General features: G+C 62.4%; 203 protein-coding genes, 1 other RNA gene, 13 pseudogenes and 1 CRISPR repeat array (1 of these 218 only partly in view). Of the genes and pseudogenes, 100 read left to right on the top strand and 117 right to left on the bottom strand.

All coding sequences use genetic code 11. The features are described from left to right. Together G3W89_RS31055 and G3W89_RS31050 are read right to left on the bottom strand one after the other, a co-directional pair. The gene (locus tag G3W89_RS31055; protein WP_146039519.1) at positions 1-705 is read right to left on the bottom strand and encodes an SHOCT domain-containing protein; all 705 of its coding nucleotides are present in this window, start codon (positions 703-705) and stop codon (positions 1-3) included. 18 nt (positions 706-723) lie between these two features. After that, positions 724-1221: a hypothetical protein gene (locus tag G3W89_RS31050; protein WP_068674398.1), complete on the bottom strand. Its 498-nt coding sequence runs from the start codon at positions 1219-1221 to the stop codon at positions 724-726. Between the two features lie 192 nt (positions 1222-1413). On the opposite strand from G3W89_RS31050, the gene G3W89_RS31045 reads away from it, so the two are divergent. The 4 genes from G3W89_RS31045 (at position 1414) to G3W89_RS31030 (ending at position 5904) form a co-directional block, all read left to right on the top strand. Further along, complete coding sequence (locus tag G3W89_RS31045) at positions 1414-1821, top strand: hypothetical protein (RefSeq protein ID WP_232076906.1); 408 nt, start codon at positions 1414-1416, stop codon at positions 1819-1821. Between the two features lie 86 nt (positions 1822-1907). After that, positions 1908-2864 (top strand): hypothetical protein, encoded by a 957-nt coding sequence (locus G3W89_RS31040; RefSeq protein ID WP_146039520.1) that lies wholly within the window; start codon positions 1908-1910, stop codon positions 2862-2864. Between the two features lie 66 nt (positions 2865-2930). After that, complete coding sequence (locus tag G3W89_RS31035) at positions 2931-5051, top strand: GYF domain-containing protein (protein WP_162570818.1); 2121 nt, start codon at positions 2931-2933, stop codon at positions 5049-5051. Positions 5052-5076: 25 nt separating this feature from the next. Further along, complete coding sequence (locus G3W89_RS31030) at positions 5077-5904, top strand: hypothetical protein (RefSeq protein WP_162570819.1); 828 nt, start codon at positions 5077-5079, stop codon at positions 5902-5904. Positions 5905-5929: 25 nt separating this feature from the next. Here the strand turns inward: G3W89_RS31030 and G3W89_RS31025 are convergent, their stop codons facing one another. The 4 genes from G3W89_RS31025 to G3W89_RS31010 all read right to left on the bottom strand — a co-directional run bounded on the left by G3W89_RS31025 (position 5930) and on the right by G3W89_RS31010 (position 13432). Further along, positions 5930-6583, bottom strand: a complete 654-nt coding sequence (locus tag G3W89_RS31025; RefSeq protein WP_162570699.1) for a hypothetical protein — start codon at positions 6581-6583, stop codon at positions 5930-5932. A gap of 334 nt (positions 6584-6917) precedes the next feature. Beyond that, positions 6918-7562, bottom strand: coding sequence for a hypothetical protein (locus G3W89_RS31020; RefSeq protein WP_068674392.1), 645 nt, complete (start codon positions 7560-7562; stop codon positions 6918-6920). Between the two features lie 39 nt (positions 7563-7601). After that, positions 7602-10808 (bottom strand): UvrD-helicase domain-containing protein, encoded by a 3207-nt coding sequence (locus tag G3W89_RS31015; RefSeq protein WP_162570820.1) that lies wholly within the window; start codon positions 10806-10808, stop codon positions 7602-7604. After that, positions 10805-13432 carry a PD-(D/E)XK nuclease family protein gene (locus G3W89_RS31010; protein ID WP_162570821.1) on the bottom strand — a complete coding sequence of 876 codons (2628 nt, stop codon included), beginning with the start codon at positions 13430-13432 and terminating at the stop codon, positions 10805-10807. Before G3W89_RS31010 ends, G3W89_RS31015 begins: the two co-directional genes overlap by 4 nt. A gap of 106 nt (positions 13433-13538) precedes the next feature. Here G3W89_RS31010 and G3W89_RS31005 point away from each other — a divergent pair, with 106 nt between their 5' ends. Continuing rightward, the gene (locus G3W89_RS31005) at positions 13539-14441 is read left to right on the top strand and encodes a helix-turn-helix transcriptional regulator (protein ID WP_232076905.1); all 903 of its coding nucleotides are present in this window, start codon (positions 13539-13541) and stop codon (positions 14439-14441) included. A 96-nt stretch (positions 14442-14537) separates the two neighbouring features. Continuing rightward, positions 14538-14690, top strand: a complete 153-nt coding sequence (locus G3W89_RS31000) for a hypothetical protein (RefSeq protein ID WP_157103372.1) — start codon at positions 14538-14540, stop codon at positions 14688-14690. A 68-nt stretch (positions 14691-14758) separates the two neighbouring features. Here G3W89_RS31000 and G3W89_RS30995 read toward each other — a convergent pair whose 3' ends face one another. Both G3W89_RS30995 and G3W89_RS30990 read right to left on the bottom strand, forming a co-directional pair. Then, complete coding sequence (locus G3W89_RS30995) at positions 14759-15292, bottom strand: hypothetical protein (protein ID WP_162570822.1); 534 nt, start codon at positions 15290-15292, stop codon at positions 14759-14761. Between the two features lie 105 nt (positions 15293-15397). Further along, positions 15398-15838 carry a hypothetical protein gene (locus tag G3W89_RS30990; RefSeq protein ID WP_162570823.1) on the bottom strand — a complete coding sequence of 147 codons (441 nt, stop codon included), beginning with the start codon at positions 15836-15838 and terminating at the stop codon, positions 15398-15400. A gap of 328 nt (positions 15839-16166) precedes the next feature. Between G3W89_RS30990 and G3W89_RS30985 the strand changes: the two genes are divergently transcribed. Together G3W89_RS30985 and G3W89_RS30980 are read left to right on the top strand one after the other, a co-directional pair. Further along, the gene (locus tag G3W89_RS30985) at positions 16167-16631 is read left to right on the top strand and encodes an MYG1 family protein (protein WP_162570824.1); all 465 of its coding nucleotides are present in this window, start codon (positions 16167-16169) and stop codon (positions 16629-16631) included. A gap of 77 nt (positions 16632-16708) precedes the next feature. Further along, complete coding sequence (locus G3W89_RS30980) at positions 16709-19621, top strand: Tn3 family transposase (RefSeq protein WP_012478196.1); 2913 nt, start codon at positions 16709-16711, stop codon at positions 19619-19621. A gap of 303 nt (positions 19622-19924) precedes the next feature. Here the strand turns inward: G3W89_RS30980 and tnpC are convergent, their stop codons facing one another. The 4 genes from tnpC to G3W89_RS30960 all read right to left on the bottom strand — a co-directional run bounded on the left by tnpC (position 19925) and on the right by G3W89_RS30960 (position 22494). Further along, entirely contained in the window at positions 19925-21442 is a 1518-nt protein-coding gene (gene tnpC / locus G3W89_RS30975; protein WP_059153614.1) for an IS66 family transposase, read from the bottom strand. Between the two features lie 145 nt (positions 21443-21587). Beyond that, on the bottom strand, positions 21588-21929 hold the full coding sequence (gene tnpB / locus G3W89_RS30970) for an IS66 family insertion sequence element accessory protein TnpB (RefSeq protein ID WP_014386445.1): 342 nt from the start codon (positions 21927-21929) through the stop codon (positions 21588-21590). Continuing rightward, complete coding sequence (tnpA, locus tag G3W89_RS30965) at positions 21926-22267, bottom strand: IS66 family insertion sequence element accessory protein TnpA (RefSeq protein ID WP_014386446.1); 342 nt, start codon at positions 22265-22267, stop codon at positions 21926-21928. The genes tnpB and tnpA overlap by 4 nt, the downstream gene beginning before the upstream one ends. Positions 22268-22350: 83 nt before the next feature. Continuing rightward, the gene (locus tag G3W89_RS30960; protein ID WP_014386447.1) at positions 22351-22494 is read right to left on the bottom strand and encodes a hypothetical protein; all 144 of its coding nucleotides are present in this window, start codon (positions 22492-22494) and stop codon (positions 22351-22353) included. Between the two features lie 308 nt (positions 22495-22802). Here G3W89_RS30960 and G3W89_RS30955 point away from each other — a divergent pair, with 308 nt between their 5' ends. From G3W89_RS30955 to G3W89_RS30900, 12 genes are all read left to right on the top strand, one after another. Next, complete coding sequence (locus G3W89_RS30955) at positions 22803-24284, top strand: glutamine synthetase family protein (protein WP_060710153.1); 1482 nt, start codon at positions 22803-22805, stop codon at positions 24282-24284. 19 nt (positions 24285-24303) lie between these two features. Further along, on the top strand, positions 24304-25068 hold the full coding sequence (locus G3W89_RS30950; protein ID WP_060710154.1) for a type 1 glutamine amidotransferase: 765 nt from the start codon (positions 24304-24306) through the stop codon (positions 25066-25068). Between the two features lie 44 nt (positions 25069-25112). After that, the gene (locus G3W89_RS30945; protein ID WP_162570825.1) at positions 25113-26459 is read left to right on the top strand and encodes an aromatic ring-hydroxylating oxygenase subunit alpha; all 1347 of its coding nucleotides are present in this window, start codon (positions 25113-25115) and stop codon (positions 26457-26459) included. Continuing rightward, positions 26456-27100, top strand: coding sequence for an aromatic-ring-hydroxylating dioxygenase subunit beta (locus G3W89_RS30940; RefSeq protein WP_014386451.1), 645 nt, complete (start codon positions 26456-26458; stop codon positions 27098-27100). Before G3W89_RS30945 ends, G3W89_RS30940 begins: the two co-directional genes overlap by 4 nt. Before the next feature lie 16 nt (positions 27101-27116). Further along, complete coding sequence (locus tag G3W89_RS30935; RefSeq protein WP_162570826.1) at positions 27117-27689, top strand: FAD-binding oxidoreductase; 573 nt, start codon at positions 27117-27119, stop codon at positions 27687-27689. Positions 27690-27733: 44 nt separating this feature from the next. Beyond that, positions 27734-29080 (top strand): aromatic ring-hydroxylating oxygenase subunit alpha, encoded by a 1347-nt coding sequence (locus G3W89_RS30930; protein WP_162570827.1) that lies wholly within the window; start codon positions 27734-27736, stop codon positions 29078-29080. Continuing rightward, complete coding sequence (locus tag G3W89_RS30925; RefSeq protein WP_014386451.1) at positions 29077-29721, top strand: aromatic-ring-hydroxylating dioxygenase subunit beta; 645 nt, start codon at positions 29077-29079, stop codon at positions 29719-29721. Before G3W89_RS30930 ends, G3W89_RS30925 begins: the two co-directional genes overlap by 4 nt. A gap of 16 nt (positions 29722-29737) precedes the next feature. Further along, positions 29738-30745 (top strand): ferredoxin--NADP reductase, encoded by a 1008-nt coding sequence (locus tag G3W89_RS30920; RefSeq protein WP_014386263.1) that lies wholly within the window; start codon positions 29738-29740, stop codon positions 30743-30745. A gap of 32 nt (positions 30746-30777) precedes the next feature. Further along, positions 30778-31695, top strand: a complete 918-nt coding sequence (locus G3W89_RS30915) for a LysR family transcriptional regulator (protein WP_015060643.1) — start codon at positions 30778-30780, stop codon at positions 31693-31695. A 151-nt stretch (positions 31696-31846) separates the two neighbouring features. Then, positions 31847-33403, top strand: coding sequence for an IS21-like element IS1600 family transposase (istA, locus tag G3W89_RS30910; RefSeq protein WP_011255179.1), 1557 nt, complete (start codon positions 31847-31849; stop codon positions 33401-33403). After that, positions 33393-34187, top strand: coding sequence for an IS21-like element IS1600 family helper ATPase IstB (istB, locus tag G3W89_RS30905; protein WP_011255145.1), 795 nt, complete (start codon positions 33393-33395; stop codon positions 34185-34187). The genes istA (G3W89_RS30910) and istB (G3W89_RS30905) overlap by 11 nt, the downstream gene beginning before the upstream one ends. A 37-nt stretch (positions 34188-34224) precedes the next feature. Next, positions 34225-34725, top strand: coding sequence for an IclR family transcriptional regulator domain-containing protein (locus G3W89_RS30900; RefSeq protein WP_060710272.1), 501 nt, complete (start codon positions 34225-34227; stop codon positions 34723-34725). Positions 34726-34853: 128 nt separating this feature from the next. Here G3W89_RS30900 and G3W89_RS30895 read toward each other — a convergent pair. The 3 genes from G3W89_RS30895 to G3W89_RS30885 form a co-directional block, all read right to left on the bottom strand. Then, a protein-coding gene (locus G3W89_RS30895; RefSeq protein WP_419186584.1) for an IS3 family transposase occupies positions 34854-35971 on the bottom strand; the annotation gives its coding sequence in 2 pieces (ribosomal slippage) (positions 34854-35719 and positions 35719-35971; 1119 coding nt in all). 111 nt (positions 35972-36082) lie between these two features. Then, positions 36083-37063, bottom strand: a complete 981-nt coding sequence (locus G3W89_RS30890) for a Bug family tripartite tricarboxylate transporter substrate binding protein (RefSeq protein ID WP_015060617.1) — start codon at positions 37061-37063, stop codon at positions 36083-36085. A 490-nt stretch (positions 37064-37553) separates the two neighbouring features. Next, positions 37554-38522 (bottom strand): LysR family transcriptional regulator, encoded by a 969-nt coding sequence (locus tag G3W89_RS30885; RefSeq protein WP_015060618.1) that lies wholly within the window; start codon positions 38520-38522, stop codon positions 37554-37556. A gap of 132 nt (positions 38523-38654) precedes the next feature. Between G3W89_RS30885 and G3W89_RS30880 the strand changes: the two genes are divergently transcribed. The 7 genes and pseudogenes from G3W89_RS30880 to G3W89_RS30850 all read left to right on the top strand — a co-directional run bounded on the left by G3W89_RS30880 (position 38655) and on the right by G3W89_RS30850 (position 43479). Continuing rightward, on the top strand, positions 38655-39401 hold the full coding sequence (locus tag G3W89_RS30880) for a dioxygenase family protein (protein ID WP_015060619.1): 747 nt from the start codon (positions 38655-38657) through the stop codon (positions 39399-39401). Between the two features lie 119 nt (positions 39402-39520). Beyond that, a pseudogene (locus tag G3W89_RS30875) lies at positions 39521-39805 on the top strand (Rieske 2Fe-2S domain-containing protein); the annotation flags it as partial. A 29-nt stretch (positions 39806-39834) separates the two neighbouring features. Further along, positions 39835-40122 carry an oxidoreductase C-terminal domain-containing protein gene (locus tag G3W89_RS30870; protein ID WP_232076904.1) on the top strand — a complete coding sequence of 96 codons (288 nt, stop codon included), beginning with the start codon at positions 39835-39837 and terminating at the stop codon, positions 40120-40122. Between the two features lie 52 nt (positions 40123-40174). Further along, the gene (locus G3W89_RS30865; protein ID WP_162570832.1) at positions 40175-40510 is read left to right on the top strand and encodes a YciI family protein; all 336 of its coding nucleotides are present in this window, start codon (positions 40175-40177) and stop codon (positions 40508-40510) included. An 11-nt stretch (positions 40511-40521) separates the two neighbouring features. After that, the gene (locus tag G3W89_RS30860; RefSeq protein WP_015060622.1) at positions 40522-41589 is read left to right on the top strand and encodes a maleylacetate reductase; all 1068 of its coding nucleotides are present in this window, start codon (positions 40522-40524) and stop codon (positions 41587-41589) included. Between the two features lie 25 nt (positions 41590-41614). Then, on the top strand, positions 41615-42760 hold the full coding sequence (locus tag G3W89_RS30855) for a muconate/chloromuconate family cycloisomerase (protein WP_162570834.1): 1146 nt from the start codon (positions 41615-41617) through the stop codon (positions 42758-42760). Beyond that, complete coding sequence (locus tag G3W89_RS30850; RefSeq protein WP_015060624.1) at positions 42757-43479, top strand: dienelactone hydrolase family protein; 723 nt, start codon at positions 42757-42759, stop codon at positions 43477-43479. Before G3W89_RS30855 ends, G3W89_RS30850 begins: the two co-directional genes overlap by 4 nt. Before the next feature lie 37 nt (positions 43480-43516). On the opposite strand, the gene G3W89_RS30845 is transcribed toward G3W89_RS30850, so the two are convergent. The 4 genes and pseudogenes from G3W89_RS30845 to G3W89_RS30830 all read right to left on the bottom strand — a co-directional run. Continuing rightward, positions 43517-44476, bottom strand: coding sequence for a Bug family tripartite tricarboxylate transporter substrate binding protein (locus tag G3W89_RS30845; protein ID WP_015060625.1), 960 nt, complete (start codon positions 44474-44476; stop codon positions 43517-43519). A 209-nt stretch (positions 44477-44685) separates the two neighbouring features. Next, positions 44686-45609, bottom strand: a complete 924-nt coding sequence (locus G3W89_RS30840) for a dihydrodipicolinate synthase family protein (RefSeq protein ID WP_015060626.1) — start codon at positions 45607-45609, stop codon at positions 44686-44688. Beyond that, a complete protein-coding gene (locus G3W89_RS30835; RefSeq protein WP_015060627.1) occupies positions 45606-46115 on the bottom strand; it encodes a MaoC family dehydratase in 510 nt (169 codons plus the stop codon). Before G3W89_RS30835 ends, G3W89_RS30840 begins: the two co-directional genes overlap by 4 nt. Further along, positions 46115-46606 (bottom strand): annotated as a pseudogene (locus G3W89_RS30830) (cyclase family protein); the annotation flags it as partial. The gene G3W89_RS30835 and the pseudogene G3W89_RS30830, both read right to left, overlap by 1 nt. A 109-nt stretch (positions 46607-46715) precedes the next feature. Here G3W89_RS30830 and istA (G3W89_RS30825) point away from each other — a divergent pair. Genes istA (G3W89_RS30825) through G3W89_RS30815 form a run of 3 tightly spaced genes read left to right on the top strand, consistent with a single transcriptional unit; the run spans position 46716 to position 50000 of the window. Beyond that, positions 46716-48272 (top strand): IS21-like element IS1600 family transposase, encoded by a 1557-nt coding sequence (istA, locus tag G3W89_RS30825; protein WP_011255179.1) that lies wholly within the window; start codon positions 46716-46718, stop codon positions 48270-48272. After that, positions 48262-49056 carry an IS21-like element IS1600 family helper ATPase IstB gene (istB, locus tag G3W89_RS30820; protein ID WP_011255145.1) on the top strand — a complete coding sequence of 265 codons (795 nt, stop codon included), beginning with the start codon at positions 48262-48264 and terminating at the stop codon, positions 49054-49056. Before istA (G3W89_RS30825) ends, istB (G3W89_RS30820) begins: the two co-directional genes overlap by 11 nt. Then, positions 49053-50000 carry a Tn3 family transposase gene (locus G3W89_RS30815; RefSeq protein WP_015060629.1) on the top strand — a complete coding sequence of 316 codons (948 nt, stop codon included), beginning with the start codon at positions 49053-49055 and terminating at the stop codon, positions 49998-50000. The genes istB (G3W89_RS30820) and G3W89_RS30815 overlap by 4 nt, the downstream gene beginning before the upstream one ends. On the opposite strand, the gene G3W89_RS30810 is transcribed toward G3W89_RS30815, so the two are convergent. Beyond that, a complete protein-coding gene (locus tag G3W89_RS30810) occupies positions 49969-52839 on the bottom strand; it encodes a Tn3-like element IS1071 family transposase (RefSeq protein WP_013397097.1) in 2871 nt (956 codons plus the stop codon). The genes G3W89_RS30815 and G3W89_RS30810 overlap by 32 nt on opposite strands. A 151-nt stretch (positions 52840-52990) precedes the next feature. Here G3W89_RS30810 and istB (G3W89_RS30805) point away from each other — a divergent pair. Next, positions 52991-53503 (top strand): annotated as a pseudogene (gene istB, locus G3W89_RS30805) (IS21-like element helper ATPase IstB); the annotation flags it as partial. A gap of 193 nt (positions 53504-53696) precedes the next feature. Here the strand turns inward: istB (G3W89_RS30805) and G3W89_RS30800 are convergent. After that, positions 53697-53981, bottom strand: a pseudogene (locus G3W89_RS30800) (phage integrase N-terminal SAM-like domain-containing protein); the annotation flags it as partial. Between the two features lie 217 nt (positions 53982-54198). Here G3W89_RS30800 and qacG2 (G3W89_RS30795) point away from each other — a divergent pair. The 6 genes and pseudogenes from qacG2 (G3W89_RS30795) to G3W89_RS30770 form a co-directional block, all read left to right on the top strand. Further along, on the top strand, positions 54199-54531 hold the full coding sequence (qacG2, locus tag G3W89_RS30795) for a quaternary ammonium compound efflux SMR transporter QacG2 (RefSeq protein WP_162572169.1): 333 nt from the start codon (positions 54199-54201) through the stop codon (positions 54529-54531). A gap of 309 nt (positions 54532-54840) precedes the next feature. After that, positions 54841-55401 carry a recombinase family protein gene (locus G3W89_RS30790; protein WP_108499742.1) on the top strand — a complete coding sequence of 187 codons (561 nt, stop codon included), beginning with the start codon at positions 54841-54843 and terminating at the stop codon, positions 55399-55401. 2 nt (positions 55402-55403) lie between these two features. Then, positions 55404-58373, top strand: a pseudogene (locus G3W89_RS30785) (Tn3 family transposase). 324 nt (positions 58374-58697) lie between these two features. Continuing rightward, a complete protein-coding gene (locus G3W89_RS30780; protein ID WP_162572161.1) occupies positions 58698-58862 on the top strand; it encodes a DUF3150 domain-containing protein in 165 nt (54 codons plus the stop codon). A 114-nt stretch (positions 58863-58976) separates the two neighbouring features. After that, on the top strand, positions 58977-61892 hold the full coding sequence (locus G3W89_RS30775; RefSeq protein ID WP_003158660.1) for a Tn3-like element IS1071 family transposase: 2916 nt from the start codon (positions 58977-58979) through the stop codon (positions 61890-61892). A gap of 123 nt (positions 61893-62015) precedes the next feature. Next, positions 62016-63137 (top strand): annotated as a pseudogene (locus G3W89_RS30770) (IS91 family transposase); the annotation flags it as partial. 851 nt (positions 63138-63988) lie between these two features. On the opposite strand, the gene G3W89_RS30765 reads toward G3W89_RS30770, so the two are convergent. The 4 genes and pseudogenes from G3W89_RS30765 to G3W89_RS30750 form a co-directional block, all read right to left on the bottom strand. Further along, the gene (locus tag G3W89_RS30765) at positions 63989-65416 is read right to left on the bottom strand and encodes an amidase (RefSeq protein WP_162572158.1); all 1428 of its coding nucleotides are present in this window, start codon (positions 65414-65416) and stop codon (positions 63989-63991) included. Between the two features lie 86 nt (positions 65417-65502). Continuing rightward, a complete protein-coding gene (locus G3W89_RS30760; RefSeq protein ID WP_162577738.1) occupies positions 65503-66534 on the bottom strand; it encodes a helix-turn-helix transcriptional regulator in 1032 nt (343 codons plus the stop codon). Positions 66535-67293: 759 nt separating this feature from the next. Continuing rightward, positions 67294-68387 (bottom strand): annotated as a pseudogene (locus tag G3W89_RS30755) (IS91 family transposase); the annotation flags it as partial. Between the two features lie 150 nt (positions 68388-68537). Further along, positions 68538-71453, bottom strand: a complete 2916-nt coding sequence (locus tag G3W89_RS30750) for a Tn3-like element IS1071 family transposase (RefSeq protein ID WP_003158660.1) — start codon at positions 71451-71453, stop codon at positions 68538-68540. Positions 71454-71604: 151 nt separating this feature from the next. Between G3W89_RS30750 and istB (G3W89_RS30745) the strand changes: the two are divergent. Continuing rightward, positions 71605-72117 (top strand): annotated as a pseudogene (gene istB, locus G3W89_RS30745) (IS21-like element helper ATPase IstB); the annotation flags it as partial. Between the two features lie 193 nt (positions 72118-72310). Here istB (G3W89_RS30745) and G3W89_RS30740 read toward each other — a convergent pair. Further along, positions 72311-72595 (bottom strand): annotated as a pseudogene (locus G3W89_RS30740) (phage integrase N-terminal SAM-like domain-containing protein); the annotation flags it as partial. Between the two features lie 217 nt (positions 72596-72812). On the opposite strand from G3W89_RS30740, the gene qacG2 (G3W89_RS30735) reads away from it, so the two are divergent. The 8 genes and pseudogenes from qacG2 (G3W89_RS30735) (at position 72813) to G3W89_RS30700 (ending at position 82993) form a co-directional block, all read left to right on the top strand. Further along, complete coding sequence (gene qacG2, locus G3W89_RS30735) at positions 72813-73145, top strand: quaternary ammonium compound efflux SMR transporter QacG2 (protein WP_162572169.1); 333 nt, start codon at positions 72813-72815, stop codon at positions 73143-73145. Positions 73146-73454: 309 nt separating this feature from the next. Continuing rightward, complete coding sequence (locus G3W89_RS30730) at positions 73455-74015, top strand: recombinase family protein (protein WP_108499742.1); 561 nt, start codon at positions 73455-73457, stop codon at positions 74013-74015. A gap of 2 nt (positions 74016-74017) precedes the next feature. Then, a pseudogene (locus G3W89_RS30725) lies at positions 74018-75385 on the top strand (DUF4158 domain-containing protein); the annotation flags it as partial. A 147-nt stretch (positions 75386-75532) separates the two neighbouring features. Beyond that, positions 75533-78445: pseudogene (locus tag G3W89_RS30720) on the top strand (Tn3-like element IS1071 family transposase). A gap of 150 nt (positions 78446-78595) precedes the next feature. Further along, positions 78596-79689 (top strand): annotated as a pseudogene (locus tag G3W89_RS30715) (IS91 family transposase); the annotation flags it as partial. A gap of 759 nt (positions 79690-80448) precedes the next feature. Further along, a complete protein-coding gene (locus tag G3W89_RS30710; RefSeq protein ID WP_162577737.1) occupies positions 80449-81009 on the top strand; it encodes a hypothetical protein in 561 nt (186 codons plus the stop codon). Between the two features lie 89 nt (positions 81010-81098). Further along, on the top strand, positions 81099-81479 hold the full coding sequence (locus G3W89_RS33775) for a LuxR C-terminal-related transcriptional regulator (RefSeq protein WP_443083220.1): 381 nt from the start codon (positions 81099-81101) through the stop codon (positions 81477-81479). Positions 81480-81565: 86 nt separating this feature from the next. Further along, entirely contained in the window at positions 81566-82993 is a 1428-nt protein-coding gene (locus G3W89_RS30700; RefSeq protein WP_162572158.1) for an amidase, read from the top strand. Positions 82994-83843: 850 nt separating this feature from the next. On the opposite strand, the pseudogene G3W89_RS30695 reads toward G3W89_RS30700, so the two are convergent. Then, positions 83844-84965, bottom strand: a pseudogene (locus G3W89_RS30695) (IS91 family transposase); the annotation flags it as partial. A 123-nt stretch (positions 84966-85088) separates the two neighbouring features. Continuing rightward, positions 85089-88004, bottom strand: coding sequence for a Tn3-like element IS1071 family transposase (locus tag G3W89_RS30690; RefSeq protein WP_003158660.1), 2916 nt, complete (start codon positions 88002-88004; stop codon positions 85089-85091). A gap of 311 nt (positions 88005-88315) precedes the next feature. Between G3W89_RS30690 and istA (G3W89_RS30685) the strand changes: the two genes are divergently transcribed. From istA (G3W89_RS30685) to G3W89_RS30675, 3 genes are all read left to right on the top strand, one after another. Continuing rightward, complete coding sequence (istA, locus tag G3W89_RS30685) at positions 88316-89839, top strand: IS21 family transposase (RefSeq protein ID WP_162571147.1); 1524 nt, start codon at positions 88316-88318, stop codon at positions 89837-89839. Then, the gene (gene istB, locus G3W89_RS30680; RefSeq protein WP_162570835.1) at positions 89832-90671 is read left to right on the top strand and encodes an IS21-like element helper ATPase IstB; all 840 of its coding nucleotides are present in this window, start codon (positions 89832-89834) and stop codon (positions 90669-90671) included. Before istA (G3W89_RS30685) ends, istB (G3W89_RS30680) begins: the two co-directional genes overlap by 8 nt. 112 nt (positions 90672-90783) lie before the next feature. Next, complete coding sequence (locus tag G3W89_RS30675) at positions 90784-91413, top strand: hypothetical protein (RefSeq protein ID WP_162570836.1); 630 nt, start codon at positions 90784-90786, stop codon at positions 91411-91413. 90 nt (positions 91414-91503) lie between these two features. Here the strand turns inward: G3W89_RS30675 and G3W89_RS30670 are convergent, their stop codons facing one another. The 3 genes from G3W89_RS30670 to G3W89_RS30660 form a co-directional block, all read right to left on the bottom strand. Beyond that, the gene (locus G3W89_RS30670) at positions 91504-91683 is read right to left on the bottom strand and encodes a hypothetical protein (RefSeq protein ID WP_162570837.1); all 180 of its coding nucleotides are present in this window, start codon (positions 91681-91683) and stop codon (positions 91504-91506) included. 177 nt (positions 91684-91860) lie between these two features. Continuing rightward, positions 91861-92130: a hypothetical protein gene (locus G3W89_RS30665; RefSeq protein WP_162570838.1), complete on the bottom strand. Its 270-nt coding sequence runs from the start codon at positions 92128-92130 to the stop codon at positions 91861-91863. A gap of 7 nt (positions 92131-92137) precedes the next feature. Next, entirely contained in the window at positions 92138-92476 is a 339-nt protein-coding gene (locus G3W89_RS30660) for a hypothetical protein (protein WP_068674326.1), read from the bottom strand. Positions 92477-92948: 472 nt separating this feature from the next. Between G3W89_RS30660 and G3W89_RS30655 the strand changes: the two genes are divergently transcribed. After that, positions 92949-95492, top strand: coding sequence for an isoleucine--tRNA ligase (locus tag G3W89_RS30655; protein WP_162570839.1), 2544 nt, complete (start codon positions 92949-92951; stop codon positions 95490-95492). A 15-nt stretch (positions 95493-95507) separates the two neighbouring features. Here G3W89_RS30655 and G3W89_RS30650 read toward each other — a convergent pair whose 3' ends face one another. Then, positions 95508-95927 carry a helix-turn-helix transcriptional regulator gene (locus G3W89_RS30650; RefSeq protein ID WP_232076903.1) on the bottom strand — a complete coding sequence of 140 codons (420 nt, stop codon included), beginning with the start codon at positions 95925-95927 and terminating at the stop codon, positions 95508-95510. A gap of 238 nt (positions 95928-96165) precedes the next feature. Next, positions 96166-96468 carry a hypothetical protein gene (locus G3W89_RS30645; RefSeq protein WP_162570841.1) on the bottom strand — a complete coding sequence of 101 codons (303 nt, stop codon included), beginning with the start codon at positions 96466-96468 and terminating at the stop codon, positions 96166-96168. A 362-nt stretch (positions 96469-96830) separates the two neighbouring features. Here G3W89_RS30645 and G3W89_RS30640 point away from each other — a divergent pair, with 362 nt between their 5' ends. The 4 genes from G3W89_RS30640 (at position 96831) to G3W89_RS30625 (ending at position 99299) form a co-directional block, all read left to right on the top strand. Next, complete coding sequence (locus G3W89_RS30640) at positions 96831-97922, top strand: hypothetical protein (RefSeq protein ID WP_162570842.1); 1092 nt, start codon at positions 96831-96833, stop codon at positions 97920-97922. Between the two features lie 101 nt (positions 97923-98023). After that, positions 98024-98446 carry a hypothetical protein gene (locus G3W89_RS30635; protein ID WP_162570843.1) on the top strand — a complete coding sequence of 141 codons (423 nt, stop codon included), beginning with the start codon at positions 98024-98026 and terminating at the stop codon, positions 98444-98446. Then, positions 98443-98769 carry a hypothetical protein gene (locus G3W89_RS30630; RefSeq protein WP_162570844.1) on the top strand — a complete coding sequence of 109 codons (327 nt, stop codon included), beginning with the start codon at positions 98443-98445 and terminating at the stop codon, positions 98767-98769. Before G3W89_RS30635 ends, G3W89_RS30630 begins: the two co-directional genes overlap by 4 nt. A 41-nt stretch (positions 98770-98810) precedes the next feature. Further along, positions 98811-99299 carry a hypothetical protein gene (locus G3W89_RS30625; protein WP_162570845.1) on the top strand — a complete coding sequence of 163 codons (489 nt, stop codon included), beginning with the start codon at positions 98811-98813 and terminating at the stop codon, positions 99297-99299. 678 nt (positions 99300-99977) lie between these two features. Here G3W89_RS30625 and G3W89_RS30620 read toward each other — a convergent pair. After that, positions 99978-100619, bottom strand: a complete 642-nt coding sequence (locus G3W89_RS30620) for a hypothetical protein (RefSeq protein ID WP_162570846.1) — start codon at positions 100617-100619, stop codon at positions 99978-99980. Between the two features lie 107 nt (positions 100620-100726). Between G3W89_RS30620 and G3W89_RS30615 the strand changes: the two genes are divergently transcribed. Together G3W89_RS30615 and G3W89_RS30610 are read left to right on the top strand one after the other, a co-directional pair. Beyond that, positions 100727-103399, top strand: a complete 2673-nt coding sequence (locus tag G3W89_RS30615) for a DUF2726 domain-containing protein (RefSeq protein WP_162570847.1) — start codon at positions 100727-100729, stop codon at positions 103397-103399. Between the two features lie 403 nt (positions 103400-103802). Continuing rightward, positions 103803-105053: an Ig-like domain-containing protein gene (locus G3W89_RS30610; protein WP_162577735.1), complete on the top strand. Its 1251-nt coding sequence runs from the start codon at positions 103803-103805 to the stop codon at positions 105051-105053. Between the two features lie 589 nt (positions 105054-105642). On the opposite strand, the gene G3W89_RS30605 is transcribed toward G3W89_RS30610, so the two are convergent. From G3W89_RS30605 to G3W89_RS30595, 3 genes are all read right to left on the bottom strand, one after another. Further along, positions 105643-106065, bottom strand: coding sequence for a hypothetical protein (locus G3W89_RS30605; protein ID WP_162577734.1), 423 nt, complete (start codon positions 106063-106065; stop codon positions 105643-105645). A 324-nt stretch (positions 106066-106389) separates the two neighbouring features. Next, positions 106390-106752 (bottom strand): hypothetical protein, encoded by a 363-nt coding sequence (locus G3W89_RS30600; protein WP_162570850.1) that lies wholly within the window; start codon positions 106750-106752, stop codon positions 106390-106392. A gap of 116 nt (positions 106753-106868) precedes the next feature. Continuing rightward, complete coding sequence (locus tag G3W89_RS30595; RefSeq protein WP_162577733.1) at positions 106869-107357, bottom strand: hypothetical protein; 489 nt, start codon at positions 107355-107357, stop codon at positions 106869-106871. 262 nt (positions 107358-107619) lie between these two features. Between G3W89_RS30595 and G3W89_RS30590 the strand changes: the two genes are divergently transcribed. Both G3W89_RS30590 and G3W89_RS30585 read left to right on the top strand, forming a co-directional pair. After that, positions 107620-108477 carry an SH3 domain-containing protein gene (locus tag G3W89_RS30590; protein WP_162570852.1) on the top strand — a complete coding sequence of 286 codons (858 nt, stop codon included), beginning with the start codon at positions 107620-107622 and terminating at the stop codon, positions 108475-108477. A gap of 142 nt (positions 108478-108619) precedes the next feature. Next, positions 108620-108862, top strand: a complete 243-nt coding sequence (locus tag G3W89_RS30585; RefSeq protein ID WP_162577732.1) for a hypothetical protein — start codon at positions 108620-108622, stop codon at positions 108860-108862. 190 nt (positions 108863-109052) lie between these two features. Here G3W89_RS30585 and G3W89_RS30580 read toward each other — a convergent pair whose 3' ends face one another. Continuing rightward, positions 109053-109208 (bottom strand): hypothetical protein, encoded by a 156-nt coding sequence (locus G3W89_RS30580; RefSeq protein WP_162570854.1) that lies wholly within the window; start codon positions 109206-109208, stop codon positions 109053-109055. A 162-nt stretch (positions 109209-109370) separates the two neighbouring features. On the opposite strand from G3W89_RS30580, the gene G3W89_RS30575 reads away from it, so the two are divergent. Further along, positions 109371-110288 carry an SLATT domain-containing protein gene (locus tag G3W89_RS30575; RefSeq protein WP_162570855.1) on the top strand — a complete coding sequence of 306 codons (918 nt, stop codon included), beginning with the start codon at positions 109371-109373 and terminating at the stop codon, positions 110286-110288. Positions 110289-110313: 25 nt separating this feature from the next. Here G3W89_RS30575 and G3W89_RS30570 read toward each other — a convergent pair whose 3' ends face one another. After that, complete coding sequence (locus G3W89_RS30570) at positions 110314-110640, bottom strand: hypothetical protein (RefSeq protein ID WP_162570856.1); 327 nt, start codon at positions 110638-110640, stop codon at positions 110314-110316. A 188-nt stretch (positions 110641-110828) separates the two neighbouring features. Between G3W89_RS30570 and G3W89_RS30565 the strand changes: the two genes are divergently transcribed. Together G3W89_RS30565 and G3W89_RS30560 are read left to right on the top strand one after the other, a co-directional pair. Continuing rightward, complete coding sequence (locus G3W89_RS30565) at positions 110829-111353, top strand: YgjV family protein (RefSeq protein WP_162570857.1); 525 nt, start codon at positions 110829-110831, stop codon at positions 111351-111353. A 120-nt stretch (positions 111354-111473) separates the two neighbouring features. After that, positions 111474-112025, top strand: coding sequence for a hypothetical protein (locus G3W89_RS30560; RefSeq protein ID WP_162577731.1), 552 nt, complete (start codon positions 111474-111476; stop codon positions 112023-112025). A 436-nt stretch (positions 112026-112461) separates the two neighbouring features. Here G3W89_RS30560 and G3W89_RS30555 read toward each other — a convergent pair whose 3' ends face one another. From G3W89_RS30555 to G3W89_RS30545, 3 genes are all read right to left on the bottom strand, one after another. Further along, positions 112462-112695 carry a hypothetical protein gene (locus G3W89_RS30555; RefSeq protein ID WP_162570859.1) on the bottom strand — a complete coding sequence of 78 codons (234 nt, stop codon included), beginning with the start codon at positions 112693-112695 and terminating at the stop codon, positions 112462-112464. A gap of 141 nt (positions 112696-112836) precedes the next feature. Beyond that, a complete protein-coding gene (locus tag G3W89_RS30550) occupies positions 112837-113442 on the bottom strand; it encodes a hypothetical protein (protein WP_162570860.1) in 606 nt (201 codons plus the stop codon). A gap of 54 nt (positions 113443-113496) precedes the next feature. Further along, positions 113497-113895, bottom strand: coding sequence for a hypothetical protein (locus G3W89_RS30545; protein WP_162570861.1), 399 nt, complete (start codon positions 113893-113895; stop codon positions 113497-113499). A 124-nt stretch (positions 113896-114019) separates the two neighbouring features. Between G3W89_RS30545 and G3W89_RS30540 the strand changes: the two genes are divergently transcribed. Further along, the gene (locus G3W89_RS30540) at positions 114020-114964 is read left to right on the top strand and encodes a hypothetical protein (protein WP_162570862.1); all 945 of its coding nucleotides are present in this window, start codon (positions 114020-114022) and stop codon (positions 114962-114964) included. Positions 114965-115136: 172 nt separating this feature from the next. Here the strand turns inward: G3W89_RS30540 and G3W89_RS30535 are convergent, their stop codons facing one another. Then, positions 115137-115691 (bottom strand): hypothetical protein, encoded by a 555-nt coding sequence (locus G3W89_RS30535; RefSeq protein ID WP_162570863.1) that lies wholly within the window; start codon positions 115689-115691, stop codon positions 115137-115139. Between the two features lie 220 nt (positions 115692-115911). Here G3W89_RS30535 and G3W89_RS30530 point away from each other — a divergent pair, with 220 nt between their 5' ends. After that, on the top strand, positions 115912-116148 hold the full coding sequence (locus tag G3W89_RS30530) for a hypothetical protein (RefSeq protein WP_162570864.1): 237 nt from the start codon (positions 115912-115914) through the stop codon (positions 116146-116148). 391 nt (positions 116149-116539) lie between these two features. Then, positions 116540-116812, top strand: a complete 273-nt coding sequence (locus G3W89_RS30525; protein ID WP_162570865.1) for a hypothetical protein — start codon at positions 116540-116542, stop codon at positions 116810-116812. 30 nt (positions 116813-116842) lie between these two features. On the opposite strand, the gene G3W89_RS30520 is transcribed toward G3W89_RS30525, so the two are convergent. From G3W89_RS30520 to G3W89_RS30485, 8 genes are all read right to left on the bottom strand, one after another. Further along, positions 116843-117820 carry a DUF2628 domain-containing protein gene (locus G3W89_RS30520; RefSeq protein WP_162570866.1) on the bottom strand — a complete coding sequence of 326 codons (978 nt, stop codon included), beginning with the start codon at positions 117818-117820 and terminating at the stop codon, positions 116843-116845. Between the two features lie 83 nt (positions 117821-117903). After that, entirely contained in the window at positions 117904-118401 is a 498-nt protein-coding gene (locus G3W89_RS30515) for a hypothetical protein (RefSeq protein ID WP_162570867.1), read from the bottom strand. A gap of 126 nt (positions 118402-118527) precedes the next feature. Further along, positions 118528-119310, bottom strand: coding sequence for a hypothetical protein (locus G3W89_RS30510; protein ID WP_162570868.1), 783 nt, complete (start codon positions 119308-119310; stop codon positions 118528-118530). A gap of 128 nt (positions 119311-119438) precedes the next feature. Then, positions 119439-119954 carry a hypothetical protein gene (locus G3W89_RS30505; RefSeq protein ID WP_162577730.1) on the bottom strand — a complete coding sequence of 172 codons (516 nt, stop codon included), beginning with the start codon at positions 119952-119954 and terminating at the stop codon, positions 119439-119441. 32 nt (positions 119955-119986) lie between these two features. After that, positions 119987-121051 carry a hypothetical protein gene (locus G3W89_RS30500; RefSeq protein WP_162570870.1) on the bottom strand — a complete coding sequence of 355 codons (1065 nt, stop codon included), beginning with the start codon at positions 121049-121051 and terminating at the stop codon, positions 119987-119989. A gap of 169 nt (positions 121052-121220) precedes the next feature. Continuing rightward, on the bottom strand, positions 121221-121502 hold the full coding sequence (locus tag G3W89_RS30495; protein WP_162570871.1) for a hypothetical protein: 282 nt from the start codon (positions 121500-121502) through the stop codon (positions 121221-121223). 585 nt (positions 121503-122087) lie between these two features. Beyond that, positions 122088-122369 (bottom strand): hypothetical protein, encoded by a 282-nt coding sequence (locus tag G3W89_RS30490; protein WP_162570872.1) that lies wholly within the window; start codon positions 122367-122369, stop codon positions 122088-122090. Positions 122370-122421: 52 nt separating this feature from the next. Then, complete coding sequence (locus tag G3W89_RS30485) at positions 122422-124650, bottom strand: RING finger family 4 domain-containing protein (RefSeq protein WP_162570873.1); 2229 nt, start codon at positions 124648-124650, stop codon at positions 122422-122424. A 217-nt stretch (positions 124651-124867) separates the two neighbouring features. Between G3W89_RS30485 and G3W89_RS30480 the strand changes: the two genes are divergently transcribed. The 6 genes from G3W89_RS30480 to G3W89_RS30455 all read left to right on the top strand — a co-directional run bounded on the left by G3W89_RS30480 (position 124868) and on the right by G3W89_RS30455 (position 129080). Then, positions 124868-125218, top strand: a complete 351-nt coding sequence (locus G3W89_RS30480; protein ID WP_162570874.1) for a DUF6283 family protein — start codon at positions 124868-124870, stop codon at positions 125216-125218. Next, positions 125215-125541, top strand: coding sequence for a hypothetical protein (locus G3W89_RS30475; RefSeq protein ID WP_162570875.1), 327 nt, complete (start codon positions 125215-125217; stop codon positions 125539-125541). Before G3W89_RS30480 ends, G3W89_RS30475 begins: the two co-directional genes overlap by 4 nt. A 17-nt stretch (positions 125542-125558) precedes the next feature. Beyond that, positions 125559-125972: a hypothetical protein gene (locus tag G3W89_RS30470; RefSeq protein ID WP_162570876.1), complete on the top strand. Its 414-nt coding sequence runs from the start codon at positions 125559-125561 to the stop codon at positions 125970-125972. Positions 125973-125975: 3 nt separating this feature from the next. Continuing rightward, positions 125976-127628: an RNA repair transcriptional activator RtcR gene (rtcR, locus tag G3W89_RS30465; RefSeq protein ID WP_162570877.1), complete on the top strand. Its 1653-nt coding sequence runs from the start codon at positions 125976-125978 to the stop codon at positions 127626-127628. A gap of 222 nt (positions 127629-127850) precedes the next feature. Continuing rightward, positions 127851-128723 carry a DUF6694 family lipoprotein gene (locus G3W89_RS30460; RefSeq protein WP_146039538.1) on the top strand — a complete coding sequence of 291 codons (873 nt, stop codon included), beginning with the start codon at positions 127851-127853 and terminating at the stop codon, positions 128721-128723. Between the two features lie 99 nt (positions 128724-128822). Beyond that, a complete protein-coding gene (locus G3W89_RS30455) occupies positions 128823-129080 on the top strand; it encodes a hypothetical protein (RefSeq protein WP_068674242.1) in 258 nt (85 codons plus the stop codon). A 370-nt stretch (positions 129081-129450) separates the two neighbouring features. Here G3W89_RS30455 and G3W89_RS30450 read toward each other — a convergent pair whose 3' ends face one another. From G3W89_RS30450 to G3W89_RS30430, 5 genes are all read right to left on the bottom strand, one after another. Further along, on the bottom strand, positions 129451-130350 hold the full coding sequence (locus tag G3W89_RS30450; protein ID WP_162570878.1) for a hypothetical protein: 900 nt from the start codon (positions 130348-130350) through the stop codon (positions 129451-129453). Between the two features lie 203 nt (positions 130351-130553). Next, positions 130554-131168 carry a hypothetical protein gene (locus tag G3W89_RS30445; RefSeq protein ID WP_162570879.1) on the bottom strand — a complete coding sequence of 205 codons (615 nt, stop codon included), beginning with the start codon at positions 131166-131168 and terminating at the stop codon, positions 130554-130556. Between the two features lie 607 nt (positions 131169-131775). Then, on the bottom strand, positions 131776-133164 hold the full coding sequence (locus tag G3W89_RS30440; protein WP_162577729.1) for an HDOD domain-containing protein: 1389 nt from the start codon (positions 133162-133164) through the stop codon (positions 131776-131778). Between the two features lie 44 nt (positions 133165-133208). Then, positions 133209-135020 carry a putative bifunctional diguanylate cyclase/phosphodiesterase gene (locus G3W89_RS33545; RefSeq protein ID WP_269475016.1) on the bottom strand — a complete coding sequence of 604 codons (1812 nt, stop codon included), beginning with the start codon at positions 135018-135020 and terminating at the stop codon, positions 133209-133211. Between the two features lie 334 nt (positions 135021-135354). Next, positions 135355-135609 carry a hypothetical protein gene (locus tag G3W89_RS30430; protein ID WP_162570881.1) on the bottom strand — a complete coding sequence of 85 codons (255 nt, stop codon included), beginning with the start codon at positions 135607-135609 and terminating at the stop codon, positions 135355-135357. Positions 135610-135788: 179 nt separating this feature from the next. Between G3W89_RS30430 and G3W89_RS30425 the strand changes: the two genes are divergently transcribed. Continuing rightward, positions 135789-136013 carry a hypothetical protein gene (locus tag G3W89_RS30425; protein WP_068674230.1) on the top strand — a complete coding sequence of 75 codons (225 nt, stop codon included), beginning with the start codon at positions 135789-135791 and terminating at the stop codon, positions 136011-136013. Between the two features lie 161 nt (positions 136014-136174). On the opposite strand, the gene G3W89_RS30420 is transcribed toward G3W89_RS30425, so the two are convergent. Beyond that, a complete protein-coding gene (locus G3W89_RS30420; protein ID WP_162570882.1) occupies positions 136175-137137 on the bottom strand; it encodes a hypothetical protein in 963 nt (320 codons plus the stop codon). 386 nt (positions 137138-137523) lie between these two features. On the opposite strand from G3W89_RS30420, the gene G3W89_RS30415 reads away from it, so the two are divergent. Both G3W89_RS30415 and G3W89_RS30410 read left to right on the top strand, forming a co-directional pair. Beyond that, positions 137524-137742, top strand: coding sequence for a hypothetical protein (locus G3W89_RS30415; protein WP_232076902.1), 219 nt, complete (start codon positions 137524-137526; stop codon positions 137740-137742). 205 nt (positions 137743-137947) lie between these two features. Further along, positions 137948-138301 (top strand): hypothetical protein, encoded by a 354-nt coding sequence (locus G3W89_RS30410; protein ID WP_068674224.1) that lies wholly within the window; start codon positions 137948-137950, stop codon positions 138299-138301. A 124-nt stretch (positions 138302-138425) separates the two neighbouring features. Here the strand turns inward: G3W89_RS30410 and G3W89_RS30405 are convergent, their stop codons facing one another. The 4 genes from G3W89_RS30405 to ssrA all read right to left on the bottom strand — a co-directional run bounded on the left by G3W89_RS30405 (position 138426) and on the right by ssrA (position 141569). Next, a complete protein-coding gene (locus tag G3W89_RS30405; RefSeq protein WP_068674222.1) occupies positions 138426-139127 on the bottom strand; it encodes a hypothetical protein in 702 nt (233 codons plus the stop codon). Between the two features lie 234 nt (positions 139128-139361). After that, positions 139362-140027, bottom strand: a complete 666-nt coding sequence (locus G3W89_RS30400) for a hypothetical protein (protein ID WP_162570883.1) — start codon at positions 140025-140027, stop codon at positions 139362-139364. 614 nt (positions 140028-140641) lie between these two features. Further along, the gene (smpB, locus tag G3W89_RS30395; protein ID WP_083944153.1) at positions 140642-141142 is read right to left on the bottom strand and encodes an SsrA-binding protein SmpB; all 501 of its coding nucleotides are present in this window, start codon (positions 141140-141142) and stop codon (positions 140642-140644) included. Positions 141143-141223: 81 nt separating this feature from the next. Beyond that, positions 141224-141569: a transfer-messenger RNA gene (gene ssrA / locus G3W89_RS30390) on the bottom strand. Between the two features lie 279 nt (positions 141570-141848). On the opposite strand from ssrA, the gene G3W89_RS30385 reads away from it, so the two are divergent. Continuing rightward, complete coding sequence (locus G3W89_RS30385) at positions 141849-142274, top strand: hypothetical protein (RefSeq protein ID WP_068674216.1); 426 nt, start codon at positions 141849-141851, stop codon at positions 142272-142274. A 78-nt stretch (positions 142275-142352) separates the two neighbouring features. Here the strand turns inward: G3W89_RS30385 and G3W89_RS30380 are convergent, their stop codons facing one another. From G3W89_RS30380 to G3W89_RS30360, 5 genes are read right to left on the bottom strand one after another with little or no spacing between them, the layout of a single operon-like run. Then, positions 142353-144059 (bottom strand): hypothetical protein, encoded by a 1707-nt coding sequence (locus G3W89_RS30380; RefSeq protein ID WP_162570884.1) that lies wholly within the window; start codon positions 144057-144059, stop codon positions 142353-142355. Continuing rightward, positions 144056-144811, bottom strand: coding sequence for a 2OG-Fe(II) oxygenase (locus G3W89_RS30375; RefSeq protein WP_083944152.1), 756 nt, complete (start codon positions 144809-144811; stop codon positions 144056-144058). The genes G3W89_RS30380 and G3W89_RS30375 overlap by 4 nt, the downstream gene beginning before the upstream one ends. Next, complete coding sequence (gene nadE, locus G3W89_RS30370) at positions 144808-145794, bottom strand: NAD(+) synthase (protein ID WP_162570885.1); 987 nt, start codon at positions 145792-145794, stop codon at positions 144808-144810. The genes G3W89_RS30375 and nadE overlap by 4 nt, the downstream gene beginning before the upstream one ends. Then, positions 145791-146432, bottom strand: coding sequence for an aspartate/glutamate racemase family protein (locus tag G3W89_RS30365; RefSeq protein WP_162487212.1), 642 nt, complete (start codon positions 146430-146432; stop codon positions 145791-145793). Before G3W89_RS30365 ends, nadE begins: the two co-directional genes overlap by 4 nt. Before the next feature lie 55 nt (positions 146433-146487). Further along, positions 146488-147660 (bottom strand): hypothetical protein, encoded by a 1173-nt coding sequence (locus G3W89_RS30360; protein WP_068674209.1) that lies wholly within the window; start codon positions 147658-147660, stop codon positions 146488-146490. 266 nt (positions 147661-147926) lie between these two features. Here G3W89_RS30360 and G3W89_RS30355 point away from each other — a divergent pair, with 266 nt between their 5' ends. Next, entirely contained in the window at positions 147927-148685 is a 759-nt protein-coding gene (locus tag G3W89_RS30355) for a Mom family adenine methylcarbamoylation protein (RefSeq protein WP_068674207.1), read from the top strand. Between the two features lie 16 nt (positions 148686-148701). Here G3W89_RS30355 and G3W89_RS30350 read toward each other — a convergent pair whose 3' ends face one another. The 4 genes from G3W89_RS30350 to G3W89_RS30335 form a co-directional block, all read right to left on the bottom strand. Further along, positions 148702-149448, bottom strand: coding sequence for a hypothetical protein (locus G3W89_RS30350; RefSeq protein ID WP_162570887.1), 747 nt, complete (start codon positions 149446-149448; stop codon positions 148702-148704). A 130-nt stretch (positions 149449-149578) separates the two neighbouring features. Continuing rightward, complete coding sequence (locus tag G3W89_RS30345; RefSeq protein WP_068674203.1) at positions 149579-149941, bottom strand: hypothetical protein; 363 nt, start codon at positions 149939-149941, stop codon at positions 149579-149581. 79 nt (positions 149942-150020) lie between these two features. Beyond that, the gene (locus tag G3W89_RS30340; RefSeq protein ID WP_068674201.1) at positions 150021-150329 is read right to left on the bottom strand and encodes a hypothetical protein; all 309 of its coding nucleotides are present in this window, start codon (positions 150327-150329) and stop codon (positions 150021-150023) included. A 392-nt stretch (positions 150330-150721) separates the two neighbouring features. Beyond that, positions 150722-151372, bottom strand: a complete 651-nt coding sequence (locus G3W89_RS30335) for a hypothetical protein (RefSeq protein ID WP_162570888.1) — start codon at positions 151370-151372, stop codon at positions 150722-150724. 198 nt (positions 151373-151570) lie between these two features. On the opposite strand from G3W89_RS30335, the gene G3W89_RS30330 reads away from it, so the two are divergent. After that, entirely contained in the window at positions 151571-152791 is a 1221-nt protein-coding gene (locus G3W89_RS30330; RefSeq protein WP_068674196.1) for a phospholipase D-like domain-containing protein, read from the top strand. An 871-nt stretch (positions 152792-153662) separates the two neighbouring features. After that, positions 153663-154868, top strand: a complete 1206-nt coding sequence (locus G3W89_RS30325; RefSeq protein WP_241520350.1) for an RNA-guided endonuclease InsQ/TnpB family protein — start codon at positions 153663-153665, stop codon at positions 154866-154868. Here G3W89_RS30325 and G3W89_RS30320 read toward each other — a convergent pair. Next, complete coding sequence (locus G3W89_RS30320) at positions 154865-155506, bottom strand: hypothetical protein (RefSeq protein WP_068674195.1); 642 nt, start codon at positions 155504-155506, stop codon at positions 154865-154867. The genes G3W89_RS30325 and G3W89_RS30320 overlap by 4 nt on opposite strands. A gap of 986 nt (positions 155507-156492) precedes the next feature. On the opposite strand from G3W89_RS30320, the gene G3W89_RS30315 reads away from it, so the two are divergent. Next, positions 156493-157863 (top strand): DUF6035 family protein, encoded by a 1371-nt coding sequence (locus G3W89_RS30315; RefSeq protein ID WP_162577728.1) that lies wholly within the window; start codon positions 156493-156495, stop codon positions 157861-157863. A gap of 404 nt (positions 157864-158267) precedes the next feature. On the opposite strand, the gene G3W89_RS30310 is transcribed toward G3W89_RS30315, so the two are convergent. From G3W89_RS30310 to G3W89_RS30295, 4 genes are all read right to left on the bottom strand, one after another. Beyond that, positions 158268-158678 carry a hypothetical protein gene (locus G3W89_RS30310; protein WP_068674188.1) on the bottom strand — a complete coding sequence of 137 codons (411 nt, stop codon included), beginning with the start codon at positions 158676-158678 and terminating at the stop codon, positions 158268-158270. Positions 158679-158769: 91 nt separating this feature from the next. Next, on the bottom strand, positions 158770-159543 hold the full coding sequence (locus G3W89_RS30305; protein WP_162570892.1) for a hypothetical protein: 774 nt from the start codon (positions 159541-159543) through the stop codon (positions 158770-158772). Between the two features lie 527 nt (positions 159544-160070). Beyond that, a complete protein-coding gene (locus G3W89_RS30300) occupies positions 160071-160958 on the bottom strand; it encodes a hypothetical protein (RefSeq protein ID WP_162577727.1) in 888 nt (295 codons plus the stop codon). A gap of 171 nt (positions 160959-161129) precedes the next feature. Next, a complete protein-coding gene (locus G3W89_RS30295) occupies positions 161130-161492 on the bottom strand; it encodes a hypothetical protein (RefSeq protein WP_162570894.1) in 363 nt (120 codons plus the stop codon). 228 nt (positions 161493-161720) lie between these two features. Between G3W89_RS30295 and G3W89_RS30290 the strand changes: the two genes are divergently transcribed. Then, positions 161721-162110, top strand: a complete 390-nt coding sequence (locus tag G3W89_RS30290; protein WP_068674180.1) for a hypothetical protein — start codon at positions 161721-161723, stop codon at positions 162108-162110. Between the two features lie 79 nt (positions 162111-162189). Here the strand turns inward: G3W89_RS30290 and G3W89_RS30285 are convergent, their stop codons facing one another. Beyond that, positions 162190-162495, bottom strand: coding sequence for a hypothetical protein (locus G3W89_RS30285; RefSeq protein WP_162570895.1), 306 nt, complete (start codon positions 162493-162495; stop codon positions 162190-162192). Between the two features lie 75 nt (positions 162496-162570). Beyond that, entirely contained in the window at positions 162571-163062 is a 492-nt protein-coding gene (locus G3W89_RS30280; protein WP_162577726.1) for a hypothetical protein, read from the bottom strand. 450 nt (positions 163063-163512) lie between these two features. Between G3W89_RS30280 and G3W89_RS30275 the strand changes: the two genes are divergently transcribed. Further along, the gene (locus G3W89_RS30275) at positions 163513-163911 is read left to right on the top strand and encodes a hypothetical protein (RefSeq protein ID WP_162577725.1); all 399 of its coding nucleotides are present in this window, start codon (positions 163513-163515) and stop codon (positions 163909-163911) included. A gap of 239 nt (positions 163912-164150) precedes the next feature. Here the strand turns inward: G3W89_RS30275 and G3W89_RS30270 are convergent, their stop codons facing one another. Both G3W89_RS30270 and G3W89_RS30265 read right to left on the bottom strand, forming a co-directional pair. Next, entirely contained in the window at positions 164151-164534 is a 384-nt protein-coding gene (locus G3W89_RS30270; RefSeq protein ID WP_162570898.1) for a hypothetical protein, read from the bottom strand. A 162-nt stretch (positions 164535-164696) separates the two neighbouring features. Next, on the bottom strand, positions 164697-164909 hold the full coding sequence (locus G3W89_RS30265) for a hypothetical protein (RefSeq protein ID WP_068674170.1): 213 nt from the start codon (positions 164907-164909) through the stop codon (positions 164697-164699). Between the two features lie 150 nt (positions 164910-165059). Here G3W89_RS30265 and G3W89_RS30260 point away from each other — a divergent pair, with 150 nt between their 5' ends. Together G3W89_RS30260 and G3W89_RS30255 are read left to right on the top strand one after the other, a co-directional pair. After that, on the top strand, positions 165060-165782 hold the full coding sequence (locus G3W89_RS30260; protein WP_232076901.1) for an alpha/beta fold hydrolase: 723 nt from the start codon (positions 165060-165062) through the stop codon (positions 165780-165782). Positions 165783-166072: 290 nt separating this feature from the next. Beyond that, positions 166073-166921, top strand: a complete 849-nt coding sequence (locus G3W89_RS30255) for a hypothetical protein (protein WP_162570899.1) — start codon at positions 166073-166075, stop codon at positions 166919-166921. A gap of 113 nt (positions 166922-167034) precedes the next feature. Here G3W89_RS30255 and G3W89_RS30250 read toward each other — a convergent pair whose 3' ends face one another. Both G3W89_RS30250 and G3W89_RS30245 read right to left on the bottom strand, forming a co-directional pair. Beyond that, positions 167035-167367: a DUF4148 domain-containing protein gene (locus G3W89_RS30250; RefSeq protein WP_162570900.1), complete on the bottom strand. Its 333-nt coding sequence runs from the start codon at positions 167365-167367 to the stop codon at positions 167035-167037. Positions 167368-167650: 283 nt separating this feature from the next. Beyond that, entirely contained in the window at positions 167651-168022 is a 372-nt protein-coding gene (locus tag G3W89_RS30245; protein ID WP_162570901.1) for a hypothetical protein, read from the bottom strand. Between the two features lie 100 nt (positions 168023-168122). Between G3W89_RS30245 and G3W89_RS30240 the strand changes: the two genes are divergently transcribed. Next, entirely contained in the window at positions 168123-168326 is a 204-nt protein-coding gene (locus tag G3W89_RS30240; protein WP_068674159.1) for a hypothetical protein, read from the top strand. A 98-nt stretch (positions 168327-168424) separates the two neighbouring features. Here the strand turns inward: G3W89_RS30240 and G3W89_RS30235 are convergent, their stop codons facing one another. The 5 genes from G3W89_RS30235 to G3W89_RS30215 all read right to left on the bottom strand — a co-directional run bounded on the left by G3W89_RS30235 (position 168425) and on the right by G3W89_RS30215 (position 172286). Continuing rightward, positions 168425-169297 (bottom strand): hypothetical protein, encoded by an 873-nt coding sequence (locus G3W89_RS30235; protein ID WP_162570902.1) that lies wholly within the window; start codon positions 169295-169297, stop codon positions 168425-168427. A gap of 205 nt (positions 169298-169502) precedes the next feature. Then, positions 169503-170117: a hypothetical protein gene (locus G3W89_RS30230; protein ID WP_068674155.1), complete on the bottom strand. Its 615-nt coding sequence runs from the start codon at positions 170115-170117 to the stop codon at positions 169503-169505. A gap of 199 nt (positions 170118-170316) precedes the next feature. Next, the gene (locus G3W89_RS30225) at positions 170317-170811 is read right to left on the bottom strand and encodes a hypothetical protein (protein ID WP_162570903.1); all 495 of its coding nucleotides are present in this window, start codon (positions 170809-170811) and stop codon (positions 170317-170319) included. A gap of 52 nt (positions 170812-170863) precedes the next feature. Next, on the bottom strand, positions 170864-171451 hold the full coding sequence (locus G3W89_RS30220) for a hypothetical protein (protein ID WP_146039547.1): 588 nt from the start codon (positions 171449-171451) through the stop codon (positions 170864-170866). Between the two features lie 190 nt (positions 171452-171641). Next, positions 171642-172286: a hypothetical protein gene (locus G3W89_RS30215; protein WP_162570904.1), complete on the bottom strand. Its 645-nt coding sequence runs from the start codon at positions 172284-172286 to the stop codon at positions 171642-171644. Positions 172287-172379: 93 nt separating this feature from the next. On the opposite strand from G3W89_RS30215, the gene G3W89_RS30210 reads away from it, so the two are divergent. Next, positions 172380-172832: a hypothetical protein gene (locus G3W89_RS30210; RefSeq protein WP_162570905.1), complete on the top strand. Its 453-nt coding sequence runs from the start codon at positions 172380-172382 to the stop codon at positions 172830-172832. A gap of 115 nt (positions 172833-172947) precedes the next feature. Beyond that, positions 172948-173811 (top strand): hypothetical protein, encoded by an 864-nt coding sequence (locus G3W89_RS30205; RefSeq protein WP_162570906.1) that lies wholly within the window; start codon positions 172948-172950, stop codon positions 173809-173811. A gap of 320 nt (positions 173812-174131) precedes the next feature. On the opposite strand, the gene G3W89_RS30200 is transcribed toward G3W89_RS30205, so the two are convergent. The 3 genes from G3W89_RS30200 to G3W89_RS30190 form a co-directional block, all read right to left on the bottom strand. Next, complete coding sequence (locus tag G3W89_RS30200) at positions 174132-175580, bottom strand: hypothetical protein (RefSeq protein WP_162570907.1); 1449 nt, start codon at positions 175578-175580, stop codon at positions 174132-174134. Positions 175581-176063: 483 nt separating this feature from the next. Further along, the gene (locus G3W89_RS30195) at positions 176064-176444 is read right to left on the bottom strand and encodes a hypothetical protein (RefSeq protein WP_162577724.1); all 381 of its coding nucleotides are present in this window, start codon (positions 176442-176444) and stop codon (positions 176064-176066) included. 8 nt (positions 176445-176452) lie between these two features. Continuing rightward, positions 176453-176878, bottom strand: coding sequence for a hypothetical protein (locus G3W89_RS30190; RefSeq protein ID WP_162570909.1), 426 nt, complete (start codon positions 176876-176878; stop codon positions 176453-176455). 421 nt (positions 176879-177299) lie between these two features. Here G3W89_RS30190 and G3W89_RS30185 point away from each other — a divergent pair, with 421 nt between their 5' ends. The 4 genes from G3W89_RS30185 (at position 177300) to G3W89_RS33770 (ending at position 180453) form a co-directional block, all read left to right on the top strand. Continuing rightward, positions 177300-177878: a hypothetical protein gene (locus G3W89_RS30185; RefSeq protein WP_162570910.1), complete on the top strand. Its 579-nt coding sequence runs from the start codon at positions 177300-177302 to the stop codon at positions 177876-177878. Between the two features lie 136 nt (positions 177879-178014). Further along, positions 178015-178932: a glycoside hydrolase family 75 protein gene (locus tag G3W89_RS30180; protein ID WP_232076900.1), complete on the top strand. Its 918-nt coding sequence runs from the start codon at positions 178015-178017 to the stop codon at positions 178930-178932. A gap of 228 nt (positions 178933-179160) precedes the next feature. Continuing rightward, a complete protein-coding gene (locus G3W89_RS30175; protein WP_162570911.1) occupies positions 179161-179847 on the top strand; it encodes a glyoxalase superfamily protein in 687 nt (228 codons plus the stop codon). A 333-nt stretch (positions 179848-180180) separates the two neighbouring features. Then, the gene (locus tag G3W89_RS33770; protein WP_443083218.1) at positions 180181-180453 is read left to right on the top strand and encodes an AbrB/MazE/SpoVT family DNA-binding domain-containing protein; all 273 of its coding nucleotides are present in this window, start codon (positions 180181-180183) and stop codon (positions 180451-180453) included. 17 nt (positions 180454-180470) lie between these two features. Here the strand turns inward: G3W89_RS33770 and G3W89_RS30165 are convergent, their stop codons facing one another. Then, entirely contained in the window at positions 180471-181220 is a 750-nt protein-coding gene (locus tag G3W89_RS30165) for an SOS response-associated peptidase family protein (protein WP_162577723.1), read from the bottom strand. Between the two features lie 90 nt (positions 181221-181310). Here G3W89_RS30165 and G3W89_RS30160 point away from each other — a divergent pair, with 90 nt between their 5' ends. Both G3W89_RS30160 and G3W89_RS30155 read left to right on the top strand, forming a co-directional pair. Beyond that, a complete protein-coding gene (locus tag G3W89_RS30160) occupies positions 181311-181946 on the top strand; it encodes a hypothetical protein (protein ID WP_162577722.1) in 636 nt (211 codons plus the stop codon). 94 nt (positions 181947-182040) lie between these two features. Then, complete coding sequence (locus tag G3W89_RS30155) at positions 182041-182760, top strand: hypothetical protein (protein ID WP_068674125.1); 720 nt, start codon at positions 182041-182043, stop codon at positions 182758-182760. 119 nt (positions 182761-182879) lie between these two features. Here the strand turns inward: G3W89_RS30155 and G3W89_RS30150 are convergent, their stop codons facing one another. The 4 genes from G3W89_RS30150 to G3W89_RS30135 all read right to left on the bottom strand — a co-directional run bounded on the left by G3W89_RS30150 (position 182880) and on the right by G3W89_RS30135 (position 185245). Then, a complete protein-coding gene (locus tag G3W89_RS30150) occupies positions 182880-183218 on the bottom strand; it encodes a helix-turn-helix domain-containing protein (RefSeq protein WP_068674123.1) in 339 nt (112 codons plus the stop codon). A gap of 138 nt (positions 183219-183356) precedes the next feature. Next, positions 183357-184034: a hypothetical protein gene (locus G3W89_RS30145; protein ID WP_068674121.1), complete on the bottom strand. Its 678-nt coding sequence runs from the start codon at positions 184032-184034 to the stop codon at positions 183357-183359. A gap of 124 nt (positions 184035-184158) precedes the next feature. Then, complete coding sequence (locus tag G3W89_RS30140) at positions 184159-184386, bottom strand: hypothetical protein (RefSeq protein ID WP_068674118.1); 228 nt, start codon at positions 184384-184386, stop codon at positions 184159-184161. Between the two features lie 202 nt (positions 184387-184588). After that, positions 184589-185245 carry a hypothetical protein gene (locus G3W89_RS30135; RefSeq protein ID WP_068674114.1) on the bottom strand — a complete coding sequence of 219 codons (657 nt, stop codon included), beginning with the start codon at positions 185243-185245 and terminating at the stop codon, positions 184589-184591. Positions 185246-185878: 633 nt separating this feature from the next. Here G3W89_RS30135 and G3W89_RS30130 point away from each other — a divergent pair. Together G3W89_RS30130 and coaD are read left to right on the top strand one after the other, a co-directional pair. Continuing rightward, positions 185879-187096 (top strand): dephospho-CoA kinase, encoded by a 1218-nt coding sequence (locus G3W89_RS30130; protein WP_068674112.1) that lies wholly within the window; start codon positions 185879-185881, stop codon positions 187094-187096. Continuing rightward, the gene (gene coaD, locus G3W89_RS30125) at positions 187093-187611 is read left to right on the top strand and encodes a pantetheine-phosphate adenylyltransferase (protein WP_068674111.1); all 519 of its coding nucleotides are present in this window, start codon (positions 187093-187095) and stop codon (positions 187609-187611) included. The genes G3W89_RS30130 and coaD overlap by 4 nt, the downstream gene beginning before the upstream one ends. A gap of 22 nt (positions 187612-187633) precedes the next feature. Here coaD and G3W89_RS30120 read toward each other — a convergent pair whose 3' ends face one another. Then, on the bottom strand, positions 187634-187840 hold the full coding sequence (locus tag G3W89_RS30120) for a hypothetical protein (protein ID WP_146039551.1): 207 nt from the start codon (positions 187838-187840) through the stop codon (positions 187634-187636). Between the two features lie 241 nt (positions 187841-188081). On the opposite strand from G3W89_RS30120, the gene G3W89_RS30115 reads away from it, so the two are divergent. Continuing rightward, positions 188082-189089, top strand: a complete 1008-nt coding sequence (locus G3W89_RS30115; RefSeq protein ID WP_068674107.1) for a hypothetical protein — start codon at positions 188082-188084, stop codon at positions 189087-189089. A 74-nt stretch (positions 189090-189163) separates the two neighbouring features. Here G3W89_RS30115 and G3W89_RS30110 read toward each other — a convergent pair whose 3' ends face one another. The 12 genes from G3W89_RS30110 to G3W89_RS30055 all read right to left on the bottom strand — a co-directional run bounded on the left by G3W89_RS30110 (position 189164) and on the right by G3W89_RS30055 (position 203797). Then, on the bottom strand, positions 189164-190225 hold the full coding sequence (locus G3W89_RS30110) for a hypothetical protein (protein WP_146039552.1): 1062 nt from the start codon (positions 190223-190225) through the stop codon (positions 189164-189166). 98 nt (positions 190226-190323) lie between these two features. Beyond that, positions 190324-191073 (bottom strand): hypothetical protein, encoded by a 750-nt coding sequence (locus tag G3W89_RS30105; protein WP_068674103.1) that lies wholly within the window; start codon positions 191071-191073, stop codon positions 190324-190326. Between the two features lie 31 nt (positions 191074-191104). Further along, a complete protein-coding gene (locus G3W89_RS30100) occupies positions 191105-191578 on the bottom strand; it encodes a DUF6884 domain-containing protein (protein ID WP_332105935.1) in 474 nt (157 codons plus the stop codon). Further along, positions 191575-192672: a DGQHR domain-containing protein DpdB gene (gene dbpB / locus G3W89_RS30095; RefSeq protein ID WP_162570915.1), complete on the bottom strand. Its 1098-nt coding sequence runs from the start codon at positions 192670-192672 to the stop codon at positions 191575-191577. Before dbpB ends, G3W89_RS30100 begins: the two co-directional genes overlap by 4 nt. Positions 192673-193223: 551 nt before the next feature. Beyond that, positions 193224-193877: a type I-E CRISPR-associated protein Cas6/Cse3/CasE gene (gene cas6e, locus G3W89_RS30090; RefSeq protein ID WP_146039555.1), complete on the bottom strand. Its 654-nt coding sequence runs from the start codon at positions 193875-193877 to the stop codon at positions 193224-193226. 5 nt (positions 193878-193882) lie between these two features. Beyond that, complete coding sequence (cas5e, locus tag G3W89_RS30085; RefSeq protein WP_083944147.1) at positions 193883-194560, bottom strand: type I-E CRISPR-associated protein Cas5/CasD; 678 nt, start codon at positions 194558-194560, stop codon at positions 193883-193885. Positions 194561-194569: 9 nt separating this feature from the next. Then, positions 194570-195739: a type I-E CRISPR-associated protein Cas7/Cse4/CasC gene (cas7e, locus tag G3W89_RS30080; RefSeq protein ID WP_068674097.1), complete on the bottom strand. Its 1170-nt coding sequence runs from the start codon at positions 195737-195739 to the stop codon at positions 194570-194572. Between the two features lie 54 nt (positions 195740-195793). Next, positions 195794-196282: a type I-E CRISPR-associated protein Cse2/CasB gene (casB, locus tag G3W89_RS30075; protein ID WP_068674095.1), complete on the bottom strand. Its 489-nt coding sequence runs from the start codon at positions 196280-196282 to the stop codon at positions 195794-195796. Further along, a complete protein-coding gene (gene casA / locus G3W89_RS30070) occupies positions 196279-197850 on the bottom strand; it encodes a type I-E CRISPR-associated protein Cse1/CasA (protein ID WP_068674093.1) in 1572 nt (523 codons plus the stop codon). Before casA ends, casB begins: the two co-directional genes overlap by 4 nt. Positions 197851-198110: 260 nt before the next feature. Continuing rightward, positions 198111-198993: direct repeats of the CRISPR family, unit length 29 nt; unit sequence CGAGCTATCCCCGCTTGCGCGGGGGAGAC. A gap of 33 nt (positions 198994-199026) precedes the next feature. Continuing rightward, entirely contained in the window at positions 199027-199389 is a 363-nt protein-coding gene (gene cas2e, locus G3W89_RS30065; protein WP_083944166.1) for a type I-E CRISPR-associated endoribonuclease Cas2e, read from the bottom strand. A gap of 223 nt (positions 199390-199612) precedes the next feature. Further along, entirely contained in the window at positions 199613-200209 is a 597-nt protein-coding gene (locus tag G3W89_RS30060; protein WP_068674089.1) for a CRISPR-associated endonuclease Cas1, read from the bottom strand. A gap of 1014 nt (positions 200210-201223) precedes the next feature. Next, the gene (locus G3W89_RS30055) at positions 201224-203797 is read right to left on the bottom strand and encodes a CRISPR-associated helicase/endonuclease Cas3 (protein WP_083944146.1); all 2574 of its coding nucleotides are present in this window, start codon (positions 203795-203797) and stop codon (positions 201224-201226) included. 155 nt (positions 203798-203952) lie between these two features. Between G3W89_RS30055 and G3W89_RS33765 the strand changes: the two genes are divergently transcribed. Then, the gene (locus G3W89_RS33765; RefSeq protein WP_083944145.1) at positions 203953-204252 is read left to right on the top strand and encodes a helix-turn-helix domain-containing protein; all 300 of its coding nucleotides are present in this window, start codon (positions 203953-203955) and stop codon (positions 204250-204252) included. 387 nt (positions 204253-204639) lie between these two features. On the opposite strand, the gene G3W89_RS30045 is transcribed toward G3W89_RS33765, so the two are convergent. Beyond that, on the bottom strand, positions 204640-207738 hold the full coding sequence (locus G3W89_RS30045; protein ID WP_162570916.1) for an error-prone DNA polymerase: 3099 nt from the start codon (positions 207736-207738) through the stop codon (positions 204640-204642). A 297-nt stretch (positions 207739-208035) separates the two neighbouring features. On the opposite strand from G3W89_RS30045, the gene G3W89_RS30040 reads away from it, so the two are divergent. The 3 genes from G3W89_RS30040 (at position 208036) to G3W89_RS30030 (ending at position 219517) form a co-directional block, all read left to right on the top strand. Further along, positions 208036-209058, top strand: a complete 1023-nt coding sequence (locus G3W89_RS30040; protein WP_068674082.1) for a helix-turn-helix domain-containing protein — start codon at positions 208036-208038, stop codon at positions 209056-209058. Positions 209059-209367: 309 nt separating this feature from the next. Beyond that, positions 209368-219015 carry a choice-of-anchor D domain-containing protein gene (locus G3W89_RS30035; RefSeq protein WP_162577721.1) on the top strand — a complete coding sequence of 3216 codons (9648 nt, stop codon included), beginning with the start codon at positions 209368-209370 and terminating at the stop codon, positions 219013-219015. A 106-nt stretch (positions 219016-219121) separates the two neighbouring features. Next, positions 219122-219517 (top strand): hypothetical protein, encoded by a 396-nt coding sequence (locus tag G3W89_RS30030; RefSeq protein WP_146039557.1) that lies wholly within the window; start codon positions 219122-219124, stop codon positions 219515-219517. A gap of 409 nt (positions 219518-219926) precedes the next feature. On the opposite strand, the gene G3W89_RS30025 is transcribed toward G3W89_RS30030, so the two are convergent. Continuing rightward, a complete protein-coding gene (locus G3W89_RS30025; RefSeq protein ID WP_068674076.1) occupies positions 219927-221291 on the bottom strand; it encodes a Y-family DNA polymerase in 1365 nt (454 codons plus the stop codon). Next, positions 221236-222078: a translesion DNA synthesis-associated protein ImuA gene (gene imuA / locus G3W89_RS30020; protein WP_083944143.1), complete on the bottom strand. Its 843-nt coding sequence runs from the start codon at positions 222076-222078 to the stop codon at positions 221236-221238. Before imuA ends, G3W89_RS30025 begins: the two co-directional genes overlap by 56 nt. Before the next feature lie 296 nt (positions 222079-222374). Here imuA and G3W89_RS30015 point away from each other — a divergent pair, with 296 nt between their 5' ends. Continuing rightward, entirely contained in the window at positions 222375-222566 is a 192-nt protein-coding gene (locus G3W89_RS30015) for a hypothetical protein (RefSeq protein ID WP_146039558.1), read from the top strand. Between the two features lie 122 nt (positions 222567-222688). Here the strand turns inward: G3W89_RS30015 and G3W89_RS30010 are convergent, their stop codons facing one another. The 7 genes from G3W89_RS30010 to G3W89_RS29980 all read right to left on the bottom strand — a co-directional run bounded on the left by G3W89_RS30010 (position 222689) and on the right by G3W89_RS29980 (position 227905). Beyond that, entirely contained in the window at positions 222689-223246 is a 558-nt protein-coding gene (locus tag G3W89_RS30010) for a nucleoside 2-deoxyribosyltransferase (RefSeq protein WP_068674072.1), read from the bottom strand. 69 nt (positions 223247-223315) lie between these two features. Beyond that, the gene (locus G3W89_RS30005; RefSeq protein ID WP_068674070.1) at positions 223316-223855 is read right to left on the bottom strand and encodes a hypothetical protein; all 540 of its coding nucleotides are present in this window, start codon (positions 223853-223855) and stop codon (positions 223316-223318) included. Positions 223856-224087: 232 nt separating this feature from the next. Continuing rightward, positions 224088-224888 carry a hypothetical protein gene (locus G3W89_RS30000; protein WP_068674068.1) on the bottom strand — a complete coding sequence of 267 codons (801 nt, stop codon included), beginning with the start codon at positions 224886-224888 and terminating at the stop codon, positions 224088-224090. 111 nt (positions 224889-224999) lie between these two features. Next, on the bottom strand, positions 225000-225722 hold the full coding sequence (locus tag G3W89_RS29995) for a hypothetical protein (protein ID WP_068674066.1): 723 nt from the start codon (positions 225720-225722) through the stop codon (positions 225000-225002). Between the two features lie 128 nt (positions 225723-225850). Beyond that, positions 225851-226225 carry a hypothetical protein gene (locus tag G3W89_RS29990; protein WP_068674064.1) on the bottom strand — a complete coding sequence of 125 codons (375 nt, stop codon included), beginning with the start codon at positions 226223-226225 and terminating at the stop codon, positions 225851-225853. Positions 226226-226731: 506 nt separating this feature from the next. Then, the gene (locus G3W89_RS29985; protein ID WP_068674062.1) at positions 226732-227208 is read right to left on the bottom strand and encodes a hypothetical protein; all 477 of its coding nucleotides are present in this window, start codon (positions 227206-227208) and stop codon (positions 226732-226734) included. Positions 227209-227425: 217 nt separating this feature from the next. Then, complete coding sequence (locus G3W89_RS29980) at positions 227426-227905, bottom strand: DUF4262 domain-containing protein (RefSeq protein ID WP_068674060.1); 480 nt, start codon at positions 227903-227905, stop codon at positions 227426-227428. A 122-nt stretch (positions 227906-228027) separates the two neighbouring features. Here G3W89_RS29980 and G3W89_RS29975 point away from each other — a divergent pair, with 122 nt between their 5' ends. Then, positions 228028-229283: the 5' portion of a replication-associated recombination protein A gene (locus G3W89_RS29975; RefSeq protein WP_068674058.1), read on the top strand. It continues 64 nt past the right edge of the window; the window shows 1256 of its 1320 coding nt (coding positions 1-1256); the start codon lies at positions 228028-228030; the stop codon falls past the right edge of the window.

The raw sequence follows: 229283 nt of genomic DNA, 5'->3' as shown, positions 1-229283 counted from the left end.
CTAGCCGAGCCGCCCCTCCTGCGCACTTGCCAGCACGCGAGCCTTTGCAAGGTCGAACTCCTCTGCCGTCAGAATGCCGTCTGCGTGCAAGTTCGCCAGTTGCTCCAAGCGCAACATCATCTTGGCGGTTGCATCGCTAGCCACCGCGTTGGCTATTGACTCGGGTTTTGGGCGCATCAGGCTCTGAAGCTCGGGGCTGCTAGATGCCGTTATGAAATCGAAAGCGGTTCTTCCAGTGCTGTCAGGATGGTCGGGCTTTGCGCCGGCTTCGAGAAGAAGCGGGATGCAAGAGAGTGCCTGTTCCGAGACGGCGTATTGGAGAAAGCCGCGCCCTGTTGGCAGTTCGTCGTATGGGTGAACTCGCCCGGCCTGCAGCGCAGTGCGAATGACCGAGGGGACGTCATGTTTCAGCGCGTCGCGAAAGTCCTCGATGGCGGATAGCTTCTCGGTACTCAATGCCGTGCCGTCACCATAGCTGACCGGCGGGATGTCCTTCGTGCCCCCGCGCCCGCCGAACACCATGAAAATGGCCCCGGTCACAGCCGCGGCGCACGCTGCGAGCAACAGGTTTTGTCGGTCCTGCATGAGGCCGATGTTGTTGACACGACTGCCGTAGCCCGTCGCTACGCTCGGGTCGAACACGAAGAGTGCATAGCCCCCGACCAAGACCGCACCAATGAACAGCAGCACTCCAAATGCCTTCATCCGGCTCTCCCGTGGTGCCTAGACCGCAGCCGACGGGATGAGCCTGGCCGCAACCGCATGCGCCTTTGTCGCCAAGAAAATCCCCACCGCCAGCTCCCCGAACCCAATCATCCCGTCGATGTGCATCCAAGGGTCCATCGTCGTGATGGGCTGCCCGTTGGCAATCACGATGGCGCACAGCGACAGGTACTTCAGCACTGCCGGCAACGCCTTGATGGCAATGACGAGCAGCCCGAGCACCACGCAGGCGACGACCAGGGCCTGCTGGCTCGGAAGCTGTAGCTTGTCTTCAAACCTCGTCTTCGGAACCAAGCGGTGCGCGACGGACATTGGAAACAGCCATAGGAGCGCGCCGGCTCCGACGTAGAGCCCGGCCACCAGATACGGCACCCACACGGCGTCCGGGTTATTCGACGCCTTCAGCGCCTGGGCGATGGCGAACGCCTGGAACGCGGAGATAGCGAGCCAGATTGCGAACAGGCGAGCGGCAAGGCCGACGATTTGCTGTGGAGTCATGAGCTGGCTTGCCGAAGTGAGGGGCGCATGTTGCGCAGACGAGTTACTGCTGGTAACATAAGGTTAGCACAAAAGTACCCACTGCCGGTGGCGAGTGCGCTCAAAAGAATGGAACGGCGGTACTCCCTACGGGAGGCGCTTCAGGAGTCGAGGGCTAAGGCACGTGCCGGGGACTACCGGTCACGCGCCGGGTTGGAGGAAATCGCGATGCAGACTTGGGCGAAGGTGCTCGATTGGATTGGTGTTGCCTGCTTCGGAGTCGGCGCGCTTGCCATGGCCCGCTACCCGCAGGCCTCTCCATGGGTCATGGTGATTCATCTGCTGCCCTTCGGCGCAGCGCTGATTGCCTTCCGGCCAGACTCCTCGCGCGTTGCCGTTGTAGGAGCGCTGGCGCTCAATGGGCTGTGGCTGGCAGGACTGGCCGCGGCTGTCGCTTTCGTCCTGTGGTCGCTTAAGGCCCGGGAGAGCCTGTTCATCGCCGTCTTCATCGCGGTGATGGCGACACCGTGCCTGCTCAACATCCTCGCGCTGATGTCATCCAAGAACCGAGCGGTAGCGGGCGAGTCGGCTGCGCACACGAGCTTCGCGGCGGCGGAATGATGTCGCGACAAGGCTCATTCTGGTGCCCGCCAGCGCGTTTTCCTCTGGCCGCATGCTGGCGACGTGAAAGTCGTGGCGCGATGTGTTTGATTGTTCCCGCCCTGGCGGCACTCGTCCTGTTGTCCAGCGCCGGCGCAGCAGTGGCCGCTTCCGAAGACATCGCTTTACGCGGCTGCTGGCGTAGTCAGCAGGTTCGAGTCACCCTGGCTGACGGAACGCACCGCGAGCAGAACGGCGACTGTGTCATTGAGTACGACGGTAGTCGGGCTCGGTCGACGTGCCACGGCAGTAACGGAAAGACGGAGACTCTGTCGAGCTATGTGCCATCCGGGCCAGGGCAGTTGCGGGTGACAACCCTCGACCCAGTAACCGGTCAGCCGAAAGGTCCAGCCTCTGAGCTGAACTATCGTATCGAAGACGAATGGCTTCTGTTTGAGCGCCAACTCCCGGCTTCTGCTCAGGCGAGCCCAACGGGAAAGCAGCCGGTTTCGTTGAAGTCGGTGTCAATCCGAGTCTCGTCAGGGACGACGAAGGGAACGGAGTGCCGGCCCCGCGGCGAAAACCCGCTGCGAGTGGGGCGCATGCCGACAAGTTCGCTGCTCTTGACACTGCCCACTGGCTGGAAGCCATGGAACGTCGACCCGGCGACCGACAAGAATCTTGGACCGGCAGTCAACTCGAACTTCTTCGTCGGTGCCTTCGTTCCTCAGAGTGCAAACTTCGGGTCCTCGGGTCCGGTTCAGTTCGTGCTCGTTCTGGACGACACGCGCTATGGGCCGATACCTGTGCGGCCAGCCCAGTTTGCCGATGTAAAGAAGCGATTCATCGGCGAAATGCCTGGGTCTCGGCTGAGTTGCGATGACCAAGACCGAGTATGCGCCAGTCTGCGAACTCCAAATGGCGCAACCACCTATACCGAGCTAGTCAATCTAAACGGGCGCGTGGCCATGGTCACTGCTGCCTCCCAGAACGATTCCATCGACACGCTGCGGAGGTACGCCGCGCGATTTGTGGAAAGACTGCGACTCGACAACCAACGTTGATGCCCCGGACGCTCTAGCGCCGAACGGGCCCTACTCACAAAAACACTGAAAGACTGAGGAGCGAATATGACCATGGAGCAGGCTGGCTCGCTGCTGCCGCTGTTGATATTCCTCGCGCTGATTGCCGGTTGCGTGTGGCTGGTACGTCGGTCGGCACGCCAAAGGGAGGCTCGCGGAGAGAGGCTCCACGGAACGAGAGGCTGGCTCGGCTTCTTTCTTGTCGCTTCATTCGTCCTTTCGCCGCTGATAGGTATTGGCACGCAATTCAGGAACTTCACCGAGGCGGAGGCGCGCAACCCCGCGCTCGTGGAGCTTCCAAGCTATGTGCAATACAAGGCTTTCTGCTGGTGCCTGATGCTGGGCATGATTGTCTGGCAGGTCTGGATGGCCAACCGGCTTCGCACGAGGTACGAGCCGGAGAGCGTGACCCACGCCAAGCTCTTTCTTGCCCTAAGTCCGTTCGTCATGTACCTCGGCGATGTGGGCGCTGCCTGGGCGTTCCTCAACGTGAACGCCGCGGGGGAGGGCGCTGCTCAAACGGTTCGCGGCTTCATTTCAAGCTTCCTCTGGTTTCTGTACTTCACGAACTCGGAGCGAGTAAAGAACACCTACTTTGGTGCCAAGCAGGCCGGGGACCTTGAGCCGCTCGAGTCTCTGCGCATGCGAGCACGTGGCCGGAAAGCGCTCGAAGACCGTCGAGACCCTGTGTTCGCCGAGGCCCCGTTGGCTGCGTTGCCGACGCCGGAGCAGACCGACACGCCCGCAGCAGACGCAGCCGAGCAGGTCTGGTGGTACGCAGAAGGCGAAAACAGGAGCGGTCCGCTGTCGGCAGTGCAGCTCGAGGAGCTTGTGCAGGCGGGCACCATCAGCATGACCACGCTGGTTTGGCGCGAAGGGCGCCTGAGCTGGAAACCCATGCAGCACATCCCGGAGCTGGCCAAGGGCCGGGCTGCGCCGGCCGCGGACGCTGAGCCTGGATTCCTCAGGCAAGCTAGGTTACGCGAACGCGCCGCCGGCGCGCCGCTGTGGACCGCAGCAATCATCTTGGCCGTGGTGCTGGTCGCGTTCGGCCTGGCCTTCCATCTGCCTGAGAGGGCGTCGCTGGCCTATGCGCTCGGAGTCGGCCTTGGCACGCTGCTGCTGCCAGTCGCGGTCGTCGTCATTTTCTCGCTCTGGAGCGACTACCCCAGCCAGCGCAAGAACCTGAAGGTCTTCGTCGGATGCTGCACGGTGCTGCTCGCAACCTCGGGCGCGACCACGCTCATGACACGCGGCTACGTGGAGCGTTGGCTCAATCGGGACCAGTTGACGGCGGAGGACCACCGTTCTCAGGCAATCAAATGTGTGCAGCTGCGCGACCTGCGATGCCAGGAAGCCAGCTGGCGCGAGTACGTACGGCTTCGACCCGACGACGCCTTCGGCGCCGCGCGCCTGGGCATGGTCCTGAACTTGCGTGACAAGCACGAGGAAGCCATCGTTCACCTCAGGAGGTCGTTGGACCTCGGGGAGGGTGCGTACGACCTCTTCGCGTTCTACGCCGACAGCCACGAGAAGCTGGGCCACACGGGCGACGCCATCGAATGGTCGTACAAGGCGCTGTCCGTGGCACCGAGCCTGGTCGACGTCAGAGGGCGCTTAGCCAGCCTCCTGCTCAAATCGAAGCGGCCCTACGAGGCGCTGTCTCTCCTGCAGGCCTACGACAACCAGTTGGAAGCAAAGGGCGTCCGGCCGTACTTCGTGGCGCAACGGATTTCCATTGAGACGGCTATCGACCAGGCCGAACCAGAGAAGACCTTGGAGCGCGCGGCGCTGCGGTTGCCGGCCTTCAGTGGTCACTTCTTCGCGCCAGTGACCCTGGGCTCGAGCAAGCCGCGGGCTTTCATGGTCGACACCGGCGCCAGCCGGACGAGCCTGAGCGACGCGATGCTGCGTGACACGAAGGTCGTCTACCGGGTGACCGAGCCGCAGGTGAAGATGCGGACAGCCGACGGCAGAGTAGTGCTGGCACGAGGCATCGTCATCGAGTCGATGAAGGTCGGGCCCTTCGAACTCAAGAACGTGCCAGCAATCGCGTGCGTCGATTGCGCCTCGCTGCTTGGCCAAGCGAGCTTGGCCCATTTCGACATGCAATCAGCGCGAGCGCAAGGGGTTGAGTTCCTGCTCCTGGCGCGGCGCGGACCTCAATAGTTGAACAAAGGAAGCGAGTCCTTCGATGGAAAACATGTTCTTTCCAAGGCTGCGCCGCCTGAGCATTGCGCTGCTCGCGGCGGTGTCGTTCGCGGCAGCCGCCCAGCAGCCAACGCCAGCTCGACTGCAGGCCGAGATTTCGCGGTGGATGCAGCGCTACGTCAGTGACGAGACTCTGCTCGAGAAGACAGTGACCAACTCGTACGGGCCGAACCTGGCGCCGCCGAAGCGCGAGGCAGTCAAGGCCATGTTGCGAAGAGTCATGCTGCACGAACGGATGGCGCCATATCTGACCAGGGTGGTGATGCCGTTCTACGGCAAGCAGCTCGGCGCGGATGAAAGCAAGAACTACGTGCTCGAGGCCGTGGTCGAACTGCAGGTGAAGGGGCTGCGCCGCCTGCCGACCGAGGTCCATGCGCAATTCCTGCGATACATCCTCGACATGGCTGCGGCCACTCAGCCTACCGTGTGCAAGGCGCTCTTCCTCGGGAAAATGGGCACCCAGCAGTCCGCCGTCTATGAGCGCCGGTACATGGCGAGCTTGCCGACAGAGAAGTTCGAGGCCGTTCTCGGTATGTACCAGGCGGCAGCGCTGGCCGAGCTTGATGGCTATCCCGACGTCAAGCCGCTCAACCCGACGCAGGCCAAGGCGGCCGAGAGCGCCTATGCCGTTGCAGTCAAGTCCCGCATCGCGCGCATGCCGCTAGGGCTGCACGCACGCGTTTCCGCGGACATTGAAGGTGGCGAACCGACTGAGGTGTGCGCGTGGTTCCGTGACACCGTTGGAGCGGCATTGGACCTGCATGAGCCTTACCTCGGGTGGTATCTCACCCGCTTCATCCAGGCCATGTGACGGAGCGAGGTGCGCGATGTCGTGTTTACGCCGGCAGTGGCTTGACGCGCCACCCACCAGGAGCGGTGAACGTGGCACCACAGCGCTGGCTCGGGCAGCTTTCTGCGTCAAGGAGCACGACGGTATCGCAATTCGGGCACGTGCCCTTGGGCTTCGCCTCGTAGGCCTCACGCTCGAGACGAAGTCGACCTTCTTCTGTCTTCAACTGCTCTACCCTCTCTCGCTCGATTCGCTCTGCAGCCAACTCGCCAGCGCGGCGGCCGGTATAGAGCGCTCTGGAGCGAACTTCATCGCCCAGAGCTTCTGTAAAAGCTTTTGCCCAGACCCCGGGCTTTCGCTGCGCTGAATCGCACTCGGCCATCGCTGCGGCGAAATCGTCATCTGTTGGCCCCACATGTGCGGGAGCGGAGGAGGACTTGGTTGATGCGTCGAACAGCGCAGCGGCATTCATGGCGCCCGACGAGGAATGCGCTGAGGTGCGGCCAGCACCAGGTGCCGGAGTCGATTCCCCTGTGGCAAGATTCTTCGAGACTGCGAGAATAATCCCTGCAATCAAGGGGCTGATGAGCAGGCATAGGAAGAACCATCCCCAACCGCTTCGGCCGCGGGTCGATGCCCAGATGCCGACCGCGATAGACAGGGGCAACGCAATCGTCAGCCAGCCTAGTAGTTGTCCCATTTCACGCTCTCCTCAGTTCCTGTTTGAATTGTTGCAGCACGAGAGTGCTCATTATCGTTCTGGCCGCACGATGCTGTTGGCAACCTAACGGCACAACGGCTTCAAGCGTGCAAAGGACGCCGCGGCTTTCGCCACATCAGAGTCGCCGTTCCCAGCCAAGAATTGGAAGCGAGATGAAGTAGTCACCGAAGCAAGCTGAGTACATGACCATCCGCGCTCTCAGAATTCTGGCCCACTCGTGGAGCATGTCGAGCTCCACGATGGCGCAAACGAAGCAGCGGCGAGGGCGAACAGCCGCTGTCGCCTCGATAAGCGCCTGCGTGGCGGACGGTCTTCAATGCGAGGCCGGGAGGCGGCGAGCACAGTCCAGGCCGCTCACTTGTGCAGGTCCATCCGCTCCGTTGAAGGCCCGCAGTACAGACTGCTTCCAAGTCTGTGCGATTCCGGCGGCGTCGTCAGGATGAGCACTGCCTCGCTGAACGGCCTGCTCGAGGTCCTCCGGCAGTTCATCTTCCGGGCCCAGTCGCTCAGCCAGCATGGCGCCGAGGGCTCCTGCGGCCTTGGGCTGCAGGCGTGTTGAAAGCAGAGCCCATTCGGCCTTGTTCGCAAACTCAGGGTCCACCAACGATGCAGTCGCGACAAGCTGCGGAGCAACCCAACTGTCAGCTTGAATTGCCCGCCACAAGTACCAGAGCGTCTTGGGCGTCGTGTGCCCGCACAGGAGCGCCACACATGCCACCAAGTGAGGCCTCCACCCACCCGCGTCGAGTACCAGGCAGATGGCTCGTTCAACTTCCTCACGGGGATAGTCGCTCATCAGGGTTCGGAGCTTGTCTGCCTCGGCGGCGGCTCCTGGCTGCATCCATAGGAACTCCAAATACCCGACCTTCAGCTCCAAGCCTTCATGCTCGTCGGCTTCAGCAAAGAACAATGTGGACGCGGCCGCATTCTCTGCGCGGTCAGATTCATCAAAGGACATGCGGCATACCTTTTCTTGTTGGCTTCGTGCTTGCGAAGGTCAAGCAACCTCAAGGCTAGGGAGAGCTCGAACGCGCAGCGCCCGAGCGGCTACCGGCAAGAAGAGCCACTGTTCGGTAACCGGCCGTCCAGTCGCGCGGACCAGCGCATCCGCGTACGAGGCGAGCTGAGGCCCGTGCTCGCGCACGAGCTCCTCATCGTGAGTCGCACCGCGCGGGTTGGACTTGTGGTCGATGAGGACCCATCCGGCTGGTGTGTCAACGAGGAAGTCGATGCGCCCGCGCAGCCGCGTGCCGTCCTCACGGTCGACCTCGATGGGCACCTCCACGTGAACCGGGCAACCGGGCCAGCGCTTGGCAATCCAGGCGAGGAAGGAGTCGACCTGGCCGACCACGGCGCCCGTGTCGACAGCGTGCGCAACATCCCAGCGCGTCAAGAGCCGCTCGACGTCCTCGCCCGAGATGCTTCCGGCCACGCCAGAGCGGGCGATACAATGGTGCAAGGCCGTTCCAAGGAGAACCATGTCGACGCTCTTCGAGATGGCAATGCGGGTGCCGACAGCCTCGACCTCACCGACGGCGAAGACGCTCGCCTCGGCGCCTTCGCCGGTGCTGGGCCGGTGCCACAGCGGACGGCTGGCAAGCGGCGCGGCAGGGCTGAACCAACTGCGGTCAGCGGCAGTGGCCGCCGGTGGCTCCGCGGCGCAGTCGGCGGCGGACCAAAGCTTGGTCTCGCGCTGCACATGACGACCGTCGGGCAGCACCATCACGCCGCTTTCACCAAAAAGTAGTTCTGAGGCGCCGACCTCGTCGACCCAGGAGCGGTCGGGCCTGGTCTTCATGGCTGAAACCAGGACGAGCGCGTCTCGAGCGCGTGTCATGCTCACATAGAGGAGGCGCTTGTTTTCCTCCAGGCCGGCTTTGGCCATCGCCTGGCCGATTTGGGAGTTCTCGGCGTTGAGCGCCGCTTGCGGAGCCTTGCGTTTGCCGAAAGTTCTCGGCCAGCAGTGGATGAAGCGGTCGCGCAAGGGCTCCTGCGGGTCGAGCTTCTCGGCATTGGTGCGCGCACGGACATCCCAGACCGCGGTGCGCGCGCCGGCGCCCAGGCCCGTCAGGATGGCAACCGGCCACTCGAGGCCTTTTGCACCGTGGTGCGTGAGCACGGCAACCGCGTCATCGGCGGCAGCGGCCCGGGCGTCCTCGCCGCCAGCCGCTTGAGTTGACAGCCACCGCAGGAGGCCGCCCACCGACGCAGGCTGCTTGGAAGAGACGCACTCGCTCTCGTAGGTCGTGGCCATCGCGAGCAGCGCTTCCACGTTGTCGACACGAACGCGCGCTTCCTGCGGTGTGCGCGACCAGGCGCTGGCCAGCATGGCCACGTGGGACTCCGCCTTGGCCAGCCGGAGGGCTTCCGCAGGCGTCAGCGAGAGCAGGGACGGGCGAAGCGTCTCCAGCCGCGCAAGCAAGGGATGCGCATTGTTGCCCGTGGCCCTCCACTCATGGGACGGCTTCTCCGCGGCAAGATGGTCCAGGCGGTCGCCAAGCCACTCCTTGGCGGGCATGCCGGCCGCGAGCGTGAGGATGAGCGCCGTCGCCACGGTGTCCGTCGGGTCCTGCAGGCGACGAAGGCACGCTGTGACCAGCAAGGCCTCGGGCGTTGACAGGAGGCCCGGGCGGCCACTCGCCGACGGGATGCTCCAGCGCGCGAGAGCTGCCGCGGCGTAATCAATCTGGTCGTTCGTGCGGCACAGCACAGCAATGTCGCCCGCCCTGATGGCGCGCAGCTCCTTCGTGCCCTTGTCGTAGACCTTCGCTCCGGAAGCAAGGAGCTCCGTGATGGCAGGGCCGAGCCCGAGATAGTCGAGCTCGCCTTTCCTGCTCTCGAAGGTCCAGTCGTAGAGCGCTGGCTGGCCGGGGATGTCGCCTCGCGTCGGCGCGAGCTTCACGGCGTCGGCTTCGAGGTCCGGCGCAAACGCAGGCACGAACACGGCGTTCGCGAGCGACACCAGCGCGGGGGTCGAGCGCCTGGAGTCGGTGAGCGGGTCGCCGATGATTCCACCCCAGCCCTGGACGGCGCCGATGACCCCCGCGATGAGCGAGGCGTCAGTGCCGCGGAATCCGTAAATGGCCTGCTTGGGGTCGCCGACCCAGACCGAGCGCCTGGCGAGCTTGGCGATTTCGACAAAGAGCGCGAGCTGCAGCGGGCTCGTGTCCTGGAACTCGTCGACGAGAACGAGGTCGAGCTCGCTCGACAAGGCCTCTCGCACGGCTTCGCTCTCGCGCAAGGCCCGCAGCAGTTCGACCTCCTGGTCAATGAAGTCAACCGCACCGAGTTCTTCCTTGGCACGTCTGAAGGTGTCCAGGGTGTCAGTGGCCAGGCTGAACACAAGGTCGAGGTAGCGCCGCACCTCCTCGTGAAACTGCGGGTGACGCTCGTGCGCCTGCGCCGCGTCGACGACCGGCTGCACGAGACCCACGAGCTTGGCGCCAATCTTGACGTTGCATGCGGCGAGCCAGTCAGGCCAGGTCCAGTTGCCCGACTTGAAGAGGCGATGCAAGCGCTCGAGCTCCTCGATGCCGTCCCGCATGACCTTGTCGACCCTGCCACCGGCGGCGTCCCGGGACTCGATGTCCTTGGCGACCGCCGTCTTGGCCGTCGCGAGTTCCTCCAGCAGCCTGGCGGCATGGTCGACGCCACCCTCGGGCGCCGGCCAGTTCTCGAGCATCCGGTCTGCGTTCGTCGCGCCCATTGCGCGAAGCGCCTCTCTGGAAATGTCGTTTTCGCGAGCGGCCTTGACCACCTTGCCGATGGTGTCGGACCACATGGCGTCCTCCATCCCCAGCCGGCGCATGAGCGTCAGCAGTTCCGTGCGACGCTCGGCGTCGAAGGTGTCGTCGAGCGCACGGGCAAGAAGTTTCTTGGTCTGGGCCTCGCTCAGCACCGTCTGGTCGGGGGAGAGACCCATCTCGAAGCAAAACCGCTCGAGCAGCTGGCCACAGACACTGTTGACGGTCCCGATGCGCGCCTGGCCGATGGCTGTGACCAGGTCCATGCGGCCATGCTCGAGCAGTCTGGTGCGCACGCGTTCGCGCAGCTCCGTGGCTGCCTTCACCGTGAAGGTCGTGGCGAGCACCGCGTGGGGGCGCACCGGTTCGTTGCCGCCAAGGAGTGCCTCCGACAGGATGCTCGTCAGGCGGTAGGTCTTGCCGCTTCCTGCGCCGGCACTGATGAACTCAACTGGATTCATTGTTCCCAGCCTCCGAGCAGGGTGAGGTGTTCACGATGGAAGGGACCGAGCGTGGTGACCGGCAAGGTGCCTTCCGGCCCTTGGAATTCGGCAATGTCCGCCTGGGCGTCGACCAGTTCGACGGTGCCCTCCGCCCACTGGGACATGCGCCACTTCCAGCTTTCCCTTGCCTGAGCCAGCATCGGGTCGACCGTGACGCCGCCCGCGGGCTTGCGCAGTTGGGCATCCGGGAAGATGCCAGGCGTGGAGATGAGCAGCGTTGCCGAGTCGAAGACAAAGTAACCCAAGGCCACGGGCAGCTGCCCGTAAACCTGGTGCGTCAGACTTGCATACAGCGCGAGCTGCAGGTGGCGGCCTTCCACAAGCGCCTCTCCATGCCGCTTGGTGCCGGACCACTTGAGGTCAAGGGTGACACTGCGCTCCTGCGGCAGGTCGACCAGCAGGTCAATCTTGCCGATGACCTCCACGTCGCCCAGCAATCCCTGGACAGGAACCTCCACCTGGACTCGAACAGCGCCGGCGCTTTGCAGGTGTGTGAGCAAGGTGAGGAGCGCCGTGCGGCAGATTCGCTTGAACCGGCTCATGCTTACGCCGGCGCCCTGCATCAGGAGCGGTGCGCCTTCTGCGAGCAGGAGCTCGTCGACCATGGCGTCGAACCAGGCGCCGGCCTGCGCGCTGGTCCAGCGCAGAACATGTTCTTGTTGGAAGAATCGCTCGACCACCCGATGCGCAAGGTTGCCAAGTAGCTTGTTCTCGTGCTCATCGTCGAGGCCACTCCCCGGTCGCAGGTGGGCCACGTCCTTCAGGACGGCGAGGGCGGGGTTGTTGAAGAGCTCGTTGAGTGCCGTGTACGACTGGTGCTTCTTGCGAGAGGCGAGGGGACGCTCGAGCTCGAGGTAGCGCCCCGCGCGCTGCAGGGGAGCATCGGTGACGCGACGGGCAATCGAGCCCAGGTGCGTGCCGTACAGGTCGTCATCGATGCGGTGCACCTTCACTTTCGGCGCCAACTGCCGGATAAGTTGCCAGATGGGGTGTTCTTCCGCACCCGGCGGCGGCAGCACCAGGACGAAGCGTTCCTTGGCAGCAAAAAGTGGGCGCAGCCACTGCGTTGCGAGCAGCTCCAGCTCACGCTTGGGGTCACGAAGCTCGACCCCCAGGCTCCTGAGTGCATCGACCTCGCTTTGCGACCAAGGAAGCGGCCGGGGAAGGGCCGGCGTCGAAGGCATCCACCAGACGACTTCACCTGCAGGCTCGAGGCATGCGGCCGCGGTGGTCGCGGATTTCAGGCAGCCGACCTGGGAGACGGCAGCGGGGTTGGTCGCGCCGGCGGGCGTGGACTGCGCCAGCAGCTGTTCGATTTGCCGCGGTACCAGGTGCTCCAGGCCCTGCTGGCGCAGCTCGGCCAGGCCCACGAGCACGGCGTCGCACTGGCGAAGTGCCGGCGCGATGGTCGCAGCTTCACCAGCTTGGTGGACGGCGCGTCGTTGCAACGCCGTGCGCACCTTCTCGACGCGGACAGCGACCTCGGTGATGGGGGCGCCGTCTGCGCGGGACCAGCGCTCCCCCTCGAGCCAGAAGGCGACCTCCTCCAGAAGTGTCTGCGCGTTTTCCTTCTCGCCGATGCTCGCCTTGGCAGCAATCCAGGCCTCTCCGCCGAGACCCGGCTGCTCGGCAATCGCACGCGCGAGCTTGCCTCTCGCAGCTCGGCTGAACGGCCCGTAGGGATGCACGAGGAACTCGACGAGGCGTCCGATATGGAGCGGCGCCCACAGCATCTCGAGCGCCAGCCCCAGCGTCTGCAGCGCGGGTCGCAGGCTGCTCGGGCTGTCGAAGCCACAGGCGGCGGCGCCCGTTGCCATCAAGGTGGCGTCCAGGGAGTCGCCCCCTTGCTCGCAAAGCACCAGGCGATTCGCCGGGTTGGCACGGCACCAAGCGCTCAGCCAGTGCTCGGCGGTCTCGCGCGACTGTGCTTGCAGGACCTGGACGGTTCCATCGTTGAGAGCAAAGGCCTCGGGGGCTTTCAGCTGGCCATTGGCCACAGATTCTGCGGCGAGGCGCTGCAGCTCACGAAGCTGCCCTTTGCCGCCAGGTTCGGCGGCTTGGGGCTCGTGCACGCCCTTCAGGTGATTGAGAACAGCGCGCCACATGGCCGGAAAGCTCGCAGAGGGGTCGGCGAGCCTGACCTGCGAAATGGGCACCGTGTTGCCTGCAGCGAGCGCAGAGGCCACTTCCACCAGGCGCTCACCCTCGCCAGGTGCGACGTGGCCGAAAGCAGCCTCCTCGACGCTCGCCAGTTCCTGGATGCGCAGCGGAGAGGAGGGCGATGCCTTTCCATCCCAGCCGCCCAGGCGCCACTCGTCGCGCCATGAGAGAAGAAGTGCTGCGGTGCCGACGTCGTCTACCTGGAGCGACCGGCTGTAGAAGCGGCTGCCGTCGTCGAACTTGCGCAGGTGACCGAGGTACGCCGCCACGCGCTGCGCCTGCGGCACCTCCGGCCGAGCCAGACCCAGGTAGGTCTCCAACAGGCCAAGAAGTCCCATGCGCCCGACGACCGGCTCCCTGAAGTACCCCCTGTCCGAGGGGCCCTGGCGCTCGTCAAGTCTCAATCCAAAGGTGACCTGCATCCGGATTCCTCACAGCACCGCGAATCGCGTACAAAAATTATACGTATAAAAAGAAGACTAAAGAACTGATTTTTCGTATCATCCAGACATGCCGCAGCAGCCGTCATTGCCCCCGGACTCCGACGAGGCGGGGGAAAAGGCGCCCGCCCGCTGGAGCCAGGGCCGTCGCCTCGAGTTCTTGGATTTCCGCCTTCGCTGGGAGGGGCGGCTCAACCGCAGCGACCTGACGAATTTCTTTGGCATCTCGGTGCCGCAGGCATCGCTCGACATCTCCAAGTACCTGGAGCTCGCTCCCAACAACGCGGTCTACGACCGGAGCTCGAAGGTCTACCTGGCCACCGACGGGTTCGAGCCGCTCTACCCCTCGAACGAACCCTCGCGATACCTGAACGAGCTCCTCGCGCGCGAAATCGGGGTGCTGCCTGCAGAGCAGAGCTTCCTGGGCTGGACGCCGCCGACGGCCGCCGTTGCCGCGCCCACGAGAAAGCTGGAGGCGAACACCGTCGTGGCCGTGCTGACCGCGATACGGCAGCGTGTCTGCTTGCGCGTGACCTACCAATCGATGTCCTCGGCCGAACCCAAAGCGCGAATCATCTCTCCGCATGCGGTCGCCTTCGACGGCTACCGGTGGCACGTCCGTGCGTTCTGCCACACACGCGGCGACTTTCGTGATTTCGTGATGGCGCGGATGCTCGGCGTGGAGGTACTCGAGGACGCCGGCACCGACGGCGCAGACGACGAGGCTTGGCACCGTCAGGTCAGCCTGGTGCTGGCGCCGAACTCACGTCTCTCGAAGGCCCATCGCAAGGTCATCGAGCTCGACTACGGGATGGTCGACGGAGAGGTCGTTCTGGAATGTCGCCAGGCACTTCTCTTCTATTCACTCAAGCGACTCGGGCTGCTGGAGGTGGATGCCTCAGAGCCGCATGTGCAGCAAATCGTGCTGAGAAACCGTGCCGCGGTGATGAAGTTCCTGCCGGCGGCGCCCGCGGAGGAGGGCGGGGCGTGATGACCACGAAAGACGGACGAATGATTGCACTCAAGTGCGTTGGTTGTGGAGCATGTCCCGAAAACTCCTGGACCTGGTGCAGCTGGCCGCCCTTTGGTGGCCCTCGTCGTTATGGCCCTCGTCGGGGGCCTCTGGTACCTGGGCGATGCGTACACCGAGAACGGGTTTAAGAACTGCCGCGCCAACGGCAGCTCCTATACCTGGTGCCAAGCCACCATCAAGTGGCAGTCGTTCAAGGCGCTGTTTTAGCGCGTTTCGTTCCAATTCAGCCGCCTCGTACATCGGGGCGGCTTTTCTTCGTGCCGGGGTGGCGACCCTTACGAGCCAAAGAGCGCCTTCGACGGCGTTTGGACCCAGGCGTGGGTCACCTCGTCGAGGAGGTAGAAACCGCTTGCCACCCCCTTGCGCCACTGGAACAGGACGATGGCCTTCGCGCGGTAGACGTCCTTCACCGCCTTCAACCGGTCAATGTCCTCCTCGGTTGGCTTCGGCGCCGAGCCGCCCTTGACCTGGATGAGCGTGATGTCGAACAGGTCCAGCGACTTCAGCTGCGGGTGAGCCGGATGGTTCGGCTTTCCACCGCTCTTGCGGATGGCAACGATGTCCACAATGCCTGCGGACTCCCGGCCCGCTGGCCCGAGAAAGTCGACAAACTTCCATCGCTTCGAGCTTCGCTGTGCCAGCGCCTTGGCCAGGGTGTTGGCCATCCGACCCGTCTTGGCCGCGGATGCTGCGGCGGCTTGCCATTTCTCCAGATGGGTCGCTGGGACCTCGACCTTCGGCGGTCCGGCCGCGGGGTCCACAGAGACTTCAGTGACTAGAGTCGTGGAATTCTTCTTGGTCGTTGGCATCTGGTCTCCTGTTTCGATGGCGAGGATGGTAGCTGTCGGCAGGAAGCTTGGTTGCGTGCCGGGCGTGGAAAAAGCCCGCAGCGTGATGCAGCGGGCTCTCGAAAATCAATCTTTCCATCCGCGCCAGCTCAGGTTCGGCACGGTCATGAAGCCCGCGACCTCTAAGGGCTGGTGGCAGTTGAACTTGGCGCCATTTTTCAGGCGTAGCTCGGGATAGAGGGAACGGAAGTACTCGACCACCGCAAGGCCTCGGGTCGTGGAGTACACGTAGCCGTTGCGCGACAGATGCAGTAGGTCGTTGAGGTCGGCGCCGATGCGGTTGGTAAAACCGCTGACACCTTTGCTGAGGCCGTAGGCGGTCGGCCGCGCGCGAGGCGCGATGCGGTCAAACCACTTGGTCTCGCATGACCTGCCGCGCTTGCGGACCAGGTATTCGCTTTCGTCAGTCTCGGTAACACCCAGCAGCAGCCATAGATGGCGCGGGGTGAGTGCTAGGCGGACGTTCCAGGGATGAGCGCCTCCGCCTCTTGGCGCTTGTTCTCCCACCGCTCGAGCATCAGGAGCTCTCGGGCCTGGGCCGCCTCCTTCCGTCGGAGTTCGATTTCTTCAGGGGTGAGTTTCTTGGGCATAGAGTTCCTTGGTAGATGACCTTCTGGGTATAGGGAAGCCCGCCAGGCTCCGTGCCTCTCTAAAGGCGCGGGGGTCAGGGATAGCAAGGAAAATCTCCGACAGAAATAGGCGCATTTCCGCCACGGCAAGCTCTTTCCGAGGACTCGGCCTGCAGGCACGGGAGAACTGGTTTTCTGAACAGATGCCCGCCTGGTATGAAGGCGGCGAGCTACACGAAGCAGGACCAACAACATCCAGGAACCCCATGAAGAAACAAAACCCTGTTATCGCGACCCATTCGGGTTCTTTCCACGCCGACGACGTGGCAGCCTGCGCTGTGCTGGCCAAGCTCTTCCCTGCGGCCACCCTCGTTCGCACCCGCAACCCTGAATTCATTCGGCGCGCGCAGTTTGCGGTCGACGTCGGCGGAATCTGGGACCCGGTGAACGGTCGCTTCGACCACCATCAGAAGGGCTTCGTTGGCGCGCGCTCCAGCGGCGTCGTCTATGCCAGCGCCGGCCTCGTCTGGGCTGCTCACGGCCAGGCCTATGTGCAGGCCGTCGCGCCCAAGCTCACGCCGCTGCAAGCCGCTCGTGTTGCCAGCTCCATCGACGACGAGTTGATGCAGCATCTGGACATGGCCGACACAGGCGCCGCGCAAGGGGGTCGATTTGTTTTCGTTGTCAAAAGTGACGGTAGGAGATCGAGCACTGGCGTAGGGGTGGTCTGATAAGCCCTTGATTTCATTGGTTTTCCTGTTCACTTTTTCAGGCGTATTGTGTCTGCCCCAATCACCGGAGACACAAGATGCAAAGCTGGCACACAACCTACCTTGGCCTGCGAGAGCTGCCAAGGGAAATCAGCACCTTCGAGCTTCAGTCGTTTTTCACGTACAGCCGTACTGAGCGCGAGCTCATCAACGCCCGCCGAAGCAACGCCCACAAGCTGGGTCTGGCACTGCACATAGGTTTCTTGCGCTTGAGCGGGCGCCTGCTGAATTCGGTGCGCATCGTTCCGACAACCCTGTGGCGCCATCTGGGTGACGAAATCGGCATCACTGCTGTTGAACTGGCATCCCTGCGAGCCCTGTATGTTCGCGGTCGAACCCTCTTTGACCATCAACAACTGGCCTGTGATGTCCTGGGGTTTCATTGGATGACGGAGCACCAACGTCGCGCCCTGGTACGCACCCTGCGCGATGAGGTGGCCCGCTGCGCCGATCGGGATCAATTGCTCGTATTCGCTCGGCGCTGGTTGTATCAAAGCAAGATCCTGATCCTGCGCGACCGTGACATCCGTGTCCTGGTCACAGCGGCGCTGGGACAACTCGAAGAAGAAACAGCCAAAACGATTGCGGCATCTGTGCTGCCCGAACAACTGGTGCGCTGGCGGGATGCCATGGCCGCATTGCGCCCGGATGGGCAAACCCAGCAGAGCTGGTTGTGGTCGGCACCGGCCAAACACTCAACCAAACAAATTGGCGAGGTGTTCGAGCGAATCGAACTGCTGTACGCCCTGAATGTCCACAAACACCTGGACGACCTGTCCGGTCTCATTGTGCGGCGCTATGCACGCCGCCTGGCTTCAAGGCCTCCCTCGGTGGGGGCCAGGATCAAAGAACCCGCTCGCACAGTGGAGGTTGGCTGCTTTTTACGGCACTGCCTGTTTACCAGCACAGACCAAGCTATCTTGATGGTTCAGCGGCGCGTTGCCGATCTTTGGCGCACGGTCGCAGCAGGTGTCACGGAGACGGTCAATTGGGCTGACCTGTACAAGACATTGCTGGCAGAGCTGGCTGGTTTGGTCGCCCAGGGTGAACTTCAAGACGCGGAGTTGCGGGCTCGAATTGTTGCCCTGCTCAGTGCCAGCCAGCAAGGCAAACCACCCAGCCGGGCCTCGGTGGTGCGTGAGCGTTTGTTTGACGCCATACGTCCCGTGCGCTCTTTGCTGGCCGAAATCACCAAGCTGCCCTGGCAGGCCAATAGCGAGCACCCGGTGACCACAGCCTTGGCCCAATTGACGAAACTGTACGCGGGCAAACTTCGCGAACTACCTGCTGATGTCAGCGCCCCTCGCTTGGGTTCGGTCTGGAGCGGCGCGATTGCGGGTGCCGACCGGGAGCGCGCGTTTCGGGCCTTGGAGGTGGCCACCCTGTTTTCATTGCGACGTGCCGTGCGCAACGGTTCGGTGTGGATTGAGCACAGCCTGAGCTTTCGTGGCCGCGCACGCCTGTTCTTCACTGATGCGCGCTGGCAGGAAGAAGCCAAACGGCACTATGCCCGACTGTCACTGCCAGCCAATGCATCCACACTTTTGAAGCCGTTGCTGGCCAAGGTACGCGCCGGCGTGGAGGCAGTGGCCGTCGCCGCGCGCAGCGGTGTGCTGCGCGTGGACGAAGAACTCCACCTTTCAGTATTGCCGGCAGAGGATGAAGATCCAGAGGTGATTAAGTTGAGGGCCAAACTTGACCTGAGGATCGGTGAGGTGCAACTCCCAGAAGTGATCCTGGCCGTTGACGCTCAGGTACGTTTCAGCTGGATCATGCTTGGCCGCGAGCCACGTTCGACAGAAGAGCTGCTGATGGTCTACGCCGGCATCATGGCCCACGGCACCAGTCTGACGGCGGCCGAATGCGCCCGTATGATTCCGCAGTTGTCTGCCACCAGCATCCGTCAGGCCATGCGTTGGGCCGGGGACGAGCGTCGCTTGAGTCAAGCCTGCCACGCGGTGCTGGAGTTCATGCAACGGCACCCCATTGCAGCGACATGGGGTCGCACGGACCTGGCGTCGTCCGACATGATGAGCATGGAAACCACCCAACGGGTGTGGCAGGCCCGACAGGATCCAAGACGCAACACGTCCTCGATTGGCATCTACTCCCATGTGCGTGACCGATGGGGGATCTTCTACGCGCAGCCTTTTGTGCTCAATGAGCGCCAGGCAGGGGTCGCCATTGAGGGTGTCGTGCGCCAAGAATCCATCGAGACCAGCCAGTTGGCGGTGGACACCCACGGCTACACCGACTTTGCCATGGCGTTGGCCCGGCTACTGGGGTTCGATCTATGCCCACGACTGAAGGAATTGAAGCAGCGTCATCTGTACGTGCCGCGTGGCACGATCATTCCACCGGAGATCGCAGCAGTTTGCGAGGCTACCGTCGATACCGCTTTGATTGAGAAGCACTGGGACACCTTGGTCCATTTGGCAGCCTCGGTGATGAGCGGCAACGCCAGCGCAGTTGCAGCGCTGGCCAGATTTGGATCGGCGGCGCGGGGAGACCCCATCTACGAAGCGGGTGTTCAGTTGGGGCGCTTGCTGCGAACTGCGTTCCTGGCCGACTACTTTGTCAAAGACGCCTTCAGGAATGAGCTGCGTCGGGTACTCAACCGGGGTGAGGCGGTCAATGCCTTGAAGCGGGCGATTTATACCGGCAGAGTGAGCCCGGCTCAGGCCAAGCGGGCCGAGGAAATGCAGGCGGTGGCTGACGCCTTGAGTCTGTTGGCCAACATCATCATGGCCTGGAACACAACCCAGATGCAGGCCGTTCTGGACCGCTGGGCCAACCGGCGTCAGGTCATCCCGGCGGAGCTCACGGGGAAAATTGCGCCGACGCGGCTGCAAGGTATCAATTTGAGGGGCGTATTCCGCTTTCCAGTGGAGCGTTATGCCAGTGAAATCCTGCCGTCACAGACCACGCCGAAAACCGGGACCGGCGGTTGAAACCGAGCACGCTTTTGCGCCCTCAAACGGCGATCAAAAAAATCAACAGGAAACCCAATGAAATCAATGGCTTGGCAGGCCACCCCTACGCCAGTGCTCGATCTCCTACCGTCACTTTTGACAACGAAAACAAATCGACCCCGTGGATCTGCACTTCAATCAGGCCGCCTTCGCGCTGCGGCACGGTCGCCAGGTTCGGCTCGATTCGCACCGGCAGCAACTGCGCCGGCGCCGCCGGCACACCGTAAGCGTTCCGCGAACGACACCCTTGCGCCGTCGATGACGGCGTGTTGAAGGATGGTTCTACGCGGCGGCGGCGAGCGCCGCGTTTGGCACGGCGATGTCGGTGGCAGGCCGCCAGTTGTGCGGCAGCAGCTGCGCGAGGTCGCGCTGCTTGAGCGTGGGCAGACGCTCGAAGACGTCCTTGAGGTAGGCCCAGGGATCGTGCCCGTTTAGTTTGGCCGACTCGATCAGGCTCATGACCACGCCAGCGCGCTCGCCGGCCTGCTGCGAGCCTACAAAAAGCCAATTCTTGCGGCCAACGCACAGCGGGCGCACCGCGTTCTCCGCCGCGTTGTTGTCGATTGGGACGTCGCCGTCGTCCAGGTAGCGCGTGAGCGCGCGCCAATTGCTCAGCGAATAATCGATCGCCTTGGCCGTCACGTCGGCATTGGCCAGCTTCTGGCGCTGCCCGGTCAGCCAGAGGTGCAGGGCCTGGACGATGGGCCTGGAGCGTTGCTGGCGCAGCAGCCACCGTGCCTGGGGTTCGAGTTCGCGCGCCTCGCGCTCGACCTCGTACAGCTTTGCGATCAGCGCCACCGCCTGGCCGGCGATCTGGCTGGCGTTGAACTCGTGCGCCTCGAACAGCTTGCGCCGCGCGTGGGCCCAGCATAGTGCGGCGCTGACGCCTTGCGCCTGAAGCCCAAAATAGCCGCTGTAATCGTCGCTGACCAGCGTGCCGCCGAAGCCTCGCAGCACGCGCCGCGGATGTTCGCCGGCGCGGCTGGCGGTGAAGTCGAACAGCACCGCGCGCTGGGCCACGAAGTTGGTCGTGCGGTAGACCCAGACGTAGGCCCGTTTGGTCTTGCCGCGCCCCGGCGCCAGCAGCGACACCGGCGTCTCGTCGGCGTGGATCACACCGTGGCTGAGGATGAAGCCCTTCAGTGCATCGGCCAGCGGTGCCAGACGCACCCCGCAGATGCCGATCCACTGGGCCATGCTCGAGCGCGGGATGTGCACGCCAGAGCGCGCGTAGATCTCTTCCTGCCGGTACAGCGGCAAGTGATCGTCGTGCTTGGCCACCACCACCTGCGCGAGCAGGCCCGGCGCGGGGATGCCTTTGTCGATGATCTGCGCGGGCATCGGCGCGGCCTGGATCGTCTGGCAGCACGTGCAGGCGTACTTGCCGCGGATATGGCGCAGCACGAAGAATTGGGCCGGCACGCAATCGAGCTGCTCGCTGACTTCTTGGCCGATGCGCTTGAAGGGCTGGCCGCACTCGCAGTGGGTCTGCTCGATCTCGTGATGGTGATCGATGCGCGGCAGGCTCGCCGGCAGCGCCTGGCGCACCGCCTGGCCTTTGGCCCGGGGTGGCGCTACCGGTGGCTTCTGGTCTTGCTGGGCGGCGCGGTCTTCCAGCGCCGTGTCGGCCAGGATCTGATCGAACAGCACCGCCTGCGTGCTCGTCTCCAGGCTCTCGCTGGAGGAGCCGAAGCGCCAGCGCTTCAGCCGCGCGATCTCGAAGTTCAGCGCCTCGATCCTGGTTTGCTTGAACTTCAGCTCGCCTTGCATGCGCCCGATCACATCGCGCAGCTCCTGCATCGAATCCAGTGCGCCCGGCGCATCGATCGTGTGGGTGTCCGGGCCTTCGAGCATGGCCGCCATCATGCCTCGCGCGCGCGTGCGCGCGAGGCATGACTTTCTCCAATAGACAAACGCGCAAATCCCGACCTCGAATCGAGCGCATTCAGACCACCGTGATCGACTGCGGCTGCGCGCTGCCCAGGCGCTGCCACGGCAGGCCCGCGACGAGCCAGTCGAACTGCTCGCGCGTGAGTTGAAGTGACCCCGTGTCCTGGCGCGGCCAGGCGAAGCTGCCCGCTTGCAGCCGCCGGGTGCACAGCCACATGCCCGCGCCGTCGTAGACCAGCACCTTGAGCCGGTCGGCGCGGCGGTTGGCAAACACGTAGGCGTGGTGGGCTTGCGCGCCCAGCGCGAAGCCGCGCACCACTTGGGCCAACAGCGTGTCGATGCCCCCGCGCAGGTCGGCCGCGCCAAGCGCCAGCCAGATGACGTCGATGCGAATCATCGGCCGAACTCCCGCAGCAGCGAAGCGAGTTCACGCGTGTGCGCCAGCGGCCAATGCAGATCGAGCCGGGTGCCTCCCACGTTCAATTCGACGCGCACCGATGTCGATGCGGCACCAGGCGCCACGCGGGCGGCCACGAAGCCGCTCGGCCTGGCGGCTGGCGAGGGCTCAGGGCTGACGCCGTCGAGCCGCGCCTGCCAGCGCCGCGCATGTGCGCACCAGCTTTGCAGCGTTCCCGCTGGCACCCCGTTGGCCTCGGCCCATACCTGCGCCTTCTGGCCAGAGGCACGATACGCCGCCACTTGCTCCAGGCACCGTTCCATCTGCTGTCGATCCATGTCCACCTCGTCTCGTTCGTTGATTGCGAAGACCCGAGGTTCGCAGCTTCAACGGTGAGATGAAAGATGGGTTCGCGGAACGCTTACAGCGCATCGACCGTGTCGCTGATGAAGTAGGCCAGGTGCCCCGCAGGCAGCCAGTCCTGCAGCGATGCGGACAGCAGCATCTCTTGTTGCGGTTCGTAGGGGCGGTAACTTATGGCCATGCAGCTTGAACGCTCACTCATGTGCGCAGGTCATCAGGGGATTCCCTGCTTCTGCCGCCCACGCTCCTAGCCTGCCGCGTGGCTCCTAGCGTTGCCGTAGGGCTCGAAGTGGCGGGGGGTGGTTGAAAAAACCATTGCATCACTCGCATTTTTGCGAATAGGTTTCGCATGTTTTCCTTTCAGGTTCTCAGGAAATCAACATAATATTAATCTGCGACAAAGATCAATTGGCAAATTTAATGCGTGCTGAACTGATCTGGTGGCAGATGGTTGGGTAATTCGTTAATTCTAAACAACCGGCATCTATGCCGGAAAACCCGAAGACAAAAATGAGCCAGAAATTCATTGATCGGCACGGCTTGTGGTCCGACGCCCAGAAGGCGGCGGCCGTTGAAGTGCTGAAGAAAATCGAGCAGGACGGCATTCAGATGATTCGCCTCTCATGGCCGGATCAATATGGTCTGCTGCGCGGGAAAATGCTGTCGGTGGCAGCCTTGCGCTCCGCATTCGGCAGCGGCTCGGAAATCACCATGGCGCCCTTTTTCTTCGACACGGCCAGCGCCTTCGTGTTCAATCCCTTTTCCTCGGATGGCGGGCTTGGCAACCCGGAGTTGGCGGGCAGCCCTAACGTGGTGATGGTGCCCGACCCCACCACCTTCCGCGTGCTGCCCTGGGCTGATCGCACGGGCTGGATGCTGGCCGATCTGTACATGCGTAGCGGTCGGCCCTTCCCGCTGAGCCCGCGTGCCCTGTTGAAGAAAGCGCTGGGGCAGTTGGCGGATCTGGGCTATGACTTCCATGGTGGCCTGGAGGTGGAGTGGTACTTGACGCGCATCGTCGACCCCTGCCTGGAGCCCGAGACGCTGGGTGGCCCCGGCACACCGGCGGCACCGCCCAAGGTGATGCCGGTCGCCAAGGGCTACTCCTATCTGCTCGAAAATCACTTGGACGAGGTCGAACCCATCATGGCCGAGGTGCGCCAGCACCTGCTGACGCTGGGCATGCCGTTGCGCAGCATCGAGGATGAATGGGGGCCCAGCCAGATGGAGACCACCTTCGACGTCATGTCCGGCCTGGACATGGCCGACACCATGGTGTTGTTCCGCAACGCAGTCAAGCAAATCTGTCGGCGGCGCGGTTACCTTGCCAGTTTCATGTGCAAACCCAAGATTGAGGGTTTCTGTGCCTCGGGCTGGCATCTGCACCAGTCGCTGGCGGCGCGCGACTCCGGCGTCAATGCCTTCGTTCCGCAGACGGGCGAGCCGCTGTCGGCGCTGGGCCGGGCCTATGTCGGTGGCCTGCTCAAACATGCCTGTGCGGCCTCCAGCTTCACCACCCCCACGGTTAACGGCTACCGACGCCGACGCCCGTTCTCTCTGGCCCCGGATCGGGTGACCTGGGCCGAGGACAACCGCGCCGCCATGGCGCGCGTGATCGCCGCCCCAGAAGACTCAGCCAGCCGTGTGGAAAACCGGGTCGGCGAGCCGGCGGCCAACCCCTACCTGTATCTGGCCTCGCAGCTCTTCTCGGGGATCGATGGCATTCGTCGCCAACTCGATCCCGGCCCTCTGCAGGAAACGCCCTATGCCGCCGACGTTCCGATCCTGCCGCGCAACCTGGCCGAGGCGCTGGACGTGCTGGAGGGCTCCAGCTTCTTCCGCGAAGCCTTCGGCGAAGAGTTCATCCACTACTGGCTGCACCTGCGGCGCAGCGAATGGGCGCGCTTCGTGGCCGCCGAAGGCGCCGACGTGGACATGGCGGGCGACCCCGTCACCGACTGGGAGCATCGCGAGTACTTCGAACTGTTCTGAACTGAACCAGGTAACGCTCATGGACACCGTGAAGAAGAAATATGCCGTGCTCTGGTGCACTGAAGTACCCGGAGACGAGATCTTGCAGGAAAAAATGATCGCCACTTTCGGTCGCGCGGGCGGGCAGTGGGACGTGCTGGAACCCGCGCGCGACGGCTTCCTGGAGCGGGCGATGGGCTACGACGGCTACGTCATCAGCGGCAGCCCAATGTCGGTAGTGGACGATGCCGATTCGCTCCTGGTGAGCAACCTGCTGGCGCTGATTCGCCGCGTTAGCGACGAGGCAGGCTCACCCCTGATCGGGCTGTGCTTTGGCTCGCAGGCCATCGCGGCGGCCCTAGGTGGACGGGTTGCCAGGAACCCGTCAGGGCGCTTCAAGCTGGGGGTCGATGCCCTGCGCTGGGACCCCGTCGCCGTTGAGCTGCTGGGCGCGGCGCTGGCGCAAGCGCCCAGCGTGCTGGTGAAAAGCCACGGCGAATGCGTGGCGGCACTGCCGCCGGGCAGCGTCCTGCTGGCGTCGTCGCAGACCATCCCCCACGAGGTGTTCTTGGTGCAGGGCCGCATCTTGGGCATCCAGGGGCACCCCGAGGTGGACCGTCAGTTCCTGAAAGACAAGTTCATGGCCTACCACCGCGCGCTGTTCGACGACGAGCAGTGGGCGCACGTAGAACAGGAAGCCAGCCAGCCTCTGTCTCCCGACGCCGTCATCGCGCTGGGCCGCCGCTTACTGGACGAAGGCGCCCTGGCTCCCGCGGCTGTGCCCACGCTTACCGAAACAACATGAACTGAAGCCGCGATTTTCAGATTCAACCGAATTGCGAGAAAACGATGAAAGTAATTCATATTGCCGCCGTTCCGGCCGGGGAATCCGCCGCCGATGAATGGGACGACCTGGTGCAGCCAGACCGTGTACACCGCCGCGTCTATACCGACCCCGCCATCTTTGCCCGCGAAATGGACCATGTGTACGCCGCCAGCTGGGTGTACTTGGCCCATGAAAGCGAGATCCCCGAGCCCAACGATTTCCGGCAGGCCTGGCTGGGCACCCGCGAGGTCATCGTGACTCGCGACGAAGAGGGGCAAATTCGCGTGTTCTCCAACCGTTGCTCGCACCGCGGCGCAACCGTCTGCCGCGAGCACCAAGGAAACGCCGCCAACTTCACCTGCCCCTACCACGGCTGGCGTTTCGACAACCGAGGTCAGTTGTTCGGCATTCCCGGCAAGAACGCCTATGGCCCGGCCTTCAAGGCGCGCGACATGCACCTTGCGCGGCCTGCGCAGGTGGCGTCGTACAAGGGCTTCATCTTCGCTACCCTGAACTCCGAGGCGCCGCCCCTGGCCGAGCACCTCGGCAATGCCACACGCTATCTGGACGCCTGGATCGAGCACAATGGGGGCGCTCAGAACATCGTCTTGGCCGGCGCTCAGCGCTTTCGCGTCGGCTGCAACTGGAAACTGGTCTGGGACAACGCGGGCGACGGCTACCACGTGCCGTTCTCGCACCAGTCGCTGCTGGTGATGACCAAGGAACGCTACGGTGGCGGCGACATGGCCTACTTCGCCGACGCCGACCGCTCCCGCATGAGCAACAACGCGCTCGACAACGGGCATACGGTGGTCGACCAGCGTCCCGAGATGCACAGCAACTCCGCCTGGCGCGAGCAGCGCCCGCAGCCGGGGCGTGAGCCCTACGAGGCCCACGTGGCCGCCACCCACAGCCGCGATCAGGCCCAACGCGTGCTCGACACCACTGTCGGGGCGGGCATGAACCTCAACATCTTTCCCAATCTGGCGCTGATCGGCAACCAGGTGCAGGTGATCCAGCCTCTGGCGGTGGGCGAAACCTCGGTAAGCTGGCATGCCACCCGGCGCAGAGACGTGGACGCAGAGGTCAACACCATGCGCCTGCGCACGCAGGAGGATTTCCCCGTCATGGGCGAGATGGACGACGCCGCCAACTTCGAAGAGTGCCAACGCGGCCTTATGAACAGCCCCGAGGACGAATGGGTGGACATGGGTCGCCACTGGGAGACCGGCAAGGATGTGCCCGGTCCCGATGGCGTGGTCAGCGGCCCGGTGACCACAGAAATTCACATGCGCAACTACTACGCTCAGTGGAAGCGGCTGATGCAAGCCCGCCCGACGCTGCAAATGAACAAGGGGAAGCTGCCATGAACGCCGCCCAGGATCTGGCCCAAGCTGCCGCCGTTCCGGCCTACCGCCACCAGCCTCCCTCGCTCTACGTGGTGCCGGCGTTCTACGACTGGCTTCTCGCCGCTTCGGACGACCTGGCCCAGGCCGCCGTGCGCACCCAGGGCGCTGACGCCGCGCAAACGCAGCAGGTGGCACAACTACTGACACTGGAAGCTCGCCTGCTCGATCAGGGCTCGATGGACAAGACCGCCTACGAGCGCTGGCTGGCGTTGTATGGCGAGGAATGCGCCTATTGGGTGCCGGCGGGCGCGCCCGCGCCCGACCCGCGCCAATACGTCACCTTGGAATTCCACGACCGGCGCCGTCTGCTCGACCGTGTGAGCCGCCTGGGCACCGGGCTGGCCTTCTCGCAGTTCCCGACTTCGCGCACGGCGCGGCACTGGGGCGGACTGGAAGTGTGGCCCAGCCCGGACCGTGGCAATGAATGGCGCGCGCGCTACAGCTTCACTCTGGCCGAGTCACGCGAGGGCCACAACCGTGTGCTCGCGGGCTGGAACGGGTTCGTGCTGCGCCAGAGCGCCCAGGGGCTAGTCATCGTGCTCAAGCAGGTCAACCTGATCGACAGCGACTGCCTGCAGGGCAACAACTCGTTCTTTTTGTGAGGGGAGGTGGCAGCGCATGAAACTGGCACATTCTCTTACCGTCACCGCTGTTTCACCGCAAGGCAGCGACGCCATCCTGCTGAGCCTGGGCGTGGACGGCGGGCAGCGGCAGCGTTTTTCCTTCCAGTCTGGCCAGTACCTGACGCTTGCCGTCCCCGTGCAAGGCGATGAACATTGGCGCTGCTATTCGATCACCAGTGCGCCCGAGGATGGGCAGGCGATCAGCGTGCTGGGCGCGGCGCTGGCGCAAGCGCCCAGCGTGCTGGTGCAAAGCCACGGCGAATGCGTGGCGGCACTGCCGCCGGGCAGCGTCCTGCTGGCGTCGTCGCAGACCATCCCCCACGAGGTGTTCTTGGTGCAGGGCCGCATCTTGGGCATCCAGGGGCACCCCGAGGTGGACCGTCAGTTCCTGAAAGACAAGTTCATGGCCTACCACCGCGCGCTGTTCGACGACGAGCAGTGGGCGCACGTAGAACAGGAAGCCAGCCAGCCTCTGTCTCCCGACGCCGTCATCGCGCTGGGCCGCCGCTTACTGGACGAAGGCGCCCTGGCTCCCGCGGCTGTGCCCACGCTTACCGAAACAACATGAACTGAAGCCGCGATTTTCAGATTCAACCGAATTGCGAGAAAACGATGAAAGTAATTCATATTGCCGCCGTTCCGGCCGGGGAATCCGCCGCCGATGAATGGGACGACCTGGTGCAGCCAGACCGTGTACACCGCCGCGTCTATACCGACCCCGCCATCTTTGCCCGCGAAATGGACCATGTGTACGCCGCCAGCTGGGTGTACTTGGCCCATGAAAGCGAGATCCCCGAGCCCAACGATTTCCGGCAGGCCTGGCTGGGCACCCGCGAGGTCATCGTGACTCGCGACGAAGAGGGGCAAATTCGCGTGTTCTCCAACCGTTGCTCGCACCGCGGCGCAACCGTCTGCCGCGAGCACCAAGGAAACGCCGCCAACTTCACCTGCCCCTACCACGGCTGGCGTTTCGACAACCGAGGTCAGTTGTTCGGCATTCCCGGCAAGAACGCCTATGGCCCGGCCTTCAAGGCGCGCGACATGCACCTTGCGCGGCCTGCGCAGGTGGCGTCGTACAAGGGCTTCATCTTCGCTACCCTGAACTCCGAGGCGCCGCCCCTGGCCGAGCACCTCGGCAATGCCACACGCTATCTGGACGCCTGGATCGAGCACAATGGGGGCGCTCAGAACATCGTCTTGGCCGGCGCTCAGCGCTTTCGCGTCGGCTGCAACTGGAAACTGGTCTGGGACAACGCGGGCGACGGCTACCACGTGCCGTTCTCGCACCAGTCGCTGCTGGTGATGACCAAGGAACGCTACGGTGGCGGCGACATGGCCTACTTCGCCGACGCCGACCGCTCCCGCATGAGCAACAACGCGCTCGACAACGGGCATACGGTGGTCGACCAGCGTCCCGAGATGCACGCCAACTCCGCCTGGCGCGAGCAGCGCCCGCAGCCGGGGCGTGAGCCCTACGAGGCCCACGTGGCCGCCACCCACAGCCGCGATCAGGCCCAACGCGTGCTCGACACCACTGTCGGGGCGGGCATGAACCTCAACATCTTTCCCAATCTGGCGCTGATCGGCAACCAGGTGCAGGTGATCCAGCCTCTGGCGGTGGGCGAAACCTCGGTAAGCTGGCATGCCACCCGGCGCAGAGACGTGGACGCAGAGGTCAACACCATGCGCCTGCGCACGCAGGAGGATTTCCCCGTCATGGGCGAGATGGACGACGCCGCCAACTTCGAAGAGTGCCAACGCGGCCTTATGAACAGCCCCGAGGACGAATGGGTGGACATGGGTCGCCACTGGGAGACCGGCAAGGATGTGCCCGGTCCCGATGGCGTGGTCAGCGGCCCGGTGACCACAGAGATTCACATGCGCAACTACTACGCTCAGTGGAAGCGGCTGATGCAAGCCCGCCCGACGCTGCAAATGAACAAGGGGAAGCTGCCATGAACGCCGCCCAGGATCTGGCCCAAGCTGCCGCCGTTCCGGCCTACCGCCACCAGCCTCCCTCGCTCTACGTGGTGCCGGCGTTCTACGACTGGCTTCTCGCCGCTTCGGACGACCTGGCCCAGGCCGCCGTGCGCACCCAGGGCGCTGACGCCGCGCAAACGCAGCAGGTGGCACAACTACTGACACTGGAAGCTCGCCTGCTCGATCAGGGCTCGATGGACAAGACCGCCTACGAGCGCTGGCTGGCGTTGTATGGCGAGGAATGCGCCTATTGGGTGCCGGCGGGCGCGCCCGCGCCCGACCCGCGCCAATACGTCACCTTGGAATTCCACGACCGGCGCCGTCTGCTCGACCGTGTGAGCCGCCTGGGCACCGGGCTGGCCTTCTCGCAGTTCCCGACTTCGCGCACGGCGCGGCACTGGGGCGGACTGGAAGTGTGGCCCAGCCCGGACCGTGGCAATGAATGGCGCGCGCGCTACAGCTTCACTCTGGCCGAGTCACGCGAGGGCCACAACCGTGTGCTCGCGGGCTGGAACGGGTTCGTGCTGCGCCAGAGCGCCCAGGGGCTAGTCATCGTGCTCAAGCAGGTCAACCTGATCGACAGCGACTGCCTGCAGGGCAACAACTCGTTCTTTTTGTGAGGGGAGGTGGCAGCGCATGAAACTGGCACATTCTCTTACCGTCACCGCTGTTTCACCGCAAGGCAGCGACGCCATCCTGCTGAGCCTGGGCGTGGACGGCGGGCAGCGGCAGCGTTTTTCCTTCCAGTCTGGCCAGTACCTGACGCTTGCCGTCCCCGTGCAAGGCGATGAACATTGGCGCTGCTATTCGATCACCAGTGCGCCCGAGGATGGGCAGGCGATCAGCGTGCTGGTGCGCCGCGTGGCGGGTGGGCGCGTCTCCAATTGGCTGTGCGACCACGCGCGAGCGGGCCAACGATTGCAGGTGCTTCCGCCCGCCGGGCGCTTCACACTGGCGCGGCATGGCCAACCAGTGCTGTTGTATGCCGGCGGCAGTGGCATTGCGCCCATCTTCGCGCTGGCGCGCCAAGCGTTGCTGCAAGGCGCGCCCCAGGTACGGCTGTTCTACGCCTGCCGCGACCGAGCCACGGCCATGCTACTGGCTGAGTTGCAGGCGCTACAGGCGGGTAGCGGGCAGCGGCTGGAGATACGCCACTGGTATGACGCCGAACAGGGCCTGCCCACGCAGGCGCTGCTGGAGGCGCAGACCCAGGGCCTTGAGGCTGCTGACGCCTACCTTTGCGGCCCCGAGGCCTTCATGCACTCCGTTCTGGCTGCGCTGGCAGCGGCTGGGATCGAGCCCAGTCGCGTCTACCGCGAGGACTTCGGCGCTGCGCTGGAGGGCGCGGTGGAAACGGGCGCCGAGGGTCCCGACGCCGAGCTGACGGTTCAGCTCAAGGGGCAGACGCATACCGTGTCGGTGCGCGGCGGGCAATTCCTGCTGGGCGCCATGCTCGACGCCGGGCTGGCCGTCCCGCACGCTTGCCGGGTTGGCGAATGCGCCTCCTGCATGTGCCGCCTGGTGGACGGCGAGGTGCTGCGGCTCGACAGCTCGGTGCTGGACGAAGACGATGCTGCAGAAGGCTGGCTGCTGGCCTGCCGCACGCGCGCCGCCAGCGCCCAGGTGCGGCTGCGCTTTTCCTGAACCTGCAAGCCCCAGAAAGCCTGAAGCCATCGATGAAAGCATGCACCATGACCCGAGACGGCACCACCACACCTCCATGGGACCTGATCCGCGCCTTCCTCGCGCTGGAGCGCCACGGGAGCTACGAAGTTGCAGCCGACATGGAAGGCATCGACGACTCCACCCTGCGCCGGCGCATCCGGGTGCTGGAGCAGCGCTTCGGTCGCACTCTGTTCGTGCGCAGCGAGGCCGGCTGGAAAGCCTCGGCCGACCTGCACGCGCTGGTCAGCGCTGCCCAGCACATGGAAGAGGCGGCGCGCAGCTTCTCTCAGAATCACCAGGAAGGCGCGGGCGTGGTGCGCATCAGCCTGATGGACGTGTTCGCCAAGCGCTTTGCGCCAGTATTCGTCGCGCTGGGGGAGAAATTTCCTCGGCTGCTGCTCAACATCACCACCGAGACGCACTTCGTCAATCTGGAGCAAGACCAGGTGGACATCGCCGTGCGGCTAGCACGGCCTGTGCGCAACAGCAATTCCCTGCGCGTACGCAAGATCGGTGCGGTGGCCGTGGGCGCTTACGCCAGCCGCGCGTACCTGGCGCGCCACGACACGAGTGCGTCAAATCCCGCGTTTGTCGACGACCACGACCTTCTGGCCATGAACTTGCAGTTCTTCCACCAGGATCACAACTTCACCTACGCCAACCTGGACTGGGCCAAGTTCGGCCTGACGGGCAAGGTGCGCGTGCAGTCGGACAGCTTCGTGCCCATGGCGCACCTGTGCGCGCTGGGCCACGGCGTGGCGCTGCTGCCCAAGTTCGTTGCCGCTGACTATCCCGAACTGGTGCCGTACCCCGAAAAGCTCTTCTTCGAAACGGAGCTGTGGCTGGTCAGCCGCTTTGACTTGCTGGCAGCTTGGCAGCGCGAATTGGCCGACAGGCTGCAGGAAGAAATGGCGACATGGCCTCAATGACCTCGCTCCCTGTCCTGACCACCAGCCCGCGCTTGGCGGCGCTGCCGGTCACTATCGCCAACGTTGGCCTCAGCTTAACCCGGTAATTTCCGTCTAAAACTGATCCACGTAACAACCCTAACCTGCTGATTTTTTCGGCAGGAGCATAGGAGTGATTGACGTGGCAACATTAAGTGTCATCAGACGCTGGGCCCTGCGCGAGCAGTTGTCCATCCGAGAGATCGCCCGGCGCACCGGCCTGTCTCGCAACACCATCAAGAAGTACCTGCGCGCGGGTGTGGCGGAGCCGCACTACCCTCGGCGCATCAGTCCGAGCCAGCTCGATCCCTACGCCGAGAAGCTCTCAGGCTGGCTCAAGAGCGAAGCGGGCAAGTCGCGCAAGCAGCGGCGCACCGTGAAGCAACTCCACGCCGACCTGTCCGCCCTGGGCTACCCAGGCTCATACGGCCGGGTAGCCGCCTTCGCCCGAGTCTGGCAGCAGCAACGTCAGGAAGCGCAGCAGACCACCGGCCGAGGCACCTTCGTGCCGCTGGCCTTCGGTCCTGGCGAAGCGTTCCAATTCGACTGGAGCGAAGACTGGGCCGTCATCGGCGGCGAGCGCACCAAGCTGCAGGTAGCCCACTTCAAGCTCAGCCACAGTCGCGCCTTCACCGTGCGGGCTTATCCGCTGCAAACCCACGAGATGCTGTTCGATGCGCACAACCATGCCTTCGCGGTGTTGGGTGGCATTCCCCGGCGCGGTATCTACGACAACATGCGCACCGCCGTGGACAAGGTGCGCCGGGGCAAGGAGCGCGACGTCAACGCCCGTTTCAGCGCCATGGTCAGCCACTACCTGTTCGAGGCCGAGTTCTGCAATCCGGCCTCGGGCTGGGAGAAAGGGCAGGTGGAGAAGAACGTGCGTGATGCGCGTCACCGGCTGTGGCAACCCGTGCCGGCGTTTCCAACCCTGGCCGAACTCAACGAGTGGCTGGAGAACCGCTGCAAGACCTTGTGGCGCGAGATCGTCCACGGCAAGCTGCCAGGCACGGTGGCCGATGTCTGGGAGCAGGAGCGGCCCACCCTGATGCCGATGCCGCGCCCCTTCGACGGCTTCGTCGAACACACCAAGCGGGTCTCGCCCACCTGCCTGGTGCACTTCGAGCGCAACCGCTACAGCGTGCCGGCCTCCTACGCCAACCGGCCGGTGAGTCTGCGGGTCTACGCCGAGCGGCTGGTGGTCGCCGCCGAAGGTCAGATCTTGTGCGAGCACACGCGCCTCATCGACCGGCGCCACGACGTCGGTGGTCGGACCGTCTACGACTGGCGTCACTACCTGGCGGTGCTGCAGCGCAAGCCCGGTGCCTTGCGCAACGGTGCTCCGTTCGCCGAACTGCCGCCAGCCTTCAAACGGCTGCAGGCCATGTTGCTGCGCCAATCGGGTGGCGACCGGGAGATGGTGGAGATCCTGGCCCTGGTTCTGCACCACGATGAACAGGCCGTGCTGGCCGCCGTGGAGCTGGCCTTGGAAGCTGGCGTGCCGACCAAGACCCATGTGCTGAACGTGCTGCATCGTTTGCTGGAAGGGGAGCCGGCGCCTGCGGCGCCGGTGACGGCACCACAGGCCCTGCGCTTGGTCAACGAACCTCAAGCCAACGTGCTGCGCTACGACCAGTTGCGCCGCCCCGCGGCTGCCCGCACAGCCCAGGAGGTGCGTCATGCGTCATGACCCTGCCAGCGGCGCCATCGTGATCATGCTGCGAGAGCTCAAGATGTATGGCATGGCCCAGGCCGTGGCCGAGCTGACCGCACAAGGGGCACCGGCGTTCGAGGCGGCACAACCCATCCTGGCCCAACTGCTCAAGGCGGAAACCGCCGAGCGCGAGGTGCGCTCCGTGGCCTACCAATTGAAGGTGGCCCGTTTCCCTGTGTACCGGGACTTGGCCGGTTTCGACTTCGCCCACAGCGAAGTCAATGAGGCGCTGGCGCGGCAGTTGCACCGTTGCGAGTTTCTGGAGGAGGCCAACAATGTGGTGTTGGTCGGGGGCCCGGGCACTGGTAAGACCCACCTGGCCACGGCGCTCGGTGTGCAGGCCATCGAGCATCATCACCGGCGAGTCCGGTTCTTCTCCACGGTCGAACTGGTCAATGCGCTGGAGGTCGAGAAGGCGCAGGGCAAGTCGGGACAGATCGCCACCCGGCTCATGTACGCCGATCTGGTGATCCTCGACGAACTGGGTTATCTGCCATTCAGCGCGTCCGGTGGGGCCTTGCTGTTCCACCTGCTGTCCAAGCTTTACGAACGCACCAGCGTCGTGATCACGACCAACCTGAGCTTCAGCGAATGGGCGTCGGTGTTCGGTGATGCGAAGATGACGACGGCGCTGTTGGACCGGCTTACGCACCACTGCCATATCCTGGAAACTGGCAACGACAGCTTCCGATTCAAGAACAGCTCGGCGCTGCCGGCACAATCCAAGAAGGAGAAAACCAAGAACTTATCCACACCGTGAGCCTTCCAGGCTTGCAAAAAGGGTGGATCAAGATTCGATGGAAATGCCGGCTCAGGGTTGCATGGAAATTAACACGTGCGGTTTGAATGTTCGCGTGGGGGATGTTGTGGAGCGTGTGCACGGTGTGACGGCGTCGCGAGGACTCGCGATGCACGAGGGGGTGCGTGCGCCGCTGTACGCAAGCTCCTCCGGCAAACTCGTATTAGCGTTTCTCGATGCGAAGGAGCTGGAGGAATACTTGGCGCGCGTCGAGTTGCGACCGATTGCAAGGCGGTCGGTGAGATCGGTGGGAGAGCTGCATCGGCAGGTGCTGAGTGTGAGGGCGGAGGGGGTGGCGTACTCGCAGGACGAGTTTACGAATGGTGTTGTCGGTTTCTCTGCACCGGTATTCAATGTCCATCTCAAAATGATCGCCTGTCTCGGCCTAGCTGTTCCGACAAGCATCTTCGAGCCCAAGAAGCTAGCGCTGACAAAATTGTTGAAAGCGACGGCGCAAGCGGTGACGGGGCGCATCTCTTCGAGCACCCGCGTTCCTTAGCCTACGTCACCGCGTGTCTCACGCTTGCATGTCGCAACGCAACTTCAGTGACCTTGCCCCCGAAAAACGTATCCCTTGCTGAGTGTTTGAATACAAGCAAGTGACGTCTCCCCCTTATCCGGTCACTTCTAAACTGGAATCGGGCGGCTTCCGGCTTGTTGATCTGACCTCTTTTTGACGAACTCACTCGGGGTCAGGTGGCCGAGAGAGCCATGCGGCCGGTGATGGTTGTAGTCATGCTGCCAAGCCTTCAACTTCTCACGCGCATCCTGCATCGTAATGAACTCGTTGACGTTCAGGAACTCGTCGCGCAAGCGACCGTTGAATGACTCGATCAGCCCATTGTCCGTGGGCTTTCCGGGTCTCGTGTAGTCGAGTTTCACGCCTCTGCGCCATGCCCATTCATCGAGCGCCTTGGAGGTGAACTCCGTGCCGTTGTCCACCGTGATCGCCTTGGGCCATCCACGCTGCAGCGCAGCCTCGTCCAGGACCTTCCCGACGCATCGACCTGTGAGCCGGAAGTCGGCCTCTAGAGACACGCTCTCGCGACTCCACTGATCGATCACCGTGAGCACACGGAATGCCCGGCCATCGAGCATCTGGTCGTGTACAAAGTCCATGCTCCAGTGCTGGTTCGGTCCTGTGGCTGGCGTCGCTCGACCGCGCTGCAGGCTGATGCGCTTGCGGCGTTTGACCTTCATGCGAAGCTGCAAGCCTTCCAGCCGGTACAGGCGATAGACGCGCTTCTTGCCGACCGACCAACCCTCGCGCTTGAGCATCACCAGCACGCGCAAATACCCGAAACGTGGACGATCCATCGCAATCTCCCGAATGCGCAGGCGCAGCGCGCTTTGATCGCGTGCCTCGCTCTTCTGATACCAAACCGACGGGCGCAGCAACGCCAGACGGCACGACCGCCGCACACTCACCTCGTAGCGCTCCTGCATCCAGGCTGCCAGCTCGCGCCGCTTGGCAGCCTTCAGAGCTTTTTTCTAACGACCTCCTGCAGGATCTGCTTGTCCAGCGTCAGGTCAGCCACGATGCGCTTCAAGCGGGCGTTCTCGTCCTCGAGCATCTTGAGCCGCTTGAGCTCGGTGACGCCCAGGTCGCCGAACTTCTTCTTCCACGTGTAGTACGTCGCTTCGGACACGCCGATCTGGCGACACACATCGATGACGGGTGTGCCCGACTCGGCCAGTCGCAGCGCGTAGGCGATCTGCTCTTCCGAAAATCTCGACCTCTTCATTGCTTCTCCTTGCACCCCTTCGGGGCTGCCGGAAAGCAACCGTACCTCTAGTTTTAAAAAGTCCGGAAATCGGGGGGAACGTCACTGGGCCTCCGTTCCGCCCGACTGGGGTCACTCGGGTCTCGCTCCGGAGAGCCTCACAGCCTCCGCCCACTTAACGCGTTCGGCGCGCATAAACGCTCCGAAATCCGATCCTTCCAACAAGCGCACCTCGTGTCCCGAATCCACCAGCGCGCTTAGCACACGCGGGGTTTGCAGTGCGCTCTTGACTGCAGAGCGGAGCTTCGTCTGGGCTTCTGCTGGCGTCGCGCGTGGGGCGACCAGCCCGTACCAAGCCGTCCCACTGATGTCGATTCCCTTCATTTCGAGCAACGTTGGAACGTCTGGTGCGACGGCAAGCCGGCTCGCGGAGGTAACCGCCAATGCCTTCAGTCGCCCCGACCGAAGGTGTGGAAGGACTGAAGCAGTGGTGAAAATTGTCATCGGGGCGTGGCCGCCGAGAACCAGCGTAATCGGGTCCTTGTCGGGCACATGTATCAGCCTGATTCCGGCGCGGGCAGCTAGTAGCTCACCAAGCAGGTGTCCCGTGCTACCGACTGTGGCTGAGGTGTATGCAAGCCCACCAGGGGCCCTGCGGGCCGCAACGACCAGATCCCCCATGGACGTGATGCCTGTAGAGGGGTTTACCGCAATCACGTTGGGCGCTTCGGCCATCAGAGAGATCGGGCTGAAGTCAGCGTCGACGTCGAAGGGGAGTTGGCGATAGAGTGCCGTGTTGATGGCGAAGTTGGGAGTCGAAGCAACAACAAGGGTGTAGCCGTCAGGCTCCGCCTTAGCAGCTACTCCCGTACCCAGATTGCCCGTAGCGCCGGGGCGGTTTTCTACGATCACGGCTTGCCCGAGTGAGGTCGCCATAGCCTCTGCGACGCGGCGCGTTATGAGGTCAGCTGATGCGCCGGCTCCAAACGGGACGATGATTTTGATGGATCGGCTCGGATAGGAGGCCTGCGCCCATGAGGCGCCGTTGGCCATGCAGGCGAAAGAAAGACCTGCGAGCACGGAACGGCGGCGCATTGAGCTGGGTGGATTCAAGACGTTCTCCAAACAACGATCCACCCGACTTTAGGCTCTCCGCAATGCGCAGGCCAATACCTTTTCAGGCACGGCGCCATACCGGAGGCCGGCACCCACGGGGACAGTCGTTCCGCCGGAACTACTGAGGTACGCAGGTCTACGTGGCGGACTGAAATCGCTCGACGGCGGCAGCTGGAACGGCAGCGGTCGAATGCATCTCGAGACGTGCAGAGCCCCACAGGTTCGAAGATCGGATGACGCCACTGGCTTCGATCCAAGCGCATCCGACCGGGGCGCGCAGCTGGACTTCACTGCGTCCGGCTGCCTTGAGATTCGGCGCTCAGAGTGGGCTCTCGTGGCGAGAGGGTCGCTCGCCCTCTAAAACAGCGACGCGACCCATGCCCTGCCACGCGTGCAGCCCTTCGGGTCCGACGCTCTAGCAGTCGGCCGGCATTGAAAATCTACATTCAATACCGGCGAATGGGGCGTTGAACATACGCCGCAGAGGTCAAATGTTGGCCTTACGACGGCCTCGACTGTCGTGACCGAGCTCGACCAATCGACTTTGCTCCTCGAACGCGTTGTTATTCAGTGCGTTCAGATTCAAGGCGCGCACCACAGCTAGAAAACCGGAGAGAAGTGGCCTCTGGTCGTTCCTTCGGTAGACGCAGCACAGGCTACTTGTGGGCTCAGGATCAGTGACTTTGAGAAAAGCAACCCGCGGTAGACGGATATTGACTGTGGATATTGGGACTAGTGCGATGCCTACTCCGCCGGATACTAGAGCGAGGCAAGCCATGGGATCTTCCGTTTCCTGAACGATGCGAGGTGTGAACCCCGCCTGATCGCAAAAGAGCATGACCTCATCGGCAAAGCTTGGACGAGACGCCGCAGGGTAGACGATCATGCACTCATCTCGCAGGGCCGACATGGGCACGACGGTGCGGTTGGCCAATGGGTGCGTCGACGGCACCGCAAGTACCACCGGCTCGCTCACCACCACCTCTGATGCGATGTCCGGTTCGTCTCGATAATAGCGGGCAAACCCGATGTCAAGCCACCCATCGCGCAGAGCTCGGATTTGCCGATCCTTCGTCATATGGGATAGACGAACTGTGACGCGGGGCTGCGCGTCACGATAAGCACCGATCAGATGAGGGATGGTACCGAAGATCACGGAGCCGTAATAGGCGACTTCGAGGTGGCCAAAGTCGCCCTTTGCAGCACGACGCGATCTTTCGACAGCGTCACTTGTTATCCGCAGAGCCTTGTTTGCACCCTCCAAAAAGACCTCCCCCGCTGCGGTCAGCTCGACGCCGGTCGTGGTTCGATCAAATAGCTGAGCACCGACCTGTTCCTCGAGCTGCTTGATGAGGCGCGACAGCGGCGGCTGAGAGATATGAAGTCTGAGCGAGGCGCGACGGAAGCTGCGCTCCTCCGCGACGGTCACAAAATAACGAAGGTGGCGTAGCTCCATACCTAATTATGACTTAGTGCTGCCCTCGCGATACCTTTCTGGTCATCGCGATGACAAAGATGGTATTGGATTGAATCGCCCCTGCCCGGTAGATTCTGCATTCGTTCACCCACTACGACAGGAGACAAGAATATGGCAAACCGGGCAGAGACAGTGATCGGCGAGATCGTCAAGGCGGTCCGCGAAGTTCTGAAGCGCCACGATGTAACCTTTGAAGAATACCGCGCTGGCGTGGGCTTCCTCATGCAGTACGCAAAAGCTCCGGAATACGAAATCCCCTTGGTGTGCGATCTCTGGTTCAACGCAACCATTACGGACAACGAGATGAACCACCGGAGGGGCTCCGTGACAAACGTGGAGGGCCCCTATTTTCTAGAGTCCATTCCAACGATCACAGATCGGATCAAGTCACGTGGGGATGGCGGCGAGGAGTTGATCATTGAGGGGAAGGTCGTTGACTTGGCGGGCAAGCCAATCGAAGGTGCCGAGCTGTTTATCTGGCACTCCGACCACGAAGGGTACTACAGCGGATATAGCGAAGAGTTTCCGCCGGATTTCTATCGCGGCAAGAAGATCATCGACTCGACCGGGGCTTTCAACATTCGTACCGTGCTGCCAGTGCCTTACATGATTCCCCACGAGGGCCCCAGCGGCAAGATGCTGGAGCTGATGGGTCGCCATCCATGGCGACCCGCGCACGTGCACTTCAAGATCCGCGCGCAGGGCTTTTTGGAGCATACAACGCAGGCCTACTTCGCGGATGAGAAGTGGGTCGACAGTGACTGCGTCGAGGCTGTGCGCCCCGCCTTGATTCACAAGCTGCAAGAACGGGGGGGCGTCAAGGTCCTCAAGAAGGATTTCGTTCTCGATCCGGTCTGAACTTTTGCGCATCACTGAATCCCGACGCGCAAGACTGGCAGCAGGCTTGCCGCGTTTGCAAAAAGCTCTGGTGACGCGATCTGGCCCTTGGCCTGATCGCCTAATTGAGGAACGTAGAGATGGATATCAAGCCCGTGACCTTCCCAACACATGATGGGACCCGTGTGCCTTTGGACGTATACCGTTCCCAAGAGGTTTACGAACTCGAACTACAACGCATCTATCGCGGGCCAACCTGGAGTTTCGTGGCCTTGGAGGCCGAGATCCCGCAGCCCGGAGATTTCAAGTCCACGTTCGTGGGCGACACGCCGGTAGTTGTAACGCGCACAAAAGAGGGAAAGCTCAGCGTCTGGGTCAACCGCTGCGCGCACCGCGGCGCGGCGGTCTGTCGCAAGGCGCGTGGAACCAAGGGATTGCGGCGGCCAGCGCGGCCTTGGGCTTTCCCGTTTGCTATGACCCGTTGCCATGGTTTTGGTCCGATCAGTTCACGGTCAACATCCAGATTTATGGTGTGCCCAAGTCGCATCACCGTGTCGCCATTCGCCGACTTCTCGCGACGCAGACGTCGCTGTATTTCTACCTTGAACAAGACCGGCTGAAGGCCGTTGTTGGGGTGAACGCACCGAGAGAGCTTGCAATGGCGCGCCGCCTCATTGAGAAGCAGACGGCGGTCATGGCCGAAGTGCTGGAGGATCCAGATCAATCGATTCCACGCGCGTGATTCCGGTCTACAAGTTATCAGCGATGCAGCCGTTTTTTAAGGAGATATCTCAATGTATGTAGCGATTTTTTTTCAAGACTTGCCGGGCACAGTTGCGAAACGCCAAGCGGTCGTGTCCGAGCACCGCAAATACATGGAAGGCCATGCAGCCAAAGTGCTGGCGGCGGGCGCGACCTTTACTGACGACGGAAAATCCGTTAGAGGTGGGAGCTACATCGTCGAGGTGAGCGACCTAGAGGAGGCTCGTCAGTTCGTAGAGAACGATCCGTTCACGCGAGCCGGGCTGCGTTCCTTCGTAACCATACAACCCTGGATCAAAGCCGTGTTCGCCGGGAAGTTCAACATACCAACCGACGACAGCCCGCTTTATGCGAATTCTGTCGCCTGAGCGAGTTGATGATGAAAGACTTTCTCTACCAGGGCATGCCAAGTCGCGTCAGATTTGGCCGAGGTACTGTCTCCGAGGTCGGCGACGAAGTCGAACGGCTGGGGTGCAAACGGATCTTGATTGTGGCAAGCGCTCCGGAACAGGCCGAACAGATCCGATCCCTCGTCGGCCCTGTTTGCGTCGGCGTCTTCGCTGGGGCCGTAATGCACACGCCCGTCGAAGTGACGGAGACCGCTCTTGCACAGGTGCGGAGCTTGCGTGTGGATGGAGTAGTGGCATTGGGCGGGGGATCGGCGATCGGGCTTTCCAAAGCTATCGCGCTTCGTACTGATCTGCCACAGCTAGTGATTCCAACCACCTATGCCGGATCCGAGATGACTCCCATTCTTGGTCAAAGCGAGCGCGGCATCAAGACTACACAGAGGACGCCCAAAGTACTGCCGGAAACAGTTATCTACGACGTAGAACTGACGTTCACACTCCCTCGAATGCTGTCTGTGTCGAGCGGCATCAACGCCATGGCTCACGCAGTAGAGGCGCTTTACGCGAGTGACGCTAACCCGATAACCGACACGTTCGCTGAACTAGGGATTGCTGCCCTATACAGAAGCCTCCCGAAACTCTGCGAGGACCTGGCTGCTCCCGAGGTGCGGACCGAGGCACTGTATGGCTCATGGTTGAGCGCCATTTGCTTGGCCTCGACGTCGATGGGTCTTCACCACAAGCTTTGCCACACGCTTGGAGGCGCTCTAAACCTACCCCACGCCGAGACTCACGCTGTAGTGCTATCGCACGCCATCGCATACAACGCTCCCAAGATTCCTGAGGCAATGGTCGTAGTGGGGCGAGCGATGGGTGGAGGAGATCCCGCTGGGCTGATCTATGACATTGCAAAGGACAGCGGCGTGCCGGTGACTTTGCGAGACCTGGGGATGAAAGAGAAGGACATCGACGTCGTAACCGCCGCAGTGATGGCTAAGCCCTACCCGAATCCCAAGCCCCTCGAGTCCCAACTCGTTAGGCGCTTGATTGCGAATGCATGGGCTGGGATCAGGCCAGATCATTCGACGTACCTGTAGTGGTTTTCGTCGACAGGAGGACAAGATGAACGCGCAAACTATCGAAACCATCGAGAGCATCGACACTCGCATAGTCGATCTGCCTCTCAAGAAGGTACACAACCATTCCAACTCGTCGCATTCGCATCAGTCGCTCCTCTTTTTGACGTTGCGCACCTCCAGCGGAGTAGTCGCGTACGGGGAAGGGGGCACGCCCGCGGGAACGCCGTTTTGGGGGGGCGAGTCTATCGAAACCATGAAGCAGGTCGTCGATCGATACTTGGCCCCCGCGCTTATAGGTGAAAATCTCTTTGGACACGAGACACTGCTCCTGCTGATGGATCGGGTGGCGTCCGCCAACTTCTTCGCCAAAGCAGCCGTCGACGTCGTACTGCACGATGCGGTGGGTCGGATCTTGGGGCTGCCAGTAAGTGCCTTTTACGGAGGACGCGTTCGGGAATCGATGCCAGTCCTCTGGGTGCTCGTTTCAGGTAACGCAGGCGTCGACATCGAGGATGCTGAGAATCAGCTTGAAAACCGCCGCCACCGAACGTTCAAGATAAAGATGGGTCTTAGCGATCCCCGATCTGAGACGGAACGGGTCGTCCAAACTGTCAAGGCGATTCACGCGATGGAAACTCGGGCAATCGTCACCGTGGATCTGAACCAGGCATGGGACTTTCCGACATGCATGCAGTATTTGCCTCGGCTGCAGGACGCGGGCGTCGCCATGGTTGAGCAGCCTTTGCCCAAGTGGCAGCTAGAAGGTCTTTCGAACCTATCGGCGAGGTTGAACATACCCATTGCAGCGGATGAGAGTCTCTGGGACTTCCGTGATGCCTTTACATGCTTCAAGGCCGGCGTCACGGGGCTATACGGCGTCAAAGTGGGTAAGGGCGGCGGGATTCGGCGCGCGTACAAAGCCGCGGCCATAGCAGAGGCCGCGGGGATTCCAATATACGGGGGAATGGCGCTGGAAAGTTCGATTGGCACGGCCGCAGCGCTTCAGTTGTTCAGTGCGCTTCCCACTCTGGCCTGGGATTGCGAGCTGGTTGGGCCGCTGCTTCTAGCTGACGACCTGGCAACGACGGCCACACAGTACAGGGAATACGAGATTGTGGTTCCTCAGGGCGTAGGGCTTGGTGTCGAGCCCGATTTGGACAAGATCATCTTTTACTCGCGAGAAAAATGAAAAACTTCAACTTCGAATTGCAAACGACTCATGGTGCCATGGGTGGCTACATTTCGTCCGACTCACGGGAGCGGAAACAGGGCATTGTTCTGCTGCCGGAGATTTTTGGGATTAACAATGCGATGAGATTGGCGGCCGACCAGTTCGCTCGTGAAGGGTTCGTCGTGCTGGCACCGGATCTTTATAGCCAGATCGAACCTGGCGTCGAATTGACGTATTCTGACTCGGACCGGGAGATTGCCATATCATTTTGGCAACGAATGGACAATCAAGTCGCGCTCGATGACGCGAGGGCAGCGGTCAATTCGCTCGCGAGCGACCCACGCTGCGATGGAAGCGTCAGCGTCGTCGGATTCTGCTTGGGAGGCAAGTACGCCCTTCAGCTTGCGGCGATCGGAGGCATCGACAGCAGCGTGTCGTTTTATCCTGTCAAAGCGCAGGACTATCAAGCGGAGCTTTCGGCCCTGAAGCGCCCGACGCAAGTCCACATCGGAGATTCGGATGCGCACATTCCTGTGGAGGTGCAGGAAATTTTGAAGCGGGCCCTAGGCACCCCTAACGCTTTGCATGAGTTCTTTATCTATGAAGGTGCCGGGCACGGCTTCTTCAACTCTGTTCGCTCATTTGGTTTCGCACCCAAAGCCGCCGAGCTGGCACTCTCGCGATCGGTCGAGTTCCTCACGCGACACCATTCCAATGGGCTCCAGAAGTCGCCGTAGCCTGCGCCTTTTTTGGAGTGGATTGTTGGCCTGGATACTAGTCGAGCTTCACGCCAAGCGATTTCACAAGTGGCAACCAACGCGCACGCTCGGCCGCCATGAAGTTGCCAAGGTCTTCGGGTGTCCCTGCCATCGGTTGTTCTCCAATCGAGTGAAATTTCTGCGCTACTTCTGGTTTGAGCAACGCATCATTCACAGCCTTGTTAATTTCCAATACAGCAGAACGCGGCGTCTGCGCCGGCGCCACGATCGCAATCCACGCGCTGGTCTCGCCATTGGCGTATCCCGATTCTTTTAGTGTGGGCACGTCCGGCAAAAGCGGAAACCGTCGGTCATCAAGAATGGCCAAGGGGCGGATTTTTCCAGCTTTGGCTTGATGCATTGAAGACGGCAGCGCGTCGAACATGACGTCAACGTTATCGCCGATCAGGCCCAAGATAGCTGGTGCGCTTCCGCTAAACGGTACGTGCGTGACCTTGTACCCCATCAGAGCCGCCACATACTCGCCGGCAAGATGGGTCACATTGCCGATTCCGGCTGAGGCCATAGACAGTTGCCGGGTCTTCATCACCGACACCAACTCCGCGACGCTGTCGACGCCAAGGCCATTACGGGTGACCAAGAGAAGCGGTGATTTTCCCAACCCAGCTACTGGCGCAAAGGACTTCGCGGGATCATATGGCATCTTGTCATAGATAGCCGCGTTCAGAACTAGTGGGCCATTGCCACCGACGAAGAATGTCTTCCCATCAGGCTTCGCGCGCGCCACTAGATCGCCAGCAATCATGCCACCGGCACCGGGCTTATTTTCAACCACGACAGGAGTGCCGAGGCTTCTTGCGACCTCATTCGCCACAATTCGTGCCATCTGGTCGCCAGCGCCCCCAGGCGGGTACGCGACGACAAAACGAATGGGGGTCGGTTGCTGCGCATGAACTTGGAGAGCGCAGATCGTCAGAATAATTGCCGAGCATGCGGCGCGGAAATACATGAACATGGGAAGATCCTTTAGACAAGCAGGAGAAAAAGTCAATTTGATTTCACATGGATCCGGCACCTTAAACAGGCACTGACTAACGTGAGTTGATCTCGGAAAAGAAAGGAATCAGAGCTTGCGCATGATGTCGATCATTGAGCGGTTTACAAGACAGGCATGCCGAGCGCTTTACGAGTCCGGAAGCGAATTCCATGGTCATACTGGTCTCCTTAGTGATTCAACATGACGGCCTTGGCCAAGGCCGCCCGGATGCCGTCGATCTCCGCTGTCGATAGCTTCATCAACGGCGGCCTCACCACGGCATGGGGAAAGCGTCCCATGAGGACTTGAGCCTCTTTCATCCGGTTGTGCTGGTCGGCCATCGGGGCGTGGTAGAAGGCCTTGTTCGGAATGTCCAGCCGCTCATTAATTTCCCGAGCACGTGGCAGGTCGCTGTCTTTCATCGCCTCGAACAGCTCGGCCTGAAGCGCGGCGACAGTGCTGCCTGCACCCGACAAGATGCCTTCGCACCCGAGCGCAAGTGATTGCAGAAGCCACGAGCTGTGGGCGGTCAGCACGTTCACCTTCCTGTGGCTATTCTGGAGCTGTCTGACCGTCTCTTCGTGCGCAACGGGGTCACCGCAGTAGTCTTTGATCGCCTTGATGCTGGGGATGGTGTCAGCCAGATTGGTGAGCGTCTGGATCGCCATCATTTGCGCGCCCGCATATTGAAAGATGATCAGTGGCAGGTCGCATGCATCGGCGATCCGCTGGTAATGCTCCATGACCATCTCAGGCCGAAGCTGGGCACCCTTGCCGAAAGCAGCCGGTGGCACCACCAAGAGCGCGTTGGCGCCGAGCTGCTGCCATTGCTTGGCATGCTGGGCTGCGACGATGCTGCTTTCCGAATAGACGCCGCCGATCACCGGCAGCGCGTTGCCTACTTCTTCCAGAGCCACCGTTAAGATCCGGGCCTGTTCCTGCTCCGTGCAAGACATGACTTCCGACGCGTGTCCGTTGACGCAGATTCCCGTGACTCCCTTGACGGAGGCGAGATCACGCAAGTGAGACCTGAACGTGGTCAGGTCCAACTCCATGTCTTGAGTGAAAGGCATCAGCGCCGCTGGAATGACGCCGCTGGCACGAAATTTCATGGGGTATCTCCTTGTTTTCCGGTTGGGTTCGAATGGGGCGGGCGGCCGGCCAGCAACCGTACCGCTGTGTACGTCATGACCGTTACCCCGCGCTGGTTCAGGACGGTGATCGCCGATGCGACTACGGCGCGGCCGGTCTTCTTGGGCTGGATCGACATGATTTCGATCTCGGCCCGGATCGTGTCGCCCACCAGCACGGGCGCGAGGATCTTCTGCGTCAACTCGAGCATGGCGAGCCCGGTCCCCTGGATCATGGTCTGCAGAATGAACCCCTCGATCAGGGTGTAGGTCAGCGCGGCCGGTACCGGCCGGCCGGCAATGGCCCCGTCCGGGTAGTTGGCTTCGATGAAGATGGCCTCCAGCATGCCCGTGACCGACACGAAATTAACGAGGTCCGCCTCGGTCACGGTACGACTGAAGGTGTCGAATCGATCGCCCACTTGGATGTCCTGCCAATGGCGGCCTTGCCCGAGGCGCACGGGCGGAGTTCGATCGGGCGTCGGCATCACGTGGTCGCGATCGGTGTGGTGGGCGAGCCGACGGCGCCGGGCAGCCGCAGGGGGGGCGCGGTCAGCAGGAACGCGGTGCGGCCCTCCTGCCCGAGGTAGTCGGCCAGATCCTTCACCCACCACAGTTCGGCCAGCGGCACGCCCAGCTTGAACAGGCAATGCTGGTGAAGGGGAAGCGAGGGCCGCCGGCCAAGCGCCTCGCGCGCGGGCAGGCCCTCGACCGCGTAGTTGTCGGCGCACAGTGCCGCGATGCCGCTGTCGGTTATCCAATTCAGCAGCCGTGTGTCCCGCCCATCGAGGACACTGCCCGTGGCGTCGAGAATTTCCTTGTCGGGCTGCCTGTTCATCGCCATAACCGCTTCCGTGAAGCCCGTGCGGAACACCACTATGTCGCCAGGCCGCACGTCGATCGCATCCTCCGCGATGACGGCCTGGAGGTCTTCATGGCTCACGTGCCGACGGTCCATGCCGAAATGCTTTTTGAGGTCAAAGTGTTGATTTCCATCCAGAACTGATCCACTTAACCCGGTAATTTCCGTCTAAAACTGATCCACGTAACAACCCTAACCTGCTGATTTTTTCGGCAGGAGCATAGGAGTGATTGACGTGGCAACATTAAGTGTCATCAGACGCTGGGCCCTGCGCGAGCAGTTGTCCATCCGAGAGATCGCCCGGCGCACCGGCCTGTCTCGCAACACCATCAAGAAGTACCTGCGCGCGGGTGTGGCGGAGCCGCACTACCCTCGGCGCATCAGTCCGAGCCAGCTCGATCCCTACGCCGAGAAGCTCTCAGGCTGGCTCAAGAGCGAAGCGGGCAAGTCGCGCAAGCAGCGGCGCACCGTGAAGCAACTCCACGCCGACCTGTCCGCCCTGGGCTACCCAGGCTCATACGGCCGGGTAGCCGCCTTCGCCCGAGTCTGGCAGCAGCAACGTCAGGAAGCGCAGCAGACCACCGGCCGAGGCACCTTCGTGCCGCTGGCCTTCGGTCCTGGCGAAGCGTTCCAATTCGACTGGAGCGAAGACTGGGCCGTCATCGGCGGCGAGCGCACCAAGCTGCAGGTAGCCCACTTCAAGCTCAGCCACAGTCGCGCCTTCACCGTGCGGGCTTATCCGCTGCAAACCCACGAGATGCTGTTCGATGCGCACAACCATGCCTTCGCGGTGTTGGGTGGCATTCCCCGGCGCGGTATCTACGACAACATGCGCACCGCCGTGGACAAGGTGCGCCGGGGCAAGGAGCGCGACGTCAACGCCCGTTTCAGCGCCATGGTCAGCCACTACCTGTTCGAGGCCGAGTTCTGCAATCCGGCCTCGGGCTGGGAGAAAGGGCAGGTGGAGAAGAACGTGCGTGATGCGCGTCACCGGCTGTGGCAACCCGTGCCGGCGTTTCCAACCCTGGCCGAACTCAACGAGTGGCTGGAGAACCGCTGCAAGACCTTGTGGCGCGAGATCGTCCACGGCAAGCTGCCAGGCACGGTGGCCGATGTCTGGGAGCAGGAGCGGCCCACCCTGATGCCGATGCCGCGCCCCTTCGACGGCTTCGTCGAACACACCAAGCGGGTCTCGCCCACCTGCCTGGTGCACTTCGAGCGCAACCGCTACAGCGTGCCGGCCTCCTACGCCAACCGGCCGGTGAGTCTGCGGGTCTACGCCGAGCGGCTGGTGGTCGCCGCCGAAGGTCAGATCTTGTGCGAGCACACGCGCCTCATCGACCGGCGCCACGACGTCGGTGGTCGGACCGTCTACGACTGGCGTCACTACCTGGCGGTGCTGCAGCGCAAGCCCGGTGCCTTGCGCAACGGTGCTCCGTTCGCCGAACTGCCGCCAGCCTTCAAACGGCTGCAGGCCATGTTGCTGCGCCAATCGGGTGGCGACCGGGAGATGGTGGAGATCCTGGCCCTGGTTCTGCACCACGATGAACAGGCCGTGCTGGCCGCCGTGGAGCTGGCCTTGGAAGCTGGCGTGCCGACCAAGACCCATGTGCTGAACGTGCTGCATCGTTTGCTGGAAGGGGAGCCGGCGCCTGCGGCGCCGGTGACGGCACCACAGGCCCTGCGCTTGGTCAACGAACCTCAAGCCAACGTGCTGCGCTACGACCAGTTGCGCCGCCCCGCGGCTGCCCGCACAGCCCAGGAGGTGCGTCATGCGTCATGACCCTGCCAGCGGCGCCATCGTGATCATGCTGCGAGAGCTCAAGATGTATGGCATGGCCCAGGCCGTGGCCGAGCTGACCGCACAAGGGGCACCGGCGTTCGAGGCGGCACAACCCATCCTGGCCCAACTGCTCAAGGCGGAAACCGCCGAGCGCGAGGTGCGCTCCGTGGCCTACCAATTGAAGGTGGCCCGTTTCCCTGTGTACCGGGACTTGGCCGGTTTCGACTTCGCCCACAGCGAAGTCAATGAGGCGCTGGCGCGGCAGTTGCACCGTTGCGAGTTTCTGGAGGAGGCCAACAATGTGGTGTTGGTCGGGGGCCCGGGCACTGGTAAGACCCACCTGGCCACGGCGCTCGGTGTGCAGGCCATCGAGCATCATCACCGGCGAGTCCGGTTCTTCTCCACGGTCGAACTGGTCAATGCGCTGGAGGTCGAGAAGGCGCAGGGCAAGTCGGGACAGATCGCCACCCGGCTCATGTACGCCGATCTGGTGATCCTCGACGAACTGGGTTATCTGCCATTCAGCGCGTCCGGTGGGGCCTTGCTGTTCCACCTGCTGTCCAAGCTTTACGAACGCACCAGCGTCGTGATCACGACCAACCTGAGCTTCAGCGAATGGGCGTCGGTGTTCGGTGATGCGAAGATGACGACGGCGCTGTTGGACCGGCTTACGCACCACTGCCATATCCTGGAAACTGGCAACGACAGCTTCCGATTCAAGAACAGCTCGGCGCTGCCGGCACAATCCAAGAAGGAGAAAACCAAGAACTTATCCACACCGTGAGCCTTCCAGGCTTGCAAAAAGGGTGGATCAAGATTCGATGGAAATGCCGGCTCAGGGTTGCATGGAAATTAACATATGGCAGCAGCCCAGGCAGGACGTTCTACACCCACATCTCTGACCAGTACGCGCCGTTCCACAACAAGGTGGTCAATGTCGGCGTGCGCGATTCCACCTACGTGCTTGACGGCCTGCTGTACCACGAGTCCGACCTGCGCATCGAGGAACATTACACGGACACGGCGGGCTTCACCGATCACGTCTTTGCCTTGATGCACCTGCTGGGCTTCCGCTTCGCACCGCGCATCCGAGACCTGGGCGACACCAAGCTCTACACCCCGAAAGGCGAAGCCGCCTATGACGCGCTGAAACCGATGATCGGCGGCACTCTCAACATCAAGCACGTCCGCGCCCATTGGGACGAAATTCTGCGCCTGGCCACCTCGATCAAGCAAGGCACGGTGACGGCCTCGCTGATGCTTAGGAAACTCGGCAGCTATCCGCGCCAAAACGGCCTGGCTGTCGCCCTGCGTGAGCTGGGGCGCATCGAGCGGACGTTGTTCATCCTGGGCTGGTTGCAAAGCGTTGAGCTGCGCCGCCGCGTCCATGCCGGGCTGAATAAAGGCGAAGCACGCAATGCACTGGCCCGCGCCGTGTTCTTCAACCGGCTGGGCGAAATCCGCGACAGCAGCTTTGAGCAGCAGCGCTACCGGGCCAGCGGCCTCAATCTGGTGACGGCGGCTGTCGTGCTGTGGAACACGGTCTACCTGGAGCGCGCAGCGCATGCGTTGCGTAGCAACGGCCATGCCGTCGATGAAACGCTATTGCAGTACCTGTCGCCGTTGGGCTGGGAACACATCAATCTGACCGGCGATTACCTCTGGCGCAGCAGCGCCAAGATCGGCGCGGGCAAGTTCAGGCCGTTGCGACCTCTGCAATCGGCTTAACGTGCTTTATTCTCCGTTTTCTGAGACGACCCCTGGTGGGCGCAATCTTCCCGATCAGTTCCGGTGGAATGACCTGGCGGCGGTTCGACCAGCGATCCAGGACCGCCTGCATCTGTGAGGTATTCCACGCCATCACGATGTTGGCCATCAGGCTCAACGCATCGGCCACAGCCTGCATTTCATCGACACGTTTGGCCTGCGCCGGGCTGATCCGGCCGGTATAAATGGCGCGCTTGAGGGCGTTAACAGCCTCGCCCCGATTGAGCACCCGGCGCAACTCGTTCCTGAAAGCGTCCTTGACAAAGTAGTCAGCCAAAAACGCCGTACGCAGCAACCGCCCCAATTGCACGCCAGCCTCATAGATTGGATCGCCCTGGGCGGCAGAACCGAACCGCGCAAGAGCTGCCACCGCACTGGCATGTCCGCTCATGACCGAGGCTGCCAGGTGCACCAGACTATCCCAATGCTTTTCGATCAAAGCGACGTCGACATTGGCTTCGCACACCGCAGCGATTTCTGCGGGCACTTTGGTGCCGCGTGGCACAAAGAGGTGGCGCTGTTTGAGTTCCTTCAACCGCGGGCAAAGATCAAAACCAAGCAAACGGGCATGTGACATGGCAAAGTCGGTGTAGCCATGGGTATCCACAGCAAGCTGGCTGGTCTCCAGCTTTTCTTGGCGGATGACACCTTCAATGGCCACGCCCGCCTGGCGCTCATTGAGCACAAAGGGCTGCGCATGGAAGATGCCCCACCGGTCTTTTACATGGGAGTAGATTCCAATGGAAGGTGTGTTGCGCCGAGGATCAAGCCGGGCTTGCCACACCCGTTTGGTGGTCTCCATGCTCATCATGTCAGAAGATGCCAAATCGGACCGCCCCCAGGTGGCGGCAATCGGGTGTCGCTGCATGAATTCCAGCACAGCCTGGCAGGCCTGGCTCAGACGCCGTTCGTCCCGCGCCCAGCGCATGGCCTGGCGAATGCTGGTGGCAGACAATTGCGGAATCATGCGCGCGCATTCGACCGCAGTCAGACTGGTGCCGTGGGCCATGATGCCGGCATAGACCATCAGCAGCTCGTCGGTAGAGCGCGGCTCACGTCCGAGCATGATCCAGCTAAAGCGCACCTGGGCGTCAACGGCCAGAATCACTTCCGGCAATTGAACCTCACCGATGCGGTGATCCAAAGCCGCGCGCAGCTTGGTCACTTCTGGGTCTTCGTCCTCTGCGGGCAATGGCGACAAATGGAGTTCATCATCCACGCGCAGTACGCCACTGCGGGCTGCAGCGGCCACCGCATCGACACCGGCAGTTACTCTGGCCAGCAAAGGCTTCAAGAAAGTGGCAGCCTTGCTGGGTAACGATAGACGGGCATAGTGTTTCTTGGACTCTGCCTGCCAACGCTCGTCCGTGAAGAACAAGCGCGCACGACCCCGAAAGCTCAGGCTGTGCTCAATCCAGACCGAGCCATTGCGCACCGCGCGGCGCAGGGCAAACAGGGTGGCCACCTCCAACGCCTGAAACGCCCGTTCCCGGTCTGGGCTGGAGATCGAAACCTGCCAGATCATTCCCAGACTTGGTGCCACCACTTCAACTGGCAGCTTTCTGGATCCTTTGAGATATAAAGCTTGCAGCTTGGCAAGGTACTCGATGGCAGGATGCTCGCCGGTGGCCTGCCAGGGCAGCTTTGCAATGGCGACGAGCAACGACCGCACGGGGCGAATTCCATCAATCAATCCCTCGCGGACCAGGGAGGCCCTGCTCGGTGGTTTGCGTTTCTGGGTTTCGGTGATCAAGGCTTCAAGACGGGCACGCAACTCAGCATCTGGCACCGCACCTTGCGCGCTCAAGGCAACAAGTTCGCCGAGCAGCGTTTTGTACATTGCGGCCCAATTGACGGTAGCGGGGACATCGGCGGCAGCCTGACGCCACAGATCGGCGATCCGGCGCTGCACCATAAGGATCAACTGGTCTGTGGTGGTGAACAGGCAATACCGAAGAAAGCATGCGACCTCCACGGTGCGCGCTGGCTCTTTGATCTTGGCTCCGGCTGAGGGCGGCCTGGAGACAAGTCGGCGCGCGTAGCGGCGCAAGATGAGATCGGGGATGTCTGCCAGGTGCTTATGAACGTCCAGCGTGTAAAGCAGGTCGATGCGCTCCAGTACCTCGCTGATTTGGCGGGTTGAGTGTTTCGCCGGTGCAGCCCATAGCCAACTCTGCTGGGTTTGTCCATCTGGGCGCAGCTCTGAAACTGAGGCTCGCCAGCGATCAAGTGTTGCTGGATCAACGCTGGCGGCGATGGCGGTGCCTGTTTCAACTTCAAGCTGGGCAAGTGCCGCCGCAATCAGTGTCCGAATTGCCCGCTCGTGCACGATCACCAGCTTGTTCTTGTACAGCCATTGACGCGCCCGCACGAGTAGCTGATCGCGGTCGGCGCAGCGCGCCACTTCGTCGCGCAGTTCACGTACCAGTGAGCGGCGCTGGTGCTCGCTCATCCACTGGAATCCAAGGACCGTGCAGGCTACTTGTTGGTGATCGAATAGCGTGCGCCCGCGTTCATACATGGCTCTCAGCGAGGCGACTTCTGGTGCTGCAATGCCAAGCTCGTTGCCAAGGTGGCGCCACAAGGCTACTGGAATTACCCGAAAGGCACCGAGCAAACGCCCACTCATGCGCAGGAAACCAATATGGAGCGCCAGACCAAGCTTGTGGGAATCACCTCGGCGTGCATTGATTGCGTCGCGCTCGGCACCATCGAAGGTGAAAAATGCCTTCATCTCGAAGTCGCTGATATCGCGGGGGAGCCCACGCATCCCCAAAAACGTTGTGTGCCAACCCTGCATCGTGAACCTCAAAAGTGGGAGGCCACCATACCCGTTTACAAAGCGAACAGGAAAGTCAATGAAATCAACGGTCTACCCAGACCACCCCCGCGCCAGTGCTAGCTTTGCGTACCGTCACTTATTGCACTGAAAACGAGGAGACCCCAGCATGGCGTTCACCGAGCAGGCGCACAACGTGGTGCTGGTGGGTGGCCCCGGCACGGGCAAGACGCATCTGGCCACGGCCATCGGCGTGGCGGGCATCACGCGCCATGGCTCACGCGTGCGGTTTTACTCCACGGTGGACCTGGTCAACGCACTGGAGCAGGAGAAGGCCCAAGGCAAGGCAGGCCGCATCGCAGCGAGCTTGCAGCGCATGGACCTGGTCATCCTTGATGAGCTGGGCTACCTGCCCTTCAGCCAGGCAGGCGGCGCCTTGCTGTTCCACCTGCTGAGCAAGCTCTACGAGCAGACCAGCGTGATGATCACCACCAACCTGGACTTCAAGGAATGGTCCAGCGTGTTCGGCGATGCCAAGATGACCACGGCACTGCTGGATCGACTCACGCACCACTGCCACATCGTCGAGACGGGCAACGAGTCCCACAGGTTCATGCACAGCACAGCCGTGGCCAAGAAACGCATCAAGGCACGCGAACAGGCCAAGAAGGCTGAGCCGTTCTGAGCGGTTCAAGGGCAAGCCGCTACGGGCTTCGCCCTGCGCGGCTTACCCTCAACGGACGACCACCGAGCTCGATCACCAAGGAGACCAAAACCGACCCAAGGCACTACACTTATCCACAGCCGACCTTCACAGGTTGGCCATTAGCCCTGGCTCAAAATTCAATCGGCACGGTGGCTCAATTTTGAATCGGCGCCAACACGTTGAGCGCCTGCCGGTGGGTGGCCGGCGCCACTTGCTTCTCGGTGGCGAGCATGGTCAGAAAACCCTCGACTTCAGCTTGCCCCATTTCGCGCGGATGTCGAAACCCACCATGGCTGCGGGCCGTCCACAACACAAATGCCTTGGCCCAGTAGACATAAGCCTTCTCGGTCTGTAGGCTGTAATGCAGGTAGCGAACCCGTTCGCGCACCTGATCGAGCAGCTTGATGGATCGGGGAGGGACCCAGTCAGGTTTGTCATTTCTGTTATACCTGTTCATGCATCCAGTATGATGCTTTACAGAATTGATTTCAAACACTTTTTTTGGGTGCCGTGCGACATTGTTTAACGACCACGGTTGTGGGTATCCGGTGTTTGGTCAGATAAACCATAAGTTAGATGCTTTGCTGTGCGCACAAATTTCGGCCAGCAACAAGACTGTTTGTTTTCTTAAATCGAACCTAAAATTTCTTCGCGGAACTCCATGGAGAAATATTTTGAAAAATTGGTTATTTCTGGCTACGGCCATTATTTCTGAGGTCATTGCAACCTCTGCGCTCAAGTCTAGTGAGGGCTTTACTAGGTTAGTACCGTCTTTTATCGTCGTAGCGGGATACGCTGCTGCTTTTTATTTCCTGTCGCTGACACTCAAATCGATTCCTGTTGGAATCGCCTACGCAGTTTGGTCGGGCCTCGGGATCGTCTTGGTCACTGCGATTGCATGGGTTTTGCATGGTCAAAAACTAGATATGTGGGGATTTGTTGGTGTCGGCTTCATTATCAGCGGCGTTGCTGTGCTCAACTTGCTATCTAAGGCAAGTGTTCACTAAAACGGTCGCATCTAACCATTCCGTCGAGAGGGACCGCCCACAAGCTGCGCTTGCGGGTTCCCTTCGCGGCTTCGCCGCTACGGCGGCCCCTCACGTCAAACGTTGAGCGACTGCTTACCCGTTTGACGGTCGGCCGCTCCTGGCCGGGAGCCGAAACCCAGAGTTGGGGCGTCAACCTGATCTATACCCTATCCTGATGTCAGGAGAAGCCACCCAGCAACGTCAGAATAGAGTTAACTTTTGTGTTTCTTGACACCTGCGGCGAAAGGTCATAGATTTCTTCCTGACACTTTCGTATTTGGAGGTATCTTGCAGGGTCAACGCATCGGCTACGTCCGGGTCAGCAGCTTCGACCAGAACCCGGAGCGGCAACTGGAGCATGTCGAAGTCGGCAGGGTGTTCACCGACAAGGCGTCGGGCAAGGACACCCAGCGGCCCGAGCTTGATTCGCTGCTGGCCTTCGTGCGCGAAGGCGACACCGTGGTGGTTCACAGCATGGATCGCTTGGCGCGCAACCTCGATGACTTGCGCCGCCTCGTACAAAAGCTGACCAAGCGCGGCGTGCGCATCGAGTTCGTCAAGGAAAGCCTGACCTTCACCGGCGAGGATTCACCGATGGCGAACCTGATGCTGTCGGTCATGGGGGCGTTCGCCGAATTCGAGCGGGCCTTGATCCGCGAGCGGCAGAGGGAAGGCATCGCGCTCGCCAGACAGCGCGGAGCCTACCGGGGCCGCAAGAAAGCGCTGTCGCCAGAACAGGTAGCCGAGCTGCGGCAGCGGGCCGCCGCCGGCGAACAAAAAGCGAAGCTGGCACGTGAATTTGGTGTCAGCCGGGAGACCCTGTATCAATACTTGAGATTGGATCAATAAATATGCCTCGTCGTTCCATACTGTCCGCCGCCGAGCGGGAAAGCCTGCTGGCGTTGCCGGACACCAAGGACGACCTAATTCGACATTACACGTTCAGCGATACCGATCTCTCCATTATCCGGCAGCGGCGCGGGCCTGCGAATCGCTTGGGCTTTGCCGTCCAGCTCTGCTACCTGCGCTTTCCCGGAATCTTCCTTGGTGTCGATCAGGCGCCGTCTTTGCCCCTACTGAAACTGGTCGCCGACCAGCTCAAGGTCGGCGTCGAAAGCTGGGACGACTACGGGCAGCGGGAGCAGACCCGGCGCGAGCACCTGGTCGAACTGCAAACGGTGTTCGGCTTCCAGCCGTTCACGATGAGCCACTACCGGCAGGCCGTGCACACGCTGACCGAGCTGGCCATGCAAACCGACAAAGGCATCGTGCTGGCCAGTGCACTGATTGAGCATCTGCGGCGGCAGTCGATCATCCTGCCCGCACTCAACGCCATTGAGCGCGCCAGTGCCGAGGCCATTACCCGCGCCAACCGGCGTATCTACGAAGCGCTGTCCGAACCATTGTCGAACGGGCACAGGCATCGCCTCGACGATTTGCTGAAACGCCGCGACAACGGCAAGACGACCTGGCTGGCCTGGCTGCGCCAGTCGCCCGCCAAACCGAACTCGCGCCACATGCTCGAACACATTGAGCGCCTCAAAGCCTGGTAGGCGCTCGATCTGCCGCCCGGCAGCGAGCGGTTGGTTCACCAGAATCGCTTGCTCAAGATCGCCCGTGAGGGCGGCCAGATGACGCCTGCCGACCTGTCCAAGTTCGAGCCGCAACGGCGCTACGCCACTCTCGTGGCGCTGGCCATCGAGGGCATGGCTACGGTCACCGACGAAATCATCGACCTGCACGACCGCATCCTGGGCAAGCTGTTCAACGCCGCCAAAAACAAACATCAGCAGCAGTTCCAGGCATCCGGCAAGGCTATCAACGCCAAGGTGCGCCTGTACGGGCGCATTGGGCAGGCGCTGATCGACGCCAAGCAGTCGGGCCGCGACCCGTTCGCTGCCATCGAGGCCGTCATGTCCTGGGATGCCTTCGCCGAGAGCGTCACTGAGGCGCAAAAGCTCGCGCAGCCCGATGACTTCGATTTCCTGCACCGTATCGGCGAGAGCTACGCCACCTTGCGCCGCTACGCGCCGGAATTCCTCGACGTGCTCAAGCTGCGAGCCGCGCCCGCCGCCAAGGACGTGCTGGACGCCATCGAGGTGCTGCGCGGCATGAACACCGACAACGCCCGCAAAGTGCCTGCCGATGCCCCGACCGACTTCATCAAGCCGCGCTGGCAGAAGCTGGTGATGACTGACGCGGGTATCGACCGGCGCTACTACGAGCTGTGCGCGCTGTCCGAGCTGAAGAACTCGCTGCGCTCGGGCGACATCTGGGTGCAGGGATCGCGCCAGTTCAAGGACTTCGAGGACTACCTGGTGCCGCCCGCGAAGTTCGCCAGCCTCAAGCAGTCCAGCGCATTGCCGCTGGCCGTGGCCACCGACTGCGACCAGTACCTGCACGACCGCCTGACGCTGCTTGAAGCGCAGCTTGCCACGGTCAACCGCATGGCAGCGGCCAACGACCTGCCGAATGCGATCATCACCGAGTCGGGCCTGAAGATCACGCCGCTGGATGCGGCGGTACCCGACACCGCGCAGGCGCTGATCGACCAGACAGCCATGATCCTGCCACACGTCAAGATCACCGAACTGCTGCTCGAAGTCGATGAGTGGACGGGCTTCACCCGCCACTTCACGCACCTGAAATCGGGCGATCTGGCCAAGGACAAAAATCTGCTGTTGACCACCATCCTGGCCGACGCGATCAACCTGGGCCTGACCAAGATGGCCGAGTCCTGCCCCGGCACGACCTACGCCAAGCTCGCCTGGCTACAAGCCTGGCATACCCGCGACGAAACCTATTCGACAGCGCTGGCCGAGTTGGTGAACGCCCAATTCCGGCATCCCTTCGCCGAACACTGGGGCGACGGCACCACGTCATCGTCGGACGGCCAGAACTTCCGAACCGGGAGCAAGGCCGAGAGTACCGGTCACATCAACCCGAAATATGGCAGCAGCCCTGGGCGAACCTTCTACACCCATATATCCGACCAGTACGCGCCGTTCCACACCAAGGTGGTCAATGTCGGCGTGCGCGACTCGACCTATGTACTTGACGGCCTGCTGTACCACGAGTCCGACCTGCGCATCGAGGAACACTACACCGACACGGCAGGCTTCACCGATCACGTCTTTGCCCTGATGCATCTCCTGGGCTTCCGCTTTGCGCCGCGCATCCGTGACCTGGGCGACACCAAGCTGTTCATCCCCAAGGGGGATACCGCCTATGACGCGCTCAAACCGATGATTAGCAGCGACAGGCTGAACATCAAGGCTATTCGTGCCCACTGGGATGAAATTCTGCGGCTGGCCACCTCGATCAAGCAGGGCACGGTGACAGCCTCGCTGATGCTTCGGAAACTCGGCAGCTATCCGCGCCAGAACGGCTTAGCCGTCGCCCTGCGCGAGCTGGGGCGCATCGAACGCACGCTGTTCATCCTGGACTGGTTGCAAAGCGTGGAGCTGCGCCGCCGCGTCCACGCCGGACTCAACAAGGGCGAAGCGCGCAACGCGCTGGCCCGCGCCGTATTCTTCAATCGGCTGGGCGAAATCCGCGACCGCAGCTTCGAGCAGCAGCGCTACCGGGCCAGCGGCCTCAACCTGGTCACGGCGGCCGTCGTGTTGTGGAACACGGTCTATTTGGAGCGCGCAGCACATGCGTTGCGTGGCAACGGGCATGCTGTCGATGACACGCTATTGCAATACCTGTCGCCGCTCGGCTGGGAGCACATCAACCTGACCGGCGATTACCTCTGGCGCAGCAGCGCAAAGATCGGCGCGGGCAAGTTCAGGCCGCTACGACCGTTGCAACCGGCTTAGCGTGCTTTATTTTCCGTTTTCTGAGATGACCCCTGATAGTGCCCCTTGGCCAGGCGGTCGATGTGAAGGGTGAGGCTCAGTGCGTGCGTTGCGGGCATGGTGGAGTAACCAGGTGGTGTGCTTGGGCGGGGTAGGGCGACGTGGCTTTATGTTGCCACAGGCCTGGTCCGGTTCGATTGCGGGGCCCGAGTCCTTCCCCTAAGATCGGCTCGTTCGGTTCTTCCGTCCGCAGGTCTTAGCGCTTGCATTTAACTGTCAACCCCAGCGGGAATTCACATTCCCGCAAGGGGTAGTGGGTTCCCGCTCCTCTTTTGGAGTACCCACATGAACGCACCCGCCGTTCTCAACATCAAACAGACGCAAGCCAACGGCATCGTCTGTGTCTCTCTGGACATCCACCTCTGGTCTGGCCGCAAGCGTCTCCGCAAGGAAAACTTGCTGGCCAAGAACCCGGAGCTGGGGTCTCCTCGTTTTCAGTGCAATAAGTGACGGTACGCAAAGCTAGCACTGGCGCGGGGGTGGTCTGGGTAGACCGTTGATTTCATTGACTTTCCTGTTCGCTTTGTAAACGGGTATGGTGGCCTCCCACTTTTGAGGTTCACGATGCAGGGTTGGCACACAACGTTTTTGGGGATGCGTGGGCTCCCCCGCGATATCAGCGACTTCGAGATGAAGGCATTTTTCACCTTCGATGGTGCCGAGCGCGACGCAATCAATGCACGCCGAGGTGATTCCCACAAGCTTGGTCTGGCGCTCCATATTGGTTTCCTGCGCATGAGTGGGCGTTTGCTCGGTGCCTTTCGGGTAATTCCAGTAGCCTTGTGGCGCCACCTTGGCAACGAGCTTGGCATTGCAGCACCAGAAGTCGCCTCGCTGAGAGCCATGTATGAACGCGGGCGCACGCTATTCGATCACCAACAAGTAGCCTGCACGGTCCTTGGATTCCAGTGGATGAGCGAGCACCAGCGCCGCTCACTGGTACGTGAACTGCGCGACGAAGTGGCGCGCTGCGCCGACCGCGATCAGCTACTCGTGCGGGCGCGTCAATGGCTGTACAAGAACAAGCTGGTGATCGTGCACGAGCGGGCAATTCGGACACTGATTGCGGCGGCACTTGCCCAGCTTGAAGTTGAAACAGGCACCGCCATCGCCGCCAGCGTTGATCCAGCAACACTTGATCGCTGGCGAGCCTCAGTTTCAGAGCTGCGCCCAGATGGACAAACCCAGCAGAGTTGGCTATGGGCTGCACCGGCGAAACACTCAACCCGCCAAATCAGCGAGGTACTGGAGCGCATCGACCTGCTTTACACGCTGGACGTTCATAAGCACCTGGCAGACATCCCCGATCTCATCTTGCGCCGCTACGCGCGCCGACTTGTCTCCAGGCCGCCCTCAGCCGGAGCCAAGATCAAAGAGCCAGCGCGCACCGTGGAGGTCGCATGCTTTCTTCGGTATTGCCTGTTCACCACCACAGACCAGTTGATCCTTATGGTGCAGCGCCGGATCGCCGATCTGTGGCGTCAGGCTGCCGCCGATGTCCCCGCTACCGTCAATTGGGCCGCAATGTACAAAACGCTGCTCGGCGAACTTGTTGCCTTGAGCGCGCAAGGTGCGGTGCCAGATGCTGAGTTGCGTGCCCGTCTTGAAGCCTTGATCACCGAAACCCAGAAACGCAAACCACCGAGCAGGGCCTCCCTGGTCCGCGAGGGATTGATTGATGGAATTCGCCCCGTGCGGTCGTTGCTCGTCGCCATTGCAAAGCTGCCCTGGCAGGCCACCGGCGAGCATCCTGCCATCGAGTACCTTGCCAAGCTGCAAGCTTTATATCTCAAAGGATCCAGAAAGCTGCCAGTTGAAGTGGTGGCACCAAGTCTGGGAATGATCTGGCAGGTTTCGATCTCCAGCCCAGACCGGGAACGGGCGTTTCAGGCGTTGGAGGTGGCCACCCTGTTTGCCCTGCGCCGCGCGGTGCGCAATGGCTCGGTCTGGATTGAGCACAGCCTGAGCTTTCGGGGTCGTGCGCGCTTGTTCTTCACGGACGAGCGTTGGCAGGCAGAGTCCAAGAAACACTATGCCCGTCTATCGTTACCCAGCAAGGCTGCCACTTTCTTGAAGCCTTTGCTGGCCAGAGTAACTGCCGGTGTCGATGCGGTGGCCGCTGCAGCCCGCAGTGGCGTACTGCGCGTGGATGATGAACTCCATTTGTCGCCATTGCCCGCAGAGGACGAAGACCCAGAAGTGACCAAGCTGCGCGCGGCTTTGGATCACCGCATCGGTGAGGTTCAATTGCCGGAAGTGATTCTGGCCGTTGACGCCCAGGTGCGCTTTAGCTGGATCATGCTCGGACGTGAGCCGCGCTCTACCGACGAGCTGCTGATGGTCTATGCCGGCATCATGGCCCACGGCACCAGTCTGACTGCGGTCGAATGCGCGCGCATGATTCCGCAATTGTCTGCCACCAGCATTCGCCAGGCCATGCGCTGGGCGCGGGACGAACGGCGTCTGAGCCAGGCCTGCCAGGCTGTGCTGGAATTCATGCAGCGACACCCGATTGCCGCCACCTGGGGGCGGTCCGATTTGGCATCTTCTGACATGATGACCATGGAGACCACCAAACGGGTGTGGCAAGCCCGGCTTGATCCTCGGCGCAACACACCTTCCATTGGAATCTACTCCCATGTAAAAGACCGGTGGGGCATCTTCCATGCGCAGCCCTTTGTGCTCAATGAGCGCCAGGCGGGCGTGGCCATTGAAGGTGTCATCCGCCAAGAAAAGCTGGAGACCAGCCAGCTTGCTGTGGATACCCATGGCTACACCGACTTTGCCATGTCACATGCCCGTTTGCTTGGTTTTGATCTTTGCCCGCGGTTGAAGGAACTCAAACAGCGCCACCTCTTTGTGCCACGCGGCACCAAAGTGCCCGCAGAAATCGCTGCGGTGTGCGAAGCCAATGTCGACGTCGCTTTGATCGAAAAGCATTGGGATAGTCTGGTGCACCTGGCAGCCTCGGTCATGAGCGGACATGCCAGTGCGGTGGCAGCTCTTGCGCGGTTCGGTTCTGCCGCCCAGGGCGATCCAATCTATGAGGCTGGCGTGCAATTGGGGCGGTTGCTGCGTACGGCGTTTTTGGCTGACTACTTTGTCAAGGACGCTTTCAGGAACGAGTTGCGCCGGGTGCTCAATCGGGGCGAGGCTGTTAACGCCCTCAAGCGCGCCATTTATACCGGCCGGATCAGCCCGGCGCAGGCCAAACGTGTCGATGAAATGCAGGCTGTGGCCGATGCGTTGAGCCTGATGGCCAACATCGTGATGGCGTGGAATACCTCACAGATGCAGGCGGTCCTGGATCGCTGGTCGAACCGCCGCCAGGTCATTCCACCGGAACTGATCGGGAAGATTGCGCCCACCAGGCTGGAGAGCATCAACTTGCGGGGTGTGTTTCGCTTCCCGGTTGACCGCTATGCTGACCAAATCCTGCCTTCGCGGCCAAATGCATCGATAACTGGCACCAATGGATGAAACCGACCACGGTTTGACGCCACGAATCGCAGATTTGAAAGTGAACAGGAAAGTCAATGAAATCAACGATCTACCAACACCACCTCCGCGCCAGTGCTAGCTTTTCGTACCGTCACTTATTGCACTGAAAACGAGGAGACCCCGATTAGCGCCATCGAGCGCTGCCGCACGTCCGCGCTGGGTGGTCACGTCGAGCAGTGCGACGCCTGCGGGCACCAGCGCATCGCTTTCAACAGTTGCCGCAACAGGCACTGTCCGAAGTGCCAGTCGCTGGTGCGCGCCCAGTGGCTGCAGGACCGGCAGGCCGAACTGCTGCCGGTCGAGTACTTTCACATCGTCTTCACCGTACCGCAGGAGATTGCCGCCATCGCGTACCAGAACAAGGCCGTGGTGTACGACATCCTGTTTCACGCCACCTCTGAGACGCTGCGCACCATCGCCGCCGACCCCAAACATCTCGGAGCCGAGATCGGCTTCATCACCATCCTGCATACCTGGGGCCAGAACTTGCTGCATCACCCGCATCTGCACTGCGTCGTGCCCGGCGGTGGGGTGGCCCCGGACGGCAAGCGCTGGATCGCCTGCCGAGCGGGCTTCTTCCTGCCGGTGCGGGTGCTGTCGCGGCTGTTTCGCCGCCTGTTCCTGACACAGTTGCGCAGCGCCTTCGACAACGGGGAACTGCGCTTCTTCAACGGCCTGGCTGCGCTACAGGATTGCGATGCCTTCGCCAGCTACCTGGCGCCCGCAACCCAGGCCGAGTGGGTGGTCTACGCCAAGCCACCTTTCGGCGGGCCCGAGCAGGTCCTGAACTACCTCGGGCGCTACACCCATCGCGTGGCGATCTCCAACAACCGCCTGGTCGACTTCGCCGATGGCGAGGTGGCCTTTGCGTGGAAGGACTACCGCCACGAATCGCGCCACAAGGTCATGCGCCTGGATGCCCAGGAGTTCGTCCGCCGCTTCCTGCTGCATGTCCTGCCCCCTGGATTCCAGCGCATCCGCCACTATGGGCTCCTGGCCAACCGCTATCGCGAGACCAAGCTCGACCACTGTCGCCAGCTGCTGGCGGCACCCGCACCGGTCGTGGAGTTGCCCGATGCACCGCTGGACTATCGGGACCGCTATCAGCGCCTGACTGGCGTGTCTCTGCGCGACTGCCAGCATTGCGGTCGTGGCCAGATGGTGCGAATCGAATCCTTTCTGCCGGGAACCTTGCCGCGCGGTCCGCCGCCCATCCCCTCATGAACACAAGCCCGGCCTTCACCCCATGCGCTTCCAGATCCGTGTCGCGAAGCGATAGGTGTCCCTTTGCATGCTCACGCCCATCAATGGCGAGAGCCTCTCGCCACGCCCTCGTGGCAGCGCCAATGCACACGCCGCAGCCCCCCGTTCTTCGGTGCCAGCTCAACCCAGCGCTGCAATTTCCTCAGCCTTGCGCACCTGCGCCTCGCGCTTGGACAAGTCGGTGCTGATTCAATCCCCATAGCGCACCACCACCTGGACGGCGGTTTAGTTCAACGGGATCTTTAGCCTACCGGCTGCGGAACAGGCGTCGCGGGGTTGATCAGCGTCTGCGCGCCGCAGCCGCCAGGCTAAAGACTCTCTGCATTATGGAGAGCTTTCCATAAGCAGCGGTTGCTGCTGGTTGCGGGAGCGCCATGACTTCTCGCTCTTTGTACCCAAGCCGCCATCGGAGGGATACGCAGCCTCTGAGGCCCTATGTCCAGTTTTAGATACGGCCGACTTTGGGGAAATGTCGCTACTGCGCTTTGTCTCGAACGACGACGCCCCCAAGGCCCAACAGGTGCTATCGATCTCAAGGCATCCATGGACTATGAGTATCTTTGAACTGGAAGTTGAAAACTGTTTAGCGAAGCGGGTGAAGCCCACCTTCCAGAAGTCTACACCTGTCCTAGCGTCCGCACAGGAACCTTATGGGTAGCGCATATTGATTTCCTCAGGGTTCGCCACATTCAAAAATGCCAGTGCGAAGACCGAGAACGGATACCAACATCTGACCCCCGGTGTTTTAACTTTGTTTGAGGTTTCCCGGGAACGTCAAAGGCTTGAGTTGAGCAGGTTTGAAGAATCCACTTTTATTGAGCGAACACTTTGGGCCTGAATGCTCGCCAAGGCTGCAATCGTTCAAGGTCACGAGCGACCTGAAGCAAAACATCTTCACGCCCCATTCCCGCCACCATTTGAATGGGGACGGGCATCTCGTCATGCATGCCTGCTGGCAAGGTTAGCGCTGGCAGTCCGGTCATGTTGAACTGCGCCGTGAAAGGAATCGCATCGAAGAGCCGGTCGTACCAGCCATGAGCGTCGAGACTCGCATCGTTTTGATCCAGGTACCCAAGGGGCAGTGGCGTGCGTTTCAAGGCGGGCATCAAGATGATGTCGTAGCGCGTGAGAAATACGCCGAGACTTCGGGACATGGTGTTCATCACGGCAAACACATCCTCGATGTCCATCGCCGTCAATGCGTTGCCCGCCTGCGCGCAGGCCAGCGTCACTGCCTCAAGCACATCTGGCCCAGGTTCACGGCCCATAGCGGCTTTCAACCCATTGACCCCCACCGCAAGGAAAGACATCCACGCCGAAAAATTCGCGCGCATGAAAGCATCAACGTCATAGACAGGCGCCGTTTCCTCAATCACATGCCCCTGGGCCTCCAACAAGCGGGCGGTGCGCTGCAGCGCCTCGTCGATTTGCCGCTCCACCGCCGGCGCCTTGGGCCACTGCCGCACCAACGCTACTTTCAGTGGCCGGGTGTCGGAAGCAATCGCGCGCACGTAGGACTGGGTTGGCAAGGCGATGCCTTGGGTCGCGCCGATGTCGGGGCCTGCGACAGCATCGAGCAATGCCGCGCAATCGCGTACCGTTCGGGTCACGGCGAATTCGCAGGCCATACCGAGCACTGGCATCCCGTGGTAAGGGCCAAGAGGCGTTCGGCCCCGAGATGGTTTCAATCCGATCAGGCCGCAAGAGGCCGCTGGAATCCGTATGGAACCTGCGGCATCGTTGGCATGCGCCACGGGCACAATGCCAGCCGCTACAGCGGCCGCTGAACCCCCTGAAGAGCCGCCAGAAGAGCGATCGAGGTTGTAGGGGTTGCGGGTGGGCCCGTGAAGAACCGACTCGGTGGTGGCGTTGAAGCCGAACTCGGGCGTTGCTGTGATCCCGATGGTGTTGAGGCCCGCCTTGCGAAAGCGCGTGAACAGTTCACTGTCTGCCGGAGGAATGAACTCGCCCTTGGCCAGCATGCGGGTGCCCATCATTTGCGGCACGCCGCCTACCGCCAGAACCTGGTCCTTGACCAAAAATGGCACGCCAGCAAAAGCGCCCTCGCTGTCGCCCATCACTGGAGGGTCCAGCCTGCGGACAACGGCATTGATTGAACCGTTTACCGAATCGATTGCGCGGTTGGCACAGTCGGTGAGTTCTGCTCCGCTCACTTCTCCGGCTCTGACCAAATCGGCCAATCCAGTGGCGTCATGTGCGCTGTAGTCCTTCAAGTCCATGTCTCAAGCTCCTTATTTATGTCCTGTCACTTCAGGGCAAAGAGAGCTTGCAGCAAAGCGTCAATCTTTTGAATGATGCAAATGACCTATGGTGGCGAAGATCGGTCGGGGCTGGCCGAAGCAAGGACGGAGGCCAGCGTCGCTCGGTTGTGGACGCCCAGCTTGTCGTAGATTTGGCTCGTCTGATTGCGCACCGTAGCCGGGGAAATACCCAGATGGCGCGCGACGTGTTTATGGCTGAGGCCTTGGGTCAAGAGTGCTGCCACTTCCGCTTCGCGCGGGCTTAACCGACTGACCGGTGACAGGGGTCTGACGTGCACTCTCCGAAGTCCAGCGCCGTCGTCGACTTTGGCTGGCTTCGCGGTGATGACCAGTCCCAAATCATCAGCCACGAGTCGACCGGTGCGCGTCAGTGCCGTTCGGATGGCTGCCTGCAACTTATCGCGGACGGGGCCCTCAGCATCCATTCCCAAGGCAAGCAACCCGGCACCGCCAAAGACGCAGTGCCCGGCAGCGGAGACCAGCAGCTCAACACCCTCACCGCTAGTCGCGGCAGTCACGTCTGCCCGTTGGCGGATTTGTCGGTCCAACACCTCAACCGATGCGTACAGAAAATCGCGTTCTCCGTTGTGCCAGCGGCGCACGGACGATCCCCCATGGCGCAAACAGGCCAAGAACAATGAGCCTTGATGATCCGTTCGTATCTGGGTGGCTGTGGCGATGGACCCGATGCCATACCGATCCACCATCGCCATCATCCCGTCCGTCTGCACGGCTTGACTTCGCAGGTACGTGGCAACTCGTCTCGGGGCCTTGCGAATCTGATCAAGCAACAGATCTTCGTGGCTCATCGCCTGCCATGTTTGATAGAAGTCACCCGGCAGGTTCAGCGCAGCCGTGCCATGCATCACCGGGCCGGTATTGCTTGAGTTTGACGGCACGCCATTGCCCGCGCTTGAAGTCTCCCAGCCCAGGAACCCATACCAGGCCGAATCAAAGCCCAGCACCTTAGCCAGCCGCCTCACGCACCCATCCAGAGCAGAAAGCGGGGGCATTTCCTCTAGAAGTCGATCGACATCATTGAGGTAGGTCGAAAAGGTTCGAATGCTGCAGGTCAACAGCTGGCCCCCGTTGCTTAAGAATGGAAAGGAGTAGCACGCGTATCAATGTACTGGACTTCAACCGCTTCTGTAGACAATTATCATCTTCCAGTTCGAAGTTGTGACGTCTCCCCCATATCCGGACACTTTCAAACTGGAGTTGGACGGCTTCCGGCTTGTTGACCCGACCTCTTTTTGACGTACTCACTCGGGGTCAGGTCTGGGCGATGACAACATCTGACATTGGCAGGGCAACGCATGGCAGGCAATAGCCCATCGCTGATGAGTGGCCGCTGCCGAATTTACAGCGGTTGGGCGCCTCGCAGGATGACGAATGGCAGGTTTCGGCGGCGACTGTCATTGGGCTGCAAAACCTGACCGGCTGCAGTCAGCCTTTATGTACAGCTGTGCATAATGCAGAGAGTCTTTAGCCTGGCGGCTGCGGCGCGCAGACGCTGATCAACCCCGCGACGCCTGTTCCGCAGCCGGTAGGCTAAAGATCCCGTTGAACTAAACCGCCGTCCAGGTGGTGGTGCGCTATGGGGATTGAATCAGCACCGACTTGTCCAAGCGCGAGGCGCAGGTGCGCAAGGCTGAGGAAATTGCAGCGCTGGGTTGAGCTGGCACCGAAGAACGGGGGCTGCGGCGTGTGCATTGGCGCTGCCACGAGGGCGTGGCGAGAGGCTCTCGCCATTGATGGGCGTGAGCATGCAAAGGGACACCTATCGCTTCGCGACACGGATCTGGAAGCGCATGGGGTGAAGGCCGGGCTTGTGTTCATGAGGGGATGGGCGGCGGACCGCGCGGCAAGGTTCCCGGCAGAAAGGATTCGATTCGCACCATCTGGCCACGACCGCAATGCTGGCAGTCGCGCAGAGACACGCCAGTCAGGCGCTGATAGCGGTCCCGATAGTCCAGCGGTGCATCGGGCAACTCCACGACCGGTGCGGGTGCCGCCAGCAGCTGGCGACAGTGGTCGAGCTTGGTCTCGCGATAGCGGTTGGCCAGGAGCCCATAGTGGCGGATGCGCTGGAATCCAGGGGCAGGACATGCAGCAGGAAGCGGCGGACGAACTCCTGGGCATCCAGGCGCATGACCTTGTGGCGCGATTCGTGGCGGTAGTCCTTCCACGCAAAGGCCACCTCGCCATCGGCGAAGTCGACCAGGCGGTTGTTGGAGATCGCCACGCGATGGGTGTAGCGCCCGAGGTAGTTCAGGACCTGCTCGGGCCCGCCGAAAGGTGGCTTGGCGTAGACCACCCACTCGGCCTGGGTTGCGGGCGCCAGGTAGCTGGCGAAGGCATCGCAATCCTGTAGCGCAGCCAGGCCGTTGAAGAAGCGCAGTTCCCCGTTGTCGAAGGCGCTGCGCAACTGTGTCAGGAACAGGCGGCGAAACAGCCGCGACAGCACCCGCACCGGCAGGAAGAAGCCCGCTCGGCAGGCGATCCAGCGCTTGCCGTCCGGGGCCACCCCACCGCCGGGCACGACGCAGTGCAGATGCGGGTGATGCAGCAAGTTCTGGCCCCAGGTATGCAGGATGGTGATGAAGCCGATCTCGGCTCCGAGATGTTTGGGGTCGGCGGCGATGGTGCGCAGCGTCTCAGAGGTGGCGTGAAACAGGATGTCGTACACCACGGCCTTGTTCTGGTACGCGATGGCGGCAATCTCCTGCGGTACGGTGAAGACGATGTGAAAGTACTCGACCGGCAGCAGTTCGGCCTGCCGGTCCTGCAGCCACTGGGCGCGCACCAGCGACTGGCACTTCGGACAGTGCCTGTTGCGGCAACTGTTGAAAGCGATGCGCTGGTGCCCGCAGGCGTCGCACTGCTCGACGTGACCACCCAGCGCGGACGTGCGGCAGCGCTCGATGGCGCTAATCGGGGTCTCCTCGTTTTCAGTGCAATAAGTGACGGTACGAAAAGCTAGCACTGGCGCGGAGGTGGTGTTGGTAGATCGTTGATTTCATTGACTTTCCTGTTCACTTTCAAATCTGCGATTCGTGGCGTCAAACCGTGGTCGGTTTCATCCATTGGTGCCAGTTATCGATGCATTTGGCCGCGAAGGCAGGATTTGGTCAGCATAGCGGTCAACCGGGAAGCGAAACACACCCCGCAAGTTGATGCTCTCCAGCCTGGTGGGCGCAATCTTCCCGATCAGTTCCGGTGGAATGACCTGGCGGCGGTTCGACCAGCGATCCAGGACCGCCTGCATCTGTGAGGTATTCCACGCCATCACGATGTTGGCCATCAGGCTCAACGCATCGGCCACAGCCTGCATTTCATCGACACGTTTGGCCTGCGCCGGGCTGATCCGGCCGGTATAAATGGCGCGCTTGAGGGCGTTAACAGCCTCGCCCCGATTGAGCACCCGGCGCAACTCGTTCCTGAAAGCGTCCTTGACAAAGTAGTCAGCCAAAAACGCCGTACGCAGCAACCGCCCCAATTGCACGCCAGCCTCATAGATTGGATCGCCCTGGGCGGCAGAACCGAACCGCGCAAGAGCTGCCACCGCACTGGCATGTCCGCTCATGACCGAGGCTGCCAGGTGCACCAGACTATCCCAATGCTTTTCGATCAAAGCGACGTCGACATTGGCTTCGCACACCGCAGCGATTTCTGCGGGCACTTTGGTGCCGCGTGGCACAAAGAGGTGGCGCTGTTTGAGTTCCTTCAACCGCGGGCAAAGATCAAAACCAAGCAAACGGGCATGTGACATGGCAAAGTCGGTGTAGCCATGGGTATCCACAGCAAGCTGGCTGGTCTCCAGCTTTTCTTGGCGGATGACACCTTCAATGGCCACGCCCGCCTGGCGCTCATTGAGCACAAAGGGCTGCGCATGGAAGATGCCCCACCGGTCTTTTACATGGGAGTAGATTCCAATGGAAGGTGTGTTGCGCCGAGGATCAAGCCGGGCTTGCCACACCCGTTTGGTGGTCTCCATGGTCATCATGTCAGAAGATGCCAAATCGGACCGCCCCCAGGTGGCGGCAATCGGGTGTCGCTGCATGAATTCCAGCACAGCCTGGCAGGCCTGGCTCAGACGCCGTTCGTCCCGCGCCCAGCGCATGGCCTGGCGAATGCTGGTGGCAGACAATTGCGGAATCATGCGCGCGCATTCGACCGCAGTCAGACTGGTGCCGTGGGCCATGATGCCGGCATAGACCATCAGCAGCTCGTCGGTAGAGCGCGGCTCACGTCCGAGCATGATCCAGCTAAAGCGCACCTGGGCGTCAACGGCCAGAATCACTTCCGGCAATTGAACCTCACCGATGCGGTGATCCAAAGCCGCGCGCAGCTTGGTCACTTCTGGGTCTTCGTCCTCTGCGGGCAATGGCGACAAATGGAGTTCATCATCCACGCGCAGTACGCCACTGCGGGCTGCAGCGGCCACCGCATCGACACCGGCAGTTACTCTGGCCAGCAAAGGCTTCAAGAAAGTGGCAGCCTTGCTGGGTAACGATAGACGGGCATAGTGTTTCTTGGACTCTGCCTGCCAACGCTCGTCCGTGAAGAACAAGCGCGCACGACCCCGAAAGCTCAGGCTGTGCTCAATCCAGACCGAGCCATTGCGCACCGCGCGGCGCAGGGCAAACAGGGTGGCCACCTCCAACGCCTGAAACGCCCGTTCCCGGTCTGGGCTGGAGATCGAAACCTGCCAGATCATTCCCAGACTTGGTGCCACCACTTCAACTGGCAGCTTTCTGGATCCTTTGAGATATAAAGCTTGCAGCTTGGCAAGGTACTCGATGGCAGGATGCTCGCCGGTGGCCTGCCAGGGCAGCTTTGCAATGGCGACGAGCAACGACCGCACGGGGCGAATTCCATCAATCAATCCCTCGCGGACCAGGGAGGCCCTGCTCGGTGGTTTGCGTTTCTGGGTTTCGGTGATCAAGGCTTCAAGACGGGCACGCAACTCAGCATCTGGCACCGCACCTTGCGCGCTCAAGGCAACAAGTTCGCCGAGCAGCGTTTTGTACATTGCGGCCCAATTGACGGTAGCGGGGACATCGGCGGCAGCCTGACGCCACAGATCGGCGATCCGGCGCTGCACCATAAGGATCAACTGGTCTGTGGTGGTGAACAGGCAATACCGAAGAAAGCATGCGACCTCCACGGTGCGCGCTGGCTCTTTGATCTTGGCTCCGGCTGAGGGCGGCCTGGAGACAAGTCGGCGCGCGTAGCGGCGCAAGATGAGATCGGGGATGTCTGCCAGGTGCTTATGAACGTCCAGCGTGTAAAGCAGGTCGATGCGCTCCAGTACCTCGCTGATTTGGCGGGTTGAGTGTTTCGCCGGTGCAGCCCATAGCCAACTCTGCTGGGTTTGTCCATCTGGGCGCAGCTCTGAAACTGAGGCTCGCCAGCGATCAAGTGTTGCTGGATCAACGCTGGCGGCGATGGCGGTGCCTGTTTCAACTTCAAGCTGGGCAAGTGCCGCCGCAATCAGTGTCCGAATTGCCCGCTCGTGCACGATCACCAGCTTGTTCTTGTACAGCCATTGACGCGCCCGCACGAGTAGCTGATCGCGGTCGGCGCAGCGCGCCACTTCGTCGCGCAGTTCACGTACCAGTGAGCGGCGCTGGTGCTCGCTCATCCACTGGAATCCAAGGACCGTGCAGGCTACTTGTTGGTGATCGAATAGCGTGCGCCCGCGTTCATACATGGCTCTCAGCGAGGCGACTTCTGGTGCTGCAATGCCAAGCTCGTTGCCAAGGTGGCGCCACAAGGCTACTGGAATTACCCGAAAGGCACCGAGCAAACGCCCACTCATGCGCAGGAAACCAATATGGAGCGCCAGACCAAGCTTGTGGGAATCACCTCGGCGTGCATTGATTGCGTCGCGCTCGGCACCATCGAAGGTGAAAAATGCCTTCATCTCGAAGTCGCTGATATCGCGGGGGAGCCCACGCATCCCCAAAAACGTTGTGTGCCAACCCTGCATCGTGAACCTCAAAAGTGGGAGGCCACCATACCCGTTTACAAAGCGAACAGGAAAGTCAATGAAATCAACGGTCTACCCAGACCACCCCCGCGCCAGTGCTAGCTTTGCGTACCGTCACTTATTGCACTGAAAACGAGGAGACCCCAGCATGGCGTTCACCGAGCAGGCGCACAACGTGGTGCTGGTGGGTGGCCCCGGCACGGGCAAGACGCATCTGGCCACGGCCATCGGCGTGGCGGGCATCACGCGCCATGGCTCACGCGTGCGGTTTTACTCCACGGTGGACCTGGTCAACGCACTGGAGCAGGAGAAGGCCCAAGGCAAGGCAGGCCGCATCGCAGCGAGCTTGCAGCGCATGGACCTGGTCATCCTTGATGAGCTGGGCTACCTGCCCTTCAGCCAGGCAGGCGGCGCCTTGCTGTTCCACCTGCTGAGCAAGCTCTACGAGCAGACCAGCGTGATGATCACCACCAACCTGGACTTCAAGGAATGGTCCAGCGTGTTCGGCGATGCCAAGATGACCACGGCACTGCTGGATCGACTCACGCACCACTGCCACATCGTCGAGACGGGCAACGAGTCCCACAGGTTCATGCACAGCACAGCCGTGGCCAAGAAACGCATCAAGGCACGCGAACAGGCCAAGAAGGCTGAGCCGTTCTGAGCGGTTCAAGGGCAAGCCGCTACGGGCTTCGCCCTGCGCGGCTTACCCTCAACGGACGACCACCGAGCTCGATCACCAAGGAGACCAAAACCGACCCAAGGCACTACACTTATCCACAGCCGACCTTCACAGGTTGGCCATTAGCCCTGGCTCAAAATTCAATCGGCACGGTGGCTCAATTTTGAATCGGCGCCAACACGTTGAGCGCCTGCCGGTGGGTGGCCGGCGCCACTTGCTTCTCGGTGGCGAGCATGGTCAGAAAACCCTCGACTTCAGCTTGCCCCATTTCGCGCGGATGTCGAAACCCACCATGGCTGCGGGCCGTCCACAACACAAATGCCTTGGCCCAGTAGACATAAGCCTTCTCGGTCTGTAGGCTGTAATGCAGGTAGCGAACCCGTTCGCGCACCTGATCGAGCAGCTTGATGGATCGGGGAGGGACCCAGTCAGGTTTGTCATTTCTGTTATACCTGTTCATGCATCCAGTATGATGCTTTACAGAATTGATTTCAAACACTTTTTTTGGGTGCCGTGCGACATTGTTTAACGACCACGGTTGTGGGTATCCGGTGTTTGGTCAGATAAACCATAAGTTAGATGCTTTGCTGTGCGCACAAATTTCGGCCAGCAACAAGACTGTTTGTTTTCTTAAATCGAACCTAAAATTTCTTCGCGGAACTCCATGGAGAAATATTTTGAAAAATTGGTTATTTCTGGCTACGGCCATTATTTCTGAGGTCATTGCAACCTCTGCGCTCAAGTCTAGTGAGGGCTTTACTAGGTTAGTACCGTCTTTTATCGTCGTAGCGGGATACGCTGCTGCTTTTTATTTCCTGTCGCTGACACTCAAATCGATTCCTGTTGGAATCGCCTACGCAGTTTGGTCGGGCCTCGGGATCGTCTTGGTCACTGCGATTGCATGGGTTTTGCATGGTCAAAAACTAGATATGTGGGGATTTGTTGGTGTCGGCTTCATTATCAGCGGCGTTGCTGTGCTCAACTTGCTATCTAAGGCAAGTGTTCACTAAAACGGTCGCATCTAACCATTCCGTCGAGAGGGACCGCCCACAAGCTGCGCTTGCGGGTTCCCTTCGCGGCTTCGCCGCTACGGCGGCCCCTCACGTCAAACGTTGAGCGACTGCTTACCCGTTTGACGGTCGGCCGCTCCTGGCCGGGAGCCGAAACCCAGAGTTGGGGCGTCAACCTGATCTATACCCTATCCTGATGTCAGGAGAAGCCACCCAGCAACGTCAGAATAGAGTTAACTTTTGTGTTTCTTGACACCTGCGGCGAAAGGTCATAGATTTCTTCCTGACACTTTCGTATTTGGAGGTATCTTGCAGGGTCAACGCATCGGCTACGTCCGGGTCAGCAGCTTCGACCAGAACCCGGAGCGGCAACTGGAGCATGTCGAAGTCGGCAGGGTGTTCACCGACAAGGCGTCGGGCAAGGACACCCAGCGGCCCGAGCTTGATTCGCTGCTGGCCTTCGTGCGCGAAGGCGACACCGTGGTGGTTCACAGCATGGATCGCTTGGCGCGCAACCTCGATGACTTGCGCCGCCTCGTACAAAAGCTGACCAAGCGCGGCGTGCGCATCGAGTTCGTCAAGGAAAGCCTGACCTTCACCGGCGAGGATTCACCGATGGCGAACCTGATGCTGTCGGTCATGGGGGCGTTCGCCGAATTCGAGCGGGCCTTGATCCGCGAGCGGCAGAGGGAAGGCATCGCGCTCGCCAGACAGCGCGGAGCCTACCGGGGCCGCAAGAAAGCGCTGTCGCCAGAACAGGTAGCCGAGCTGCGGCAGCGGGCCGCCGCCGGCGAACAAAAAGCGAAGCTGGCACGTGAATTTGGTGTCAGCCGGGAGACCCTGTATCAATACTTGAGATTGGATCAATAAATATGCCTCGTCGTTCCATACTGTCCGCCGCCGAGCGGGAAAGCCTGCTGGCGTTGCCGGACACCAAGGACGACCTAATTCGACATTACACGTTCAGCGATACCGATCTCTCCATTATCCGGCAGCGGCGCGGGCCTGCGAATCGCTTGGGCTTTGCCGTCCAGCTCTGCTACCTGCGCTTTCCCGGAATCTTCCTTGGTGTCGATCAGGCGCCGTCTTTGCCCCTACTGAAACTGGTCGCCGACCAGCTCAAGGTCGGCGTCGAAAGCTGGGACGACTACGGGCAGCGGGAGCAGACCCGGCGCGAGCACCTGGTCGAACTGCAAACGGTGTTCGGCTTCCAGCCGTTCACGATGAGCCACTACCGGCAGGCCGTGCACACGCTGACCGAGCTGGCCATGCAAACCGACAAAGGCATCGTGCTGGCCAGTGCACTGATTGAGCATCTGCGGCGGCAGTCGATCATCCTGCCCGCACTCAACGCCATTGAGCGCGCCAGTGCCGAGGCCATTACCCGCGCCAACCGGCGTATCTACGAAGCGCTGTCCGAACCATTGTCGAACGGGCACAGGCATCGCCTCGACGATTTGCTGAAACGCCGCGACAACGGCAAGACGACCTGGCTGGCCTGGCTGCGCCAGTCGCCCGCCAAACCGAACTCGCGCCACATGCTCGAACACATTGAGCGCCTCAAAGCCTGGTAGGCGCTCGATCTGCCGCCCGGCAGCGAGCGGTTGGTTCACCAGAATCGCTTGCTCAAGATCGCCCGTGAGGGCGGCCAGATGACGCCTGCCGACCTGTCCAAGTTCGAGCCGCAACGGCGCTACGCCACTCTCGTGGCGCTGGCCATCGAGGGCATGGCTACGGTCACCGACGAAATCATCGACCTGCACGACCGCATCCTGGGCAAGCTGTTCAACGCCGCCAAAAACAAACATCAGCAGCAGTTCCAGGCATCCGGCAAGGCTATCAACGCCAAGGTGCGCCTGTACGGGCGCATTGGGCAGGCGCTGATCGACGCCAAGCAGTCGGGCCGCGACCCGTTCGCTGCCATCGAGGCCGTCATGTCCTGGGATGCCTTCGCCGAGAGCGTCACTGAGGCGCAAAAGCTCGCGCAGCCCGATGACTTCGATTTCCTGCACCGTATCGGCGAGAGCTACGCCACCTTGCGCCGCTACGCGCCGGAATTCCTCGACGTGCTCAAGCTGCGAGCCGCGCCCGCCGCCAAGGACGTGCTGGACGCCATCGAGGTGCTGCGCGGCATGAACACCGACAACGCCCGCAAAGTGCCTGCCGATGCCCCGACCGACTTCATCAAGCCGCGCTGGCAGAAGCTGGTGATGACTGACGCGGGTATCGACCGGCGCTACTAGGGGTCTCCTCGTTTTCAGTGCAATAAGTGACGGTACGCAAAGCTAGCACTGGCGCGGGGGTGGTCTGGGTAGACCGTTGATTTCATTGACTTTCCTGTTCGCTTTGTAAACGGGTATGGTGGCCTCCCACTTTTGAGGTTCACGATGCAGGGTTGGCACACAACGTTTTGGGGATGCGTGGGCTCCCCCGCGATATCAGCGACTTCGAGATGAAGGCATTTTTCACCTTCGATGGTGCCGAGCGCGACGCAATCAATGCACGCCGAGGTGATTCCCACAAGCTTGGTCTGGCGCTCCATATTGGTTTCCTGCGCATGAGTGGGCGTTTGCTCGGTGCCTTTCGGGTAATTCCAGTAGCCTTGTGGCGCCACCTTGGCAACGAGCTTGGCATTGCAGCACCAGAAGTCGCCTCGCTGAGAGCCATGTATGAACGCGGGCGCACGCTATTCGATCACCAACAAGTAGCCTGCACGGTCCTTGGATTCCAGTGGATGAGCGAGCACCAGCGCCGCTCACTGGTACGTGAACTGCGCGACGAAGTGGCGCGCTGCGCCGACCGCGATCAGCTACTCGTGCGGGCGCGTCAATGGCTGTACAAGAACAAGCTGGTGATCGTGCACGAGCGGGCAATTCGGACACTGATTGCGGCGGCACTTGCCCAGCTTGAAGTTGAAACAGGCACCGCCATCGCCGCCAGCGTTGATCCAGCAACACTTGATCGCTGGCGAGCCTCAGTTTCAGAGCTGCGCCCAGATGGACAAACCCAGCAGAGTTGGCTATGGGCTGCACCGGCGAAACACTCAACCCGCCAAATCAGCGAGGTACTGGAGCGCATCGACCTGCTTTACACGCTGGACGTTCATAAGCACCTGGCAGACATCCCCGATCTCATCTTGCGCCGCTACGCGCGCCGACTTGTCTCCAGGCCGCCCTCAGCCGGAGCCAAGATCAAAGAGCCAGCGCGCACCGTGGAGGTCGCATGCTTTCTTCGGTATTGCCTGTTCACCACCACAGACCAGTTGATCCTTATGGTGCAGCGCCGGATCGCCGATCTGTGGCGTCAGGCTGCCGCCGATGTCCCCGCTACCGTCAATTGGGCCGCAATGTACAAAACGCTGCTCGGCGAACTTGTTGCCTTGAGCGCGCAAGGTGCGGTGCCAGATGCTGAGTTGCGTGCCCGTCTTGAAGCCTTGATCACCGAAACCCAGAAACGCAAACCACCGAGCAGGGCCTCCCTGGTCCGCGAGGGATTGATTGATGGAATTCGCCCCGTGCGGTCGTTGCTCGTCGCCATTGCAAAGCTGCCCTGGCAGGCCACCGGCGAGCATCCTGCCATCGAGTACCTTGCCAAGCTGCAAGCTTTATATCTCAAAGGATCCAGAAAGCTGCCAGTTGAAGTGGTGGCACCAAGTCTGGGAATGATCTGGCAGGTTTCGATCTCCAGCCCAGACCGGGAACGGGCGTTTCAGGCGTTGGAGGTGGCCACCCTGTTTGCCCTGCGCCGCGCGGTGCGCAATGGCTCGGTCTGGATTGAGCACAGCCTGAGCTTTCGGGGTCGTGCGCGCTTGTTCTTCACGGACGAGCGTTGGCAGGCAGAGTCCAAGAAACACTATGCCCGTCTATCGTTACCCAGCAAGGCTGCCACTTTCTTGAAGCCTTTGCTGGCCAGAGTAACTGCCGGTGTCGATGCGGTGGCCGCTGCAGCCCGCAGTGGCGTACTGCGCGTGGATGATGAACTCCATTTGTCGCCATTGCCCGCAGAGGACGAAGACCCAGAAGTGACCAAGCTGCGCGCGGCTTTGGATCACCGCATCGGTGAGGTTCAATTGCCGGAAGTGATTCTGGCCGTTGACGCCCAGGTGCGCTTTAGCTGGATCATGCTCGGACGTGAGCCGCGCTCTACCGACGAGCTGCTGATGGTCTATGCCGGCATCATGGCCCACGGCACCAGTCTGACTGCGGTCGAATGCGCGCGCATGATTCCGCAATTGTCTGCCACCAGCATTCGCCAGGCCATGCGCTGGGCGCGGGACGAACGGCGTCTGAGCCAGGCCTGCCAGGCTGTGCTGGAATTCATGCAGCGACACCCGATTGCCGCCACTGGGGGCGGTCCGATTTGGCATCTTCTGACATGATGACCATGGAGACCACCAAACGGGTGTGGCAAGCCCGGCTTGATCCTCGGCGCAACACACCTTCCATTGGAATCTACTCCCATGTAAAAGACCGGTGGGGCATCTTCCATGCGCAGCCCTTTGTGCTCAATGAGCGCCAGGCGGGCGTGGCCATTGAAGGTGTCATCCGCCAAGAAAAGCTGGAGACCAGCCAGCTTGCTGTGGATACCCATGGCTACACCGACTTTGCCATGTCACATGCCCGTTTGCTTGGTTTTGATCTTTGCCCGCGGTTGAAGGAACTCAAACAGCGCCACCTCTTTGTGCCACGCGGCACCAAAGTGCCCGCAGAAATCGCTGCGGTGTGCGAAGCCAATGTCGACGTCGCTTTGATCGAAAGCATTGGGATAGTCTGGTGCACCTGGCAGCCTCGGTCATGAGCGGACATGCCAGTGCGGTGGCAGCTCTTGCGCGGTTCGGTTCTGCCGCCCAGGGCGATCCAATCTATGAGGCTGGCGTGCAATTGGGGCGGTTGCTGCGTACGGCGTTTTTGGCTGACTACTTTGTCAAGGACGCTTTCAGGAACGAGTTGCGCCGGGTGCTCAATCGGGGCGAGGCTGTTAACGCCCTCAAGCGCGCCATTTATACCGGCCGGATCAGCCCGGCGCAGGCCAAACGTGTCGATGAAATGCAGGCTGTGGCCGATGCGTTGAGCCTGATGGCCAACATCGTGATGGCGTGGAATACCTCACAGATGCAGGCGGTCCTGGATCGCTGGTCGAACCGCCGCCAGGTCATTCCACCGGAACTGATCGGGAAGATTGCGCCCACCAGGCTGGAGAGCATCAACTTGCGGGGTGTGTTTCGCTTCCCGGTTGACCGCTATGCTGACCAAATCCTGCCTTCGCGGCCAAATGCATCGATAACTGGCACCAATGGATGAAACCGACCACGGTTTGACGCCACGAATCGCAGATTTGAAAGTGAACAGGAAAGTCAATGAAATCAACGATCTACCAACACCACCTCCGCGCCAGTGCTAGCTTTTCGTACCGTCACTTATTGCACTGAAAACGAGGAGACCCCGATTAGCGCCATCGAGCGCTGCCGCACGTCCGCGCTGGGTGGTCACGTCGAGCAGTGCGACGCCTGCGGGCACCAGCGCATCGCTTTCAACAGTTGCCGCAACAGGCACTGTCCGAAGTGCCAGTCGCTGGTGCGCGCCCAGTGGCTGCAGGACCGGCAGGCCGAACTGCTGCCGGTCGAGTACTTTCACATCGTCTTCACCGTACCGCAGGAGATTGCCGCCATCGCGTACCAGAACAAGGCCGTGGTGTACGACATCCTGTTTCACGCCACCTCTGAGACGCTGCGCACCATCGCCGCCGACCCCAAACATCTCGGAGCCGAGATCGGCTTCATCACCATCCTGCATACCTGGGGCCAGAACTTGCTGCATCACCCGCATCTGCACTGCGTCGTGCCCGGCGGTGGGGTGGCCCCGGACGGCAAGCGCTGGATCGCCTGCCGAGCGGGCTTCTTCCTGCCGGTGCGGGTGCTGTCGCGGCTGTTTCGCCGCCTGTTCCTGACACAGTTGCGCAGCGCCTTCGACAACGGGGAACTGCGCTTCTTCAACGGCCTGGCTGCGCTACAGGATTGCGATGCCTTCGCCAGCTACCTGGCGCCCGCAACCCAGGCCGAGTGGGTGGTCTACGCCAAGCCACCTTTCGGCGGGCCCGAGCAGGTCCTGAACTACCTCGGGCGCTACACCCATCGCGTGGCGATCTCCAACAACCGCCTGGTCGACTTCGCCGATGGCGAGGTGGCCTTTGCGTGGAAGGACTACCGCCACGAATCGCGCCACAAGGTCATGCGCCTGGATGCCCAGGAGTTCGTCCGCCGCTTCCTGCTGCATGTCCTGCCCCTGGATTCCAGCGCATCCGCCACTATGGGCTCCTGGCCAACCGCTATCGCGAGACCAAGCTCGACCACTGTCGCCAGCTGCTGGCGGCACCCGCACCGGTCGTGGAGTTGCCCGATGCACCGCTGGACTATCGGGACCGCTATCAGCGCCTGACTGGCGTGTCTCTGCGCGACTGCCAGCATTGCGGTCGTGGCCAGATGGTGCGAATCGAATCCTTTCTGCCGGGAACCTTGCCGCGCGGTCCGCCGCCCATCCCCTCATGAACACAAGCCCGGCCTTCACCCCATGCGCTTCCAGATCCGTGTCGCGAAGCGATAGGTGTCCCTTTGCATGCTCACGCCCATCAATGGCGAGAGCCTCTCGCCACGCCCTCGTGGCAGCGCCAATGCACACGCCGCAGCCCCCCGTTCTTCGGTGCCAGCTCAACCCAGCGCTGCAATTTCCTCAGCCTTGCGCACCTGCGCCTCGCGCTTGGACAAGTCGGTGCTGATTCAATCCCCATAGCGCACCACCACCTGGACGGCGGTTTAGTTCAACGGATCTTTAGCCTACCGGCTGCGGAACAGGCGTCGCGGGGTTGATCAGCGTCTGCGCGCCGCAGCCGCCAGGCTAAAGACTCTCTGCATTATGCACAGCTGTACATAAAGGCTGACTGCAGCCGGTCAGGTTTTGCAGCCCAATGACAGTCGCCGCCGAAACCTGCCATTCGTCATCCTGCGAGGCGCCCAACCGCTGTAAATTCGGCAGCGGCCACTCATCAGCGATGGGCTATTGCCTGCCATGCGTTGCCCTGCCAATGTCAGATGTTGTCATCGCCCAGACCTGACCCCGAGTGAGTACGTCAAAAAGAGGTCGGGTCAACAAGCCGGAAGCCGTCCAACTCCAGTTTGAAAGTGTCCGGATATGGGGGAGACGTCACAACTTCGAACTGGAAGATGATAATTGTCTACAGAAGCGGTTGAAGTCCAGTACATTGATACGCGTGCTACTCCTTTCCATTCTTAAGCAACGGGGGCCAGCTGTTGACCTGCAGCATTCGAACCTTTTCGACCTACCTCAATGATGTCGATCGACTTCTAGAGGAAATGCCCCCGCTTTCTGCTCTGGATGGGTGCGTGAGGCGGCTGGCTAAGGTGCTGGGCTTTGATTCGGCCTGGTATGGGTTCCTGGGCTGGGAGACTTCAAGCGCGGGCAATGGCGTGCCGTCAAACTCAAGCAATACCGGCCCGGTGATGCATGGCACGGCTGCGCTGAACCTGCCGGGTGACTTCTATCAAACATGGCAGGCGATGAGCCACGAAGATCTGTTGCTTGATCAGATTCGCAAGGCCCCGAGACGAGTTGCCACGTACCTGCGAAGTCAAGCCGTGCAGACGGACGGGATGATGGCGATGGTGGATCGGTATGGCATCGGGTCCATCGCCACAGCCACCCAGATACGAACGGATCATCAAGGCTCATTGTTCTTGGCCTGTTTGCGCCATGGGGATCGTCCGTGCGCCGCTGGCACAACGGAGAACGCGATTTTCTGTACGCATCGGTTGAGGTGTTGGACCGACAAATCCGCCAACGGGCAGACGTGACTGCCGCGACTAGCGGTGAGGGTGTTGAGCTGCTGGTCTCCGCTGCCGGGCACTGCGTCTTTGGCGGTGCCGGGTTGCTTGCCTTGGGAATGGATGCTGAGGGCCCCGTCCGCGATAAGTTGCAGGCAGCCATCCGAACGGCACTGACGCGCACCGGTCGACTCGTGGCTGATGATTTGGGACTGGTCATCACCGCGAAGCCAGCCAAAGTCGACGACGGCGCTGGACTTCGGAGAGTGCACGTCAGACCCCTGTCACCGGTCAGTCGGTTAAGCCCGCGCGAAGCGGAAGTGGCAGCACTCTTGACCCAAGGCCTCAGCCATAAACACGTCGCGCGCCATCTGGGTATTTCCCCGGCTACGGTGCGCAATCAGACGAGCCAAATCTACGACAAGCTGGGCGTCCACAACCGAGCGACGCTGGCCTCCGTCCTTGCTTCGGCCAGCCCCGACCGATCTTCGCCACCATAGGTCATTTGCATCATTCAAAAGATTGACGCTTTGCTGCAAGCTCTCTTTGCCCTGAAGTGACAGGACATAAATAAGGAGCTTGAGACATGGACTTGAAGGACTACAGCGCACATGACGCCACTGGATTGGCCGATTTGGTCAGAGCCGGAGAAGTGAGCGGAGCAGAACTCACCGACTGTGCCAACCGCGCAATCGATTCGGTAAACGGTTCAATCAATGCCGTTGTCCGCAGGCTGGACCCTCCAGTGATGGGCGACAGCGAGGGCGCTTTTGCTGGCGTGCCATTTTTGGTCAAGGACCAGGTTCTGGCGGTAGGCGGCGTGCCGCAAATGATGGGCACCCGCATGCTGGCCAAGGGCGAGTTCATTCCTCCGGCAGACAGTGAACTGTTCACGCGCTTTCGCAAGGCGGGCCTCAACACCATCGGGATCACAGCAACGCCCGAGTTCGGCTTCAACGCCACCACCGAGTCGGTTCTTCACGGGCCCACCCGCAACCCCTACAACCTCGATCGCTCTTCTGGCGGCTCTTCAGGGGGTTCAGCGGCCGCTGTAGCGGCTGGCATTGTGCCCGTGGCGCATGCCAACGATGCCGCAGGTTCCATACGGATTCCAGCGGCCTCTTGCGGCCTGATCGGATTGAAACCATCTCGGGGCCGAACGCCTCTTGGCCCTTACCACGGGATGCCAGTGCTCGGTATGGCCTGCGAATTCGCCGTGACCCGAACGGTACGCGATTGCGCGGCATTGCTCGATGCTGTCGCAGGCCCCGACATCGGCGCGACCCAAGGCATCGCCTTGCCAACCCAGTCCTACGTGCGCGCGATTGCTTCCGACACCCGGCCACTGAAAGTAGCGTTGGTGCGGCAGTGGCCCAAGGCGCCGGCGGTGGAGCGGCAAATCGACGAGGCGCTGCAGCGCACCGCCCGCTTGTTGGAGGCCCAGGGGCATGTGATTGAGGAAACGGCGCCTGTCTATGACGTTGATGCTTTCATGCGCGCGAATTTTTCGGCGTGGATGTCTTTCCTTGCGGTGGGGGTCAATGGGTTGAAAGCCGCTATGGGCCGTGAACCTGGGCCAGATGTGCTTGAGGCAGTGACGCTGGCCTGCGCGCAGGCGGGCAACGCATTGACGGCGATGGACATCGAGGATGTGTTTGCCGTGATGAACACCATGTCCCGAAGTCTCGGCGTATTTCTCACGCGCTACGACATCATCTTGATGCCCGCCTTGAAACGCACGCCACTGCCCCTTGGGTACCTGGATCAAAACGATGCGAGTCTCGACGCTCATGGCTGGTACGACCGGCTCTTCGATGCGATTCCTTTCACGGCGCAGTTCAACATGACCGGACTGCCAGCGCTAACCTTGCCAGCAGGCATGCATGACGAGATGCCCGTCCCCATTCAAATGGTGGCGGGAATGGGGCGTGAAGATGTTTTGCTTCAGGTCGCTCGTGACCTTGAACGATTGCAGCCTTGGCGAGCATTCAGGCCCAAAGTGTTCGCTCAATAAAAGTGGATTCTTCAAACCTGCTCAACTCAAGCCTTTGACGTTCCCGGGAAACCTCAAACAAAGTTAAAACACCGGGGTCAGATGTTGGTATCCGTTCTCGGTCTTCGCACTGGCATTTTTGAATGTGGCGAACCCTGAGGAAATCAATATGCGCTACCCATAAGGTTCCTGTGCGGACGCTAGGACAGGTGTAGACTTCTGGAAGGTGGGCTTCACCCGCTTCGCTAAACAGTTTTCAACTTCCAGTTCAAAGATACTCATAGTCCATGGATGCCTTGAGATCGATAGCACCTGTTGGGCCTTGGGGGCGTCGTCGTTCGAGACAAAGCGCAGTAGCGACATTTCCCCAAAGTCGGCCGTATCTAAAACTGGACATAGGGCCTCAGAGGCTGCGTATCCCTCCGATGGCGGCTTGGGTACAAAGAGCGAGAAGTCATGGCGCTCCCGCAACCAGCAGCAACCGCTGCTTATGGAAAGCTCTCCATAATGCAGAGAGTCTTTAGCCTGGCGGCTGCGGCGCGCAGACGCTGATCAACCCCGCGACGCCTGTTCCGCAGCCGGTAGGCTAAAGATCCCGTTGAACTAAACCGCCGTCCAGGTGGTGGTGCGCTATGGGGATTGAATCAGCACCGACTTGTCCAAGCGCGAGGCGCAGGTGCGCAAGGCTGAGGAAATTGCAGCGCTGGGTTGAGCTGGCACCGAAGAACGGGGGGCTGCGGCGTGTGCATTGGCGCTGCCACGAGGGCGTGGCGAGAGGCTCTCGCCATTGATGGGCGTGAGCATGCAAAGGGACACCTATCGCTTCGCGACACGGATCTGGAAGCGCATGGGGTGAAGGCCGGGCTTGTGTTCATGAGGGGATGGGCGGCGGACCGCGCGGCAAGGTTCCCGGCAGAAAGGATTCGATTCGCACCATCTGGCCACGACCGCAATGCTGGCAGTCGCGCAGAGACACGCCAGTCAGGCGCTGATAGCGGTCCCGATAGTCCAGCGGTGCATCGGGCAACTCCACGACCGGTGCGGGTGCCGCCAGCAGCTGGCGACAGTGGTCGAGCTTGGTCTCGCGATAGCGGTTGGCCAGGAGCCCATAGTGGCGGATGCGCTGGAATCCAGGGGGCAGGACATGCAGCAGGAAGCGGCGGACGAACTCCTGGGCATCCAGGCGCATGACCTTGTGGCGCGATTCGTGGCGGTAGTCCTTCCACGCAAAGGCCACCTCGCCATCGGCGAAGTCGACCAGGCGGTTGTTGGAGATCGCCACGCGATGGGTGTAGCGCCCGAGGTAGTTCAGGACCTGCTCGGGCCCGCCGAAAGGTGGCTTGGCGTAGACCACCCACTCGGCCTGGGTTGCGGGCGCCAGGTAGCTGGCGAAGGCATCGCAATCCTGTAGCGCAGCCAGGCCGTTGAAGAAGCGCAGTTCCCCGTTGTCGAAGGCGCTGCGCAACTGTGTCAGGAACAGGCGGCGAAACAGCCGCGACAGCACCCGCACCGGCAGGAAGAAGCCCGCTCGGCAGGCGATCCAGCGCTTGCCGTCCGGGGCCACCCCACCGCCGGGCACGACGCAGTGCAGATGCGGGTGATGCAGCAAGTTCTGGCCCCAGGTATGCAGGATGGTGATGAAGCCGATCTCGGCTCCGAGATGTTTGGGGTCGGCGGCGATGGTGCGCAGCGTCTCAGAGGTGGCGTGAAACAGGATGTCGTACACCACGGCCTTGTTCTGGTACGCGATGGCGGCAATCTCCTGCGGTACGGTGAAGACGATGTGAAAGTACTCGACCGGCAGCAGTTCGGCCTGCCGGTCCTGCAGCCACTGGGCGCGCACCAGCGACTGGCACTTCGGACAGTGCCTGTTGCGGCAACTGTTGAAAGCGATGCGCTGGTGCCCGCAGGCGTCGCACTGCTCGACGTGACCACCCAGCGCGGACGTGCGGCAGCGCTCGATGGCGCTAATCGGGGTCTCCTCGTTTTCAGTGCAATAAGTGACGGTACGAAAAGCTAGCACTGGCGCGGAGGTGGTGTTGGTAGATCGTTGATTTCATTGACTTTCCTGTTCACTTTCAAATCTGCGATTCGTGGCGTCAAACCGTGGTCGGTTTCATCCATTGGTGCCAGTTATCGATGCATTTGGCCGCGAAGGCAGGATTTGGTCAGCATAGCGGTCAACCGGGAAGCGAAACACACCCCGCAAGTTGATGCTCTCCAGCCTGGTGGGCGCAATCTTCCCGATCAGTTCCGGTGGAATGACCTGGCGGCGGTTCGACCAGCGATCCAGGACCGCCTGCATCTGTGAGGTATTCCACGCCATCACGATGTTGGCCATCAGGCTCAACGCATCGGCCACAGCCTGCATTTCATCGACACGTTTGGCCTGCGCCGGGCTGATCCGGCCGGTATAAATGGCGCGCTTGAGGGCGTTAACAGCCTCGCCCCGATTGAGCACCCGGCGCAACTCGTTCCTGAAAGCGTCCTTGACAAAGTAGTCAGCCAAAAACGCCGTACGCAGCAACCGCCCCAATTGCACGCCAGCCTCATAGATTGGATCGCCCTGGGCGGCAGAACCGAACCGCGCAAGAGCTGCCACCGCACTGGCATGTCCGCTCATGACCGAGGCTGCCAGGTGCACCAGACTATCCCAATGCTTTTCGATCAAAGCGACGTCGACATTGGCTTCGCACACCGCAGCGATTTCTGCGGGCACTTTGGTGCCGCGTGGCACAAAGAGGTGGCGCTGTTTGAGTTCCTTCAACCGCGGGCAAAGATCAAAACCAAGCAAACGGGCATGTGACATGGCAAAGTCGGTGTAGCCATGGGTATCCACAGCAAGCTGGCTGGTCTCCAGCTTTTCTTGGCGGATGACACCTTCAATGGCCACGCCCGCCTGGCGCTCATTGAGCACAAAGGGCTGCGCATGGAAGATGCCCCACCGGTCTTTTACATGGGAGTAGATTCCAATGGAAGGTGTGTTGCGCCGAGGATCAAGCCGGGCTTGCCACACCCGTTTGGTGGTCTCCATGGTCATCATGTCAGAAGATGCCAAATCGGACCGCCCCCAGGTGGCGGCAATCGGGTGTCGCTGCATGAATTCCAGCACAGCCTGGCAGGCCTGGCTCAGACGCCGTTCGTCCCGCGCCCAGCGCATGGCCTGGCGAATGCTGGTGGCAGACAATTGCGGAATCATGCGCGCGCATTCGACCGCAGTCAGACTGGTGCCGTGGGCCATGATGCCGGCATAGACCATCAGCAGCTCGTCGGTAGAGCGCGGCTCACGTCCGAGCATGATCCAGCTAAAGCGCACCTGGGCGTCAACGGCCAGAATCACTTCCGGCAATTGAACCTCACCGATGCGGTGATCCAAAGCCGCGCGCAGCTTGGTCACTTCTGGGTCTTCGTCCTCTGCGGGCAATGGCGACAAATGGAGTTCATCATCCACGCGCAGTACGCCACTGCGGGCTGCAGCGGCCACCGCATCGACACCGGCAGTTACTCTGGCCAGCAAAGGCTTCAAGAAAGTGGCAGCCTTGCTGGGTAACGATAGACGGGCATAGTGTTTCTTGGACTCTGCCTGCCAACGCTCGTCCGTGAAGAACAAGCGCGCACGACCCCGAAAGCTCAGGCTGTGCTCAATCCAGACCGAGCCATTGCGCACCGCGCGGCGCAGGGCAAACAGGGTGGCCACCTCCAACGCCTGAAACGCCCGTTCCCGGTCTGGGCTGGAGATCGAAACCTGCCAGATCATTCCCAGACTTGGTGCCACCACTTCAACTGGCAGCTTTCTGGATCCTTTGAGATATAAAGCTTGCAGCTTGGCAAGGTACTCGATGGCAGGATGCTCGCCGGTGGCCTGCCAGGGCAGCTTTGCAATGGCGACGAGCAACGACCGCACGGGGCGAATTCCATCAATCAATCCCTCGCGGACCAGGGAGGCCCTGCTCGGTGGTTTGCGTTTCTGGGTTTCGGTGATCAAGGCTTCAAGACGGGCACGCAACTCAGCATCTGGCACCGCACCTTGCGCGCTCAAGGCAACAAGTTCGCCGAGCAGCGTTTTGTACATTGCGGCCCAATTGACGGTAGCGGGGACATCGGCGGCAGCCTGACGCCACAGATCGGCGATCCGGCGCTGCACCATAAGGATCAACTGGTCTGTGGTGGTGAACAGGCAATACCGAAGAAAGCATGCGACCTCCACGGTGCGCGCTGGCTCTTTGATCTTGGCTCCGGCTGAGGGCGGCCTGGAGACAAGTCGGCGCGCGTAGCGGCGCAAGATGAGATCGGGGATGTCTGCCAGGTGCTTATGAACGTCCAGCGTGTAAAGCAGGTCGATGCGCTCCAGTACCTCGCTGATTTGGCGGGTTGAGTGTTTCGCCGGTGCAGCCCATAGCCAACTCTGCTGGGTTTGTCCATCTGGGCGCAGCTCTGAAACTGAGGCTCGCCAGCGATCAAGTGTTGCTGGATCAACGCTGGCGGCGATGGCGGTGCCTGTTTCAACTTCAAGCTGGGCAAGTGCCGCCGCAATCAGTGTCCGAATTGCCCGCTCGTGCACGATCACCAGCTTGTTCTTGTACAGCCATTGACGCGCCCGCACGAGTAGCTGATCGCGGTCGGCGCAGCGCGCCACTTCGTCGCGCAGTTCACGTACCAGTGAGCGGCGCTGGTGCTCGCTCATCCACTGGAATCCAAGGACCGTGCAGGCTACTTGTTGGTGATCGAATAGCGTGCGCCCGCGTTCATACATGGCTCTCAGCGAGGCGACTTCTGGTGCTGCAATGCCAAGCTCGTTGCCAAGGTGGCGCCACAAGGCTACTGGAATTACCCGAAAGGCACCGAGCAAACGCCCACTCATGCGCAGGAAACCAATATGGAGCGCCAGACCAAGCTTGTGGGAATCACCTCGGCGTGCATTGATTGCGTCGCGCTCGGCACCATCGAAGGTGAAAAATGCCTTCATCTCGAAGTCGCTGATATCGCGGGGGAGCCCACGCATCCCCAAAAACGTTGTGTGCCAACCCTGCATCGTGAACCTCAAAAGTGGGAGGCCACCATACCCGTTTACAAAGCGAACAGGAAAGTCAATGAAATCAACGGTCTACCCAGACCACCCCCGCGCCAGTGCTAGCTTTGCGTACCGTCACTTATTGCACTGAAAACGAGGAGACCCCGACTACAGGCCTGGCCCGAGTTGACCGGCTCCCGGCTGCTGCGTGAGATCCGGGTGTTGACGCCGACCGAAAACTGACCATCTAGAGGTCGAAGTGCCTACTGAAAATTGACCAGGGTGTTCCACTGACCTGCTGAAACTTTCAGCAGGGAAATTAGGTGATCACCATGGACATGATTGGCAAGGTCAGGCGCATGAAGCTGCGCGACCAACTCTCCCTGAGCGAGATTTCCAAGCGAACCGGCTTGGCCCGAAACACGGTCAAGAAATGGCTCAAGGCCCCCGGCCATGAGCCTCCGAAGTACGAGCGACGCGTCGTTGAGCGCAAGCTCACGGCGTTCGAGGGCACGCTGCACCAGGCGCTGGCGGCCGATGCGCACCGGCCCAAGCAAAGCCGGCGTTCTGCAAGGGCACTGTTCTCCCAGATCCAGGCGCAGGGTTACCGCGGTGGCTACAGCGCGGTCACGGACTTCATCCGGGCGTGGCGCACGCGCTCTGACAGCAGTCCGGCCAAGGCGTTCGTGCCCTTGAGCTTTGAGTTGGGCGAGGCGTTCCAGTTTGACTGGAGCGATGAGGCGATGGTGGTGGGCGGCGTGTTCTACAACGTGCAGGTCGCGCATTTGAAGCTGTGTGCCAGCCGAGCGTTCTGGCTGGTGGCGTATCCCAGCCAGGGGCACGAGATGCTGTTTGACGCGCACACGCGCTCGTTCCAGGCGCTTGGCGGGGTGGCGCGGCGGGGCATCTACGACAACATGAAGACCGCGGTGGACAAGGTCAAGCGGGGCAAGGGGCGCATCGTCAACGCGCGCTTTGCGGCCATGTGCAGCCACTACCTGTTCGACCCGGACTTCTGCAACGTGGCCTCGGGTTGGGAGAAAGGGGTGGTGGAGAAGAACGTGCAGGACAGCCGCCGGCGTATCTGGATCGAGGCGAGCACCCGGCGCTTCGGCTCATTCATCGAACTCAATGCCTGGCTGGCAGAGCGTTGCCGCTCGGTGTGGGCCGACACGTCGCACCCGATCCATCGACAGTTCACCGTGGGTGAGATGCTGGAGTTGGAGAGGGGCCACCTCATGTCCATGCCGACGCTCTTTGATGGTTATGTGGAGCGCCTGGCCCGGGTAAGCAGCACCTGCCTGGTGGTGGCCGCCCGCAACCGTTACTCGGTGCCGTGTGAATGGGCGGGTCACATCGTGAGCACCCGGGTGTATCCGGAGCGGGTGGAGGTGGCTGCCATGGATGCGGTGGTGGCCAGCCACGCCCGGCTCTCGGGCAGTGGACAGACCGTCTTTGACTGGCAGCACTACATCGACCTGGTGCAGCGCAAGCCGGGTGCGCTTCGCAATGGAACACCCTTCCTGGATCTGCCGCCTGCGCTGCTGCGGCTGCGGCAGTCTTTGTTGCGCCACGCCGGAGGTGACCGGGTCATGGCGCAGGTGCTGGCGGTGGTTCCGCAGGCGGGTTTGGAGGCGGTGCTGGTGGCTGTAGAGCTGGTGCTCGAAGGCATGGCCCCCAGCGGCAGCATCAGCGTGGAGCACGTTCGCAATGTGCTGGCGCGGTTGAACAACCCGGTGACCCCAATGCAGGCCGAGACCGCGCTGCAATTGACCTTGGCGCCCAAGGCCGACACAGCGCGGTACGACCGGCTGCGTCCCACCCACCTGGATGATCAGGAGGTGCGTCATGCGTGATACGACACGGGATGTTCACGCGCAGCTCAAGGCATTGAGGTTGAACGGCATGGCCGTGGCCTGGGCGGATCTGGTCGAGCAAGGTGGGGACTCGACGCTGGATGCCTCACGCTGGCTGGTGGAGCATCTGCTGCAAGCCGAAGATGCGGACCGGGCGATGCGCTCGATTGCGCACCAGATGAAGTCGGCCCGCTTCCCCATGCACCGCGACTTGGCCGGGTTCAACTTCGAGGTGTCGCAGGTGGACAAGGCGCTGATCCAGAAACTCTCAGACCTGTCCTTCACCGACGATGCGCAGAACGCTGTGCTGATCGGTGGGCCTGGCACGGGCAAGACGCACCTGGCCACCGCACTGGGCATTGCCGGGTTGAGCCGGCACGCCAAGCGGGTGCGGTTCTACTCCACGGTGGATCTGGTCAACGCGCTGGAGCAGGAGAAAGCCCAAGGTCGCGCAGGCCGCATTGCCATGAGTTTGGTGCGCATGGACCTGGTGGTTCTGGACGAACTGGGCTACTTGCCGTTCAGCCAGTCCGGTGGTGCCTTGCTGTTCCACCTGCTGTCCAAGCTCTACGAGCACACCAGCGTGATGATCACGACCAACCTGACCTTCGCGGAATGGTCCAGCGTGTTCGGGGACGCCAAGATGACCACCGCGCTGCTCGATCGGTTGACGCACCACTGCCACATCATCGAGACCGGAAACGAGTCCTACCGCTTCCGCCACAGCTCCAAGGAGGCCAAGGGCCGCATCAAGTCCAGGGAGCAGGAGCGCAAGACTTCAGCCAGTCAACCCTTGAATGAAGGGAGCGAGAAACCAGGAACGTCTCTATAGTTATCCACAGCTGACCTCCTGCGGAGGCAGCCTTAGCCCCTGGTCAAAATTCAACCGGCACAGCTGGTCAATATTCCATCGGCGCCAACAGCTAGGCGGCAATGCGCATGATGTGGTGCTGACCGACGGCAGTGGCCTGCTGACCGCAATTCGCCATTCCGTTCTTAGAGACCCAGTGGCGGCTGCGCAGCAGTCGCCCCGTGCCAATCCGGCAAACCTGAAGGCCATCCAGGATGAGCTGGTCCGCTGGGCAGACGCCAACGAGCCCGCCCCGGACGAGGTGAACGCACTCCAACTGCTTTTGCGTCGGCTAGGCGACCTGCGCTCCCGCTCGACCTCGTGCTTCGACAGCACGAACGTGCTCGCGGCGATGCTGACCGGCGTCGCACCTTCCCTTTCGACGGCACCACTTCATTACGCGATGTGGTTTCTTGTCGAAGCGTCGCTCCAGCATGGCCGCACCAACGCCTTCGACAGGACGGATGAGCTTGTACGCCAAGCGCGGTCCGGCGATTTTTTGCTGTCAGAGCAGGACCTGCCGGGCGGGTCCGGCGCCCCTGCGATTCCCGGCTGGGCACGCAAGTCGACGTTGCGGCTTGGCCGCAAGTACAGCGCTGGCTTCTCGCAGGCCCCCTGGGAGGGCGTAATGCGGTGCCTGCAGATGGACGATGCTGAAACCGAGCGCATGCGCGAGATGTACCTCACCTGCCTTCAGCACCCCAGCCCGACTGCTTGCGGTTAGGCAGAGCGCGGCGTTCGGTCGGTGGCGCGAGCACAAGCAACAGCACGGTCCGCACCGGCCGCGCCGCCAGCGGCCCAGGCGTTAAATGCGCTACTCGCCGGGAGCTCGGTCGCCCTCGGTTTCGAAGTTCTGACGCGCCGCTGCCCGGAGCACCTCGTCGGATTCGTGGTCGTATGTCTGGAAACCCCAGGCCTCCAGGTAGCCGACCAGCTCAGGTCGGGAAGCGCGTTCGATAGCCTCAAGGCTGCGGAGGAGCGGCAGAATCGTCATTCCCGACATTGTCTCCCAGGTCGCCACCTGTCCTCTGAGCGAGGTGCTTTGCCTGGAGAAGTGCCCTGCCTGCGTAGATTCCCGGCCGCAACCGAATTGCCTTCGCGCGTCGTGCCAGGAGCTGAGGTGCTTCTGGCACAGGCAAAGCGGGGCCCGTCGCGAGCACACCCAAGGGAGCTAGTCGTCCAGGTGCCGCGGACGGACCACCGGCTTCGAGTCCTTCAAGTCCTCGGGGGCCGACAGGTCCCAGACGAGATTGCAAGGGAAGACGACCTGGCACGCGGCCTTGATGAGGTTCGGCTGGCTTTTGTCGACCTTTCCGAAGAACGAGAAGACGTCCCTGCCGGAAATTTGCTTAAAAAGTGCGAGCAGGACCATCACCACAAAGAGCCAGAACCACCAGTGGCGGTGAAGTGGCTTGTCGTCTGGCCGTTCGTCTTCCGACATCAGCGCTTCAGGCGTTGGCCGCAATTGGCATGGCCATGCCGAGCGCCGACGCGGCGAGGGCGTTCTCGCCTTCGCTACCTGCGAGCGAATAGCCGCGCTCGAGCAGCCGCCGGGTGTAGTACTTGTTGTACATAAACGCCCAGATGATGCCGATGGCGAGCGCGCCGATGCCGAAGGTCATCAAGCCGATGATGACGGCGATGACGAAGCCGCCGATGAAGGTGAGGAAGTCGCCCCGGAAGAGCGCTGGGAAGAATCCGAAGAAGAGCGTCGTCCATGAGAAGCCGTAAAAGCCATTCTTCATGAGCCCGGTGTCCTTGTGCCGGAGAGCGATTCGAGTTGCCATGGCTGAGTTCCTCTTAGTGTTGTTAGTGTGCTGCCGGCCGTTCGACCCAATTTCTCACGTCGTGCACCAGGGGCAGTCTACGAGCGAGTTCCCGTACCGCCGGCTCGAGGGAGTGGTTTGTGTGCAGCATTGCGCACTTCGCTTCCTTGGATGGCGAGCGGTGGTATGGAAACTACGGGCCCCGCGCAGACCGGTTGCCCGCTGGCGGTTGCTCCGTGCAGCTATTCTTGGCCAATGGCCCTAAAACGTGAAAGAATAGATGCAGTTCGTTTAAAATGTGAGTGCCTATACAAGGCGTCACACTCAATCAAGCACATCGTGTCCAAGCACTGGTCCTTCTCGATTATTCGCACCTCCGCTGCCGCAGAGCACCGGGGGCGAATTACGTTGGGCGATTAGCCCCACCTTCGACCTCGACCTCCCAAGGCAGCGACTCACCCTCGCTGCCTTTTTGCTTTTCTGGACCCGAATCATGTACCACCTCAATCTCTTCAAGTCCTCGTTCGAACTCCCGCAACTGCATGCGGACAAAGCACCCTACCTCGCCCTCTGGGGCGCGCCGGCGACCGTGGACGCCTTGCATCGCAATCCTGTTGGCAAACCGCTCTTCCTGCTGCACGACGGACCTCCGTACGCCAACGGCGGCTTGCACCTCGGCCACTTTGTGAACAAGACCCTCAAGGACGCGCTCGTCAAGTTCAAGCGCCTGGACGGCTACTTCGCGCCCTTCGTTCCTGGCTTCGACTGCCACGGCCTGCCCGTGGAGCTCGAGGTCGAGAAGCTTGGCGTCTCAAAGGACGACCCCCGAGCCTTCGTCGAGGCCTGCCGAGCCTACGCGGAAGGCCAGGTCGCCAACCAGACCGCGGAGTTCCGCACCTTCGGGGTCGCTGCCGACTGGGAGCAGCCGTATCGCACGCTCGACCCGGAGTTCGAGGCCGGCGCAGCGCGCCTCTTCAGCGAGCTCCCCAACGTCGCCAAGCGGCTGCGGCCGGTGCACTGGTGCCCCGACTGCGCGTCGCCCCTGGCTGAAGCAGAGGTGGAGTACAAGGAGCGGGCTTCCGACAGCCTGGTCGTGCTGTTCCCCGTCGAGGGGCTGGAGAACACGTTCTTGCAGGTCTGGACCACGACGCCCTACACCCTGCCTGCCAACAAAGGCGTTGCCTACAGCCCGGCGCTCGACTACGTGGCGGTGGCGGACGGCGCGCGCACCCTGGTGCGAGCCCGGGCTCCGGAAGACGCCGCTGATACGCCTACGTTCGACCTGGCTGGCCGCCGCGCCTACAGCCCCTACACCGGAGAACTGGTTCCCTTGCTGCCTGCGGACTACGTGACGAGCAGCGGCACCGGCCTGGTGCACCTGGCGCCGGCGTTCGGAATGGACGACTTCCGGGTGGGAGAGGCACACGGCCTGGCGGTCGAGCACTACGTCGACGAGCGCGGCCGCTTCCTCCACGGCGAGATGGCCGGGATGAGCCTGCGGGAAGGCACGGCCCACGTGCTTGAGCGCGTCGCACCGCTCGTTTTCTCGCACGAGAACGTTCAGCACGAGTACCCGCATTGCTGGCGTCACAAGCGCCCCGTCTTCTTCCGCGCGTCGTCCGAGTTCTTCATGGAGTTAGCGGACGTCGGTCCCCGCGCGCTCGATGCGCTGCAGCACGTTCATTTCGTGCCGGAGGGGTCGCGGGAGCGGCTCAGCAGCATGCTGCGCTCGCGCACGTCCTGGTGCCTCTCCCGCTCCAGGCTTTGGGGGACACCCCTGGTCGACGCCTCCGACCCCGAGGACCGCGCCCTGGCGGCCCGAGTTGCAGGGGAGGGCGTCGAGGCATGGCATTCTGCAGGTCCACGTCGTACCCTCGATGTGTGGTTCGACAGCGGCGCCACGCATGAGCTCGTCATGAAGAAGCGCTTCGGGCGGACAGCGGACGTCTACCTGGAAGGTACTGACCAGCACCGAGGCTGGTTTCAATCTTCGTTGTTGACAGCGGTGGCCGCCGGCGGCCCGGCGCCGTACAAGGCCTTGCTCACCCACGGCATGGTGGTCGACGAGCATGGCCGCAAGTACTCGAAATCCAGCAAGAACTACCTGCCGCTGGACGAGCTCTTCAAGCGTTACAGCCCCGACGTGCTACGCCTCTGGGCCCTACAGCAGGATTTCACCAAGGAGCTCAAGCTGTCGCCAAAATCGCTGGACCAGACGGTGGAGCGCTACCGCAAGGTGCGCAACACACTCCGGTTCTGCTTGCAAAACCTGGTCGACTTCGATTTCGACTTCGCGCTGGCGGAACTCACCCACTCGCAGAACCGCCTGCAGGTCCTCGAGCTCCGGGAGCTGGTGACCGGCGTGCAGGAGGCCGCCGGCTTGTACGACTTCGCAGCGGCGACCGCGCTGCTCTTGAAGTATGCGGATGCGGTCTCCAGCGACTACTTCACTGCTGTCAAGGATGCGCTTTACTGCGAAGCTGCAGGCTCGGAGCGCCGGCGCGAGGTCCAGTACGTCCTGGCCTGCGTGCTCAACACCCTTCTGCGCCTGCTGGCCCCCGTTTTGCCGTTCACCGCAGAAGAGGTCTTCCAGTCGGTTCGTGATGCGCTGCGTCGTGAGGAGGCATCTGTGCTCCTGCTGACGCTGGGAGACCTGGCGCTTCCCTCTGTCGACACCCCGGACGAGCTTCTGGCCACCTACGACCAGCTGAAAGCGCTCAAGCGCGAGGTCAACCAGTACGTCGACGCGCACCGGCAGGATGGCCTGAAGTCGGCAAGCTCGCTTGAGCTGGCGGTGGTCGTGCCCGACACCCCTGCGGCACTCCTGGTCAGCGAGGCGGAGATGGTCGACTTCTTCGGCTGTGCCGAGGTGCGGCTCGGCCGCGGAAATGGGTACGGCGTACGCGTAGTCAGCTCCGAACGCGGGCTGTGTCCCCGGTGTCGCAGGCACAGTCGCACGGGGCTGTTTCTGGACCTGTGTGCACGCTGTGATGACGTGGAGGGCACGGCAGCGGCGCTGGGGGCCGCTGCGGCCTGAACGGAGCACCCGGCCTCAGGCCAGGCCGTGCCATTCGCCAAGCAGTTCGACCAGGCGGCGGTCCGAGAGCTGCCTGCTTGCGCAGGCCGCGACCAGCGCCTGTACCGCGGCTTGTTGCAACGGAGACAGCGAGGACAATGGGGTGCCAGCAGCAGACGCTTCAGGAGCCTGTCTGCGGTGCCCCACCTTGCTCGGCGCTCCTTCGGGCTGCCTGAGGTCCTCAATGGTCACGCCCAGAATACTGGCGAGCTTCTCGAGCGTGGAAAGCCTGTCGAGCCCTTCCCCCGCTCGCTCCATCTGAGACACCCGGGCCTTGCCGACGCCTAACTCCTTGCCGAGCGCAGTCTGCGTCAGGCCTGCGGCGATACGCAGTTCCCTTAATCTTGAAGGTGCAATGATTGTCATCAGGGAAAGAATACCTGTACTTTGGTACACCTATTCTAAACTACTCGGGCCAGGGCCGGAGGGCCCTTCTGGACATTTTCTTGAGCGGCGGAGAGATTTCCAGGTCGTACGCCGAAATCTGAAGGAACTCTTGCCATGGCGCAGGCCGCAAGCGTCGGCTCCGCACGAAAAAAGCCGCCCGGGAGGGGCGGCTGAAGAAGGGGGATGCGCTTAATTGCCCGAGTAGGCCTGGGCGGCGCGGCGGCAGAACATGTGACCAACGTCCGGTTCAAGCCGAGGGCGGAAGCACGTAGCCCAGGTTCAGCAGCAAGCCATCGCACCAAGCCTGGGATTCTGCGTCCCAGCCGTCGTCGCCTTTGGAGCCCGGATGCCAGTTGCGGTAGTCGGTGTGCAGGTCGGTGAAGGGCGCATTGCGCACACGCGGCGTCTTTTCGATGAATGCCACGCGGTTCGCGACCTCGTTGATGTCGGTTCCTTCGATGCAGCGCATCGAACAGTGATGAGCGCCGGGTACGGCAAGCCAGGCAGTGAGGCGCTGACCGGCCGCGGGAGGCGATTGGAGTTTCCGCATACAGGGTCCTTGAGAGTTGTCCTTTTACCTGTAGCCACCGCGTCCGCTGCCGCCAGGGGCGTTGGCCTAAAAGCGCCGCGTCGCCTGACTGCGTTCGGCGAGCAGATGTCCAGCTTTCTGGACAATTCCGCCCCTTTTGCCCAGCCCGTTGAACAAATGGCCGGAGGTCTTAAGCCTGCGAGACCGCAGGAGTCGCTATAGGCGGTACGGGTTCCATTGCCCATCCGCCTGCGCCCTTCGGGGTATGGAAAAGCAATGTTTTCAAGGCACTGTGCCCATCCATCCGATTCACCGGAAGGTTGCGCTCAGCAAGGCAGGCACTGGCGACAAGACAAGCGACCTTCCAGGTCAAAAGGACAACCATGCAGTTTTTTATCGGACGCCTCCGCGTCACTGACGCCAATGACAGCCACGCAGTCAACTGCTGCGCCAGCGCAATGGACCGGCACGAAGCCGCGGAGCTCTTCTCTCGTCGCGCTTGTACCTACGGGTGGGGGCCGTTCACCGTAAGCGCCGACGGCTCTTTCTCCTTCAAGGAGGACCGCGGCCGCAACGTTCGCGTGGAAGAGGTGCTCGAGGTCAGCGCCGTCACGTTCCAAGAGCTCGCGCAATCGAAGTGGTTCGACGTCTGCGACTCCGGTCCGGCGGCCGTGCTCGAGTGTGAGGAGCCCAGCGAGCGCGTGAGAACGCTGTCGCGGCGCATCGGCCGGCAGCTGACCAAAATGGACGCCAAGGTTGCTCACAGCAAGCTTTTGCATGCAGTGGCTGCCAGCATCGGCGAGACGGACTGGCAAGTACTCGTGCACCAAAGGACCCCCACTGTCTGCAGCGCGCCCGACCAGGCGCCGCATTCGCAGACGGAGATTCCGGGAACTGGCTTCTTGTACCGGGTTCCGGTGTCAGTCGACACGAGCATGACCGCTATCGTGCTGGCGCGAGGCGATACCCCGGAGGACGCCATCGAGGCCGCCCGGCAGTTTGCAGCTGACGGCAAGGCACACTTCGAGGTTGACGACGGCAACTACCGCGGATTGGCCGACCACTACTGTCCCGACAAGAGCGAAGACGTGGTCTACCGGGTGGACGAGCCACAGGGCACCTCGGAGGACCCGAAGCTCGGCGGCGCCGTCTACGGCCCCTATGCCGTGGAGCTCACCAGCCTTGGCGGCTGCGACGACGAGCTGTTGTGGGCAGACCTGAGGGTCCTCACGGCAGACCGGTCGGTGGCAGACACCGAATCGTGCTTGTCCGCATGCCTAGTCAGCGCCACCCAGGCTGAGCGGGTGAAGTTCTGTGACAGAGTGGCTGCGCTCATGTACCGGTGTGCACCAGACCTCAGCAAGGTCAACCCCGACGACGTTCGCGGCCTGTTCGTGCGCGCTGTGCAAGGTGACCAGAGCGACGCTGCGTTTATCCAGATTGAACAAGAGGGCCTCCCTCCCAAGAAACCATAACCGGCTGGTCGTGCGATAGCGCACATCATTCCTGCGGCTCACCTTGGTGGGCCGCTTTTTTCTTGGTTCGCCGTGGCGGTCCGCTGCTAGCATCGGCTGCCATGCCGCATGCCCACCCTCCGGACCCCACATCGACGAGCGTCGCGCGCGCCGCAGTCCATACGCGGCTGAGCGACTTGGCGGACGTAGGCCTTAATGTGGCGCTCGCGCCCTGGCGCCTCGTGCGCATCCTTCTGTCGACCGCAGCGCCGCGGCTGCGAATCCTGGCACTTCTGGCACTGGTTCTTGCTTGTGCTTTGGCAGTCTGGCTCATGTCCCCCAGTGGCATCCTTGCCGCAGCCTTGGCCATCGCGTTCAAGTGGGACCTGCTGCGTGGTCTCGTCTACGCGGCAGGCATGTTCCTCAGCCCCGCGCTCCGTGCCGCCGTGGGCGCCGCTGCCTTCATGACCCTGTCCGCCATTTTTCTTCACGCCATCAGGCGGGCTAGCGTCGACCAGACGAAAGAACGCGTTTCGCCTAGATGACTTCGGAGGTCCGCCTAGCGCTCAAGAAACTCGCCATCGAGTTCGGCGAGCTGCTGGACGACCAGGGGTTCCCGTTCGGGCGACTGCAGGAACTCGACTGCATCGCCATCCTGGCCGGCGCGAGTGACTGGGCGGCTTTCAAGGTCGACCCTTTGCGATACCGAGGCGGCCCGGACTGCAAGCAGTTGCGGGCAGCGGCGGTGTTCGAGCACCTCAACCGACGCCCGAACGTCCGGGCTGTGCCGCCGGCAACGTTCCTGGACGTGCTCGGGAAGCTCAACCTCCCAGTAAGGTGGCAGCGGGGGATAAGTGCTGAGACCTAGACGGTGCATTCCCCTTTCTCAGCCCCTGACCCGCCAGCACCATGAAACCCGAATTCGACCAAGCCCTTTGTGAGAAGTACCCCCTTGTCTTCAAGGACCGACGCGGTGACCCGAGCCGCACGCTGATGTGCTTCGGCTTCGAGGTGGGAGATGGCTGGTACTCGCTCCTTGACGCTCTCGGCAGCCTCCTGGAGGCGGACCATCGGGCTGCCGTGCGCGAGTATGAGCACAAGCGGAGTATCGAGGGAACGGTGCCCTACAAGGGAGCAGAGCGAGTGAGCGCGGTCGACGTCGAACGTGCACGCCTGGCCATGTCCGCCGCGGCCGACCGCGTCCCTGTCGCGGTCCAGGTGAAGGAAAAGTTCGGCACCCTGCGCTTCTACGTCTCCGGCGCCAGCGACGAGCAGTACGCCTACATCGCATTTGCCGAGGCGATGAGCGCACGCACCTGCGAGGTTTGCGGCGCGCCGGGCGAACTTCGCAATTCCGGATGGATTAGGACGCTCTGCGACGTGCACGACACTGAGTAGCCTGGCTTCCGGCGCAAGCAATGCATCGCGGCATCGAGCCGTAAGCTCGTAGTGCTCGGCCAAATCAGGTCAGGCCTCTGATGGCCGGGCTTAGCGCCGGCTGTCCGTCTCGCAACGCCGGCACGCGCTTGCTGTCGGCACAGACCCGCTTCATGGCTATACGCGCTATCAATCGTTCAACCGTGCCAGCTCACCTCAGTGTGCGGGCCGAACAGGAGGAAATATGGAAGATTTGGTCACGAAGGTCACTAGGGTCATGCCCAGGCGCGATGGGTCGGAAGTCAAACTAGTGGCACAGGCGTACTTTGGCGCTGGCCTACACCGCTCGACGGGAGTTGACGTGTATCGCCGAGCGAGCCCCCATCAAAACTGGCAGTTGTGCAGCGACCAGCCCCACCCCGATTGGCGAACCCTGTCCGTCGATGCGTACTGCAAGCAGGGCCGGTCAGAGAAATTGCAAGCGGCCTCTCTGGGGGAAATCCTTGCCGTCGCCGCCCTGATTGGAAAACCGCTCCACAGCCTGCCTTCCGGTATCGAGCTTCAGTAACCGTCATTCCCGCCCACCGTGCGCTACTGCGCGCCGTGGGCGTCTTTTTTCTGCGCACTCCAGCCAGGTGCCGATTTCCCCTGAATGACGGAAAAAGCCCCGACCGAGAGTGGTCAGGGCACTGAAGGAGGTTAGGGGCGGTTGTCCTTACCGCAACGCTGGCACGCGCTACCGTAGTAGTTTCCGACGGTCATGAAGACGCCGCAGCCGTGGCATCGATAGCGCTCAGGCGCCTGCCGCTCGGGCTTGACCAACAGCGCTCGAAGCCACGGGTCGCTGAGTGCCGTCTTGTGGTCAACCGCACCTGCATCCACCGCTGGGCGACGCTGGGCTTCGACCAGAGTTCGGGGCCACGCAATGCCGGGGATGCCGTCCAGCTCGTCTGCACGGAACAGGCCTGCCAGGCCCAAGTTGGTCGCCGAGCTACCGTCACGCGTGCGAAAACAAATATCGTTTCCGATGTAGCGACGGTTGGCGTCCTGCACGTAGAAGAGGCCGCTTGCTTTCATCGCCTCGAAGGGGATTTCCTCGTGACGCGGCAGGTATTGCATGTCCACAACCGGGCGGGCGTGGTCGCGCAGGTAACCGGTCGGCCATGGGATGTCGGACTCGCGTGACGCGTGCTGCTTGAATGCGTCGAACTCGGAGAAGGGTTCAGCCTTAGACAAATCCGAGGTGTAGCCGCCACCGATGGCCCACCACATCAGGTTGTCGCCAACGTTGCCGCGGCTGTCCTGCAGGTGGAACGAAGGTGCTTCTGGGGAATTTCTCATTGTTGCTCCGTAGGTTTTCCTGGCTCCTATAGCGAGTGCCGCGGCGTTTGGGAGTGGGTCCCCCTAAAATAAATCCCTCGCCGCAGTTCTAAAAAGAAGACGCTCCAATGGCAAAGTCGAAATCGCGCAAGTCTCGTAACCCCCGCGCGCAGCCGCCCGCGTCTGCGCCAACGGCCGCGGCCGCAGCCGCTGCCGAGCATCCATCCCCAGGACGGCGGCCCTTTTCGGAGCTCCAGGCGCGCGCGGAACAGGCTCGCGCTGCACAGGACTTCGACACGTTGCTTGCGCTGGGTACGTTGCCCCCGGCGGAAATCGACGCAGAGCCGGACAGCAATCTTCAGGCGTGGCTGGCCTTGCAGGAGGTTCGCGGGCTTGCCGGTGACGAATCTCTGGACGCCTACGACCGTGTCAGGCAATCGGACAAGCCCCGGCTGACGGCGGCGCTGGCTCGCCTGAGCGAGCACGACCCGGACTTTGCAGTTCGACCCGAATTCGACGTGTACCTGCGGACGCTTGGCTACGACCTCAAGGACGCCTTGGAGGGTATGCGATGGCTGACCACCGCATGCCGCGCACAGCCAAGCCGCCTCGACCTTCTCGAGAACCTCCGCGGGCGGGTGCTCCGCATCATGCTTCGGGATGACTACCAGGAGCACGACGAAACCTGGACGCAGGAGGTGGAGGTCCGCGCGAACGCGGCCGGAGAGGTCGACCTCATCCTGCGCGAAGCACTCGAGCGCGCCTGGACCTCCGAGCTGGACGACTACGGTCGGTTGCTTGTCACCGCTCTGCGAGCCGACCTGGACATGCGCGTCGCTCAACCGTGGGAGGCTGAAACCGCTCTCGCGTGGGCAGGGAAGCTGGAGACCCCCGCGACTGCTCCGTATGAGGAAGGTGCGTCCAGGTCGGCTCGGGACGCGCTCACCCCTCAAATCTGGGCCCTTCTGTGGGAGTTCCAAAACACTCCGGTCAAGCATTTGGATTCCGTTTTCAGCCGGTACCCCGAAGGCCTGGGGCCGCGGTGTGATGGGCTGCGCAAGGTCGTGACGAGCTTGACTGCTAATGGCAGCGACCAGGAAAACCTCTTCTTTGAAGGCATGGCGCTCCTTGCGAGCGTGGCGGACCAGGAGGATGGCATGTTCGGCCAGGCCCTCACCGTGCAGCACAAGGGCAGCGTAGAGGTGTTGCCCGTGGGCTGGAACTCGTTCCTCGCGCCCAGCCTTAGTGAAAGCCTTGCCCGGCTCATGGACGAGGCCGAGCGCATTCGCTTTCAATGGCGTGACGAACTGGCTTTGGCAGCTGTGATTTGGACGGCCCTCGCGCAATACGCGGTAATAGACAGGGAACTGCCTGGGGATGATTCCAGCTTCGCATGGCTGGGGGACAAGGTGCCGCTCTTCGCATTCCAGGCGGCGCATGTCCATCCCCTGCCAGCGCAACGCCTGTTGTTGATGCTCCGAGCACTGCACGGCTGGCTGAAGCGGGGGCAGTTGCCGCCGACCACCCACGTCTGGGCTGACTTGGAGGGTATCCAGTTGAGCGCGGAGGAGCGAGCCGAGGTGCGGGCGCTACTTGGGAAGCTCGCGGTCGCGGACATGGCCGAACCCATATGGGAGGTCTGGCTGCAGGTCGGGGGCCCCGCCTTTGCGGCTCTGTGCAATGGCTTCGAGACCCAAGAGCATGCTGGCGTGCTCGCTCTCGCGCGGCAGTTCCGAGATGACCTTGAGAAAGGGGAGGGTGGCTTCCGACTTGGATATCTCGAGCAGCTGGCAGGCTCGTCCAGCCTGTCCTTGGAGAGCTACCTCTCGGTACTGGCGGATGAGCGGAAGGCACCTTTCGAAAAGTCCACGCTCGGCAACCTGCGGATATTGCTTGACAAGGAAAAGAGCGAAGCTGCGGCCGCGGCTGCCGTGACGCGCCTTACCGAGGCCGCATTGCCTGAACGCCTCGCTGAGGCGCGTGGCGAGCTTCTGAAGCTGGCAAAGGCCCGGCTCGCCGCACTGAAGAAGGAGGCCCAGTACGAGAAGACCGCGGTCAATCGTTGGCCCTCCATCGGAGCTCCCGCCCGAAAGCTCCTGGGCGTCCTCGCCCAAATTCAAACCTACAGCAGCATGGACGAGCTCGCCGACTACGCCCACATGGAGGTGAAGTGGGTTCGGTTCCACTACGAAAAGCTCGTCGATACCGGCATGATTTTCGAGAGTGCCGGCAAGTATCGAATCAACCCGCACATCGCTCCGCTCGTCGAGCAGGAGGACCAGCACAAGCTTGTTGGCCGAATCATCCGCGCGCAGGGGACGAGCACCGTCAAGCAGGTCTTCAACAGCGGGCTCGAGTTCCGCATCTATCAAATCATGACACAGCTGTGCCCGAACCACCTGGTGTTCCCGAACTGCGCGTTGCAGAGCTTCATGAAGTACGAGTTGGTGAAGGAACTCGTGACACCCGAGGACTTCAACTACTACCTGTTGGCAAGCGTGGACCTGCTTGTGGTCAATTCGACAACCTATATGCCGATGCTCGCCATTGAGGTCGACAGCATCTATCACGACACGGAGCGCCAGCAGAAGAACGACGGGAAGAAGGACCGGTTGTTCGCAACAGCCGGGGTCCCGTTCCTGCGCCTGCGCCCGGTCGGTAGCCCCTCCGAGCAGGTCGTGCGCGGCCAGGTGGCGGAGCACCTCGACGAACTGGTCCGCACCCTGCGGCCGGAGATTCCAGGCTACGCGCAGGCCCGCATGCTCCTCGAAGACCTGTCCGGCGGAAAACTCGTTCCTTGAACGAGTCGCGCCGCGAGTCAACTGGTCAAGGCTTGGTGAGCGCTACGCCCGACTAGGCCGGTTCGACGCCAGGCGGGCGGCCAGCCCCGCGACGGGCTCACGTTCTTGGCCTCATGGCCGGCCGGATTTAAACGGTCGTTGGCTATACGCGAAAAGCCCGTCTCAATGCGCTTCCATGCGCTCTCCTTTTCGCTTCTCGATGAACGCCTTTACCATGCGGCGCTCTGGCGCCGCCCTCGTCCTTGCAACAGTGCTGGGCTTCGCCGGCGCCGCAACCGCCGCACCAACCCTTGTCTTCAAGGTGCCTGCCACGGGGCTTACTGTTTTGGGAGCGCCTCCGGTCGGCGGTCCGCGGTCCGAGACGCCGAGCGACTCCGCGTTCAAGGCGGCAAGCGCGAGATTGGTGAATCTCCAAGCATCCGGCGCCCTTACGGTCGGAAGCACTGTCGAGCTGGTGGCCGACGTCGTCGATGCCGAGGGAGCGAAGGCCCCCGACGGTGTGGAGGTCCGATGGGCCGCAGACGTGGGCTTCCTGTCCGCGCCGACCACCTATACGGCCGGAGGAAAGGCCCGCGTCACCCTTGAAGCCCCCACGTTGGCCCAAACGATTCGCGTGACTGGAACGACGCCAAGCAGCGCAGCGTCAACGTCTCTCGAGGTGGCGGCCCGGCCCGACTACGGGCGCGCCACCGTGCTCTACGTCTTCGCAGCGCCCTCCACGATATCCGCGGGCGGCCAGACCACTCTGCGCGCGCTGGTTGCCGACCCGCACGGGAATGGCGTGAGCGACGGAGCAACCGTGCAATGGGAGAGCACGAGTGGAACGCTCAGCGCCGCAACGAGCCGGACCGCCGGCTACGGCGAAGCGACCTCCATCTTGACGGCAGGGGGCAGCCCGGGCATTGCCGTGGTGACCGCAAAGGGGTCGGCCTCCGACCCCGGCAAGTCCATCAATGTCACCGTCAACCGACGGCCCGGGGTCTATTTCGCTCCGCCATTGCCGACCACGGCCGAGGGAGACAACGCCGCCGGCTCAACTTTCAACGTGAACGTGTTTGCGAGCAACACCGCGAGCGTTCCAATGCCGCGCGCCGACTTTGGCTGGGACGGCCAAGGTCCGATGCCTGACATCAGCAGTGGCTGCGCCGCGATGATTCCGGCCTACAGCAACTGCATGGCGACGTACAAGTTCAGCACTGCCCAGCGAGGCACCTACTCCGGCACGCTTCAACTGAAGTTCGATGGCCAGGTCCTCGACGCGGCTCCCCTGACATACACGGTCTACACCAACATCTCACTCACCTCTCCGCAGACCGACGGGCTCATGACCCTGCTCTTCCAGGCACCGTCGCGCACGTCCGGCGACCCGGACGTCTTCACCTTCAACTCGACGTTGACGAATCCCGCTTCCTCGCATGAAGCGGTGTCGGTCGCCGGCGTGCGCGTCTCGGGCATCACCAACGGGACGAGCGTGGGCCTCGGCACCTGTGGGGCTGCCCTCGAGCCTGGGCAAAGCTGCGCGATTCAGGTGGCCTTCGTTCGCCCCTCGAGCTTCGTGACTGCGACGAACTTCTCCGTTTTCGTGGCGAAGCGCAGCCCGGCAGGGCGAGTGGCGGAGCAGCTCTTCATGTTGAGGGTCAGTCCAACCAACTGATAAGGGCTCAAGGCCTGGTCATGGGCGGACGGTAGCCCAAAGACAAGCGACGCCGAAGCGCCGCTTGCTGCCTGCAGTCGATATGCATGGTGCTAGATGCTCTCGTCCTGGTCATTGGCACACCCGAAGGTGACGCAAACGCCCGGCTATACCGAGCGCGCGAGAACATCATAGGCCCAGTCGCGCCGCGGCGCGATGCCGTCAGTCGGCAATTTCAGCGACGGTGCGTGGTCATGGGCCGGCGGCGATGCGCTCCATATGCTCCTCGAGCAGCTTGAACCGGTCGTTCAACTTGTCCATGCGCTGCACATTGCAGTGAAAGCAGAGGAGCGGGCCCCACGCCGTGCCGGCGGGCCGGCCGCAGCGCCACAGGCAGAGCTTGCCCGTGTGGTGTTCTGCGGAATTTCCGGGGTGGTCAGGGTCTTGGTAGGGGAGCATGCGAAGGTATAGGACCGCGATGTCTCTATCGGCAGCGCGCCGCACACGACCAAGAAAAAGCCGCCCGGGTGGGCGGCTGGAAGGAGGTGTAGGGGGCGCCCTGGAGAACCAATGTTCCTGAGGAGGCGCGCGAACGTTGCGCCAGGCTGTCCTACTTGGTGGCAGGCGGAAAAATGCTGGCTCGCAACGCTTTCGACGCTCTTGGGCTGAGTGCCAGGCCGGCCTCGCGCGCATCGCTCAGGATGCATTGCAGGGGCTCTGCTGCGGCGTTGACCGCATCCGCCAGGGCAAGCTCCAGGAACGCACGCTCTGCGGGCGAGCCCTCCTTGCATTCAAGCGCTTGGCCTGAGACGTTGCAAACCCCCATACCGCTACCAGTCTCGTAGCGCGTGTAGAACGTCAGGCCGTCCCGGCGCTCGATTCGATACTTGCGGTCATCGTCCATTTCGCCGAACAAGAGGTTCGTCTCGAAGACGGGCTTCTTGGTGAACCCCTGGAAATCAGGGTTCGGGTCGTCGCTGTAGAACATCACCGCCTTGGGATGGAAGCGGTGCTCGAAGTCGGCTTCGACCACGGCCAGGTCCGGATGGCGCCCCGTGACATATTTTTCCACGAGGGATTTGACCTTGGAGAGGGTAGATTGGGTTTGCTTTGGCATGGATGGCCTTTGATGTAGTGGTCCTCTCGTGTGTAGCGCTTGGCTCCCCCGCGCCCTAAAACACCAAAGACACCCGGGTCGACGTTGACGCAGGGCTCGGAAGTGACTGGGGCCGAAGGAGCCTTAGCTGGCTGGGGCTAAGTTCAGGCGTCCAAAGAAAAACCACACCGGTGAGGGTGTGGTTTCGAAGCAGAACAGAAGTTCGACTTGGGCGTCTTGCAGTTGCCTGCAATGGCCAGGTTACCAGCCGGCCGGAATTCGGAGGGTTTCGACGGACGGGCGGCGTTGGGAGACGCGCTTGCGAACGACGGTGACCTCCTTGAACCGGGTCGGAGCAGGGACGTTTTCCAGCAGGAACTGCGGAATTTTCAGCTCGAGGAACGTGCGCGCCTTGGGGGCAGGCATCTTCAGGAGCTGGAAGTCCTCACGGATGTCGTCCAAGCTACGACTTGCGAGTTCGGCGTTCAAAGCGTGGCGGGACTTCCGACGCTCGTTGCGCTTCAGCATTCCCGTGAGGGCAGCACCATCGAACATCGAGCGGCGACCGCTCAGTTCGTAGCTTGCCCAGCTGTTGGGGACGATGGCAGCGTTGACAGTTTTCATGGAGAGAGTTACCTCGTAAAAAAGTTGACCTACTCCGTGTAGCGACGTCGGCGACGCCGCCCCTTGGCACGGCCAGGCGGCGGCGGGACGCTCCGGACCTAATCGCGCCGCGTGGGTCAGGCCTCCGCGACCTCTTCCAGCGAGATGAGCGCTTCCAGCTGAAGTCGGTTTGCCTTTATGATGCCGCCGACTGCGCCTTGCTCCGCCCCAAACTCCAAGCCGTTGCACGGCAGGCATCGCACGAAGCTGTCGCGCAGCGCCAGCTCGAACTCCTCCTGGCTGAGAGCCCCGCCAATGACTTCGTGCACCGACTTGCCGCTTCCCTTGCCAACAAGCTGGAGCTGTGAAGTTCCTCCGCACTTGGAACAGGTGCAGCCTGCCAGGTAGGCGTCCCGCTGGGCGACAAAGCTGGCGCGGACGACCTTCTTGCGAACAGCGGAGCGGTCGACGTAGTCCTGCTTGTTGCCGGCGTAGCGGCTCTTCGAGTAGCTGCGCGTGCATTCCTTGCACTTGGACTGCAGCAGCCCGGTTTGGCGGTTCTTCACCGAGAAATCAGTTTTTGGCTTGCACACTTTGCAGCAGCCGCATGTTTTCATCTCCATCACATGATGTCCTAAAGAGAAAGCCGGCTAGGCGCCGGCGAGTGAGTTCTTCAGGGTGTAACAAGCTGCGGCGGGAAATGTCCCCACCTAAAACGGATGGCCCGCCGGGTTGCATTTAGTAGATGACGTCCGAGCCGACGATGGCAATGCACCCACGAACGGAAATTGGTCGCATGCGGCGCTCCCTCCTCAAATTGGTGTAGCCAAAAGTTAACGTTTCTGGTCCACTTGGGCGCCATTGTTGGCAAGGCTGGAGGAGCGTTCGATGCAGAAGTTTGTGAATGTCCAAACCGTGAACCTTCGCAGTGCGCCCAGCACCGAGGGGAACGAGCCCATCGGCCAGCTCTCGCTCGGCCAGTCGGTCGAGCTGCTGGACGGCGGTCAGCCAGGCTGGCATCGGGTCAAGACTCAGGTTGACGGCAAGGACGTCGAGGGCTTCTGCGTCGAAGGCCTGGCGGACGCCCGAATCTCCTGGACCACGGCCAAACAGCCTACCTTGAGGGACCCCGCGTCGCCGGCGCGCGAAGCCCTGGCCGCGACGGCCGCGGAGCAGTGGCTGCTCTTCAGGAAAGGCGAAGGCAAGGAGAACGTCGAGCCGTTCAGCACCATGGTGGGCAAGATGTGGAAGGCGTTCAACAAGAATTTGACGGGCAAGGACCAGGGCATGCCCTGGTCCGCCGTGGCCATCTCCCTGATGGTGCGAAACGCCGCGAAGTCCGTTCCGGGGTACAAGGCCTTCCCTGAATCTATCGGGCACTCGAAGTACATGTGGGATTCCATCCGGAAGGCTGCCAGCGGCGACACCGCGGCCCCCTTCTGGGGCGTTGCCCTCGACAAGGCCAAGCCCCAGGTGGGCGACATCATCGGCAGCTGGCGCAACACGCCGTTCAGCTTCCAGCAGTTCCAGGCTGCGACCAAGAACCCTGAGACCCCTTGCCACTCGGACATCGTGGTCGCGGTCGGCCCGGACCTGGTGCTCGCCATTGGCGGCAACATCAAGCATTCGGTCTACGCCACCGGCTACCAGGTGACCTCGGACGGATTTTTGACTCCAAACCGTCGCATCGACGTCGGCGGCAAAGTCGTCGGAGAGGCCGTCGTTTTGATGGCCAACCGGGTCTAGCCCAATCTTCGAGGCGTGCAGCCTATCCGGCTGCGGCCCCCCTTTTTCCTAAACTGACCTGAAAACGAATCCCATGGTGAAACTAGTCGACCGGCAAACGTTTGAGCGCACCTGCGGAAGGGTAATGCCCGTGCGACGAAATATGGCAACATTCAACGGAGACAGCTTTAAGTGCGGCTGCGGCGGCGAGCACACCTTTGACACCGCGTATGTCCCCGTGCTGCTCGAAGGATTCAATGGCCGCTTCGTGGTCGCCTGCCCAAGGAACAATGAACTCATCAGCCTTATCAAGACGAAGATGAAGTTCGGCATTCTGTACAAAGAGTTGGAGCTTCTCGCCGCCCATGACACGGGAGCTGAGCCGGGGCAGCGCCGCGTCGCCTAGAGGGCCAGGCTGACACGCCGAAAGCGTACGGAGCTGGGCCAACAGTTCCGACAGCAAGAGCTCGGCAGCTCCATGGAGAACAATCGTTGCGACCTCGTCGAGCTCGATGGGCTCCAGGTTCACCGCGATGATGCTCGCACCGCGCTCGCCGCCAAGGTATGGCCGGAAGGCGCTGGATGCGCACCTGCTGTCAGCGGCGCGCGATGCCGCCGTGGCTTGCGACGCCTTCCTGGCTGTCGGCAGCACGGCTGCGGTCTTCCTGGCCAACGCATTGCCGCTCGGACATCCGGTCGCGCCGGTTCGCCGCATGGCTCGGGCCTTCGACAACGCCGCTGCTGGCCTCCATCGAGCTAGAACCTTGACAAGCCTATTCGGCTTATCGACACTGCGCCCTGGACGCTGAAATCGACAACTCCAACAAACGGGTCCCGCGGAAGCGCATGTCGAAAATGGCCGGGACTGGTCAAAGCTTGCGCGCCTTCGCCCGTCGACCTGACTGGAGGCTCGAATGAACGGCTTGGCAAAAACGAACGAAGTCACCTTGCGTTTCCCGGAACAGGGAAAACCGGTTAAAAGGGAGCACCTCTACGAGTTGTACAGTGATGTCATGGGGGTTCTGCAAAAGGACCATGACTGGTACATCCCGAGGAAGCGCGCTTACTACTTGCTCTCGCGGGTCACGCTAATTGGGTCGACCGCATTGCTGGGCTTTGCAGCCTTTCTTGCTTTCACCGACCAAAACTGGGCCCCGAGCTTCCTCGGCCTGAAGTTCGCCAATCCGGCTCAATTCGCCTTGGCACTTGCGGCTTTAGCGGCCTTCCTTCTGGCTGCGAACCAAGTCCTGATGTTTACGGGTACGTGGGTGCGGTATACGGAGGCCGCCATGAAGCTGAACTCACAGATGCTCGCTGCCCAATTCGACTGGCAACTATGCAGGATTGGCTGGGAGGACAAGGAAGGCGAGGCCTCCCCCGACCAGCAGGTTAAGGCGCTCACTCTGCTCAAGACTATGGTGGCAAACTCGCGCGCGGTCATGGAGTCCGAAACGTCGAAATGGAGTAGTGAGCTGGTGAAGGCCGTCGACCAGCTGAAAGCGCTCACTACTAGTCAGACGACCGCTACCCAAAGCCTCATCACCGCAGCAGGGAAGGCAGCAGTAGCCGCCTCCCCCGCAACCCTAAAGGTTAATTTCTCGGGCGCGCCGGACCGTCTAAAGGGACGCGAGGTTGTCGTCACCGTAGGGGACCACACCGAAAAGCGCACTGGTGTCGACTCAAGCGTGGTGTTCCCGAGCGTCGCACCTGGTACTTACAAGGTCGGGCTTGTAGGCACTGATGAAAAAAATGTCGAGGTCCGGGTGGACGGCATTGTGCAGGTTGAGGGCGGCTCGACGAAGGACATCACGCTTAATGTGCCGAAGGGTTAGCGCAGCCCGTTCCCCCGCCAGCTCTCTAGTTGCAGTAAGTTTGGTCGCCAATTTGTTGGCACGTCCGACCGTTGGGGCCATAGGTGGTGTCACCAATCTGCTGCCAGGTCTGCCCGTTCGGCCCGTAGGTAGTGTCTCCAATCTGCTGGTACGTCTGGCCATTGGGCCCGTACGTCGTATCGCCTATCTGCTGATAGGTCTGCCCCCGCGGCCCATAAGTTGTGTCGCCGATTCGCTGCCACGTCTGGCCGTTGGGGCCATAGGTCGTGTCGCCGATTTGTTGGTAAGAGCGGGTCTGGGCCACTGCCGGCAAGGCGAGCAGGCTAAGGACGAGTACGAGTGCAAGTTTCATAGAAATAGTTGTTTAGGGTGGTCGACGGCTTCTGGGCTTTTCGAGGTTGAGTCTACGGAGAACCGCGACTCAGGAGGAGGAACTCTGTCACGCATCCCTCAAGGCTATATCTTCCCTTTAGGGTAATCCCTAGCGCGTCCGCTACACTACCTGCACTCTCGGGGCCGGACCCTCAGGCCCCTTTTTCTATGAACGCCACTTACCTCATCAACGCCACCGGCTTGGTCGCACTTGTGCTGACTGTTCTCAGCCTGGTCGGCACCAGCGACAAGTTTCTTCGCAAGTCAACGGGCATCGCGTCTGCCATCTGGGCGGTGAACAACCTCCTGCTGGGGGCTCACACGGCGGCCGCACTGAGCGCGGTCTCGGTCGGCCGCCAAGCTTCCGCAGAAGCCGTGCAGACCCGCAGCGCGAGGACGCGGCTATTTGCATGCCTCAGCTTTGTCGCCGTTACCGTTGTCGCCAGCGCGCTGACCTGGAAGGGCTGGACCTCGCTGGCAACCGCAGCCGGCTCGCTGCTGGGCACATGGGCAATGTTCTATCTGCGCGGCGTCGGCCTTCGCCTTGTGATGGTGCTGGTCGCAGCGCTGTGGATGTACAACGCCTGGGCCTATAACTCGTGGTGGCAGATGGTGGGCACGTCCGCCTCAGGCGCTGCAGCGCTGTACGGCGCTTGGCGCACCCGCGCGGTGGACGGCGGCGGCGCGGCCTGAGCCCGTACCTGCCGACGAAAAGCACAAGCGAATAGGCCAGGCGAGCACTACGGCACGCAGCAGGGTTCGGCCCTCAAGCGGAACCGCTCTGGCTGCCGCCAGCCGAGTTAGAGTGCAGGCATGGCAACAATTCCTTGGCACGAAAGTTTGAGCAAGCAAGCTCAGGCTGACCTTTATCGGCTTTATGAAGTGCTATTCGAGGTACGTGACCTCCCGGCGTCAAACAAGCAGCGCGCGTTTGAGGCAGCGGCGGTCGGCAAGCACACTTGGCCAATAGTAGGCATCACCATGGACGCGCTGAAGCACCTCTGCACGAAGGGGACGTGCGACGGATTGCGTAGGGCCCATCGCGTCAAGCGCATCGACCGCGCGGCCGCCATGTTCGTCCGCGCGGAACGAATGACGCCCGACGAGCTGTTCAAGCACTTCTTCGAACTCGACGAGGTCGTCCTGGCGACCGTTAAAGAGAACGGCCGCCATGGGATAACGCATTGGGCCGAGGTCATCGACGTGCCCGTCGAGTACTTCACGCGCACCGGCATGAAAGCCGTCGCAACTGATGAGGACCTCGCTTGGGCCAACGGCGCGCTTCGGTCACGCGGCATCGCCGTCGTGCCGGAGTTCACCCCGAAGAAGCGCCGGCGCAAGGGGCCGGCGAAGAAATCCCACTAGGCGCCCGAAATCCTGGGTAACCGGCCTGGCGCGCACGTCGTGACCTGAGTGCCGTGCGGTTCCCGCCCGCGTCCCGCCCTGCAAATGCCCCAGGCGAGAAGCAGACCGCCCAAAGTGGGCGGGTTCGCGGGCGGGACGAATTTACTGACGAGGTCCGGAAGTCGTGCTCGTTCGTACCCGTGCCACGCCCCCCGCTCGCTAGGCGGGCCCGCCGGTCGGGAAACTCTTCTGCAATCCGAGCTACGCGCTTCAAGGCCCGAACCTGGCGCAGCACCTCGATTCGGGCGGGGTCGACGCCGTCCAACAAGTCTCGAACGGAGCACTGCAGTGCGGCCGCCAAGAGCATCAGTTCTGACGGGTCCGGCAAGGCCTCGCCCTTAAATGCACGCAGGAACCGATACTCGCCACGTGCATCATGGACCGTGCCTCCGCTCGCTCACAGACAGCTTCTACTCACGCTCACGCGGGTGAGCCCCAGTGCAGCTGTGCGCTCGCGCAGTTGCTGCGATACGCCCCATGCAACGCGCTCACCTTCCTTGACGACAGCCAGCTCGTCGGCTTCACGTAGTCTCTTGCTCGATGTGCGGGCGTAGCCGGACACGGACGACCGAGCTGATGATGGCTTGGAAGCAGGACCGCTTGACCGGTCGCGGGCGGCAAGGTCGCTCATGGGCTACTGATGGAGGAGGGCCGCCGGCGCAAGGTCGATGCGCGATGCGGACTGAAGGCCGCGGGGACTGCGCGGTCGATTTTACGGGCTAACCCTAACCCGAACCTTTAGGCCGGAATTTGGCCCTGGCCTCAGGTGGGCTCAGCACCCCCGGACGGCCCGCAGGACGCCCTCCCAGTAACTCTTTAGGTTCCCTTTGGAGAGGTGCGCGGACCGCTGACTCGCGGTGCGCGCGAGCTTGGCGCCGGCGAGCTCCGGTACCAGTTCGAACCAAGCCGCCACGCTGCGAACAAGTACGAAATGGCTGCCCGCGGCGAGCTGGTGCAAGGCGAGCTCTCGCGTGTAGGCCCTCGACGGGAGCTTCAGTTTCGGGTCGAAGTTCTCCGAGGCCCACGGGCACAGCTGCAGCGCCAGCACGTTGTTGCTCACAAGCTCGGGCCCCAGAGCCTCCCGGAGCTCGCGCAGGCGCTGCCAGGTCCATTGGCCATACCCGTTGCGGTACGCTGGTGCCAAGCTCTGCAGAGGCCAGCCGTCCACCACGGGGGGAGGGTGGTTGAACCCGTAGCCAGGGGTGGTCACATAGCTTGGGTTCGAAAGCAGCCAAGTGACCGGAGCGCCCAGGCGCCCCTCGTACAGCAGCGGAGCCACCTCCGAGCGCAGCCGGTACTCAGACCCCGGCGCAAGGCGCGCGTTGTAGGCGTCTAGGAAGGGAAGGTCAGCACTGAAGTCGAAGGTTGCACTCGTCATCGTCGGCACACTTTCCGGGCGAGGGAGCTCAACGCTCGGCCGCCTTGGCGGAGGTTACTTGGCGCAGTCAGCGGCCCGCACTTCGATGTCTGTCATTTTCCGGTCCGGACCGAAGTAAAGGCTCCGAAGCGTGATGCCCCGCTTCATGAAAGCAGAAAGGTTAGGCGATGCGCACTGCTGTTTCACAAGCGCAGCGCGCTGGGCCTTCTCGTCCATCGGAAACGTGGTCTCGTAGCGATACATGTACACCTTGTTGAAGGAGGTGTACGAGACGCTTTGCAAGATGGTTGTCGCGTTTACTCGACTCGGAAGGTCCTTGTTGAAAGCGTCGACGCCGGCTTTGGTCTCGGCGGCCAGCTCGCTCTCGGACATTTGAAGGATGCTGGCGGAGTTGTCGGCTGCGCCCGCAACGCCAGCAAGTAGAAGAACGAAAGGTGCGATGAGGGCGCGCATAGATATTTCATTTTGTAAGCAACGAGGTTCAATTGTGCCCGACGACGCTGAGGCTGGGCCAGGCTGTATCGGCAGCGTCGGGGCCGGGGCCTATACGAAGGAGGTCAACTCAAAACACTAAACCATGAAATCTGCACAAACCATCTCCCGCTTCGCCCTCCGCGACAAGACCACCGGCCAGCTGGTGCGCTACTACGTTGAGGACAAGAAGGGGGCATACGCATCGGAGCCCGTCGCCCATTTCCTGGCCTGCGGCCAAATGGATTCGGAGCTCCCGGTCTACGAGCAGCCAACCGCGCGAAAGCTTCACCGAGTGCTCCAGTCCGACACGCCGTCGTACAACGCGACGTACGACAGCCCGGGCCACGGCGAACTCGAGGCAGCCACCCTGGAAATCGTGCGCCGCACCGTCACGGAAGAGGTGGAGGCCTATGCTTACACGCCCCCGCCTCCTCTGAGGTCGCGCCTTCAACAGGACAAGCCGCTGCTGGTGCTGAGGCGCTACGCGGGCAATCCGAACCTGGACGCGACCGCTCGGACCTTCGAGGTCTTCAACATGCCCGAGGGCGAAACCCTCGCGAGCATGCAAGCCCGCGCGCGGAACGCGGAGGCCTTCCTGGTCAACGACTTCCGCTTCGTGGAGATGCTTGCTGTGTTCGAAGTCCCTGAGGACTACGTTCCGGACTTGCGCGGGAAGGACGGCTTCGCTGCCATCACCCGCGCGGTGGTCGAGCCGACCGAGCAGAAGGTGCCGGAGCCGGTTGAGCTGTGCGCATACGACGAGAACTCGCCGATGCCCGTGTCCGCGGCCTGGCCGCTGCGCGAGGAGCTGTGGCGCCCCTTTGTGGACAAGGACGTGCTCGTGACCTTCATCGCGGTCGTGCCCTTGCAAACATTGGTTTTCCCGTCCCCGCTCGAGGACTACCTGGTCGAGGCCTTTGACCGCCAGGTCGATGTCTCGGACGCCGAGTTCCGTGCGGTCGGTGCGCAGTACGACGGCTGGGATGACAAATTCGCCGGCGACGTCGAGCTCCAGGTCACCTGTCGGCTCATCAGCGTCGACGCATAGCGTGAACGTTTGATTTTTCAAGGCCTCTGAGTTCAACCTCAGGGGCCTTCCTCTCGCAGGCCTAAGCCGAGCGCCGGGCAAGTTTCCCAGGGCCGAGTAAAAGAAAAACGCCAGACCCGAAGGTCTGGCGAAATCAGCAGGGCGGGCACGGGAGGGAACCGCCCCTGCGATTTCAGCGGGGCGGTGCCGGCTGGGCGGGCGGTCTCGGCGTGGGGCATTCAATGAGCATGACGCCCGAGCAACGACCCCAGTCGCGCCAGAGGCCGAGCCCGCTCGCAAGAATCGTAGCGAGAGCGAACACGCCCCAAGCGATGAAGGTGACGCGAGTGCGCCTGCCTTTGCCTAGTCGCTCGAAATAGGACTCCCATCGTCCATGCTGAAGCTCCTCGGCTGACGGCTTGGCTGTTGGCTTGGCTGGCGCCTCGGCAATCTTCGCGCTATCCATGGGATAGGCCTCCAGTTCGAGGAGACGAAGATAGCCGCCAAGCAGCTTGAGATGGGAGTAGATGGCGTGCGACTTCCAGATGCCGTAGGCTACGACAAGGAAGGGCGTTATCCAAACCAGCGCTCCAAAGCCGAACCGGTACTCTGCGCTTGCAAGCCACGCAAAGATGGCTACGACGCCCAGGACGCAGGCCCTCTCCGTAAGCGCGAGTTCGGCCATGCACCCTTCGACTTCCTTGCGCAGGGCGATGTACTCTTCCTTCGGTAGCCAAGGTTCCGCCATAGTCCCTCCGTCGCAATGGACCGAACTGTGGCAGTGAACGAGCCAGAGGGCAAGCGTCGCACCGAAGCACCTTAGTGGCAGCCGTCCGCCAGCGCTCGCCGCTGTCGTACGTCCCGGGCATCGGCCGATTGTTTGCGACAATCAGGCTGGGATAGCAGCAGACGGTCGGGGAGCCTGGGGCCTGGCTACACGAATTGCACCCAACAACGAAAGGCCATTTGTGACCACTTCAACCATCCTTTCCGCCTCCATCAGCGCCATGCCTCGTGCGATGCCCGAGGGCATGTTCGACCCCATGCCGAAGGTTTCGGCGAAGCTGTCGACTGGCGAGGAAGTTTCCCTTTTCCAGTTCTACCCCGACGAGCTCACCTTCACCGAAGCGGAGTTTGTGGGCCTGACTGTGGAAGAGGCACGCAAGCTCCATCAGCGCAAGGACGTCGCGTACCTGCGGAGCTGATTGCACAACCACTATTCAAAAGGGCCGGAGACTTTTCCGGCCCTTCTTTCGTCCATCGCTTTCGTTATCAGCTCCTATGCACACAAGTCAGCTCCTTACGCGCCTCGGGGTCTTAGCCAGCCTGTCGACCCTCGGCCTTGCGGTAGTGCTCGCCGGATGTGACCGGAAAGCGGAAGCGCCGCCCATCGCGCCCGTGGCGTCGCGTCCGCTTTCGGACCCGCTGGGCCTGTTTCAAGAAATTCTGCGACCGTGCCAGGCAGTGCTGGGAGGTTCAGCAGAACGTGTTTGGCAAGCGCCAACGGGGAAGTGGGTTCGCAACAAGTTCATCCCGAAATCGCTAAGCTTCGACGTGAAAAGGACCGACTCCTTAGTATCCCCGTACGTGGCATACATGGATGTCAGATACTTTGAGGCGACGGACATTGACAACTCCGAGCAGGCCGTCAAAGCCCTGACAGTTCCAAACAAGCTGAGCAGCAACGTCGACCAACATTGGGTGCTGAAGTACGCCTTCAGGGACGGCAAATGGCAGCAGGGCGAAGTTGACTACTCCTTCGCGTTTCCCGATTTGAACATCGCCGAATCAGCGCCCAAGTCGCTACGCTTCGAGGACCTGGTCGAAGTCAGGCCAGACGCCACCGCTTGCGCAGTTCCGGCAACCTGAACACCTGCGGCGCTCTCCCGACCTGCGGGGTCAGCGGCGACACTCACTGGGTAGCAAGCTCGGCCTCATGTCCACAGGCTTGCAGACCCAGGTCACCCGGCCAGCGGCGTCCGCCGACGGGATGAGCTGGAAGGTGCGCCCATTCGCGGGGCCTGACGCAAGGACGAACTGCAGGACACCGTTGGACGTGTTCAGCTGCACGTCCTTAAGCCCATATGGCGGGCGCGTGTCGGAGAGCACCTCGGCCAGGCTGCCTGGCAGCCGCCCCTGTGCTTCGTAGAAGGACCCGACCTCTGCCGCTACCGTTTTGCCGTACATCAAGGCACTCGTCGCCTTGGCGCGCGTCGTGTAGTCCTGGTATGCCGGCAAGGCAATCGCGGCCAGGATGCCAATACCGGCCACCACGCCCATCACCACGGCGAGGATGAGCGCGATGTTGCTCGTGCCACCCTTGCTTGCGACCAGCACGACCTGGGCCTGCGGATTGCTGCTCGTGGCCCGTGCCTTCGCGACGAGGCGCTGGCAGTGTCGGTAGTAGCCACCATTTGAGATGAGCGGCGGCACGATGAAGATTCCAAGGAGGTACACGACGTAGCCCAGGCCTCCCGCAGTCGGCGAAACCGCGGCAAGCCCGCCGAGCGCAATGGCCAAGAGGTACGGCAGGAAGAAGTAGAGTGCCGCCTTGCCCCACATCTTGCGGTACAGCAGCCACCAGAACGTACAGAAGAAGGCCGGCCAGTGCCAACCGACCGAGGTTGTGCCCGCACGGTCGAAGGCCTCGAAACGGCGCAGGTAGTAGTCCCGATTCTTGTGGCCAATGGCCAGGCCGTACAACTCCGCGTCGTTGTCGCGGGCCTGCGCGCTCGGCGCCGCAGGCGCCTCGGCGGCTTTGCCAAAATCCAGGGAACGCTCTTGCGGGCCACGTGTGGTTGCCGGAACGGGTTTTCCGCAGCCAGCGCAAAAGTTCGCGTAGCCCGGGTTGAGGGTTCCGCAGTCAGTGCAATTCATGTGCAGGTCGGTCTTTCACAAGGGGTTTGCCTGCGCAGGGCTGCACCCGGCGGCAGGGGCTCGAACTAAGGGAAGGGGCGGGCTCAGGAGGTGACCTGGTACACACGCACCAGCTGCGCCTCGTCGGGGCTGAATACGCACGACCACTGCTTCTTGCCGGTGTATCCGCCGTAGCTGTTCTTGGCGTTGATTTCGAGCCCATACGAAACGCCTGGATGGGTCTTGCCGGCGTGATAGTCGTAGGCGGGGCCAAACCGCTGCGTCTCCGTCATGCGGGCGCTGTCTGGGTCCTTGAGCATGTCGCGCGCGGCCGCGCTGCACTTCGCCTTGTTGGCAGCCAGCAGCTCCGGCGTGGGCGGATTGGTGTCAGGAATCTTGGTGGCAAGCTTGCGCTTGGTCTCATCCAGGTTGGCCAGGATGTCTGCGTAGCCGCTGTTCGAGTTCACGCCATTGGCCTTCGAGTAGACCGACGTTTGTCCCTCGCCGCAGGGCACCTGGCTAAAGGTGTTGCCGCATCGATAGACGGTTTGGCCATGCACGGCTCCGCACAGGAGCAGCGCCAGCGCTGCGATAGTTTTCATTCGTTCTTCTCCTCGCCCGCGGTTGTACCGGCAAAACGGAGGCAAAGCGAGGGAGCTGTTCCCGAAACGTCGGTTCCTCACCACCCTTCGCGGACAAACTTCACGCTTCGTGCGACGCGAGGCAAGCTAGAGCTTGGGGCCCGCCCGCAACAGTCTCTGGAGAAGCGCTCTTCCGCCGGCGCTGTTCATGGTCAACGAAGCAGAGGTCCCCTGGGCCTTGTCGTACACCACGAGGTTCTCTCCGCTATCGGCCGAGCCCTGGTAACCCCAGGCGTCGATGTGCCGGGTCACGATGACCAGCTTCTCGTTTTCGAGCACCAGATTGCGGGCGAGCTCCAGCGCCTCCTGCACGCTTGGCAACCTCTTCAGGCTTGGCGTCGCGGTGAAATCCTTCGACCGGTAGGGGCACCACTCGAGCACGGCGACCTTGTGAGCAAGTACTCGGTGCACCTCCTCCAGTGGTACCTTCCAGTTTTGCCCGAGCTCAGTGGCCACACCACGAAGCTTGGCCATCTGCCGCTGCTTTACTGCCAGCTCTGCGCCACCCTTCCAATAGGCGACCCCAGGGTGCGTGCGAAAGGCCGGATTGAAGTCGTAAAACGGATAGCCGCCTGGCGTGTGCTGCTGCTGGATATTGGCGCTCTGTGCTGCAGTCATCGCCTCGTGTTCTTTCGGCCAAGCCTTGCGCCAAGCTTCATCGTTGTCGCCATAGCCTGCGTTAAGCGTCAGGATGACGGCCTCCGCCGTCCGCAGGTTCCCCAGCACGGGAATCGGCAGGACCTGGAGCTGGAACTGCGGATGCTTTGTAGGCTCGAGATGGGGCTCGTCCTTGGGGTGGACATACAAGGACTTTGGTGACATGTCCAGCTCTCGCCAAAATCGTTCGAAACGCTCAATGCCTTTGCTCATCCTCGACTCCGTCTTGCTGCGCCCGCTCGCTGGCGCGATTCGGGGAATGGTACGGAAGGAGCGATATAAAGCGAAGCTCAATTCCGGGTGCGTTGCGCAAGTCTCACGACCGCGGACAGGGGCTTGACTTATATTCGCGAGTTTCGCAGCCGCGCTGCCGCTCCGAGGTCAGGAGAACCGCTCCGCAGGGCCTGCTCGTCGCCTTCGTCCGCTGCAAGCCACGCTCGGACCGATTCGATATGCCGGTTCAGTTCGGCCTGGTCGCCAGCCCGGTATCGGTCCCGCAGCGACGTGAGAGGCTCGATGATGATTTCTGGCCAGCCGAACTGGTCAGCTGTGATGTCCGCCACGGTCGGCTCGCCGGCGATTTCCAGCTCGACCCAGTAGTGTCCTCGCCAGTTGCCGGAGACGTCTCGAACGCCATCGTTGTCGCCACCACCGCCGCGGATGACACTGCGGTGCGGTGTGAACTTGTGAAAGGCGTCCAGCAGCAAAATGCTCCCGAGCGCGCAGACGCCATCGGTGCGCTGATGCTTCAGCGTCATATCGAGCGTCTGGACGAGAAGTCGACGCATCGTGGCGGCAATCTCGAGCGGAGGGGGCAGGGCGGACTCCTGTTGGTGCGAACGTTGCAAGTGTGTCATCGCCGGGGAGCCTGCTGCACCGGGTTTCGGCGCTAGACGGCCCGCCCAGTGTTGGTGATGGCCGCGCGCTGCCAGCCTTGGCCGGGCACCAGGAACGAGTACGGGCCGTCGGTATCGATGGTGTCGGCAGCGAAGGCATCACCGCAGAGCCGGACCGCTGTGCGCCCCAGAAGCTTGTTGGCAACGAGTACATACTGCTCGGGCTCGTCGATATCCTGCTCAGAGATGCCAGCAACCAGTCCACGCGAAGGGTGGTGGATGGCAGCTCGAGTAGAGGTCTTGCCAGAAGCCCGGTCGGTTAGCACCGCGACGTAGGCGCTCAGCTCGGACTCGTCGGTGTACGTCGCGTCCGCCACGCGCTTCATCGCGACCGAGAGGGTGTGCGCCTGCTTGATGTGATAGACGCTGCGCAACACGGGCCAGGGGCTGCCAACCATCAGGCACGAGTGGGTAACAGACAACGGCGGCCGGCTGGCCACACCGTCAGAGTACTCCGCAGCGAAGCTGAGGGGACTTGCCTGCAGCTTCTCCAGGTCTTCAGGCGTGCCGTCCTTGACTCGCACCAGCAGCATCGTCTCGTCGTAAAAAGGCGTCTCGTCGATTTCGCGCCAGCAATTGGGCTCCGCTTCCTGCACGTGGCCGTCCTTCAGCTGCGCGCAAATCTGGAAGGCGAGGGTGGGCGACAAGCCAAACGCTTTGGCGGCATTCAGGTGCCCCGGCAAGACGTCAAGCCGCTCAGGCGAGATGCCCGACGCCTTCGACAGGTCCGCTGCGACGGCTCGCGGGTCGCTCAAGCGATTGAGCGTGACGCCCCGCGGGCGCGCAAAGACCGTGGCCAGGGCGGCCAGCGCGTAGCCGCTGGAGTAGTTGTTCCCGCCTCCACGAAGCGGCTGGAACATCGACGAGCTCAGCATCCCGTCGAGCTCTTCGAGCGCACCGTCGTTGCCCGGCCGGGCCGCCTCTGCGCCCAGCGTCATCATCCGGGTGCTCTCGTTGCGAGCCAAGAGCCGGAAAATCTCTCGCCCGACAGGCCCTCGAAGGGCCGACGCACCTTGGGCGATTGCGTTGAGGCTCCTGATAAGCTCTTTGTCGTTCATTGGGCGGTCGGCGCGGAATTGGCGCTTATTTTAAGTAATTTGGGGCGCGGATTTTAGCAAAGATTGTTTTAGGCCACCAGCATTATATTAGACTGGTTTAGGCCCGCGAGAAGCGAAACGCCCTTCGAAGACCAAGAGGTCCGCGAAGGGCGTGCGAAAAAGGAGTTCTCTATGACTCGGCGGCGTCCATGAACTTGGTAGTTGCCCACAAGCCGCGCTTGAACTGCTTGATTTCGCCTTTGGCTACCAATTCCCGGCGAACTGCGTCAAACACTCGACTGGCGATGATGGCATGGTTGGCGGGGAGGGGGTTCGTCCGTTGGAGCCATAGGCCGCCGTGCTTCAGCAGGTGCTGTCGCACTTCATCTGGTGTAGATGTCGCGTTCCCGAGGAGGCGCTCTCGAGCGAGGTCGAAGAGCTGCTCGGGGATTGGAGTAGTGCCGAATTTCATTGGTCGAAGGTATTGGTCCGGAGTTTAAGGGAGGCCTGTACCCGGTATAGGAAACGGTCGCAGGCCCGGGAGCTCGACCGTGCCGTCAAAGCTTGAATAGGCCGGCCTTGGCCGCGGGGGCCGCGCGCTCACCCTGCATCGGGCGAAGCGCCTCGCGCCAGGCCTAAAAGTCCAATCCGTTCGTCCCGAACACGTTCCCGTGAACGGCGAGCCCAGAGCCATGGTCCATTGGCAAACCGTTTGACGGAGTGACGGAGCCGAACGGGTCGGCGACGTACCAATCATCCCGGAGTCGACCGCGGCACGGGAGTTCGCAGAACGACAGCTGCGGCTGACACGAAAAAGCCTGCTCGCATCGCTGCAGCAGGCCTTCGGTAGTAGGGTGACAGAAATCGCAGCGCCTAAATTTCGAAGTGTGAGTTAGAAGGAAGGCGGCCACATGGCTGTCGAAGATACGACTGGAATTCCGGGGCCTAAGTTTCAACCAAAAGAATTTAGAAGGAAGGCCATCAGATAGCAGTCACACAAACATTATAGCATGAAGTTTTTATACTTTTGAGCCTGTTGCTTGAAATAGTTTAAGGCTCACCTTGGATAGTCGTGCACAAGGCGACCGATTTCGCCAACCGTCATGGTGCTGAGCCGCTGCATGCTCACGTATTCGCCATGGAGGACCTCCTGCTTGGCCGCTTCGATGGCACGGTTGCGCGCATCGCCAATCACTTGGCGACGCTCGTCGTTCGACTGCGATGCGGCCGCGCGTAAGGACCGGTGGGAGTCGATGAGCTGCTGCAGGGTCAAGGCGCCTGTCAGGTCCATCTCCTCGCCGTAGCGCCGCAGCTGCTCCCAAACTTCTTCGATTAGCACGGTAGTTCTCTCTTGCTCGAGGGCGGCATGCTTCCACGCCGCCCTCATTTGTTTACAGCCAGTCCGCCACGACCTCGTCGAGCTCATTGAGCTTGCGCTCGTCCAGGACCAGGTCGGCCTCTTCGCGCGTCGAGACAAGCTCCCCGCGCGCCTGACCATGGAGTTCGAAGAGCTCCTTGAGGCTCACCCGCTGGTCCTGCATGGCGATGACCGCCTTCAGCTGCTTCACCGCCCGGCCGCCGGCCGACTCCACGGTGTTGTACATGTTGCGTCCCTTGAGGGACAAGTCCGCCCACACCACCTGGCAGGTCGCCAGGTCAACGACCATCGGCACCATGATGACCATCGCTCCGTTCACGGAAAACTTGTGCTTCACAGTCTTCGGCTCGAAGTTGGCACCCTTGGTGGCATCCTCACGCTCCATGAACCCGGCGAAGCACGGGAAGGTGTCGAAGCTCTGCCCCGTGTACGAGAACACCGTAACCGCGGCGTAGCGCACGCCTTGCACCTTGAGCGCCGCCAGGTCCAGGTCAATGAACTCGCAAGCCCCTTCCGGCCCGGAACCGGAGCGCAGGTCACCGGAGTGGGCGCTACGGCCGTACGACCGCACGTTGGTCCAGGACAGGTGGTCCTTCTTGTTCCAGTGCTCATCGTAGAGCGCGCAGGACAGGTCGACGTCGATGTGCGGGCCCGCCCAGTGCATGAACAGGCGCACGATTCCCTTGGACGACTCCAGTGCGACACGCGAGCCGCGGGTCATCGGGGACATGCCGGACGACGCGCTGCGCTGGGAAAACGGCACCAGCACTGCTTCCAGAGCCTCGTCCACGAAAACCTTCCCGAGCGCCTTGCGCTCAGCAAAGCGACGACGCAGCTCCTTGTCGACAAGGTCCAGCACGGCGAAGCGCGCCTCCGCGGCCAACGGCTTGCGTCCATCCCCATCGACGATGTACATCTTGGCCACGGAGCCCTTCGGCATGAAGGCCCGGAACTCCGACTTGGCCGCACGCTGGCGGAAGTGCGCCAGGAGCGTCAACAGGATGGTCGTGCTGACGGACTCCACGCGGAGTGCGCCAAGCACCTCCTCGAACGGCAGGCCGCGGCTGAGCAGCGCGTCAAGCTTGCGAGCAAGCTCACCCGGGCGCTGCGCCAGCGTTTCGAGCAGGGCGAAGCGCGCCTCCTGCTTGTACAGGTTCGAGTGCACGAGCAGCTTCTCCACCCGCGACGCGTGAGTCGTGATGTCGTCCTCGCGATTGCGCAGGGCGTCAAAGCACGCCCATGCCTTCGGGAACCGCGCCTTGAACTGGCCGACGTGCAGCACTTCACCCAGGCGCAGCCAGCGGCCGCGGTAGCCGAGCATCTCCTCGAGCACGTACGCATCGGCTTGCTTGAGCGCATTGAACGCTGCCATCAAGAACTGGCGCTGACCGTTGTTCAGCTTGAAGCGCGTCACTTCCTTGAGCGACACGTCGCCCCCGCACAGCGCGACCGCCAGGCGGAGCACGTCCGTCGGGGTCTTCAGAAAGCGCAGCAGGTGGGCACGCTCCACACCCTGCTTCAGCAGGCCCGCGGTCACGAAGGTCGCGGTCTCCTTGAATGCCATTTCATCCGGCAACCGGCGTACGACGGCGTCAGCCTGCAGCCCGATGACCGCCGACACGAAGCCTTTGTACGACTCGGAAAGGGACGTGCGCGACCGTACGACGTTGTCGAACGCCTGGAAAACGTGTTCTTCGGTAGCCAGGCCGAGGAGCTTCAGCGGGGTGAGCTCGTCCAGCGGCACGACGTTCGTCTGCTCGACGTTGATTTCCGGCACCTGATGCTGGCAAATCGGGCACGCACCGAACTTCTCCAGGTCGAACAGCCGGTGGTTCACCAGGTGACCGCAAGAGAGCGCCGTGTACTGGCCACCCAGAATCGGGCCCAGGGCCGACTCGGCGTAGCCCATGAACCGACGGACGAAGTAGTCGAACGTGTCCGGCACGTCATGCGGGAAGTTCTTGAAGAGCGGGCGGTACTTCACCTGCGCGCCGACTGCCTCGCGGAGGATAGCCACCAGGCGACCATGGAACGCCTTCAGGCCTGCGACATCAAGCTTGCGCAGCAGTGCGCACAGCTCACCGTCCAGGGTGAAGCCCAGCTGGCCCACATCTGCCAGCACTGCCGGGATGAGCGTAACCGCGCTGCCGTTCAGAGCGGCAGCATCGACAGACAGGAACACCTTGCGCTTCTCGCGCAGCAGGAAGGATTGGACGACAGTGTTGTTGGCAAAGGAATTCATAGCTTGCTCGGTGTGTTGTGAAGGCTGCACTGAGGGCTGCCCTATATCCGATTCATTGCAATGCCCGTGCCAGCACGCCCAGCGAACGGCCTAAACAACACTAAGCCTTTGATTTCATTGCGCTTTCCCTATAAAACCTTAAATCTAAAATCCTTGTTGAAAATTATCCACTAGGATATAATCTATTCATCGCAGACTGAACACCTATCCAAAAAACATGGCCTGGAAGCTAGCTCGGACCCGCCAATGCGCAAAGTGCCCATGGCGCACTGACGTTGACCCGCGCGACATCGCCAACGGCTACTCGGAGGAACGGCACCGCGCCCTGGCGAGAACCATCGCCAAGCCGGCCGATTTCACGAGCCTGGATGCGCCGCTGCACATGATGGCATGCCATGAGACGGAGAAGGCGCACTGCATCGGGTGGCTCGCAAACCAGGTCGGCCCTGGCAACAACATCCCGCTGCGCATGCGGCTGCGAGATTGCGAGAACGCCCACCGCATACAGACCGTAGGTGAGCAGCACCTCACCTTCGACGACACCCTCCCGAAAGACACGCCCAAGTGAAAACGCTCCGGTTCTACGGCCAGTTCGACGACCAGTTCAACCTGGATATCAACGGACGCTATGTCGCGCAGGTCAACGCAAGCCAGCGGCTCGCGCACTACCGGATTGAGTCGCCCGAGGGCGAGTTCATTGTGCACGCCACCTTTGCCCCCGAGCAGCTGCCCAGCGATACATGGGCCATTGGCGTCGCAGCCGGCTCGGCTGGCAAGCGCCTGCCTGCTTGGCCGATGCGATTTGAGCAGGATGCTTCCCTCGTCATCGAGGCCCCCGATGAAGCTGTTGTCATCCACGGCGACCACGCGCTCTTCGGGCGCTACGTCTAAACGATTTCTCCGCCCCCATGACCAAGAAGTTCATCGTCACCTACCGCCCGCCGGAGCACGCCGGCAAGCTCATCGCCGTCGAGCATGAGTCGGCCGAAACGCTACTTGAAACGCTCCTGCCGGCAGCCGTCTCCGCCCTCCAAACGGACAACGGTCCGTTCGAACTGTTTGGAAAGCGGTTCGACGTGGAGGCCTTGATGGTCTGGGTGCCTGACGACCCAGTCCGCCACGCCTACGACGAGCGCAGGGCGAAGCTGGAAGGGCGGCCGGCACCGGTGCGGTACGAGGACAGCCGCGGCCTGATGCGCCGCTACGTGGCTCCGAAAGTGGAGGCACTCGACGACTGGTTCGACCGAATCGCCAAGGCGGGCGGCGCCCGTAGCTACGAGCTCGAGCGGGAAAACTCGGAACTCATGCGGGCGGAGGCCTGAGCCATGAGCAGAACCGTTGTCCTTGGCTTTCTCGGCAGTCAGCTCGACTCCGGCCTCACGGCCAAGCGGTGGGAGCGCTGGCGCCCAACCGTGAGCCTGGCCGCGCAAGGTGAGATTCCCGTCGACCGCATTGAGCTGTTCACGTTCAAGGCCGCTGAATCCGCCTTGGCCGAAGTCGTCAAATCCGACATGGAGACCCTCAGCCCGGACCTCCAGGTGACCGTGCACGACCTCGCCATCAACGACCCGTGGAACTTCCCGTCCGTCTACGCCGCGCTGCACGAGTTTGCCCGGGGCTATGAGTTCCAGGAGGACACCAACTACTACGTCCACCTGAGCACAGGCACGCACGTGGCGCAAATCTGCCTCTTCTTGCTGACAGAGGCGCGCTACTTCCCGGGCAAGCTCCTCGGCACCCGAAAGGGCACCTCTGACGGCAAGCCGTGGGAAGGCCGGGCGGAGGTCATCGACCTCGACCTGTCGACCTACGACCAGCTCTCCTCGCGCTTCCGACGAGAGCAGGACGACGACCTGTCCCTTCTCAAAGGCGGCATCGTCACGCGCAACGCTGCTTTCAACCAACTGATTGCTCGCATCGAGAAGGTGAGCCTGCGGTCGACCGCGCCCATTCTGCTGACAGGGCCGACCGGTGCCGGCAAGAGCCAGCTGGCAGCTCGCATCCACGCGCTGCGTGCCCGCAAGCGCATGGCCCAGGGTGCCTTCGTGGAGGTGAACTGCGCGACCCTGCGTGGCGAGAACGCGATGAGCACGCTCTTTGGCCACAAGAAGGGGGCTTACACCGGAGCGACGTCCGACCGCGCTGGCCTTTTGCGCTCGGCCGACGGGGGCATCCTCTTCCTCGACGAGATTGGGGAGCTGGCGCTCGATGAGCAAGCCATGCTGCTGCGCGCGCTCGAGCACAAGCGATTCATGCCCCTGGGCGCCGACACGGAGGTCGAGAGCCGGTTTCAGCTGCTCGCAGGTACCAACAAGGACCTGGCCGTCGAGGTGTCGAAGGGCACGTTCCGCGCCGACCTGCTTGCTCGCATCAACATGTGGACGTTTGAGCTTCCGGGCCTTGCTGCACGGCCGGAGGATATCGAGCCGAACCTGGACTTCGAGCTTGAGTGCGCAACCGAAGAGCTTGGCACCAAGGTCTCCATGAACAGCGAGGCGCGCGAGGCCTATCTCGACTTTGCCGGCAAGGCACCCTGGCCTGGTAACTTCCGGGACTTCAAGGCTTCAATCGCCCGGATGGCCACCCTTTGCACCGGCGGCCGGATTCGTCTGAGCGACGTCACGGACGAATGCGCCGTCCTCGCTCGGCAGAACCGGTTTTCCGAACCTGCGCGAACCCGGCCGCACCCGGCGGGCGACTTGGGCGATAGCCTCACCGGCGCGGTGGACCGGGTGCTGGGGTCGCGCGCGAGCCAATACGACCCCTTCGACCTGGCACAGCTCGAGACAGTGCTGCGGGCGGTTGCCACCGCCCGCAGTCTTGCCGAAGCGGGCCGTCATCTGTTCTCGGTCTCTCGACAAGGCAAGGCGAAGAGCAACGACTCGGACCGGCTTAAAAAGTACCTGGCCCGGTTTGCCCTTGAGTTTCTTGAAATCAAGCAGCAGCTGGGCGGTAGTCCGGGGGCGCTGACGGCGTAACCAAATCCCGCGCCGCTCGCAACGCGGCTCCCTCAGTTCGACGGTGCCCTGGGGGGCGCAAGGCGACGGCGAACGCACATGCACGGCGCAACCGTGCCATTGTTCGCAAAGTCCCAACAAATGTGTCGACATGCAACAGCATTTAAAATAGACTGGCGTTCTCCCTTCGTCCTAAAACGAAGGGAGAACATAAACACAAATGATTCGAAGGACAGTCATCTAATGCGTTTCCGTATCGCGCTCTGCGCAGGATTTCTGATGGCCTTGGCTGGGTGCCAAGCGAAGCTGGACGCATCCAGCCCCGAGGCGCTCGATGCCTCCATCCCGAAAGTCGTGGACTCTGTGCCGGAATCCCAGCGGGCTGAACTCTCCGGGTACATCAAGAATTTGGTTCGTCCCGTCGGTGCCGCCCTGATAGTGGGCACTGCCGACAAGAACGTCGGAAATGCGATGTTCAATGAGGCCGCAAAGCATCTGGACGGACTCACGGCTGAGCAGATTTTCACAATGGCGCGCGAGTCCGAGGTTGCTGCCAAGAAGGCGCAGCAGGAGCGCGCGAGGTCCGATGCAGCAAGGCTGGTGAAGGAGGCTCAGGACAAGGTCGACCTTTTGCTTGCGGGCCAGGCTGCCTTCACCAAGGTGACCGTCACGCACGCAAAGCAGCCCGTTCAACAAGCCGGTGCCGGAATGGGCTCCTTCGTGGTTTTTGACGTGCTCAACGGGAGCGACTCGGCGGTGGAACGCGCCACCTGGGAAGTGACGTACGTCCGGACCACCGCCCAGCGTGTAGCCGGGGGCAAGTTCGTGCGGCAGTCCGCCCTCAACGAAGCGGGCTTTGCTGGAGTACCTGCAGGCCAAACGGTTCAGGTCCGACTGCCGGAATCCGCCGGGGCCTTCGGTGGCGAGGCCAAGGACTACCTGGAGACCGAAATCACATCGGTGAAGCTGATGAACTTCCAATCGGCAAATGGCGCCTTCGCGTCGGCCGACAATGAGCAACTCATCGGGCCAGCTCAGGCACGGCTGAAGGAAGCGCAGGAGACACAGGCCCGCGTCCTGCGCGACATCGACGAAGAGAACTCCATCAAGGGCTGAAAGAGCGACCGGGCGCTCACCGCGCGACGTCTCGTGCGTCGCACCGGCCGCGCGAGAGCCCCTGCGCCTGCAGTCGCGACCACGCACACTCCAAGAGCTATGAACCTCGTATCCCTCTCCGAAGCCAAGCCAGAAATCAAATGCGCAGAGCTGGAGCTTGCCCCCGACACCAAAGTGATGTTCTCGTACGGGCGTCCGGCGGCGGCACTGCTCCCAGACCGTGGCTACGTCCGTGTCGACCAGGTCATCTCCAAGACGACCGAGCGGCATATCGCCGAATGGGTCGGCGCCGAGGCATCCGAGCAGGTCTCACAGGACTTCTTGGATGGTCTCCTTGCCGGTACGGCGAGGTGCTGACCAAGTGTTGAGGGTGAAGACTATTGCAGCAGCATCTGCGCTCGCGCTGTGCTGCGCGAGTGCTTTCGCAGACAAGCCAACGGTTATCGTCCCAGGGGACTGTGGGCTCTGGGTCAAAACCAAGTCGCCTGCCTACCGTGACACGATGTCCGGATGGCTGCTGGGGTACCTGTCCGGGCTGAGCATGAGGCACGAGCCTCCGAACGACCCACTCGCGGACCTATCGCCCGAGCAGGCGAACCTTTGGATGGACAAGTTCTGCCGAGAAAACCCGCTGAGTAATCTGCAGATTGGCGGAAGTCGACTTTTCAGCGAACTCGACCGGCTAGGGCCCCGCACAAAATAGGGGACTGTCCCTTCCTGCTCAGCTTCAGTACCGCGAGGGGAGGACGATGCTGTTGGCAACTTGCTGGCAGAGGGGCTTCACGCCGGTGTAACCGCTCGCCGCCTTTCTTGCGTCGCCCTTCGTCGCACCGGCCATGCACTGCAGGCTGATGAAGTAGTCCCCGTAGAAGATGCCGTACATCTCAGCCCGCATGGCCAAGTCGATGCCCGCTCGGTCCTGAGCCGAGTCGTACTCGACAACGAATGCCGGCTGGCCTTCGACGGTGACAGCCTTCGCGGCGATGAACGTCCCGCCCTCGGGAATCATGGCCTTGACCTCACCGTTGCGCAGCGACTCCGCGACGTCTGCCTTGGTCACGCGTTCGCCGCCAATCGTTTTCACCAGCAGGAGGATGGTCTCCATGCCGGTGCCGTTGGCACTCGTCCATTTCCGAACGATGTTCGGCCGATAGCCCTCCTCGCCCTTCCATGACTTCGGCATCTGCATGTCCAGGCGCAACCCTTTAGCCTTTGGGTGGCCGGTTGCGCTGTAGGACTGCCTGAAGCCGTTTACGAACTCACGAGCTGGCGTTTCCTCGTACTGCGCTGCCAAAATGAACTCGAGCTCCGGGCTTGGAATCTTACCTGCGGCGCGGTCATTGACGAGCTCCAGAAAATCGGTTGCCTGCTGCCGCGTGATGCCTTCAATCTGCTTCGCGAGCATCGGGTCGAGCTTGCTACGCCAGGCGGCGGGCTTTCCAATCGAGGCCATGGCCTTCTCCAGGCGCTCTTCGAGGCGGGGGAACTTCGCCGAAAAGTTCAAGCCTGCCAGCTGTACCTGCTGGTGCAGCTCGGGAAACACTCGGTCAATGTATTCGAGGCTCAGCCGTTGGCCATACACGAAGCCATACGACCGGCCGAAGCCCTTGGAGGCCTCGTCGTTCATGTTGAGCGCAGAGGCAGTCGGGCTCAAGAGCAGGGCGCACAGCAGCTGTGCTGCAACAGCGAGGGAAGGTCTGACGCGGGGCACTGGTTCTCCTCGTTGGCGGCCGTCCGCGGTGGCTCTGCGGCGCGGCCATTCTTGTTAAAGGGCGAGTGCACTCTACAGCGCGCGGCCCGCCATGCAGCCCTTGCGGCGAAAAATTCCCCCTATTCGTGCCGTGCCTCACGGTTCGCGCGCTGCCCGGTTCGCCCGGCTGCGCCAGCCTTGCTGGCCTCCCATCTCTCGACCACCTCTTCTCCAAACTGGTGTGACGCAAGGAAACTCATGCGGCAGAAGTGGCTCGGCGCTGGTACAACAAGGCCAGGCCATCCCCGTCGCTCAAAATACTCCCGCGCCTTGCTTCCATGGGGAATGATGACCTCAGGCTGGATGAACTCCAACAGAAACTCGAACAACGACGTGTCGCGGTCCGAACGCGCGCGTCCGCGCGCGTCGGGGGAGGGGACGTTGTAGAGGTTGGTGACAAGGCATCTCTCCCCGCCCACCACTTCCAGAAAAGGCTCCATCCGGCTGCGCGTCGTGCTCATCGCCGTTCGCTTGCCGGTGGACCGACGGTAAGCGCGGTAGTCCTCGAGCCACTTGCTTTCAAGGAACCCATGGCCGGATTTCCAGTGCTCCCAGAACGGCGTGGCCATCGACGTCGCTGGATTGAAGCCAACGACGAAACAGTTGCATTCGACCGGGTTTCCGTCGCAAGTTAAGGGACGCGCGGTGGAGTTGCGTGGGAGCTTGCGCAGTAGCCGCCGCTCGAAATCGTTCAAGCGTGCGATGTCAACGGCAGAATGTGCGCGGAGCCGGGAGCGTGTGGACATGCCCGGCAGTATCTCGCAGCGCCGAACTGACGACAAGGAGTGCCCGCCCGAGCCGCTGGCAGTAGAAGAAGCCATACGGGCGAATGAAGCCCTTCGTCGCGGCATCGCTCGTGTTGAGGGGCGGGAGGGCTTCCCAAACTCTGACGCCAAAGAAAAGCGCCCGACTGTGTCGGGCGCGGAAGGATGTGCGCCGGTCCAGCGCTGGTCAAAGGCCGGCGGAGACGACGGAGCTCGAGGTGTCGAACGACCAGCCGCATCCCGCGCAAGCGTAGCCTGCGACGTTCGTACGACCAGAGCGGCCGCTGTAGGGGTTCATTTCGAGGTCGCACTCGTCACAAATCGGATTGCCGCTGAGGCTCTCGAGGCCATATGGCCCCTGACGAGTCGCTGCGGGAGCGGGGGATGCGGGGGTGGTCGCTTGAGTCATGAGAGGTGTCATGTTGAGTGGTCCTGCCTCCTATAGCGAACGCAGCGTCACCGAGCACTATAGGGGACCTGGTGTTCCGCCTGGCTCCGCGAGTGGCGACCCGCGGAGCTTCAAGTAGCCGCCCGCGCTTCAAGCGGGCTGCTGGCTGCGCTGAAATCCCCTTCCGATTTCTCCGACGAGGTCGTACAGCGTAGCCAACTCCTCGCCGGTGAATGGGATACCGCAGGCTGCAGAGCCCCAGTCACCGCAGACCACCGCGACGCAGCGGTTCTTGATGAACACCGGGACAAGAACCAGAGATTTAGTGTCAGGGAAGGCCTCGCGGTACCAGCGCGGGACCCGGTGCGCAATCTCAGGGCGCTGCGAGTCCTCCAGGTGCGTCGGTCGCTGGGCGGTCGTCGCAAAGTGGAAAACGTCCGGCACAAAGCCTTCCTCGAAGGACAAGCAAGCGAGCCGCTCCCGCATGCCCGGCCCGAAACCGATGCGCGCGCTGAAGCGCTTCGCCTGGGGGTTCAGGAGCATCAGAAAGCAGTGCGTGAAGTTCATTGCCCCCATGGTCGATTCAATGACGAGCGGCACCAGTTCGGAGACCGGATGGTCCGTGGCCGCAGCCTGGACTTCCTTGAGGTTCCGCAGTAGCCGGCAGTGCGCGTCGAGCGGCTTGCCCGGCGCGTGGCGTCGCTCGACTTCCGCTGCAGCCTCGTCCTCGTGACGCGCCTCCCTCAAGTTTTCTACCTTGAGCCTTGCTGCCTCGACGGCCTGCTCCTGGAGGCCGAGGGCTTCCGCGTGCCGCCCGAGCAGCTCCGCCACCTCGTCCGCGTCCCCGCCACGGGTCACCAGCGCGGCGGCCTGCGCCGACACCTCAGCCATCGCGCCGAGCCAATTCGTGTGGGACCGAGACACCGTCTCAGCGTCCGTGGCGTTTTGCGTCATGGTGGCCGTGATGAGCGGTGGCATGCGCCACTTCTGCGCCGCGGCGCGCGCAATCTCCTCGAGCGTCACGCCCAGCACGTGATGGCATGCCATGCTCTCGCTCTCGGAGACCCCACCGGACATGGCCTGAATGCGCGCCCATTCCTCCGGGTAATAGAAGACGAGCAACAGCCGGCTGAGGTGATGCATGAGCGTGCACACGACGAGCTCTTCGCCTTGGTTGATGCCTTGTGAGGCGCTGAGGGTGCGCGCGAACTCGCCCGCGAGAATCGCCCGCTCGAGCTCCTGCGCGGTGTCTGGACGCCGAGCCGCAGCGCCGGCGAAGTTGTCGAGCAGCTGAAGGCCCAGGGCCAGGTGCCCGACGGCATCGACTCCCAACACCATGATGGCGCGGGACACCGTCGTCACCCCGCCACCGAATGGCGCATACATGGCGGAATTTGCCAGCCGAATGACCTTCTGCGCCAGCGAGAAATCGGTCAGCACGCTCTCTGCCAACGTGCCGACGTTGGCGTCGGCGCCCAGCGCTGGAAGCAGGTTGTCGAGCGAAACCTGAAGGGTCGGAAAGTCGCCCTGCTGCTGCATGCGGGCCCAAAGCGTCTCGAAGAAACGCGCCTTGGTGAGTTTTGTCATGCTTGGTGGTCCTTCGAATCCTGACGGCAAGCGTGGAGCTTTAATGCGCCCGATGTGATGGCTTGTTCGAGTTGCGCGGCCGGCAGGGCCTTGGAGTGGTGCCAGCCTTGGCTGAAGTCGCATCCGTGTTCCGAGAGCAGCGCGCACTGTTGGGCCGTCTCAACGCCTTCTGCGACCGACATGAGCCCGAGCTCCCGGGCGAGCGACAGAATGGCGAAGACGATGGTCCTGCTGGGGCCCGACTGGAGCATCTCGGCGACGAAGCTTCGGTCAATCTTGAGGGCCTGCAGCGGAAACTGCTGCAGGTAGGCCAGGCTCGAGTAGCCCGTGCCGAAGTCGTCGACCGCAAACCGCACCCCGGCCTGCCGAAGTTCGCTTAGCAGCCGCCCGGCATGCTCCGGGTCGGCCATGAGCGCGCCCTCCGTGATTTCAATGACCAGCCGCCGGGCATCGACGCCCGACAGCGCGATGGCACGTTTGACGCTTTCGACGAACGCGGGATGCTGAAACTGCACTGGGGACACGTTGACCGAGATGTACTTGAAGTGCAGGCCCATCGAGTCCCAGTGGACAAGCTGGGCGCAGGCGCACCGAAGCGCCCAGTCACCCAGGAAATTGATGAGGCCGTTGTGTTCCGCCAGTGGAATGAACGTCGACGGCGGAATCAAGCCATCAGGTCGCTCCCAGCGCATCAGGGCTTCGAGGCCCCAGACCTCGCCGGTGGACGGCGCACAGATAGGCTGGTACTGCAGCGAAAATTCGCCGTTCTGTACGGCGTCGAACATGTTTTGCTCGAGCGCGAACTGCACCTGCTGCTTCCGGTCCATCTCAGGGGTGAACACTGCGACCCGGTTCTTCCCCTGGGCCTTCGCCTGGTACATCGCGATGTCCGCGCGTTTCATGAGCGAGGACTCTGTCAGGTCCGGGTCGTCGCCGGAGAGGGTCAACCCCAGGCTCGTGGTCACCCGCAGCTGGCAGCCGGCCAAGTGAAATGGCTTGCGCAGCGTAGCGACGACGCGCTCCGCGAGCTCGATAGCGACCTTGGCCTCGCCGGCGCCAGGCAACAACAGGACGAACTCATCTCCGCCCAGGCGTGCCACGATGTCCGAGGTGCGGACTGCCGCCTTCAGTCGCGTCGCGACTTCCCTCAGCAGGCCGTCGCCCACGTCGTGCCCCAGCGAGTCGTTGATTTTCTTGAACCCATCCAGGTCGAGAATGGCAACGGCGAACTGGCTCCTGTTTCGAACCGCCGTCAGGATGTGCTCAGAGATGGCCTTGCGCATCAGCGCCCGATTACCGAGGCCGGTGAGCGGGTCCGCCATGGACTCCTCCTTGAGGCTCTCCTCGGCCAAAACCCATCCCGAAACGTTGTAGCCGAACAGAATGAAGCGCTTGAGGCCGTCCGGCGTGGGGTCCGGGCGTATGGTGACCTCGAGCCAGACGCTCTCGGGCAATCCGCCGGTGAACCGAAGCCGTGCGTGCTCATCCGTCGAGCGCGCCCAGGCGTTTCGCAGCAAGCCCGACAAGATGTCTCGGTGGTCAGGCGCCACGATGTCCGAAAGCGACGCGCGCAGCAGGTGCTCTTTCGGATAGGCGAGCAGTTCGGCCGAGGCGTCGCTCGCATGGAGGATGCGCCCACCCGAATCGATGTAGATGGCTAGCGCCCCTGAGGCGTTCAGAATTGCTTTCAGGTCTCGCGCGTCGCACTCTGCCTGAGGTTCGGGCTCAGGCGCGACAACGCGGCCGAAGTTCGCCGATAAGGCGGCTTCGATATCCAAAAACATCGGGCTCTTTTTGCTTCTGTGCATTGAGGTCTTGTGTCCTGTACTCAAGTCGCCCCAAGGCGCGGGAGGCACTCTGGTGGCGGTCAAGACCTGTAGTGAAGAGCCACGTTTTATTAGCGTATAGGTAGAAAGTGTCGGGTTTAGGCGTGTGCGCACCTGCCGCGAAGGGGCTGCAGAACACGGGCCGATGCCAAGAATCTCGGTGTTGGCGACAGCGGAAGGCGCGCCCTCCTCCCCACACGGCACGCGGGGCGTGGGACGTCGTTCCAAGAGCGCTGCGTCCTTGCTGGCAGCTGCGTCGCCGGCCTGGGGTCTCAATGAAAACGCCCCGAGGTAACCGGGGCGTTGTGAAATCAGGCTAGGCGATGTGATACCGAAGGTGGTGAGGCAACGCCTCTACGGCTTCCCAGTACCTGTTGCTTCCGCCGAGGAGTTCCTTGATGGCGTTTTGCTCGCTCTCTTCGTCCGGAAGCACAAGATAGTCGTCTCCGTGGTGGTCTCCGAAGATGAGCTTGACGCCGGCGGCGGCCGCTAGGTCGCGGACGAAGCTACCAGGTGCTATGGCGCCCTTGCAGAGCGAGGCGGGGAGGCTGAAGCGAATGAAGCCAGGCACGGTTCTCCTGTTCGCTGTGCGCAGTTGGACTATTCGGTATAGCCCTCTGACGGCGCGAAGGTCTTAAGCGCAGACCAGGTGCGTTGTGTAAAGTGCACGCGACCCGCTTCTTTTAGGGCGCCTGGCCATGCGAATGAGTACGTTCGGGTTACCATTCGCTTATAAGTCGGAGGTGCACCATGAATATCTACCCCACCCGCAGGCAGGCGACAGGCGTGGCTCGCAATTTCAGCAAGACAGCGCGCTGCGTAGTCGTCGTCTACAAAACGCCTGAAAACAAGTACGCCGCGGCGAGGTCAACCGAGCCCGTTGCCGGGCAAATCGACATCGTCTTTCGAGACGGGTACGAGGTGCGGTCGCTTCTCACGCTCTCCGGACAAGCGGCAGCCGCGCTTCGACGGTAGGCGCGAGCTCGCCGCCAGCAGAAAAAGGCCCCTTCGGGGGCTTCTTTTTTGGAGGGCCGGCAACGCCTGGCCAAAAGAGGAGCCCGCGTTCCGAAGAATGCGGGCTCGAAAGAAGATTGTCAGGGTCTCAGAGCTTTAGGCCTGAGGCCGAAAGGTCGGCTTCAGCCAAGGTTCCCTCGAAGCTCCTCGAGGTCGTCGTCAAGTACCTGCCAAGCCGTCACGTCGTTGGCCTTCACCTGGCGCACCTCAAGCCATTCGGAGTCAAGAAGCTCGCTTTCGATGCGAACTCGGACTGTGGCGCTTCCTACGTCGGCTGGCACCTCGCCGATGGCCTTTACCAAGCCGGTGGAGAGGTTCACGGCCGCTTCGACCGAGTCGCCGTCTTCGTCTGGATAGACCCAGCTGAGGGTGACCCAGGCCGAAGTGGCCTTGCCTTCCGCGGCGGTTGTTTCCGACTCGACGCCCTGCTGGATGAACCGCATGCACCAGTCAGCCTGATGAGCACGCGACATCGCCTGCATCTTCGCTCCGTAGTGTTGCCCCACCCATTCGGCGATGGTGTCCCAGAGCCCTGGGTTATCGTCGATAACCGCCAGCACCAAGCGGTGCCATTCCACATCTGGCATCCGCACGCCGAGCTCACAGGTGTCGCCAGAGTCGTCGCGCGTATCGACCGTCTCAGCGGAGTAGGCCTTGGCTTGGCTCAGGAGGAAGCGGTTGCGGTAGAACACTTCGGGCTCCTGGAGGTACACGGGGATGCCGTACTTCTGGATGCGAGGAATGCGGGCCTTCTGGGAGACGAGTTCAGCGCTCGGCGCGAAGTCGAAGCTGTTGGGCAGCTGATATTCGCCGGCCTCGTCCAGTGCAAGTCGTTCGAGGCATCCGATGTCGTCCTCGACCAGGTACAGCGTCCGCGTCGCCCACTTCGTGGTGACCGGTGCCGCCGGAGCCTGTTGCGATGCCTCGCTCTTCTGCGACTTGGCGAAAGCGTGCGGGTGCTTGCCCTGCGCCTTCAGGTAGCTGGCGCGCAGCGCTGCATGGGGCACCTTGATGCCATGGTCCACGTCGAGCGCGCGCTTGATTGCCTGGACCACTTGGGTCACTTGTTGGTTGTCTGTCGTCATTGCGATTTCCTTTGGATTTGCGCCTGGGGCGCCGAAAGTCTCCGAAGAGACCTGATTTCCGCTTTGTCCTTCGACGTCCTTTGGCGCAAGCCTTAGGAAACGTGGTTCGAAAGTTCGTTGCCGAAGCAACGCCTTGTCTTCTCCCGCCGGTGAGGCGACCCGTTGTGGGCGCGGAGAGATGGGCGCAAGGTGGCCTAGAACCCGTATAGGTAGCCTGCGGTGGGCTGCAGCCCTATTTAATGTTGCCGACATCGCGTTGCGGGTTGTGGCGGTGACGCCGCCGCCCGCCCGATAGCACCATGGGCTGGGCCGCGCCTTACATCGAGAAGCTTCGAGCAGGCGAGGTCGTATCTTTCCGGCCGCGCGGCCACTCGATGCGGCCCCACATGCGAAGTGGCCAGCTCGTCACCCTCGAGCCCATCCTAGCGGGCAGCGCGCCTGGCGTTGGGGACATCGTGCTCGCGCGTGTACGCGGGGCCGACTACCTGCATTTCATCGGCGCCGTGCGGGACGGGCAGGTGCTCATTGCCAATGCCCATGGGCACGAGAACGGCTGGACGGCCCGAGAACGCGTTCTCGGCAAGGTCTGCGCCGTCGTCGAGTAGCGCACAGCGAACGGCAAACGAACCGGAAGGTTTGGCGGCACGGGCGAGGCTCCAGTCGGCATCAAGCCGTTGATTTCATTGCGCTTTCTTGCCCAGTGGGACCGACCAACGAACCGGCAACCCGAACGCGCGAAAGTAGGCCGCGTCCTGGCCGTCCACGGGATTCGCTAGACGGCTTAGGACCTCACCACGCAACAGGAGCGACATGCCAACACCTACCAAATCTCAGCGCCTCTTCAGCGAGCTCGCAACTGACAACAACTGGTCCGCCGAGCTGCAGGGCCAGGTCGCACTGGCTTTTCTCCACCAGGACCCCGAAGCCATGGACCGGTTCTCCGCCTACGTTCTGGAGCAAGTCAACATCGCCCTGGTTCCAGACGACTTCAGCCACGAGGCGCTCAGTGTTCAAGGCTACCGAGTGCAGCTCGGCGCCAACGGCTACACCTGGATGCGCCTCGGCGACGCCCAGTGGCAGTCGAACTACAGCTACCCGAGCGAAGACATCGCCTGGCGCAGTGCCCACGTCGACGCTGTCGCCGAAGGCCTGGTTTCCGCCTAGGCTCACCGCGCATCTCTGATTTCACCAGCCCCGTCCATTTGGACGGGGCTTTCTCTTCGCCGGTCGGGTCAACGGCACAAGGAAAAAAAAGACCGCCGGCGAGGGCGGTCTTCAGAAGTAGTTTTTAACGTGCCAGCCCAGGGATACGTCCCGTGCGGGGGCACGCCTCGAACTGGTTCGGGGTGGTGCGGATGCCCTTGTGCTTCTTGGGTCCGTAGGCCTCGATGCCGAGAGCGGCACAAGCCTTTGGCGTCCTCAGGGCCACGAACCCCACCATGCCGACAAGGTCGGTTGGTGCGTAGTCCGTTTCTTCGAACTGGCGCTTGCCGTTGAGCAACGCATGTGGCTGTGCCGGGTCGAACACAACCACGGTGCCTGGCTTAAATGGCACCTCGATGTCCATCTCGCCAAAACGCACCGTCCGCTCGGGCGGTCCTTCGATGCACCAGGCGCCGAAGATACCGTTCGAGTAGGGCATGTCGTGGTGGTAGGGCAAGCCGCCGCCGACGATAGCCCCGTAGTCTGTTGACAGGTAACGGATGCTGCGCTCGCCGAGGACTGGTTGGAGCACCGAACGCAAGAGGTTGCGGATGACAAGGCTGTTGGTTTCGCCGAGGTCCTCCAGTTCGAACTCGCTGACCTTGCTCAAGCCGAGCTTCTGGACGAGCCGTGCGGCGCGCCCGTTTGCCCAGTTGCCAACGAGTGACGGCGGAGCCTCTCCGACCAGGACGTTTCTGGCGGCAAGGTACTTGGGCGTGGAGGTATCCGACCTGTTGCTGCTCCAGAGGTAGCGGAAGGACGGGTGTGCTGAAGTCAAGGTTTGCATGAGATGAAATGTCGGTTGGCCTGATGGGTGTAGCCATCTGCCGTCAAGCTCATCTCCGACCGTTGTACATTGCACAGCAGCCGCTGTAGATTCCACAACAGCGCAGCCGTGGCCGCTTCGGCCAGGACATCAGGGCTTCGCCGAGGAGCCACGCTCTTTCTTACCGGGCACCGCCGAGGGGCAAAAAGAACCGCCTGGAGTGTTAGCTCCAGGCGGGAATCAGCGGATATCCGCTCAGGCAGTTATGCCCAGCATTGCTGGACTCGCCACGCTCAGCTCGGGGAAGCGATGCGGGTGGGCCTGCATCAGAGCGAGACGCTCTAGAGCGTCGACTTCATCGATGCACCACTCGAGCACACCGCTGCTGCCTTGCTTGTCCTTTCCCTCGACAGCCCATGTCGCCGAGGCACAATCGCAGCCCAGCCCTCGGTACACGTAGTCTGGGTAGTCGAACAACGCCGTGGCGTTGCGAGACACTGCGAACTCTTGGAGCGTGTCGTTGAGGACCAGCACCAGATGCACCAGGTGGCGCATCTCACGCACTGAGGCAGTGTCAATGTCCAGCTGCACGATGTACACGTTCGCGACCGAACCGAAGTCGTCGTCACGGGCGCAGCCGACTTTCTGAATCACGACGTCCGCGGGGAAAAACGTCGCATTCAGCTCGTCGATTGTTTCGGCGTAGCGCTCGACGGCCGCGAGTTGCTCAGGAGAGTAGCCGTCTTCGAAGCAGAAAGATTGCACAAAGACGATTTGTCCGTTGACGCAGCCGCCGTGCCGTCGGATGAACCGGCGAATCGCGCGACCGTTGTTGCCTTGCTTGTTATCAAGAAGCTTGTAGGCCTCGCGAACGACGCCAGCGACCTCGAAGAGCAGATTGGAACGAGAAGAGAGTGCCATGGATGGCTCCTATAAGAGTTGACCTACCTCGTGTAGAACCAGCCCCCGTGCCGCCACCCCGCGTGGCGAAGTGAGTGTGCTGCGCTCTTAGAACCCGAAGGCCTCTGCTCACAAGCCTGGTCAGCAGGAAGCGGCTTCGCCTTCCCCATCCGACGGATTTCCGCCAACGGACCCCTTGTGGCTGCGCCCGCGTCCAGGGTTCTGGCGCAGGGAAGAAAGACCCGCACAAGGCGGGTCTCGAGGGAGGGGAGGGACTAGCTCTGGGGGTCCGCGCCGTCGACTTGGTCACCGGACGGGCGTCCGTCTGGCGCGACTTCTTCAGGCGCAGCTTGCGGCGACTCTGCGCGAGAAGTCAGGCCGCCAGGTTTCGCGGAGCAGTCTGCAGGCGGAGTGGAACAGGTCTTGGCGCACGAACCTGCGACGGCGCAGGCAGCAACGGCCGACGCGATTGCGATGGTCCGGGTAGGCAGAGCAGATGGTTGGCACATAGTTGGGAGCGGGTTGGTTGTCCTCCTGCGTATAGCCAGCCAATCTCGCTCCCGTGCGCGCTTGTGTACCAGAGGGCCCCCGGGCTCGCAAAGCCGTTGGCCCTATCTCCCGCGTTCCGTTTTCGGCTATGCCGCCTTCAGCTCGCGTGCGAGGTCACGCTGTTGGTCACGTTGACGAACCGTATCGCGCTTGTCGTGCAGCTTCTTGCCCTTGGCCAAGCCGATGTTCAGCTTCAGCTTGCGTGTGTACGTCAGGGCGAGCGGCACAACGGTGTAGCCGCGCTCGTCCACGCGGCGCTCGAGCTTGCGCAGCTCAGCCTTGTTGAGCAACAGCTGCCGAGGGCGGGTGGGTTCCAGCTCTTCCAGCAGACCCTTGCGTGCTTGTGCCAGGGGGGTGATGGTGAGCGACTCGACGAAGGCCTCTCCGTCCTTGAGGCGGATGAAGGCGGAGCCGCCATTGAACGTGGCCTGGCCGGCCAGGATGGCCTTGACCTCCCAGCCGCGCAGCATGAGGCCGGCTTCGAAGGTGTCTTCGATGAAGTAGAGGTGTCGCGCCTGGCGGTTGTCCACGACCGTCCGAGTTTCGCGCTGTCGAGGTCCGCTTTGTGCGGGGTTTGGTGCAGTCACGATGGAATCCTTGAGAGGAGGGCGGCGCGTGAGCGCGCCAGAGGGTCAAACGCCCCGATGCACGTGAGTACATCGAGGCGCCGGCAAGCCGCATTGCTGCGGCTCACAAAGGCTTAGGTTACAGGGTGCCTTTAGACCCCGGCCTGCTTAAGCAGCGAGGCGGAAATTGCTTTCATTGGCAATTGTCATGTCGTTCTGTTCTACAAGACCTAAGCCTTGCCGGGTAGTCCCAACCCGCGTTGCCGCCTGCACTTCCGCCCGTCTTCGAATCCAGGTCACCCCCATCAACAAACGCCTCATCTAAAGCGTTTCTTGGTGGAAGTGTGGGGAATCGAACCCCATTTAGACACGTTTCCGATTCAGAGGATATACAACGATGTCGTCAGTATAGCACATCGCCACAAGCGCAGCAAGCAGCTGAGGCTTTTAAACTCGACGTTTCGTTGGTTCAGCATATAGGCGACGCGACCAAGTCAGAGCGCTAGGGCGCGGAACGCTATTGGCAGCCAAGAGCTCGCGCACGCGGCGTGGGTCGTCGCGGTCTCAAGCCCATATTTTGGCGAGTCGTCGCCTGCTGCCAGCGTCGCAACAGGATGAACCTGCCGCCCGTCGAGCGCGGCTTTCATTTTAGCGGGGCGCGTGCCTCGCCCCTTGGTGCCAGGTCCGTTCCTACACGAGGGAGGACCACTTCACACAGGACACTCACATGAAGAAGACCAAGACGCTCGGGCTCACCGTGCTCCGCAAAGGCGACCGCGAGCTGATGGCAAAAGGCGTTGAAAAACTCGTTCGCGACTGCGGCGCAACCTCCACCCGGCGCGAAGGCGGCGAGTACCCCGGCCCGCGTGGAATTCACGTTGAAATCGACACGCCTCGCGGCCTGCAGGTGACCGTCTACTTCAACGGCTACTCCAGCCAACCGGACGTCTACGTGCTCTCCTGGCACATGGACCTCGAATCGGATGACACGCTGAGCCCGGCTATCTTTGGCGGCAACGTGAACCCCCACCATTTCCGCAAGGCCACCTACGTGGCGCACGGCTACGACGACCTCTGCGAGAAGCTCAGGAAGGGCCTCGACATGGCCATTTCCGGCGTTGCGTTCCGCGAACGCGAGCTCGAACCGGCGTAACGCTCGGCTCCGCTGACCTCCTTCAGGCCTCTTCCAATTTGGAGGAGGCCTTTCCTTTTCTTGAGCTCCCGGCCGGCACTAGCGAAGGCTGAGGTCGCCCGACCACGCGGACAACGCGTTGCAGCAGTCAACCAGCGTTGTCGTCGAGGCAAAGCCCAGGTATGTCAGCAGGGCGCCTGAAGCGGGGTCCGCGTCTGAAACGGTGAGCCGCGGCGCGTAGGCCTCCAGCCACGCGACGTTCAGCTCCCACAGTTGGCGCGAGAGGCGGTTGCATGCCTCAGCGGGAATCTTGGCCCTAAAGACCAGGTTGACGAAAGGAAGCATGTAGGGCGCGCGGGCTGTCTCCCCTGTTGGCAATTCGATGACGAGCCCGCCGTCCCTCGCTCCCAGCAGAAAGTCCCTCGCATCCACGATGTCGAGCACTTCGCGCTCCGCCAGCTCGGTTCCCCGCAGGTAGGCCTCATTCAGGTAGGTGAAGCCGGCCACCTGGACGCCTTCTGCCGTCAGGAGGGCGTGCACGGAATGCTCCGTGTCCCCCGTGGCCTTGTCATCATCCAGCACACGCCACTTCCGGGACCGGTCGAGGCTGGCCAGTTGCAGCGCGAGGGCCGCGGCCCCGGGTCTCGGTACGCGCTGTGACGAGAACACTTGGCCACCTCCGACGTCAAAGAGCCGGCTCACACGCAGCTGCGCATCGCCCAGAACGCACGCGTCCAGGCTCAGCATCGACGTCTCGGGTTCGCGCGCTGCAGTTGCCAACTCGATTTGCGCCGCCAGCGGGATGCCGTGAACCACGCCGGCGGCGCCGAGGCTCGAAGCGAGAACGTCCATGAGCGACTCCTCGAACTCGGCCTGGGCCGCAGCGTCGACCCCCCAGTTGGACGTCGCATGGGCCAGGTCGCGACGAACGAGGTATGCCGGTGTCATCGTCGGGGCCTGGCTCGGCGGCTGCACGAGCGCCCGGTACCGCGCACGCGCTGCCTCAGGGATAAGGGAGAGGTTGCCGCTACGCACCTTGGTAGACGATGCGGTCTCGGCCCGCGTCGCGCGCGTAGCGGGCATCATGTGAAGGCGATGCTCACGGCCGCCAAGGAGCGCATGGGTTTCGCGCAGCGCTTCAGTGGTCATTTCGCCTCGAACACCGCAAAACGCCAGGCCGCGTTCTGCGAAAGCCGCCAGGAACCCCAGGTTGTCGCTGCCAAAGACGTATCCCAACTCAATTGCGTCAACGTGCCTGGCCAGGTAGGCCGCTAGGCGGTCGAGCACATCCGTGAAGTTGAGGGCTTCCGGCGCATGCCGTGCCTCCCACGGGCAGATGGAGAGCCAGTCGCTGTGGCGGACGGCCTCCTCGGCGAGCGCGACTCGTTGCTCTGCATGCAGCGCCGCCGTACCGCCGTTCTTCACGCTGACGTAGGCGTCATGGGAAGGGGACATATAGCCGCCTACGACCGTGTATCCGAGCTCCTGCGCGTGCGTCCGGGCTCGCTCCATGAGGGCGATGTGCCCTTCGTGCATCGGGGAGTAGCTGCCCGTCGACAGGAGAACGAGTTTTCGGGCGTCTTCCGGCGACTGGGCGAGTGCTCGTCGCACCTTCATCAAGGGCGTCGTGAGCATCGCCGGCGACCAGCAAGGGTGCGCCCGAACGCTGCCGTCCAGGAGGTCGTCAATGAAACCGGCGGCTCGGAGCGTCTCGTGGCTCGCGCCGGCGGCGGCGAGCGGCGCATAGTAGGGGTCCAATAGCGCCTTGGCGACAAAGCGGTCAGGGCGGGGGTGGCGTTCCGTCAAGTGGGCGCCCCCGTTCGCTCGAAGACCAGGTCTGTTCTCAAAATCAGCTTCTCCTGCCCGAGGACCGGAGCTCCGTCATGAAGCATTCGGTGCTCGAACAACAGGGCATCGCCCTTTAGGGGCGTCACTGCCAGCAGCACCTCGTCGGCATTGGCATTTCGGGACCAGTCACTGAAATCTCGGGCTGCGAAGGGGAGCGGGTCCTGCGCGTCACGCAGAAACCTCGTCTCACCGCTTTCGTTGTCGCTCAGGTACACGACCAGGCTGAAAAGCGTCCTGCGAGCTTCGCTCTCGATGTACGGAGCGTCGTAGTGACCCACCAGATGGCCACTGCCGGGCTCGTAACGAATGAATCGATGCAAGGCGTTGACGCCAACCGGGTTCCAGAGCGAATGGCCGTCGTGGTCTGCTCGGTCGTGCTCACTGAACGCGCGTGGCTCGAGCAGGGAGGAGGGAAGGCAGGACCAGAGATGGCTCGCCAACTCCGCGCTGAAGCTGCTGCTACGCCAGGAGGCTGGGTGGGTTCCAGGCTTGAAGTTGCTGAGGATGCCGTCAGGCCCGACTGGCACGCTCGGCGCCGACAGGACCTCTCGGCGCATGGCCTCGACAAGCTCGGGTTGAATCAGGCCCCGGATATGCCAAGCTTCGCCCGGCACGGGGAGCCTTCGTGCGCGAGCGCCGGGCCCGCGCGCGGACGGCAGGGCGCTCATCGTGAACAAGGAGGCAATGGGGGCGCTTGCCTCGGTCTTCATTGCCTGGCTTCCCTGGCCACGTGGTAGTCCCACCCACCCTCGATTCGGCAATCCCAAAGGTCGAAGTGCACCGCCGGCGACTTACCCAGATACTTATGGTGGTTGTAGCGGTGAAGGTCCTCCAACGCCGCGCGCTGGCCCGCAAATCGGTCGCTCCGGCCATCTGCCATACCAACTGCCGCAATTCGCCGGGCGACATCGGTACAGGCCTTCTCGCGAAGGAAGAGCTCCACAGCGTCATAGCTGGCGCCAAAGACTTCTTCGTCCGTGCGGCCGTCGTACATGTCTCCGGTCGGCGTCGCCTCGAGGATGGAGGACGGCACCCCCAGGTGCCGGGCAACCTCATAGACCTGGGACTTGTACAGGTCCGAGATGAGCTGTGCGTCCACGAGGCCGTCCGAGGCTTTGCCGAAGTAGCCCAGGTACGCACCCTCGTCGCGATTCGTCGTGCCAATCAACATGCCGGGCGTGCCGGCCTGGGTCAGAAGGCTGGTGACGTAGTAAAGCGCCGGAGTTCGCTGATAAGCCACCAGCTGGCCCGAGGCCCAGCCTTCGCCTAACGTCGACAACGCGTTGTCGACGAGCGTCTTCGTCGCCAGGTGCGCCTTCGACAGGTCGATAACGACAGGCAGCAGTTCAAGCGCGCCGCAGAGCTCCACGCCGCGTGACGTTGCAAGGTCCTGGTTGGTGGCAGCGCCATCGGTGAAGACCGGCAGGAGCACGGGAACGATGCGCTGAATCGGCGAGCCGGGCTGTTGGCTGGCCGCCTTGACCAGCGCCAGCACCAAGGCGGAGTCCACGCCCCCGCTCACGGCCACCACGGCGGCCCGGAGCCCCGATGCGCGAAGGTAGGCGTTCAGCGCATTGCCCTTACGCCAAACGTAGTCAGGTGCGGAAAACGCATCCTCCAGACGAAGCTGGGCAAGCAGCTCGGTGAGGCCGCTCGGAAGGGCGTGCTTGGCAGGAGGGGGATAGTGATTCATGTTGAGGCTTGGAAGGAGGCCCGAAATAGCGCCTGCGCACGGTCAGCCGTGGCGCGCACCAGGCAATTCATGGTGTCGAGCACCCGTTCATCGGGTTCGAGCTGCGCGCACGACAGTTCTGTGCAGGCAATGCGCACCTCGGCGACGCCGCGGCGCAGCTGCTCGGAGATGAGCGCCTGCAGTAGGCAAGCTGAGGGAGCCTGACCCGCCATCCCCTGCTCGATGAGCAGTTGAACTGCGGCTTGGGCGGCGTCGCTCGGGAAAATCAATTCTGGGTAGCGCGCGGAGAGATACGCCCTCATGCTCTTGGAACACAGCACCGCCGTGGACGCGGGCTGTCGCATGGCGGGTGCCGAGTTCCATGGGGTGAACACCTCAAGACCGAGGGTGCCCGTGCAGTTGGTCAGGACCTCGCCCAGGCTGTTGCAAGGCGCAGCGACGAAGGCGGCACCCGCTTCTTTCAACAGCGACACACCGCGCGCAAGCGAAGCGGCGGCCCTACGGCGGCATTCCACGCCGTCGGCGCCGAGTCCTTGCAAGGCCTCACTGAGGTGGATGATTGCGGGGTAGTGCTCGTCTTGGAGGCACGCGCCGGACATCTGACGCGCCCAGGCCTGGACCAGCCGAACCTGGAACACCGCACTCGCGAAGGGCCCCGCGCCGCCCAAGATGCCGATGCGGGCCGGTGCTGTCTCAGCTCGCATGCTCTGAAAGCAGGTAGAGCTGCTCGTCGTGCGTCCCGGTCGCGCGGGGGTCCTGCCCCAGGAAGATGATGTCGCTGCCCGCGGTCCACGGGTGCAGGTCCTGCGGCCGGACGCGGTCGATGTGCGCTCGCAGCGACTCGACGGCGTCCACGGCGTCCATCACCAGCTGCGGCGGCAGCTTCTCGGAGACCGGATAGTCGTACTGGAGCGGGAAGGGCGCCATGGCAATTTTGCTGACACGACGGCGCAAACCACCCAGAGCCAGCGGGAGCAACTCCTTCAGCAGCTCGGCCCCGAGCCCCTGACCGCGCAGGTCGTGCCGGACCTCGAATGCTTCCAGGAACAGGAGGCCCTTGCCGTCATAAAAGCTATCAGGGAGCCGCTGATGCTGCTCGAGCACATGGAGGCTGGTCCCAAGCTTGAGGCCAGCTTCGTCATAGGCGTCGAGCGTCCACAGCGCCTTGGCGGCAGATTGGCCGCGTCGAAGGTAGACGATTCGAGCGTCGAAGGTGGCCACGGGCCGGCCCTTGGCATCAGAGACCAAGGCAGCGATGTCGTAGAGCTTCTCGCCGTCCTCGGCATAGCGGTGCAGGCCGGCACGCCACATCGACAGCACGAGGCCTTCCCCCGCCGCCAGAGGCAGGTTGTCGGCGAGGCGGGCGACCCCGTTCTTGTCGACCCTTCCCCCGAAGTAGTTCTGAAGGGTCACGTCGAGCTCGTCGGACACCATGCTCGCGTACCCGCCGATGAATCCGGTCGCGCCCGGCCGGTACTGCAGAAGCTCCGTGACGCTCGTGCCCAGGACGGGTGCCAGCAGCGGCGTCGCAAGCGCGATGCACGCGTCCAGCTGCCGGCCGGGGGGCTCCCAGTTGTCATCGACCAGGCCTTCGTGCCAAAGCAGGGGTGCGATGGCGTCCATGCAGGCCCGGCCGGCTACCGTTTCGGGCGTAACGATTTCTCCGCCGAGCGCTTCGACTCGGACCATGAAGTCGCAGAGCAGCTGCCCAACTGTCAGGCGTTCGAGCACGGGCCAGCGGGTCGGTGCGCCACTGCGGTCATGCGGCGCGCCGCTCAGGATGGCGACCACGAGGGCCGTCGCTCCGATGCTGGTGCGGTCAAGGTAGGGGCGCAGTTGCGCAGTCGAGAAGTAGGTAGATGCCATCGCGGTCGTCCTTGGCAGCAGCGCTGCGGTCAAGACAGAAAAGCGACACGGTTTATGGCACCTATAGAAGAACGTGGGAGCAAGGTTGATTTACGGACCGCGGAAACCGTATAAACTAAATGCACATGCAATCTAAACTACAAGTCGCCAGAGGCCTGTGCGCCCCCGCTTCCTCTGGAAAACCAATTCCTACGCAACGGTGGCGGGACGGCAAGTCGTCCTTCCGTGTCGACAGGGACGAAGGATTTAGGAAGGGGGACTTCGCTGTGGACCTCATCACGGAGGGCGTCGCAAGAAAGTTCGTGGAGGCCCACCACTACAGCCGGTCGTTCGTAGCGTCCGTCGTACGCGTGGGCCTGTTTGGTCCCAAAGCGGAGCTGATGGGCGTCGCGGTGTTCTCCGTGCCCATGAACCAACGGGTGATTCCGAAGTACTGCTCTGTGCCCCCGAGCGAAGGCTTGGAGCTAGGCCGCCTGGTGCTGCTTGACGCCGCTCCCTACTGCAGCGAGACCTATTTCCTGGGTCGCGCGTTCGACCTGCTCAAGAAGGTGAAGCCGGCGATGAAGGCCGTCGTCTCGTACTCCGACCCAGTGCCCAGGCGAGACGAGGACGGGGGACTGACGATGCCTGGGCATGTCGGCATTTGCTACCAGGCATTCAACGGGCGGTACCTGGGGCGAGGGACCCCTCGAACGCATCACGTCACGGCGTCTGGGCGCGTGGTCAGTCCCCGCTCGCTCTCAAAGATTCGTCTTCTGGAGTCGGGACACGAGGCGGCCGAGCGCGCGCTGGTTCACCTTGGTGCACCGGCACGGCCGTTCGGCCAGGAGCCAGCCCAGTGGCTCGACGGAGTTCTTCGAAGCGGCCTCCTGCGGCCTGTGAAGCATCCGGGCAATCATGTCTACGCCTGGCCGCTGGGACGCACCGGCGAGAAGGCGATTGTGATGTCGGGCTTTCAGCCTCCGCAGCCGTACCCTAAGCAGTCCGATTCGCACCGGCGGGTTGCGCTGATACCGAGCACCTGAGCGAAAGGCTCTCCGCTCATGCCTTTCCGACGTTGCTTGCAACCCAGGTCTTGTCGTGGGCCTTCTGTACTACATACGCCAGATTTGCGTCCACGTAGTCCACGTTTTGGGAGATGCGCTCAATCCTGCCACGGCTGTGAGGGGGAATTTTGCCGCCATAGGTCGCCTGGACCCACAGGAGCCGCTTCGGTAGCCCGCGGATTTGCTGGAACTCCGCGCTTGCGGCAATTTCCGAGCTAAGCCGCTCAATTCGCTCTGCCTCCAGCGTGTGCAACTGCTCCTGCAATACGGCCTCGTCATCGAAACGTTGTTCGATGAAATCGGAAATCTTCTCCGCGATTTCATTGGCCCAGGTCAGTAATACGCTGGAGGTACGGAACGCGCCATCCTTTGTGTACATCGCCAAGATGAAATAGGGCTGGCCGCTGAAGCGCTCGACCAAGGCCAGGTCTGCGGCGACGTGCGCACTAGTCTCGGCCGGCGTTGGCCAGCGACCTCTGCGGCTCATCTCAAATACGGGCTTCCAACCCTCTTCCTCCATGCATTCCTGGACGTAGTCCTCTGGCACAAAGCATTGTTTTTGCCAAAAGACGGCGCTTGGTTTTTCAGCGGCGACTGCCTTCAGGAAATCCTCCCACGCGAACCGCAACCTCGGAGTCGCATCGAGGTCGCTGGCGGTGGCCGGTATTAGCGCACTCCCATGCTTCGCACAGTCATTGCCGAGCGCCTCCAGGAGGTCTTCGATAGTTAAAGTTGGGGTCATGTTTGGCGAATGAAGAGCCTCCTCCGTAGGAGACGGCCCAAATCATCGCATGCGCACTAGCCGAACGGTGACCGAAGTGCTTCGCCATGAAGAAGCCCCTCGCTGCGCAGGGCAGGAGGGGCGAAGAGTTTCAGTCGCGAGCGACGGTGACCGCTTTGACCTGATGCAGCCGTGCCGCGTAGGTCTGTGAGATGACTTGGTCCGCATTTACGGCAAATTTCCGTGCGAGCAGCCGTACCGCGTCTTCATCGGCGCCTTCAGGGATGAGCGTGCCGTGAGGCTCTAGGGCATTGCGGCCCTCGCTTTGGTAGTCGCCTGAGAGCGTAACGTTGTACCCGTCGCCACGGCTCACGTACGCGTGAGCGACCTTGGGCCCGACGGCGGTTTGGAATACCTTGCTTGCAACGCCGGTGCCGCTCTCTTTCTTCCAGCCTGCTGCAGCCAGTTGGCCTTTGATGGTCTGGATGAGCTGGGCGTGTTGGGCTGAGTCCATGTGGTTCCTTGTTTTCAGTGTCCTGCCACGTGTAGCCTCGCGGCGATTTCGCAGTACAGCCTGGCAAGGATAGCGTTCCTCAGTGGTCCCAGGCCTTTCGGCCCTTGTGTTGGGACTTCCAGGACCGCTCGACGCCGCGCGGGCGGCCGTCCCAGGAGTGGAACAGGTAGGCGTCGCGTCTGGTCGCGCGGCATTCCACCTCGCCTTCCTCAGGGTGCCAGGCTGCGTTTTGGCGGCGCTGCGCCATGGTCGCGCAGTTGCGGTAGGTCGGTCCGCCACGCCATTTGCGGATGCCGTACACGGAGCCGCGCCGGTTGCTGTAGCCGCGGGAAGGGTACCGGCCGGAGTCGTACCAGGCGGGGCGTGCATTGGCGTACAGCGTAGGCACGTCCAGGGCCTTGCCGCGCGGGCTGTAGGCACGCAGGTGCGTCTCCGGCCATGCGACGGTGTGCCCGGTGTGGGCTCGAGTCGGCGGAGCCAGTCGTCGTGGTTGTGCCAGGCGCCTTTCAGAGCCTGGGACAGCGCGGTGAGCGTGTCGAAGTACTGGGTTTGCGTGCTGCCGTTGGCAGCGACGATGTCCAGTTGGTAAGGGGTGCCCTTACGCGGGCGTGCGGGGGTGGGGAAAGTCAATCGAGGTCTCCAGTCTTGCTAAGGTGCAAGAGTGGAAAGACGCTCGGTGCTTAAAGTGATGGCGGGGCATTGGCCCAGTACAGGGATTGCGTTTAAACGCCGTTCCGCGCAAGCGCAACCAGGCGCGCCGGTACGGGTCAGGCTCCTTGTCTAACGGCCTGGCGCGGCGCGAAACCGCCGATACAGGTCGTTAGCGGTGCCCGTTTCATCGTCACTGGCGACAAGCCCATCTTGCTCGAGCCCGGCGAGCACCCGGCCGGCCTCCATTGGTGTCAACCTTCCGCCCAAGGCCTTGGCGACCTGGTAGGCCTCGAGCGGCTCCGGTGATGCTTGCAGGTGCAGAAGGACCTCGCCAGGGAGGGCCCGCAGTTCAGCGGCACGCTGCGCAACAAAGGCCCGAACGACGTCGATGCCGACCAGCTTCGCGTCCTCCCATTCGGTATCAGAAAAGCGCACCCCTCGAGCCTTCCTGCGAAGCCCGTCAGGTGCCCCCGGCTTGCGACCCTGATTGCGGCCAGCACCGCCGCGGTTCGACGCGGGCTTGCTCTCAGCGGCAAGCTTGCGCGCCCAGGCCTGACCAGCTTGGAAGCAGGCGGAGCTGAAGGTGCCTGGCACGACGTTGGCCGACCGAGTTGCGCCGTTAAGCGTGTACTTTCCGGAGAAGCCATCCCAGAACGCCGCCCGGTGCCCCGCGCCGCGACGAGGCTGGCCCTCGTGATAGAGCTCACTGTTCTTGTCGGCAGCCGCGGCGAGCATTCCGTCGTACAGCTTCTGCAGGTGCGCATCTTTGAACTTCGCCATGGACTCCCTTTCGTTTTAGGTGTGCTTGATGTTTGATATTGTATAGACACATTCAATCGTCGGCAAGTCCGAGGCACTACGCTCCGGCGCAGCATCGCATCGCGCCGTGCGAGAAAAGTCGCTCCGTGACATCCTGCCTCGCTTGGTCGCCGTCTCGCTGCCCATAATGCTGGCCAACAAATAGAAAGAGGAAGACCAATGCAAGTAGAGTTACTGACGGACAGCAAACAAACGACGAATACGCTCGTCGACCTGATGGCAAAATGCGACCTCGCCGCTTGGGCGGTGGCTTGGGCCACGGACAACCAGGTTCTCGAGGCGGCGTTTGAGCACCGCGCCAAATTCCGCCACCTCGTCGTCGGCACGCACGGATACGTGACCGCGCCGTCGGTCATTGAACGCTTCCAGGAGATGCCGAATTTCAAGGTCATGCTTCCGGAGGGTCCGCTCTTCCACCCCAAGGTCTACCTGTTCCGAAGCAAGGAGGACTGGACCGCCGTGGTGGGCAGTCACAACCTGACGAATCGAGCTTTCACGACGAACATTGAAGCCAGCACCCTGATGCGCGGCAACGCGACCGACGCCGGACTCCAGAAGCTCTTTGCCTTCGTTGCCCAGTCGTGGGGCGCTGGGGTCGATGTCACCCCCGAGTGGCTTTACAGCTACCAGGCCAATCACCGCCGCGCCAAGGCCGCGCATGACGAGCTTGCGCGGTGGGTGCCTGTAAAAAAGTCCAAGGCGGAAGACGACATTCCCGGACCACAGGACCTGGCGTGGCAGGAATTCGTTGCCCGGGTCAAAATTGAAAACCCGAACTCGGACCATACGCTTGAGGGAAGGCTGCAGGTGCTGGAACAACTGGGCGCAATGTTCCGTTCCAAGCCCACATACGCCGAGCTCGATGTAGACGTCCGCAAGCGCATTGCTGGCACGATGGGCGGGACACAAGCCAAGAAGGACGGCCATGAGTGGGCCTGGTTTGGCGCGATGGGTGCCAGTGGCTCGTTCAGCACCACTGTCATCAATAAGCCGGAGGGGCTGTCGCGCGCGCTGGACTTCATCCCGCAAACCGGCCCCGTAAACCTGGAACACTACGAGCTGTTCCGAGAAGAGTTCATGGGCGCGCTGAGCGAAGACCTACGCGCCTCGGGCGGCATCGCAACCGGAACGCGCCTGCTCGCAATGAAGCGGCCGGACCAGTTCGTTTGCATCAGCAGGCCAAACAAGAAGGGCATCGCAGAGCACTTTGCCGTTGCGAACAACACCTCTCTCGACAACTACTGGGAGCGAATCGTACTTCGGATTCGCAGCTCGCCCTGGTGGCTCGCGCCCGAGCCCACGGACCCGCTGGAGAAGCGGATTTGGGCCGGGCGTGCCGCGTTGCTGGATGCCATCTACTACGACCCCGCCACGCGCTGACTATTCCCTCGTGATGGCCAGACGCAGGTCTGTTCAATCGCGGGCATGCAGCAGAATGCGGGCATGAAACTCCTCCTTACCCTCGCGTGCGCATTGGCTGCATTTCATGTTGCTAGTGCTTCCGCGGCCGACGAAGCGTCTGAATTGAAGGCGCTGGTCGAGCGGCAGAACAGTCAGTGTCGTGGGGGCTCCGGCGGCGACCCAAAGACGATGGCGGCCTGCGACGACCGCACGGCAACCATGGCGAAGCTGAAGCGACTTGGGTGGTGCTGGGTAGCCCGGGGCAGGCGGCATACCAGATGAGCTGGGAGCGTTGCTCCGCGACAGCTCAGCCAAGCCCGCAAGGGACAAGAGGTCAACAGGCGGCACGGCCGCAAAGTGCAGATGACGCGGTGCTGGAATCTTGCGGCAAGCAAGCTGTGTTGCTGGCCGATGTTGCCAAGAGGCGAGACCAGGGGTGCCAAGCAGCAACGGCCAGGCGTTTCAGCGTGTCCAAGCCAGGGCAGCATACCTCGAACTTCCGAAACCTTTCGTCGATGCGCTGCCCGGGCTCTACGGCGACATCTACTTTGGCCGGATGCTGGGGCTGACCCCGAACGAAATCCGCGCGCGGACTACTCGATGAAGTGCCGAAACCGCCAGCAAACTAGCACCAGGAGGTAGCCGTATCCGAAGAAGGCTGCAAACGTCGTCAGACCAAGCTGCGCAGGGCCAACTTGCGCGTTCGTCAGCTTCACCAGAAGCCAACGCGAGAGAAGCCCATCCTTTAGGGCGGGGAGTGAATCGCGGGTTGTTTGCAGCCGAAGGCATTGCTCTATCTAAAATGCAGCGATACACTGGATGAAACAACAGTTGAAACAACAACGCCTCGGTGTCCCTTCCCAGTTGCCCCCCGCTCTCGACGCGTGTCCTTCGGCTTCGGCTGAAGGACAAGCACGCGGCCGTGCTGCGCGCGATGGCGCGCGACGTGAACCAGGTCTGGAACTACTGCAACGACCTCGGCCAGCAGGTGCTGCGCCGCGAGGGCCGCTTCATGAGCGGGTTCGACTTTCAGAAGTACCTCAACGGCGCAAGCAAAGCGGGCCTGCTCGTGGGCTCTGCGGTGTTCCAGCAGGTTGCCGAGGAGTTCGCCACGCGCCGGCGGCAGTTCAAGAAGGCGCGCCTGCGCTGGCGCGTCTCCGACCCTAAGCGCGCGAACCGGAGCCTGGGGTGGATTCCATTCAAGGCTCGCTCGCTGCGCTACAAGGGCGGGCAGGTGGCTTTCCAGGGCCATCTTCTGAGCCTTTGGGACAGCTACGGTCTCGCCGACCGCGAGCTCGGCGCGGGCAGCATCAGCGAGGACGTGCGCGGACGCTGGTTCCTGAACGTCACGGTCAAGGTGCAGCCGAAGGCCAAGCCGTCGCCCAAGGGCCTCAAAGGGGCCATTGGTGCCGACCTGGGGCTCAAGAGCCATATGACCGACTCTGCGGGGACCTCGGTGGACGCCCAGCGCTTCTATCGCGACCTCGAGTCGAAGATTGCCACCGCGCAGCGCGCTGGCAAGGCGCACCGGGTGCGTGCGCTGCACGCCAAGGTCGCCAATCGCAGGAAGGATTTCCTGCACAAGCTGTCCACCGTTCAGGCATACAGCCATGCGGCGGTCTTCGTCGGCAACGTCAATGCCGCTTCCCTCGCGAAGACCCGAATGGCGAAATCGGTGCTCGACGCGGGCTGGAGCAGCTACCGAACCATGCTCAAGTACAAGTGCGATGACGCAAGTGCTTGGTTCGCGGAGGTCGACGAATCCTTCTCCACTCAGGAGTGCAACGTCTGCGGCACGCGAGCCGGCCCCAAGGGTCGAGCTGGGCTCGCCGTACGGCAATGGACCTGTCCGTGTTGCGGCACGTCCCACGACCGCGATGTGAACGCGGCGCGCAACATCCTTGCGCGTGGGCTGGTGTGGTTGGAGAACACGTTTTCCGCTGCGGATTCGCGCTCGACGAAGAGTGCGGCCGCAGTGAATAAGGTACCAGGCCCTTCAGGGCTGGGTGCCGCGGCCGGGCATGGCCGTCCAGCAGTGGGAATCCCCGTCCTTTAGGGCGGGGAGGATGTCAATGAGCGGTGCCGGTGGCCTCGACAGTCGGGCTTGACAGGAAGTCCGGCAAGCACCTCTGCGCCACCCGCGGTTGGCGCTCGAACGCCCTTGCTCACATGGCGTGCGAGCAATTCTTCGATTTGCAGCAGTCGCATGAGCGGGCATTGGAGCTCCGACGACTGCCGGCTTGCGTACTCTCTCAATTCCCGCATTGCTGAGTAGAACGCGTCGTTCACCACGCACTCCAACTCGACCTGCCTAGCTTCGAAAATCTGCCTCTTTACTTCGGTCAAGTGTCCTAACTGGTTGTATCGGGGGTCCCCTTGGCTGTCCTTGACAATTGGGCTCCAGAGCATGAAGTGGTGCTCGTACTCCCCCAGGTACTTCCGAGCGTAAGCGATGTCGCGGGAGAACTTCTCAACGAGCTTGTTGACATTGTTTGGTCGCTTGTCCTTGACATACTGGAGGCCAGTCGTGAGGTGAACAGCAACCTCGCACACGTACACCTTTCGCTCCTTGAGATTGATGCCCACGACGTCAATCTCACCCTGCACGTCGACCGTGTACAAGTTCGTCTGGATGAAATCGCACTTTCTGATGTACCGAAGGTACGAGGAAACCAGCTGCTCGCCAACGTTCATGATGCCCCTCTTGTTTTGGTGATTATCCACACGGCGCCCGCAAAACCCATTCGGGGCGGGCCTCCGAGGGCCGTGCCGGGCGCATCGCCTTGCGCGCCGAAAGGTGCCGAATGACCAGGTCGTCAGCTGCGCTCTCCCGCGCGACCGGTCTCCGCTGCTGCACTACCAGGTAGCGGCGCAACAGCAGTGCGATGGCGGGGCTGAGGCCACGACGCCATCGGCGCCTGGCATGAAATCGCCAGCAAGCGGCCCATTCGGTCCCGATTCCATCGCGCTTGCCCGCCAGGAGGCGCAGGGTATACCTTGGGAATTCCCGAGGGACGTTGGAAATGTTTTTCAGGAAACGTGGTGGGGTGTTGTCGCTACACGTGGAAAGAACCACTTTCCCGAAGGACGCCAATGCACCGACCAAGGTTCGGCAGACATTTCACGGCCGACTGGCCGTATGACCCGCATGATGGAGTAGGGCTGGAGTTCGTCGGCGCTCCGACTGCCCGCAAGGCCTTCCTCGACGTGCTCCGCGCCGCCGGTTGCAGCTCACCCGCGGCATGCCGCATTCTCCAACTGCTCGAGGAGGGCGGCACAAAGCGCACAACTGTACGTTCGACGCTCAGATTCGACCGCATCGGCGACCGGCTCGCCGCCCTCGGCGTAGCGATGACAGTCATCCCGCCAGCCAAGCCGACAGACCCGCCTGTTGCAACGTGCCCCTGATTCCCACGCCCCGCCCTCGTCGAGCGGGGCTTTCTTTTGCCTATGGCATCCCCGCCCGCCGTGCCGGGAGGGCAGTGCTCGTTGCCCTCTACTACGACTCAAGACGAAGGCGCAAGTCCTCAGCTTGCCGCGCGCCGGCGCTCAAGCTCGCCTCGTAAGAAACACTCCGGTGGCCGCGGCCGCTCTGCGCGTAGACTTTTCCTGTCGCCAAAATTGGGAAGCAGCAGATGTCGTTCGCAGTTCGCAAGCCGAAGATTGCCGAGGTCCTGGACATGGTGTCGGGCCGCGTTCTCTCAGCCAATCAGGCGATTGGCGCTGACTACGACGCAGCCGTCGTTCTTCGCAGCACGCTCAAGGAGCGTCAGTTCGAAGGTCGCCCGCTGTACACCTGCCCCCTCTGTGGGGTAGGGGTCCAGCTCAATTGCATGGACAAGCAGAAGCAGTTCTACTTTCGGCATGTGCACGAGCTTGGGGGCTGCCCCATCGACACCGGCGCTCACCTTACGCGTGACGAAATAGACGCCATCCGCTACAACGGTGCCAAGGAAAGTGAGCTGCATCACCAGATGAAGCAGTGGATAGCGCAGTGCACCGAAGTCGACCCGGCATTCACGAACACTGAGGTTGAGTCGTCCTGGAAGGGAAAGCTCACGGGGGAGATGCGTCGCCCTGACGTTCGAGCGGAGCACAAAGGCATGCGCGTTGCGTTTGAGGTCCAGTTGTCATCAACCTACCTGGACGTCATCGTCGGGCGCCGGTTGTTCTACCGTAAGGAAGGCGCGCTGCTTGTCTGGGTGTTCGCAAACTTCGACGAAGGCATCCGCAAGATGACCCAAGACGACATCTACTTCAACAACAATCAGAACGCCCTAGTCGTTACTGCCGAAACAGTCGAAGCGTCTAAAAAGCATGGCAAGTTCATGCTCGATTGCGTCTGGCGGTATCCGCTTTCCGCGACCGACAGCTCCGCCGTCTCCGACCTCCAGCGCAAGCTCGTGAGCTTCGACGAGTTGACGCTCGACCTCGCCTCGCAGACGGCCTTCTACTTCGACTTCGAGGGCGCGCGGGAGAAGCTGCGCGCGGCCGAGCATGCAGCAGGGCCCAACCCCTATATCGCACCGGTCGAACAACCGTGGTGGTACGACACCGATGAGGCTGAGGCCCTTCGTGAGCGCTTCCGAGACACGTGGCTGCGCGCTATAGGGGACGGAAAAGTGCCAGGCGAGGAGTGGGAAGAACTCGGGTTTCGCTTCGAGGAGGCGGACCTGAAACTGCCGGCGTACCCGCATCTGCTGCCAGAGACCGTCCTCAAGGTTCTCTACTCCTTCCAGGCGGGGCGTCCGGTCGGCTACAAGTTCAGCAGCCTCATCCAGGTCCTGCACGAGACGCTCCCTCGCAGTGACCGCACGCGTGTCATGCCGTACCTCGAGTACGTGGGGGAGGCGCTACGCGTCTACGGCCTGGTGCCTCAACTGCGCAAAGCTCGGAACTACGCCGCCTGGGAAACCAAGGCCGCTGAACACCGCGCCCGCGAGGCAGAGCGCATCGTGGACCCCAAGCCAGAGCTGGCCACGGTCCGGCTCATCGAGTTCCTGTTCCCAAGGCTCGCCGGCGCAACCGCCAAGCTTGCCGCGTCGCTCTAGGCCACGGGCCTGAAGGAGGCCGAGGGGTCGCTCAGACCATCGAGCTCGTCTTCCTTGACCGCAAGTCCGTCCGCAGCCAGCTTTTCCAAGGCCCTGCCGGCCTGGAGCGGGCTCACCCTTGCGGCCTTGGCGATGCCGTAGCCGTCTATTGGCCCAGTCGCCCTACGCAGAGCCTCCAAAACGGCTTCCCGCGTGCTCTCACCATCACGAACCCCTGGTTTTGCTGCCAAATGCGCCCCTCCGGCTTAGCTGTCGGTCGCGTCAGCTTAGCGGCGTCCGGCGCGCGTGAACACCGCCAAAGGGCGCGTTGTGGGCCTCGACCAACGCACCTGGGCTCTTTTTCGGAGGCGGCCGCCCACTCCGACTACTTTCGTACTCAGGCGCAAACGGATGAACCAACGAACCTAGGCCGCAGCGAGCGCAGCAGTCTCGGACTCTGCCTCCAGGAACTCGTCGAAGCTGACGGTCGGCGGCTCTTTGAGGCCGCGGTACTCGGCCAACGCGCGCAGCTCCTCTTCGATGAGAGGAGGGAAGGGAATCCGGAAAGCCCGCTGCGGGTTGAGCAATGCCTTGAAGCATTCGCGAATCAGCTTTTCGCTGTTCCAGCGCAGGGACAACGTGTTCGCGATGCGCGGGAACCGCACTTGGATGTGGCGCGGTCGTACGCCGAATGGCAAGCTTTGAAGCCAAGCCTGGGCGGCCAGGTTGAGCGCGTTGTCCTCGGGGGCCGGGACGCCGCCAGCAGGGTTCCGGTCAATTTTTGAAACTATGGGCTGACGGTCTAGGCGGCCTGTTTCAGGGCCTTTGGCGTTCATCGCAAATCCTTATAGGCGCGCGGTAGGGGAGGGCACGATTTTAGCCGGGGCATACGCGCCGGCGCCTGCTGCCGAAGCCAAACAAAGCCGTTCAGGCGTCGACTTCTGCACGCTCCGCGCCGGCAACGCGCAGGCCCAGCACATCCAGCGCAAGGGCCGCCTCTTGCGGCGAGTAGGCCGCTCCGGGTGTTGCCTTGGCCTTGTGCCAGGCCCACATCCGGTTGGCCTGGGCGAAGGTCGGCTCGAACACGAAGTGCAGCACGTAGTGGGCCGGGTAGCTGTTGGCCCTCGAGAAGCATTGCACCCGGGGCTCGCCACCGCCTTGCGGGTGGAAGTGGACGCGCGGGTTGCGCTTCAGCACTTCCAGGCCGAGCTCCAGGTCAAAGAACTCGGTTGTCATCATGGAGGCGGGGTCACCGAACCTGACGCCCGTCTGGATGACCTCGCCGGCGAGCGTGAAGAGCATTTTGGCGTCCGGGTCGACCACGCACAGGTGGTCCGCGTCGCACTCACCCTGCGTGACGCTCGTGAATGGCGTGAGTGCACGATGCGGCTCGCTGTCACCCAGGGCTTCGAACCCTTCGCGACCTGCCGCAGCCTGCTTGTCGGCATCCAGGAAGAACACGTTCTCCATGGCTACAAGGGCTGCGCCATGTTCCAGGTGAGCGCGGATGTCCTCTAGCCGTGCGACGCCTTCGGCAGCGCTCTTGGCAGGGATGTGCGGGGCCAGCCCCGCAGACAACTGGGGCACGCCGGCGCAGTTGAACTCGTCGCGGAACGCGAAGAAGCCCGGGGCCACCCGGCAGTATTGCAGCGTGCGATGGGAGTCGAGCGTTTGGACTTGCGTCAGGGTTTGGATTTCCATGGTGGCCTCAAGGGGAGTCGGCCACCGTCTATCGACCCTCTTTAGCCACGCCTCGCCCTAAAGCACTTCGCTTCCCAACCATGCGCCAAAAGAGGGGAGGTCACCGGTGGGGAGGGCGCCGCCGGGAATTACTCAAGATTATCTGAAATCTGATAATTGGCCGAAGCCCCCTGGTGCGCCGTCCAGGATGCGAAGCACCTCGTCGAGGGAGCGGCCCACGTTCAGGTCGCGGAACGCCCAGCATGTCCTCGGCGGACACTCCCATATTTTCTGACCGGCCTGAGAAATGAAAGACCGCACCGAGCGTGAGCTGGTGCGGTCTTGGAATGACGCTGCGACGGCTAGCGTCGCGCTTGTCGAGCGAACTTCGCTTCGTTCTTCAACGCTTTTGCAAGGCGACGGTTGGTGGTCTTGTCGAGCACTCCGCCTTCATCTCGCCTAGCGGTCACTACTTCCGCGATGAAGCGACGGCGCCCTGCACCTCGAATTGCCTTGTCCCGTGCGGTCAAGCTCATCGCTGCAGTTCCTCAGTCGTATACGCCGGCGTACGTGTCGAATCGCGCCGCTCCTGCCTTGCGCAGTCCGAGCAGGTCAAGGACAAAGATTGCCTCGTGCTCTTCGCCGGCCGCGCGCTTCGTGTCGCGCGCGAGGTGCCAGTCCCGAATCCGCACCGCCTCTTCGACCGTCGGCTCGAAGATGAACTCCAAGCATTGCGTCCGGCCGTCTTCAGCGTTGTACGACGGAATGTTCTGAAGCTTGCGACCGGACCGGTCGGTCTCGAAGTGCACCCGAGGATTGGCCTCAAGCAGGTGCAGCGCGAGCTCGAGGTCGTAGGACCGGTTGTCCATCATGCCAACGATGTAGTCGAAGTGAATCCCCATCGGTCGCGGGAGACCGTCCATTGTGAACACCTGGTGGCTCCCCATTTCGATGCGCACGAGGTGCCTGGAGTTGGCGTCGCCCGACACAAAGCACGAGTAGGGCTTCGTGAGCCGCGCCGTCTTCTGCAGTGCTTCCAGCATGCCGGAGAAGCCCTTCACCGCGCCTGCTCGCAGGACTTCATCGTCCACAAAGCAGACTGACGACAAATCCTTGAGCGGTGCACCGGTGTTGAGATGGTCAAGCAGGTTCGCCTCGCGCGCGAAGCCTTCCGTAGTGGTGTTGAACTCAAAGCCTGCCTTGAACGACGGGTCCGCCGGCGGCTGGGCCGCGCAGATGCGATGGTCCTTGTAGACCACGATGCCGTGGGCAACATCGCGGTAGTTCACCTCGCGACGGGCCTGAAGCACCTGGGTCTTGAAAACCGTTTGGGTTTGAGTAGCCATTTGTTCCTCTGAGGGTTGTTGTCCTGCGTTGTCTAGGGAAACGACAATGGCCAGGCCGCTGCCAAATGCCGGCCGCGGGTTAACAGGCATTTCTATGCCCCTTATCCCGCCTTTTAACCGCTAGCAGCCACTCTTGTGCCGGTTAAGGCTGGCCCGCACCGGCTGGCGCCGGGCGCCAGGCCGAGCCCGTCGGCATCGAGAGGGGCGCTGCGGCCCGACCAAGAAAAAAGCGCCAGATGAGCTGGCGCTTTTCGGGAATGGTCAAAACTTATAAGGTTCGTCCGTTCGCAGGACATCGGAGAAGTCGTCCTTTGCTCGGGCGGCATCGTTCGTGTGGGTCCAGTAGCGCTGGTAGGCCTCATCCAACAACTCGCGGCGTTCCTCGTCGAGAACGTTAAACGGGAATACGTCCGAAGGGCTGTACCTGCCTGCGAGCACTAAGCGGTGACCGTACTCGGTCGGCTTGGCAGTCTCGAGGCCCGAGTAGATGTCGTTGATGCTCTCCAAAGATTTCGGGTTGTAGTAGAAGAACGGCTTCGGCGAAAACAGCTCCGAACAGCCGATGGCGTCCTCTGCGGGAGAGAGCGTGAAGCCGGCGTCGATGAGTTGCTGAACAGTCCGCATGGCGGTTTCCTTTGGTGGTTGTCCTTTGGGTAAATCTTGTAGTCACCGCGTCCAGACCAGGTGACCGACGCTAGTGCCTAGCTGTTCGACTCCACGCGAGAAAGTCACGACTTGGGACTTCTGTCGTGCGCGGCACGCACAGGCATCGGGAATCACTGGTTTTTGCGTGATACAAGAGCATCTGGACATTTTTCCAAGCGCCGCCCTGCTTACAAGGACTTTGGACGTATGAAAAGAATGATGGCCTATCGGGCCGTGGCCGTCGCCGTGCTCGGTGCAGCGCTTTCGATATCCGCAACCGCAGAGGTCTTGGCTAGCGAGTACCAGGCGGCGATGCAATCGGCTCGCGACAAGCCAGCGATGCTGCTCTACATATCTGGTGTTGGAACCGGCTTTGGCTGGGCAAACGAGACAAACACCTACAACAAGGTGCGACCGCTGTACTGCCAGCCAGAGACGCTATCGATGAACGCACAGAATTTCACGCAAATTCTCGACGCGCGCTTGGCAAAGGTTACAGCGGAGAATCGCGCAATCGGCAAATCCACGGATATGACGAAATTGCACGCCGAGTTTGAGCTACTCCGCGGTCTTGAACAAACGTTTCCATGCCAATAGCGCAGTCCCGGCAGCCAGCGCAAAGAGAAGCCCCCAAAGAACAGGTTCTTTAGGGGCGAGAATCAGCTCGGGCTAAGGGCTAGAGCATGTCGTGCAGGCGGCGCGCGTCGCGCAGCTGACGGATGAGCTCGAGCACGACCTGCGGCTGTGCAGCGGCGATGTAAGCGACGTCGGCATCCCGGGTCGAGTACTGCGTCTCGTCCTCACCGAGCACCTCGATGTCGTAGCCGTGACGCGGGTTCTCGCGCGGTGCCGAGACAAAGCTCGGAAGTCCCGGGGAGCTGCGGACCTTCCAGGGCCCTTTGGTGGCAGCGTTGGCTAGGTTCTCGAGAGCTTCGAGGTCGAGTGGGGCGCCGGCGCCGCGGCAGGGGGTGGTATCAGGCATGGTGTTTCCTTCGTTAAGCGAGTGCTGCGCGGAGCAGCGGCCTGCCTTCTGTAGCAACCGGACCGGCCACGCCGCTTAACGCGCCTTCTGGAGAGGGATGGGCCGCCCGGCCTGGTCGAACCGCTTCGGGAACAGCACCTGCAGCTTGTAGCCAGGCTTCACGACCTGGAACCGGTCATCGAGCTCCAGGAAGAATTCCTTGACGTCACGGCGCGAGACGTGGCCATCCGTCGGACCGGCGAAGCACAGCTGCGCTGCCGACAAATCCGAGCCCGGGCGCCACATGATGCGAAAGGCGTCCAGAAGCATCTGCTTGGGAACAAGGAAGCAGTCGAAGCGCAGCACGCAACCGACGCGGGCCTGATGCGCGGCCTCGAGCCAGGCCGCTGCGGCGTCTCGATGAGCCGCCTCATCTCCGGCATCGTGCAGTCGTCGGGCCTCACGAAGTAGTTTTTCGAGCCCTTCAGGGCTGGTACCGGGCGCCCGCTCGTTCAAGGCTTCCACCTGGCTGCGCAGCTCCGCTTTAAGGGCAGCTGGCGCGATGCCGGCCGCATGGTAGCGGCGCACGAGCGCCTCGAGTTCCCGGGAGATTCGGCTTTGAGCTTCTTCGGATAGGGCGGGGGACACGGTTGTCTTTCGGAGGCTGAAACCCCGTGTAGCAACGGCCGTATAAAAGGTTGCGTCCAGCGTAACCAGGGGTCCGCTTGGTCGCAGCCTCGGCGGAGCTGTGTGGTTTTCTCGCCAGAACTACACGTGGCATTGCTCCGACTTTCCGAGGGGACCATGCCATACCTTGTCGACATTCATTGCTCCTATCAGCGCCGAGACCCCTGGGAGGGGTTCCGGACGGCACACGATTTCGCCCTGCTCGACGCCTTCCGAAAAGGCGCAACGCTGCATTTGGCGCTGCATGAATCCCCATGGCGCTGGTTTCTCCGGCCTGAGCAGGGGGATGAGGTCCTGGTGTGGAGCGGAGCACCTCAGGGCCCAAAGGGGCAGCCTGAACTCCGTCCCACCATGCCTCTACTGTTGAAGGAGCTCGCCCAGCCGGTGGCGGCATCGGAGGGAGAGCCGGTTGGTATCGAGCCCGGAGGCTGGCGCTTTGATGCTGAGGGATTTGCCCGGCGCGAGCGGGAGTGGTCGGAGGTGGTCGCCTGGCGCGAGGCGCGCAGGCAGAACCCCACGCTGTACAACCCTGAGCTCGGGCGCCTGAGTGCGGCCGCGTTGGCGACGCTGCGGCTGCTGAAGACTGGTCAGGTCGTGTACCCGTACCCCGAACTGGAAGCGCCGCTCCTGGAGCTGGATGCGCAGGGGCTGCTGAACATGCCCAGCGGCGCAGCGTTCAGCCTGGTTCCGCCGGCGCGCCGTCTGCAGGTGCCCCGCGGACCGACGCTCAAGCTCAACTTCGCGGGCTGACGCGACCGCGCCAAGAGATGGCGGGAGCCGCCGGCTTCGCGACCCCCAGGCCCTGGCTAGCAGCAGCCGTCTCCTCGGTGCCTATACGAGGAGAAAAACTTCCCTTCGAGCGCGCTGTTCAGTTGGCGCTGCGCCCAGGGCGAAAAGACCGTCCCGAGGCGGTCTTTTCTTATCCGTTCGGCCAGCACATGTGCGGTGATTGGTGGGGCGGGCCCGAGCCCGCGAGTAGGGAGCGGCCGCTAGCCGCTGGTCGAAAGTAACGCGCGCGCCTTGGCCAAGCGCGCCGGCAATTCGCGGTACCAGGGACTCTGCCGGACGTCAGCTTGCTCCAAAGAAGAAGTTTCTTGGTAGTACTGCTCAATCGCGCCTGCGTACCGCTCGCACATCTCGACCTCTTCTTTGTAGCGCTTGGCTTTGCGCAAGAGAATCGCCACCCGCTCGAAGTAGAACGGGGCGGCGACCACGCCATGGTCTGCCATGTTGCGCAGTTCAGCTTCGCAACATTGCAGCATCAGCGGGAGGTCCTGCGCACTGTCGCGTGCCAGGGTCCAGGTGGGTTTGCCGCCAACCGTGGCGGTGCTGGGTGCCCATGTCGTAGAAGGCTTGTCGGACGCCCGGCTCATCACACGGGCCTATCGCCGCCGCGGCAGCATGTTGGAAGCGCCAGAAGTTTCATGTCCGCATTTTCGCGCATGACGGTCACCGGAGCTGCCGCCAAGCTGGACCGTAGAGCACGGACGCGCCCCGAACGACTGTGGCGCCGGTCACCGGCGGTCAGCGACCCGCTACTTTTTGGGGGCCATCACGCCCATGGCCAGCTGTGTATTCAGGGAGGCTATTTGCTGCACAAGCCCCCATTGCCGCGTCATCAGCTCCAAAAACTCAGGGTTGGGCGGCATCGCCTTGGCCGAAAGCGCGAGCTGCGACATCGCTTGGGCGATGTCCTGCTGCTCCGCATAGATTTTCTTCGCGGCTTCCGAGTATTCGTCCAGCGTCATGCCATATCTCCTGGTCGTGGTGCGAAATCTTAGCGTTCCTGGGAGGCGAGGTCGAGCGCCACCGGAGCCGAGCGGGGGCACTCGCTACAGGAAGAAGACCTCTTGTTCAACCTCAGGCGCCAGCACCCGCAGGCGCATCCAAGGACTCCCATGACCCACACCCTCCAGTGCAGGTTCGCGCACACAGCGCTTGCCAAAGGTGCGACCACGCTTTCCGACACGCTTCTCGTCTTCCTGCCGGGCGCGTTCCTCCAGCCGGAGGAGTTCGAACGCCAAGGCATCATCGCTGCTGTCAAGGAGCGGAACCTCGCGGTCGATGCCCTCCTGGTGGACGCCAACGTCGCGTTCTACTACGACCAGAGCTTCGTCGAGAGGCTGCATCTGGACGTCATCCGGCCGCAGCGCGAGGCAGGCTACAAGTCCATCTGGCTCGTCGGTGTCTCCATCGGAGGCTTTGGCGCGCTGATTCATGAACTGGCCTACCCGGGCGCGGTCGACGGCATCGTCACGATTGCCCCGTACCTCGGCCGGCGCCCTATCGCCGCGGCAATCCAAGCCGCCGGTGGCCTGCGGAGCTGGCAAGTGCCCGAAGGGCCTCCGCCGGACCAGGAAGTCGACCGCAAGCTGTGGCCATTGCTCAAGCGCTACACCCAAGCAGACGCTTCCAGCGGCCTGCCTCCGGTGTATCTCGGCTACGGCTTGGACGACCGCTTTGCAAGCAACCATCGGGTGCTCGCGGACGCGCTGCCGGAAGGCCGTGTGTTCACGACACCAGGGGGCCATGCCTGGCCGCAATGGTCGCAGCTCTGGCGCGAGGTGCTCGAGGTGCTGCCCCTGCCCATGGCTGAAAAGGCTGCGGCCGCTACGGTTTAGGCCTTACTCTCAAGCTTGTCCTCATTTGATTGGCCCCCCGGAAACGGTGGGCCAATTTTTTGTATGCGGACAATCGGCGGAGTACGTGTCGCGGCGCTTAACGGGGAGCTACTGCCTTGCAACCGCCGAGTTCTCGGCTCAAAATTACTCGTTACACGCGTCGCAATCGACGGAGGTGTGCCATGGATTCATGCCGAAGCAGAGGGCCACTGGCGTGCACGCTCGTTTTGGCACTTCTGCCCCTCCCGTCTCTCGCAGACGTTGGTGGCCGTTCCGAGGCTGATGACACCGTGAAGCTCTACCGTGTTATCGAGCGCACGGCTATGCCGCAGGGGCCCATTCGCAGCTTCCCGTTTCATTCACAGTCCGTGTGCGAGTACGCGGGTCAACCTTTGCCCGGACCCAACCAAGCGCTTAGAGCGACCACGATAGCGGCGGTCGGGGATGACGAAGAGTACTTGTCCGTCGAAAGCTATGCGAAGTGCGCGCTGAAGGACCAACAGCCCTACTGCTTCTCCGTAATCCATCCGGGCGTTTGGACCTGGACCGAAGTTAGCATCTTGGACATCGCAGAGCGGCGCGAAGTGGTCCGCAGTGCCAGGTTTCCTGAGAATGTCTTCGAGCCTGTGCTAACCGCCCTGGAGGCATTAGTGCTCGAGAACATCGAGCGCCGCCTGCAGCAGCAACCAACGTTGCATACCGATGCGGGCCTGACAATACTGTATACGAGTGACGACCGCCGATTTGCGCGGAGGCAATGGCTGGCGCTCGAGAGGACTTTTGCTTTGCGCTGGGCGGGGTATCTAACTTCGCTTCCTCCCGGAGAGCAACGCGAGCTTCCTATCTATGCATTTCATTACGGCTGCCTAGCTGCGGGAGGTTCAGATTACCAGGTTACCTCGGACCCGCCGGGCGCAAGCATTCGCCTCATCAGTGACTTTGATTGGCAGGTCTGCAGGGCGCGGAACGCCGACCCTTGGAACCCTGACAAATGTGCAGGCTGGAGTATCCTCGTCCAGCCTTCCGCGCTATTGATAGGCACATACCGCTATCACGCCACTTGGCCCAGTGGAAAGGAGTCTCGGAACGTCTTCAAGGTGGAGTACATGAAGCACGAGGCCGGCATCACCCTTCGTTAGCTAATGCAGGGTGCTGGGTTGGCCTCTAAAAAAATCAGATGCAGAAGGGGCCGACCGGCGCGAGTGCGCGGGTCGGCCCCTGGCTGCTGCGGTGCGAGCTATGCCGCTGCCGATTACTTCGACGCGATGTTCGTATGGTTGAAGGTCGAGACGACCTTACTGTTCACACGCGAGCTGGGCTTCACGTTCTGGTCCGGAGCGTGAGCGGCGGCCACGGCCTGGGCGCGCACGGCTTCCTTGCTGGCAACCGATGCGACGGTCAGCACGCCGCGGCCGGGCTCGGCAGCCAGGTCGATGGACTTGGCTTCAACGACGGCTTCGATGTTCACTTCAGCGCGGTTCTTGCTCGAGGCGGACACATGCACGCCGTCGTAGGTTTCGGCGTGGGCGCCCAGCGAAAGACCGAAGGCGGCGATAGCGGCGAGGGCGAGGAGAGACTTCTTCATGAGGGATTCCGGTAGGTGGATAGGCTTTAGGAAAGGTCCGTTTGTATAGGTCTGCAAATCTTATAGGTACTTACCCGGAGATTTAGTAGCCCTATAATCGAAACAGTGCGTCTCCGTGGCAGCTACAATGCACCTGACGGCGCCGTTGCCTACGGGTTTTTCCATTATAACACAACCGCTCTCTGTGGGTCTATAGAGCAACCGGAGAGGTTGCGTTATAGGTTGATTGCCACCAAGGAAAAGCGAGACCCGAGGGGTCTCGCTGAATGATGGCAGACGCCGGCTATGCGCGCTTTCTGACGTGTCCGGGTGCTGGTGCGAACTGGCGCTCCGCCCAGACGTTGAGCCTGAACAGGTCTTCCAGGGGCATGTCGCCGAAGTCGAGCGTTGAAAGGCCTCCGTTGGCGCAGTCGACAATCACGCCGCCCTGCACGAAGCCCATGAACTCCTTGACGACAAAGCCGCCGCGGAGGACGAATGTCTGGAAGCTGGGCAAGCCAGGCGAGCCTTTGCCGCGCGGAACCCAGGCCTTCACCGGCTTGCTGCGGCCGATGGGGCCTTCCCGGAACCCGGTCTCGATGAGGTGGGCGCGCAGCAGGCGGTTGAGGGAGGCCGAAAGCCGGCGACGTTCGTTGCGATATTCCGTTGGGGTCATGAAGAGCTCCTTTTGTATTTCCTGCTTTCGTATAGCTGGCGCACGTCGGGGCCCTAGGCATTGGCTACACGGAAGCAGGACCACACTGGAGAGACTTCAAATGAATATCCTGCGCGCGGAAGCCTACCTGGCCCGCTTTGCCAATTCGGAACGCCTGTCCGACATCTACGACGACGACGGCATGCTGCAGGCAGCGCTCGCCGTGCTGTTCCCAGGCTTCGAATACCCCGACTTCTCCCATCTCACGATGGCTGAGATTCGCAAACGCTATGCAGCCAACCCGCAGAATCTGCTGCCGACATAGCCTGCTTGCCTCATTCCAAGACCTCTCCGGAGGTCTTTTTCACGTCCGTGGGGACGAAAAAAGGCGCCAGCCGGTGAGGGCTGGCGCAGGGAATGACTTCAGTCGAAGATACAGGTGGGCGCAGGGCCCGAGCGAGTGTCCTTGAGGTTCACGGCGTGCTTTGAGGCCAGGAACATCCAACAATAGTGGTGACCGTCACGGCGCATCTCCTTGACGCCAATCTCCCGTGCGGCGGTGACCGCCTCTTCAGGGCCCTCGGCGAGATTCCAGGGTTCACCGAACCCCACGCCTCCGTGGATGAAGCGCCAAGCCCATGAGCTCTTGCGCTCGTACACCTGAGGGTCCGGACGGTATTCGGTGTGTTCCGGCAGCTCGAACTCCATGGAGAGCAAACCCCCGCCGGTTTTGGCCAGCGTCACCGTCTCGAAGGCCCCGCGTCCATCCGGGCGGCGAGGACCGCATCCCCAGACGACGAACTCATCGAAGCGGACCTGGAGCTCCCAGCCTCCGCAACCATCCTTCGGCGCTGGGCCGCGATAGACTTCTGCCAGCAGCTTGGGCATGACCATCGAATAGCGCTCGCCCGGGTACTTTGCCTGCAGCTCGAGGATTTGCGCAGATGAGAAGCGGCCGGCCTCGTCGACGTCCACCGTCGCGGTCTCGCCATCCGCCTTGAGCCATGCGCTCTGAGGGATGTGCCAGACAACGGCCATGTGCGCATCCTCGTCGACCCGCTCGACCTTGCCGGAGCCCATAACGCTGGACCAGCCCATTGCGGCACCTTTCGGCCCCGCCGGGTTGCACCAGTGAGGGTTCTGCTCCCGCATGGCCACCCAGAGTGCCTCCTCGAAGGCGGCCAAGTTGTCATCATCGTAGGGGATGTCCGTTTGCAGCAGCACGTCGGAGGACTGCTTCAGTGGGGGCCGAAAGCCCCAGTTTGTTCGTTCGAAGGTGGCGCGATACAGCGGCATGTTCTCTTTCGTTCAGGTTAGTGTCCTGAGGCGTCTAGAGACGTCACGCCGCCACGCTTGCGGATTTTTCCCCCACGCAGACCGGCGCAAGATGGTGGGTAAGGGCCTTTAGCGAAGTTGGCTGAGGCCGTGCCGCCGCCGCAGGGGCCCACGCGGCGGTACAGAGCTCGCCGTAGGCCCGGCCCAAGGCCATTTGGTTACTTGGCTACCTGTTCGGACTGGCGAGGAGCTTGTCTTTGGCGGCGTTGTACTGGTCGAGGGTGACGTGGCCATCGTCCTTTAGCTTGCTCCACTTGATGAGCTCGTCGGCGACAGAGTAGGACGGCGACAGCCCTCCCCCATGAACGATATTCACGTCGGCCTGCTTGGCAGCTGGCACGGCGGCCTTCGACTTCGAAGTGAAGATGCCGTTGGCCTCAATCCACCTCTCATGGCCTCGCATCGGATTCAGGAAGAGCACCTTTACGAGGGTGAAGTAGCCGAACGCTATAGACGCGGCGACCCCCCAGGCAAAGGCCGATTCAACGGCGTAGCTGCGGTCCCATTTGTCCAGATTGCCTTCCCATACCCTGAGCACATTTCCCGCCGCGAACAGCGCGCAGCCGGCGAACACGATAAACCAGTAGCCCCGGAAATTTCGAACCGCAGTCTCCATGTGAGAGAAGTCCGCGTTCTTTTTTAGCATCCAGACTCCGAAGGCGAGGAAGAGAACCGGGATGATGCCGACAAAAAACAAGCTAGGCACCAGCAGCAGACCGAAGATGAAAATCTTGCTCTGGTCCGAGCTCGTTAAAGGTTGGCTGTATGTTGAAGAGGACATTGGGCTCATTGATTGTGCCGAGGCATTGTAAGCATTTATTGCTAATGAGGTTGGCCTGGCTGGTACAAGTGCCGACCCTGCCTATAGATTTGTGCATTTCTCCCTCGGTACCGTCCGCCCTTTTACCCTTTCGGCTGGCGGTACCCAGGCAAGAAAAAGCCCGTCGCAAGGACGGGCTCGTGAAGTGACGGGAGGAGGCCTATTGACGGAGAAGCGGCTCCGCCCGGTCGATGTCGTCAGCTGAGATGTGCGGTATCGCAAGCACCAGCTCCTGAAGTTGGGCAAATCCTTCGTCCTCTGGGTCTTCGGGCCAACGCGTCGGGACGCTCAGAACTTCCTTGGATACGCCGGCCGCGGTGTCCACGGCGACGCTCCCACCGAGCTGAGCGACAACCGCCAGCGCCAGCGCAAGCCAACGTGCGTCGAACGGAAGCAGCATGCCGCGTTCCCCCTTCTTGCCGAACTCGAAGTGGTACGACGCCGCGAGGATGTCGCCGGTGCCAGTACGCAGCTCCACGTGTGCCATCCCGACGCAGTCCGGACGGACGCTGACGCGAAGGCTCGGCACGCGGGGGTAGCGCGCGCCCGCAGCTTCGCTGAGGTGAAAAGGCGAGCCTGCCGATATCGCGAATGCCGCCCCGATGGCATCGATACGCGCTTCGGGCGGGAATGTGACGGTGATGTTTGCAGCCATGGTTTCCTTTTGGTGTTTCCTGCCCCGTATAGCTTCGCCCCCGCACGACCCTTCAAGGGCCAAGCTGCGCTTCCGCCCGTGTGGCGAGGTCCTCAGCCATCGCAAACAGCACCATCTCGGCCCGCGCGAGAGCAAGCGGCCCCTTAAGCCCCGCAGCCGCATGTTGCAGCAGGGCAAGATAGGTCGGGAACACTTGGCTTTCCGCAAGCGGGCTCCACCCGCCTGCCAACCCGTGCTCCTTGAGCTGAGGGCCGGTCCGCTTGATGACGCCGTTTTGGCTGGCAAGAACCGGGAACGCCAAACCTCTTGCCGGGCCGGCGAGCACCTGGAGAGCGTTCAGCGAGACCGCCACCCGCGCGTCGAATATGGCGGCCGCTTCGGGGTCGGCGGCGGCTGCAACCTTGGACCACGATGCGATGCCCTTGAAGTCCGGCACCTTCCCTTTTGCGATGGTCTGGACGTACGCGGGAACGGTGCCTGGAAGGTTTCGCTTGATGCCGCCCCACACCCGCACGTAGTAGTCGCCGATGGCGTCATGCTGTCCCGGGTTGGCCTTCCATTCACGGGTCAGCTGGCTTTTCAGGTCAAGATTCCGCGTATACGCGTTGCTTCCGGCGACCCGAAGACCCAGGTGCTTCAACAGCGTGTCGTCTCGAAACTGCCACGTGTAAGTGACAGGTAGCCTCGGCTCCTCCTGTGCTACGTACTGGGACACGACGGATACGAGAGCGTGTGGAAGAGCTATCGAAGAGCGCATTGTGTAGAGGCTAGGGTTGTGAGCGGGACCGAAAGGGATACGCGGCTTGAATCTGGCGGCATGCGGGGCGATGCTACGCGGCGAGTGACGCGAGCCGCTTCGTTGCCCTCCGGAGGAGGCTCACCCGCTCGGTCGGCACTTCGGCCTTGGTGTCTCCAAGAGCGACGATTTCGAACGAGGATTTGCTGGCAAGCTTGCGCGTGAGCGCGTCCCGCGGTCCCAGGCCGCGGAATTCGCCGTGCGACAGTACGTGAACCTGCAACTGGCGCGAGATGGCCTTCACGACTTTCTGCAAGGCCGCGGCCAGCGCGGCCTGGTCGGGTGCGACTTTGCCGTGAACAATCAAGAGCTCGAGGGTGCCGGCCGCGCCGGCCTCACCCAGGATGAAAGCACGAAGAACCGACTCTTTGAACTTCGAGCGCAGCATCGCACGAAGGGGCTCGGCTGCAGCGAATGACTTCAGCGCGATGGTGCGCAGCTCTTGGTAAAACACGAACGAGACGTTGGCCGTGACTTGCTCGGCCTGGTCCTCCGCTGGCTTGCACTTCGTCAGCACGCCGCTGCTAAGCAAGTGGCCGAGCGTGCCCTCCAGCTCGTCGGTGTCGAGCTTGCAGGTCTTGGCGAGTTCAAGAGGGGAGAACTGTTGGCCCGGATGGGCGTAAAGGACGGTCAGGAGCTTCTGAACTCCAGGGGACAGCAGGAAATCGGCGGCGCTCATCAGAGGGGGCGGGGCTCAGAACAAAGGTCCGCATTATGAAGAACGCCCGGGCGCCCGTCGCTACACATTGGTTTGGACACCTTAGGAAATCGCATGACCAATCGGGACGCCCCCATCATCGTTGAGCTGGACAATGCCAGCGCGGCCGCCTCCGTCGCCTCCCGGTGCTTCCTGCCCCTGAAGGACCAGGCAGCACGGCTGGACACCCAAATCGTCGAACACGCTACGCAGGCCCTCGCGTCGCAGGAGCGCGGTGAAATCCGTGTTTTGGTCGTCGGCGACCTTCACGACTCAACGCACGTCGAGCGGATTCGACGGGCACTCGAGGCCAACTCCGTAGACGGGGCGCACATCTCCGTCCTTGCCGGCGCCCCGCGCACGCGCTGCCGCACCCTTGTGGTCGACGACGCCTTTCTGGTTCAACGCCAATTGGCAGAGGCCATCAAAGCCATCGAAGTGCCGCGCCTGGAACTCTACGCCCCCGAAGCCGAGAACAAGCCCTGGTACCGGCAGCACGCACAGCGCGGTCGCCGCCGCGCCTACTGAAACCATCTTCCCCGGTCCCTGAGCTTCGCAGTTCAGGGACTTTTCCTTTTAGCGCGCTGGGGGCAAGGAACCTTGCTGTACCTACAGGATGCAGGAAATTTAACAAGGATAGCCCGTGAAAATCAAGATTGAGTTCAACGAAGCGCAGGTACACCTGACGATTCCTCCCGTGGCGAAGTTCTCGCCATTGCACAACGCCTTGAACGGCGGCTACCCGGTCATGGTGCTGGAAGACCCCTGGCTCCTGATTTCGGAGACCGAGGCGACGACGTTCGAGATTCCGTTCACCAGCTGGCGCCACTTCCTGCGTGGCGTTCAGCATACTTTCGACTACTTCGCAAAGGTCGAGGCAAAGGAAGGCGAGCCGGACAAGCTGGTGTTCGAGGTCGCAGGCGTCGAGTACGACCGCCCCCGCTCCATTCCCCTCCGAGACGAATTCGTGCGCGATGTTGGGGGCTTCATGCTCTCCGACACACGGATGCATGTGAGCGACCCCTGCTACAAGAAAGCGTCTGACGGCACCTCCCTTGGTGCCGTGGATGGAGCCTGGAAGGCGCGCGTCGTGTTTCGAGACGGCTTCAACGGCTTCTGCTGTGCTGAAATCACCGTGATGCACGAAGACTTCGAGGCGCAGGCTGCCGACAAAGCGCTCTTTCATCAGTGCGCAGCCATCGGCGTCGACAGCGGACAGGTCGGATTCTTTGACGGAGCCCACTACCCTACGGCACCCGAAGAGTTCGCGTACGAGGACGGCACCTTTTACAGCCGCTGTACCGACGCGACGGAGTGCCTGGCGGATTCTTGGGAGCACAAGAACCCTTACCCCATGGGCCAGGTTCCTGGCGCCATCGGATTTGTCACGCGCACGTTCGACGGCGACGGCACTTACCCCCTGTCGGTCGTCACTGAGCCGCAACTCGGCAAGGTCGTCGCTGCGCGTGTGGTCTTTGCAGACCGCATGTCGAAGATGTTCGGCTGATAGCTGTCACAGCTGACCGCGCGACCTGATTGAACGCACCCCACTAGCTTCGGCTGGCGGGGTGCTTTTTCGTCCGGTCGCGGTGCTCGCGCTTGGCATTTGCGCCGCTCGCAGAAGTCCGGGAAGGGTTGCGCCTGCGGGCGTTTCCTTTCTTGGGCGTACGGTCGGCCTGGCAGCCGCCTCGCGCTAGAAAGGAAGTGCCTGGGCAGGCCGCCCGTACGCCCCTCAAGGGATGGACGAGGTCCGGAAGCATTCTGAGTGTGTACCCCGTCCCACGGCGGCTCAGGATGGACCTCTCGACGACCTCAGCTTCACGTGCATCAGTGCGCCGGCAGCGCCCTCTGGCTCACGGCGATTTCCGCGGCCACCCGGGTTGCCACGGCAGCGAATGTCTTGGCGAGGACGGGGAGAGGAGGGCGGTTCTCCCACTCAATCCACTCGCGCGCTTCAGGCTGCTCGGGGTCCACGGAGATGACGCCGCCTGTCTTGTGCTCAAGCGCTTTCCGTACCGCGGTCTCCGTACGGGTCCAGTCGTAGCAGAGCGCCGCCTCGACGAGCTGCACGCGCCGCGCACCTTGCCTGCCGGACAGCTGCTCGACGAGGCCCACCAGGTCCTTGGTCATCCCGACCTTGGCGACGTTGGGAGCCTCAGGGCGCACGACGAGGTAGATGAAGCGCGCCTTGTCCGCCGCCTCGGACCCCATTGTTTCCACCATGCGCTCCTTCTGAGCCTCCAGGAAAGGGAAGGTCTCCAGCAGTACGGAGAGGGCACTGATAGCGGGTGCCACCAGAGCGTCGTAGGCCGGCCGGTCGTCGCGGTGCACGTTCCTGGCCATCTCGAAGACTGAGCGCGCCTCTTCGCTGGTCCCAAAGGTTGCGGTGACCAAAGCGAGCTCCGGAGGTTTGGACAGCCCACGGGCGAGCTCGAGCTCACGCTTCGCCCGCAAGGAGAGCGCCCGAGCACCAATTTTCTGGTCCCTTGCCTTCGCACGGCAGGCCATCTCGCAGCACAGCTGAAAAAAGAGAGCCAGCTCCTCTCGCAGGAGCGGGTTCAAGAGGGTCTCCTTCAGGGTGACCAAGCGCCGCTGCTGGAGAACGCCCTCAGCGGTCGGGGTCCATTTCTCGAGCGCGGCCATCACACTGCCGGGCAGAGCGCCGGTGCGACCGGGCAGCCCCAGGAACCCCGCAAGCAGCCCTCGCGGCGCGCCGGTGACTGGAAGGCCGGGAAGACCGTAAGGGGCTACGCTGGCCGAGGCCAGAGCCGATTTGGGGATGCCCATCAGGCCCTTGAAGCCGCCCCGCCGCGCCCGGCCCTGCTGCGCCTCGAAGTCGGCCTCCGAATTGGCAACAGATTTGGCCAATGCGCGAAGCCCCGCGCGGAGCCAGTTGCGGGTTCGCTCAATGCCGTGGCTCGGGCCTGGGAGCAAGGACGAATCCACCCTGTTCGCCGCACTCCACCGGGGCAGCTCTGCTTTTGCGCGTGCCGCTCCCCCCGTGTACCAGACACACGCTTCCTCCTGACTGGTTCCGCGATGTTTGTCGTCATGGCCGTTGTGCATGAAGTACGGCGCGCCGTTCGCCCGCTTTGCAAGGACGACGCGACTCGAACAGCGGCCGCATTGCGGGTTGCGCTGTTCACTCTGAAGCGCATACAGCCCCAGCGCGCGCTGGTAGTCAGCGTGCTCCGATGCCGGCGCTTCCGGCGCAGGCTTGGTGAGCTCCTTCGCGGAGACTTCGAGCTCACCAAAAAAGACGTACTCGATGGTCATCGCTCATTTTCCTGTGTGTCCTTCAAGGCGCTAGCAAGTGGTTGCTAGACGGTTTGTCGGACTAGCTATCTGGCACTGACCCGCAGTGCCAGATTCACATCTGGCATGAGGGCTTTCTTAAACGTTTAGGAGAGTTTCTTTGAATATAGACCACGCACAAAGCGCGCTCGCGCGCCTCAACATCTACCTGCCGACGCTCAACAGTCGTGCGCTGGAGGACGTTGTGTACGGCCGGGGGACACCTTCCCAGTCCCTTGTCACCATGCACACCGCTGCCATGGCGCTTCTGAGGAGCAAGCTGCGAAGCAAGGCTCGACAGCTGGCGGTGGAAGCTTGCGGCGCTCTGCGTCTCAAGTCTCTCCAAGGGGATGTCATTGCGCGGTCGTACCTCGCAGAGCTCTCCTCCCGGAACCCAAAATCAGTTCACTGATTCCAAGGCCCACCCTAAGCGGTGGGCCTTTTTTCGTGTTCCGCTCCGATAGCCTATTGGGCCGACTCATCCGAAGCCTTCTCCGTACGCGGGCTGGGCCAATCGGCGCGCCCTGTGTCCATCGCGACGTCGCCCCCGCAACGCCGGCACAGGCCGCCTTCCTTGGCGCAGGGGATGCAGAGCACCGAAGTGGCGCGGCTGCCGTACACCTGGTCCATCTGGCAACACATGCACGCTTGGACCGTCATGGCGGCCCCCGCAAGCCGAGTTCGGTAGAAGCACGCCCGGCACTCCTGCCGCGCAAGTCGCTCGGCTTCCCGCGCATCGAGCTCGATGTCCCGCGCCGCTCGAAGCAAGTCGTCCACGCGTTGCCTGGCGTGCCGGGTGGCGCGTGCCATTTCGGCCGGCGTCATGTCAGCAGGCGGCTGGTTCATCAACTGTTCTAGGGTTGGGAGGCGACGCGGCGGGCGCTGAACAACTCGACAACGTTGCTCGGAACGGCCTCTATTTTGTTGGCAATCTTCGCCAGGCCCGTCGCGAACGACTCGAAGTCTCCCTCGATGTAGTGGCTCCAAACGGCCTTCTCCTCGGGGGAGAGGTCGCCGCTCGCGATAAGCGCCAGCAAGCGGTCTGCGCGCAGGAGCCCGCTTTCGCGATTGATGAACATGACGGTCTTCACGAAGCCCTCGGCGTCGCTGTCGTCAAGGCGAAGCCCGAAGCGCTTGAACCAGCGCCCGTAGTAGGCACGTCCCTCCGGGGTGAGCTCCATCGTGCCCTCGGCGTCGTCGAACGCCACGTAGGCATCGACGAACTCGATTTGTGTGTCATCTGCGAGAGCTTCGCGACGGGGAAGGGGGATGGCGGTCATGCTGTTGTTCTCGATGGACGAGATAGAGTATAGCATAGTGCGCCTAAAATTGCTTATTCGTTTTAGGTCGGGGTCCGACAGGAATGCGCGCAGCGATGGCGAGCGAGCCGAGCCTGCCTGCTAAAATGGCGTAAGGAAACCGTTTAAGGAGTATCGAGGAATGCGGACAATATATCGGGCAACTGCTCTCTGGTTCGCTGCCCTGGCGGGCAGCGCGTCGGCCCAGTCGAGTGGCGGCGGCCAGTTCCGACCACTCATGCAGCTTGAGGGACGAATAGTCTTCGCGCGTGTGCTTGAGGGTGGTCTCCAAGGGGGGCGCTACGTCGGTGTTCAATCGATATCACAAGACACCGGCAGGGGTGCAAGCGGCCTGAATACGCAGAGCTACACAACCTTTTTTGACTGCAACCAGCCTCGGCGCATGAGCCTGGTTGCTGTAGGCATGAACAAGGAACCGGACGTCAACGCACCTCCCAAGTGGGACTGGATGCAGGTCGAGGGGTCGGAGACGGAATTCAAGCCGCAGCAGCTGACATACGAATCGATTGCCGACCACGAGCGCGCAGCGCAGGCAGACCTCGCTGCGAAAGGTCTCGGTGGCAGAAAGGTCCCGAGCTCATATCAGGCTCAAGCCTCCTTCGGCTGCGAGGTAGCCCGCGAGCCCGCGAAGGAAGAGCAGGTTGCGAAGCGCTTGATGCGGACCGCGGACGTCCCAGCACTAACCGAGCTTGACTGCGAGGGCAAGCGGCGCAGCGGGGAAGACTACCCTGTTGGCGTGCGATTCTCACAGCGTGAGGGGGTTGTGCAGATGAATGACCGTTGGATAGGAAACTCGCAGGTGACTGAGGAGGACGTTCGTGCCCAGACCTCTACCTACCGGGTGGTGGTGAACCGGAAGACGGGCAAGTTCGAGCTGCGGGCGATGCACGGCACGGAGCCGGGGAACGTTCTGGCCACCGGCAGCTGCGAGGTCGCGACGGCACAGAAGACCAAGTTCTGACGCCGGCGGCCGCGGTGACGCCCGCCCAAGTTTGCCGGGCCAGCCGTCCTGGGATTCCACTTCAGCCGCCGTCGTCGTAGCATGCGCTCCTCTAACAGGGCTGGAGGCGGAGATGACGGCAGAGAACGACGTTTTCATGAACTCGGCCGGCGCGGTGGCGCTAGCGCTCACCTTGGGGCTATCGCCCGCTTTCGGCGCCGATTGCGAGGGGTCGCAGCGAACAGACCTGGGCAACGTCCCGCGCTCCTGGGTGCTGACGGATGGCGGCATCGCAGCCTTTGCCAAAATGAACATCAACATCGACGGGTACGCGAGGGCCTACCATCCAAAGAACGCCGCTGCGGGTGCGCTTATTCACCTCTGCAATGCCGGGCGGCCCTACCTCCCAGACGGCACGTCGTACAACGCCTCTGAGGACAATCAAACCTGCACCGGGCGGTTCATGCAGGACTTCGAGCGCATCGGCGCTGCCGGCTGGAAGTCCCCGTCTGTCGGTGCCATCAACTGGTTCGGCATCCTCGGAACCGGCTCAGTCAAGGTCGGCAAGAACGCCGTGTCCGCGGTCGTGCCGGTCAAGCAGAAAGACGGCTCAGGCTTCTACGTGTCGCCGACGGCGCTTGCGGACGAAACCATCGCGGACAAGACCGAACAGTCTCGATATGTGAACCCGCTGCGCGTTCCTGCAGGTGTCGTGCCAAAGACCGTTATCGCCGAGGGCGTGAAGATGGGCAGCTTCGGTGTGGCCTACAACGTGAACCGGCGCATTGCCGTGCCCTTTGTCGTCGGGGACGCCGGCCCACGAATCGGCGAGGCCAGCGTCGCGCTGGCGCGGCTCGCAGCAGGACTCCCCCTGAAGGACGACATCAAGCGCAGCGAACGTTACGCCGGCCAGGTCGACACCCGGGACGTGCTGTGGGTGTACTTCAAGGACGCGTCTGTGGCCTATGACCACAAGAACGAGGCCGCCACGGTCGAGAAGGCCAAGGCTGCCTACCAAGCATGGGGCGGGGACGAGCGCTTGGCACTCTGCGTCCAGCGCGTGCCGCGGAACTAGCGCGAGTTCCCGCCGGGCGCCAGCCCAGGCGGGCGCGCCAAGGGCGCGGTGCTAGACTGAATTAGAGGCCCCGACCCTCTTGCCGCTCTCACCCTCACGGGCACGGCTCAAGCTCGGCTAGCAGGACATCAGTCCAGACCCACTTTTGCTTTTCGCGAAGGCGCCGGTCGGTAACGAGAGCAACCCCACCACATCCTGCGCGCCTTTGCGCAGACAAAAGGACAACTCATGGTTAGAAAACCGCAACCGAAGGACGCGGCGCGCAAGCTCGCCTCGTTTCTGACGAACGAAGGCGTCACGCTCGACAACCGCAAGCTGCTCGACATGGTCGCTATCGTCGAGGGCCACAAGGACTGGCAGACGATGTCAGCCAGTCTCAAGGGCACAGAAAATGCGCCGACCAGCAAGGCGGCCGGCCGCCAGACTCCCCGCGTTCGCGACTACACGAGGGCCTGGGCGCAAGTCGAGGCCCAGTGCCGCAGCACCTTGATGGAGCTCCGAGATATGCTCGAGCGCGCACTAGGTGACAGTTCATACAGCATTTCGGTGCCGCAACCCGATACCAACTCTGATGACTTCAGCGTTGGAATCACCGTGCTCGAAAATCCCATGCGACCTGGTCCGGTCGAGGACCGCATCCAGGTCACCTTGGAGCTCCGCCAGGCCGAGGACGACGAACAGCCGACCGAGGACCTCGCTAACATAGCACCGAGTCGGTGTCTGAAGTTCGGGCATGGAATGCTGTTGAATGTTGTCGACGCGCGGCTTGGAGACACCGTGGCCACTCAGGTTCCGCTCAACTACAGCTCCGAGGTCTGGACCCGGGATATTGAAGAGCTGCGCGGCCGCGCTTCGTCCGACGTTATGGACCTTGCCGGCGTCGTCTCCTCCATCGTCGCTCGATTGGACGTCTGATTTCGAGAGCCCGCATCTGCGGGCTCTTTTCTTTGCCCCTGGCAGCAATCGTGGCTGTCTCGCACCCCTAACCAGGCATGAAGAAGCCTTCTCGCTCAACACAGGCCCCAGCTGCGGGAAAGTTGCTGTGCCAATTCCCCGTGCGCAGCGCGCAATCGCCGACAGCGGCCCTCAGCGCGCCAACAGCCGGTCCTAGCACTGAACGTGGGCAGGTGGCGCGGCATCTGAAGGTGTAACCCCCACCCCGTCAGGCAAGGCCGAATCGTGGATAAACAAAGGTTTGACCCCATCTGTGCAGTGACGGCAATCTGTTCCGGCGACTGGGGAGGCCCAATGCAGCACACAGTTACAGTTCAGACTCGCGGCCGCGTGACCATTCCGACCGCGATTCGCGACGCTCTCCATCTGCGCCAGGGGGATGAGCTGCTGTTCGTCGAGGAGGCCCCCGGCAAGTTCGAGCTCAAGGTCGAGCCGCAACGAGCTGCTTTGCTCGGTAGGAGACGCTCGAGTCGGATTTCAATGACACCTCCTACGCGGTCGCCGCAACTCGAGCTCAACCTCGGAGCCGTCGAAGGGTCCCGCCCAATCCGGCCACGCAGCGCCTAGTCAATCCTCCGGGTACCTCAGAACAGCGACCCCGTATCGGCCGGCGGCGTGTCTTGCTTCTGTCTAGAAGTTGTTTTCCGAGGCGGCGCCGGGAGCGCCCTCGCTGCCAGGGCTTCGGCCGGCTGCACCTGCAGCACAGCCAAGGCCTCCTCGTTGGTGCCAAACAGCCAGGTCTTCCACGCGCTCTTCGGCAGGGCGACCACCGCGCGCTTGTCCTGCTTGTCCAGGGGACGCCTAGGGTCAGGTCGGTGGAAGCGTGCCAGCAGGGGGTGCCCGTCGACGTTGACGGTTGGCATCGTGAAGTTGGGAACAAGTTCTCCCGACTCGGGGTCCGTCCACTCTGACCACAGGCCGGCAAGCGCCAGGGGCTCGGTCTCCTTGGGGTTGCTGACCTGCCACCACTGGTTCTGCCCCGACTCCCAGTTTGGCTCGTCGTACCCCCAAACAGGGATGAGGCAGCGCTGCCCGTTTTTCCATGCATCTCGGAAGGTTGGGAGCCGCGCCATGGTCTCGCTGCGGGCGTTGTTGGTCATTTTGGGGCGACCGTCCTCTGCCAGTTCGAAGCGGGTAGCGGAGCCGGGGCGAATCATTCCCCACTGCCCCTCCACTTCGACGACAGCATCCGAACCTGGGCCTGGGCGCAGGAATCGACCTTGCCCTCGCGGTCCGATGGTCACGCGGACCGGCTCGAGCAGGTCGGAGGAGACGGCAAGCATGGTCGCAAAAGCAGGGTGGCGGCCTGTGGCCGGCGTGTAGCGGTTGCACATGTCGGTAAGTTACCGCATTGCGGCACGGGCAAGGTCGCCGAGGGCTTTCCCCGGAAGTCGGGACGCATAGCCGCGATGGCATGATGAGGCATGACCCTCGCCAATGCCCGACCCTCCGTAGAGGAGCACCCTGAAATCCCTCATGCGAAGCGGTACGAGTGCCGCTGGCGCGACGACCCTGCGAGGCCAGGCCGCCAGGTCCATTATTGGGTGGATAACGCCCCTACTCAACCGCACTGGCCGGAGAGTGCGGTCATGCGCTGGGACTTGCGGCAAAGCGATTGGCACCTGATATGGCCCGAGCTCATCGACCATCCCTGCGCCAAGCTGTTCGCTCCAACCCATCCTGACCGGAAGGGCCCTAGGCGGTTCCGCGACTGGGTCGAGTCCTGGCCCGAGGGATTTGCTTGGCGCTCGGAACTTCCTGGCCACCTTCATCCGGCCATCGAGAAGGCCCTGAAAGAGCTTTCCGAGGGATTGGCGCTGGAGGGCGACCCGGTCGGTGCCACGCCTGCCCTACAGGGCCCTCAATCTTCGGGCGATGCCGCCGCCGCATTGCGACCTGCTGGCCTTGACGTGCCCGGCTTGGTGGAGAGCCTGGCCGTCGCGCTGCACGAGGTGAACGATGGGGACCGCCCGGCAATCGCGCAAGCGCTTTCAACCCTGGCAATGGCTCCCGACAGCGGGCGCACGCTCGAGGCGTTGAAGAATCTCTTGAAGCCGTGAGTGCACGAATTGCGAGCAACCGAGAAATTGGCCACAGACAAAAGCGAGGCCCCGCCCCTAAGCTCAAAGACCCTAATCCCCCTGGCGGCGTCCCATGCACCTGAGAACACGTTTCCTGCTTCCGCTCGCCCTGGTGGCATTCCTTGCCGCCTGTTCACAGCCGAAGGACGCCATCATCCCAGCGGATTCCGCGACCTGGGAGAAGGACCTGCTGCCAAAGATTCAGAAGCTTTCAGACGATGACCGCGCGGCCCTAGCGGCCTATCTGGTGCGCGCCAAGATGGGCGAGGCATTCGGCGGCAAGACGATGCCCCTCGGCACCACGGTCGGCCAGGCCATCGACCAGCAAAAGGCTTTTGCGGCTCAGCAGGCGGTAAAGGCGGCTGAGGAGCAGGCGCTCAAGGAGAAGCTGCGCAAGGAACAGGAAGAGGCTGCGGCTGCGCTCAACAGGATTGTCACGGTGACGCTTCTCGAAAAGAAAGAGCTCGCACCAAACTACGAGCAGCGCCGATACAGCCAGGAGCAAGTCTTCAAGATTGGCATTCGCAATGGCGGCGACAAGCCAATCAGAGGCGTGAAGGGCGTGCTCGAGTTTGTTGACATCTTCGGCAAGCGTGTTGGCTCCGTCGCCTTCGCTGTGGCCGAGAACATTGCGCCCAGCCAGGCGCTCGTATGGGAGGGCAGCCGCGACTACAACCAGTTCCTCGATGAACACAAGGCGGTCTGGAACCTGGAGGAGGGGAAATTCACGACCCGCTTCGTACCGGAGCAGGTAGTTTTTGCCGATGGCACCAAGCTGGGTGCTAGCCAATAGCGCAGCGATGGCTCACGGCTTTGTAAAACAAATCGCCGCTCCGAAAGGTACGGAGCGGCGATTCGGGCGAAATTGATTCTGCCCTTTCGGCCGATGGCCGCCATCAGGCGGCGTGACGGTCATACCGGGTGGAGTAGCTTCGCCGGCACATCCCAGAAACCCTGGCGCGTCGCGGCGCGTACCACGTTGGCGCGCTTGCGGAACTGCGGGTCGATGGCAATCAGCTCGGCGCGCGGCACACTCAGCACATTGGCCATGCGTTCGAGGCAATGCGCATCCACGTTGGGCATCGCTGCACGCTCCACGCGGCTGATTTTACAATGTGAAATTTTGTAATCGAATGCGGCCTGTGCGACCTGCAGTTGGGTCACTCGCGCGCGGATGCGGGCGTTGCGGAACAGCCGCGCGAACTTCTTCAGTTGCGGCTTGGTGAACTTGAGCTTCTTGACGATTGCCATGGCATTTCCTGTGAGGTTGACGGGTGGTTTTTGCCGGGCGGACCCCAGACATGCCTCTGTGAAGCAACCACGTTTATCCGCCCGCATCACCTAAAAGGAACCCGCCGACAGCGTGCGCTGCAGGCGGGTTTCAGGAAATCAGGTCGGAGACCTCAGCCACGGGCGCAGGCCCAGGGGCTCGAAATACTCGAAGGCGGCATTGCGCACGCCCGCGAGCTCGCTGTATTGCCAGGCTGTGCCCAGCTGCATGATGGTCGCGTAGCGGGCGTCGAAGGGGTCCGGGTAGACGTGCAGCTGGCGCTTGTCACCAGTAAGAAGCACGCCGCGCGTCGGGCCGTTGACCACCTTGGCTGGCTTGGTGAGGCTCGCGCCGAGGCACGGGATGAGCCTGCCCGAGCGCAAGCCGTCGAGGAAAGTCAAAGCGCGGCCCTCGAATTCGGTGGTCGCCTGCTGGTACCCAGGGTGGCCGCCTTGAGCGTGAACCTGAACCTGTTCTGCGAGCAAGTCCTTGCCGACAACGCCGAAGGCAGCCATCGCGACCAGGACGTCAAGAAGTTGTGCATACGGCATCTTCTCGAAGTAGAGGTAGTCGCCGACGGTGGCTTGCACCATCAGGTTTGCGCAGGGGAGCGCCTTGACTGCATTCAGCAGGTCGTCATCACGGCAAGTGAACGAGCCACTCAGCACTCCAGAGATTTTTTGGGCCGTGGTTGCGTACAGATGCGCATCCTTACCATTGACGGTGGTGCCTCCGACCTTGACGAGGGCGAAACTGTGACCGAAAACGGCCGCGGGATTGAAGATTCGAGAGCTCATTGTCCTTGCAAGGTGGGTTTGTCCTATTTCGTATAGGCGATGCGTCCCGGCTATAGAAAACCCCTTCGGTGCGCGCACAGAAGGGGCTGGAGGAATGAAGGCCCGAGGCTATGACGGCAGACCGTCAGTCCATCCGGATGGCTTCCCAGTCGATGGCGCCCGGCTCGGCGGTTGTGGGCGCGACGCCCGGTACGGCACCGACCCACTCGGGGGCAGAACCCTCGGGCAGCTCGAAGTGCTGCGTCCAGAACGCCACGGCCTGCGCCTTGTCCGGGGCGACGACCAGCAGGTCCAGGTTCTCGCCGTCGGGGTTGTTGTCGCGGATGTAAAAAAGGTGATTTCCTTGGGGCATCGTTGATTCCTTTAGCCTTGACGGCCGCAATTGATAAAGTCCGTCCGGTCGAGTCCTTGCGACTCGAGGTAGGCGGTTTTGCTGGCAACGGCGCGTTCGAACTCCTCGGGGTCACCCGCGGTGCATTCGATGACGAAGTCGAGCTGGCGAAGCCGCTCGGTCTGTTGCGACGTCAGTACTCGGTGAGACAAGGCGCTCGTCCTCAGTTGGGCGTCATGCGATGGCCTTGCATGAAGGCAATCCACTTGTCGGCCTTGGCGTCGGACTTGAAGCTGGCTTGCAGCTCACCGTCGACGCTGACCGATGCGGCGTAGCCAGGCTCCTTCGAGGCGTGGCGCACCAAGTTCGGAACCCGATAGGCTGGGTGCCGGTACAGCTCCTGCTTGCTTGCAACGTCGATGATGCGGACGATGCATGCCGTCAGGATGGCGCCTCCGCCGTGGGAATTCCGCCGGCTAATCAGCAGTGGCGCCCGGATGGGGCCCATGGACCGGCCGACCGTTCCGATAACGTCGTGCTCCTCGAGCCAGTCTCGTCCTGTCAACGCGTCGCCCATGAACAGCCGCAGGCGGCCGCCATGCTGCCGGTACGCCTCCAGCACCGCCTGGACCTTCACCGGGGTGTCCGGGTCGAACAGGGTTGTGGTTGGCTTGGTGGCAATGTAGGCGCTTTGAGCGGCCTCGTACAGCTGGTACTGTGCGAGGGTGCCGATGTCGGCCTCGTTCGGGGAGGCCAGGCCAAGCAGGCTGGCGAACTGGCGCAAGCGCTTGAACGTGACGTCGAACCCGAGGCAACTGAAGCCGCGGCCGCTTGGCAACACGAAGAGTCGCTGGGAAGCGTTGATGGTGATGGTGCTCATGGCAGATGTCCTCTGTGGAAAGAAATGGTTCTTTCCGGTATAGGACCCGGGCGCACAGGGCCGCCTCCGGCCCCCGGCCTCTAAACACCGCCAAGCCGGTCATGCCCAGGTACCTCAGAACCTCACACGAAAAACCCGCCGAGCGAAAGCTGCGGCGGGTGCGGATTCGAATCAGAGGAGTTCGTAGACGGAAGAGCGAGTTTCCACTCGAGAACCATCGATAGTGAGGATGTTGGTGGTGGCCACCTCGGTACCTGGCGGGTGAATCGGGTGTTCAAAGACTTCGCGAGTTTGCCTTGCCGCCAAAGCCCCGAAGGTCACATCGTCCGAACGCGATTCGTTCGCTGCCTCGTCCGTGTGGCGCGTGACATCCGTGTAGTCGATGTCCAGGTCGACATGGCCGGTGCGCTTCTTCAGGTGCGCGGGTCGTAAAGCCCGCCTTCACCATCCCGGGGTAGCTGCTGCTTCTCGCGAGGTAGATGTGTCCTTCGGCCACGTGTGCTCCAAACACGCGTCTAGCCGAACTATTTAGCCCGCGCTGCCTGCGGCTCTAAACAGCAATTACATCGAAATCTAAATTGCAGTGGGCGCGCTTCGTGCTAAAATGCTTCTTACAAGAGGACCCTCCAAGACATGCACGTCATCATCACCGGCACCATCGGCTCAGGGAAGTCGACGGTTGCCGCGCAGCTTTGCAAGGCGCTGCCCCAATACAAGCTGCTGGATTTCGACAAGGAAGTTGACGGGCTCTACCGGGACGACCACTTTCTTGCGTTCCTGGACAAGGAATTCGGCACGACCGACCGCAAGCAAGTCTCCGACATCGTTTTCGCCCAGCCCGAGCTTCGCCGGCAGCTCGAGGCCCGGTCCATCCCCGCCCTACAGGAACGGCTCACCGATGCCCTGCAGGCGCACCCGAACCTTCTTATCGAGTTCCCCCTCTACTTCGAGGCAGCGTGGCCACTGGGGCACGTCGACCTCTGCGTCACGGTGCACTGTGACCAGGAGACCCAGGTTAAGCGCGTAGCTGCCCGGGATAAGGCCTCAGCCGGCAAGATTGCTGCCATCCGGGCCGCCCAGCTGAGCACTGCCGCCAAGGTTGCCCTGGCCGACCAGGCCGTCGATACGGGGCGCGACGACGTACCCGAACAACTGGCGCGCCTCGTCGAGGCCATCCGCATCGGTGACCTCCGGGACCGCGCGCTTTGCGACCTGGGCGTAGCCGATGCCTGGCCGGAGCTGGTCGCAGCCTACTCTCAGCCCCATCGCCGCTATCACACCCTGGCGCATCTGCATGCCATGTTCGAACGCCTGGACCAGGTTGGCTCCAATGTGTCCCATCCCAAGGCGCTCGCGCTCGCCATCTGGTTCCACGACTACGTGTACGAGGTCGACGACCGGTATGGCGACAACGAGGCCCGTAGCGTGAAGGCCATGAGCGACGTGCTTCGGCGCAGCGGCAGCCCGCTCCTCTACGAGCACGAGCAGCGGTCGAGCGTGGTCGCCCTCGCCGCCGAGTTCATCCTCGCCACCAAAGGCCATCAGCCCGCTTCGGGCTACCTCCAGTCGCGTCCAGCCGCATTGGCCGACGCGCAGCTCTTCCTGGACATCGACCTAACCATCCTGGGCAAAGGCCCGGCCGCAGCCGAGCAGTTCGACCAGGCCATCCGACATGAGTTCTCGCGATACGGCGACCAGGAGTTCGCCCGTGGCCGCGTTCAAGCGCTGACGACCTTCCTGGAGCGGGACCAGGTCTACTTCACCCCCACGTTCGCGCATCTTGAAGAAGCTGCGCGCGCAAACCTCAACTCTCTCATCTGCCGCTGGAAATCAGTGGCTCCCGCCCAATGACTCGCATCGCTGTTTACGCCGGTACCTTCGACCCCCTGACCAAGGGGCACCTGTGGGTGATTCGGGAGGCCCTTCGGCTGACCGACAAGCTCTATGTCGCCATCGGCGTGAATCCGGACAAGAAAACTTATTTCTCGCTCACCGAGCGCCTCGAGCTCATCCGGGCTGTGCTGTCGTCAAAGCTCACGCCGGCCGACTACGCCCGCATCGAGGTGGTTTCGTATGAAAGCGAGCTGCTGGTGAACTTTGCCGGCAGGGTAGGGGCGACCCACATCATCCGCGGCATCCGGAACAGCAACGACTTTCACTACGAATTCGGTATCAACCAATTTAATCGAACGATTGACCCGAGAATCGAGACCATATTCCTCATCACGCCTGACCGCCTGGCGCAGACGAGCTCGTCGTTCGTCAAGGGTCTGGTGGGCGTCGGAGACTGGGAAACCTTGCTGACAAGGATGGCCCACCCGGCGGTCATCGCTGCCTTCAAGGCCAAGAGGGCCGCGACCGCCTGAGCCGGCGGGCCCGCAGCGCCGTCTAGCCCTTGAGCCAGCCCGCCAAGGCAACAAGGGCTGCGCCGAGACTCGCCCCCAGGCCAACGACCGCCCAGGGGAACCAAGGCCGCTGGTCGATTGCATTGCGGGAACGTTGGTGTTCGCAGAAGACCCGCCAGCTTTCCGCGCGGTAGGCTTCCATCTGCTCCTCGAAGGACGGCATCGGTGGAATCGGGTCTTTACGTCGCATGCGCATATCGTAGCGAAGCTTCGGCGAATTGGAAGGAGCCATCTCGAGGCCCGACCCGCGGGCCGGTGCGGGTCCAGCCAAGGTGTTGGCCAGCTTAGCGGATGCGCGTGGGCTGCTAGTCATAGCTTACAACTGGGCTGACGGCGGCGAAATTGCAAGCCAAAGCTGACATTTTTGAGAGGGCGTCCAGCCCTCGTGCTCTCGCTAGACGGTTGCAGGACAACCTCACAGGAGAAGTTTTTTGAACGCAAACGACACCGCCGCGGAAGCCCCCTATCGGCTCGACGAAATCGAGGGCATCCTGCGGGAGGCAGGCCTTCCGTACAGCCGAATCGGCAACCACCTGCGCGCCGAGCTCTATGCCTTGGACGCCTTCTACGGCATCGCGTACATTGTGGCTGCCGAGGAGGTGTTTTCCTTTGCTGGCAGCCAGGGGGAGGTCGAATACGCACGCAGCCAGCTCTGGGAGCACGTGTGCGGCAAGGACCATTTCGAGTACAGCCCGAAGAAGAACCTGTACCTGTTCGTCGTCGGGCCGTCGGAACTCATCGACCAACCGGAGTACCTGGTGGCGCGGGCCCACATCGTCAACGACGACCGGAACTACGCCATGAAGCGGGTGGTCACGCCTGCGCAGGCACAGCTTTTGCTGCAAAACCCCTTTCAGCCCTTGGTCGGCGCCGCCCGTGCGGCAGAACGGCCGGAATTGCACCTGGTGCGGGAGCCGTACGAACAGCTGGGGACGACGCCCGAACAGCTCGAGGCGTCGGCCGGCCTCACGGTTGGGCCCATCCTAGATTACCGCGAGGCGGAGCGTCGGTACGACAGCCCGGCCCTCGTGTCCCGAGGCGACGAGTTCACGGACGAGGTCTGGGACCACGTGGAGGTCATCTTCCGGCGCCTTATGGGCCTGGATTACGGGCTGAGGCGCACGGTGCTGGGACTCTGCGTCACCCATCGTGGCAACCCGCACGGCGCGTTCATGTGGCAAGCGAGCAGGGGAGAGCGCATGGCGTTCGCCTTCGCCCAATTCCTGGCTGAAGCCGCAAAGGACGTGAAGCCTGGTCTTTGCCTGGGCGTGCACGACGTTCTCGCGGCGTTCGATACATTGCGGCAGCTCGTCGCGCTCGACTTGCTGCGTGACTTTGCCGTCGCTACTGGCGCCAGCATCCAGCTCAGGTCCGCCAAACAGGACTTCAAGCGCCTCGCCGAGGCAAAGTTCAACTTGCTCAAGGCCCTGCCGGCCTGACCGAATGATTTACCGCCCGCTTCCTCTCGAGGAGGCGGGCTTTTTCGATTCGGGAAGGACGGCCCGCAAGCTGGTCAGGGCGGTGGCTTTTTCGCGAACGCGTCGTACGCAAGCACGGCACGGCGCATGTACGGCCATCGCTCGACCATTCGTTCCTTGCCGTCCTTGGGGCAAATTTCGTCGTCAGCGTAGGCCTCGAGTTCCTTTTGGATGCGAGCGGCGGTACCCGTCGCCCCTTTTGCGTGGCCGAAGGCGCACCTGGCGCCCCTTGGGCTGGAATTCCAGATGCGTGCGAGGATGAACGCCTCCCGCACGTCGTGTTTGCCGTCGGTCACCACCAGCCGATAGGCCGAGGCCCATTCGTTGTTTGCAAAATCCCGCATGATGCGGAACTGCACGTCCTCGCGACGCAGTGCCTCGCGCATGCCGTGCCGAAACACCTGCCAGTCCTTTGGACTCAACGTGCTCCGGAAATAGTCCCTGCAGTACTTCTTGCCGGCAAATCTTGGGTGTTCATCGTGCTGGAACGCTGCACCCGCGAGGTCCGTCTTGACTTCGGTGAGGGGCGACGTGCAGTGGCCGCCGCTGGCATAGAGCCTGTCGAAGTTGACGCCCTTGAGCTTGAAGAATTCATTCTTGTTCGCAGCCGGCACGACGTCCGGATGGTTTTTCTCAAGGTACCCCATGAGCTTTTCCAAGCCGCCCGAGTCCTGGTGCATGACGCCAATGCCGCCCTTGGAATAGCTCATGAGGTGCTTGCCGTCCCCGGTGCTCTCGACCGCCTCCCAGTTTCTCCGCGCTGGGTCTTTCGGGAGGCCTGTCGTCGGCGAAACGCCCCATTCGGCGACCGCCAGGGCGAGGGGAATGAGCGACAGATTGGCGATTGCGGTCGCGTCTGTCGGATTCGTCTCGTAGGCCTCGACCAGCGTCTTGATGAAGTCGGCCTGCAGCAACTCCCCGCTGATGTTGTCATCAGCCGTGGTGCTCCATTTGCCCTGGGCAAGGAAGGCGCGCATAGCCTCCTCCGAGGGACCGCGGGGCGCCGTCGGTGCCGGCTGGGCCGTCGCAAGAGCTGCGGACGCCACAAGCGCTAGGCATCCGGCGGCCCGATGAAATGGCATCACGGTTCCGAACAAATGCATCGAGCTTCTCCTCGCTGTGGCGGGCACCCTCCTGCCCCGAGGTTCCAGCGTAAGGGATTCAGCCCGCGATTGGAAGGCCGCTTGTGTGGTCCTTAAGCGGGCTCAGCGACTTGGGCCGGCGGGACGGAAGTGGAGTCCAGCCAAACACCGCGGCTGCGAAGTACCGGCCCCCATTCGTCCCAGGGAAAATACGCGCTGGGGTGGCGGACGAAAAAGAGCTCCAGCTCCCGTCCCCCGTGCACGAGCCGCATGTGCAGCGGGCGGGTGTCGACAATCGCAGGTAGGCGCTCCTGCACGAGTATCTGCACGTCAGGCATTGCGCGAAGCGCGGCAATCTTCTTTGGCTCTGTGCCATAGACGATGCAACGCTCAGCCTCTAGCGCGGCCGCCACTGGAAAAAACTGGTTCCAGCCGGCCACGAAGTCCTCGTCCTTCGGCCGATGCGTGCGGGAATTCAGCAGCCGTGGCACCAAGTTGAGGTAGGCGACCTCGGACCACAGCCTCTGCCGCTCCGCGGCGGAGGGCCGTGTCTTCAGGAACACGGCTCGCTCGAAATTCGCGAGGAATGCGCGCTTGCGGCTGCCCTTTGGAAAGCTGTCCGACAGGCCCATCCTCAGGTGCCGCCAGCGCATGCTGTCAACGACCGAAATTTTCTCGCGGTTCCTCTCGTACTCCTCAGCCGAGCCCCAGACATAGAGGCTTTCGCCCAGCACGATGGTCCTTTTGGCGGACGTTCGGAAGGCCGAGCCTACCCAAGGCAGCAAAGGAAGGCGCAACGCCTCGAAGGCCGTGTCGAACGACCTGTCCAAAAATCCCCTGTACTTGTCTTCGCCTTCTTCCATGGTGCCTCTGTTCAACGTTCTGTCGAAGTTATCACGCTGCTTGCGCGAACCCGGCCGCCTGCTGCGCCAGGCGCCGCTTCAGCCATGCCTTCTGCGACAAAATGCCGAGCCCGGCGAGCGGGACGTGCACGTCGCCAAACCTCGTGGACAGGAATCTCATCAAGTCATCTCGGTAGGCCCGCCCCGCGAGGACGACGCAGGCCTCTCCTCGGAGGCTGGCCGATTGCATCTGGCGTTCCACTTCCCGGGCCCACGCCTTGCGACCAGCCGCACTGAGGTCGTTCAAAGACTGGTCGTAGGGCGATAGAAGCTCGTCCGGGTGCACGAGCCCATGCTTTGCGGACAGGATGTACCAGCTCCCGGTCTGCCGCTCAGTCCAGGCGCGCGCCTTCCTGAACAGGTCCGAGCAGTACAAGTCCCTCGCCGGTGCAGCCGATTTCAACTTTTGCGAGCAGCAGGCAACGAAGACGGTGGGCGAGTGCAGCCCCGTGGTCCTTGCTGTCAAGCCAAGGCCGACTGGATGCCCACACGCGCCGCGCGCCGGCGTGGACGCCCGGTCTCCTTAAGGCTGCGCACCAGGTGGTTGGCCAAGATGGATACGTCGCGACCCGCGTTCTGGACTTGGTTCCAAGGGCGAACGTCGTCCACCGAAAACCGCCAGGAGCCGTGCGTCCAGGCGCATTCGTTGGCGATGCGCTCCAGCCCGGCCCTGAACTGTTGCCTGGTTCGGGCGCCCTCGACGCCGTGCAAGTAGTCCATGGCGAAGCCGAGCGCCATGATGCCGGCGCTGTGGACCAGCCGGGAGGTCCGAGGGGTCTGCTCGTCCCAGGCGCAGGGCCAGGTGTCCCGGACGGCCCAGAAGAAGTCGCTGACCAGGTCAGCCGAGCGCGCGACCGCGGTCTCCGCCGGCGCTTCCCGAAGCGCGCCGTCAGAGCGGGAGCACATGACGAGCTTCTGAAGCGCCGTGTCCCGCACAACGCCTTTGGGATTGGTGTGCTGGCTCACCGCGCGGCGCAACGACGAGTCGGCGCGATAGTTGAGCTGCTCGACAACCTGGGAGCCGAACGACCGGGAGCTCATGCGCTTGGGCAACGACGACACTGTTGGCAAAAGCTCGTAGACCAGCTGCTTGGGTAGAGGCCGAGTGTTGTTGATGAGCACGAACTGCCGCCGCAGCTCGGCGTAGTCCTCGCAGATGAGGACCGAGCAGAAGACCTCGAAGTCTGTTCGACCGCTCGCCACGAGCGCCTCGAGACGCTGCTGGCCGTCGACCACGAAGCCGGGCCCGTCGCCGTCACGGAGCGTGACCACCAGCTCATGGAGCTTGCCGGCAACTTGCTCAACCCGCGCGCCCTTGACGAAGGCAATCACGACCGGGTTTGGCAGGATGGCATGCCCTTCCTGAAGGTACTCACTGATTTCTCGGATGTGCTTGGCAACAAGGTGACGCTGGAAACCCCGCAGCTTCCCGTCCTCTTCACGACCCACGCGTTCGACCCGGGCTATGGCACGCAGTTGGCCGGGCAGCGCCGTCACGCTCAGCACCTTGTGCCGCCGGGACTGTTGGGCGAGCAAACCTTGCAGACGAATCTCTTGCACTAGCGTCCTTCGATTTATACGGGACACATACTTTACTCTATAAAGCTATAACCTTCAATTGCGTTTAAGGGCCGGACTTTGTAGAACGTAGTGTATGCCGAGCGAGGTTTAGCAACCATCTCGCGTAAACCCACCGTCTTCAGGCCGGGGATATTAGGCGGACGCCATGGTCGCACGATAGGAGCCCGCAGCTCTTGCCAGGCGCCCGAGCACCCAACTTGCGCGGCTGATACGACCACCACGCTGGACAGGTGCACGCTCAGCGCCTGGCCTAAAACGTAGGAATCCCCCCGCCTTGGCGGGGGGAGGAATGTCACCCTGAGCTGGCCTCGCAACGAACAATGCGCCGCCAGGTCGAGCAGGACTGAAGGGGCATCGAGAAATTAACGCCAGACAGACTACGCGCCGCGCCATTGCTGCGGCGAACGGTCTCGCTGCGTCACTTGAAATCCCGCGAGCTTGTCCTCAACAGCCCTAGCAGTGGCGTCAAGTCCTTCAGCCGTTCTGCGACCAGGCTCCGCGGCTCCCCGTCGGCTCTGCCCGCGCAAGGGTTACTTCGGTGCGGAAAGCAGCATCAAGCCACAGCCGGCGAACTTCGCCTTACCGTATCCCGTGGCTAGCTTCGTGAGGAAACGAGCGGGGTCTTGCACCTCGAGGGTACCGGTGATGTCCAGGTAGGAAAGCTTGGTCATGTGCTGGCCCCGCTTCGTCACGTCGAAGCGTCGGTAGTTTCCCGCAGAGCAGTCCACGACCCGAAAACCCGAGCTTTCCTCGCGGCGTTCGAGCCAATCGGCCGCTACCCCCTGCGCGATAGTCTGAACGTCGACCTCGCCGCCAGCGGCCTGATATCGGTCCATCACCATGTCGACCCGCTTGCTGCGAGCATTGAGCCCCTGGGCTTTATCCTCCGTCGGACTGACCCGAAGTGAGAAGCCCACCAGTTGGCCAGCCCGTACCTTGGGCGCGTATTCGCGCGTTCGGGCGCGCCATGGACCCTCGGGCGAGAGCGCTTTCGGCGACAAAACGTAGACCTCGAGACCGTCATCCGTGATTTCAGTGCGGTAGAGGAACTCCCGGGAGGCATCCGGTCGAGCCTGGAGCATGGACCAGAGCGCCTGGTGCTCCACGTATTTGTTCGCAACCAGGCGGGAATAGGCGGCGACCGATTCGCGGGTACGGGGGAGGGTGAGGTGGGTGAGCTGCATGAAAATCAAAGGGTCAAATGACCCTCCCGCTCAACGCGGGAGGAAAAACTGTTTCTCGAGAGCGCAGTACGTCGGTCGTTTCGCCGATGGACGACAAGCGGCTCGACCGCCGTTGGCAGGTCGGCTTCCCAGAAGAACTCGCGCTCACACGGATGGCCGGTGCCTCCGACACGACGGCTCCACTCGCGCATTGCGTCCTCCGCCGTCTCGGCGGCAAACACGAGTGGTGCGGTAAAGGCTGACAGCGCACAACTCTTGCGGCCGAGGTAAAGCGGGAACGCGGGCGCGCACAGTGCATCGGCAATGGTGCGCAGAACGGATTCCTCCCCTCCAAGGACCACTAACCAGTGGCCGCTTTGCAGGTACTCACGACGGGTCACCATCGAATTCGGCTCGCCGGTGGCCAGCTGCTCTCTGCGGGTGCGACCGATTTGCTTTGCAGGTGCCTGCACGGTATGGAAGTCGACCAGCACAGTTGGCGTGCGAAGTACCACATACCCTAGCGACAGCGCGTTGGACAGGGCGAGAAAGCGGCTGTCTTCCGAACGTTGAATGCCTAGCGCAGCCGCGAGCAAGCCCACCACCGCGGCGCGGCGAGGCCGACCATCAGTGCCTCGTTGCTCGCCCGACGTGCTCCCGAAGGAGGCTAACGGCGCCTTCAGTTGCAGAACAAGGTAGTGCACGGTCTGCCCTTAAGCCGCCACTGCCTCTGCCACCAGGGCCTGCACTTCAGGAAGGGAGCCTTGACGGGCAGCGACGAACATTTCGCGATACTCGGTACGCTGCGAGGGGAAGCATTGAAAGGCTGCTTCACGGTTCGCACGCAGCGCTGCAACGGCGCCGCCCGTAATGTCGTCGCCCTTCACCGGAGCGGCGAAGGCATCCGCATAGGAGCGAGGCTGTGCATTCCCGACCTCGACCGCCAGGTAGAAAGCGTACGAGCGCGCCGCGAACGTATTCTGTTTGCCACCGGGCGCCACGGTCGCGACGGCCTCAATGAAGGCTTCGATTGCTCGTGCCGCCAGCGCCTTGTCACCGTTAAGATTCTTCAGCAGTACGTCGACGTCCACGTTGAAGTAGGAGTAGTACACCCCTGCGCCAAAACCGTTCGAACCCATGTGGCCCGAGCCCTCGTCTGGCGAAATGTCGTCGACAGCGGTGAAGAAGTCATCGTCAGCAGTCGCTTTGTGAACAGTGAACGCGTGAGCGGCCTGCACCCCGCCTTCGACGGAGAGGGGCTTGTTGCCGGCAACCATGCGACCGAACATCGCCACGTCGACGCTCATGAGCAGGTCCAGAATCTGGCCCTCGACCACCTTCTGCTCGATAGGAGCGCCCTTGGTGGAGCCGCTGGGGTTGAGCGAGTCGGCCAGTACGGTCTTGATGAACTCGACCTCCGATTTGCTGGCGTAAAACAGGTTCCCCTTGAGCTCCGCCAAGGTAGCGGGGAGGGGCGCAGCGCCCTTCTTCTTCTTGCCGCCCTTGCCCTTCTTCGCCTCGGACGGCGGCGTTTCAGAATCCGCGTCGTCCGTCCCGGATTCTTCGTCCTTAGGAGCGGCGCTCTTGCTACCCTCGAACGCGTCGCGAACAGGCACGATGTGCGCGATTACGGCCGCTTCAGGGTGACCAAGGGCGACTTGCTCCGAGGCAAGCGTGAACCACAGGTCGCGGCTGCGCGTGCCGGTCATGATGTCGGCCATAACTTCGCTCGTGCGGTAAGCCCGTTTCAAGCACTGCGAGGACAGGCGAAGACGAGGAACTCCGCAGAACACTTCGCTCTTCGGACGCGACAACTCGTCGCGGTTGAGGTTGTTGGCGCCGTACGCGGTCAGTGCGTGGATTTGAATGAACTTCTTGGTCATAAGAGATGCCGATTGGATTGGATGAAAACGGAGACGGAGTGGGTGCGACGCGGCTCAGGCGGCTGTGAGCTTCACGGAGTGATAGTCCGCAACGAGCCGCTTGCGCAGGACGTCCGCGTAACCCTCAGTCCAGTTCAGCGCGAGGTCGGCGATGCTGAAGGGCGACACTTGGCCCTCAACGAAGCGGATGGCACGATGAACATGCGTAAACAGCTCTTCCGGGCCCTCGGCGGTAACGAGCTGCTGGAAACGGAGCGCGGAGTAGGGGTGCTTCTTGTCCCCAAGAGCCTGCCCCAGGCTCGCCTTGCCTTGCCCGACGTGCGGAAGCAGAAGCAGCGCGCATGCAAGGTTCTCGTCACGCACGCGGTGACCCGCAGCGGAGAGTGCCTGCCGTGTCTGGGGGAAAGTGGGTTCGAACATTGCGTGGAGCGCTTCGCTGCCTCGGCGCAACCTGAAGTACTCCGGATTCCGGGAAGCCTTCAGGGCGAAGATGGCGCTGACCACAATGTTGGCGGCGGACAGGGAAGGGTTTGGCGGAGTCATGCGGCGATAGCGTCCTGGTTGGAGGCCGGCTTGGCCTTGGGGTAAATCAGTGAGTACGTTTTGGCGCTCAGCAGAACGAGCTTGTGGCTCAAGGTCTCATTCGCGAAGTCGATGACTAGCGCTCTGTTGAACAGCGATACTGCCGCCTTGCGCAACTGACTGCAAAATTGCTCGTAGTCATCCTGCGTGAGGCTGCCGCCGGCTCCGTCGACTTTCGCCAGTGCACGGCTGATGAGTGAGCGTGCGCGGCCGGCAAGTTCGGATTCGAGTTGCCCGGGACTGCTGGAAAGCGGCACCGCAAGGGGTCGCTTCTTGCTACCGAGGTTCTTCCGGGCGGCCGTCCGGACGATGACGAGGACCCGCTGCGCTTCGGCAACCAGCTTCTCGGCCTCTGCTCGCAATTGACGAAGGTGCTCCGCGTCAGCTGCGGCCAATAGTGGCCCCGCCTCGTCGAACCAGGTCAGGAACGTGGCGGTGGCGTAGCGCGGACCGAAGACGCGAAGGGTAGCGCGCGCGGCCTCTGCGCGGGACAGGTGTGCCATCGCGGGCAGGCCGGCCAAGATTCGGCGGGTCGGGGTTTGTGCGCCCAGCGTCAGCGCGAGCCAGTCCCCGAGCATGTAGCCTTCCGACGGAACCATGACCGCGGCCTCAACGTCCACCTTGGTCTTGACGCCGTCTATCTCCTTCTCGTTCTTGAGCATGCACCACGCCGTGTGAGGGTGGCGGAGCCCCTCAGGCGGACGGGCGGCCGTCTTGTCACGGCTCGCGGTTCGAATATGCGTGGGGTGAACTTCTCCGCAGGTGGAGCATGAGGTGCCGTCCGCGTTCGCGCTTTCATGGAGTCGCAGGGCACGGGGCATCCACCAGAGCGCCGCGTGCGCACCCAGCTCCCTTGGCCCGATTGCCTCCTTGCTGAAGACCTTCAGGCCCGTCGTCCAGGGGAAATCCTCTTCCGCTCCACCCTCGAGGCAGTAGCGGTCGGTGTACGTGTCGCGGTCCAGTAGATTGAGGCAGATGGTCTCCCACAAGGTGGGTGCCTCGATGAGCGCGGCCAGGGCGCTTCCCCCGCGCAGGGCAACCTTGTAGCCGGAACCTCCTTGGCCCGCATGCGCCTGGTTGCCAAAGAGGGCCGCCGGGGCGCAATGTGGGCACATTGAGTCGAGTGCCGAGCGGTGAACGAAAAGGTCGGTGTTTTTGGCAACAGCGTTCGCACCGGGCCCCTCTGGTACCAGGCCACGCACAGGGATTTCTCCGCCAATAGCTTCTGGCGACTGCAGGAATCGTGCACCGTCACCAAAGATTTCAAACGCAGGCGCGGCAGTTCGAAACGCCTTGTCCAGCAATGCAAGGTCGGGGGCCCGCACCAGAGCTCGTCGCGCAATCCTGTCGTGCGGCGCCGCAAGGGTCTGGTAAACGCACACCGCCAGCTCAGTGATGAGCGCTGAGTAGTCGGCTCGGGCATGCTCCACACGAAGCGCACCGGAGGTAGGGATGTCCACCATGCGCTGCTTGGCCACAGTACCGTCTGGCAGCAGGAGGGGGACCCAAGGGTCTAAGAGTACGTTCATGCGCACAGCGGAATAGTGAAATTATGCCGCCTTGCTTGATGACGTAGGCGACGAATGCTAAAGCGTCACTCATTGTATCACAAAGGACACTGATAGCGCAATGCGCTCGAGTATAGGTTACAGCCTTAAAAGCTGAGGCCAGGCTCCACGCCGCAGCACAAGAGCCTGGCACGGGCTGTCCGTTGGCGGTCGACCGAGACTTCCAATCCCCGCGCAAGCGGGGGTGACGTGCTCATTGGCGTGAACTTGGCCATCAAGGGCGAGCTATCCCCGCTTGGGCGGGGGAGACCTCAGCAAATGCTCATCGCCCGCAGCCCGTACCGAGCTATCCCCGCTTGCGCGGGGGAGACACGCGTGAGCAAATCGAGGACGACCAATTTCACGAGCTATCCCCGCTTGCGCGGGGGAGACGTGTCCACCGGCATCGACCACTTCGAAGAGGGCGAGCTATCCCCGCTTGCGCGGGGGAGACTCAATGCAGCGCGCTTGCCAGGTGATAGCGCACGAGCTATCCCCGCTTGCGCGGGGGAGACCCCTCGGCGTCCTCGAGGCCAATCACCAGCCGCGAGCTATCCCCGCTTGCGCGGGGGAGACGTCTACGGATGTCTGGGTGGCTTCCTCGTCGGCGAGCTATCCCCGCTTGCGCGGGGGAGACGGCTCCTGGATGGCGATGCTCTCGATGGTCGACGAGCTATCCCCGCTTGCGCGGGGGAGACGAAGCCCCCTTCTTTGCATGCAACAAGCCTCGCGAGCTATCCCCGCTTGCGCGGGGGAGACAGGGGCACGATGTCGAACGCGGTGGACGCCGGCGAGCTATCCCCGCTTGCGCGGGGGAGACTACTCGACGTCTCGAGATGGAAGCAAAGACTGCGAGCTATCCCCGCTTGCGCGGGGGAGACAGCAGCTGCGCGGTACGCGCGCCCCAGCACGGCGAGCTATCCCCGCTTGCGCGGGGGAGACGCGTGCGGCTCACCTTGGTGCGAACGGATTTACGAGCTATCCCCGCTTGCGCGGGGGAGACGACGTTGCAGCGGCCGTCAGCGCCCCACAAGACGAGCTATCCCCGCTTGCGCGGGGGAGACGCGCACGCAGCACGCCAAAGCCTGACGCTGCGCGAGCTATCCCCGCTTGCGCGGGGGAGACTCTTCCCCTAACCCGTTGATTTAGCGAAACATTTTAGTTGTCACACTGTCCACCGGGGAAAACCACCTCCGCTAGACCTGCTAAATCCATAATGGACTCAGGGACCTCGTCTGTGCTCAACCGAGGGAAATCCACCAGCTGCAGCCCATCGACTTCGACCGCCCGGCGCCGATTCACGCCTACCGTCCGGAACGAGACGCCGCAAACCTCAGTTTGGTCTGGCCACACAATCAGGGCGTCGCCATCCTCGATGTTGCCGCAAGTCAACGCCCATAGTTCTTCACGCAGTTTCTGTGTCGCGTGCCCGGTATAGACGCCAGCCCGCACCTCAAGCAGTATCGTTGATAGCCGGCCTCTTAAGCGAGGTGGCGCACCAGTCAGGACGAGGACGAGCATCATGCGGTCGACTCTTCGAACAGGCCTTTGAGGTCATCCACGACCCGCGCAACAAATCGCGTTTGCTTAAAGTGGTCACGCAGGTGCCGCCTTACTTGAGTCTCCACCGCGAATGCCGAGCTCCCCGCGGCAGCCCTGAACGCAAGAGGTGCGCAAATCTCCAACTTATAGAGGTCTGCAATGTCGTATACAAAACTTTTGGCCCCTCCGTCGTGGACAAACCCTATCGTGGGCTGTATCCGCAGGCGAGAATAACAGCCACCGCATTCGCTGCGGACAGGGCCCGGTTGACGCTATCGGCAGCGTCCCACTCTCCTTGCTCGTAGGTTCGGCCTTTCCAGTCCACTCCGAACTGTCGAGCCAGCAATTTGTAGGACTCGCGGACCCGCACCCCCTCGATGCCTCGAAGTTGCTCAATACTGCGTCGGGCCGGAATCGCCTCGCCGAACCTAATCTCGAACATCTTGCGGGCCACCTGAAGCCTCCGGGCTTCGTCGGCATATGCCAAGACCTGCACTTTAAGGTTGGTAGGGTTTCCGTCGGAAGGGCGCCCGACAGAGTATGTACGGCACGCTTGCTCGCCAACGAAGCAAATGAGAGTGTGACACTGGGCCGCGAGCTGGAAGGCAGCGTGGGTCACGCTCGTCCCGGGCTCAAGAAACAAGACATTGAAAGCAGCCACTGGCATCTGCACGCGAGTTCCATTCGCATCCTCCAGTACAAATGCGCCGTCCTTGACGTCAAGGCGGCCGTAGCTCAGGAAAATGAAGGGTATCCGTTCCTTCTGAAGGCGATAGATAGGCTTTAGCGGGGCGTTCATACCCAGGTGTAGCGCTGCGTTACCACCAGGTCTTCTGCTGACGCGGAGAGCAAATATCCCGCCGAATGAGGGCGCCTTGACGTGACCCGGCGATTCCCGCTTGCGAGCACGACGGCAATCGTTTCGAGTGTCCCCGCTTGCGCCGGGGGGACATGCCCCATCCAGAACATTTCCTGTGGGCGAGCGAGCTGTCCCCGCTTGCGGGGGAGACCCATGGTTCTCGCCACTGCACGAGCAATCGCACGAACTACCCCCGCTCGCGCGGGAGAGACTCTGATGCGCGGCCGGACGTTCTGGTGGGGGGGCGAGCTATCCCCGCTCGCGCGGGGCCGACGACGCAAATGAGAGCGACTACTTGCTGCTTCCCGAGATATCCCCGCTTGCGCGGGGGAGACGAGGGCGGCGGCGTGCACGACGTCCTACAGAACGAGCTATGCCCGCTTGCGCGGAGGGGACGCAGGAGACAAGCAAATGGCAGCCCTCAAGTCCGAGATATCCCCGCTTGCGCAGGGAGACGCCTGATACTGCTCGCGCTCGCGGTTCCAGCCTGAGCTATCCCCGCGTGCGCGGGGAAGTCTCAACGCCACCGCAAGTGATGATGCGACAACCCGAGCTATCCCCGCGTAGGCGGGGGAGACCGGTCACCCCGAAAGAGGACGGCATCGCAGACCGAGCTATCCCCGCTAGCGCGGGGGGGGGGGAGCCGTTCGGTGCGATATCAGTGAACGAGACCGGCCGAGCTATCCCCGCTTGCGCTGGTGGGGGGGGAGCCGGCTTGCGGCCTCCGTATCCGGTGCGCATCATCCCGCTTGTGCGGGATAAACGATGGCGACGGTTGGCATCGGTCCGATGCTCCTGAGCTATCCCCGCTTGCGCGGGGAGAGACGCACGCGTCGTTCGACACCCGAAACTACGGCGAGCTATCCCCGCTTGCGCGGTCAACGTCTTTCGCACCTGCATTTTTTAGCCACCGGCTTTATCCGTTCATTGGCGCACGTACGTGCGCCGCGGCTCTCATCTCCGCCGCTGTGGTGGGCCCACCGAAAACCCACGGGTCCGACTGTAGCGGACCAATCGCTCCTTGCTCGCATGGTCGACCGCCAACATCTCCCACTCACCCGAGCCGGCTGCGCCCATCCTCAACTTTGCGTGCCCGGTGTCGTCGACCTCGAGAGCAAGTAGGCTTGCTCGTAGGCTTAGGCGGGACAACTCCATGCTGCCAAACAAGGGGGCGCCGCCTTGGTCGCAAAGCACTACCCGGACCGACTTCTCCCCCAGCCGGGTCACTGCTTGCTCAGGCGCCACGTCTGCAATCAACTGGGAGTAGCCCACGGTCAGATTCAGTCGAACGTTTTTAGCCGCTCGCTTGGCTGCTTCAATCTTCCCTTCTGACCGCTCTTCCGCAAACGCCAGAAATGCTGGCGCCTCGGCCTCTTCGTCGTACGCGAACTCGACGGCTTCCCGAACGCCTGCGGGAATCTGCAAGCCACCGCGCTCCTCAACCAACTGTGCCGTGCGAAAGAGCACCACAGGAAGGGGATAGACGAACATCGTGTTCGCAGGGAGCTCCGCAAGGAAGTCGACATTGCCGTGAGTCTCGGGCGCGACTACGTACACCAGGCCTTCCCCGCGCGCATCGTCGCCTGCCATCGCCATCTTCCCGTCGGCGTCCCGAACGTGCCGGCGCCAGCGGCCGATACGCTGCAGCAAGGCGTCGATTGGGGCCAAGTCGGTGATGAGCTCGTCGAAGTCCACGTCGAGTGACTGCTCCGCCACCTGGGTAGCGATGACCAGCTGTCCTTTGCGAGTAGCGGATGTCGAGCGCTTGCCGAACTGCTCCAGCAGGTTGCGGTCATTTTCCGAGCGATGCTTGCCGACAAACTTCGCGTGCGCCAGCTGCACCTGGCCTGGCAACAGGGCGAAGAACGTGTCGAAGTCCGCCTGGGCACGGCCGACTGTGTTGCGCAGCAAGAGAACACACTTGCCTGCTGCAAGTAGCCTCAGGACGAGGGCTTCGGTTGCGCTATCCCCGATTCGCTGAATGCGGGTGAACCTGCTCACACGTCGTGCGGCAATCGGCGTCTCAACCATGCCGCCCGAAGAGGCGACAGTGGCAAGAGGGTAGTCGGTGGAGACAGGGACGGCCTGCGCGCCAGTCCAACGGGCGCCCTTCCGAAAGGCAGCGACAAGGGCGGCCTTGTGCTTCCGCGGTAGCGTTGCCGACAGCAGGATGGCGCTACCGCCGCGCATGGCATGTGCCTCGAGCGCTGTTTCAAGAAGCTTGAGCATGTAGGCGTCGCATGCGTGAGCCTCGTCAACAACCAGGACCTTTTGCCCGATGCCCAGTTGCCGTAAGCAAAAGTGCTTCACCGGCAGGATAGACAGCGCGACCTGGTCGATGGTGCACACCCCGACGTCCGAAAGCAGGGCAGTCTTGCTGCTGTCCTGGGCCCAGCTGTCGAGGTCGGCACAAATCGACCCAGCTTCGAGATGCTCCGAGCGCAGCCGCGCCAGCGACAGAGACGCACTTCCGTGTGCCAGCGAGAACGACGGAACTCCGCCTTCTGCCTCAAAAAACATGTTGGCCAAAGGCAGCAGCCGCCCGCAAAGAGCATCGGCGGTGGCCTGTGTCGGTAGGCTGACGAGCACCCCGGTGCCTCTTCCGGCCTGAAGCAGCCGCGAAGCAAGGGTCAGCGCGGCCTCGGTCTTGCCGGCACCGGTCTCATCCTCCAGGATGAACAGGGAAGGGCCGGCGCGGTCCAACTCGACGCTATCAGCAAATCGCTGTAGCGGTGTGGCACTCGCCGTGAACGCAGGGAATAGGTGCGAGAGCCCGGCTTTGGCGCTTGGGCGCTTTTCCGCCAGGCTGAGCTCAACCAGCGCGGTACGCGCTTGGTCTTGTGCCTCGACGAAATAGCACTTCAAGGACATCGTCGGTGCTCGATAGGGAAAGAACCTCTGCATGGAGCCGACCCAGTCGCAGAGGGTCAGCACGCCGGCGAGCAAGGATGACGCCTGGCGGTAGCCGCCTCCGTCCCAAAGGTCGACGAAACTGTCGAGCCCCAATACGTCGGCAACGGCATCAAGGTAGGCGTGGGCTGCCGCAGTCGTGCGCTTCCCCACCCCTGTCGAGTTTGAGAGGTCAACTGGCCTGCCGTGGTGCCCGCAAGAAGCGTTCAGAAGGGGCTCTAGCGCTAATTCCGCGTCTTCGAGGGAATCGGGGTACCACCGGGCCGACACCCAGTCGAGTAAGGTGGAAATGCCGGCCTGGGAGTGGTGCTGTGCAGCTTGAGAGGGAACCGGTTGGTCCGGCTGCAGCTGAGCAAACAGCTCCTCGACCTTCGCTTGAAACGGGCCGAACTTGCCAACATCATGGCTGCCTGCCAGGAACATGGCCACCTTGATTGCAGCGTCCTCGGCCATCCCCAGGAGTCGAGCCAGCGTCGAGCTGAGCGAAGGATTGACCCGCAGGTACTCGCCAACGACCGCAGCGACGTCCAAGCTGTGATACGCAAGGGGGTGCCAAGCGACAGTTGTGCCGGGCAATGGGTGCGCCTTGCCCCAATAGGTTAGAAAATCTGCAGTCAAACGAAGCTCCTGGTGGAGCTCCGTCTAGAGTGAGTATTTAGCGGTCTAAACTGATTGCGCGCCCAGGTGCGGCTTGGGCCGTCCTAAAACGCCGGAACGGCGACAAACGTCGTTCGCTGGCGCGGCCGAGCCAACACTTCGAATACAGTTTGGAGATGGACAACCTCCCGAAAAGAATCATCACTAGTCGCGAGAGGCTCGGAATGACGCAGAAGGAGCTAGCTGCCCTCGTGGGCGTCACGCTGCAGGCCGTGCGCAAGATGGAGTCAGACGCCGGCGGGGTATCAGCAGTCAATGCATTTGCAGTGGCAGACGCCCTTCAGGTGAGTGCGCGCTGGCTCGTTACTGGCGTTGACGCAGCAGGAGAGCCTCCTAAAGTCCCCCCAAGCTCGAGCGCATCGCGATGCACCTGGCCGCACTGCCAGAGAATCGCTTGGACGCCTTGGCGACGGTGATAGGCATCAAGCTATAAGCCCGAACGTCCCGGAACCCGACACCCAGGGGCGTTGAGTTGGGCGGGCTATGCCCAAGCACATCCCCGCTCTCGCGGGGCAGACAAGCTCATCGTAGAGCTGCAGGACGAGCACTACGAGCTATCCCTGCTTACGCTGGAGGAACGTTGCGGCTATGAACTCCGTTGGGTGATGGCACGAGGTATCCCCGCCGACGCGGGAGGTGCCCTCAATACGCCGAGCTGCGGTGCCTCTCGAACGAGCTATCCCCGCTTACGCGGGGCTTCTCCGAATGCGTTCCCCAACATCGCGGATTGCGCTCGAGCTATTCCCGCGGGTGCGGATGTCCCTATCGATATAGCTCAGCGGTTTAGCCGTGGCATTGAGAAATCAATGGAAGTCCCTGGAAGTGGTTCGCAGTCGACCAAGTAATGGTGTCAGGTCCTTCAACCGCTCTGCGACTAGGCTCCGGAGCTCACCTTCGCGCTGCCAAGTGCCCTTGACGGCAAGTAGTCGGGCGTTCAGCAGCTCCTGCCTCTGCGCCTCCTTGATGCTGCGCCAGGCAATCACCTGCACCACGCCGGTCTCATCCTCGAGCGATACGAAGATGACGCCGTTCGCCGTCTCAGGCTGCTGCCGCAGAGTGACCAGTCCGCAATAGCGCACCTCCGCCCCGTTCTCAACGTCCTGCAGGTCGGCGGCCGTGGCCAGCCCCCGTTTTGCGAGCAACGGTCGAAGCAGCGCGAGTGGATGGCTGCGCAACGTCAAGCCCGTCGCAGCGTAGTCGAACATCACCTCTTCACCCTCGGGCGCCGGCGCCAGCTCCAGGACGTCTTCGTCGACGCGCGCCTCCTGCAGGAGCTCGGGCACAGAGCGGAGAGCCGCGGCGTCCCAGACCGCGACCCGCCGGTGGCCGCTCAGCGACATCAAGGCATCTGCGCTTGCGAGCAACTTCATCTCAGCCAGCTCGAGCCGCGCCCTCCTGGCAAGGTCCTCAGCATTGTCGAACGGCCCTCGCGCGCGTTCATCGACGATGCGCTGCGCGGATTCCCACCGCAGCCCTGCGAGAAGCCGAAGTCCAAGTCGCACCGCCGGCGCATGCGGGAGGTCTTCAAGCGTGCAGTCCAGGTTGCTGTGCATGACGTCGGGCGGCCGGACGACGACTCCATGCCGCTTGGCATCCTGTACCAGTTGGCTTGGGCTGTAAAACCCCAATGGCTGGGAGTTCAGCATTGCGGTCAGGAACTCTGCCGGGTGGTGCCGTTTAATCCACGAGCTCGCATAGACGAGGAGGGCGAACGACGCCGCGTGGCTTTCGGGAAATCCGTACTCGCTAAAGCCCTTGATTTGCTCGAAAATCTGCTCGGCGAACGCCTTTTCATAGCCCCGCGTCGTCATGCCCTCGACGATTTTGGAATGGTACTTTTCCAGACCGCCTTTGCGCTTCCAGGCAGCCATTGCTCGGCGGAGCCCGTCCGCCTCCCCGGCGGTGAACCCCGCGGCAAGCATCGCAATCTGCATTACTTGCTCCTGAAATACGGGCACGCCCAACGTGCGGCCAAGCGCCTCCTTGAGCGCTTCACTTGGATACGTCACGGGCTCGAGCCCCTGCCGACGCCGCAGATACGGGTGCACCATTCCGCCGACGATGGGCCCGGGGCGCACGAGCGCGACTTCGACCACCAAGTCGTAGAAACACCGAGGCTTCAACCGCGGCAGCATGCTCATCTGCGCGCGGCTCTCAATTTGGAAGACTCCGACGGTGTCCGCGCGCGAAATCATCTCGTACGTCTCGGGGTCCTCCGCCGGGATGTCCTGCATCGCGAATACGAACCCCTTACGCTGACCGATGAAATCCAGGCATTTGCGGATGGCGGTCAGCATGCCCAGAGCCAGGCAGTCGACCTTGAGAAACCCCAAAGCGTCAAGGTCATCCTTGTCCCACTCCAGGACCGTTCGGTCCTTCATCGAGGCGTTCTCGATTGGAATCAGCCGAGACAACGCCGTCCTTGTGAGCACGAACCCGCCGGTGTGCTGGCTGAGGTGCCTTGGGAACCCTAGCAGTTGCCCTGTAAGCAACATCAGCTGGCGCACCTTCAGGTCATCAAGCGACAGGCCTAGTTCCACTAAACGCTCCGGCATGACCGCCTTGCCGTCAAACCACTGATGATTCTTGGCAAGCTGGTCTACCACCTCAAGGTCAAATCCCAGCGCCTTGCCCACGTCCCTCACCGCACTCTTGGGCCGATAGCTGGTCACCACACCGGTGATGGCGGCACGGTCGCGTCCGTAACGCCGGTACAGGTACTGGAGAACTTCTTCTCTACGCTCGTGCTCAAAATCGATGTCGATATCCGGCGGCTCATTCCTTTCCTTGGAAATGAAACGCTCAAAAAGGACGCTCATGCGCGCTGGGTCGACCTCAGTGACGCCCACGCAATAGCAGACGACGGAATTGGCGGCACTCCCGCGCCCTTGGCACAGGATGTTGCGAGACCTCGCGAACTGGACGATGTCAGCGACGGTCAAGAAGTAATGCTCGTACCGGAGCTCCTGAATCAATGTCAGCTCGTGCTCAATCTGTAGCTGGACCTTCGCCGGCACCCCTTCTGGCCACCGTCGGCCGGCGCCCTCGTAGGTCAGGCGCCGCAAATAGGAGGAGGGCGTCTCCCCGTCCGGCACCACTTCGTCGGGGTACTGGTATCGAAGCTCCTCGAGGCTGAATTGGCAGCGCGCGGCCACGTTGAGCGTCTCTGCAAGCAAATCCTCCGGGTAGGTTTGCGCCAGCCGAAGACGCGTTCTTAGGTGCCGCTCTGCGTTTGGCTGAAGGTCGAGGCCGCACTCCGTCAGCGGGCGGCCAACTCGCGTAGCGGTCAGTACGTCCTGGAGTGGTTTCCTGGAGCGAACATGAAAATGAACGTCGCCGGCGGCTACCAAGGGAATTGCCGTCAGCTCGCTCACCTGGCGGAGTCGGTACAACCACATCTCGTCGTCGATGAGGCGCAGAAGGTCGACGCCGAACCAGCAACGCCCCCGGAACTCTGACAGGAGCCAGCGTCCTGTTGTCTCCAGCTGTTCCGGGGTCGACATCCGCTTCGGGCAGGCGACGACGACGCAGTCCTCAAGGGCCGCGGCGGTCAGGTCTGCGAACTGCAGTTCGTATTTTCCCTTCTCTGAGCCACGCCGAAGCTTGGTGATGAATTCACAAAGGTTCCCGTACCCGTTCAGGTTGCACGCAAGGACGAGCAACGTGAAGGGGTGGCCGCAAGCAACCTGGACCTGGGTTCCGACCAGAAGCTTGAGGCCGTGCTCCTTGGCAGCAACGTGCGCGCGCACGATGCCCGCCAGGCTGCACTCGTCAGCGATTGCGAGAGCGGAATAGCCAAGCTGCGAAGCGCGCTCCACCAGCTCCTCCGGTTGGCTGGCGCCGCGCAGGTAGGTGTGATTGGAGACGCAGCGCAGCTCGGCGTAAGCGGGAAGGGCGGACATTGCCGGCGGCCAGGATACTGGATGGCCGTACAGTATCGCACAGCTTGCAGGCCTGCGGCATCGGACCGGGACCGCGCCTGCGCGGCCTGCACGGGCGGTTCGACGGGCGCGATGGCGGCAATCAGATTGGGCCATATCGGGCCTGAGAAAAACCAGGTGGCGCCGGCGCCACTACGGTGCGGCTAAATCTAAAATGCTTGCATCTGATACTGATGGTGCTCGTTCAAGCACTGTCGTACAATAACCCCAAGCGCCGCAACCGCAGCGCATTAAATTCAATGTAGTTTCGAGGACCCAATGCCCGCCACCGCCAACCAGGTCGATGCAACCTCCCGCAAGCGTAAGCTTGACCTCGCCGACCGCCTAGAGCTGGGCGCGCGTCTGCGAAAGCTGCGCGAAGCGACTGGCAAAACCACGCTCGAAATTGCCGAGGAGGTCTTGGGCTATCAGGGCAGCCATGCCGCTGTTTCCCGCCTCGAGCGAGGCGTCTTCTCCGTTGTCAACCTCGACCACCTCGACAAGCTCGCGTCCCGCTACGCCACGGACTCGGCCACTCTGCTCAAGGGCACTGGCGATGTCGAAACCGCGGCACTGCCTGAGGTCACAGGGGAATGGTCCTTCGACGACATCGCGCCTGGTATCCATTTCCGCCTGCGAGACCTTCGGCAAGCGCTCGGCCTTTCCAGGGCGCAGATGGCGACGCGCCTCGGCCACAGCACCGCGACAGTCCTGAAGGGGTGGGAAGAGCGCCTCGCCACCCCTCGTCCCGACACGATTCTCCGTATTGCCACCGAGTTCGGCGTTTCGGGTAGTTGGCTCATTCTTGGCGCCAAGGGAAAGGCCCCGCGGCCGACTCAATCGATGCGCCTGCGCGCACTTCGTCATGCTTCCGACGTCTCCCGCAACCAGCTTGCGATGAAGGTCGAGCCGCTCGATTTTCAGGGACTGCGCACTGCTATCAGCCACGCAGAATCCGGCGTGCGCGGCTTGCCGAGCGACCGCCTGCAGAGCATTGCAAAGGCCTTTGACGTGCCGGCTGACTGGCTTGACCCCGAAGGCCTGCGCTACGCGCCAGCTACCCCCATTGACGCCCCGGCGCAATCCGAAGCGGACTACCTCGCGGGCCTGCCTGCCACGGTCAGAAGTCTTGTCAACAATCTCGTTGCCATGTTCACAACCGGCTTGCTCGACAGTGGCGACGTCGCCTCTGTCAACAAGGAGCTGTCGCGTCGTGCCTGGAAGCGCGCAACGCCCTCAACGGCGCCAGTCAGCGGCGCGCAAGTCGGGGACGTGCGGCGCTCCCGCATCGTGACCGCCTAAGGCCCCTACCGACTTCAGGCACAGGCGGCCACCGACCTCCGGAAGGCCCAAGGTCGCCGCAACGGCCCCTAACACCCTGTGGGGCGAGGTCTTGGCACCGCGCGCTTCAGTACCGCCGCCAACTCCTCGCCAAGAGCTCGTCGCGCGTGCGCAGGCCGCCCCGAACGAGGGACGCGGCTGTGCCCTCTCTGCGCGCCGCGGATGGGCCTGAAAAGAAGGGGCCTAAAACCCCGCACTAGACGGTCCCTGGCTATAGGCCCAAAGCCCCCGGAATCCGTCAGGGGGCCGCTGTCCGAACTGTCTAGAAAAATGCGTCCGTCCTTCAAGCGCTTCGTCTGCGCGCTCCTCAGTGCAACCATTGTCCTCCAGCCCGCGCTCAGCGCAGCCGCGTCCGATTTCCGGTATCGCATTCCAATCGACATCAAGCTGACGGGCCAGGCTGACCTGGAGATTCAGCCCGAGCTCACCGATTTTGGGGACGTGGCTCGCACCCAAATGCGGACCTTGCCCGTCAAGGTCGTCAACCACGGGGGCGGCGCCGCCACGGACGTGACCGCGGTCGCCACGGCTCCTTTCGCCGTGGAGAAGACCTGCTCAACCGTGCCGGCACATGGCGAGTGCACCATGCTGGTCAGCTTCATGCCACAAGAGGCCGGCCCACAATTCGGAAGCCTGGTGCTCCAGGGCTCGAACAGCCGCGCCGAGGGCTCTCTCATCGGCAACGCCGTACGTCTCCTCACGGACCTAGAAATCTCGGAAAACGGCTGGAACTTCGGCACCTGGAAGCTCGGCACGACGAGCACGGTCAAGCAGCTTGCAGTCAAGAACGTCGGGAATGTCCCTGCCATCATCAGCCAGATGTACTTCCTGGACGGGGGTTCCGACTTCAAGGTGAGCCACAACTGCAGCACCAGCCTCAGCCCAGGCGCCGCATGTATTGTTGCCGTGAACTTCATACCGACCGCCATGGGGCAGCGCGTGGGCGCGCTCCGCGTGAAGAGTGGGGACGGCAGCATCCGTGACGTTGGGATGCTCGGCTTCGGCGGCGACCACACGGACCCCAGCGAAGGTGCCGTGGACGGCCGCTTGTCAGCCCCCGACTCCGTCTCGCTTGGCGACGTCGTTGTCGGTGAAGCGCCGGCGACGAAGACCATCACCTTGGCCAACGCCGGAACCAAGGAGCTCACGCTGGGTTCGCCCACCTTGGGTGGCCCAGACGCGGCTTTGTTTTCGTCCAGCTCGACCTGCGGGGCAACTCTTCCCGCGTACGCTACCTGCCAGCTCGCCCTCGCGTTCTCGCCTGCCGTGGTCGGAACATTCAGCGCTCAACTGGCCATCCCGACGGGCGCCGGACAGACCACGCTCACCAAAACTGTCGCTTTGTCTGGCAAGGGCGTCTCGTCTGCCGCCAAGGGCCAACTCAGCACGAACATGTCCGAGGTCGACTTCGGCACGACAACGCTCGGCACAGCGGTGAGCCGCGTCGTGCGCGTGACGAATGCTGGTCCGGACGTCGCGGAGGTCACGCACACGTACGCGACGAACTCGGCGAACTTTGTGGTCACGACCGGCTGCACCGCGCCGCTGGCAGCCGGGGAATACTGCGACCTGACCGTGCAATACACGGCCAGCTCCGTGGAACGGTCCATCGGCGACCTGGTCATCGCCTCCCAGGCCGGGCAGAACCTGCTCGTTCACCTCAAAGGGCATGTGCCTGCACCCGTGCTGGAAGTTGCCCCCGGCTCACTCCAGTTCGAGGCGATGTCGCAGGGGGACACCTCCAACTATCAAGAGGTGACGGTGACGAACGTCGGCTCCGCGCCGCTCGAGGTCACGAACGTCGGCCTCGCCAGCACGGTGGAGTTCAACCAGGAAAACAGTTGCGGGTCGCCGTTAGCCCCTGGCGCATCCTGCGCGGTGCGCGTGCAGTTCACGCCAAACGGGAGTGGCACTCGAGAAACCGAGCTGCTCGTTGTTTCGAATGACCCGGTGAATCCGGCCGCCTCCGTGTCCCTCAGAGGCGTTGGCCTTAGCAGCGAGTTGCAATTCACTCCGTCGCGGCTCGCGTTCGGCTCGGTTTCGATGGGTTCGTCCTCCGCGCCCGAGGACATCACCATCTCCAGCGTGGGAGCCGGCAATGCGCTCATTTCTGGCGTGAACATCCAGGGCTCAGGGTTCTCTCAGGTGAACACGTGTGGCGTAAAACTGCCGAAGGGCGAGAGTTGCACCGTAACCGTGACATACACCCCCACCGCAGCGGCCAGCGAAACTGGTTACCTTCGCGTCTACTCGCCTCAGGGAGTCCAGATGGCTTCCCTGAGCGGGGAGGGGTTGACGGCCGACCAGGCGTTGGTCGTCGACAAGCGGTACCTCAACTTCGGGTCCTTCGAAGTCGGCCAAGGCTCCAGCGCTGATATCCAGGTGTCGAATTCCGGCAGCGAAGCGCTCTCACTCAACGCGCCAAGCTTGAGTGGCGCCGATGCAGCCGCTTTCACGACGTCGACGACCTGTGGCGCGACGCTCGCCTCCTCTGAGAGCTGTGTTGTCAGCGTCGCCTTTTCCGCACAGGCCCTGAAGCCGCATGCTGCGGCATTGACCGTAGCGACGGCCGGCGGCGTCCAGCGCGAGGTCCTGCTCTACGGGAAGGGGGTCGACCATGTGCCCGCGGCCGTGCTGACTGCCTCGCCCAACCCGCTCTCCTTCGGAGCAGCAACGCCGGCCAGCCCTGCTACTGCGGCACTGCGCATCTCCAACGCCGGGCCTGAAGCAGTATCGCTGGTCTCCGTGGACTCCACGGACCCGACAAACTTCACGTCAAGCGAGACCGATTGTCGGGAGCCAATCGCCGCGGGCACCCACTGCGACCTTCCCGTACGATTCCTTGCGGGCAAAGACGGCCTGGTAACGGCACAGCTCAACCTGCGCGCCGAGAATCAGCAGCCCCTTGCCGTTGCCCTGACGGGCCAGGGGCCGACGCCGCGCATCTCGGTCGCCCCCACGGCGCTGGACTTTGGGAGCGTGGACTTCCTCGCCACGGCCCCGCAGCAGACCGTGACCGTCCAAAACACCGGCAACGCTCGCCTGGCCCTGAGTGGTGTCGGCATCAGCGGTGCCTTCACCCAGTCGAACACGTGCGGCCCGGAGCTGGCCCCGTCCGCGACCTGCGAAATCCAAGTGGGATTCAACCCCGTCAGCGGAGGAGCACAAGCGGGCACGTTGGTGATTTCGTCGAACGACCCGACGATGCCCACCTATTCGGTGGCGCTCGCGGGTCTCAGCTTGCTCGGCAGCGTCGCCGCGACGCCCACCGAGCTGGCCTTTGGCCAAGTTGCGATGGGCGAGCACGCCGCGCAGGTCGTGTCGATTTACAACCCGGGCCCGGGTGGCGTGGGAATCTCCAGCATCGCCCTGGACGGACTGAACAAAACCGCTTTTTCGTTCACCAGCGACTGCGGCCCTCAACTTGGCAAAGACAAGGCCTGCTCGGTCACGGTGCGTTTCTCGCCGCAGGCAAGCGGTGCTCACGAGGCAGCCCTCGCGGTGGTGCCACAGACCGGCAATCGGCTGACGATTCCTCTGACAGGCAACGGTCCGACCGCCCGTGCATCGGTTGACTCGAACAGCCTCGCGTTCGGCTCGGTCGTGGTTGGCGAAAGCTCCGCTGCCCAGACCGTCATGCTGACAAACGAGAGCACCGGCCCTCTGAACGTCTACGACATCTCGATGGCTACTGGCGCAGAGAGCTTCGGCGTCTCGTCCGACTGCGTCTCTCCCCTGGCAACAGGTCAATCCTGTCCACTGTACGTGTCCTTCACGCCGGCGTCTGGCGGTGCATTGACGGGCGCGCTCCGCCTGAAGACGGCGAATTCCGGCGGCCCGCTGGATGTCGCGCTGACCGGTACAGGCCTGCTGCCGCAGGCCGCACTGAGCCAACCGAGCGTCGACTTCGGCACGGTCTACGTCGGCGGAACCGCTGAGAGCGTGGTGCAGGTGAAGAACACCGGAGCCTACCCGGTCAAGGTCAACTCCATCGGTATCCCCGACAACACCTGGTTTCAGCAAAACAACGCATGCAGCCAGCCCCTGCGAGCGGGAGAGGCCTGCGACATCGCGCTCAATGTCTTTCCGACCACCGCTGGCCCTCAATCGAGCACGCTGACTGTCCTGACCACCGCAGGGACGCTGACGGCGACGCTCGGCGCCACGGGCCAAGGGGTCAAGCTCACGCGCGTGACGCCCTCGATTGCCGACAGCAACGGCGGCACTCTCGTTTCCGTCCTGGGTGCAGGCTTCACCGCCGCGACAAGGATATTCTTTGGCGACGTTGCTGCATCCACCATCCAGGTACGTGGCAGCACGCAGCTGGACGTCGTGGCCCCTGCCCACGCGACTGGCGTGGTCGACGTCACGATGACGAACGACGCGGGCCTCACCGCAACGCTGCCGCAGGCCCTGCGATACGCCGGTGCCCCTGTCATCGCGAGCACAACTCCTGCAACCGGCTCCGTCGCCGGCGGCTGGCCCACCCTCCTGCAGGGCCGAGATTTCGCCGAGGGCATGAAGGTCCTGGTCGACGGGCAAGCCGCTCAAGTGACGTCCGTCTCGGCAGACGGCTCGAGCGCAACAGTCGTCGTGCCGGCGCGGCTCTCCCCGGAGGCAGGCACTGTCGACGTGGTCGCCACCACCGCCGTCGGCAACGGGACGCTCTCCAAGGGGCTGGCCTATGTCCTGCCACAAGGCAAGCTTAAGCTCCTGGGCCAGGGCGCATTTGGCAACATCGCAGTTGGCGCAACCTATGGCCGCATCTTCACATTGACCAATACAGGAGACCTGCCGACGCAGCTGGTGGGCCTCTCCCCCGAACCGAGCGGAACGTTCTCCATTGGCACCAACGGGACCTGCCCAACGGCACTTCCCGCCCCACTCGCGGTCGGTGCAAGTTGCACGGTCGAGGTGCTTGCCTCCAATGCCGCGCAAGGCACGGTCGCCGGCACCCTCACCGCCTCCACGGGTGGGCCTACGGGCACCCAGGTCTCCGTCAGCCTGTCTGCCTCCTTCGTGCAGGCTGACTACGCGCTCTCTGGCACGGCAGGGTCCATGGCCCTCGTCAGCGGCAACTATCCGACCATCATCGCAATGAGCGAAGAGGGTGGCGCGAATGGAACGCAGCAGAAAATCATCTACCTCAACAACGTCCTGAAGGCCGCAGGCACGCGCATTGACGCGGCTACCGTGACCATCACCGGCGCGGATGCGGGGCAGTTCGCTATCACCGAGGTCCGCAAGTCGAGCAACAGCGGCTCGTACAGCTCGAGCGGGGCAAGCATCTCGGGCGACCGCCTCACGGCCACCGGTGCCACGGTTGACGCGGGTTCGGGCACGTACCCGCACCTCGGCGTTGTGGTGACCTTTGCCCCCAAGGCGAAGGGCACGTTCAATGCTCAGTTGAACATTGACTACAACGGGGGGAGCCGAGCACAGCTGCCACTATTCGGCGTGGCCGAATACTTCAGCTACGCCGCGCTCTCTGGCACGGCGTCCGCAAATCCTGTGGTCGCACCCAATGGTGACTTCGGCACGCTGACGTTCAACGACGGCGCAGGGCTCACGTCCGATGCGCTCAAGCGCAAGTTCTTCCTGGTCAGCACTTCCAATGCTGGGAAGCGTCTGCAAGCAACACATCTTTCAATCATCGGCGCCGACGCCGCGAGTTTTGCCATCACCGGGTACTCCTATCGGGCTACCGCCGACGGCACGCTCCCGGCCCAGGACGTTCGCCCCGCGAACATGCGCCAAGGGTCCGTCGCGGAGGCTCTCCTAGTCGAAATTGCCTTCTCGCCCATGCGCGCAGGAGCCCAGGAGGCGCAGCTTGTTGTGGAGCACAACGGCGACAACGCGCAGCCAGCCGTCGTGAACTTGACAGGCACCGGCGCGTATGACGTCTCCGTTCAGGCCTCGGGCGGTCCATTCATCGCGGACATTCCGCCATTCCCTGTCACGGGCGTGGGCGCGAGTTCGACCCTGGACACCTACGTCCGCAACACCGGCACCTTCGGTCAGGTCACCTGGAAGTCGATTCAAATCGTCGGCTCGCAGGCCTTCTCGGTCAAAGGGGTGAGTCTCACGAACACGGGTAGCACGAGCTCAAGCGCGTTGCAGGCGCAACCGGCCTCGACGCGCTACGTGAACATGAATCTCGTGGGCGCTGACGCCCGCACGATGGGTCTGTCCGACCTGCGTGCCCTGCTCGCGTTCTCTCCCACGACCACCGGGGTGCAAACGGCAACGGTAACGGTGTTTCATGATGGCCCCGGCGGAAAGACCACTTACACCCTGACGGGTGAAGGTCGCCGTGCAGCGGCAGCCCTCTCCTCGACGGCCGCCGCGCCCTATGTGCCCGCCAGCGGCGACCTTGGCGTTGCTGGGTTCAACGCCCCCGGTGATGCGAGCAACGGTTCCGTCTCGAAGACCCTGAATGTGGTAAATTGGAACACGCTGGGGCTGCTCAGGGTGACGCGTCTGCGCATTACGGGCGCCGATGCGTCCGCATTCGCCATCGAGTCGTACCCGAATCAGCCGGGGGGCTACGTCCCATCGCCCGATGTCTCCCCGGCCGCAATGGTCCAGGGCACCGCTTCGGCTTCTCTGCCGTTCAAGGTCAAGTTCTTCCCCGTCAAGCTCGGGGCGCACGAGGCAAAGCTCGAGGTCTACCACGACGGAATGAATATCTCGCCCGTTGTGCTGCCCTTGTCTGGCACGGCCTCGCGTGATGTGATGCTCGCCGTGTCCGAGGGCACGAGCGCGACCATCGTTGAGCCAACGCCGTTTGCCGACACCCTTGTTGGCAACACCTCGAACGAAAGGTCGTTCTACCTCCGGGCAACGGGTTCCGCGGGTGCCGTGACCTACACAGGTGCCTCAATCGAGGGGACAACGGACATTGCACTCACCGGTTCCGGCCTGGTCCGCCAAGGCGGAACGGCTGCCGTTGCATCGGCGTTCTACAGCCGGGTCGCCAGTGCCGAATTCAACTACGTGGGCGCGAACGTCGCTCCTACTGGCGGCTACACGGACCTAGTCTTGAAGTTCACCTTCCAGCCGTCCAGCCTTAGCCAGCAAGTGGCAAAGGTAACGGTGACCCACAACGGGCCTGGCGGCAAGACGACGTTCTTGTTGACCGGCAATGGCGTGCAGCCCATTGCGGCCCTCTCAGCGGCCAGCGCCCTGGCGGCCAATCCCGCGCCACCAATTTCTGACTTTGGCGTGGTGTCGTACAACGCGAGCAATCCGTCACCCACCCCCACCACTCTGACGAACTACGTGGTGAACACCGCCGGCGTCGGTAGCCTGCGGGTGAACCGCATGGTCATCACCGGCCCCGATGCGAGCAGCTTCCAGTTCACGAGTTGGACAGGCCAGGGGACGGCTCCGGCTGCGAACGACGTAACCCCGATAGGCATGGTCCAGACCACCAGCACAGGGCCTCACTTCAAGGTGACGTTCCTCCCTGCACACATGGGCGTGCACACCGCGCAGGTCGCCATTTACCACAACGGGGGCAACACGAATCCCCTGGTCCTGCCAATTTCCGGCACGGCGGCGAGCGATGTTAACGTCACGGTGAGCGACCTCGCCACTTCCGTCCAAGCCCCGGCGCCGTACCCTGTGACAGTTGCTGGAACCACGGCGAGCAAGCTCATCTATCTCCGCGTCACTGGAACGAAGGGCCAAGTGACCTACACGGGCTTCAAGGTTGAGGGCTCTCCAAGCTTTGGGGTGACTAGCTCGTTGAACAAGTACCCCAAGGGCACGACCAGCTATGGCGGCATCGTCAAGAACTACAACCCTGATGTCGTTCGTGAAGATGCGTTCTCGTGGGCGGGCGAGGATATCAGCAAGTCCGGAGCCGTCACGGACCTGGGCATCACGGTGCGTTACGCGCCCACCGAAGTTGGCACTGAGACAGCCAAAGTCACGGTTTTCCATACGGGCCCAGGGGGTAAGACCGAGTTCCTTCTCTCTGGCAGCAGCATTAAGCCCATCGTGCAGTTCTCTGGTACCAATGTTTCGAAGCCTACGGCTGCATCGGGCGACATGGGGGTCGCGACTTACAACGGCCCGACCGGTGCGGCAGCAGGCACGGTGCTGAAGGACCTCTACCTCGTGAACACCAACAAGGTCGGCTACGCGAGCGTGCCACGCATGCGCATCGTCGGCGCAGATGCATCTGCATTCACGTTCGCGACCTGGACAAACTACTCGAGTGCAGAAAACACAGGCCAGGATGTTTCGCCCACCTCGCTGAAGCAGAACAACGTCAGCACCAATCTGAACGTGCGGCTGCAGTTCAAGCCAACCAAAGCAGGGGCACACGCCGCGCAATTGCTCATCGACCACAATGGGGCTAACACGTCGCCCTTGACTTTGGACCTCTCCGGGGCGGGCGAGCGTGACGTGACGGGAGTCTTCGCGACGGTGGACTTTGCTGACAACGGACTCATTCCGGATTTCGCACCACAGGCCAGCATTGCCAACAGTGCGTTCGGTTCCAGCACGAAGCTTGTCAACCTTCGGGTCGCCGGGTCCCGCGGACGCGTCACCTACAGCGGCTTCAAGGTCGAAGGCTCGCCGGCCTTTGCGGTCACGACGGTCTATGCTGTCCATCACACCGGTGCGTCGAAGACGCAGCTCTTCACCTACGCCGCGCCAGGCGTGACGGAAGGCGCCGCGCCGTACGTCGGCGCTGACGTTGCCGGCGGAGCCGTTCTTAGTGACTACGGCCTCAACGTGACCTTCGCCCCGACCACCCTCGGCGCGCATACGGCGACATTGACCGTCTTCCACGACGGGCCTGGGGGCCAGACGTCGTTCCGCGTGAACGGTGCGGCTCAAACAGAGATGCAGCTGTCATCGCGTCCCGACATTGCCGACTATGAGTTTGGTGCCTCGCTGTCGAGCATGGCACAAGTGTCCGCGCCCTTGCCTGTGTACATCCGGCGCACCACCGGCACGACACCTCTCCAAGTGGGTACGGTCGAGCTCAGTGGGCCGGATGCAGACCAGTTCTCCATCTTGTCGGTGGTGAACGTGACGGACAACGCTGGTACGCAGGGTACCAGCCTGTGGAGTGATTCGCAGGGTGCCCAATCAGCAGCCGTGAACGCTTCGCTGGCCGGCGCCACTGGGGCAGTCAACGTGGTGTACCGGCCATCGCGCACGCCAGGCGCAAGCGGGCACACTGCGACGCTGACGGTCAGCAGGGCCGGCTTCGCCTCGCAGAGCGTGCAGCTCACGGGCTCCGTGGCTTCGGACGGCCAAGGCTTTGCCCGCTTCCGTCCCAAGGCCTCGTGGAACCTCTCGCAAGACAATCTGATTGCCACAGCTGTTTCTCCCAACTACGTGGGCATCGGGCCAGCCGGCGGGATTCGCGCCGGCAAATGGTACTTCGAGGTGACGGATGCATCGCCACCGCCTGTGGTCAACCCGACGACGAATGGCGACGGCTCGCGCAACTACTACACCTACGCGACGAATCTGATGCAAGTGGGAGTTGGCATTGGGAGCAGCACGCCTGGCGCTACCAACACCTTGGCACTCGCCCCAGGAGTGTTCTATGACTACCAAAGCGGAACCTCGCGATACTGGACCCAGTTCAGCGCGGGCTACAACACCCCGGCGGGGTACTCGGTCGCCACCGACGCTCGACTGAAACTGGAGACCTACAAGGCATACGGCATTGCCATCGACTACGACAACCGGAGGTTGGACATCTATGTTCAGACCTCTTCAGGTTGTGCGAAGGCGTTGTCGTATTCCCCGAAGCCCGAGGCTTTGGCTGACACTTCGGCGTGGTACCCCGTCATAAACAGTAATGCGACCAAGTCGATGGTGCTGACCAAAGGTGAGGGCGGCACGTTCCGCTGCAAGCCAGCAGGCTACGAGGCGCTTCGGAATTGAAAGCGCGGCCTGCACGGTATGTCGCGGCTGAGGAGGTTCGCTTCTTCGGCCGATGAACAGCGCATGGCTATAGGCCGGCAGGCAACGTCCATCTTTCAGGAACCCCATGAGTCATCTCTTCAGTGTCAAGAACTTCTCTTTGTTCAGTGCTTTGCAGTCAACCGGAACCCTGGCCCGACTGTGCCGAGGGGGCGGGGCGCAGACCCCTAACGACGGCCTGCATCGATTCGTCCTCCGCTCTCCCGAGGTGCAAGCCGCGGTTCGGCGCTCGACTGGCCTGCCCGACTTCCGCATCCGAATTGCCTACCCCGAGGACCCGATAGCAGCGGGCTTCATGGCTGCCGCCAACACGCTGCGGCTCGAGGTTTACACCGTCGAAGGCAAGCCGGTCGGTGAACCACAGCTGCTGCCGAACCTCGACGATGATTTGGCGGTGGCCATCGAGGCGGAACTTTTCCACGAGCTCCTGAAGAGCAAAGGCATCGACATCCCGCTGCTGTAACCATTTCGGCCGCCCTCTCTAGGGCGGCTTTTCCTTGGACCTTCGGGACGCTGCCGGGGCCACCGCTCGGGCCTGCGGCCCGACGCGTCGCGACGCGACTTTCTATACAGGACATGTGCCCCCTCTAGGAAATATCCATGCCTCTTACTTCCGCCCCGACGGTTTCATGGCCGGCATTGACTTTCGGACCCGTAAACCTATGGAGTGCTCCGCCTGCTTGGCGCAGGGTCGGAACACAGCGGGTACCTCAACCCCGCACCTCCACGCCGAGTTGCCGCAGCGCCCCAGGACTCGTACACCCCGGGGTCCGCGCATTGCTGCGCACCCGATGAACTCCTTCCAAGCCCCTCGAGTAGGGGCTTTCTTTTGAGCTCGGATGCATCTCGCAACGGGTGGGTCGTGCGCCCGATTAAGCGAATACGCCATGGAGGAACCATGCGCTTTCTTCGCTCGCAAGGCGGGTTTGGTACACCCATAGCAAGCCAGCATGCTCACTCAGCGCGACGAAATAGTCACGCGCAACGTGACGTGTTTCGACCTGGTCGGAGGTGGCGGCCTTTCCTGGCGACGCCTGGTCAGTCAAGCTCTCACCGACCCGGTCGAACCAACCATGCTCGATGCGATGCGGGCCTATCAAGAACTTAAGGGGGCCTTGGTACAGGGGTTGTGACTCACGGGAGGCCAGGCGCAGTGGTTTGGGCAGGATGAAGGTGGGCTGAGGGCAGTCGAGTAGGCGCGCCACCTGCCTTGGGCGCTTGTCCGGAGCAGGCTGCCAATGGCACATCCATTCCGGCCGGTGGTCCTCCAGGATGACAGGTCGCAAGACCCGCTCTGGCCCCAGCCGCGCGGCGATGCGCTCCAGCACCAATGCCAGGCCTTCGCCGTCCGGTAGCGTCTCAGGCAGCAGCGAAAAACTGTTTTCTTCGAGCGGGCGAACGTCGTCTGCCACCAGTGCGAGGTCCCCCACGGGCGCCAGCAGCTCGACCTTGGCCAGGTTCTCGGCCAGCAATCGGCTCAAGTGCTCGATGTTGCGCGTTGGCTCCGCTGTACGAACCGACAGTTCGCCGCCATCTCCGGCTGCCTTGGCGCGCATCGCGTCGTGACACCACTTCAGCGTGAAAGCTGTCGTCCCGGACCGCCTTGCGGCCAACCAGGCGCACAGCTGGAGCAGGAGCCGACGGGCGCCAAAGAGAAGCGCCGGCGCCATCTCGATGCGAGACATCAGCTCGAGCTTGGCAGCAAAGGTGTCGGGAAGTTGCACCCAGGCATGCGCCTCCGGCTTGAGGCCATAGGCCTGGTCCAAAGCCCCCAACAGTTCCTTGTCAAAGCGCCGGCTCAGCCCGCCACGGGGGAGGGCGCGCACTTGGCCGAGGGTCTGGCATCCGATGCGTTCAAGGATGGCGGCATGCGCCGCGGCGGAAGCCAGAACTTCGACGGGGAGGGCGTCCAGCAGGGCCTGGAGGGGTTTGGAAAACCCGTTCGATTGACCCGTGCGCGCGACCGCCACCGCGGCGAGACTGGTCGGGGCCCAGGCAAGCTGACCCACCCCCATCTCTTCCGCCTCGGTTTTCACCCGCTCGACGAGCTTCCGCTTGCCGCCAAACAGGCGCACGCTCGCCTCCAGCTCCATCACCACCGCAGCAGAAGCGGAAGCCGCATCGATGATGCTGACGCGCGGGGTGAACTGGAGGCACCAGACCGCCAGGCCACGGATTGCTTCAGTGCGCTGGGTGTCGGAGAGCTGGCTGTCGGGAAGTAACGCTGCCCAGAGCATCTGATGGTTCTCCAGCGGTCACGCGAGGCTTGCGCGCGGCGAGGAGCACGCTCGGCTTCGACAGCCGGGGCGTGATGAGCGGCGCCAGGCCGCGGGGAATTGACGGCAGGTGCAGCACGCCGTCATGGGTGCTGCCTTTGCGCTTCAGCAGGTGCACCTGAAGCTCCCAGTCGACGCCATAGCTCACCTGCAGGCGCAGCGGCGCCGCGGAGGGCTCGTGCTGGGCCGCGGCGGGCCGGCACAGGACCACTGGGCTGTCGCATCCCTGGGCGCACACCTGAAGCCGTCGAATCTGCTCCTGACGCGCTTGCGGGAGCCAGGCCACTAGCATTCCGGCTGCGTTCGCCTTCACCAATTGCTCGGTGACCCATAGGCGCTCCGCCGGCGTCGCCGCCTGAATCCAGACCATTCGGCGCTCATCGATGCCCTCATCGCGCAGGCCTGGCAGGTGGGGAGCCTTCGGCGGTCCCACGATGACGATATCCTTGCCATCAGCCACAACCTGGCGCATTGCCGGGGCAAGCAGGCGCCACTCGAGCACGGTCGGCTGGGCCTGGAGCAGTTCGGTCAGGGAGCGGGCCGGCCAACCCCCGCCCGGCAACTCTGCATCGAGTGCGGCGAAGCCGGTGGGAACCACCTTGGTGACAGGCGAGCCAAGCTGGTCGCCGCGCCATAGGGCAGCCTCGACGGAGGCGGGCAACTCGCCCGGCTTCAGGACGGGCTTGACGCGGCGGGACGGCAGGGCCGGCGCGTCGTCATCGTCGGCCCATTCCAGAAGGGCGGCCATGACGGGCTCCGGTACTGTATGGACGTCCAGTTTACGCGCCTTTTCAGGCGCGTACAGCAGCCCCTCCAGGCGAGTCGGGTTTGGCCGGAGCCTTCCAGCCGAGGAGCAAGGGTCTCACTTTCGTGTGTCTGAGCTACGGGAAAGTTGGACATGTGCCCTGTTTCTGTGTGCGGCGCCCCCAGAGGGCGCGGCCCGCCTTGGTGCTACACGAAGGAGGCCAACTCACCCCCTCAATCATGCTGCACCCCCGAATCGACCTCGCGGCTCGCAAAGCCCAGCAACCCGTTCCGCCGAACTTGAAGACCGCCGAGCATCACTGGCTGGAGGTCAAAGACATGGACGGCCATTCCTTCGGCTTGGTCGTTGCGCAATGGAATCCGGGGGCGCGCAAATGGAGCCATTCCGGCAACGTCGGAACAGGCTTGTACCTGAACTCCGACTACTGGCGCTATGTAGCGCCCTGCCCAATGCCGGATTTCCCCGCCTGATTATTTCGCCCCGCCGGCTTTCAAGCCGTCGGGGCGATGCTTCTGGCGTTCTCCGCGCGGAATGCAACTGCGATTACTCACTAAGCGCCACAAGGGGTACTGAACTACCCAGCGAGCTTTATCTATTGGGCCTGAAGCAGCCCAACCTGCTGGAAGTGGCTGGCAATTCGGTCTAGAGCTGCGCGCGCAGACGGCGCAATCTCGGCGGAACGCGACAGCATGAGGTTGAGGCGCTGCCCGAGGCCTTCGACGTGAACCTTCGTGGCGGTTTCGCACTGGCCACCGCGGCCGTCCGATTCGCAGGGAAGAGTGGCGGCTACTCGGGATGCGTAAGTGCCGGCAGGGACGCCGTAGGCAACGACCGGCTTCTTGAGCGCCACAGCGAAGCCCACCTCATAGACGGTTCCGGAATCCGGTTCGGTCCCCCGAAAGTTCACCAGGTTGGCTGCAATGCCGTCCGCGCGCTGGATGAGCTCGATGTTCGCGTCGTAGATTCGCTGGGCGATTTCATCCTCGGTGCCCCCGAACCCGTCCGGCAGGCCGCCATCGGACGGCACTAGGGCAACCATCCCGAGCTGCTCGCAATGGGCCTTCAGCGCCTTGAAAATCTCGGCGCGCTCGGGGAAGAAGACGTCAGGCCCGGCCAGGTAGACGTGCGGGCGTGCTGGTTGCTCTCTCATGGAAACTCAAGAAATTGAAAATGAGGCGCGCCGTAAGGGCGCTCATCTGTTATTGGCGGTGGAATCCGTTCAGTCGTCCAGGCGTATCCGAGGGGCGAAGCGGTCCGGGTACAAGTTGCGCATCCGTGCGCTGGGGCTCACGACCTCAATCGGAGTCAACACGGAGACGCCCTGCTCGCCCGATTCCTTTCTAGGCATGAAAGCGGGAGTCGCCGAACACGGCCCCTGAAACCACATATAGCCCGTCTGCAGGCCGTCGTACTTCATCCACAGGATGCGAAAGCGGTCCACCAGTACCTGGCGCGGCTCCTCCCAGGTGTCCCGGTTAATCTCAACGACATCGCCAATGCGGGCGCCGAATTTTGCGAGCAGCCACGCCTCGCACGTCTCGAGGTGAAGCTTCTTCTTGCCCGCCATCAGGTAGTCGTAGGCGTCCTGCAAGAGTCGATTCAACGGACCCTCGCGCGCTGCTTCCTCGGCGGCGCCCGCCTCGATGTTCATTCGAAAGACGCGGTAGCACAGCGAGGCATGTGCCTCGCCGGCGGAAATCCCAGCTGCCGTGCAACGCTGAATCAGGAGTTCGACTTCCTTCGTGATGTGGTCGTCCACTGCAGCTTTTCTTGCCAGTTCTTGGGTAGCGGGCATAGTCACATCCTGAATTTGTTGTTTGAATGGAGCTCGTTGGGTGCCCGTGGGTACCCGTTCCAGGCTCGCGGGTTCGCGTGCCTAAGAGCCCTAAAAGCCATCATTATAGCAGCTATAAAGCTTTCGAGCTAGAACCGTTTTAGGGTGACTCGCGCAAGAAAACGGACGGCGGTTAGGCGCGTCCGTTTTAGGGAAATCAGAGCAGGTCGCTCAGCAAATGAATCTGGCCCTTCAGCAAGGCCTTGTCCCGCATGCTCAGCCCGCGCACCAGTCGATGTGCCAGGGCCGCTGCGTCTCTCCGGTCTTGCTCCTCACGCATTGCGCTGGGGAAGATTTCACCAGCCAGGTACTGCGCCATCAGGTGGTCGATGCCGCGAATACCTTCTCGGCGTAGGCGGATGATTCGGTCAAGGTCATCGCCCAAGGTCTTCGGCGGCACCTCAGTCGCTCCCTTGGAGAGCGACATCTTGCCCGTGTGCACCAGATTGCCTTCTGAAAGGCGGAAGGCCAGGTCAAAGCCTCGCCGATGGTCCTCAGGCTCCGCCGTCAGGACGATTTTTCCACTTTCGCGCTGGTGCTGGGCGGCCCGGTCTCGCAACGGCCCACGCAGCAGCACGCGCTGACTGCCGAGGTCCATGCCAGCGGGAAGCGCGAGAAGCGCCCGAATCCACGGAGTTGCGGGTTCGCCCGTGGCCTGCCGAAGCTCACCGCGGGCCATCTCCAGCTTGGCGTAGATGCGAGTCAGGTCGCCCTTCCATCGGTAGCGCTGGTCGGCGGTCAGGCTGTCGACTAGAAGCGCCTGCGAAGTCCCGCGCCAGTATTGCCAGTAGTCGAAGCACGCGTGGTGCAATGCACGCGCGCCCGGGGAGGCCTCGGCATCCTGAGGCTCGAGCCTGAGGCCAATTCCGCGGCGGCCGTGGCGTCCGGGTTTGTATTCGAAAGGCTCTATCGTGTGACCGCGGAGGCAGTCGAAGATTTGGAATGCGAGAGTAGTCATTGGGTGCCCTTGAAGTTTGTTTACCTCCTTCGTCTAGCGAACACGCCGCGGTCAAGCGGGAAAAAGCTCCCAGGGCATTGCCGAGGGAGCTAGAAGGAGGGGAGGTTGAAATCAGTCTTGGCTGGAGGGCTTCTTGGCAGCCGGCTTGAACTCCGGATTGCTGCCGGTCTCGACGCGGACTGTGGTGTCCAGCGAGGGGACTTCGAAGTACATGCGAACACCGCCTGTCGTATGCATGCAGGAACCCGCGTGCAGCTTGATGCCCAGCTTCTTGGTTCCAGCGCTCGCCAAGGCGTCCGCCCAGCGGTTGCGGTCTTTGTAGTCGACCGGGCAGGGGTTGCGCTTGTACGCCTTCACGGCTTCTTTGGTCATCACGTCGATTACATCGACGGCCGACACAGGGGCTTGTTGCTTGGCCAGGTAGCGCACGCCCTGCACAACAAGGGGTCGATGCTTCTCGGTCGCATCGCGTATCGTTGACTTCACCGCATCCAGGTGCCGGCTTGCATTTTCGCCTGCCCATTTCGAGAGGGCGCCATACGAGGATGCCGCGGTCAGGTGCAGGTCGAACTCGCTCTTGCCATCAACCGGCTTGTGCGCGTACTGCACCGGAAAGTGCAACGGTCGCTCGAAGCGCGTGCGGTCGGTCAGGATGACTTCGACGGGAACGTCACCGTCGGGGTCCTCTTCGTACTTGACTTCGATGAGGCCCCGCACGATGGCGTACAGGTCCTCCATCTCCTTCGGGTCCACGGGAGCAAAGCCGCCATCGGACTTCTTCTTGGTCTTGAGGAATGCGTCAATGCGCCGCAACAGGGTGGCTTTCGTGGTCATGTGTGTCTTTGTCTTGAGGGGGTCTTCCTCGTCTAGGCAACGGCTGACGCCCGAGCTGGGACGGTCCGCAAAGGCGAGAAGAAATCCCCCGCTGCGGCTCGCGCAGGCAGGGGACCGGAAATCAAGCGCTAGCCGATTTCAATGAACTCGGGCTCGTCCGAGGGTGAGGCTTTGGGGGCAGTCGAGAGCGCCGCGCGAATACGGGTGCCTGCGTTGTGCGCGCCGTTCGCCATGGCTTGGTGGATTTGCTTGCCGAACTCCGTGGCGAACTTGCTCCTCGCGACGCCTCCGTACTCCAGCGCAACCTGGTCACAGAGCGCCCCGGCTTCTTCAAGCACAGCGTCACGGGCAAGGACAGGCGACGGCGGCAGCTCCTCGCGCGGCACAAGGAGTGTGTCCTTATCCTTCTCGTCGCCAGTTACGTCAAACAAGGTGCGGTAGCTCACCGCGGCCGGCGGCGCTTCGCAGGGGTCGGGCAGGTTGGTCCAGGAGTTGATGGTCATGCTTCAGGTCCTTTGTGGTCAATGGTCTGATTCGTCTAGCGATGCCTGATGCGCGCCGCCCGTGCCTAGCAGTCCCGTATAGGCCTGATAGGGCCAAAGCTAGGGGCTCCCGGCAAGAAGAAACCCCCGCCGGATAGCGGGGGCTTGGAATCAGCCTAGGCCGTAGCCTTCAGTTCGCATGAAGCACTCCTTGGTTGGTTGCAGGGCAGGTGGCGCGGATTCATGCGAATCCGTCACCGTCGTGCAGCTTGCGCATCGAGACCTCCTTAATATGCAGTTGAGCCCGTGAAGGGGCGATGGAGTTGGGTTTGGCCTAGCAGCCGCTGCCGCCGCCGTTTTGCTTGCGCATGGTCACCTCCTTGGGTTGCTTGATGCGACGTATAGCGATGGCGACGTGCGATTTACCTGCTCCCGGGCCACTGGTGCGTACCCGGTAGCCCAAAAGAATAGCCGCCCGGGGAAGGGCGGCTTCAGAATGGAAGTGGCGTCGTCGGAGGTCGGAGATTTCAGTCCCGAAGGCGCTCCATGTCCTGGTGATGCCGGTATTCCGCGATGAGCCAGAGCAGGCCGCACACCAGCAGGGTCGATAGGGCTGGGAGCAAGCCCAGTTCCAGCGTCGGGGCCGCGCCTACCCCATCGATATGGCTGCCCACGACGAAGACCAGCATCACAGGCGCGATGAGGCGCATCGTCGGCTGATACAGCAAGCCCCGCGACAACGAGGGAAGGGCAATGATGCAGCCCACGAACGTTCCGATGGCCATTGAGACAACAGTCAGCCGGAAGTTGACTGAACCTGCGTAGAGCAAGAAGCCAGCGCAAGCCAGCAGAGCTGGGTACAGCGCGCGGCGTGCTGTACGCACGAGCGGGACGGAGCTGAAGGCGCAACGCCGCATTTGAGCCAGCGCCACGTACTCGCCAAGAAAGGCGATGCCCGCAAAGGCCAGTGCAAGAAGGAGCAGAGAGGGAGCGGTGAGTGTCATTTCGTCATTTCGAGTGGTCCTGCACCGTATAACCGTCTGCTCGACTTTGCCGCGTTGCAGGTGCGCCGAAATGGGCTCCGAAGGGCTATTGCCGCTCAGCCGCAGGGGAATGGCCGAAGGCTTGCCTTACGTCGGGCGGTCCTGCGCGACCAGCACGCGAAAAGGAAAGACCGCCGGGCGTGCCGACGGTCTGAAGTACTGAATCGATAGACTTGGCTCAGTGCACGGCTCGCCGGATGTGCTGATGCTGTTTCCAGCCTTCTTCACACTCCGGCTCCCACGGAAAGTGGCCCTTACGGTCAGGCAGCGCCACCTGGCTGAAGCTGGCCTGACCGCGACTGCGATGAATCGCCCGTCCGACCATGTCGCTCACCTGCTCGGGCGCCACCGGCACCAAGTGAAAGGGCATGGGCCATCTGCCGAGCGTGTGCTTGCCGATTTGTCGTGTCGCGTCGACCGGTTCCTCTTGCTGCCAACGTGCGATGTCGTTCAGCAGCTGGTGGCCGTACTCGAGGGGAAGCCCCATCACGATGAGTTCAGAAAGCCCTCGCTGGTGAAGACCGATGGTGTACGAGAAGAACGGGCCGGGATGCTCCTCTGTCGGGAAGACGCCCTGGACCATCCAGCCTGCACGTGCAATCAGCTCTTCAGCGTGCGGGTCGAGGAAGTCGGGGATATTTTTGATTTCTTCAGGCATTGTTGATTCCATTCGTTGTCCTAGCCTCCCTGTAGCACCCAAGATGCTCGGGATGGTACTGCCGTGGCGACCATGCAGCTATAGGTGGGCGCCGGAGATAACCAGCATGCGCTACAAGTTGGATGTCGGACCTCTTCTCCACCGCCCCAACTCCTCCCCTTGCGGAGCTGCTTCGCCCGACTTGTTTGGATGACGTCGTGGGTCAGCAGCACCTCGTGGGGCAGGGCAAGCCCTTGCGCCTGGCCTTCGAGGCCCGAACCCTGCACTCCTTCATCCTTTGGGGTCCCCCAGGTGTCGGCAAGACGACTTTAGCGCGCCTGACTGCCCGGGTCATGGACTGCGAGTTCATTGCGCTGTCAGCGGTCATGGCCGGCGTGAAGGAGATTCGCGCGGCGGTCGAGCGTGCTGAGCAGGCCTTGAATCACCGTGGCCGCAAGACCATCCTTTTCATCGACGAGATTCATCGCTTCAACAAGGCCCAGCAAGACGCACTCCTCCCATTCGTCGAGGCAGGAACCTTCGTTTTCTTGGGAGCCACGACTGAGAACCCATCTTTTGAGGTCAATTCCGCTCTGCTCTCCCGTGCGCACGTCTACGTTTTGCAGTCCCTGAGCGACGACGAGCTGGCGGCGCTGTTCAAGCGCGCGCAGCCCTCCCTCGGAGGCCTCGAGTTCGACGATGGCGCGCTCGCTGCTGCCATCGGCTTCGCTGACGGGGATGCCCGCCGCTTCCTCAATTTGCTAGAGCAGCTCAGCACCGCGGCAAAGGCCGCCAGGGTGACCAAAGTCACAGAACCATTCGTGCGCGAGGCCTCCCCGGCAGCGCTGCGCCGGTTCGACAAGTTCGGCGATGACCTGTACGACACCGTGTCGGCGCTTCACAAGTCCATCCGGGGCTCAAGCCCCAATGCCGCGCTCTATTGGCTGGCACGCATGCTGGACGGCGGCGCTGACGCGCGCTATGTGGCACGACGCCTTGTTCGCATGGCAAGCGAGGAGGTTGGCAACGCAGACCCTCGGGCTCTGCAACTAGCCCTGAACGCTGCTGAATCCTACGAGCGCCTCGGCTCGCCCGAGGGCGACTTGGCCCTCGCACAGGCGGCCGTGTACATCGCGATGGCGCCGAAGTCGAACGCTGTGTACAAGGCTTGGAACCGTGCCAGGGCGTTCGTGCGAACGGATTCGAATAGGCCTGTCCCCATGCACCTGCGCAATGCGCCCACAGAGCTGATGGCGCAGCTTGGTCACAACAAGGGCTATCGGTACGCGCACGACGAGCCGGACGCCTACGCGGCAGGGGAGAACTACTTTCCGGAAGGCCTACCGGAGATGGACTGGTACCAGCCGGTCTCCCGTGGGCTCGAGGGCAAGATTGGGGA

It is taken from the genome of Variovorax sp. PBL-H6 (assembly GCF_901827155.1).
Classification (GTDB): domain Bacteria; phylum Pseudomonadota; class Gammaproteobacteria; order Burkholderiales; family Burkholderiaceae_C; genus Variovorax.
This window is presented reverse-complemented; position numbering and strand designations above follow the sequence as displayed.

What these genes read in the sequence shown, in the direction of transcription:
- G3W89_RS31055 (WP_146039519.1), bottom strand. Translation starts at nt 705, where the DNA reads ATGAAGGCATTTGGAGTGCTGCTGTTCATTGGTGCGGTCTTGGTCGGG.
- G3W89_RS31050 (WP_068674398.1), bottom strand. Translation starts at nt 1,221, where the DNA reads ATGACTCCACAGCAAATCGTCGGCCTTGCCGCTCGCCTGTTCGCAATC.
- G3W89_RS31035 (WP_162570818.1), top strand. Translation starts at nt 2,931, where the DNA reads ATGACCATGGAGCAGGCTGGCTCGCTGCTGCCGCTGTTGATATTCCTC.
- G3W89_RS31030 (WP_162570819.1), top strand. Translation starts at nt 5,077, where the DNA reads ATGGAAAACATGTTCTTTCCAAGGCTGCGCCGCCTGAGCATTGCGCTG.
- G3W89_RS31025 (WP_162570699.1), bottom strand. Translation starts at nt 6,583, where the DNA reads ATGGGACAACTACTAGGCTGGCTGACGATTGCGTTGCCCCTGTCTATC.
- G3W89_RS31020 (WP_068674392.1), bottom strand. Translation starts at nt 7,562, where the DNA reads ATGTCCTTTGATGAATCTGACCGCGCAGAGAATGCGGCCGCGTCCACA.
- G3W89_RS31015 (WP_162570820.1), bottom strand. Translation starts at nt 10,808, where the DNA reads ATGAATCCAGTTGAGTTCATCAGTGCCGGCGCAGGAAGCGGCAAGACC.
- G3W89_RS31010 (WP_162570821.1), bottom strand. Translation starts at nt 13,432, where the DNA reads ATGCAGGTCACCTTTGGATTGAGACTTGACGAGCGCCAGGGCCCCTCG.
- G3W89_RS30995 (WP_162570822.1), bottom strand. Translation starts at nt 15,292, where the DNA reads ATGCCAACGACCAAGAAGAATTCCACGACTCTAGTCACTGAAGTCTCT.
- G3W89_RS30985 (WP_162570824.1), top strand. Translation starts at nt 16,167, where the DNA reads ATGAAGAAACAAAACCCTGTTATCGCGACCCATTCGGGTTCTTTCCAC.
- G3W89_RS30980 (WP_012478196.1), top strand. Translation starts at nt 16,709, where the DNA reads ATGCAAAGCTGGCACACAACCTACCTTGGCCTGCGAGAGCTGCCAAGG.
- tnpC (WP_059153614.1), bottom strand. Translation starts at nt 21,442, where the DNA reads ATGCAGGAGCTGCGCGATGTGATCGGGCGCATGCAAGGCGAGCTGAAG.
- tnpB (WP_014386445.1), bottom strand. Translation starts at nt 21,929, where the DNA reads ATGATTCGCATCGACGTCATCTGGCTGGCGCTTGGCGCGGCCGACCTG.
- tnpA (WP_014386446.1), bottom strand. Translation starts at nt 22,267, where the DNA reads ATGGATCGACAGCAGATGGAACGGTGCCTGGAGCAAGTGGCGGCGTAT.
- G3W89_RS30960 (WP_014386447.1), bottom strand. Translation starts at nt 22,494, where the DNA reads ATGAGTGAGCGTTCAAGCTGCATGGCCATAAGTTACCGCCCCTACGAA.
- G3W89_RS30955 (WP_060710153.1), top strand. Translation starts at nt 22,803, where the DNA reads ATGAGCCAGAAATTCATTGATCGGCACGGCTTGTGGTCCGACGCCCAG.
- G3W89_RS30950 (WP_060710154.1), top strand. Translation starts at nt 24,304, where the DNA reads ATGGACACCGTGAAGAAGAAATATGCCGTGCTCTGGTGCACTGAAGTA.
- G3W89_RS30945 (WP_162570825.1), top strand. Translation starts at nt 25,113, where the DNA reads ATGAAAGTAATTCATATTGCCGCCGTTCCGGCCGGGGAATCCGCCGCC.
- G3W89_RS30940 (WP_014386451.1), top strand. Translation starts at nt 26,456, where the DNA reads ATGAACGCCGCCCAGGATCTGGCCCAAGCTGCCGCCGTTCCGGCCTAC.
- G3W89_RS30935 (WP_162570826.1), top strand. Translation starts at nt 27,117, where the DNA reads ATGAAACTGGCACATTCTCTTACCGTCACCGCTGTTTCACCGCAAGGC.
- G3W89_RS30930 (WP_162570827.1), top strand. Translation starts at nt 27,734, where the DNA reads ATGAAAGTAATTCATATTGCCGCCGTTCCGGCCGGGGAATCCGCCGCC.
- G3W89_RS30925 (WP_014386451.1), top strand. Translation starts at nt 29,077, where the DNA reads ATGAACGCCGCCCAGGATCTGGCCCAAGCTGCCGCCGTTCCGGCCTAC.
- G3W89_RS30920 (WP_014386263.1), top strand. Translation starts at nt 29,738, where the DNA reads ATGAAACTGGCACATTCTCTTACCGTCACCGCTGTTTCACCGCAAGGC.
- G3W89_RS30915 (WP_015060643.1), top strand. Translation starts at nt 30,778, where the DNA reads ATGAAAGCATGCACCATGACCCGAGACGGCACCACCACACCTCCATGG.
- istB (WP_011255145.1), top strand. Translation starts at nt 33,393, where the DNA reads ATGCGTCATGACCCTGCCAGCGGCGCCATCGTGATCATGCTGCGAGAG.
- G3W89_RS30900 (WP_060710272.1), top strand. Translation starts at nt 34,225, where the DNA reads ATGGAAATGCCGGCTCAGGGTTGCATGGAAATTAACACGTGCGGTTTG.
- G3W89_RS30885 (WP_015060618.1), bottom strand. Translation starts at nt 38,522, where the DNA reads ATGGAGCTACGCCACCTTCGTTATTTTGTGACCGTCGCGGAGGAGCGC.
- G3W89_RS30880 (WP_015060619.1), top strand. Translation starts at nt 38,655, where the DNA reads ATGGCAAACCGGGCAGAGACAGTGATCGGCGAGATCGTCAAGGCGGTC.
- G3W89_RS30865 (WP_162570832.1), top strand. Translation starts at nt 40,175, where the DNA reads ATGTATGTAGCGATTTTTTTTCAAGACTTGCCGGGCACAGTTGCGAAA.
- G3W89_RS30860 (WP_015060622.1), top strand. Translation starts at nt 40,522, where the DNA reads ATGAAAGACTTTCTCTACCAGGGCATGCCAAGTCGCGTCAGATTTGGC.
- G3W89_RS30855 (WP_162570834.1), top strand. Translation starts at nt 41,615, where the DNA reads ATGAACGCGCAAACTATCGAAACCATCGAGAGCATCGACACTCGCATA.
- G3W89_RS30850 (WP_015060624.1), top strand. Translation starts at nt 42,757, where the DNA reads ATGAAAAACTTCAACTTCGAATTGCAAACGACTCATGGTGCCATGGGT.
- G3W89_RS30845 (WP_015060625.1), bottom strand. Translation starts at nt 44,476, where the DNA reads ATGTTCATGTATTTCCGCGCCGCATGCTCGGCAATTATTCTGACGATC.
- G3W89_RS30840 (WP_015060626.1), bottom strand. Translation starts at nt 45,609, where the DNA reads ATGAAATTTCGTGCCAGCGGCGTCATTCCAGCGGCGCTGATGCCTTTC.
- G3W89_RS30835 (WP_015060627.1), bottom strand. Translation starts at nt 46,115, where the DNA reads ATGCCGACGCCCGATCGAACTCCGCCCGTGCGCCTCGGGCAAGGCCGC.
- istB (WP_011255145.1), top strand. Translation starts at nt 48,262, where the DNA reads ATGCGTCATGACCCTGCCAGCGGCGCCATCGTGATCATGCTGCGAGAG.
- G3W89_RS30810 (WP_013397097.1), bottom strand. Translation starts at nt 52,839, where the DNA reads ATGCAGGGTTGGCACACAACGTTTTTGGGGATGCGTGGGCTCCCCCGC.
- G3W89_RS30780 (WP_162572161.1), top strand. Translation starts at nt 58,698, where the DNA reads ATGAACGCACCCGCCGTTCTCAACATCAAACAGACGCAAGCCAACGGC.
- G3W89_RS30775 (WP_003158660.1), top strand. Translation starts at nt 58,977, where the DNA reads ATGCAGGGTTGGCACACAACGTTTTTGGGGATGCGTGGGCTCCCCCGC.
- G3W89_RS30765 (WP_162572158.1), bottom strand. Translation starts at nt 65,416, where the DNA reads ATGGACTTGAAGGACTACAGCGCACATGACGCCACTGGATTGGCCGAT.
- G3W89_RS30750 (WP_003158660.1), bottom strand. Translation starts at nt 71,453, where the DNA reads ATGCAGGGTTGGCACACAACGTTTTTGGGGATGCGTGGGCTCCCCCGC.
- G3W89_RS33775 (WP_443083220.1), top strand. Translation starts at nt 81,099, where the DNA reads ATGGATGCTGAGGGCCCCGTCCGCGATAAGTTGCAGGCAGCCATCCGA.
- G3W89_RS30700 (WP_162572158.1), top strand. Translation starts at nt 81,566, where the DNA reads ATGGACTTGAAGGACTACAGCGCACATGACGCCACTGGATTGGCCGAT.
- G3W89_RS30690 (WP_003158660.1), bottom strand. Translation starts at nt 88,004, where the DNA reads ATGCAGGGTTGGCACACAACGTTTTTGGGGATGCGTGGGCTCCCCCGC.
- istA (WP_162571147.1), top strand. Translation starts at nt 88,316, where the DNA reads ATGGACATGATTGGCAAGGTCAGGCGCATGAAGCTGCGCGACCAACTC.
- istB (WP_162570835.1), top strand. Translation starts at nt 89,832, where the DNA reads ATGCGTGATACGACACGGGATGTTCACGCGCAGCTCAAGGCATTGAGG.
- G3W89_RS30670 (WP_162570837.1), bottom strand. Translation starts at nt 91,683, where the DNA reads ATGACGATTCTGCCGCTCCTCCGCAGCCTTGAGGCTATCGAACGCGCT.
- G3W89_RS30665 (WP_162570838.1), bottom strand. Translation starts at nt 92,130, where the DNA reads ATGTCGGAAGACGAACGGCCAGACGACAAGCCACTTCACCGCCACTGG.
- G3W89_RS30660 (WP_068674326.1), bottom strand. Translation starts at nt 92,476, where the DNA reads ATGGCAACTCGAATCGCTCTCCGGCACAAGGACACCGGGCTCATGAAG.
- G3W89_RS30655 (WP_162570839.1), top strand. Translation starts at nt 92,949, where the DNA reads ATGTACCACCTCAATCTCTTCAAGTCCTCGTTCGAACTCCCGCAACTG.
- G3W89_RS30645 (WP_162570841.1), bottom strand. Translation starts at nt 96,468, where the DNA reads ATGCGGAAACTCCAATCGCCTCCCGCGGCCGGTCAGCGCCTCACTGCC.
- G3W89_RS30640 (WP_162570842.1), top strand. Translation starts at nt 96,831, where the DNA reads ATGCAGTTTTTTATCGGACGCCTCCGCGTCACTGACGCCAATGACAGC.
- G3W89_RS30635 (WP_162570843.1), top strand. Translation starts at nt 98,024, where the DNA reads ATGCCGCATGCCCACCCTCCGGACCCCACATCGACGAGCGTCGCGCGC.
- G3W89_RS30630 (WP_162570844.1), top strand. Translation starts at nt 98,443, where the DNA reads ATGACTTCGGAGGTCCGCCTAGCGCTCAAGAAACTCGCCATCGAGTTC.
- G3W89_RS30625 (WP_162570845.1), top strand. Translation starts at nt 98,811, where the DNA reads ATGAAACCCGAATTCGACCAAGCCCTTTGTGAGAAGTACCCCCTTGTC.
- G3W89_RS30620 (WP_162570846.1), bottom strand. Translation starts at nt 100,619, where the DNA reads ATGAGAAATTCCCCAGAAGCACCTTCGTTCCACCTGCAGGACAGCCGC.
- G3W89_RS30615 (WP_162570847.1), top strand. Translation starts at nt 100,727, where the DNA reads ATGGCAAAGTCGAAATCGCGCAAGTCTCGTAACCCCCGCGCGCAGCCG.
- G3W89_RS30600 (WP_162570850.1), bottom strand. Translation starts at nt 106,752, where the DNA reads ATGAAAACTGTCAACGCTGCCATCGTCCCCAACAGCTGGGCAAGCTAC.
- G3W89_RS30590 (WP_162570852.1), top strand. Translation starts at nt 107,620, where the DNA reads ATGCAGAAGTTTGTGAATGTCCAAACCGTGAACCTTCGCAGTGCGCCC.
- G3W89_RS30585 (WP_162577732.1), top strand. Translation starts at nt 108,620, where the DNA reads ATGGCAACATTCAACGGAGACAGCTTTAAGTGCGGCTGCGGCGGCGAG.
- G3W89_RS30580 (WP_162570854.1), bottom strand. Translation starts at nt 109,208, where the DNA reads ATGGAGGCCAGCAGCGGCGTTGTCGAAGGCCCGAGCCATGCGGCGAAC.
- G3W89_RS30575 (WP_162570855.1), top strand. Translation starts at nt 109,371, where the DNA reads ATGAACGGCTTGGCAAAAACGAACGAAGTCACCTTGCGTTTCCCGGAA.
- G3W89_RS30570 (WP_162570856.1), bottom strand. Translation starts at nt 110,640, where the DNA reads ATGAAACTTGCACTCGTACTCGTCCTTAGCCTGCTCGCCTTGCCGGCA.
- G3W89_RS30565 (WP_162570857.1), top strand. Translation starts at nt 110,829, where the DNA reads ATGAACGCCACTTACCTCATCAACGCCACCGGCTTGGTCGCACTTGTG.
- G3W89_RS30560 (WP_162577731.1), top strand. Translation starts at nt 111,474, where the DNA reads ATGGCAACAATTCCTTGGCACGAAAGTTTGAGCAAGCAAGCTCAGGCT.
- G3W89_RS30555 (WP_162570859.1), bottom strand. Translation starts at nt 112,695, where the DNA reads ATGAGCGACCTTGCCGCCCGCGACCGGTCAAGCGGTCCTGCTTCCAAG.
- G3W89_RS30550 (WP_162570860.1), bottom strand. Translation starts at nt 113,442, where the DNA reads ATGACGAGTGCAACCTTCGACTTCAGTGCTGACCTTCCCTTCCTAGAC.
- G3W89_RS30545 (WP_162570861.1), bottom strand. Translation starts at nt 113,895, where the DNA reads ATGCGCGCCCTCATCGCACCTTTCGTTCTTCTACTTGCTGGCGTTGCG.
- G3W89_RS30540 (WP_162570862.1), top strand. Translation starts at nt 114,020, where the DNA reads ATGAAATCTGCACAAACCATCTCCCGCTTCGCCCTCCGCGACAAGACC.
- G3W89_RS30535 (WP_162570863.1), bottom strand. Translation starts at nt 115,691, where the DNA reads ATGGCGGAACCTTGGCTACCGAAGGAAGAGTACATCGCCCTGCGCAAG.
- G3W89_RS30525 (WP_162570865.1), top strand. Translation starts at nt 116,540, where the DNA reads ATGGATGTCAGATACTTTGAGGCGACGGACATTGACAACTCCGAGCAG.
- G3W89_RS30520 (WP_162570866.1), bottom strand. Translation starts at nt 117,820, where the DNA reads ATGAATTGCACTGACTGCGGAACCCTCAACCCGGGCTACGCGAACTTT.
- G3W89_RS30515 (WP_162570867.1), bottom strand. Translation starts at nt 118,401, where the DNA reads ATGAAAACTATCGCAGCGCTGGCGCTGCTCCTGTGCGGAGCCGTGCAT.
- G3W89_RS30510 (WP_162570868.1), bottom strand. Translation starts at nt 119,310, where the DNA reads ATGAGCAAAGGCATTGAGCGTTTCGAACGATTTTGGCGAGAGCTGGAC.
- G3W89_RS30505 (WP_162577730.1), bottom strand. Translation starts at nt 119,954, where the DNA reads ATGACACACTTGCAACGTTCGCACCAACAGGAGTCCGCCCTGCCCCCT.
- G3W89_RS30500 (WP_162570870.1), bottom strand. Translation starts at nt 121,051, where the DNA reads ATGAACGACAAAGAGCTTATCAGGAGCCTCAACGCAATCGCCCAAGGT.
- G3W89_RS30495 (WP_162570871.1), bottom strand. Translation starts at nt 121,502, where the DNA reads ATGAAATTCGGCACTACTCCAATCCCCGAGCAGCTCTTCGACCTCGCT.
- G3W89_RS30485 (WP_162570873.1), bottom strand. Translation starts at nt 124,650, where the DNA reads ATGAATTCCTTTGCCAACAACACTGTCGTCCAATCCTTCCTGCTGCGC.
- G3W89_RS30480 (WP_162570874.1), top strand. Translation starts at nt 124,868, where the DNA reads ATGGCCTGGAAGCTAGCTCGGACCCGCCAATGCGCAAAGTGCCCATGG.
- G3W89_RS30470 (WP_162570876.1), top strand. Translation starts at nt 125,559, where the DNA reads ATGACCAAGAAGTTCATCGTCACCTACCGCCCGCCGGAGCACGCCGGC.
- rtcR (WP_162570877.1), top strand. Translation starts at nt 125,976, where the DNA reads ATGAGCAGAACCGTTGTCCTTGGCTTTCTCGGCAGTCAGCTCGACTCC.
- G3W89_RS30460 (WP_146039538.1), top strand. Translation starts at nt 127,851, where the DNA reads ATGCGTTTCCGTATCGCGCTCTGCGCAGGATTTCTGATGGCCTTGGCT.
- G3W89_RS30455 (WP_068674242.1), top strand. Translation starts at nt 128,823, where the DNA reads ATGAACCTCGTATCCCTCTCCGAAGCCAAGCCAGAAATCAAATGCGCA.
- G3W89_RS30450 (WP_162570878.1), bottom strand. Translation starts at nt 130,350, where the DNA reads ATGAACGACGAGGCCTCCAAGGGCTTCGGCCGGTCGTATGGCTTCGTG.
- G3W89_RS30440 (WP_162577729.1), bottom strand. Translation starts at nt 133,164, where the DNA reads ATGCAGCAGCAGGGCGACTTTCCGACCCTTCAGGTTTCGCTCGACAAC.
- G3W89_RS33545 (WP_269475016.1), bottom strand. Translation starts at nt 135,020, where the DNA reads ATGCACAGAAGCAAAAAGAGCCCGATGTTTTTGGATATCGAAGCCGCC.
- G3W89_RS30425 (WP_068674230.1), top strand. Translation starts at nt 135,789, where the DNA reads ATGAATATCTACCCCACCCGCAGGCAGGCGACAGGCGTGGCTCGCAAT.
- G3W89_RS30420 (WP_162570882.1), bottom strand. Translation starts at nt 137,137, where the DNA reads ATGACGACAGACAACCAACAAGTGACCCAAGTGGTCCAGGCAATCAAG.
- G3W89_RS30415 (WP_232076902.1), top strand. Translation starts at nt 137,524, where the DNA reads ATGCGAAGTGGCCAGCTCGTCACCCTCGAGCCCATCCTAGCGGGCAGC.
- G3W89_RS30410 (WP_068674224.1), top strand. Translation starts at nt 137,948, where the DNA reads ATGCCAACACCTACCAAATCTCAGCGCCTCTTCAGCGAGCTCGCAACT.
- G3W89_RS30405 (WP_068674222.1), bottom strand. Translation starts at nt 139,127, where the DNA reads ATGCAAACCTTGACTTCAGCACACCCGTCCTTCCGCTACCTCTGGAGC.
- G3W89_RS30400 (WP_162570883.1), bottom strand. Translation starts at nt 140,027, where the DNA reads ATGGCACTCTCTTCTCGTTCCAATCTGCTCTTCGAGGTCGCTGGCGTC.
- G3W89_RS30385 (WP_068674216.1), top strand. Translation starts at nt 141,849, where the DNA reads ATGAAGAAGACCAAGACGCTCGGGCTCACCGTGCTCCGCAAAGGCGAC.
- G3W89_RS30375 (WP_083944152.1), bottom strand. Translation starts at nt 144,811, where the DNA reads ATGAAGACCGAGGCAAGCGCCCCCATTGCCTCCTTGTTCACGATGAGC.
- nadE (WP_162570885.1), bottom strand. Translation starts at nt 145,794, where the DNA reads ATGAATCACTATCCCCCTCCTGCCAAGCACGCCCTTCCGAGCGGCCTC.
- G3W89_RS30360 (WP_068674209.1), bottom strand. Translation starts at nt 147,660, where the DNA reads ATGGCATCTACCTACTTCTCGACTGCGCAACTGCGCCCCTACCTTGAC.
- G3W89_RS30350 (WP_162570887.1), bottom strand. Translation starts at nt 149,448, where the DNA reads ATGACCCCAACTTTAACTATCGAAGACCTCCTGGAGGCGCTCGGCAAT.
- G3W89_RS30345 (WP_068674203.1), bottom strand. Translation starts at nt 149,941, where the DNA reads ATGGACTCAGCCCAACACGCCCAGCTCATCCAGACCATCAAAGGCCAA.
- G3W89_RS30335 (WP_162570888.1), bottom strand. Translation starts at nt 151,372, where the DNA reads ATGGCGAAGTTCAAAGATGCGCACCTGCAGAAGCTGTACGACGGAATG.
- G3W89_RS30330 (WP_068674196.1), top strand. Translation starts at nt 151,571, where the DNA reads ATGCAAGTAGAGTTACTGACGGACAGCAAACAAACGACGAATACGCTC.
- G3W89_RS30320 (WP_068674195.1), bottom strand. Translation starts at nt 155,506, where the DNA reads ATGAACGTTGGCGAGCAGCTGGTTTCCTCGTACCTTCGGTACATCAGA.
- G3W89_RS30315 (WP_162577728.1), top strand. Translation starts at nt 156,493, where the DNA reads ATGGTGTCGGGCCGCGTTCTCTCAGCCAATCAGGCGATTGGCGCTGAC.
- G3W89_RS30310 (WP_068674188.1), bottom strand. Translation starts at nt 158,678, where the DNA reads ATGAACGCCAAAGGCCCTGAAACAGGCCGCCTAGACCGTCAGCCCATA.
- G3W89_RS30305 (WP_162570892.1), bottom strand. Translation starts at nt 159,543, where the DNA reads ATGGAAATCCAAACCCTGACGCAAGTCCAAACGCTCGACTCCCATCGC.
- G3W89_RS30300 (WP_162577727.1), bottom strand. Translation starts at nt 160,958, where the DNA reads ATGCCTGTTAACCCGCGGCCGGCATTTGGCAGCGGCCTGGCCATTGTC.
- G3W89_RS30295 (WP_162570894.1), bottom strand. Translation starts at nt 161,492, where the DNA reads ATGCGGACTGTTCAGCAACTCATCGACGCCGGCTTCACGCTCTCTCCC.
- G3W89_RS30290 (WP_068674180.1), top strand. Translation starts at nt 161,721, where the DNA reads ATGAAAAGAATGATGGCCTATCGGGCCGTGGCCGTCGCCGTGCTCGGT.
- G3W89_RS30285 (WP_162570895.1), bottom strand. Translation starts at nt 162,495, where the DNA reads ATGCCTGATACCACCCCCTGCCGCGGCGCCGGCGCCCCACTCGACCTC.
- G3W89_RS30275 (WP_162577725.1), top strand. Translation starts at nt 163,513, where the DNA reads ATGCCTCTACTGTTGAAGGAGCTCGCCCAGCCGGTGGCGGCATCGGAG.
- G3W89_RS30270 (WP_162570898.1), bottom strand. Translation starts at nt 164,534, where the DNA reads ATGAGCCGGGCGTCCGACAAGCCTTCTACGACATGGGCACCCAGCACC.
- G3W89_RS30265 (WP_068674170.1), bottom strand. Translation starts at nt 164,909, where the DNA reads ATGACGCTGGACGAATACTCGGAAGCCGCGAAGAAAATCTATGCGGAG.
- G3W89_RS30260 (WP_232076901.1), top strand. Translation starts at nt 165,060, where the DNA reads ATGACCCACACCCTCCAGTGCAGGTTCGCGCACACAGCGCTTGCCAAA.
- G3W89_RS30250 (WP_162570900.1), bottom strand. Translation starts at nt 167,367, where the DNA reads ATGAAGAAGTCTCTCCTCGCCCTCGCCGCTATCGCCGCCTTCGGTCTT.
- G3W89_RS30245 (WP_162570901.1), bottom strand. Translation starts at nt 168,022, where the DNA reads ATGACCCCAACGGAATATCGCAACGAACGTCGCCGGCTTTCGGCCTCC.
- G3W89_RS30240 (WP_068674159.1), top strand. Translation starts at nt 168,123, where the DNA reads ATGAATATCCTGCGCGCGGAAGCCTACCTGGCCCGCTTTGCCAATTCG.
- G3W89_RS30235 (WP_162570902.1), bottom strand. Translation starts at nt 169,297, where the DNA reads ATGCCGCTGTATCGCGCCACCTTCGAACGAACAAACTGGGGCTTTCGG.
- G3W89_RS30230 (WP_068674155.1), bottom strand. Translation starts at nt 170,117, where the DNA reads ATGTCCTCTTCAACATACAGCCAACCTTTAACGAGCTCGGACCAGAGC.
- G3W89_RS30225 (WP_162570903.1), bottom strand. Translation starts at nt 170,811, where the DNA reads ATGGCTGCAAACATCACCGTCACATTCCCGCCCGAAGCGCGTATCGAT.
- G3W89_RS30215 (WP_162570904.1), bottom strand. Translation starts at nt 172,286, where the DNA reads ATGAGCGCCGCCGATTTCCTGCTGTCCCCTGGAGTTCAGAAGCTCCTG.
- G3W89_RS30210 (WP_162570905.1), top strand. Translation starts at nt 172,380, where the DNA reads ATGACCAATCGGGACGCCCCCATCATCGTTGAGCTGGACAATGCCAGC.
- G3W89_RS30200 (WP_162570907.1), bottom strand. Translation starts at nt 175,580, where the DNA reads ATGACCATCGAGTACGTCTTTTTTGGTGAGCTCGAAGTCTCCGCGAAG.
- G3W89_RS30195 (WP_162577724.1), bottom strand. Translation starts at nt 176,444, where the DNA reads ATGAACCAGCCGCCTGCTGACATGACGCCGGCCGAAATGGCACGCGCC.
- G3W89_RS30190 (WP_162570909.1), bottom strand. Translation starts at nt 176,878, where the DNA reads ATGACCGCCATCCCCCTTCCCCGTCGCGAAGCTCTCGCAGATGACACA.
- G3W89_RS30185 (WP_162570910.1), top strand. Translation starts at nt 177,300, where the DNA reads ATGAGCCTGGTTGCTGTAGGCATGAACAAGGAACCGGACGTCAACGCA.
- G3W89_RS30180 (WP_232076900.1), top strand. Translation starts at nt 178,015, where the DNA reads ATGAACTCGGCCGGCGCGGTGGCGCTAGCGCTCACCTTGGGGCTATCG.
- G3W89_RS30175 (WP_162570911.1), top strand. Translation starts at nt 179,161, where the DNA reads ATGGTTAGAAAACCGCAACCGAAGGACGCGGCGCGCAAGCTCGCCTCG.
- G3W89_RS33770 (WP_443083218.1), top strand. Translation starts at nt 180,181, where the DNA reads ATGCAGCACACAGTTACAGTTCAGACTCGCGGCCGCGTGACCATTCCG.
- G3W89_RS30165 (WP_162577723.1), bottom strand. Translation starts at nt 181,220, where the DNA reads ATGTGCAACCGCTACACGCCGGCCACAGGCCGCCACCCTGCTTTTGCG.
- G3W89_RS30160 (WP_162577722.1), top strand. Translation starts at nt 181,311, where the DNA reads ATGACCCTCGCCAATGCCCGACCCTCCGTAGAGGAGCACCCTGAAATC.
- G3W89_RS30155 (WP_068674125.1), top strand. Translation starts at nt 182,041, where the DNA reads ATGCACCTGAGAACACGTTTCCTGCTTCCGCTCGCCCTGGTGGCATTC.
- G3W89_RS30150 (WP_068674123.1), bottom strand. Translation starts at nt 183,218, where the DNA reads ATGGCAATCGTCAAGAAGCTCAAGTTCACCAAGCCGCAACTGAAGAAG.
- G3W89_RS30145 (WP_068674121.1), bottom strand. Translation starts at nt 184,034, where the DNA reads ATGAGCTCTCGAATCTTCAATCCCGCGGCCGTTTTCGGTCACAGTTTC.
- G3W89_RS30140 (WP_068674118.1), bottom strand. Translation starts at nt 184,386, where the DNA reads ATGCCCCAAGGAAATCACCTTTTTTACATCCGCGACAACAACCCCGAC.
- G3W89_RS30135 (WP_068674114.1), bottom strand. Translation starts at nt 185,245, where the DNA reads ATGAGCACCATCACCATCAACGCTTCCCAGCGACTCTTCGTGTTGCCA.
- G3W89_RS30130 (WP_068674112.1), top strand. Translation starts at nt 185,879, where the DNA reads ATGCACGTCATCATCACCGGCACCATCGGCTCAGGGAAGTCGACGGTT.
- coaD (WP_068674111.1), top strand. Translation starts at nt 187,093, where the DNA reads ATGACTCGCATCGCTGTTTACGCCGGTACCTTCGACCCCCTGACCAAG.
- G3W89_RS30120 (WP_146039551.1), bottom strand. Translation starts at nt 187,840, where the DNA reads ATGCGACGTAAAGACCCGATTCCACCGATGCCGTCCTTCGAGGAGCAG.
- G3W89_RS30105 (WP_068674103.1), bottom strand. Translation starts at nt 191,073, where the DNA reads ATGGAAGAAGGCGAAGACAAGTACAGGGGATTTTTGGACAGGTCGTTC.
- cas6e (WP_146039555.1), bottom strand. Translation starts at nt 193,877, where the DNA reads ATGCAGCTCACCCACCTCACCCTCCCCCGTACCCGCGAATCGGTCGCC.
- cas7e (WP_068674097.1), bottom strand. Translation starts at nt 195,739, where the DNA reads ATGACCAAGAAGTTCATTCAAATCCACGCACTGACCGCGTACGGCGCC.
- casB (WP_068674095.1), bottom strand. Translation starts at nt 196,282, where the DNA reads ATGACTCCGCCAAACCCTTCCCTGTCCGCCGCCAACATTGTGGTCAGC.
- casA (WP_068674093.1), bottom strand. Translation starts at nt 197,850, where the DNA reads ATGAACGTACTCTTAGACCCTTGGGTCCCCCTCCTGCTGCCAGACGGT.
- cas2e (WP_083944166.1), bottom strand. Translation starts at nt 199,389, where the DNA reads ATGCTCGTCCTCGTCCTGACTGGTGCGCCACCTCGCTTAAGAGGCCGG.
- G3W89_RS30060 (WP_068674089.1), bottom strand. Translation starts at nt 200,209, where the DNA reads ATGAACGCCCCGCTAAAGCCTATCTATCGCCTTCAGAAGGAACGGATA.
- G3W89_RS33765 (WP_083944145.1), top strand. Translation starts at nt 203,953, where the DNA reads ATGGACAACCTCCCGAAAAGAATCATCACTAGTCGCGAGAGGCTCGGA.
- G3W89_RS30045 (WP_162570916.1), bottom strand. Translation starts at nt 207,738, where the DNA reads ATGTCCGCCCTTCCCGCTTACGCCGAGCTGCGCTGCGTCTCCAATCAC.
- G3W89_RS30040 (WP_068674082.1), top strand. Translation starts at nt 208,036, where the DNA reads ATGCCCGCCACCGCCAACCAGGTCGATGCAACCTCCCGCAAGCGTAAG.
- G3W89_RS30035 (WP_162577721.1), top strand. Translation starts at nt 209,368, where the DNA reads ATGCGTCCGTCCTTCAAGCGCTTCGTCTGCGCGCTCCTCAGTGCAACC.
- G3W89_RS30030 (WP_146039557.1), top strand. Translation starts at nt 219,122, where the DNA reads ATGAGTCATCTCTTCAGTGTCAAGAACTTCTCTTTGTTCAGTGCTTTG.
- G3W89_RS30025 (WP_068674076.1), bottom strand. Translation starts at nt 221,291, where the DNA reads ATGCTCTGGGCAGCGTTACTTCCCGACAGCCAGCTCTCCGACACCCAG.
- imuA (WP_083944143.1), bottom strand. Translation starts at nt 222,078, where the DNA reads ATGGCCGCCCTTCTGGAATGGGCCGACGATGACGACGCGCCGGCCCTG.
- G3W89_RS30010 (WP_068674072.1), bottom strand. Translation starts at nt 223,246, where the DNA reads ATGAGAGAGCAACCAGCACGCCCGCACGTCTACCTGGCCGGGCCTGAC.
- G3W89_RS30000 (WP_068674068.1), bottom strand. Translation starts at nt 224,888, where the DNA reads ATGACTACTCTCGCATTCCAAATCTTCGACTGCCTCCGCGGTCACACG.
- G3W89_RS29995 (WP_068674066.1), bottom strand. Translation starts at nt 225,722, where the DNA reads ATGACCACGAAAGCCACCCTGTTGCGGCGCATTGACGCATTCCTCAAG.
- G3W89_RS29990 (WP_068674064.1), bottom strand. Translation starts at nt 226,225, where the DNA reads ATGACCATCAACTCCTGGACCAACCTGCCCGACCCCTGCGAAGCGCCG.
- G3W89_RS29985 (WP_068674062.1), bottom strand. Translation starts at nt 227,208, where the DNA reads ATGACACTCACCGCTCCCTCTCTGCTCCTTCTTGCACTGGCCTTTGCG.
- G3W89_RS29980 (WP_068674060.1), bottom strand. Translation starts at nt 227,905, where the DNA reads ATGCCTGAAGAAATCAAAAATATCCCCGACTTCCTCGACCCGCACGCT.